The sequence below is a fragment of the Caulobacter sp. GW821-FHT11E10 genome (assembly GCF_058808375.1).
This window is the reverse complement of sequence record NZ_JBXARP010000007.1, coordinates 56,868-274,458: the sequence shown is the minus strand read 5'-3', so window position 1 is coordinate 274,458 and position 217,591 is coordinate 56,868. Positions and strand designations below refer to the sequence as shown.

The following is a 217,591-nucleotide window of genomic DNA, read 5'->3' as shown; positions in this document are numbered from 1 at the left end:
CGGCGGAGGCGGCGCGGGCGAAGGCGCGACGTGGGACGGGGAAAAGCTCGGCTCCTCGCGAGGCGCGGCGGCGGGCGCCGGTTGAAGACGCAGGATCCAGCCGGCGTGGCGCGCGATGTCATCGAGCTCGATCCGCCGGGTGTCGGTCATCACGGCCAGCCGCGCCACCACCCGCTCCAGTTCCACCCGGTTGCCAGGCCAGTCATAGGACCGGCAGGCCGCGATCAGCTGCGGAGAGATCTTGTCGTCGGGCGGATAGCCGCGCTGCTCCAGAGCCGCACGGATCAGGGATTCTATGTCGCCGGCCCGGTCTCGCAGGGACGGCGCGCGGGCGGTCAGCACGTCCAGTTCGGACAGTAGCCGCCGCGAGAAGAAGCCGGCCTCGGTCAGGGCCGCCAGGTCGCGGGTGGTCGAGGCGATGATCCGCACATCGGCCATGTCGGGTCGGGTCAGCCACTGGCCCAGGCGAGAGCGCATATAGAGGGGCAGGCGACTCTGCTGGCGCGGCGACAGGTCGTCGACGCCGCTGAGGAACAAGGTCCCGCCGTCCGCGCGGGCGAACCAGCTGTCCGGTGAGACGGCGGGTTCAGCGCAGTTGACCTCGACGAAGGGGGCGTCGCGGCGCGGACCCTGGCAATGGATGGTCGCCGCCAGCAACGGCATCTCCGCGCCGAACTCACCGGTCAGCAGCACCGGCAGCTCGCTGCCGGCGGCGCGCTCCAGGAACCGCTCCAGCGCGCGGACCGGCTCGCTCAGTCCCACCAGCAACATCGGCTCGCCCAGCCGGCGGGCCGTCCAGGCCTGGGTGTCATAGCGCTGGACGATCGCCGCGCACTGGGCCGCGAAGTCCTTCATCCAGGCGCCGGCGGCTTGGCGGTGGTCGGCGCGCGTGCGCCACTTGATCGCCAGGCTGCCCACCTCGCGTCCAGCGTATCGCAGAGCATAGTCGGCAATCGCCGGCGGATCGTGCGGCGACCTGGGGGCGGGACCTTCCAGCCAGTCGGCGACATTGACCGCATGGTCTACCGAGCCCTCGTCGATTGTCGGAGGGTCATGCCGCTCATGGCGAAAGCCGCGCGCCGATCGCGAGACAGTCAGGCCGCCATCGGCCAGGCGGATCGAACCCTGCAAGGCGCCCAGCTGACCCACCAGTGTTCCAAGGAGCGACTCAAGGAGATGGCGGAGGGTGCTGGGCGCGGTGGTCTCTATGGACCTAACGCCCCCGAGGCTTCGTGAGCGGGTTCGAATCCGTCACAATACCCAGGGTTGTATGTGGGTTCATGGGCCGATTTTTGGACCGAGATCCAATTCGCCTTCGATGTCATGGCCGCCAGCCTCTCGTCGCCCCGTCGGGCGCGAACACTATACAGATAACGTGTTCCTTCAAGTTGTATTGGAAAGAAATCCAGCCCAGGGATGTTTCGTGCTCACCCGTGGACACGGGTGCGCGAGAGCCAGATCGACTCTTATCCAGGATCATCAACTTAAGGTATAGTTGCAAATAGCGGCCGCGGTGGCGGGCGCCGTGCCGCCGCGACGCGTTCAGGAACTCTTGGCGACGGCCTGGAGCAGTTCGCGAAAGCCTTTGGCCGCGGCGATGGTCGCGGGCGCGTGGAGGCACCGCGCATCGTCCTCGGCGGTGTGGTGGTGGCGATGGATTCCGAAGACGCCGGCCGCGGGCGCATAGCCGGCCTTGATCACCTCTTCGAGCTCGCCGGCCGCCAGGACCGCGCTCGAGACCGGCGCCTCATAGCCGGCCTGCCCCGCGAACAGGGTCCGCGCCAGCGGCAGGAGCGCTGGTGAAATCGACAGGAACCGCTGGCTGTCGACGCTGGGCAAGGGCGTCGGGCGGCCGGGGATCTCATGCCAGTCGCGCGCCGCGACATTGGCCCCGAGATGCAGCCAGAAACGGGCGACCGAAGGCGGTGGCGCGATGGCCTTCATCGCCTCGGCCGCGCCCAGATATTCGTACTCGTGTCCGGTGTTGCAGACGAAGGCCAGATCGTGATCGGGCAGGGCGCGCGGCGCCCAGCGGGCGAGATCGAGCCAGGCGGCCACGCCGGGCCCACGCTCGGCGGCGCAGGTGAACCAGCCCGATCGCGGGGTCGAAACGGCCAGCCACCGGCCCTTGCCGCGATCAATCCGGCCGACGAAGTTGAAGGCCGGTCGCCGTCCGCCCTCGCCATCGATGGTCAGGCGGGCCTCGGCGCGCTGGAAGGCGCCGGCCAGGAAGCCGCTCGCGTTCTCGGGGGCCAGCAGCGCGACGGGGCCGGGGAACATCGGCTTTCGACCATCGGCGTTCAAGGCGATGACCTTGCCCGTCGGGCCGTTGGTAATGGCCACGACGGCCTTGGCGCCGGCGGCGAACGCCGCGTTGATCGGCCCGCGCACGGCGTTGGGCAGCATCGAGGACCAGCGTGCGAAGGGCAGGTCCACCAGGGCGATCGCGCCGTCCAGCGAACCGATGAATCGGCCGGCGGAATCGACCCGCACCAGCGGCCCGGAGACGCCGGCGGCTCCGGTCGGAACGACGATCGGTTGAGGATAGATCGGGACGGTCGCGCCGTTGCTGGTCAGCTCGGCGCGCTTGGCGTCGAAGAACGGCGCCGAGAACGATTGCCGCTCGACCGCGTAGCCCGACTTCTCGAGCTCGCCCGCCAGCCAATCGCCACAGGCCGTATCGCCGGGTCCGCCGGCGCGCTTCTCGCCGAAGCCGACATAGCGGAGCAGATCCGCCTCTATGGTTTCCTTGGAAACGGGTTGCGCGGCGACGTTCGCGCCACCCAGCGAAAGCAATGCGCCCGCGCCGAGGAAAGTCCGCTTGCTGGTGTCGATCATCGCATCGCCTCTCTTCGATATGCCGTCATGGGTGACGATGCTCCGCTCATTCGACCGGGTTCCGCCGCATGCGGCGACCGAGCAGCACCACACTGAAGAACGAAATCACGCACATCGCCGAAAGATAGATCGAGATCGGCAGGCTCGATTGGTAGCGAGCGAACAGCGCCGTGGCGATGATCGGGGCGAAGCCGCCGCCCACCACCGAGCCGATCTGATAGCCCAGCGACGCGCCGGAATAGCGCACCGACTTGGGGAAGAGCTCGGCGAACAGCGCCGCCTGCGGCCCGTACATCATGCTGACCAGCAGCAGCTGGACAGTGATGGCGACCACGACGGCCGTGGGCGTGGCCAGCTCCAGCAGAGGGAACACCACGAAGGCCCACACTCCCGACAGTAGGGCCCCGATCAGGAATATGCCGCGCCGGCCGAACCGGTCGGACGCCGCGCCGCAGCCGAGCAGCACGGGGATCATCACCAGGCTGCCGGCCATGACCGCGAACAGCAGCAGGCTGCGATCGATCCCCACCGTCTTCGTCCCGTAGGCCACCGCATAGGTGATGGCGACGTAGAAGCAGGTGTTGTTGGCGACGAAGGCGCCGCCGGCGAGCAGGATCTCGCGCCAGTGGCCTCGCACCACCTCCAGCAGCGGCGAGCGGCGCGGTTCGTCGACCGTCGGCGTTTCCGCGACAATACTGTCGACCGCCGGCTCGGAGACGCCGAAGTGCATGGCCAGGCCGATGAAAATCAGGGCGACGCTCAGTAGGAAGCCGATCCGCCAACCCCAGGCCATGAAGGCGAGGTCGGTGGTGAGCGCGCTGACGAGCAGGAACACCGAATTGGCCAGGACGACGCCCAGCGGCACCCCGACCTGGACGAAACTGCCGTAGAAGCCGCGCCGATGCGCCGGCGCGCTCTCGATCGCCAGCAGCGCGGCCCCGCCCCATTGTCCGCCCACCGCGAGGCCTTGGGCGAAGCGCAGGGCGACCAGCAATAGGGGCGCGAGGACGCCGATCTTGGCGTAGCTCGGCAACAGGCCGATCAATGTGGTCGACAGACCCATGAGGAGCATGGCCACGACCAGCGCATGCTTGCGTCCGTGGATGTCGCCGAAATGCCCGAACAGCATTCCGCCTAGGGGCCTCGCGATGAAGCCGACCGCGAAGGTGCTGAAGGAGGCGAGCTGGGCGATGAGCGGCGGCAGGTCCGCCGGGAAGAACAGGTGCGGAAAGACCAGGGCCGCGGCCGTCCCATAGAGGAAGAAGTCGTACCACTCGACCGCCGCGCCGGCCGAGGCCATGACCGCGATCTTCAGGCTCGGCCCTTTGGCGGCGACTTTGGACGCTGACATCTACTCTCCCCGGGCGCTCTTCATGACGCTCAGGGGAACGAGACCATTCTTCGCCGCCGACTGTCAATCATTGTACGACAATCGTGACGCCATTGTATTTCGCATAAAACCGACATGGACCCGGCGCTGCGCGGAAACCCTTTCCGATCGAGTCTCCGTACGGGTTGCGCGCCTTGCGCCCGATATGCCGAAAACTCCATACGCTTATGACGTAACGCAATAAGACTAAAATTGTCGTACAATGTTGACAGGGCGATGAGGCCGGAGGATTGTCCCCTTCAGCCGACACAAAAAACGCCGGCAGACATTGGGGAAGAGGAAACCAGCATGGTTCGTTTGCTTGCGTGCTCGTCTGTGGTTGCGCTGATGGCGGCGATGGCCCCGGGGACGGTGATGGCCCAAGCGGCCGCGACGCCCGCTGACGCCGCCGGCAAGTCCGATCAGTCCGTGACCACCGTCGGCGATGTCGTCGTCACCGCGCGTCGGCGCGAAGAGGCGGTCCGCGACGTGCCCACGACCATCACGGCGCTGGGCGTCGATCAACTGGAAGCCAAGAGCCCGATCGATGGCGTCGGCGACCTGCTTCAGACCGTGCCTGGCGTGCGCTTCAACGGCCTGCAGAGCGAAAACCTCGCGGAAGTCGCGGTGCGCGGGTCGGGGACCCAGCGCGCGACCAGCGCCGACTCGGCCGTGGGCCTGTTCGTCAACGGCGCCTATGTCGGCAGCAGCACCCTGGGCGGCCGGAACTTCAAGCGCATCGACTATTTCGACATCGCGCGGATCGAGGTGCTGGAAGGGCCGCAAGGCGCCCTCTACGGCCGCAACTCCGAATTCGGCACGGTCAACATCGTGCTGGCCCAGCCGACCTTCCAGGACAGCGGCCGTCTGGCGGCGACCTATACCGACGACCTCAAGCAGGTGCGTCTGGAAGGCGTGGTCAATCAGAAGCTGACCGACAATGTCGCCATCCGCCTGGGCGCCCAGGTGACGGGGCAGGGCGGCGGCCTGTTCTACAATCCCAACCAGAACAAGTACTACGACCACACCGACGGCTACATCGTGCGCGGCCAGATCCGCTACGCCAAGGGGCCGCTGGACATGACGCTGATGGTCGACGCGCAGGACATGAACCTGCCGACCTTCGCCAATCAGTGGGTCGTGCCGCCCGGCCGGATCGCCACCCTGCCGCTCGGGTATACCGGTCCCCGGTACGACATTCCGTCCGACATGAAGAACGATCTGCGTCAGACCGAAAAGCGCGTGATGCTGATCGCCAACTACGATCTGGGCTGGGGGACGCTGACCTCGACGTCGATGCTCCTCAACTCGGAGTCCACGCAGAACTTCGCCGCCGCGGTCGACCTCGCCACCGAGGGCATGCTGCAGGCGCAAGGCCAGATCGGCCTCTATCCGCTGGGCGGGACCAAGACCAACGCCCGCGACCACACCTACTACCAGGACTTCCACCTCACGGGCGACGCCGGCCAGTTGCAGTACCTGGTAGGCATCGAGGGCCTGTCGCAGGACGACCGGTACGTCCGTGACGTCATGACCAGCCCGTGCGCGCTGACCGCCACCTCCGGGATCTGCGGCGGCACGCCGACCACGCCGATCTGCTACCGCCTGACGCCGACGGCCCTGAACTGTCCCACGACCTTCCCGCTGATCTTCGGCAGCCGCCGCGTCGTCCCGTCGGAATACCGCTCGGCCGCGATCTATGGCGCGCTGAAGTATGACGTCGGGCCGCTCTCCCTGAGCGGTGAGCTGCGGTACTCGAAGGACAACAAGAAGGCCACCCAGAGCGACTTCCGGCTCTACACGACCACGGCGATCGGGGCGCCTTCCAGCTTCCGGTTCAAGCAGAGCTCGGTGAGCTACGCCGCCACGGCCAGCTATCGCCTCAACGCCACGTCGATCGCCTACGTCAAGACCGGCACCGGCTATCGCGCCGGCGGCGTCAACAACGGCGCGATCGTCGCCGTGGCTCCGAACCCGCTGCGTCCGACCTACGACAACGAAGACACCACCAGCTACGAAATCGGGCTGAAGTCGAACGTCACGCGCAACATCTTCCTGCGCCTGTCGGCCTACCAGTCGCGCACCAAGGACGCGATCGCCAGCGTCACCGACGGCTGCACCACCGCCAACGCCTGCGGTCAGGCCGGCCAAAACTTCAACATCAACGGCGGCACGGTCGAGGTGAAGGGTATCGAGGCGGCGCTGGACGCGATCTATCGGGTGGCCGGCGGCCGCCTGGCCATCAGCCTGAACGGCGCCAACCAGAGCGCCAAGTTCGTGAAGGTCACGCCCGGCGTCGCCGGCCTGCCGCTGCTGAACAGCTCGGTCGCCCAGACACCCGACTGGACGTTCTCGGGCAACCTGAACTATCGCCGCCCGCTGGCGAAGGACCTGATCGGCTTCGGCAACATCGCCTACAACGGCGCGCGTGGCGGCGGTCAGGACACGGTGACCACGGCCGCGCCCTTCATCCCGCTGGAAGACATCGAGAACGTGGATACCCGCGTGGGCGTCAACTATCGGAAGCTGGAGCTGGCGGTGTTCATCAAGAACCTGACCAACCAGATCATCCCGGTGCTGAAGCTGCAGCAGGCCGACATCCCGCTGGCCAATCGCTACAGCCGCCCGCGCACCTTCGGCGTCAGCGCGGCGTACCGCTGGTAGATCCAGCCCCCGACCTCGGACCCTCGACGCCCGCCCGGCTTACGCCAGGCGGGCGTTCCTTTTCAGGTCACCCCCTTCAGGTGAGGGCCGAATAGATCAGCGTCTTCAGCTCACGGCGGATTGGATAGAGCAGCGACGGGCTCAGCTGCGTCATGAACACCATGTGCAGCTTCTCGACCGGATCGACGAAGAAGGCGGTCGTGAACATCCCGCCCCAATAGTACTCGCCGGCCGAGCCGGGGATCATGGCCTTGGCGACGTCCTGCGTCACCGCGAAGCCGAGGCCGAAGCCGACGCCGCCGTTCGTCGTCTCACTGAACATCGACCGCGACAGGCTCGACAGGTCTGACTTGCCGGGCAGGTGGTTCATGGTCATCAGCTCAATGGCCTTGCGGCCCAGGATCCTGACGCCGTCCAGCTCGCCGCCGTTCGCCAGCATCAGGCAGAAGCGGTGGTAGTCCAGCGCGGTCGAGGCCAGGCCGCCGCCCCCGGAGATCAGCTTGGGCTGCTTCAACCAGACGCTGTCCTCGGCGCGGTCGTACATCACCCGGCCCAGGGAAGGGCCCGCCCAGGCGTAGCAGTCGGTCAACCGGTCGGCCTTGCTCTCCGGCACGACGAAGGCTGTGTCGTGCATCTTCAGCGGCTGGAAGATCTTCTCCGAGAGATAGCGGTCGAGCGGCATGCCCGAGACGCGCTGGACCACGGCGCCGAGGACGTCGGTCGAGACCGAATAGTTCCACGCCTCGCCCGGCGAGAACTCCAGCGGCAGCTTGGCGACGTCGCCGACGAACGTGTCCAGGTCGGCGTCGCCGTGCCAGTTCTCGACCGGCCCCGCGTCCGACTTACTGGCGCGATAGGCGGCGTCGACATTGCTGCGGTTCTGGAAGCCGTAGGTCAGTCCCGAGGTATGGCGCAGCAGGTCCAGCATGCGCATCGGCTCGGCCGGTGGCCTGGTCATGAACGGCGCGCTTCCGCCGCCGCCCGCATAGACGCCGATATCCTTGAACTCGGGCAGGATCTGCGAGACCGGCGTATCGACGGCGACCTTGCCCTCCTCGACCAGCATCATGAAGGCGACCGAGGTGATCGGCTTGGTCATGCTGGCGATGCGGAAGATCGACCCTTCGTCGATCGGCTTGGCCGACCCCTCGCGCGCCGCGCCCTGGCTGCTGAAGTGGACGATCTCGTTGTCGCGGCTGATCAGGATCTGCGCGTGGGGCAGCTTGCCCGAGTCGAGGTATCGTTCCTTCAGGAACACATCGAGGCGGTTGAGCCGCCCCGCATCGAAGCCATGCTTTCCGGGCGCTTTCATCAGCGTCGCTCTCCCATTCTTTCGGTTCTTGTCCCGCCTCTTTCACGCACGCGAGCACGGGGTTCTTGATCGAGAATTTGTATCACCACAGCTTCGAAATTGTCGTACAAAGTTTTTGACAGCCGTCGCCTATGGGGCGATGAAAAGGAACTTGGCGCCGCGAGGCGGAAACGCCAAGGCAGGGTAGAACGGATCGGTTTTCGGCCCAGGGGCGCGCCACGTCGCACCGGGCCGGGCCGGGAGGGCGGAAGATGATCGAACTCTACCACTGCCATAACGCGCGCTCGTTCCGGGCGCTCTGGGCCCTCGAGGAAATAGGGCTCGCCTATCGCCTCCACCTGTTGCCTTTTCCGCCGCGCATCCTGCGGCCCGACTATCTCGAAAAGAACCCGCTCGGCACCATCCCGCTGCTGATCGACGGCGACGTCCGGATGACCGAGTCCGCCGCGATCCCGCAATATCTGGCGACGCGCCATGGACCGACGCCGCTGGCCGTCGGCGTCGACGAGCCCGACTATGGGCTGTGGCTCGACTGGCTGCATCGCAGCGAGGCGACACTGACGTTCCCGCAGACGATCGTCCTGCGCTATACCCAGCTGGAGCCTGAGGAGCGTCGGCTGAAGCAGGCGGCGGACGACTACGCCCAGTGGTTCCTCTCGCGCCTGCGCCACGTGACCCGGGCGCTGCAGGACCGCGAATGGCTGTGCGCCGGGCGGTTCACCATGGCCGACCTGTGCGTCGGCTACGCCCTGCTGCTCGCGCGAAACCTGGGTCTGGACCACAAGTTCAGCCCGGAGATCTCGGCCTACTGGGATCGCCTCGCCGCCCGCCCCGCCTTCATCGCCGCCAAGGCGGCCCAGGAGCCCGCATGACCAACAGCCCACGTGCGCCCGCCCATAGCCCCGGCTATGCCCGCCTCGTTCTGGCGATGCTGCTGGTGGTCTACATCTTCAACTGGCTGGACCGGCAGATCCTCGGCATCCTGGCGCCGGCGATCAAGGCCGACCTGGGCCTGACCAACACCCAGCTGGGCGCGCTGGGCGGCATCGCCTTCGCCATGCTGTATTCGACCCTGGCGATCCCGCTGGCCTTGGTCGCCGACCGCACCAGCCGCAGCTGGGTGATCACCACGTCGCTGGTCGTCTGGAGCGGCTTCACGGCGCTCTGCGCGTTCGCGGGCGGGTTCTGGCACCTGTTCCTGTGCCGCCTGGGCGTGGGCGTGGGCGAGGCGGGCGGCGTCGCCCCCAGCTACGCGCTGATCTCGCAATACTTCCCGCCCGAACGGCGCGCGCGGGCCATCAGCATCTATTCGATGGGCATCCCTGTCGGCATGGCCGCCGGCATTCTATTCGGCGCGGCGATCGCCAAGGCGGTGGACTGGCGCGCGGCGTTCGTCGTGCTCGGCCTGGCCGGCGTGCTCATAGCGCCGATCTTCCGGCTGGTGGTGAAGGAGCCGCCGCGGGTCGCGGCGCCCGTCGGCAGCGCGCCGGTCAGCGCGGTGTTCAAGATCCTCGCCCGCAAGCCGAGTTTCTGGCTGATGGCGTTCGCGGCCTCGATGAGCAGCACGGCGGGATACGGCCTGGCCTTCTGGGTGCCGTCGATCGTGATCCAGGCCTATGGCTTCGACCTGACCGCCACGTCCTATTTCTACGGCTCGCTGCTGCTGGTCGGCGGGGTGAGCGGTATCCTTCTCGGCGGAGTGCTGGCCGACAGGCTCGGCAAGCTGGATCGCGGCGCCTATGCCAAGGTCTCGGCCTTCGCCTGGCTGGCCACCGCGCCGCTGTTCATCGCGGGCCTGCTGTCGCCCGCGCCGCTGGTCGCGTGGCTGTTCCTGCTGATCCCCAACGCGCTCACGCTCGTCTTCGTGGGGCCGCTGACCACCGCGACCCAGCACCTCGTGCCGGCGCACATGCGCGCGACGGCGGCGGCCTGCTTCCTGTTCATCAACAACCTGATCGGGATCGGCGCCGGATCGTGGCTGCTGGGCGGAATCAGCGACCTCATGAAGCCGCAGTTCGGCGAGAGCGCGCTGCGCTACTCGGCTGTCCTGCTGGTCTGCCTCTACTTCGTCGCCTCCGCCCTGGCCCTGCTCGCGGTCCGGCCGCTGCGCAAGGACTGGGTGGAAGAACCGGCGGCCTAGCGCCGACGACGACGAATGACCATCGAAAGGAAATGAGTATGGGGATCGACCTCTCGAACCGCGTGGCGATCGCCACGGTCGTCGAGGCGGTGCGCGTCGCATGACCGCCCAGGTGTTCATCGTCGCCGCCCAGCGCACCGCGATCGGCGCGTTCGGCGGATCGCTCAAGGACAAGAGCCCGAGTGAGCTGGCCGCCCTGGTCACGCGCGCCGCGCTGGAGACCGGCGGGGTCGATCCCGCATCGGTCGGCCATGTGGTCTTCGGTCAGGTGATCCCGACCGGCCCCCGCGACGCCTATCTGGCCCGCGTCGCCACGCTGGAGGCGGGCCTGTCGCAAGACGTTCCGGCCATGACGCTCAATCGCCTGTGTGGCTCGGGCCTTCAGGCTGTCGTCTCGGCGGCGCAGCTGTTGATGCTGGGCGACGCCGAGGTGGCGGTCGCCGGCGGGGCCGAGGTGATGAGCCGCGCGCCCTATTTCGCGCCAGCGGCGCGCTGGGGCCAGAAGATGGGCGATGCGATGCTTGTCGACGGCCTCAACGGCGCGCTGACCGATCCGTTCGGCGGCGGCCTGATGGGCGTGACCGCCGAGAACGTCGCCGAGCGGCATGGCGTGGATCGCGCCCGCCAGGACGCCTATGCCGCCGAAAGCCATCGGCGCGCGGCCCAGGCGATCGCCGAGGGACGCTTCGCCGCCCAGATCGTTCCGGTCGAGGTCAAGGCCGGCAAGGCCATCAAGACGTTCGACACGGACGAGCACGTGCGCGGCGACGCCAACGCCGCCGATCTCGGCAAGCTCCGCACGATCTTCCGGGAGAACGGGACGGTCACCGCCGGCAACGCCTCGGGCATCAATGACGCCGCCGCGGCCCTGGTCCTGGCGAGCGAGGCGGCGGTCGCGCGCGATGGGCTCAAGCCCCTGGCGCGGATCGTCTCCTACGGCCACGCTGGGGTCGATCCGAACTTCATGGGCATGGGCCCCGTGCCCGCCGTCCAGGCGGCGCTGGCTCGGGCCGGCCTCTCGGTCTCCGACATGGATGTGATCGAGTCGAACGAGGCCTTCGCGGCTCAGGCCTGCGCCGTCTCGGACGCGCTCGGCTTCGATCCCGCCAGAACCAATCCCAACGGCAGCGGCATCTCGCTAGGCCATCCCGTCGGGGCGACCGGCGCGATCATCGCCACCAAACTGGTTCACGAGCTGGCGCGCATCCAGGGCCGCTACGGCCTGGCCACCATGTGCATCGGCGGCGGCCAGGGGATCGCCCTGATCATCGAGCGCGTCTGACGTCAGGCCGGCGCGCGACCTCAGCCGTTGCTGTAGGTCGCGCGCAGCTTGAGCTTGTCGATCTTGCCGGTCGAGGCCAGCGGCATGGTCTCCAGCCGCACGACGGCGTCGGGCGTCCACCACGACGCGATACGGCCCTTCAACGCTTCGAGCAGGGCCTGGTCGGTGATCTCCGCGCCCTCGCGCAGCTCGACCAGCAGGATCGGACGCTCGCTCCATTTGACATCGACCCGCCCGATTACAGCGGCCAAGGCCACCTCGGGTAGGCCGCAAACGATGGCTTCGATCTCGGCTGGATTGATCCACTCGCCGCCCGACTTGATCAGGTCCTTGGAGCGGCCGGTGATCATCAGATTGCCCTTGCGGTCGATCCGCGCCAGGTCGCCCGTATCGAACCAGCCGTCGGCGTCGACCACGGTGTGCTCCTGGCCGAAATAGCGCTCGATCACGGCGGCGCCGCGCACGTACAGCCGCCCTTCCTGGTCCCGTTGCTCGGCCAGCGGGACGCCGTTCTCGTCGGCGACCATCAGGTCCACGCCGATCGCCGGCTTGCCCGAGACGGCGGCCTGGCGGTCCGGATCGCTGAGGACGCCGAACACGCCGACCGGCGACAGCTCGGTCATCCCCCAGCTGGTCTGGACGACCACGCCCAGGTCGCGCTCGATGCGCTCCATCAGGGCGGGCGGCATCGGCGCGCCGCCGACGATGATCCGCTGCAGCGACGGCAAGGCGACGCCCGTGGCGTCCAGGTGTTCGCAGAGGCCCAGGAAGACCGTCGGCACGCCGACCGCGATCGTCACGCCCTCGGCGGCGATCAGGCGCGCCAGGCTCGCGCCATCGGTATGGCGTCCCGGCAGGACCATCTTGCTGCCGGCGGCCGGCAGGGCGAACGGCAAGCCCCAGGCGCTGGCGTGGAACAGCGGCACGATCGGCAGCACGACGTCGGTCACGCGCGCGCCCAGGACGTCCGCCTGAAGGAGCTTCAGCGTATGCAGGAAGCTGGAGCGGTGGGTGTAGGTCACGCCCTTGGGCGCGCCGGTCGAGCCCGAGGTGAAGCACAGGCCGGACGGCGCGGTCTCGTCGAAACCGCCCCACTCGACCTCGCCCGAGGCGGCCTCGATCAGCGGCTCCAGGGCCTCGACGACGGCGCGCGCGTGGCTCGTGGCGACGGCGCCGTCGATGATCAGGACGCGCTCGACCCCGGCCGCGTGGTCGGCGACCTCGAGCGCCAGCTTGGCCAGGTCGGCGCTGACGATGACGATGCGAGCGCCCGACTGGTCCAGCATCCAAGCCAGTTGGACGGCGGTCAGGCGAGGATTGAGCGTGTGGCAGACCGCGCCCATGCCCATGATCGCGTACCAGGTCTCGACGTGCGCCTGGCTGTTCCAGGCCAGGGTCGCGACCCGCTCGCCGGTGGTCACGCCGAACCCTTGAAGCACGCTGGAAACCTTCCGGGCGCGATCGCGGAGGTCTGCATAGGTGACCCGCGCGTTCTCGCCGCCCTCGCGCGCGGTCACGACCTCGGCGTCCGGATGCCACTTGGCGGCGTGGTCGACGATCTTGTCGAGCGTCAGGGGGAACGATTGAATGCTGCCGTCGATCACTGGCGCTGTCCTGGTCTGGAAACGGAAGGGGAGAGGCCGCGTGTCGCCGGGCGCGGCGCCGCGAGACGACGTGAATTCGCCATCCGCCTCTCCTTGTTCAAAGCTTGTCGTGGTCGATCGCGCGGGCGGCGATCAGCCGAGCACCTTCATCAGCCGCAGCCACAGCTGCTGGTCGAATTCGCGATCATTCGTGGCCGCGCCCGTGCGGACGACGACCAGCTTGCGGCTGGGCACGACATAGAGGCGGCGGTCGAACGCGCCGAGCGCGCCCACCAGGTCGGCCGGCGCCGCGGGGATCAGCTGGCCCTCGGTCCGTCCCGCCAGGGCCCGCATCATGTAGCTGCTGCCGTTCAGCCACCACAGGCGGCCATAGGCCGGGTTGCTGGTCGAGCGGGTGAACAGGGCGTCCAGTTGGGTCTTCGAGACCACGCGCTTTCCGTCCTGCGCCACGCCGCCGTGCAGGACCATCAGCCCGAAGCGCGCGACGTCGCGCGGCGTCGTGACCAGGCCGGTGTCGTTGCCGACCGAGGCCAGGGCGGCCGGACGCTTGCGCCAGGCCGTGTCCTTCATCCCGATCGGCGCCGTCAGCCAGTCGTGGGTGATCGTATCGAGGGGCCGGCCGGCGGCCGCCGAGACGATGCGCTTGGAGATCGCATAGACCGGGGTGTTGTAGAGGAAGACAGTTCCCGGCGGCGCGGCGTAGCCGAACTTCTCGTCGAGCCCGGAGCTCATCGTCAGGACGTCGACGACCTTGATGGCCGCTTCCTGCTCGGGCGAGGCCTTGGACCAGCCCTGGCCGAGATAGGCGGAAACGGGCTTGGCGGGGTCGATCAGCCCCTTGTCGATCGCGATCGCCACCAGGACGGCGACGAAGCTCTTCTGCTGCGAAGCGACGTCCTCGAGCAACGCGCCGTCGCCGCTTTGGCCGTAGGTGAAATTGGCGAACATCCGGTCGTCGGCCGGCGCGGGCCAGGTCTCGTCGATCAGGGTCTTCCCGTCCTGGACGACGATGAAGCCGGTGCTGCCGTGGGTCTTCAGATAGTCGAGCAGATCCTTGGTCGCGGGCGAGGGCGTGCGCGCCTCGGAAACCGCCGAGGGACCCGGGGCCGCACAGGCGCCTGGAGCGATGGCGAGGACGGCGACACCGGCCGCCGCCGTGATCAAGCGGAGCACGCCCCGCATCACTTCGGTTTCCGCTTGGCGGGCGCGCGACGCTTCGGCGCGGGGTCCGGCTTCGCCGGCGCTCCATCCGATATCAGGCGCGGTCCGCGGGCCAGCATGATGCGGGCGACCTCGCCCTGCATGAAGTAGAGGATGTCGCGGGCCGCCTGGCTGGCCCGGTCCGCGTCGCGATCGACCAGGGCGGCGCGCACATGCCGCCAATGCTCGTAGGGGCCGGGGCCATTGGCGTTGATCGCCAGGGCCACATAGGAGAAGTGGAAGCGCGTCTTGCGGCGCACCGCCTCGATCATGCGCTGCGCGTCCGCGCTGGCGCAGGCGATCATGTCGCCGAAGATCGACTCGCTGACCTCTATGATCTGCTCGGCCGGCGCCTTGCTCTCGGCGTCGCTGAGCAGGCGATCGATCTTGGTCAGCATGTTGCGGATCAGGGAGTCCGACCCTCGCAGGCAGGCGAAGCGCGCCGCCATGCCGTAGAGCGCGGCGCGGACCTCGTAGAGATCGAAGACTTCCTCGACCGTCGTCGCCGAGACGCGCGCGCCACGGTTTTCCTCGATCTCGATCAGGCCGTCATCGGCCAGGGTGCGCAGGGCGCGGCGGACGATCGAGCGCCCCACCCCGAACTCACTGCACAGCTTGACTTCGCGAAGCCATTCGCCGGCCGCGAGCTCGCTCTTCTGGATGCGGACTCGCAGGGCCTGGGCCAGGTCGTCGGCGGTCGGAGCGGCGCTCACGGCCGTCTCCTTGGACTTGCTCGATGTTTTCGATGTGGCTGCCAAAGACGTATCCTCACACGGTCTCGCTGCACTTCGCCGAGAGCTTATCAATCCCGTAGCCGCCATTCCTATTTCGCGCCGGACGGAGCATCAAGTGTTTTGTCGCACTGTGCGCATAGATTGTTGTACAATAGGCGCGAGATTTCGCGCGCGATTGGCGGCGAAAACGGCGTCGCTGCTCATGGATCGCGGTGTTCCAGACCTGAAATCGAGAGGCGAACTTCACCGCTTCTGACCACCACGACGTCGCATGGTGACCAGATGCGCTGGGGTTGGCGAGCATTCCGGAGCAGGCGCGGACCGTTGAGGCCCGCAGCTGGCTCATGGAGGATCGTGTTTCTATGTCTGACATATTGTCGAACAAAAAACAGCGTTATGCTTGACAACATATCTTGAGCCGCGTGAGGCTCGTCCCGTCGCGAGCGCCCAAAGAGGCGCGGGAGCGGCGAGGGAGAAAAGCCATGAGCGTTACGACGACCCTGTCGATCACCGACACCGGGCGCATGTACACCTATGTCCAGAACGGCGTTCCCGTGACCCACGAGCGAGCGGTCGCGTTCGACGTGTTCGCCCCCAGTACGCCGGGAAACTACCCGGTGGTGTTCTGGAGCCACGGCCACCTGATCGCGACGTCGGGGGCCCAACTCAACATTCCCAGCCAATGGGCCGACGCCGGCTATATCGTCATCGTGCCGACCCACCTGGACAGCGTCGACCACCCCGATCAGGGCTCGGCGCTGGACGATCGGTTCCCGCTGGACGACCCCGAGTGGACGGTTCAGCGCGTCGAGGACATGGAGTTCGCCTACGCCCAGTTCGCCACCCTCCTGGCCAAGCTGAACACGGTCGGCAGCGGCGGCTATTCAGGCAATCTGGCCGAAGCGACCATCGCCGGACATAGCCAGGGGGCCTTCACGGCGGCGATCCTCACGGGCGCGGTCAGCAACAACGTCGAGCTTCAGGGGCTGGCCAATTCGATCTTCAAGCAAGCGGTGCTCGTCTCGCCGCAGGGCGCCGTGGCCGGCAGCAGCTGGCACGGCCTCTACTACAACTCGCCCACCGACCATTCGTGGGAGAACGTCACCACGCCGACCCTGATCCTGACGGGGGTGGACGATAGCGGGACCGATGGCCAGACCTATCTGACCCGGCTGGACGGCTTCGACTACGCGTCGGTGGGGGACAAGTTCGCGATGGTGGTCACGGGCGCCAGCCATCTGGAAATGGGCGGCGGCGTGGACTCGGCGGTGACGGCCCAGGTGGTCGCGGCCGCCACCACCTTCGCCAACGCCTACGCCAAGAACAACGCCGCCGCCCTGGCCTCGCTGGTCAATGTCGACGCCTATCAGGCGGCCCACACGTTGGTCCGCGAGGTCTATGAGAAGGCGGGCGTCGCCAACGGCGGGACGGCGAACGGCCATGGCGTGCTGGTCGGCGGTTCCAGCGCCGAGGTGCTGACGGGCTCGACGACCGACGATCGCATCTTCGGCAACGGCGGAAACGACACACTGGTCGGCGGCGCGGGCAATGACACCCTCGTCGGCGGCGCCGGCGCCGATCGCCTGACGGGCGGGACCGGCGATGACGTGTTCGACTTCAACGCGGTCGGCGACAGCGGCACGACGTCGACGACGCGCGACAAGATCACCGATTTCCACGACGCCGGAACCGACCGCATCGACCTGGTCACCATCGACGGTGTCCCGGGCGGTTCGGACAATGCCTTCGCCTGGATCGGAACTTCGGCCTTCTCGGCGGTCGGTCAGGCGAACCTGACGACCAGCGGCACCAGCGTGATCGTGCAGCTCAACACCAGCGGCACGTCCGTGGCCGAGTCGACGATCGAGCTCCTCACGACCACGGTCGGGACGGGCATCGGGCAGGTCAACAGCGGCGGCGGGGAGTTCCTGCTGTAGGTCCGCCATGCGCGACGGCCGAGGCCACCGGCGCTCTCAGCTGTCGCGCTACCCGCCGCACGACTCCCGCACGATCAGGTCGGTCGGCAGGGTCTCGGGGCGGTGATCGCCATCCTCGTCGAGGATGCGCGAGACCAGCAGGCGACCGGCCTTGTAGGTGTCCTGCTTGATGGTGCTGAGCGCGGGCGTCGAGAGCCGGCTCAACATCATGTCGTCATAGCCGACGATCGAAACGTCCTCGGGCACCTTAAGGCCGGCGCGCTGCAAAGCCCTGATGGCCCCCAGCGCGATCAGGTCGGACGAGGCGAAGATGGCGTCGAAGGTGGCCTTGCGGCGCAGCAGGCGACTGACGGCGGCGTCGGCTGATTCCAGCTCGAAATCGACCGGCAGGACCAGGGACGGCTCGGGCTCCAGCCCGCTTTCGCGCAAGGCGTCCAGATAGCCTTCGCGGCGCTGGGCGGCCTCGGGATGGGTCTCGCCCAGAAATACGATGCGCTTGCGGCCCAGGCGCGCCAGGTGAAGCGTCGCGCGGCGGCCGCCCAGGAAGTTGTCCGAGCCGATCGAGCAGTACTTCTGGCCCGGCAGCTGGGCGCCCCAGACCACGAAGCGGGCGTCGGTGGCGGCCAGCTGGTTGAAGGCCTCGTGCAGGTCGCCCTGGCCCAGGAAGATCACGCCGTTGGCCCGGTTGGCCGTCGCCGCCAGATAGAGGTCGTCATAGTTGGCCGGGGCCGTATGGCTGACGGTGAAGTCGCAGCCGCGATCGCGGGCGGCCTCGCCGATATTGGCCAGCAGCTCCAGGAAGAACGGGTGCGACAGCGGCAGGGGGCGGCCGTGGGTGCGAGGCATGACGATGGCGATCGCGCCCTCGGCCCCAAGCGGTCCCGCCGGCATGTAGCGGCGGAACGAGTAGCCTTGCTCCTTGGCGATGGCCCAGATCTTCTGCTTGGTCTTGGTGCTGATCGAGTGGTGGTCGTTCAGCGCCCGCGACACCGTCGAGACGGAAACGCCCGCCAGCGTCGCGAGGTCTTCAAGCGTGATGTTGGTGCTGCTATCGTTGGTCATCGCGCTCAAGCATAAGAATAAAAGACCGATAGGTCGGGGGAAAAAGGAAGCCTTTGCCAGGAGAGCCGCAAGACCTTGCGGGCGCGGTCGTGACCGCGTCGCCGCCGGCCAAGGCCCGCCTCAGCTTCCTTCAGATCTGGAACATGTGCTGCGGCCTGTTCGGCGTGCAGATCGTGTGGGGTCTGCAGAACGTCAACACCAGCCGGATCTTCCAGACCCTGGGCGCGGACGTCAACGAACTGGCCATTCTGTGGATCGCGGCGCCGATCACGGGCCTCTTGGTGCAGCCGATCATCGGTCATCTGAGCGACCGGACCTGGGGGCGGCTGGGGCGTCGCCGGCCGTACCTGCTGTACGGGTCGCTGCTGACCGCCGTCGCCCTGATCCTGACGCCCAACGCGCCCACCGTGCTGACGGCCAGCCTGATGCTGTGGCTGCTGACCGCCTCGATCAATATCGCCATGGAGCCGTTCCGGGCCTTCGTCGCCGACTCGCTGCCCAATGCGCAGCGCACGGCCGGCTTCGCCATGCAGGTGTTCTTCATCGGCGCGGGGGCGGTGTTCGCCTCGGCCCTGCCGTGGATGCTGACCCACTGGTTCGGCGTCTCGGGCCAGGCCGCGCCGGGCGTCCTGCCGCCCTCGGTGCACGCCGCCTTCTATGTCGGCGCCGTCGGCCTGATGGTCGCGGTGCTGTGGACCGTGTTTACCACCACCGAGACTCCGCCCGAACGCCTCGCGGCCGAAGGGGCGCTGGCCCAGGCGCGGACGCCGTCGCCGGAAACCGTGCTCTGGATGCGCAACAGCGGCCTGCTGTGGATCGCGGCCGCCGCGATCGTGGCCCTCTGCGCCTTCTTCGGCCGTTGGGGGCGCGAGATCTATGTCTTGGCGATCATGGGCGCGATCTTCGGCGCGGCCCAGCTGGCGACCAGCTGGCTGCGGGGCCGGGGACGCGCCTCGGTCGGCCTGTTCGAGGTGGTCGAGGACATTGTCCATATGCCCGAGGTGCTCAAGCGCCTGGCCGTGGTCCAGTTCTTCACCTGGTTTGGCCTGTTCGCCCTGTGGATCTACGCCACGCCCGCCGTGACCGCCCACCACTACGACGCCGTCGACACCGCCTCGGCGGCCTATAACGCGGGGGCGGACTGGGTCGGCGTGCTGTTCGCCGGCTACAACGGCGTGGCGGCCCTGACGGCCCTGGCCCTGCCGCTGCTGGCGCGCCGGGTCGGACGTCCCGCCAGCCACGCCATCTGCCTGGCCCTGGGCGCCCTGGGCTTCGGCGGTTTCGTGCTGATCGACGATCCGATGCTGCTGTGGATTCCGATCGTCGGCATCGGCCTGGCCTGGGCGTCGATCATGTCGGCCCCCTACGCCATGCTCTCCAGCGCCGTGCCGCCCGGCAAGATGGGCGTCTATATGGGCATCCACAATCTGTTCCTGGTGATCCCGCAGATGGTGGCGGCCACCGTGCTGGGTCCGCTGGTCGCGCGCGTCCTGGGCGGCCAGGCGATCCTGGCCCTGGCCCTGGCCGGCGTCGCCTTCGCGATCGCGGCCGTCCTGGCCCTGACCGTCAAGGACCACGCCGAACACGGCTGACACGCCGCGCTTAAGAGCGGGCGTGGCGCAAGGCTTGCGCTGAATGTCGGCGAGCTTCGTCATCAAGCGCCACTATCAACTCAACGCAAAAATTGCGCAACCTGTTTGCGTGAGCGCTCAGCAACCGCCTGCCACTCAAGGGATTGCGCCAGTTTGCGCGGCATTTTGCGTAAATTTCCGTAACGCCGCTATTGCAACACGCGCAAATTGGCGCAAAAACAACGCAACACGAAAGCGCGGCAGCAACGCGACCGACGGCCACGCGCCGTCTCGACCAGCTCCGAGTTGCGCAAAAATTGCGCCATTCGCTTTTGGACGGCGCGCAGGCGTCAGGGGGAAACGGAGGAGGGATCAGCGCCGTGAGGCGCGCGGTGGGATGACGGCTCCAGGTCAGCGGCAAGCGACCAGGCGCCCCGATCGACAAGCAGACAACAACGAACAGGCGTCCCGGTCGGTGAGCGGGCGCATGCGCAGACACAAATGACCCGTGTTTCAGGCGCGGGCGATCAAGACGTTAGGGAGCAGAGGGATGAGGAAGTTCGATTTCGGCCCGAGCCGGAAGGCTGTCCTGCGGGGGACTGTTTCGCTCATGGCGCTCGCCGCCTTGGGCATGGCCGGCCAAGCCTACGCCCAGGAAGCGGCCAAGACCGATCCGGGCAGCGACACCGTTGACGAGGTCGTCGTGGTGGGCGTGCGCAAGTCGCTCGAGACGTCGCAGCAGATCAAGAAGAACGCCGACACGGTGGTCGACTCGATCACCGCGACCGACATCGGCGCCTTCCCCGACAAGTCCGTGGCCGAGGCGCTGCAGCGCGTGCCCGGCGTCACCGTTTCGCGCCTGCAGTCCAGCGACGACAGCTCGCACTTCTCGGCCGAGCCGGCCAGCGTGCTGATCCGCGGCCTGACCCAGGTTCGCACCGAGTTCAACGGCCGTGACAGCTTCTCGGCCGACGCCGCGCGCGGCCTGAACTTCAACGACATCTCGCCGGAGCTGATGGCCGGCGTCGACAGCTACAAGAACCAGACGGCCGAGATGATCGAGGGCGGCATCGCCGGCACGGTCAACCTGCGCACCCGCCTGCCGTTCGACACCAAGGGCCAGGTGATCTCGGTCACCGGCAAGGTCAACTACGGCGACAAGTCCGAGAAGGTCACCTACGAGTATTCGGGCATCATCACCAAGACCTGGGACACCAGCGTCGGCCGCGTCGGCCTGATGGCCAACTACGCCAACTCGCACGTCCTGACCCAGACCGAGGGCGTGGTCATGCAGCGCCTGGGCACGTTCTGCTCGGCCGGCTACCAGGACGCCAGCGGCAAGCCGATCGTGAAGTCCGACGGCACGATCGCCTGTACGGCCAATCCGTACGGCGGGTCGAGCTGGGTGTTCATGCCCGACCAGGTCAACTACTCGCAGGTGGTCTACGACCGTAAGCGCCACGGCACGGCCCTGGCCTTCCAGTACGAGAACAACGAGGGCAACGTCCGCTTCTCGGCCCAGTACAACGACAGCTACTACAAGAACGCCTGGCTGGAGCGCAGCTCCAACGTGACGATGTTCGGCCTGTGGGCCTCGCCGGCCTTCTCGCCGCAGACCACGGCCTTCATCGCCCCGGCCCCGGGCACGGGCGCCTTCACCTTCGGCGCCGACGGCATGCTGACCTCCGGCACCCTGACCCAGCCGACCGGCGACTGGGGCGGCAGCACGGCCGACAACATCGCCCGCGGCTCGGCGGTCGCCGGCCTGCCCTTCGTCAACTACTGCGGCGCCGGCGCGCCCGCCTGCGCCAGCCAGCGCCAAGGCCTCTACATCGAGAACCAGGCCCGGAACTTCAACCACTCCGAGGGCACCAAGGACTTCTCGATGCACCTGGACTGGGACGTCAGCGACAAGCTGCGCACCAGCTTCGACAGCCAGTACATCAAGGCCGACACCAACAACTACGACATCCTGGTCGCCAACCGCACCATGGCCAACGCCCAGTACGAGGTGAACAAGGACGGTACGCCGAAGATCACCCTGCTGCCGGGCACGAACGTCAACGCCGCGCCGGGCGGGCTGGCCAACCCGCACAACTACTGGATCCCGTTCATCCAGGACCACTACGAGGACAACGACGCCAAGGAACTGGCCCTGCGCGGCGACGCCGAATACAGCTTCGGCAACGGCGGCTGGCTGAACTCGCTGAAGGTGGGCGTGCGCTATGCCGACCGGAAGCAGAACGTCCGCTACTCGACCTACAACTGGTCGCCGGTGGCCGCGCCGTGGAACTGCAACGGCCCGGGCTTCAACGTCGACAACACCACCCCGACCCCGTACCCGGCCGCGTGCGGCCGCACCGACACCTTCAAGGGTTACGGCGCCGGTATCTGGAGCGTCGACAGCCTCGGCGACTTCTACAACGGCAAGGTCTTCCCGAACGGGAACATGGTCTTCCTCAGCAAGGACACGCTGGCGGACCACGACGGCCTGATCAAGGCGCTGAGCGGCAAGACCACCAACTCGCCGATGCAGTGGACCCCTCTGTGCGAGCGCACCGCCAACACCGAGGGCTGCTTCGTGCCGCCCGAAATGCTGAAGGTGCAGGAGAAGACCAAGGCGGCCTACGCCATGTTGCGCTTCGGCGGCGACGACAAGACGATCTTCGACGGGATCACCGTCCAGGGGAACCTCGGCGTTCGCTACGTTCACACCCGGCTGGACAGTTCGGGCGGCGTCGCCTTCCCGACCAACGTCTGGTACGCGACCGCGGCCGCCGTGCCGTGCGCGACGCCTCTGTCGGGCGGCAACGTCACCAACATCTCGTGCTGGCTGAAGCCCGAGCTGCTGAGCTTCTCGAACGGGGGCTCATCCCTGAACGAATTCGGCCAGTCGCATAACAACTGGCTGCCCAGCTTCAACGTCCGCTTCGGCCTGACCGACAAGCAGTTCGTCCGCTTCGCCGCCTCCCGCGCCTTGTCGCGTCCGGACTTCGGCCTGCTGCGCAACTTCGTCGGCGTCCAGAGCCCGGCGATCAACACCGGGCCGGACTCGCCCTATGTGATCTGGAAGGACCCGGCCGCGGCCCACACCGCCGCCAACGTCGCCGGCTATAATTTCCAGTTCAACGCCGACTCCGGCTACGCGGCGCTGAAGCCGATCACGGCCGACCAGTTCGACGTGACGTACGAGAACTACTTCACGCCCAGCAGCTCTTTCACGGCGGCGCTGTTCTACAAGAAGCTGAACGGCTCGATCGCCTACGGCGAGTTCCTGCGCTCGTTCACCAACAACGGTTCGACCCAGAACGTGCTGGTGCGCGGCCCGCGCAACGGCAACGGCGGCGGCGAGCTGAAGGGCTTCGAGCTGGCCTACCAGACCTTCTTCGACTTCCTGCCGGGGATCTGGAGCGGCCTGGGCATGCAGGCCAACTGGACCCACACCAAGCAGTCGGGGATCAGCAACTCCAACCTGGCAAACCAGCCGGGCTATGCGGCCGGCGGCACCATCGCCTTCGGCGGCGGCCTGCAGGTCAACGGTCAGGTGATGGACAGCCACCGCCTCGCCGGCATCTCGGACAACGCCTACAACCTGGTGGGCCTGTACGAGAAGGGCCCGATCGCCATGCGCCTGGCCTACAACTGGCGCTCGTCGTTCCTGACCAACAACCTCGACTGCTGCATCGGCATGCCGATCTACCAGAAGGCCGCCGGCTATCTGGACGGGTCGATCCGCTACTCGCTCAACGACAAGATCGAGATCTCGCTGGAGGGCTCGAACCTGCTCAACACCACCTCGGTGTTCCAGCAGCAGGTGTTCGGCGACAGCGGCCTCACGCCCAATGCCGCGCCGGTGAAGAAGGATACCGGCTGGATCCGCAACGACCGTCGCGTTCAGTTCGGCGTCCGCTTTAAGTACTAGGTGCTGAAGGACTCATGCCGTCGCGGTCTCCTCCGCGGCGGCATGGGCTCCAGTTTGAGGTCCGACCATGCGGACAGACGAAAACAGAGCGGCCTTTAGGGTCGTCATCGTCGGCGGAGGAACGGCGGGGTGGATGTGCGCGGCGGGTATGTCGCGGCTGCTGGATCCCCGCGACTATGCCGTCACCCTGGTCGAGTCCGACGAGATCGGCACTGTGGGAGTCGGCGAAGCCACCCTGCCGCACATCAAGACCTTCAACGACATGCTGGGCATCGACGAAGCCCAGTTCATGGGCGAGACCCAGGGCACGTTCAAACTCGGCATCGAGTTCAGGAACTGGGGCCGACAGGGCGACCGCTACATCCACCCGTTCGGTACGTTCGGCGAGCCGTGGGCGGGCGTCGACTTCCAGCACCACTGGACCCGCGCCAAGCTCTGCGGCCTCGATCCGGCGCCGTTGCAGGACTTTTCCTATGCCGTGGTCGCGGCCCGCGCGAACTCCTTCGAGTTCCCGAACGAGGACCAGAAGTCGATCCGTTCGACCTATGCCTACGCCTATCATTTCGACGCTGGCCTCTACGCGGCGTTCCTGCGGCGGTGGTCGGTCGCGCGCGGCGTGACGCGGGTCGAGGGGCTGGTGCAGGACATCGCCCAGGATGGCGAAAGCGGCCACGTCACCGGCCTTACCCTGAAGTCCGGCCAGAGGATCGAGGGCGACCTCTTCATCGACTGCACCGGCTTCCGATCGATGTTGCTCGGTGGGCTGATGAAGGCCGAGTGGGACGACTGGACCCAGTGGCTGCCGTGCGACCGCGCCCTCGCCGTGCCCTGCGCGCGGGCCGGCGCTTTCACCCCCTACACCCGTTCCACCGCCCAGGAGGGCGGCTGGATCTGGCGCATTCCGCTGCAGCATCGCACCGGTAACGGCTACGTGTTCTCCAGCGCCTTCCTCGACGAGGACAAGGCGAGCGACACCCTGCTGGCTCAGCTCGACGGCGCCGCCCAGATGGAGCCCAGGCTGTTGCGCTTCGCCGCCGGTCGTCGCAAGGCGGGCTGGACCGGCAATGTCGTGGCCATGGGTCTGGCCAGCGGCTTCCTGGAGCCCCTGGAGTCGACCAGCATCTTCCTGATCCAGGCGGCGGTGATCGACCTGATCAACCTGATGCCGACCCGGCGCACGGGCCTCGACCCGCGCCTGTCGGCCGAGTTCAACCGGCTGTTCGAGATCCAGTACGACCGGGTCCGCGACTTCCTGATCCTGCACTACCGCGCCAACCAGCGCGTCGGTCAGCCGCTGTGGGACCACGTGCGGACCATGCCGATCCCGGCCAGCCTGGAAGAGAAGCTGGCCCTGTTCGAGGGCCGCGCCGGCCTGCCGGACTACAAGTACGGCCTGTTCTCGCGCGACAGCTGGCTGTCGGTGCTGGAAGGGCAGGGGATCCAACCGCGCGCCTACGATCGTCTGGCCGAGGCCATGCCGCTGGACGTGCTGGGCGCCAAGCTGGCCGACCTGAAGACGCGGATCGACAGCAACGTCGCCGCGATGAGCTCCCACGCCGACTTCGTGGCGCGGTACTGCCCAGGCGCCTCCGAGGCCGCGCCGATCGCCAAGGCGGCGGCGCAATGAGCGGCGCGGCGCCCACCAAGGTCGTGGCTGTGGGGCGCGACGCCCCGCTGTGGCTGTCCGCCGCCGTCCTGCGCGCCGCGTTGGAGCCGGCTGGCGTGTCGGTCACGGCGGTGGAACTGCCCAGCCGCCTGACCCCCGCCAGCGTCCACGCGACCCTGCCGGCGCTGGAGGCCCTGCACAACCAGCTGGGCCTGGACGAGTCGACCCTGATGCGGAGCGTCTGCGGAAGCTTCTCTCTGGGCGGAAACTTCGCGGACCTGACCGGCCAGGCGCCGAGCTTCTTCCATGCCCACGGAACGCACGGCGCGCCGATCGATGGGCGGGACTTCTTCGCCTACTGGCTGAAGGCGCGAGGGCTGGGTCTCAACGCCGAATTCGCCGACTTCTCGCCGACCGCCGCCGCCGCCATGCACGGCCGCTTCGTCATGCCCGACGCGGAGACCGAGGTCTTCGGCCGCACCGATTACGGCTACCACCTTCCGGCCCTGGCCTATGCCGGGGTCTTGAAGCGCCTGGCTGTCCGCGAGGGCGTCGAGGCCCATCAGGCGCTGGGGATCACGGTCGAGCGGACCGAGGCCGGCGATGTCGCCGCCGTTGACCTGGGCGAAGGCCGCCGGATCGCCGGCGATCTGTTCATCGACGCCACGGGTCCGGAAGCCCTGCTGATCGGCGGGGCCCTGGGCGTGGGCCGCGAGTCCTGGCGCGAGGCCTTCCCGGCCGATCGCGTGCTGACCGCCCTGGCCCCGGCCTTCCCATCGATTCCCGCCTACGCCGAGGTTCGCGCCTGGGCGCGCGGCTGGACCGCCCTGCATCCGGCCCAGAACCAGACCCATGTGATCCAGGCCTATGCCGGCGATCTGTGTACGGACGACGAGGCGCTGCAAGCCGCCAGCGCGGCCTCCAGCCTGCCGATCAAGGACGCGTCGGTCGCCGTCTCCGCCCCCGGGCGGCGGCTGTCGGCCTGGAGCCGCAACGTCGTGGCGATCGGCGAGGCGGCCTGCGCCTTCGATCCCCTCCACGGCGTCGAGCTGCACGCGGTGCAGATGGGACTGGTCCAGCTCTTGAGTCTGTTCCCGGTCTCCGGCGACTGGCGGTTCGAGCAGGGCGCTTACGACAGGGCCATGCGCGAGCAGTTCGAGCGCGTGCGCGACTTCCAGCAGGTCCACTACGTCCTGAACCGCTACGGCGCCTCCGACTTCTGGACCCGCGCCCGCCAGGCCGCGCCGTCGGCCGATCTGGCTCACATGATCGCCCTGTTCCGCGCTCGCGGCGAGATCGCGCCGTTCGAGCACGACAGCTTCCCGGCCGACAGCTGGCGGGCCCTGTTCGTCGGCCATGGCGTGACGCCCGACAGCCACGCGCCGCTGATCGACGCGACGTCGCCCGAGCTGATGAAGCACGAGTTCCGGCGCATTCTCTCCTTCATCAAGGACCAGGTCGAACGCCAGCCGACCCACGACCTGTATCTGGAAAGCTTCTGCGGCAGGGTCCCGTCGGAGACGCCGCATGGATAGCGGCCTGACCATCGACCCGTCCCTGAGCCTGGAAGCCCTGCCGCGCGTGGCCGCGGTCGCCGCGCCGTCGCCGGAGGCCTTCGAGCGGATCATCGCGGCCGAGGCGCCGGTGGTGATCAAGGGCTTGCTCGACACTTGGCCCGCCCTGGCCGCCGGTCGTTCACCGGGGACGATGAACGCCTATCTCAAGGCCATGGACAGCGGCCTGCCCGGCCCGGTCATGGAGGCGCCGGCCAGCACCAACGGCTGGTACGCCTACGGCCCGGACATGCGCGAGTTCAGCTTCTCCAAGCGCAACGCCGGGATCAGCGAGACCCTGGACCGCATCGAGGCCCTGCTGGGCCGGCCGAATGCGCCGTTCGTGGCCATCCAGATGCTGCCGCTGGCCACCCACATGCCCGAGTTCGTGCGTCAGAACCCGATGGCGCTGGTCTCCCCCAAGGTCATGCCGCGCCTCTGGGTCGGCGGACCGCTGCGGACCCAGACCCACAACGATCGCGACCACAACCTGGCCTGCGTGCTCGCCGGCCGCCGCCGCTTCGTGCTGTTTCCGCCGGAGCAGGTGTCGAACCTCTATGTCGGCCCGTTGGAGACCCCGCCGCCGCTGTCGCTGGTCGATCCGGAGGCGCCGGACCTGGCCCGCTTCCCCCGCTATCGCGACGCCTATGCCGCCGCCCGGGTGGCGTGGCTGGAGCCGGGCGACGCGCTGTTCATGCCCAAGCACTGGTGGCACCACGTCACCTCGCTCGAGCCTTACAACACCATGGTCAACTACTGGTGGGGCGACACGGCCGTGGGTCTGGAGCGGCCCGTCGACGTCTTCCAGATCGCCCTGCTGGCCCTGAAGGACCTGCCCGACGGCGAGAAGGCCTACTGGCGCGAGATGTTCGCCACCTATGTCTTCGGCGACCGAGGCGAGGCGACGGCGCACATCCCGGAAAGCCTGCGGGGCGCGCTCGGAACCTTGAGCCCGGCCCAGCGCGCGGCCCTGAAGCAGCAGCTGAAGATGGCCGTGCTGAGGTCGCCGACATGAGCGTCTCGACCGCCGTCAAACCCCTGATGCTCGGGCCGAGCATCAGCGTCCGCCTGCGCAGGATCGGCGCCGAGCAGAACCCGCTGCTGATCGTCGACGACGTGCTGGCCGACCCGTGGGCGATGGTCGACGCGGCCCGGGCCGCCGCGTTCTACCGGCCGCCGCACACCAACTATCCGGGCCTCAACGCCAACCTGCCCGAGGCCTACTACCGCACGGTGGTCACGGCCTTGCGCGGCCCGATCGAGGCGGCGTTCGGGATCTCGGCCAGCACGGTGCTCAAGTTCTTCGGCTTCTTCGCCCTGGCCACCACGCCGGCCGAGTCCGCGACGCCCGTGCAGGCCATCCCGCACCTGGACGCGCCGGACCCGAACCGCCTGGCCATGGTCCACTACTTTTGCCAGGGCGACTTCGGGGGTACGGGCTTCTTCCGCCATGCGGAAACGGGCTTCGAGTCCGTCGACGCGTCCCGGCAGTCCGCCTACGCCGCCGCCGTCGAGGCGGAGCTGGCGCGCGGTCCTCGCGGCGCCTTCGCGGGGGCGGAAACCCCCGGCTATGAGTTGATCGACGAGGTCGAGCCCGTCTTCAACCGACTGATCGTCTATCGCGGCCATGTCCTCCACGCCGGCCTTCTGGGCCGGGGCGGCGGCGCGGCCGATCCCGCCAGCGGCCGGCTGACGGCCAATGGCTTCATCGAGGCGGCCGACACCGGATAGCGCCGCCCTCGAACCCCTTCGTCCGATCTTCGTCCGGCGCGGGCAATTCGGCGCGCGTCGCCAAGACCTTCTTTGCGTTCGATCGGTCCGCGTATCCGGGCTGATCCAAGTCCTCCCCCCTGCGTCTCCGGCTCCCCATCCTGCGGGGCCGGGGCGCCCTTTTCGAAAGAGACCGTTCGATGAGCTTCCGAACCCTCGCCCTGTTGGCCGTCCTGGCCTCGCCGGCGATCGCTCAGGCCGCGGAACGCGAGTGCGCCCAGTCGCCGGGCAAGGTGATCGAGGTGTGCGTCTTCACCCGTGACGGTCAGGCCTTTTACGAGGTGAGCCGGAGCGGCAAACCGGTGCTGGCGGCCGCGACCATGGGCCTTTCGTTCGCCGGTGAGCCCCAGGCGCGGATCACCGGGATCACGGCCGCCAAGCGTTCGGCTTCGGATACGACCTGGGAGCAGCCCTGGGGCGAGCAGCGGGTCATCCGCGACGACCATTCTGAACTGACCGTCTCGCTGGCCGGCGACACGCCGCTGAACAAGAGTTTCAACGTCACCTTCCGCCTGTTCGATGACGGTCTGGGCTTCCGCTACGCCTACGCCTCGATCCCGGCCGGCCAGGCCGTGGCGGTCACCGACGACCGCACCGAATTCAAGCCCGTCGGGGCCTATGACGCCTGGTGGTACGAAGCCCTGGGTCAGGAGCGCGACGAGTACCTCTACAAGCAGACCGACGCGCGCCGCATCACCCTGGCCGAGACCCCGCTGACGTTCCGCGAAAAGGGCGGGCTGCACCTCGCCATCCACGAGGCGGCCCTGGTCGACTTCCCGTCGATGCTGCTCGCGGGCGACGGGGCCGGGACCTACAAGGCCCGGCTGATGCCGTGGGCCGACGGGACCCTGGCCAGGAAGACGGGCGCCTTCACCACCCCCTGGCGCACCGTGCTGATCGGCGAGACCGCCGGCGCGCTGGCCGACAGCCGCATCGAGCTGAACCTCAACGAACCCAGCAAGCTGGCCGACACCTCCTGGATTCAGCCTGGCAAATATGTCGGCATCTGGTGGGAGATGCACCTGAACCGCTCGACCTGGGGCAGCGGCCAGATCCACGGCGCGACGACCGCCAACACCAAGCGCTACATCGATTTCGCCGCCAAGTACGGCTTCGACGGCGTGCTGGTCGAGGGCTGGAACAAGGGCTGGGACGGCGACTGGATCGCCAACGGCGACAAGTTCAGCTTCACGGAGGCCTATCCCGACTTCGACCTCAAGGCGGTCACCGACTACGGCAAGGCCAAGGGCGTCAAGCTGATCGGCCACAACGAGACCGCCGGGGCCGTGCCCAACTACGAGGCCCAGCTGGAGGACGCCATGAAGCTCTACGAGAGCGTCGGCGTCTCGCAGGTCAAGACCGGCTATGTCCGCCACAGCGGCACGATCCTCGACCAGGACGGCCAGCCGCAGTGGTTCGCCGGCCAGTACATGGTCCGCCATAACCTGCGCGTCGCCGAGGTGGCGGCCCGCCACAAAATCTCGATCGACGCCCACGAGCCGGTCAAGGACACCGGCCTGCGCCGCACCTGGCCCAACATGCTGAGCCGCGAGGGCGCGCGGGGGCAGGAGTTCAACGCCTGGGGCAATCCGACCAACCCGCCCGAGCACACGGTGATCCTGCCGTTCACCCGCATGCTGGCGGGGCCGATGGACTTCACGCCGGGCATCATGGACGTCGTCCACGGCAAGGACGAGCTGACCCGCCGCGGCCAGTCGACCATCGCCGTGCAGCTGGCGCTGTATGTCGTGCTCTACAGCCCGGTCCACATGGCGGCCGACCTGCCTGAGAACTACGAGGCGCGTCCCGACGCCTTCCAGTTCATCCGCGACGTGCCGACCGACTGGGAGGTCTCCAAGACCCTGCAGGGCGAGGTCGGCGACTACATCCTCGTCGCCCGCCAGCCGCGCGGCGGCAAGGACTGGTTCCTGGGCGCGCTCACCGACGAGCAACCGCGCAAGCTCGCCCAAAAGCTGGACTTCCTGGCCCCGGGCAAGCGCTATGAGGCCCAGATCTATCGCGACGGGCCCTGGGCCGACTATCGCAACAATCCCGGCGCTCTGACGGTCGAGAAGAAGGTCGTCACCGCCAAGGACAGCCTGGACTTCGACATGGCGCCCGGCGGCGGGACCGCCGTCCGCTTCAAGGTCCTCGACTAGAAGCGGCTCTGAACTAAAGTTTTTACGCAACACTCCGGGCGCGGGTTGAAAGACCCGTGCTCGGCCACCCTCCAAAGCATTGTCGCGCGGCCCAGGGCTCTGTAAGCAGGCGCCTTGTGATCGCCCCTGGGCGCTTTGGAAGGTTGCGGATGCCGAGTTCCCTGAAGGCGGCGCTCAAGGACGTGGGAGACGCCATCCGTCTCGCGCCCCTGTGGTGGCGGCTCGGCCTGGACCAGACAGCCTCGCGCTTCCAGCGGTCGATCCTCGGCCCCTTCTGGATGGCCTGCAACCTGCTGGTCGTCGCCTTCGCCCTGGCCTTCCTGGTCAGCGCCCTGATGGGCGTGAACCTGATGGGCACCTTTCCGCAGGTGGTGGCGGGCCTGCTGGCCTGGTCGCTGGTCGGGACCACGATCGCCGACGCCCAGGCGATCTTCCTCTACAATGCCGGCCTGATGCAGAGCCAACGCCTGCCGCTGACCTTCTATGTGTTCCTGCACGCCCAGAAGGCCGCGACCAACTTCCTGTTCCAGATGATCGCCTTCTGGGCGACGATGCTGCTCATCGGCAAGTTCGCCGTGCCGCACTGGACCCTGATCCCGGCGGTGGCGCTGGTTTTGCTGATCGTGTGCTTCCAGGGCTTCATCATCGCCATTCCGTCGACCCGCTTCCGCGATGTGGCCTACATGATGAGCTATGTCGTCCAACTGCTGTTCTACGTGACGCCCGTGTTCTGGGTGACGGCCAATGTCAGCGCCAAGCACCGCTGGGTGGTCGAGCTGAACCCGCTGGCCCACCAAGTCGAGCTGCTCCGCGCCGCGCTGACCGGTCATGCTCCCGCCGCGATCGACTGGTTGTGGACGCTGGGAACGACCGGCGTCTTGGCAATAATCGCACTCGCGCTGCTGGCCATGTTCCGCAAGCGCGTGGTCTTCTGGCTCTAGGAGACGGCGATGACGCACCAGATCAAGCTGACGAACGTCGACCTCGACTATTTCGTCTACAGCCTGCGCTCGCAGTCGCTGCGCAGCGCCGTGTTCAATCTCGCGGTCGGCGGCAAGATGTATAAGGCCGCCGGCGACGTCGCGGCCGTGCGGGCGCTGTCCGAGATCAATCTCGAGATCAACGAGGGCGACCGGATCGCGCTCGTCGGCCACAACGGGTCGGGCAAGACCACCCTGCTGAAGGTGATCGCCGGCATCTATTCGCCGACGCGCGGCGAGCTGTCGATCAACGGCGACATCACCTCGATGATCGCCATCAACGCCGGCATCGACATGGAGGCCACCGGCCTTCGCAACATCCACAAGCTGGGCCTGATGCGGCGCCTGTCCCGCAAGACGATCGACAGCCGCATCGACGCCATCGCCGAGTTCTCGGGCCTGGGCGACTTTCTGCATCTGCCCGTGCGCACCTATTCGGCCGGCATGCTGGCTCGCCTGATGTTCGCCGTCGCCACCGAGTTCGAGGCCGATATCCTGGTGCTGGACGAGTGGCTCAGCGCCGGCGACGCCGACTTCGTCAAGAAGGCGGGCCAGCGCATGAACCGCATGGTCGAGGACGCCAAGATCGTCGTCATCGCCACCCACGACCACGAGCTCGTCAGCCGCGTCTGTAACCGCGTGTGCGAGCTCCAGGCCGGCCGCATCGTGTTTCTGGGCACCACCCAGGACTGGCTGGTCCACCGGGAATCCCACGCCGCATGACCGTTACCGCTCGTCGTCTCGCCCATGAAGACCTCAAGGGCGTCGCCTCCGACGCCTGGATCGAGCGCCTGAAGCGTTCGGTGGCCGAGCGCGCCCAGGACGGGCTGGTGTTCCCCGATTTCCCGTCGGCCGAGATCCAGCGCCAGTTCGTGGGCTCGGCCTATGAGGACGCCCTCGACGAGGCGGGGACGTTCTACGCCTTCGCTCAGGAAAGCATGCAGGACCGCGCCTACAAGCGGTCGACCGGCCAGGGCTATCTGGACTTCGGCTGCGGCTGGGGCCGCATCGGACGCTTCTTCCTGCGCGACTTCCAGGCGCCGGACATGGTCGGGGTCGACATCGATCCGGACATGGTCGCCTTCTGCGCCGGGGCCAATCTGCCGGGCCGGTTCGAGACCGTCGTCAACGGCCAGGCCCTGCCGTTCGAGGACGGCCAGTTCCGCCTGATCACGGCCTATTCGGTGTTCACTCATCTGCCGCCGCACCTGTTCCGCGCCTGGCTGGCCGAGCTGCTGCGGGTGCTCGCGCCCGGCGGCCAGCTGGTGTTCACGGTCGAGCCGCCGCGCTTCCTCGACATGCTGGAGGCCACGGACGCCACCTCGTCCAACGCCTGGATGGCGGCGCTGGCGGTCTACAAGGATCGTCTGCCGCAGCTGCGCGACGACCTCGCCCAGGAAGGCATCGCCTATCTGCCGTCCGGCGGCGGCGACTATCGCGAGCCCGACGTCTATGGCGAGACGGCCGTGACCGCCAAGTTCGTGGCCAAGGAGGCCGCCCCGCACGGCGGCGAGGTGGTGCGCTATGTCGACGATCCGGCCCGCTTCTGGCAGGCGGCGGTGGTCATCCGCAAGCGCGACCCCAACCGGCGCCAGGGCGTCTTCGCGCGTCTGATGGCGCGGTTCACGAGCAAGGCATGAGCGCCCTGCCGCCCGGTTTCAAGCTCGGCCGGGACGTCACGCTCCGGGGCGGCGACGCCCAGGGCCGGACGATCCTGGCGGCGGCCGGCGGCGATCCGCAGATGCTCTGGACCCCGACCCGCGCCGAGCGCGCGGCCCTGCGCGCGGCCAAGGCCGTACGGATCGACCTCAAGCTCGAGGCGGTCGAGGGGCAACTGGTCGGCCCGGCGCTCTATGCCGACTGGGGCGACGGCTTTTCCGAGGATTCCTACACCCGCCTGAAGGCCGGACCGGATGGCTGGTTCGCCTCGCTGCCGGCCCGTAGCTGGCAGTTGACCGGCCTGCGGCTGGACCCGTCCGAGGGCGCGTGCGCGTGCGCGTTCACGGTCGGCGACTTCAAGGTCACCCGCATCGGCGACCTTGGCCAGGATCCGCGCGGCCTGAAGGGCGCGGCGATCCAGGCGCTCAAGCCGATGCTGGGGCCGCTGCGCAAGCCGGTCGGCGCGGCCTGGCGGCGTGGCCGGGCGTTGCTGGACCGCTCGCGGACGACGCGCTCCGGCGGCGGCGACGTCGGGCCGGTGCGCGCGACCTACGACCATGCGATCGCGGTGTCCAAGAACCTGCGCAGCTCGCACTACGCCGCGCCGATCGCCGCGCCGATCGCGCTTCCGGCGCAGGCCCCGAAGGTCGTGGCCTTCTACCTGCCGCAGTTTCATCCGTTTCCGGAGAATGACGCCTGGTGGGGCAAGGGCTTCACCGAGTGGACCAATGTCTCCAAGGCCCAGCCGCAGTTCCTGGGCCACTACCAGCCGCGTCTGCCGGCGGACCTGGGCTTCTACGACCTGCGTCAGCGCGAGGTGCTGGCCCAGCAGATCGACCTGGCCAGGGGCGCGGGCGTCCACGCCTTCTGCTTCCACTACTATTGGTTCGCCGGAAAGCGCCTGCTGGAGAAGCCGATCGAGCTGTTCCTGGCCGACCCGAGCCTGGACCTGCCGTTCGCCCTCTGCTGGGCCAACGAGAACTGGACCCGGCGCTGGGACGGCGACGAGAGCGACATCCTGATGGGTCAGGATCACTCGCCCGAGGATGACCACGCCGTGTTCGAGGACATGGCCCGCTACATCCGCGACCCGCGCTACCTGAAGGTCGGCGGCAAGCCGGTGCTGGTCCTCTACCGCCCGGAGATCCTGCCGGACGCCAAGGCCACCACCGACCGCTGGCGCGCGCGGGCCCGGGCGATGGGGCTGGGTGAGTTGCACCTGCTGTGCACCACGGCCTTCGGCTTCCAGGACTATGCCGGCCACGGCTTCGACGGGATCATCGACTTCCCGCCGCACGCTATCGTCGAGGGCGAGATCACCAAGTCGGTGACGCCGCTGCACGCGAATTTCACGGGCAAGGTCTACGACTACCCGACCGTCGTTCAGCACAAGCTGGACGAGCTGGCGGCCGTCGATGCGGCCTTCGTACCGGGCGTCATGCCGGGCTGGGACAACCAGGCGCGCAAGCCGTGGGCGGGCCACGCCTTCCACAACGCCGATCCGGAAAGCTATCTGACCTGGCTGTCGGGGGCGTTGAAGCATGCCGAAGCCAGGCACCCGAGAGACCAGGCCCTGGTCTTCGTCAACGCCTGGAACGAGTGGGGGGAGGGCGCTTATCTGGAGCCCGACCGCTGGTTCGGCCATGGCTATCTGCACGCCACCCGGGCGGCGCTCAGCGGCTGGCTGCCGCGCCTGACCGACGCCCATCCGCTGGTGGCCGAGGCGCAAGGCGCGTTCGCCAAGCGCGCCGAGGCGGTGACGCTGCTGCACCTCTTCTATCCGGAGCTGATCGACTGGTTCGCCGAGCGGTTGGCGGCGACGTCCGACGTCCTGGACCTGATGATCACCGTGCCGGAGACCTGGGGCGAGGCCGATCTCGCCCGCGTCCGCGCGGCCTTCCCGACCGCCCACCTGGCTGTCGCCGAGAACCGAGGCCGTGATATCCGGCCGTTCGTCGAGACCCTGCGCCGGGCGCGGGTGCTGGGTTATTCGGTGTTCTGCAAGCTGCACTCCAAGCGTTCGCCGCACCAGGCCAAGGGTGACCAGTGGCGGGCCGAGCTGGTCGACGGCCTGCTGGGCGGCGAGGCGACGGCCCTGGCGATCCGCGCGTTCGGCCAGGACCCGAAGCTGGGCCTGCTGGCCGCGGCCGGCGCCCGGATGCGGATCGGCGATCCCGACGTCATGGACAACAATCGCCCGGACGTGGAGCGCCTGTCGGCCCGGATGGGGCTGAAGCCGCGACCCGAGACGCCGTTCGCGGCGGGCTCGATGTTCTGGGGGCGGACGGAAGCCTTCGCCCCGCTGACCGAGCTGTCCGACGCCGAACTCGGCTTCGGTCCAGAGCTGGGCCGCGTCGACGGCACGACGGCGCACGCGATCGAGCGGCTGACCGCGGCCATCGTCACCCGCGCCGGCTATCGCGCGAGCTTCGAACTGTGAGCAAGCTGACCCGCCTGGTTCGCCGCGTGGGGCGCAAGCTGAAGGCCCTGGTCCCCGAGGCCCCGCCGCCGGCCGGGATCGCGCTGACGGTGGTCGAGGAGGCGGAGGTTCTGCCCCGCGTCGCCGACGCCCTGGCCGACGACCTCGACGGGGCGGGCGTGATCGCCACCGTGGTCGAGCAATCGATCCTGGGCCAGGTCGAGGCGCGGGCCGTGTCGGCCGGCAAGAGCGGCGGCGTCGACGCGCCGGCCTGGGCGCACGGCGACAACGGCGCCCTGCGCGCCGCCGTCGACCTGGTGCGGGTCAAGGACGTCTGGCACGTCCCGGCCTTCGGCGCGGTGTTCAACGACCAGGGCCAGGTCTTCAAGCGCGCCGTCCACGAAGCCCTCTACCTGACCCCGACCCTGGCGGCCCTGCCGCACACGCGACGCGAGGGCGAGGTCACCCTGTTCGAGCCGCCGGCCGACGCGCCGGTCATCCCGCGCGCCACGGTGTTCATGGCCTGGGGCGGCCTGCACAATTACGGCCACTTCCTGATCGACTGCCTGCCGGCGCTGTGGGCCGCCAGGCAGGCGGGCGCCTTGAGTCAGTATCCCGCCGTGGCCCCGCCGCTGCTGCCCTGGCAGGCCGAACTTCTGGCCCTGCTGCTGGACGGCGAAGCGCCGATGCCGACGGTGATCGAGGCTCCGGCCGCGCGTCTGGGCGAGGCGGTCTACGCCACGGCCATGGACCACTTCCTGCACGAGCCCGGCCCGCCGCTGGACGCCGTGCGCGCGCGGATCCTGGCCAGCGCGGCGATCACGGACGATCCGGCCGCCCCGACCAGACTCTACGTCTCCCGCCTGGGCTCGCTGAAGCGGGTGCTGGTCAACGAGGCCGAGCTGGAAGCGGCGCTGGAGGCGCGAGGCTTCACCATCGTCCGGCCCGAGATCCTGTCGGTCCGCGACCAGATCGCCCTGTTCCATCGCGCCGAGGTCGTGGTCGCCCCCGCCGGCGCGGCCCTGGCCAACATCCTATTCTGCAAGCCGGGCGTGAAGGTCATCGAGATCCAGCCCAGCAACTTCATCGGCGTCTGGGTGCGCAACATCGCCCTGCTGATCGGCGTCGACTGGCGCGGCTTCTTCGCGCCCTCGCCGCTCAGCGAGACCGAGGTGGTGATGGAGGGCGAACTTCGTCCCGCCTCGGAGTTCCGCTGGCGGCTCGACCTGGAGGGCTTCCTGGCCTTCCTCGACGGCGCGCTCTAGGCCGGTGGTCGCCTCGGTCGACATCTCGGCCAGCGATCGGGTCTCGATGGAAGAGGCCCTGGGCGGCGTCCATCGCACGGCGCGCGTCCGGCTGATGGGCTCCAGTGGCCCGATCCCGCCGCGCCCGATGCCGTGGCCCTGCGCCGGCGAGCTCCTGAACGCCATGCACGACCTGGAGGGGCTGGTCGCGCCGGAGATCGACCTGCTGGTCGCTCACCGCGTCGTCGCCGGCGGCCTGGGCGCGCACCTGAAGCTGGACGGCCAGCTGCTCTATGCCGAGGGGGCGTACCCCTACTACATCAAGCATTGGTACGATCACGACCTGACGCCCGAGGGCTGGGACTTCACCGCGCCGGTCCGCAAGAGCCTGCCGCGCGCCTTCGTCATCACCCACTTCAACTACGTCTGGGGTCACTGGCTGACCGAGATGTATCCGAAGCTTTTCCTGATCCGGGCGCTGATGGCGGCGGGGATCGTCGCGCCGCTGCTGCTGCCCGCCACCGCCCCGGCCTACATGACGCGGATCGCCCGGCAGGTCGTCCCGGGGCTGGAGATCGTCACCTACGACCCGCGCCGCGAGGCCGTGGAGATCGGGGCGGCTCTGCTGCCGCACATGCTGCACAAGGACTATCACTTCCACGACTTCCTGCGCTGGAGCCTGGAGCGCGAAGCCCTGGCCGCGCCGCGCGGCGGCGGGCCCGACAAGGTGTTCGTCAGCCGGGCCGGGGTGCGCACGCCCCAGTCGTTCCGCGAGATGGAGAACGAGGCCGAGATCGAGGGCATAGCCCAGGATCTGGGCCTGACCCTGCTGCGCCCGGAGACCCTGCCCTGGGAGGACCAGGCGCGGATCTTCTCGCGCGCCCGGGTGGTGGCCGGCGAGTTTGGTTCAGGCCTGCACAACGCGCTGCTGTCGCCGCAGGGCTGCCAGGTGGTGTCACTGAACTGGCTGGTCGAGGTGCAGTCGCGGATCGGCAACTTCCGCCGCCATGACGTCGGCTACATCCTGCCCGCCGACGGCCGCGCCCGGCTGCACAGCATCGAGGCCCAGGCCCAGCCGTTCTCGATCGACCCCGAGGAGTTCCGCGGCAAGCTGGCGCTCGCCGTCGAGCGGGCCGAGGCGCGGGCGGCCATGGCCGGCTGGGACGACGCGCCGATCGCCGCGCCGGAGCTGCGGCTGTGAGGGCGCTGCTGCTGGCGGTCCTGCTGCTGGCGGGCCCGGCGGCGGCCAAGGAGCGCCTGTCGCTGCTCAAGGCCTGCGAGACGCCGAAGGGGATCGTTTTCCAGGGCGGCGGCTACGGCGGGATTTCCGGGATCGACTATGACCCACGCACCGGTCTCTGGGCCTTCATCAGCGACGACAAGTCCGAGCGCGGGCCATCGCATTTCTTTCTCGGGCGGCTCGACGTGCGGCCGGGCAAGCCCTGCGGGCCGGTGCTGAAGACCATGGTCCCGCTCCGCCGCGAGGACGGCGCGACCTTCCCCGATCGCAAGGAAGGGACCGAGGCCGCCGACGGCGAGGCGATCCGCTTCGATCCGTTGAGTAACGATCTGGTCTGGGTGACGGAAGGCGACTTCGACCACGGCTATCCGCCAGCAGCGCGGCGGGTGAAGCGCGATGGGACGCCCGTTGAGCGCTTCGTGGTTCCCGGAGGTCTGACCTTCCACGCGGGCGGCGAGACGGGCGCGCGCAAGAACGCCACCACCGAAGGCCTGGCGTGGTCCGTCGACGGACGATCCTACTGGCTACCGATGGAATGGCCCTTGGCCCAGGACGGCCCGGTCCCGTCGGTGGCGCAAGGCGGGCTGGTTCGGCTGACCCGCCTGGATCGGGCGGGCAAGCCGCTGGCCCAGTACGCCTATCCGCTGGACCCGGTGCAGGCCGCCTCGCCGGTGGGGGTGAACGACAACGGCGTCAGCGAGATCCTGGCCCTGGACGGCCATCGCCTGCTGGCGCTGGAGCGCTCGGCGGCCAAGGGCGCGGACGGCCGCTACGGCTATCACATCCGCCTCTATGTGGCCGACATGACCAAGGCTCAGGACGTCTCGAAGATCGACAGCCTGGCGACGACGCGGGTCCGGCCGGTCGACAAGCGCCTGCTGCTGAACTTCGACAGCCTGGGGATCCGGATCGACAATCTGGAAGGCATGGCCTGGGGCCCGCGCCTGAAGGATGGCGCCCGTACGCTGGTCCTGGTCTCGGACGACAACTATGACGTCAACCAGACCAACCAGATCCTGGTCCTGCGGATGGGGTGGTGAAGGGCGCCTAGCGCTTCCAACCCTATCGTCATCCCGGCCGAAGCATCGCGAAGAGCCAGGACCCAGGGGCGACCGCGCTGCGCTGGCCCCTGGGTCCCGGATAGCCTCTGGGAGGCTTCCAGGATGACGAGATGTTTGGCGTTAGGCCGCCTCGTCAGCCGGAAAGTCGGTCGAGACCGCTACCTGGCGCCAGGCGCCGACGACCGCGAGCAGGTCCGCCGCCTTGGCCTCGGTGGCCGCGGCCGTGTCGCTGCCCAGCGGCAGGCGGACCGGAGGGTTCGGGGCGTCGACGAAGTCGATCAGCACCTGGGCCAGGCGTCGGGGGTCTCCAGGCTGGGCATGGCTGACCGCGGCGGCGTCAGCCCTGACCGCCCCGGCGGTTTCGCTGTAGTCGGCGATGCTGGCGGGGCTGACGCTCAGCGAGGTCGCGTCCAGAAAGTCGGTGCGGAAATAGCCGGGCTCGACGGCTGTGGCGAAGACGCCCAGCGGCGCCAGCTCGGCGGCCAGGGCTTCGGTCAGGCCCTCGACCGCGAACTTGGTCGAGCAGTAGACGCCGAAGCCGGGCCCCGAGCGCAGGCCGCCCACCGAGGACATGTTCAGGATCCGGCCCGAACGCTGGCGGCGCATGTGCGGCAGCACCGCCCGGGTCACGGCCAGCAGGCCGAAGACGTTGGTGCGATAGAGGGCCTCGATCTCCGCGCCCGTGGCTTCCTCGACCGCGCCGAGCAGGCCGAAGCCGGCGTTGTTCACGAGCACGTCGATGCGGCCGAAGCGCTCTACGGCGGCCTTGGCGGCGGCGTGGGCCTGGACCTCCTCGGTGACGTCCAGGGCCACGGCCAGCAGATTGGCGTGCTGGCCCAGGCGGTCGATGACCGATTGAGGCTTGCGCGCGGTCGCGACGACGGCGTCGCCGGCGGCCAGGGCCTTTTCCGCGATCAGGGCGCCGAAGCCGCGCGAGGCGCCGGTGATGAACCAGGTGCGCATTGTCCGTTTCCTTCCGTTGGCCGCGAGTGTCGCGGCGACGGAGGAACAACTAGACCTGAGCGGTCGGTGAGATAATCATCGCAGTCATCGTTGAGGTAGTGAGTTCATCTCATCAATGCGTCCCGTCGCCCCCGCCGACCTCGCCAGCTTCCTGGCCATCGCCCGTCACAAGAGCTTCCGGCGCGCCGCCGACGAGCTGGGCTGCACGCCGTCGGCCCTGAGCCACGCCCTGCGCGGCATCGAGGAGCGGCTGGACCTGCGCCTGGTCAACCGCACCACCCGCAGCGTCGCCCTGACCGAGGCCGGCGAGCGGTTGTTCGAGCGGGTGTCGCCGGCCTTCCGCGACATCGACGACGCGCTCGACGACCTCAACAACTTCCGGGGTCAGCCGATGGGCTCGCTGCGGTTCAACGCCTCGCGCGGCGCGGCCGAACTGGTGCTGCTGCCGATCGTGACCCGCTTCATCGCCGCCCAGCCGGGGGTGAAGGTCGAGATCATCGTCGACGGCGCTCTGGTCGACATGGTGGCCGAGGGCTGCGACGCCGGCGTGCGGTTCGGCGAAACCATCGCCCAGGACATGATCGCCGTGCCAATCGGGCCGCGCCAGCGCACCGCCATCGTCGCCGCTCCAGCCTTCTTCGACGTCCATCCCAAGCCGACGGTGCCCGAGCAGTTGAAGGACCTGCCGTGCATCCGCTTCCGCTTCGCCAGCGGCCGCTTCTATCACTGGGAGTTCGAGCGGGGCGGGGTCGAGCTGAACATCGACGTCGACGGCCCGCTGACCCTGGGCGACCAGGGCCTGATGATCCAGGCGGCGCTGGACGGGATGGGGGTGGCTTTCGCGTTCGAAGGCCAGGTCGCCGACCTGATCGCCGAGGGCAGGCTGGTGCGGGTGCTTGAGGATTGGTGCCCCTATTACGGGGGCTTCTATCTCTACTATCCCAGCCGGCGTCGCGCGCCCGCGCCGCTGCGGGCCTTCATCGACTTCCTGCGGGAGGGCGGTTAGCCGGCCTCAGCTGTCGCCACGGAACTTGCCGACGGCCTTGCGCAGGGCCCCGACATTGATCGGCTTGGCCAGGACCTCGATGTTCTCGAAGCCCTTGCGGGGCAGGTCGCCATAGCCGGTGGCGAAGACGAAAGGCACGCCGCGTTCGCGCAGCTGTTCGGCCACGGGGAAGACCATTTCGCCGCCGATATTGACGTCCAGCACCGCGCCGTCGGGCGCCGGGTGACCGCCACCCAGCCAGGCCAGGGCGTCGCGAACCGCGCCGAACGAGCCGGCCACTTCGCATCCAAGGTCGCCGAGCATGTCCTCGACCATCATGGCCACCAGCGCCTCGTCCTCGACGATCATCACCTTGGCGGGCTTCATGCGGCCAGACTCATCCTCTGCGATAGGGGGGCGCGGAACGTGTAGACCACGCCTTCCGGCGTGAAGTCGAGGGCGGCCTTGCCACCGAGGTCGCGGGCCATGCCGCGCTCGATCATCTGGACGCCGAAACCGCGGTGCTGGGGAGGACCGTCCAACGGCGGGCCGCCGACCTCGCGCCAGGTCAGGGTCAGCATCGGCGGGGTGGCCGTTTCGTCGATCGTCCAGCGGATCACCACGCGCCCCTCCGGCGTCGACAGGGCGCCGTACTTGGCCGCGTTGACGGCCAGCTCGTGCAGGGTCATGTGCACCGAGACCGAGGTCTCGGCGCTGAACGCCACCGCCGGGCCGACCACGTCGAAGCGGTCGCCCAGGTCGGCGGTGAATGGCGTCAGGGCCTTGGCCAGGATTTCGTGCAGCTGGGCGCGACCCCAGGCGCGGCGCGTCAGCAGTTCGTGCACCTGGGACAAGGCCAGGATCCGGTTCTCGAACACCTCGGCGAAGGCCTCGGGCGAAGGACTGGCCCGCAGCGTCTGGCGCGAGATCGACTGGACGATGGCCAGGGTGTTCTTCACCCGGTGATCCAGCTCCTGCAGCAGGAAGGTCCCGTGCTGGCGAGAATCGACCAGGCTGTCGTGCAGGCGGCCGCTCTCCAGGGCCGAGGCCGTGGCGCGGGCCATGACCTGCAGCTTCTGCACGATCTCGGGCGAGGGCGTGTGGGCCTTGGCCCAATAGGCGCCGATCGCGGCGACCGGGTCCTCCATGCGCACCGGCGTCATCACCAGGCTTTTGACGAAGGTCGGCCGGTAGGCGTCGTGCGGGATGCGGTCGTCGAGATAGATATCCGGGATCACCACCGTCTGGCGGTTCAGCATCGCCCAGCCGGAAATGCAGGCGGTCAACGGGAAGCGCTTGCCCTTCCACAGCGGGCCGATCGCGTCCTCGTCGAAGTACCAGCACTGCTCGTTGTCACGCAGGACGAAGGCCACGCCGTCCGCGCCGGAAATACGCCGCGCCGCGGTGCGGACGACGTCGGCGACCTCGGTGATCGTGCGAGTCGCGGATAGCGCCTCGATCGTCTCGATGAGCGTCATCAGGCCCGAATCGGACTGAGTAACGTCGTCTCGAAGCGGCAAATCCAACATGTGTCCAACATCGCACGTCGGTTGTATTTGAAACCCTAACACGCGGACGGCGCCGGACAAGCCGAGCCGCCATGAGAGCCATGCGCGTGATTGCACATGCGTGAGGGTTGTACGCCGACTGTGCCTTCCGTCGGGAAAGCGACTGACGGCGAAAATTGTTCCAATAACGCTGGATTCTCAACGCATTAGGGTTAATCAGAAGGGGCTGTGCGCCCCTGTTGTCAGGCCGCGCTCGGCTCGGCCGCGGGGAGTTCGCCGCGCAGGACACGCGTCAAACGGTCGCGGTCCAGGGCGCCTTCCCAGCGCGCGACGACCAGGGTGGCCACCCCGTTGCCGACGAGGTTGGTCAGGGCCCGGCATTCGCTCATGAAGCGATCGACGCCGACCAGGACGGCCAAGGCCGCGATCGGGATATCCGGCACGATCGCCAGGGTCGCGGCCAGGGTGATGAAGCCCGCCCCGGTGACGCCGGAAGCCCCCTTCGAGGTCAGCATGGCGACGCCCAACAGGGCCAGCTCCTGGCCAAGGCTGATGGGCGTATTGGTCGCCTGGGCCAGGAACAGGGTCGCCAGGGTCATGTAGATGTTGGTGCCGTCGAGATTGAAGCTGTAGCCGGTCGGGATGACCAGCCCGACCACCGAGCGGCGAGCCCCGGCGTTCTCCAGCTTCTCCATCATCTGGGGCAGGACCGACTCCGACGAGCTGGTGCCCAGCACGATCAGCAGCTCCTCGCGGATGTAGGCCAGGAAGCGCAGGATCGAGAAACCGCTGGCCCAGGCGATCGCCCCCAGCACCACCAGCACGAACAGCAGCGCGGTGACGTAGAAGGTCGCCACCAGGGCGCCCAGCTGCATCAGGGCGCCGATCCCGTACTTGCCGATCGTGAAGCCCATGGCCCCAAAGGCGCCGACCGGGGCCAGGCGGACCACGATGTGGATGATCCCGAAGAACAGCTTGGCGGCGTCCTCCAGCACGTTGGCGACCTTGTCGCCGAAGTCGCCCAGCCGCGTGCAGGCGAACCCGGTCAGTATGGCGATCAGCAGCACCTGCAGCAGGTTGCCCTCGGAGAAGGCGCTGAAGAAGGTGTCGGGGATCAGGTGCAGCAGATAGGCGACCAGGCCCTCGCCATGCTGGGCCTTGGCGACATAGCCGGCGGCGATCGACGGATCGAGCGTCTTGGGATCGATGTTGAAGCCCGCGCCCGGTTGGACGATCCGCCCGACCACCAGGCCCAGCACCAGGGCCAGGGTCGAGACCACCTCGAAATAGATCAGGGCTTTGACGCCCACCCGCCCGAACGCCTTGATGTCGCCCATCCGGGCGATGCCCCCGGCCACGGTGCAGAAGATCACCGGCGCGATCACCAGCTTGATCAGCTTGATGAAGCCGTCGCCGAGCGGCTTCACCGCCACCCCGACCTTGGGCCACAGGGCGCCGACCAGGATCCCCAGCGCGATGGCGATCAGGACCTGGACATAGACCGATTTCAGATGCCGCAACGCGTTCGCCCCCCAGCTTCGCCTGACGCACGACGGCGGGGTTCGCATCCCCGCGATCTTGCGCTATTCACCCAGTCCCGCGCGCGCCGCGGCCCAGTAGCTCAGCAGGATAGAGCAGCGCTTTCCTAAAGCGAAGGTCGGGGGTTCGAGTCCCTCCTGGGCCGCCAGGCGGGGTGTCGTTGCAGCCCAAGGCGCACCCATTTGCAACTTAAGTCCGCACGGGTTCGCCCATCGTTGCGGATGTAACATCCGAACGCGACAAGTGCCTAATTTTCCAAGGTTTTCCGCTTAAGCAATAGCTTGGCGGGTGGTGGCGGAGAGGGTGGGATTCGAACCCACGGTGCCCTTCCAGGCACGCCGCATTTCGAGTGCGGTACATTCGACCACTCTGCCACCTCTCCAGGCCGCCGTTCCGGGTGGCTTTTAGGCCGCCCGAGGTCGAGGGCGCGATACCTAGCGGCGTCGTTGTCGGGACGCAAGCCCCCCAGGGACGCTTTCTTCGTGGTTTTTCGCCCTCAGGCTTTTGGTCGCAGGATCATCTGGGTGCAGCGGAAAAGCGCCATGGTCTTTCCGGTGGTTTCATTGGTGACGACGGCGTCCCAGACCTGGGTGTTGCGGCCGCCGTGGATCAGCTTGGCCTCGACCGCCACCCCGCCCTCGAGGGCGGTGCCCAGGAAGTTCGACTTAAGCTCGATGGTGGTGAAACCGGTCGCGCCCTCTGGCAGCGAGACCATGCAGCCGTAGCCGGCGGCGGAGTCGGCCAGGGCGATGATGCTTGCGGCGTGCAGGAAGCCGTTGGGGGCCATGTGGCGCTTGTCGACGTCGAAGCGGCCCCGCACCAGGCCGGGGGTCGCCTCCAGCCATTGCAGGCCCAGCAGATCGGGCAGGAAGCCCGCCTGGCCCGCCGTCAGGCCGGCGCTGAAATCCTGGGCCATGCGTCACTCTCCACATGCTTCGCGCGCGAACCATATGCGCGTCGAGCGTCGCGCGTGCAAGTCAGTTTTCAAAAAGAACGGATCTGACGCCTAGAGCGTGTCGAGGTTCACGGCCGGGAAGCGCGGACCGCTCTCGGGCGGGGACGGCAGCTTGCCGGAACGAATGGCCACGCGCAGGGCGGCCGAGGCCAGCACCGGGTCGGGCAGGATCGCATCGGCGGCGGTGCGCAGGGCGATGAAGTCCAGCCGGTCGATCTTGTCGTTCAGCTGGATATTGGCGGCCTTCTCCTCGGCCACGGTCGATTCGCTGACCTCGCCCGCGCAGAGGCCCGGCAGGACGCGGGTCTTGGGGGGCAGCTTCAGGACCTTGCGGGCGTCGTCCCAGGCCTTGCCGGGATCGGCGCCGGGGACGTCGCAACGCCCCGCGCCCTCGGCGGGCGAAAGCATCAGGTCGCCGGTGAAGACGACGTCGCCCAGACGGTAGGCGACCGCGCCGGGAAGCCGGCCGGTGAGGGCGATGGTGGTGATCTTGAGGCCGCCCATCGGCAGGCTCTCGCCGTCCTTGGCCAGCTTGTCGAAGTCCCAGCCGTCCAGATCGACCATGGTCTCCCCGAACTTGGGGGCCAGGCGCTTGAGGCTCTCGACGACGCGGGCGCCGATGCAGATCGAAGCGCCGGTCTCGTATTTCAGGTGGCCGGCGGCCGACATGTGGCCGGCGTGCAGGCCGGTTTCCAGGATCCAGGTCGGGCCCAGGTCCTTGGCGCGGATGTCGGCGATGATCTTGTCGACGAAGCTGGTGTCGACGGCTTCGCTGGCCGGATCGAAGTCCAGCACGGGGTCGACGATGGCGCAGAGGAACGTGGCCGGATCGACGATCAGGTAGGTCACCGTCCCGGTCGCGGGATGGCGATAAGCAGTGATTTCCGGCTGCATTAATAAGCCTCAGACGCCCGACGCGCGGCAACATGCCGGCCAAGCCGTTAAACATCCGCGAACAGCGCTACCGCATGCGACGAATTGGCGAGGCTTTATCGCGAAGGCGCGGCGGCCGAGCAAGGATGGGCGCCGTCGCGCATGCCCTCGACCCACAGCGGCTCGACATAACGGCCGTCCGCGCGGAATCCGGGGGCGCAGCCGTCGGGGGTGTCGGCGCGCTGGCGGTCGCCGGTCATCACCGACAGGGCGACCGATTGCCGGTCTCCGCCGCGCATCCGGCCATAGCCTGGCCCGTAACCATAGCCCGGGCCGTAACCATAACCGTAGCCATACCCATAGCTTGGGCCATCATAGTAGGGATCGGCATAGAAGCCGCCGCCATGCTTGCCGTAGTTGGTCTTGGAGACGGCGACCCCCACCGTGGTGGTCTCGCCCACCGGGAACAGGGCCGAGGCGTAGACGCTGCGATAGCCGCCGGTGCCGACCGAGACGCCCATCGAACCATGGACCTTGCGCTTGCCGTCCTCGTCCGCACCGGCCGGGACCAGGCCGCGCCGGCCCTCGTCGAGCTGGGGAGCGGGGTTGGCGGCGATGAAGGCGGCGATCTGTTCCTGGGTGGTCATCGGACGCATGGGCGTCGCGCCGGTCGGAGCGGGAGTCTGGGTCGCGACGGCGGTCAGGGCCTGGGCGGACGGCTTGGCCTGGGCGGTGGCGATGACTTCGTCGTCGCCTTCCATCTCGGCGACGGAGGCCGCGAACGCGGGAGCGGCGAAGGTGGCGGCGAGGGCGAGGATCGCGAGAAAAGGCCGCATGGGTACGCTCCGGGATGACACGGCGGAAAACCTAGAGCGCCAAGCCAGCACAATTAGGGCGCTTTTGTTGCTTGGGCGCAAGCTTGACCCGTTCCGGGGTCAAAGCGTCAGCAGGGCTGCTTCCAGCGCCGCCATGTCGGCGGGCAGCGGGGTTTCGAAGCGCAGGGTCTGGCCGGTCACCGGATGGACGAAGCCCAGCACCGCGGCGTGCAGCGCCTGGCGCTTGAGGCCGGCGGCCGCGATCTGTTCGCGGACCACGGTCGCGGGCTGGCTGGCGCCATAAACCGGATCGCTCAGGCACGGGCTGCCCTTGCTGGCCATGTGGACGCGGATCTGGTGGGTCCGGCCGGTCTCGAGCGTGCAAGCCACCCGAGCGGCCAGCGGCCGCTCTTGCGGTCCAAACAAGGCCTCGACCCGGTAGTGGGTGATCGCCTCGCGGCCGCCGGTCTTCAGCACCGCCATCTTCTTGCGATCGCTGAGCGAGCGACCCAGGCGCGTCTGGATCGTGCCGTTGGCGGGCGAGGGCGCCCCGCGCGTCAGGGCGATATAGAGGCGGTCGATATCGTGGGTCGAGAACAGGGCCGACAGGCCTCGGTGCGCCACGTCGCTCTTGGCGGCGACCATGACCCCGGAGGTGTCCTTGTCGAGGCGATGGACGATTCCCGGCCGCGCCACGCCCCCGACGCCCGACAGGCTGTCGCCGCAGTGGTGCAGCAGGGCGTTGACCAGCGTGCCGTTCGGCGTGCCCGGCGCGGGATGCACGGCCATGCCGGCGGCCTTGTCGATGACGATCAGGTGCTCGTCCTCGTAGAGGACCGACAGCGGAATGGCCTCGGGTTCGGGATCGGCCGGGGCGGGCGGCGGCACGGCCAGGACGTAGGTCCCGGCCTTGGCCTTGCGCGAGGCGTCGGTCACCGGCTGGCCGGCGAACGTCAGGCGGCCCTCGCCGATCAGGGCCTGCAGGCGCGCGCGCGACAGGTCGGCGAACAGCGGGGTCAGCACCTTGTCCAGCCGCTGGCCGGCCAGGTGCTCGGGCAGGTCGGCGGTCAGGACCTGGCCGGCGTCGAGCTCTTCCGGGGCGACGTCTTCCACGCCATCGTCCGGGAGGTCTTCATCCAACCTGTCGTCGAAACTGTTCACCCGGCTCGTGGCTCCGTCATGCGCCCGTGAGGGGATAGTCGATGCGCGCCGCTCGCACCACTGGCCTCCGTCACCCGGCGGATCAACGCCGCTCCAGCGCCAGTCGCAGGCCGAACGCCACGAAGACGCAGCCGGTGATCCGGTCCAGCCATCGCACCACCACCGGCAGGCGCAACAGGCCGGCGATCGGCACGGTCGCGGCGATCAGGGCGGCGAACCACAGCAGGCCTTCGACCACGTGGATCGAGGTCAGCAGCAGGCCGAACCGCGCCGGGTCGACGCCGGCCGGTACGAACTGGGGCAGGAACGAGACGTAGAAGATCCCGACCTTGGGATTGAGCAGGTTGGTCAGCAGGCCTCGCCGCAGCGCCGCGATCGGTCCGGCGTCGACGGCCCTCATCTCGCCCGGCTCGAACTGGTCGCGGGGCTTGAGGATCATGCGGATCCCGGTCCAGGCCAGATAGGCCGCGCCGGCCCACTTCAGCACCGTGTAGGCGAGCTCCGACGCCGTCAGCAGAGCCCCGACCCCGAACGACGCCGCCGCGCCCCAGATCAGGCAGCCCAGGCCGATGCCGATCGCCGCCCCGGTCGCGCGGCGCGGGCCCTCGGCGGCGGCGGTGCGGATCACGAGAGCGGTGTCCAGGCCCGGCGTCAGGGTCAGCAGGCCGGCGGCCAGAGTGAAGGCGATCAGCGCCTCGGGCGTGGTCATGAAGGCGCCTCTGGGGTGGCTTCCAGTTTCTCAACCAATCCATGGTCCGATGGGATCATGACCGCAAGCCGCATCCCCGGCCTGGACGCCCTGCGAGGCCTCGCCGCCCTGCTGGTGCTGGCTTTCCATGCGCGGGGGCTCTCCTTTCCTCGTGAGTTTGGGCCGCTCGAGGTGCTGGGCCACGGCTATCTGGCGGTCGATCTGTTCTTCGTGATCAGCGGCTTCGTACTGGCCCGGGCCTATGACGCGGGTCTCATGGCCGGCGAAGGCGCGAGCTTCATGCGCAAGCGGCTCAAGCGGCTCTATCCGATGGCGCTGCTGGGCCTGTTGCTGGGGGCGGCGATCTGGCTGGCTGGCGGCAAGGACCCGGCCTCGATCCTGTTGCTGCTGGTGCTGGGGCTGGTCTTCGTTCCATTCACGGCGGGCCGCGACGTCTTTCCGCTGAACGGACCGCAGTGGTCGCTGATGTGGGAGCTGGTCGCCAACCTGCTCTACGCCCTGGTCGCGCCGTGGCTGACGACGCGGCGGATGGTGCTGCTGGTCGTAATCGGCGGCGTCGCGCACGCGGCCTTGGTGCTGACCTCGGGCACCGGCTCGCTGGGGCCCTACGGCAACGGCTGGTGGACCGGCGCGCCGCGCGTGGTGTTCGGCTTCTTCGCGGGCGTGCTGCTGGCGCGCCTGGCCGCCGAGGGCCGGCTGAAGGTCCCGGCCGCGCCGATCGCGGTGATCCTGGCGGCGGTGGTCCTGGTCCTGTCGCCACCGGTTCCGGACAGCGCGCGAGCGGTCTTCGATCTGATCGCGGCGCTGGCGATCTTCCCCCTGCTGGTCGCCTCGGCGGCGCGGGCGGAGGTCGGACGACTACGGCCGGTCCTAGATAGGCTGGCGGGGATGTCCTACGCGCTCTACGCCCTGCACATCCCGATCGTGCTGGGCCTGGCCGAGGTCGCGCGCGGTCTGCCCGAGGGCTGGCCACGCTGGAGCGTCAACGCCCTGGCGATCCCGCTGGCCCTGACGGCGGCCTGGGCGGCGCATCGCTGGTTCGAGCCGTGGGCGGCGGAGCTTCTGCGAAAGAAGCGCCTCAAGGCTGACGATCAGGGCCTTTCGACCAGCGCCCCGTCTTCCAGCACCCTGTAGAAGCACGAGCGGAAGCCGACGTGGCAGGCGCCGCCGTCGCCGCGCGGGCGGACCTTGATCAGCACCGCGTCCTGGTCGCAATCGACCCGCAACTCGACGACGTCCTGCAGCTGGCCGCTGGTCTCGCCCTTCTTCCAGAGTTCGTTGCGCGAGCGGCTGAAATAGTGGGCGATGCTGGTCTCGACCGTCAGCTTCAGCGCCTCGTCGTTCATCCAGGCCAGCATCAGGATCTCGCCGGTGTCGGCGTGCTGGGCCACCGCGACGACCAGGCCGTCGGCGTTGAAGCGGGGGGCGAGGGCGGTTCCACGTTCCAGCGCGTGCTTGTCGTGGACTTTGGGGAACAGGTCGGTGCTCATGGCGCCACATATGGCGCAGGGCGGGCGCCTGCGCTAGTTTCCGCCGCCGAGGAGCCAGCGGGGGCAGGCTCTGATCAAGGTTTGGAGTGTGTTGGCGGCCATGCCGTGGGCGCGCTCTAGGGGACGCGATGAGCCTGAAAGACCGCATCAAGGCCGGCGTGGCGGCGCTGGACGAGAGAGCACGACCGTGGGCGCGCCAGTCGCGCTGGAACGGCTACGCCTATGAATTCCTGCTGTTCGGGCTGAAGCAGGCCTGGGCCTGCCTGTTCGGCGCGCTGATGCTGGCCCTGCTGGTCGGCACCAAGCTGCTGTGGCCCGAGCAGGCCGTCATCGCTCGCTACGACTTCCTGGTGGTCGCCGCCGTCGCCATCCAGGCGGCGCTGCTGGCCCTGAAGCTGGAGCGTTGGGACGAAGCGGTGGTCATCTTCATGTTCCACGTCGTCGGGACGCTGATGGAGCTGTTCAAGACCGCCCACGGCTCGTGGATCTATCCCGAGCCCAGCCTGCTGCGGATCGGCGGCGTGCCGCTGTTCACCGGCTTCATGTACGCCTGCGTCGGCAGCTACATCGCCCGGGCCTGGCGGCTGTTCGACATCACCTTCGTGCGCTATCCGCCGTTCTGGACCACCCACATCCTGGCGGTGCTGATCTACGCCAACTTCTTCACCCACCACTACATGATCGACATCCGGGTGGGCCTGTTCGCCCTGTCGGCGATCCTGTTCGGGCGCAGCTGGTTCGTGTTCACGCCCGACCAGACGGCGCGGCGGATGCCGATGCTGATGGGCTTCGTGCTGGTGGCGCTGTTCATCTGGTTCGCCGAGAACCTCGGCACCTTCGCCGGCGCGTGGATCTATCCCAGCCAGGCCGCCGGCTGGCGACTGGTGCCGATCGAGAAGATGGGCGCCTGGTACCTGCTGATGCTGATCAGCTTCGTGCTGGTGACGGTGGTTCACCGGCCGGTGGACGCCTGCGTGGCGCGGATCCGCGAGGGGATTCGGGCGGCGGCTTAGAAACCTTGCGTCCTTCGAGGCCCGCTGCGCGGGCGCCTCAGGATGAGGAAATCTGTACTGAATTCCTCATCCTGAGGTGTGAGGCGAAGCCGAGCCTCGAAGGACGCAGTGACCTACTTCCGCACCAGATCCATGAACCGCTGCTGCAGGACCTTGTCGGTCTTGAAGACGCCGCGGAACTGGGTGGTGATGGTCGAGACGTCGTGGTGGTGGACGCCGCGGGTGCTCATGCACTGGTGCTCGGCGTCGATCAGCACGGCCACGCCGGCGGCGCTGAGGTGATCCTCTATGGCGTCGGCGATCTGCATGGTCATGGTCTCCTGGGTCTGGAGACGCCTGGCGAAGATCTCGACCAGACGCGCCAGCTTCGACAGGCCGACGACCTTGCCGGTCGGCATGTAGGCGATCCACGCCTTGCCCAGGAACGGGGCCATGTGGTGTTCGCAATGGCTCTGCACGTCGATGCCGCGCAGCATGACCATGTCGTCGTAGCCCTGCACGTCCTCGAACGTGCGGGACAGTTCCTTGGCCGGGTCGCCGTTGTAGCCGGCGAACCACTCGCCATAGGCGTCGACGACGCGCTCGGGCGTGTCGAGCAGGCCTTCGCGGTCGGGGTTGTCGCCGGCCCAGGCCAGCAGGGTCCGGACGGCGGCCATGGCCTCGTCTCGGGTGGGGCGCTGGGCGGGTTCAAGATCAAGACCGGTGTCAGTGCCGATCAGGGTTCGCTCGCGGGTCAGTGCGTCCATGTTTTGGGGAGGTTTCCCGGGCTGAGTTGCGCCGGAGCGCCTGTCGCCCCGGAATTACGCGTGCCACCCGTCGCGCCTCCTGCACCAAACAGACGTGGTGATCAGGGCGCGTCCTAGCTATATGGGGCCGGCTCCCTTCGGGAGCAACACCTCCGTTACGTTAGGTTGCCGCGACCCAATGACCCTGAAGATCCACGACACCATGACGCGCGAGAAGCGCGACTTCGTTCCCGCCGATCCCCAGCGGGTGACGATGTATGTCTGCGGTCCGACGGTCTACAACCACGCCCACATCGGCAATTTCCGGCCCGTGGTGGTGTTCGACGTGCTGTATCGCGTGCTGCGCCACCTCTATGGCGAGGACGCGGTGGTCTATGCGCGCAACGTCACGGACGTGGACGACAAGATCAACAAGAAGGCCGCCGACGAGGGCGTGGCGATCAAGGTCATCACCGACCGCTATCTCGCCGCCTATCACGAGGACGCCGACGCGCTGGGCGCCCTGCGTCCTGACCTCGAGCCCAAGGCCACCGACCATATCGGCGCGATCGTCGAGATGATCGGCAAGCTGGTGGACAACGGCAAGGCCTACGCCGCCGAGGGCCACGTGCTGTTCGACACCCAGAGCTTCGCCGACTACGGCCAGCTGTCGGGCCGCGACCTGGACGAGATGATCGCCGGCGCCCGCGTCGAGGTCGCGCCCTACAAGCGCCACCCGGCCGACTTCGTGCTGTGGAAGCCGTCCAAGGAGAACGAGCCCGAGTGGGAAAGCCCCTGGGGCGCGGGTCGTCCGGGCTGGCACATCGAGTGCTCGGCCATGATCGACAAGTCGTTGGGCAAGACCATCGACATCCACGCCGGCGGCATCGACCTGACCTTCCCGCACCACGAGAACGAAGTGGCCCAGTCGCGTTGCGCCCATGACCTGCCGGTCCTGGCCAACTACTGGATGCACAACGGCTTCCTCGACATGGGCGGGGAGAAGATGTCCAAGAGCCTGGGCAATGTGATCATCCCGCACGAACTGCTGAAGACCACGCCGGGCGAGGTTATCCGCTGGGCGCTGCTGTCGGCCCACTACCGCCAGCCGCTGGACTGGACGCCGGAGCTGATCGAGCAGAGCAAGAAGTCGCTGGACCGCCTGTACGGCGCCCTGCGTCGCGCCAAGGACGTCCCGATGGACCAGGCGATGGAGGCTCCGGCCGAAACCATCTCCGCCCTGATGGACGACCTCAACACGCCGCTGGCGGTGTCGAGCTTCTTCGAGGTGTCGAGCCTGATCGAGAAGGCCGTGACGGCCGGCGACACCGTCGCCGTCGCCGCCAACAAGGCGCGCCTGCTGGAGGCCGGCGCGCTGCTGGGCTTCCTGCAGGCCGATCCGGACAGCTGGTTCGAGGGCGACGCCTCCGACGAGCTGAAGGCCCAGGTCGAGGACCTGCTGACCCAGCGGGTCGCCGCCCGGGCCGCCAAGGACTGGACCGCCGCCGACGCCATCCGCGCCCAGCTCGACGCCCTGGGCGTGGTGGTCATGGACGGTCCGGCCGGCGCGACCTGGCGGATGAAGGACTAAAAGGGTAGCCCGCAGATGAAGCGCGCCGTCGAACACCGCCTCGGGGTGCAGGCCCCCGCCGAGATCGTCTGGGAAGTCGTCTCCGACTTCGACTCCTGGACGGACTGGAACCCGCTCTACCGCAAGGCCCAGGGCCAGCTGAAGATCGGCACGACCATGACGCTGGAGCAGCACCTGCCCGGCCAGCCGGCGGTGGTGATCTCGCCGATCGTCCAGGACTGGGTGCCGTACGAGCAGCTGCACTGGCGGTCCTCGCGCCTGGGCGGGTTCGTCACGGCGATCCGCTATCTCGAGATCGAGTCTATGGGCCCCAGCAATTCGACCTTCTCGAACGGCGAGCTGTTCATGGGTCTGCTGCTGCGCATGGTCAGCCGCGACGAGCGCCGCAAGCTGAAGGCCGCCTTCACGGAGATGGGCGAGGCCGTCCGCGACCGGGCCGAGGCGATCTGGTCCGAGCGCCAGAAGACCCCATCTTAGAGCAGCGATGATCGACGACCTCTACAGCGCCAGGATCCTGGGGCTCGTGGCCAACATGCCGCGCGCCGGACGCCTGGCCGCGCCCGACGCCAGCAGCGAGAAGGTCGCCAAGCTGTGCGGCAGCAAGATCACCGTCGATGTGGTGGTTCGGGACGGCAAGGTGATCGACTACGCCCAGGAGGTTTCGGCCTGCGCCCTGGGCCAGGCGGCCGCCGCGATCCTGGGCGCCAACGTCGTCGGGGCGGAACTTTCCGACATCGAGTTGGCGCGCGACTCTCTTGTCGCTATGCTGAAGGCGAACGGTTCGCCTCCCGCGGGCCGGTTTGCGGAGCTCGCCGTGCTGGAGCCGGTCAAGGACTATCCCGCCCGTCACGCTTCGACGCTGCTGGCGTTCGAAGCGACGGTTGAGGCTGTCCGGAAGGCAACAGGCGTCGGCGAAACGCGAACTAGCACCGCCGGCGCGGCTTGATCGCATCCTTCTCGGGGTGTGTAACCCGCACTGCAACAAGTCGCGCGCCGGCATGACCTTCTACGAACGCACCGTCGACCTTGGCCTGCGGGCCTACAAGTTGACGCTCTCGCCTCTCATCGGGCGTCAGTGCCGCTTCGCGCCGAGCTGCTCGGAGTATGCGGCCGCCGCCCTCAAGGATCATGGCCCGCTCAAGGGTTCCTGGTTGGCGTTGCGACGGATTTGCCGCTGCAATCCGTTAGGGGGTTCCGGGTACGACCCGCCGCCGCCGCGACGCCAGCCACGCAAGTGGATATGTGAAGAATGATCGATCTGGTTTTCCCCGACGGCTCGGCCCGTCAGTATCCTGACGGCTCGTCGGGCCGCGACGTCGCCGCCGCCATTTCCAAGTCGCTGGAAAAGAAGGCGCTGCTGATCAAGCTGGACGGACAGGTCCTGGACCTGGATCGCCCGCTGACGCCCGACCTGCTGACGGGTGAGCGCAAGTTCGAGATCCTGACGCGCGAGGCCCCCGAGGCCCTCGAGACCATCCGCCACGACACGGCCCACGTGCTGGCCGAGGCGGTGCAGGAGCTGTTCCCCGGCACGCAGGTCACGATCGGCCCGAACGTCGAGGACGGCTTCTACTACGACTTCGCCCGCGACGAGCCCTTCAGCCTCGACGATCTGGAGAAGATCGAAAAGCGCATGAAGGAGATCGTCGACCGCGACGAGAAGATCACGCGCGAGGTCTGGGACCGCGAGGAGGCCATCGCCCACTTCGACGGCATCGGCGAGCAGTACAAGGCCCAGATCATCCGTGACCTGCCGGGCACGGACACGATCACGGTCTATCGCCAGGGCAATTGGAAAGACCTTTGCCGAGGCCCCCACCTGCCGTCGACGAAGCACGTCGGCAAGGCCTTCAAGCTGACGAAGCTGGCCGGCGCCTACTGGCGCGGCGACCAGAACAACGCCCAGCTGCAGCGCATCTACGGCACGGCCTGGGCCTCGGACGCCGACCTGGAAGCGCACCTGAAGCGCATCGAGGAAGCCGAGCGCCGCGATCACCGCAAGCTGGGCCGCACGATGGACCTCTTCCACATCCAGGAAGAGGGCAAGGGCATGGTGTTCTGGCACGCCAAGGGCTGGGCGCTCTATCGCGTGCTCGAGGACTATATGCGCCGCCGCCTCGATGCGGCCGGCTACAAGGAAGTGAAGACGCCGCAGATCCTCGACAAGAGCCTGTGGGAGAAGTCGGGCCACGCCGAGAAGTTCGGCCACGCCATGTTCATGTGCGAAAGCGCCGAGGGCGAGGTCCTGGCGGTCAAGCCGATGAACTGCCCCGGCCACATCCAGATCTTCAACGTCGGCCAGAAGAGCTACCGCGAGCTGCCGCTGCGCATGGCCGAGTTCGGCGCCTGCCACCGCTACGAGCCGTCGGGCGCCATGCACGGCATCATGCGGGTGCGCGCCTTCACCCAGGACGACGCCCACATCTTCTGCCGCGAAGAGCAGGTCACGGAGGAAAGCGCCCGGTTCATCGAACTGTTGCGCAGCGTCTATAACGACCTGGGCATGACGTTGGCGGACACCAAGTTCTCGACGCGTCCGGAACTGCGCGCCGGCTCGGATGAAGTCTGGGACAAGGCTGAAGCCGCCCTGTCCGCGGCAGCCGAGGCAGCGGGCGAGACCCTGGTGCTGCAGCCAGGTGAAGGCGCCTTCTACGGCCCGAAACTAGAGTTCTCGCTGAAGGACGCCATTGGTCGAGTTTGGCAGTGCGGCACGCTGCAACTTGATTTTGTTTTGCCGGAACGATTGGACGCCGAGTACGTTTCGGAGGATGGTTCGAAGAAGCGTCCGGTGATGCTTCACCGAGCGATCTTGGGGTCCTTCGAGCGTTTCATCGGCATCCTGTTGGAAAACTTCGCGGGCGCGTTGCCAGTCTGGCTGGCGCCCACGCAGGTGGTCGTGGCTACGATTACGTCCGACGCTGACGATTACGCCCGCGAGGTCGTCGAGAAATTGACGAGCTTGGGGATGCGCGCGGAAGTGGATCTGCGTAATGAGAAGATCAACTACAAGATTCGCGAGCACAGCCTCGCCAAGGTGCCTGTGATCGCGGTGGTCGGACGCAAGGAAGCTGAGACGGGGCAACTGGCCCTTCGCCGCCTGGGTGGTGAAGGTCAGAACATCCTGCCGCTTGAAGAAGCCCTCCGCGTGCTGAAGGCCGACGCCACGCCGCCCGATGTCGCGCGCGCCCAGGGTGTTGTCAGGGAGGCCGCGACCGCCTGATGAACAGCATCCTCCCGTCCATCTCGACCCTCGCCGCGGGTGCGCGTCCGGCTCGTCCGAACGTGTCCGTGGTCATGGTCGTCTATCGGACGGGAGAAGCGCTGGTCGAAAGCATCAAGCACGTGCTGGCCGAGGCCCTGGTCGACGAATTCGTCATCGTCGACAACGGCTCCAGCGCGCGCGATGAGGACATGCTGCGCTCGCTGGCCCTGACCGAACCGCGCGTCGTGCTCAAGCAGGGTCACGGCAATATCGGCTTCGCCCGCGGCGCCAATCTGGGCGCCAGCACGGCGGCCGGCGAGTACATCGTCTTCCTCAATCCCGACGCCAACCTGCAGACGGGCTGCGTGGCCGCCCTGGTCACCGCCTTCAAGGGCCAGCCGACCCCGACCGTGGTCGGCGCCCGGGTGCTGAACGTCGACGGCTCCGAGCAGCGCGGCGGTCGTCGTGGCGAGGTCACGCCGATGAGCACCGTGCTCAGCTTCGGCCAACTGACCCGCCGCTATCCCAAGCTGGCCGGGTTCGAGATCCACCGCGAGAACGAGCCGGTGCCAGGCGCGCCCGTGCCGATGCCGACCATCTCCGGCGCCTGCTTCGCCATGCGCCGCCGCGACTTCGAGGCCCTGAGCGGCTTCGACGAGGGCTACTTCCTGCACGTCGAGGACATCGACCTGTGCTGGCGCGCCCGCCGGGCCGGCGGCCAGGTGCTGTTCCAGCCCCAGGCCCAGGTCGTCCACCTCGGCCACACCAGCCTGGAGCACCCCGTGAAGGTGGAGTTCCATAAGGGCGTGGGCCTGACCCGCTACTTCATCAAGCGCGCCGACAGCCTGCAGCTGTTCGCGGCGGCGGTGCTGCTGGCCCCGGCCATCATGCTGATGTCGGTGTGCCGGCCGCTGCTCTGGAAGCTGACCGGGCGGCCGATTTAAGCATTACTCAGAAACCCTCTCTCATAGAGAGAGGGAGGGGCCCGCCGCGAAGCGGTGGGAGGGTGAGTGGTTTCACCGCTGGCCGGAAAAGCCCGCGTTCGTTTGCTGGATCCCGGCCTTCGCCGGGATGACCGCCTACGCGGTCACATCGGCCCGATCGTCTCGAACCTCACTCCGTCCGGGCCCTCGATCGAGGTCGGGGCCTTCAGGCTCTTGGCCGGCAGCATCGCGCGGTAGCGCTCGTACATCGCTTTCACGTCGCGGCCGGACTTCGCCGTCAGGCACTGGTCGAATTCGCCTTCGCGGCCCCAGGGCTTGCGTTCCGAGCGGGCGATTTCGCGGTCGGCCTTCACGGCCACGGCGACCTTGTCGGCGAGCTCGCGGTCGATACCCATGCCGTAGCTGCCGAACTTGATCGTCACGTCACAGCGCGGCGCGGCGGCTTCGGTGACGGGCGCGGCGGCGCAGGCGGCCAAGGTCAGGGGCAGCAGGACGGCGGCGAAACGCTTCATGCGGGGAAACCTCCGGCGCGGGCCAGGGACGAGGCGGGGGCCTTGCCCAGCTTGGCGCTGATCTCGCGGCCGATCTCGATCAGCGCCGCCAGGTCGTAACCGGTCTCGAAGCCGGCCCGTTCCAGCATGTAGACCAGATCCTCGGTGCCGATATTGCCCGTGGCGTTCGGCGCGAACGGACAGCCGCCCAGGCCGCCGACCGAGGCGTCCAGCACGTCGACCCCGGCCTCGACGCTGGCATAGGCGTTGGCCAGGCCCGTGTTGCGGGTGTCGTGGAAGTGCATGCGCAGGCGGGCGTCGGGCGCGGCGGCGCGGACGGCCTCGAGGCGCTTGCGGACGGTCCAGGGATCGGCCACGCCGATGGTGTCGGCGATGGCGATTTCGGGCACGCCCAGGGCGGCGGCCTCGCGCACGATGGCGACGACCTGGTCCTCGGACACCTCCCCGTCGAACGGGCAGCCGAAGGCCACCGAGATCGTGGCGGTGATCGGCGGACCGCCCTCGACCGCCTGGCGCTCGGCGATGGCGGCCAGGGTGTCGATCTGCTGGCCGACCGTGGCGCCCTGGTTGGCGACCCCGAACCCGTCCGAGGCGCAGACCACGACATTGGCCTCGTCGCACTGGGCCGCGACGCAGCGCTCCCAGCCACGCATGTTCAGCACCAGGCCGATCCGCGAGTGGACGAGGTCCGGAGGCAAGGCGGCCATGATCTCCTCGGCGCCCGCCATCTGCGGCACGCGGTTGGGGTTCACGAACGACACCACCTCTGTGCGCCGGGCGCCGGCGGCTTCCAGCTTGCGGATCAGGTCGAGCTTGTCGTCGACCGACAGCGAGGTCTTTTCGTTCTGCAGGCCGTCGCGCGGACCGACCTCGACGATCTGGATGAAGCGGCTCATCGCGGGAGCTCCTGGGGTTCGACGGCTTCCGGCGCGGGGACCTGCGGCTCGCCGCGATAGACGGTCAGGCGCTCCTCGTCGCCGTCGGAATAGTTCAGGCCCTGGATCACCGCGACGGGGCGCGGCGTCAGGCCCAGGCTCTTCAGCGCGGCGCGGAAGGGTTTCTCCTCGCGCCCCTCGACCACGGCCGGGCGGCCCTCGGCGATCGCATCGGCGGCGCCTTCGCCGTCGGTCAGTTCGGTCGTGGTGCCCAGCTGGAAGATCAGGCTGGGCTCGGAATAGCCGGTCAGGGCCACCGGGCCGGCGGCGCCCGAGCGGGGCGAGAGCCGGGTGCGGTCCAGGGCGTCGGCGACGTCCTTGGACAGGAACAACGGCTCCAGGCGCGGGATCAGGCCGGCCGTCAGGGCGATGTGGGCGCCGATCCCCAGCACCCCGGCGGTGACCAGGGCGCGGGCCGAGTGGTGACGCAGCAGCAGCACGGCCCCGGCGATCCCGGCGCCCAGCGCCAGGGCGCCGGCCAGCAGGGCCCAGGCCAGGTCTCCGCCGGTCCCGAACTCTTTCTGACCATAGGCGGCGACGGCGGCCAGCAGCAGGCCGGCGAAGATGGAGAGGCCCGCGCCCAGCCAACGCGCCGCCCTGTTCAGCGGCTCGCGCACGGCGGCGGCCATCAGCATCGCCAGGGCGCCATAGGCCGGCAGTTCGTAGTGGGCCAGCTTGGTGGGCAGCAGCTCGAACATCAGCCAGGTCGGGACCAGCCAGCAGACGGCGAACCGCACGCCGGGCTCGTTCCGCTTGGTCCAGCCGACCACCAGGGCGGCGGGCAACAGCAGGGTGGTCGGGAACGCCAGGACCGGGGCCAGCAGGGTGTGATAGCCGAACGGACCGGAGTGGCCTTCCTGGCCGCCGGCCAGCTTCGGCGCCAGGTCCGCGCCGACCGCCGCGCCCCAGAAGGCGCCGTCGGTGGCCACGGTGATCATCATCGCCCAGGGCAGGACGACGGCGGCGAACAGGATCAGGCCCCAGGTCCACCCCAGGTCCTTCATCCAGGCCGCCTTGCGGTCCCAGATCGCCAGGGCGACCAGGGCCAGGATCGCCACCAGCAGGCCGACGGGGCCCTTGATCAGGGCGGCGACCGACAGGCCGAGCCAGAAGAGCAGCTTGGTCGACTTGCTGGAGGTCTCGCCCTTCAGGTGGGCGGCGTAGATGCGCGCCAGGGCCGCCATGGCCAGGGTGGTGCTGCCGCACAGGGCCGCGTCGGTCTTGGCGATGAAGGCCTCGGACGACAGCAGGAAGGTCGAGCCCAGGATCGATCCGGCCAGCAGGCCGGTGCGCGGGTCCAGCAGGGCCGCCGCGCCCCAGGCGCAGGCCGCCGCCGCCAGCATCGCGCCCAGCAGGGACGGGATGCGATAAGCCCAGATCCGCCGGTCCTCGGCGTCGGAGAACGCCTTGACGCTGACGGACTGCAGCCAGTGGATGCCGACAGGCTTCTTGAAGCGCGGCTGGTCCTGGAACTTGATCACCACATAGTCGCCCGTCTCCAGCATCTGGGACGTGGCCTGGGCGAAGCGGGACTCGTCGCGGTCCAGCGGCGGCATGGCGAACAGGCCGGGCAGACCGGCGATCAGGGCAACCAGCGCGGCGAACAGGGGGCCGCGCCACCCCCGGCTCCAGTCATCCAGGCGAGATTCAAGCGTCATGCGGCATGGAATAGCACGATCCTTTCGTGTGGGAATTTTTCCGCTATTAGAGGGCGATGAACGCCAACAGCGCCGCCGCCCCCGATTTCTCCGTCGTCGTGCCCGTCTTCGACGAGGGCGGCGCCGCCCCGAGCCTGGCGCGCGAGATCGCGACCGCCTTCGCCGGCGAGAACTACGAGATGATCTTCGTCGACGACGCCAGCCGCGACGACACCAAGGCCCTGCTGGTCGCTCTGAAGGCCGAGATCCCGCAGCTACGCGTGCTGGGCCATCGCAAGAATTCGGGCCAGAGCCGCGCTGTGCGCAGCGGCATCCTCGCCGCCCGGGGCGCGATCATCGTCACCCTGGACGGCGACGGCCAGAACGATCCGGCCGACGCCCCGCGCCTTGCTCGGGCGCTCAAGGCGGGTCCTGAAAACCTGGCCCTGGTCGGCGGCGAGCGCGTCAAGCGCCAGGACAGCAACGCCAAGCGCTTCGCCTCCAAGTTCGGCAATGGCGTGCGCAAGCGCCTGCTGAAGGACACCGCCAACGACACCGGCTGCGGTCTGAAGGCCTTCCGGCGCGAGGCCTTTCTGCGCCTGCCGTACTTCGATCACATCCACCGCTACATCCCGGCCCTGATGCTGCGCGAGGGCTACGACGTGGCGTTCGAGGCGGTGAACCACCGGCACCGCGAGACCGGGGTGTCGAAGTACACGAACTTCGGCCGCCTGAAGGCCTCGGTCTCGGACCTGCTGGGCGTGATGTGGCTGCAGTCGCGGGCCCGCAATCCCCAAGGCGTGGACGAAGCCTGACCCGCGACGGGCGACCCGGCTTCACCGTCGGCGAAATTCCGGCTACCCCTTAACCAAGACGGCGGCTTGCATCCGCCGAGAGCGCTCGAACGCGCGCTCGATGTTTGGGCATAGAGCCTGTTTATCCGGTCTAGATGGGGCCATCTAAACCGGGCAGGCTCTAGAGGGGGAAGTTCGATGTTCGCCGCGGTTCCGCTGCTGGCCTTGCCGGTGCTGATCTACAACCTGATCGCCTTGACCCTGACGGGCGGCTTCAAGGCCGTGGACGCCAATGTCCGCCTGGGCAACCAGCTCTTCACCATCCACATGACCTCGCGGGCCGAATGGTCGGTCAGCATGGGCGACCTCTTGCTGGCGGCCTCGCTGGTGGTGCTGTTCGTCGAGCTGCTGAAGTCGACGACCAGCCGCAAGATCGCGATCATCAACCACTCGCTGTCGATGGTGCTGTTCATCGGCTGCCTGGTCGAGTTCCTGCTCTTTCCGGCCTTCGCGACCTCGACCTTCTTCCTGATCACCCTGATGGTGCTGCTGGACGTGCTTGCCGGCTTCATCGTGACCATCGTCGCCGCGCGGCGGGACGTGGATTTCGGGGACTGAGCTGGAAAATCCTCTCCCCAGGGGAGAGGTGTCGGCGCAGCCGACGGAGAGGGAAGGGGCAAGGTTCGCAAGACTTCCCCCTCCGGCGCTTCGCGCCACCTCCCCCGCTGGGGGGAGGATTTCTCAACCCGGAAAACCACCCGTCTGCCGCAGGGCCTCGCCCAGGGCCATGGCCGCCGTGGTGGCCAGGTTCATCGAGCGTGTTTCAGGGCGGATGGGGATGACGATCCGGCCCTCCGCCGCCGCGTGAACCTCGTCCGGCGCCCCCCGGCTCTCGTTGCCGAACAGCAGCGTATCGCCGGGCTCGAACGAAAACCTGTGGAAGGGCGTAGCGCCCTTGGTGGTGAACAGCAGCAGGCGGCCCTCGGCCCGTTCCGGCGCCTTAAGGAATGACTCCCAGCCGTCGTGGCGCTTCAGGTGCGCCAGAGGCCCGTAATCCAGGGCCGCGCGTTTCAAGCTCTTGTCGTCCAACGGAAAACTGCAGGGCTCGATGACGTCCAGGCCGACGTCGAAACAGGCGCAAAGCCGGATCGCGGCCCCGACGTTTTGGGGAATGCCTGGTTGAAAAAGTGCGATGCGCATAATAAGCGAACCAACCACAAGGGCAGCAGGGGCTTTGCCGCGAATCGAAAGGACTTGCGGACTCGGTCCGCGCGTCCGATACGACGATCCGACCGCTGCCTTGTGGCGGAGATCCGTTAGCGGGTCGAGCAAGATATGGCGTCGAATGACGCTTCTCCAAGCCGGTCGCTTCCGCGGCGCGGCGGAATCGAAGGGTGACTTAAGGTGGCCGACACCGCCGTGGGCGCAACGACCGAGCCGGAACACGGGAGCGATCCCTCCCGGCGCGACTTCATTCACATCGCCGCGATCGCGGCCGCCGCGGGCGGCGGCGCGACCCTGGTGTGGCCGTTCATCGACCAGATGAACCCGTCCGCCGACACGCGGGCCCTGGCTTCGACCGAGTTCGACCTGACCAAGGTGGCCGAAGGCCAGCAGGTCACGGTCAAGTGGCGCGGCAAGCCCCTGTTCGTGCGTAACCGGACCAAGGCCGAGATCGCCAAGGCCGTGGCCGACGACAACGCTTCGATGAAGGATCCGGCCACGGACGCCTCGCGCGTGAAGCCGGGCAAGTCCAACTGGCTGATCGTCGGCGGCAACTGCACCCACCTGGGTTGCGTCCCGACCTTCGGCGGCGGCGAGTACGGTGGCTGGTTCTGCCCGTGCCACGGCTCGGTCTACGACACCTCTGGCCGTATCCGTAAGGGCCCCGCGCCCACGAACCTGGTGGTTCCGGAGTACGCCTTCCTCACCGACACCAAGGTCAAGATCGGCTAAGCGAAATGAGCGGACATTCGACCTATCAACCCAAGACCGGTATCGAGCGCTGGCTCGACGCCCGTCTGCCGATCATCCGTCTGGGCTACGACTCGTTCGTCGACTATCCCACGCCGCGGAACCTGAACTACTGGTGGACCTTCGGCGGCATCCTGTCGCTGTGCCTGGCCTCGCAGTTGATCACCGGCATCATCCTGGTGATGCACTACACGCCGAGCGCCGAGCACGCCTTCGCCTCCGTCGAGCACATCATGCGCGACGTGAACTACGGCTGGCTGATCCGCTACATGCACGCCAACGGCGCGTCGATGTTCTTCATCGCCGTCTACATCCACATGCTGCGCGGCCTCTACTACGGCTCCTACAAGGCGCCGCGTGAAGTGCTGTGGCTGCTGGGCTGCGTGATCTACCTGCTAATGATGGCGACCGCCTTCATGGGCTACGTCCTGCCCTGGGGCCAGATGTCGTTCCACGGCGCCGTCGTGATCACCAACCTGTTCGGCGCCCTGCCGCTGGTCGGCGAGAGCATCACCACCTGGCTGTGGGGCGGCTTCGCGGTCGACAACCCGACCCTGAACCGCTTCTTCTCGCTGCACTACCTGCTGCCCTTCATGATCGCGGGTCTCGTGATCCTGCACATCTGGGCCCTGCACGTGGTCGGCCAGAACAACCCGACCGGCGTCGATCCGAAGTCGAAGGCCGACACCGTCGCCTTCACGCCGTACGCCACGGTGAAGGACGGCTTCGCGATGAGCGTCTTCCTGATCCTCTTCGCCTTCTTCGTCTTCTACATGCCCAACGCCCTGGGCCACGCCGACAACTACGTCGAGGCCAACCCGCTGGTGACGCCGTCGCACATCGTTCCGGAATGGTACTTCCTGCCGTTCTACGCGATCCTGCGCGCCGTGCCGGACAAGCTGATGGGCGTGCTGGCCATGTTCGGCGCCATCGCCTGCTTGTTCGCCCTGCCTTGGCTGGACACCTCGAAGGTGCGCTCGATGCGCTACCGCCCGACCGCGAAGATCTACTTCGTGTTCTTCCTGGTGGCCTGCATCATCCTGGGCTTCTGCGGCGCCAAGCTGCCCGACGATCCGGTGATCCCGCACCTGACCACGTTCCAGCTGGGCGGTTCGGACCTGAACAGCTTCGTGTGGCTCAGCCGCGCCGCCTCGCTCTACTACTTCGCTTTCTTCCTGGTCGTGCTGCCGGTCCTGGGTCTGGTCGAAAAGACCCTGCCCGTGCCGGACTCGATCGCTTCGCCGGCCCTCTCGGCCGACGCTCATAAGGGTTGATCCCGATGCTCCGCAAACTCTCGGTTATCGCGGCGGCGGCGGGTCTCCTGGTCGTCGGCCTGGCCGGCCCGGCTCTCGCCAACGGCGGGGCCCTGCCGGCCAAGGAAGTGCACTGGTCGTTCGAAGGCCCGTTCGGCAAGTTCGACCAGGCCCAGCTGCAGCGCGGCTACAAGGTCTATCGCGAAGTCTGCGCGGCCTGCCACTCGATGAAGCTGGTCGCCTTCCGGAACCTCGGCGACAAGGGTGGTCCGTTCTTCAACGAGAAGTACCCGAACTCGAACGACAACCCGTGGGTCAAGGCGATCGCCAAGGACTACGAGGTCAACGACATCGACGGTGAGACCGGCGACGCCATCAAGCGCCCGGCCACCAGCGCCGACCGCTTCCCGGCGCCGTTCGCCAACGAAGCCGCGGCCCGCGCCTCGAACGGCGGCGCCCTGCCGCCGGACATGTCGCTGCTGGCCAAGGCCCGCGAAGAAGGCCCGGCTCACATCTATTCGGTGGTGACCGGCTATGTGGCGGCTCCGGCGGGCCTGAAGGTTCCGACGGGCGGTCACTACAACCAGTACTTCCCCGGCGACCTGTCGTCGGCCTGGTCGGGCGATCACAAGCACGTCCCGCCGGGCGGCTTCATCGCCATGGCTCCGCCGCTGAAGGATGGCCTGGTCACCTTCGACGACGGCACCAAGTCGACCGTCGACCAGCAGGCCAAGGACGTCTCGGCGTTCCTGATGTGGGCCGCCGAGCCCAAGCTGGAAGAGCGCAAGCAGACCGGCTTCGCCGTTCTGATCTACCTGCTGCTCCTCTCGGGCCTGCTGTACGCCAGCTACAAGACCGTCTGGAAGAACGAGTCGCACTGAGCCTGCCTAAGCAGGCTCAGCCCAAAAGGTGGAGCGCGTTAGCGCGCTCCGGGCGGCGATCTTCCAGCGCTGAACATGGAAGGGCCCGGTGGAAACACCGGGCCCTTTTTCTTGAGCGCCAAACCCCTCGTCATCGCGGCCGAAGCGAAGCGTAGAGCCGGGACCCAGGGGCAACAGCGGTGCGCCGGCTCCTGGGCCCCGGATCGGCCCTACGGGCCGTCCGGGATGACGAGGGTTATGGATGGTGGGCCAGCTACACCTCCAACCGCCAGCAGATCAGCGGCCCGTCCTCTCCGTCGACCCGCTCGCCCACGGCCCGGAAACCGTTGCGGCTCAGCACCGCCTGCGAGGCGGGGTTGTCGATCGAGGTCTCCGCCGTCAGGGCCAGCACGCGGTCGTCCGCCCGAGCCCAGGCGGCCAGTTCAGCGACGGCCCGAGTGGCGACGCCCTTGCCCCGCCGAGTGGGCGCGACGCCGTAGCCGATCCGCAGGGAGCGGTCGGTCAGGTCCAGCGTGTCGACGGGCGAGATCAGGCCGACGATCTCGCCGTCCTCCACCATCATCCAGGCGGACGGGCTGAAGGTCTCGCGGATGCGGTCGGCGAGTTCGGCCAGCATGGCCAGCACCTCCGGGGGCGCTAACGGACTGTCGCACAGGCGATAGGGATCAGGCGCCTCGCCGCGCAGCAGGGCGGCGAAGTGTTCGGTCTTGGCTTCGATGAGCATCAAAAGTCTCGGCTTTGGAAAAGCGCGCTGGGATCAGTGCGATGGGCCGAGCGGCGGCGTCAGGCGCGTGGGCTCGCGTCGCCGCTGCGGCGGCTGTGCGTGATGGCGACGACGATCAAAGGCGCTCTCCTGCGTCTGAGTTTTCAGCCTTACGGCCTCACGGCGCGACCGACAAGGTTCGGGCGTCGGCGGCGAGGCGCAGGCGGTGGCGGGCCCAGAGACCGGTGCCCAGGGTTCCGGCCACGCCCTCGGGCAGGTCCTCGGCCAAGGCGGCGGGAACGTTTTCGGCCAGGACCCCGCCGATCGACAGCGCGCGCAACCGGGCCGGCGCCTTGTGGCGCGCGTTCGGATCCAGCTTGCCGCTGGCCGCCGCGCCCCGCGTCGACAGGCGCGCCATGGCCAGGGAGGCGGTATCGATCGCGAAGGCGCCGCGCAGGGCCGTGGGGCCGTCGCTGACGGCCGCGGCGATGGTCGGCAGGCCATCGACCACCTCGACCGGCAACACGACCTGCCGGCGGGCGCGCCAGGGCTGGTCGATGCGCACCCGGCAGTGGGCGAAGTCGATCTCGACGCTGTGGCCGGCCAGGACGTCCATGCCAATGACGCCGGCGATTGGGGTGACGAAGCCCGCGCCCCGCGCGTCGAGGTCGGCGACCTTGACTGACACGGCCGGCGCCTTCAGGCCGGCGATCTCGACCGGCAGGATCAGCTCCGGCTCGGTGATGCCGGCCATCTGGGCCTTGGTCTCGTGCAGCAGGGTGCGCGGCGCCGAGAGGTCGACGACATAGTCGCCGGCCATGTCGGCGATCACGGCCGGGACGATGACCGCGCCGTTCTCGAACCAGCACTTGGCTTCGCCGGCCCGCGCGGCGCCGGCGAGGGCCAGGGGCAGGACGAGACTCAGGGCCAGGACTGGGACGCAACGACGCATGGCGAAATCCTAGCTCAGCCGTGACGGTTGCGCGACGCCTCTCGACAAACGCCGTTACGCGTCCCCATCCTGCCGACCTATCGGGGCAGGAGGGGCGACGATGTCGGACGGGCATGATCCGGAGCACGAGGCGAGCCGGCGGCTGGATGCGTTCGTCGACGCGGCCTTCGCCTTTTCGGTCACCTTGCTGATCATCGCCAGCGCCGAGCAGACGGCCAGTATCGCCGACCTGTGGCGCGCCTTGGGCCGGATCCCGGCCTCGCTGGGGGCCTTCACCCTGGTCGTCATGTTCTGGATGGCCTATCGCGAGTTCGGCCGGCTGGTGCCGCGCCGCGACACGCTGTCGACCCTCAACGCCCTGGCCATCGTCTTCACGGTGCTGATCTACGTCTTCCCGCTGCGGATGCTGATCGAGTCCGGCTTCGTCTGGCTCTCGCGCGGCCTCCTGGGCGGGACCGAGATCATCCGCACGCTCGGGGATCTGCGCGATCTCTTCCGCATCTACGGCGTCGGCTTCGCGATCCTGGCGGGGCTGTTCGCGGCGCTCTATCTGCGACCGCTGCGGCGACCCGAGGCGTTCGGTGTCACGGCCGAGAACCAGCTCCCGATCCGCATCAGTTTCGAGGTCTGGACCATCTCGGCCGTCGCCGGCGTGGTCTCGGCGGGCCTGACCTTCGGGCCGATGGCCAAGGCGCCGTGGTTGCCGGGCTTCGCCTATTGGCTGATCCCCCTGGCCATCTGGCTGCGCGAGCCGGTGCGCCGCCTGCTCACGCGCAGGCCTCAGGTTGACGAAAAGAACTTTGCATAACAAAGTATAGGCGACATCCGGGACGCCATGCGGCGTTCCCAGGGGAGGATCGCCATGACCCGCAAGCTACTCGTCTCCATCGCCACGGCCGCCGTCGTCGTCTTTTCGGCCGGCGCGGCCTTGGCCCAGATGCCGCCGGACCCCGCGCCGCGCATCGCCGCCCAGGCCGAGGCGATGAAGAAGCTGGCGGTCATGGACGGCGTCTGGCGCGGTCCGGCCTGGACCTTGACCCCGAGCGGCAAGCACGAGCTGACCCAGACCGAGCGCATCGGCCCGTTGCTGGGCGGCTCGATCAAGGTGGTCGAGGGGCGCGGTTACAACGCCGACGGCTCGACCGGCTTCAACGCCTTCGGGGTGATCTCGTTCGAGCCCGCGACTGGCGTCTATGCCTTCCACTCCTACGCCATGGGCCAGGCGGGCGACTTCAAGCTGACGCCGACGGCCGACGGTTACATCTGGGAGATCCCGGCCGGGCCGATGACCATCCGCTACACCGCCGTGATCAAGGACGGCGCCTGGCGCGAGATCGGCGAGCGGGTGATGGACGGCCGCCCGCCGGTGCAGTTCTTCGAGATGAACCTCAAGCGGGTCGGCGACAGCGCCTGGCCGACGGCGGGCGCCATCTCGCCGAAATAGGGACTACGGGCAGGCCTGGGTCGGGGCGCCGTAGCGGGCGTGGATCGCCTTGGGCGCCGCGCCGCCCAGCTGGATGACCGTCATGTGGTCGTACTCGCAGTCGGTCAGGGTCTCGGGCGCGGTGTCGCCCAGGGCCCGGGCGATGTCGGTATAGGTGTTGCTGTGGCCGACGATCAGCACCGTGGCGTCCTTGGGGGCCTTGCGGGCCTCGTCGGCGACGCGCTGGGCGTGGGCGGCCACGCCGCCGTCGAGAGCGACCGGCAGGATCTTGAGCCCGGCCGCGTCGGCGGTGGGCTGACCGGTCTGCTGGGTGCGCTTGAGCGGGGTGGCCAGCACCACGCTGACCTTGGCGCCGGACAGGCTGGCGGCCAGGGCCTTGGCGCGCGCCTGGCCAAGCTCTGACAGGTCAGGGTCGCCGTTGGGCGAGACCTTCTCGCCGTGGCGGACGATGACGACGGTCTGGGCCAAGGCCGGGGTCGCGGCGAGCAGCAGGGACAGGGTGAGGGCGGTCAGTGAACGGATCATGCGGGGAGCCTATGCGGCCCGCCGCTCACGCTCAAGCCTCGGCCTTGGTTCCGCCCGAGCGCTGGAACAGCTGCAGGGTCCGTAGCAGCGACAGGCGGGCGCTGTCGGCATGGTGGCCGCTGGGCGCCACGAAGGCGTGCCCTGCATCGTAGAGATAGATCGGCAGGTCCGGATGGGCGTCGCGGATCGCGTCGACGTCGGTCATCGGGATCATGGCGTCGGTCTTGCCGAAATGCAGGATGGTCGGGACCTTCGGCGTCTCGTCGCGATAGGCCACGATGTCGCCGCCGTAGAAGGCCGCCACGGCTTGCAGGCGCTCGCAGCGACAGGCCGCCAGCCAGGCCGTGGTGCCGCCGTAGCAGAAGCCCATGGCGAACACCGGCCCCTCCATCGCGTCGATGGCCGCCTGGACGCGGGGCAGGGTGGAGACGCCCCAGCCGGTCAGCTTGCCCATGGCCATGCGGTCGTCGAGGATCGCCGGCTCAGTATCCTGGATGGGGAACGCGGCGTCGGCCGCGTCCATCAGGCTGGGCGCGATGACCTCATAGCCCTGCTCGGCCAGGGTGTCGGACAGCTGGCGGATGTGGGGCGTGACGCCCCAGATCGCGTGCAGCATGACGATACCCCCGCGCCGGGCTTCCCGGGCGGGGGCGTGGTAGGCGGCGAACGGAGCGCCCCCGCGTGCGGCGAGGGCGATCCGCTGACCTTGAAAACCGTCGGTCACGTGGACCTTACGACTTCTTGGCCAAGGTGCAGGGCAAGCGGCTGTTGGGGTCGGTCGAGCAGGCGGCCGCCAGCAGGCGGGCGGTCGACTTGGGCTGCGGCTTGTCGATGACGAAGCCAGCGCCTTCCTTGCAGGCGACCTCGTAGCGGCCGATCGGCGGATTGCCGCCGCCGCCCAAATAGGTGGCGTCGGACACGGTGCACTTGGCGCCGATCTTCTTCACCAGAGCCTGGGGACCGGCCATGTTGCCGACATTGGCGCGCAGCCGGCAGGTGGCCATGGTGCCCTTGCCCAGCCCCTTGGGCGCGGCCTTGGCTGAGGCCTGGATGGCGATGCAGTCGTAGGCGGTGATGCCTTCGGACGTTCTGGTGACCATCCAACCGAAGTCGTCGCGGCAGGCCACCTCGTAGGTGGAGCCCTTTTTCGAGTCGCTGACGATGGCCGCGTCCTTGGTGTCACAGGTCACACCGGCCTCGGCCAGCAGATTGCCGGCCTTTGTGACGACCAGCGGGTTGCCGGACTCGCGGAAGCCCTGGCCGCTGGATTCGGCATTCAAGATGCGCTGGCCGAAGTTGGGATCGACCATCGCCGGCGTTTCGCTGAGCGCGGCGCCGGCCTTCTGCAAGCTGGTCTGGGCCGTCGCAGCGCCGGCCGCGAGCGCGCAGGTCAGCGCGAGGGCCATAAATACGGGTTTCATCGGAAACTCCCCTCTCTCCATGCTCGCGAGAGTACAACCTCAGGCGATGGTGTCGAGCGGTCCGCGTCGAACCGGGTCAGATCCGAGACAAGAACAGCGCCAGGGTGCGTTCCCGAGCCAGTTCGGCGTCGGCGGGGTCAGAATCTGGTCGGCCGTCATTGTTGAAGCCGTGGCCGCTCGCTTCGTAGATGTGGACCGGCGTCTCGGGATGGGCGGCCGCGATGGCGGCCTTCACGTCGTCCGCGGGGATATGCTGGTCCTTGCGGCCCAGATGGACGATGACCGGGCAGGACAGCTTGAACTTGGCCATGCCCGCGACCTGGCCGCCATAGTAGCTGGAAGCCGCCGACAGGCCCTCGCAACGCGACGCCGCCAGCCAGGCCATGGTCCCGCCATAGCAGTAGCCGACCACGAACACTGGGCCGCGCGCCCGCAGGAAGTCGATGCAGGCCTGGACATCGCCCATGGCGTTGTCGGGGCCGTTGGCCACGGCCAACTCGCGGCCGCGCGCGAAGCCAGCCTCGTCGTGCAGGGCGGTGAAGCTCTTCTGGCCGCGATCGAACATCGACGGGGCCACCACCTCGAAGCCGCGCGCGGCCCAGCGGGCCACGTCCTCGTGGACATACCGGTCCAGGCCGAAGATCTCCTGGATCACGATCACGCCGCCCTTGCGCGCGCCATCCGGCTGAGCGTGCAATGCTTCGAACGCGAAGCCGTCGTGGGCGGCGGTCAGGGTGATCGTATCGGCCATGCAGGGGGCTCCCCAACGAGAAACGGCCGGGGCGTTTCCGCTCCGGCCGCTTGATGATCTTGGCGCCTAGACGTTGAAGCGGAAGTGCATCACGTCGCCGTCCTTGACGACGTAGTCCTTGCCTTCGGCCCGCATCTTGCCGGCTTCCTTGGCGCCGTTCTCGCCGCCCAGCTTGACGAAGTCGTCATAGGCGATGGTTTCGGCGCGGATGTAGCCCTTCTCGAAGTCGGTGTGGATGACGCCGGCCGCCTGCGGGCCGGTGTCGCCGACGTGGATGGTCCAGGCGCGGGCTTCCTTGGGGCCGACCGTGAAATAGGTCTGCAGGTCCAGGAGCTTGTAGGCTTCGCGGATCAGGCGGTTCAGGCCGGGTTCTTCCAGGCCGAGGGTCTCGAGGAACTCGGTGCGCTCCTCGGCGTCCAGCAGGGCGATCTCGCTCTCGATCTGGGCCGAGATGACCACCGACTTGGCGTTGTCCTTGGCGGCGCGTTCGGCGACCAGGTCGCTGTACTTGTTGCCCTTGTCCGCCGAGCCTTCGTCGACATTGCAGACATAGAGGGCCGGCAGCGAGGTCAGCAGCTGCAGCATGTGCCACGCCTTCTCGTCGTCGGCGTCGATCTTGGCGGCGCGGGCCGGGCGGCCCTCGCGCAGCAGGGCCAGGGCGATGTTGGCCAGGCGCAGGGTATTGGCGCTTTCCTTGTCGGCGCCGACCTTGGCGCGCTTCTCCAGGGCGGGGACGCGCTTTTCCAGGCTTTCCAGGTCGGCCAGCATCAGCTCCATCTCGATGATCTCGAGATCGCTGATCGGGTCGATGCGGCCTTCGACGTGGACGATGTCGCCGTCCTCGAAGCAGCGGGCGACGAAGGCGACGGCGTCGCAGTCGCGGATATTGGCCAGGAACTGGTTGCCCAGGCCTTCGCCCTTGCTCGCGCCGCGCACCAGGCCGGCGATGTCCACGAAGGTGATCCGGGCGGGAATGATCTCTTTCGAACCGGCGATCTTGGCCAGGGCGTCCAGGCGCGGCTCGGGCACCGCGACCTCGCCGGTGTTGGGCTCGATCGTGCAGAACGGATAGTTGGCGGCCTGGGCCGACGCCGTCTGGGTCAGGGCGTTGAACAGGGTGGACTTGCCGACGTTGGGCAGGCCGACGATGGCGACTTTAAGGGCCATGGAACTCTCGTGGATTTCGTTGGGCGGGCGATTAGCACGGATGGCCGGGAAAGGCGAACCAGCCCCGGTCGCTCGGACCCCTTGCACGAACTGTAACAAGACCCGATATCGATCGGCGAAAGGAGCTCCCATGAGCATTCGACCCGTTGTGAAGATCGTGAAGGGCGTGCCCGCCTCGGATGGCGACGGCGTGCGCCTGACCCGCATGCTGGGCACGGCGGAAGCCCAGATGTTCGACCCGTTCCTGATGCTGGACTGTTTCGACAACGACCAGGCGTCCGACTACATGGGCGGTTTCCCCGACCATCCGCATCGTGGCTTCGAGACCGTGACCTATATGCTGGAAGGCCGGATGCGGCACCGCGACAACACTGGGCGCGAAGGCGTAATCGGGCCGGGCGGCATCCAGTGGATGCGGGCCGGCAAGGGCATCGTCCATTCCGAGATGCCGGAGCAGGCGCAGGGCCGCATGCGCGGCTTCCAGCTTTGGGTGAACCTGCCCGCCAGGCTGAAGATGAGCGAGCCCGGCTATTCGGAATTCGAAAGCGACGCCATCCCGGTCGAGGCCCGCGACGGCGGGGTTTCGGTCAAGGTGATCTCGGGTGTCACGGATGCCGGAACCGCTGGTCCGATCGGCGGCGGCGCGGTCGACGCGCTCTATTTCGACGTCGTGCTGCCCGCCGGGACGCGGTTCGAGGAGCCTGTCGGCGACGACCGCAACGCCATGCTGGCGGTCTATGAGGGCCAGGTCCGGGTGTCGGGCGGCAAGGTCGAGGCGCTGTCGGGCGTCTTCCTGGGCAAGGGCGACAAGGTGGTGGTCGAGGCGATCACCGACGCGCGGGTCTTGCTGCTGGCCGGCCGTCCGATCGAGGAGCCGGTGTTCTGGCACGGTCCGTTCGTGATGAACTCGCGCGAGGAGATCGTGCAGGCGTTCGAGGATTTCAGGGCGGGGCGGTTCTAGGCCGCCTTCTCACCAGGCGGGAGCGCGCGTCAGGTGGCCAGGCGATGTTTGAGCATCGTCAGCGTGGCGATGAGCCCGTGCTCTGACCACTCATAGGCGATCGACCCGCCCAGCTGCGCCGACATGCCCCGGGTGACCAGCTTGCTGCCGAATCCTCCAGGACCCTCCGGGGCGGTGACCGGCGGTCCGCCGCGCTCGGTCCAGACCACGAGGACTTCATGGTCCTGGGCCGTGCATGAGACATCCAGCGTGCCGGCCGCGACCGACAGCGCCCCGTACTTCAGCGAGTTCGTGGCCAGTTCGTGGATGACCAGGGCCAGGGTGGTCGCCGAGGCCTCCCCTACGCCCATCCGGGGGACGGACACGCGGATACGGCCGCTGAAGGCGCCCAGGTCGTCATAGGGCGTGAGAAGGACAGAAATCAGATCGCCCAGAAGCGCGGCCTTGCCCTCCTGGCCGGGAATGGGGCGAACAAGGTCGTGAGCCCGGCCCAGGGAGGTGAGGCGCTCCGTCAGCTCGCGGGCCATTTCCGTGGTCGTTTCGGTCGAGCGCGAGGTGATCGCGGTCAGGGCCGAGGCGATTGTCAGGAGGTTCTTGACCCGGTGGCTCATCTCGCCGGCCAGAAGCTCGTTGGCCTCCTCGGCCTGCTTGCGGCCGGTGACGTCGAGAAAGACCCCGACCATGACACGGCCGATCATGCCCGCGTCATCGCCCTGTCCCCGGGCCGAGATCCACCGGACATCGTCCTGGATCAGGATGCGAAAGTCGATTTCATAGGCCCCGACCAGCCCGCGCGTCGCCGCGAAGGCGGCGCGAACCCGGTCGCGATCCGCCGGATGGATGTGGGCTGAGAGGTCTTCGAAACGCACCGCCGTCGTGACCGGAACGCCCCACAGGTCGTAGCCCGGTTCGTCCATGATCAGTTGATCTGTGTCGACATTCCACGACCAGAGGGCGACGCCCGCGGCCTCGAGCGCCCGTCGAAGCTGCTTGGTGTCCCAGACTTGCGGGGCGGACTCGGAAGCGGACAAGGCCTGGCGCTCCGGGCTGGGGAATAGACCAGTATCACGTCGCCGAGGCGGCCCGGGAAATATCGCTCGGCGCGACCGCCATGACGCGCGGCCGCCGGCCGCCTAGCCGTTGACCGCCGCCGCCGCGAAGTCCCGCCAGCCCTTGGCCTCCTTGCGGAAGTGGCTGTGGGTCTTGGAGAGACGCCTGTCGATCTCGGCCAGCTTGGCCCGCGCCTCGTCCCCACGGCCCATGCGGGCCAGGAACACCGTGTAGCGCGCGATGCCCTCGAAGCCCGGATAGTGGTCGGCGGCCCAGGCCAGGGCGGTGTCGGCCTGCTCCTCGCGGCCCAGGGCGTGATAGACGCGGCCCAGGGCGAGCATGGTGTGGGGCGTGCGGCCGGCGGTGGGCTGCTCGCCCAGCTTTTCCAGCAGCGGCAGGGCTTCGCCCGGACGGTTCAGCTCGATCAGGGCGTTGGCCCGGCCCAGCAGCAGCTGGGCGTCGTCGGCGTACATGCCCGTCAGGCTGTCGGCATACAGGGCTTCGGCCTCGGCGTGCTTGCCAAGCTCGGTGGCCGCCACCGCCATGCGGACGCGGTTGGCCACCGTCGGCGCGTCGTCGACGGCGCGGGCGGCCTCGCGGTACTCGCGTTGCGGATCGATGGCCTTGCGCGCGGCCTGGCCCATCTTCTGGGCCGTGCGACCGCCGAACAGGGCGGGGGCGACGATGGCGATGAAATAGACGAGCCCGCCGACCGGCTGGAACGCCAGGATGATCCACAGCCAGTACATCTGCTGGCCCGTACGGACCACGTGGACGCACAGGGCGATGGCGATCAGGAGCGACAGGCCGAGCAACGGCAGCGGAAGCGAGAACATCAACGAACCCCGGACTCTACTTTCGGTCTTTGTCGCGGCGACGCGCGGTCGTCAATCTTCCTTGGACGGTTTCCTCGGATCCGCCTTCGGCGCGGGCGCCAGGCGCATGACCTCGGCCTGGAAGCGCTCGTCGTCGCCGACGGCGGCGAAGGGCAGGGCGTCGGCCAGGGCGTCCAGCATCGGGTCCAGCCACTGGTGCTCGACCTTGTGGAAGTCGCCCAGCACGTAGTGCATGACCGCGTCCTTGTGGCCTGGATGGCCCACGCCGATGCGGCCGCGGCGGAAGGCGTCGCCGACCTGGCTGGTCACCGAGCGGATGCCGTTGTTGCCCGCCGCCCCGCCGCCGGCCTTCATGCGGAAACGCCCTGGGGCCATGTCGATCTCGTCGTGGAAGACGATGACGTCGCTGGGCGCCAGCTTGAAGAACTTCATGGCCTCGCCCACGGCGCGGCCGCTCTCGTTGTAGTAGGTCTTGGGCTTGAGCAGCAGCAGCTTGACCGGGCCGTCCGGGGTCGAGACCTGGCCGTCGCAGGCCAGGCCCTGGAAGCGGGCGCGCCACGGGGCCGTGCCCCACTTCCGCGCCAGGGCGTCGACGGCCATGAAGCCGACGTTGTGGCGGTTCTTCTCGTACTTGGGCTCGGGATTGCCCAGGCCGGCGAGGATCAGCATGTCTGTTCCCAATTGATGAGACCCTGCGTCCTTCGAGGCCTGCTGCGCAGGCGCCTCAGGATGAGGAACTCTGTACGGACTCCCTCATCCTGAGGCGCGCGCTCCTGAGCGCGCCTCGAAGGACGCATGGTGTCGCCAAACGAAAACGGGCGGACCCGAAGGCCCGCCCGTCTCTTAGATCGGTTCGGTCACGGGACCGAGAGGCGATTAGCCTTCGGTCGTGGTGTCGCCGGCGCCCGACTGGGCGGCCGACGAGGCCTTGACGTTGGCGATCACGAAGTCGCGGTCCATGGCCGGCTTCACGCCTTCCGGAAGCTTCACTTCCGAGATGCGGATCACGTCGCCGATGTCGTGGTTGGCCAGGTCGATGACCAGCTCTTCCGGGATCTTGTCGGCCGGGCAGGCCAGCTCGACGGTGTGACGGATCACTTCCAGCGTGCCGCCCTTCTTCAGGCCGACCGAGGTTTCGTGGTTCTTGAAGTGCACCGGCACTTCGATCTTGATCAGCTGGTTCTCGTCGACGCGGTACAGGTCGAAGTGGATCGGCTCGTCGGTGACCGGGTGGAACTGGATCGCCTTGGCGATGACCGATTGCTTGTCGTCGCCGTGTTGCAGCGTGACCAGGTGGCCCAGCAGCTTGCCGGTGTACAGCGACTTGCGGAATTCATTGGCGCGGACGGCGATGCCGACCGGATCCTTGCCGCCGCCGTACAGGACGCCGGGGATCTTGCCTTCGCGACGGACCGCGCGGGCCGCGCCGGTGCCGGTGTTTTCGCGAACTTCAACGTTCAGGACGATCTCGACCATGGTCATATCTCTCTGGAGAGCCGGATGCTCTCGAAGGTGGCCCATCGCACAAGACTGGATTGCCTGGCTCGACGGCGCCTTTTTGGGGTCGCGCTACATACACAAAAGGGCCGGGCGACGCAACGCCCGGCCCTTTCGGTTCGAATTTCGCGGAAAATCAGCTCTTCTTGGCGGCCGGCTTCGCCGCGGCCTTCTTGGCCGGGGCCTTCTTGATCACCGCTTTCTTGACCGGCTCGACCTTCGGGGGCGGCGGCGGTTCGGGCGGCAGGCTGGCGCCGGCGGCCTTCACCATGCAGGCGCCGGTATCCATCAGGATGTGCTGGCCCAGGCAGAAGACGTCCTCGTAGTGCGGCTTGGACACGGCCAGGCACTGGTAGAGGTTCAGCTTGGCCATGTTCAGGCAGCTGGCGGTGCCCGGGTCGTTGGCGATGCCGTCGATGTAGCTGAGGTTGTTGTCGCCCGCCGCGCCCAGGGCGGCCAGGGCGGCCACGGCCAGGCCGCGGATCACGACGGGCTGGTAGGGACCGGGCGCCGCGCGGGGCGTCAGGCCCAGCGACTGGCCGCCGGTCGAGGCCAATTGCAGCACGGCGACATCGGTGCTCTCGGCCAGGGCCGGGCTTGTCGACAGCGACTTGGCCGCGGCCAGGCGTCCGTCGCGATCGGTCACCGTGGCCTTGGACCAGGTCGCCTTCTGCACGTCATAGGCGGCCTGCTTCACGGCCTTGCCGGTCATGTAGACCTTCAGACCATCGTTGCCGAGCGTATCGATGATCAGGCCCGCGGCGCTGTCGGCGCCCTTGAACACGGTGGCGTAGGACGGGTTGGAGAAGATGTTGTTGATCATCTCCTGGCGCTGGGTCGGGTTGTTGGCGACCTCGCGCACCGAGGCGACGAAGGTCGGATCCTGCAGGGCCAGGACGGCGGCATAGGCCACCGCGCCGCTCATCAGCGACTTGGACTCGTAGGCCGCGCCGACTTTCAGCGAGGCCTGGATCTGCTCGCCGTCGGCGAAGGTCGGCGAGACGGCGCCGGCGCGGGCCATGTAGCCGCGGAAGGCGCTGGCGCGCTCGACGATCTTGGCCGACAGGGTGATCGGCGGCGGCGGCGGCGGAGCCTGGACGACCGGCGGCGGCGGGGGAGGCGGCGGGGAGCTACACGCCGCGACCATCGCGGCCAGCGCCACGGCGGCCGTCATCAGGACGGCGCGCGTACGCGGAAAGGAACGCATTTCGAGAACTTCCCCATCAAGTCTAGGCCGGCAAACGCCGGACGGCGCGCATAGCAGCCCCGGCGGGCGAGATTGTGACTGTCGCCCCGTTAACCAGACTTTTACAAGCGTGGCCGTGGCCGGGCGACGAAAGCGCCCCCGGCTTTCAGCTGTCACGCTCTAGTCGAACAGCTTCGACACCGACTCTTCGTTGGCGATCCGGCGGATGGCCTCGCCGATCAGCGGGGCGCACGAGACGTAGCGGATCTTCGGGCAGGCCCTGGCCTGGTCCGAGGCCTCGATCGAGTCGGTGACCACCAGCTCGGTCAGCACCGAATTGGCGACGCGGTCGGCCGCGGCGCCCGACAGGACGCCGTGGGTGATGTAGGCGCTGACCGACTTGGCGCCGTGGCTCATCAAGGCCTGGGCGGCGTTGCACAGGGTGCCGGCCGAGTCGGCGATGTCGTCGAACAGGATGCAGCGACGGTCCTTCACGTCGCCGATGATGTTCATGACTTCCGACTGGCCCGGACCCGAGCGACGCTTGTCGACGATGGCCAGGTCCGCGTCGTCCAGGCGCTTGGCCAGGGCGCGGGCGCGCACCACGCCGCCGACGTCCGGCGACACGACCATCAGGTCGTCGCCCATCGCGTAGTGCCGGCGGATGTCCTCGGCCATCAGGCGCGAGGGCAGCAGGTTGTCGGTCGGGATGTCGAAGAAGCCTTGGATCTGGCCGGCGTGCAGGTCCATGGTCAGGACGCGGTCGGCGCCCGAGCGGGTGATCAGGTTGGCCACCAGCTTGGCCGAGATCGGCGTGCGGCCGCCGGTCTTACGGTCCTGGCGGGCATAGCCGAAATAGGGAAGCACGGCGGTGATCCGCTTGCCCGACGCGCGCTTCAGGGCGTCGATGCAGATCAGCAGCTCCATCAGGTTGTCGTTGGCCGGGTAGCTGGTCGACTGGATGACGAAGACGTCCTCGCCCCGCACGTTCTCGTCGATGGTGACGAACACCTCGAGGTCGGCGAACCGGCGCACCTGGGCGCGGGTCAGCGGCATGTCGAGATATTCCGCGATCGCCTGGGACAGCGGGCGGTTGGAGTTGCCGGACAGCAGCTTCATGGGGATCTCGGTGTGGGGGTCGCCGTTGCCGGGCCTTCTAGCAGCCGACAGCCGGGCGGCAAGACCTTAACGGCAAGACTCTCCAGCTTCCGTGTCCGGAGCGTCGCCCGCGTGGTTTCGGCGCCGCATGAACCCGTCAGGCTTCCAGGCTGATCGCCGACAGCAGGCGACCATAATCGCCCTCGCCGTTCAGGAAGGCGCGGCGGTTGGAGAAGAACCACTCCTCCTCGGTCCGAGTGTCGCGACCGACCCACTCGCGGCGCTCGACGCCGGCGGTGTCCAGCCGGTCCAGCACGAAGGCGGGCAGGTCGAAGAAGCGCTTGTCCTCGGTGGCGCCCGGCTTGAAGAACCGGCCCGAGCCGGGGCAGTCAGCCTCGAACCGATGCAGGAACTCGAGACCCACCTCGTACGACTTGGGGCCGATGCAGGGGCCGACGACGCCGGTCATGCGGGCGGGATCGGCGCCCAGCTCGACCATGCAGTCGACGGCCGCCTGGACGATGCCGTCCAGGGCCCCGCGCCAGCCGGCGTGGGCGGCCGCCACGATGCGGGCCTCGGGATCGACCAGCAGCACCGGCGCGCAGTCGGCCGCCAGGGCGCCGCAGATCACGCCGGGCGTCCGGGTCACCACCGCGTCGCCTTGCGGCCGCGCGTCGCCCCACGAGCCGTCGGCCTTGATCGCGATGGTCGAGTGGATCTGGTAGCAGGTGTTCAGGTCTTCCGGATCCTCGCCGAACCAGCGGGCGGCGCGGGCGCGGTTCTCGACCACGTCGGACGTGTCGTCCTTGCTGCCGCGCCCGACATTCAGGCTGTCATAGATCCCCGTCGAGACCCCGCCCTTGCGCGTGAAGAAGGCGTGCTTGATCCCCGGCAGGCTGGCCAGCAGGGGCGACTGGATCGTGGGCAGGTCGGGCTTCTTCTTCATGTCGCGTCCTCGAAGAGGGGGGGCGAAAGGTCGGGCGCGCACAGGCAAGCGACCTTGAACAGAGCGCCCATCTGCGCCTCTCCGATCAGACGATCAAGCTGTCTTGCGACCTGTTCGGCGCGATCGGGCCGCGCGGCCGCCAGGGCCTGGGCGCGGGCCTCGATTCCGAGGGCGCGCAGGAACGCGGCCTGGCTCAGGATCGGCCCCGCCTTCGCGCCGGTTTCCCGCGCGGCGGCGACCACCGAAGGGAAGTCGGCCCAGACGGTCAGATCGGCCAGGCCGGCGGTCTTCAGCGGGTCGACCTTGGCGTGGTTCCGCAGCGCCTGCAGCGTATCGCCGGCCTCGGGCGCGTCGCGGCCGTAGTCGATCAGCAACGCCGCGCCGCCGTCGGTGACCAGGCGGTGGGCGATGTCCGAGGCGAGGGCGGCCTGGGCGGGGGAGGATTCCACGACGGCGCCGGGTTCCAGCTCCTCCCCCCCGCGGGGGAGGTGGTCCGTAGGACCGGAGGGGGAAGGGGCTGAGCCGGTAGAACTTCCCCCTCCGGTCGCTGCGCGACCACCTCCCCCGCTGGGGGGAGGATTGATGGCCCGCAACCCAAACGCCAACGCCCCGTCAGCGCCCAGCCCCACGACCCGCTCGGCCCAGCCGGTTTCGGTCCGCACGAACTGGCGCGCCGGCAGGCAGTCCAGGAGCTCGTTGGCCACCAGGATCATCGGCGCGCCGCCGGGGACCTCGTCCAGTCGACCGACCCAGCGTGGGCCCTCGCCCAGCCGCTCAGCCTGTTTCGCGCGAAGGGGCTCGGACACCTCGACCAGCCACACCTGCGCCGCCGCCAGGAACGCCGGCTCCAGCTTGCCCGCGCGTAGCAGGTCGCTCATCAGCGTGCCGTCGCCCGGCCCCATCTCGACCAGGCTGAACGGCGCCGGCCGGCCCATGCGGGTCCAGGTCTCGATCGCCCACAGGCCGATGAGCTCGCCGAACATCTGGCTGACCAGGGGCGCGGTGATGAAGTCGCCACCGGCGCCCAGATCAGGCCGCGTGGCGTAGTAGCCGTCGCGCGGGTCGTGCAGGCAGCGGGTGAAGAACTCGGGGACGCCGATCGGCCCGTCCTGGGCGATCTGCGCCTTCAGGCGATCAAGCAGGCTCATGAGCCCCATTGTTCTGCGTGGGGGTCTTCGGTTCGCGCAGCGACGTCCACAGCAGCCAGGCGCCGATCAGGATCATCGGCGTCGACAGCAGCATCCCCATGGTCAGGCCGAACGGGAAGTCCGGCATGCCGTGGTCGGGGTTGCGGACGTTCTCCAGCGACAGCCGGAACAGGCCGTAGGCCAGCAGGAAGGTGGCCACCAGCGCGCCGCGCCGCTGCAGCCACTTCAGGCGATAGACCGCGAAGGCCAGGATCGCCAGCAGCAGCACGCCTTCCAGTCCGGCCTCGTAGAGCTGGCTGGGATGGCGCGGCGCCTCGCCGGCGGGACAGATTCCGCCGGTCGCTGCGCGGATGGTGTTGTTGCAGAAGACGACGCCGAACGGGCCGTCGGTCGGCCGGCCCCACAGCTCGCCGTTGATGAAGTTGGCGACGCGGCCGAACAGCAGGCCCAGTGGCGCGACGGGGGCGATCAGGTCGCCCAGCCTGAGGACGTCGATCCGGTTGCGGCGGGCGAACAGGGCGATCGCCGCGCAGACGCCCAGGAAGCCGCCGTGGAACGACATGCCGCCTTCCCAGATCTTGAAGACGTCCAGCGGGTGGCTGGCCAGCCAGGTGCGCTGGTCGGGGTTCAGCAGCATGTAGAACAGGATATAGCCGAGGCGCCCGCCGACGATGATGCCCAGGGTGATCCACAGGATCAGGTCGTCGATCTGCAACGGCGTGGCGGGCGGGGCGCGGCCGCCCCACAGGCTTGGCGTCCGGGTCAGGCCGATGGCGTAGCGCCAGCCCAGCAGTATGCCCGCCACATAGGCCAGGGCGTACCAGCGCAGGGCCAACGGACCCCACTGCAGGGCGAACGAGCCGATGTGCACGACGGGGTCGATATCCGGAAAGATCACGCCGTAACGCTCCGAGCGGGACAGATGGTCGCAGATCTATAGGCTTCGGGCTTCGCTTTCACCCCCCGTTCCCCATATAAGATCGGCTCGCCCATACGCGGGCCCATGGATTTGAGATGCACAGCCAGAACCCTTTCCTCGACGAAGTCGCCAAGCTGACCCAGGCCGCCATGGGCATCGCCCAGACGGCCGGCGAGGAGGCGAAAACCGCGATGCGGGCCCAGGCCGATCGCCTGGCGGCTGAGTTCGACCTGATCCGTCGCGACGATTTCGAGGCCCTGAAGGCCGAGGTCGCCGCGCTTCGCGAAGAGGTCGCGGCGCTGAAGGCCGCCCCCAAGAAAGCCCCCGCGGAAGCCAAGAAAAGCCCCGCCAAGAAAGCCGCCGCTTCAGGCGAATAGTCGATTTTCTGCTCGCTCCACGCGTGAAGCGAGTTGAGGACGAACGCCGCGAAGCAGATTAGTGTCCCTCGTACGTGAGCGATTCATGGCGGGGGCGACCCCTCGCCGTCGCGGCGGGGGACGTAGGTTTCTCATGGATACCCAACCCGACGAAGACGACGTCCTGATGGCGCTCGACCCCCTAGAGGTGGTCGAACACGTGCTGTCGGCTGAAAATCTCACCTTTGATCGCACCGAAGACGGCGACCTCGCGTTCGCCTTGAAGGGCGATTGGAAGGACTACGAGCTGTGGTTCGCCTGGCGGCCCGAGGCCGACTGCCTGCAGCTGTGCCTGTCGCTGGACATGCGTGCGCCGAAGTCCAAACGCTCCAACGCCTATGAGCTCCTGGCCCTGATCAACCAGCGCGTCTGGCTGGGCCACTTCGAGGTCTGGACCGACGACGGCGAAGTGGTGTTCCGCCACGCCCTGGCCCTGCCGGCTGGCGAGCGCCCGACCATGGCCCAGGCCGCCTCGATGATCGACGCGGCCGTGGAAGCCGCCGACCGCTTCTTCCCGGCCTTCGAATTCCTGCTCCAGGGCGCCAAGACCCCGGACGAGGCGATGGCCGCCTGCATGTTCGAGACCGTCGGCCAGGCCTGATTTAGGCTTTGAAATCCTTCTCCCCTTGCGGGAGAAGGTGTCGCGAAGCGACGGATGAGGGGTCGCGCTAGCGGCCGCCTCGCCGTCTCGCGGTTGTTCCGCCGAGAAACCCCTCATCCGACCTGTTTCGCAGGCCACCTTCTCCCGCAAGGGGAGAAGGATAGAGATCGAGGTTCCGCGCATGACCCCCATCCTCCTCCTCGGCGCGGGCCGCATGGGCGGCGCCCTGATCGAAGGCTGGCGCGCCGCCGGAGCCTTCGCCGCCGCCGACCTGATCGTCCGTGATCCGAACGTCGACGCCGCCGCCTTCGACGGCGCGCTGGTCAATCCGCCGCTCGAAGCGCTGTCCGCCGCCAAGACGGTCCTGCTGGCCGTGAAGCCGCAGATCTGGCGCGAGGCGGTCAAGGACGTGGTCCCGCACCTGGCCCCCGACGCCGTCATCGTCTCGATCGCCGCCGGGGTTCGCGCGGCCGACATTTCCGGGGCCTTTGGCGGCCGCCGCGTCGCCCGGGTGATGCCGACCACCGCCGTGGCTATCGGCCGGGGCGCGGCCAGCATCTTCGCTGAGGATCCGGACGCCGCCGCCGCCGCCCACGCCCTGTTCGCGCCGGTGGCCACGGTGGTCGATCTGTCGTCGGAAGAGCTGCTGCACGCGGCCACCGCCGTTTCGGGCTCGGCTCCGGCCTATCTCTACGCCTTCATCGAGGCCCTTGAAGCGGCCGGCGCCGCCCAGGGTCTCGACCCCGCCGACAGCGCCAAGCTGGCCCGCGCCACGATCATCGGCGCCGCGGCCCTGATGGAGAAGGGCGGCGAGGAGCCGGCGGAACTGCGCAAACAGGTGACCTCGCCGGGCGGCACCACGGCGGCGGCGCTGGCGGTGCTGATGGGCGAGGGCGGGTTCGGCGACCTGCTGCCCAAGGCCATGGACGCGGCGGTGGCGCGGTCGAAGGAGCTGGGCGGCTAGCACGGAATTCCTCCCCCTAGCGGGGGAGGTGGCCCGAAGGGGCGGAGGGGGAAGTGCTTGCTGATCCTGCTTCTTCCCCCTCCGTCGCGCCTGCGGCTCGACACCTCCCCCTGCTAGGGGGAGGATTGGCTTGTGTGGGCCGACTATCGGAGCCATCTGGATCCCATGACCGACGACATCCTCGACCGCGCCGCCGACGCCGTGCTCGCCCTGGCCGCCGACAAGCCGTGGCCGTCCGTCTCCTTGCGCGATATCGCGGTGAAGGCCGACGTGCCATTCGCCGAGCTCTACGCCCGCGCCGACAGCAAGCAGGCGGTCCTCGCCCACCTTTCGGCCCGCTTCGATCGCGCCGCCCTGGGCGTCGACTATCCGGAAAACTCCGCCGCCCACGACCGCCTGTTCGACGCGGCCATGGCTCGGCTGGAAGCCATGGAGCCTCACCGCGCGGCCCTGATCGCCATTGCAAAAGGGGAGGGCGTGCTGGTCTCGGCGACCCGCTTTCCCCGCATCGCCCGCGCCATCCTGGAAGCCGCCGGCGTCGAGGCCACCGCCCCCCGCCTGGCCGTCATGACCGCCGTCTGGGCCCGCGTGGTCCAGGTCTGGCGCGACGACGAGGGCGCCTTGAACCGCACCATGGCCGAGCTGGACAAGCGCCTGAAGCAGATGGCCGAGCGGCTCGGCAAGATCGGGGCGGGGTTTTAGGAGGCGGCTTTCGACCATTTGACGCCGTGCGTCCTTCGAGGCGCGCTCAGGAGCGCGCACCTCAGGATGAGGTGGTCAGTGCAATGAGATCCTCATCCTGAGGCGTGAGCCGAAGGCGAGCCTCGAAGGACGCACTGAATATCCGACTCCCACCCACAACCGCCTAACCCGGCAGCCGGATCAGGGCCCGCAGTCCCCCCATCATCGAGCGCGACAGCACGAGGTCGCCGCCCAGGCCCCGGGCCATGTCGCGCGCGATGGCCAGGCCCAGGCCGACGCCTTTCTCGTTCTGGTTCCGCGAGTCGTCGAGCCGCGAGAACGGCTTGAAGGCTTCCTCGTACTTGTCTTCCGGTATGCCGGGGCCGTCGTCGTCGACGGCGATCTCGACGCCGCCGGTCAGGCGCGCGGTGGCGGTAACCTTGACCCGGTCGGCGTGGGCGACGCCGTTGTCGATCAGGTTGGCCAGGGCCCGGCGGAAGGCCAGGGGGCGCAGGCGCGCCTCGAGCCCCTGGGTTATCTCGGTCTCGATCGCCGCCCCGCCGCGCTCGGCGTCGGCCACCACGCCCTGAACCAGCTCCGACAGAGCGACCACCTGGGCGGTCTCCCCGCCCTCGCCGCGCGCGAAGGCCAGGTACTCGTCGATCATGTGCTCCATCTCGGCCAGGTCGCCCTTCATGGCCTCCAGCTGTTCGCTGGGCTCGGACATGGCCATTTCCAGCTTCAGCCGGGTCAGGGGCGTGCGCAGGTCGTGGCTGACGCTGGCCAGCAGGGCGGTGCGCTGCTCGATGTGCCGGACGATGCGGGCCCGCATGGCCACGAAGGCCACGGCCGCCTGGCGCACCTCGCGCGCGCCGTGCGGCTTGAAGTCGTGGTCCTCGCCCCGGCCAAAGGCGTCGGCGGCGTCGGCCAGGCGTTCGATGGCCCGTACCTGGTTGCGGATGAACAGGATGGCGATCGCCGTCAGCAGCATGGTCGCCACCACCATCCAGAGGATGAAGATGTGCCCCTGGGTAGCGTAGGCCCGGTCGCGCAGGGCGTAGATCTGCAGCACCCCGCCGTTCACCTGCACGCGGATGTCGATATAGGCCGTGTAGCGGGTGGTATCGAACCAGAACGGATTGTCGAGCCGGTCCTCCAGGGCGTTCTGCAGCGAGCGGTCGAGGGCGGCGAACAGCGAGGGCCGGTGGCCGGTCGGCAGCTTCTTGCCCTTCTGGAAGGCGATCGACAGGGACATGGAGTCCTCGGCCCGCTTGGCCAGCTTGTCGACGGCGGCGGGACTGGGGTCGTCCTCGTAGGACTGCACCGCCCAGGCGATGTCGCCGGCCAGGCCCTCGGACAGCTTGCTGGTCACCGACTGCCAGTGGGCGTCGAAGAAGGCCCAGGTCACGGCGATCTGCATGATCGCCACCGGCAGGATGATGATCAGCAGGCTGCGCCCGAACAGGGTGGTCGGCAGCAGGCGCTTGAGCGCGCGGGGAACTTCGAACCTGGCGCTGAGCGGCATCAATCCGGCGCCAGCCTGTAGCCGATCCCCCGCACGGTCTGCAGATAGCGCGGGTTCTTCGGGTCCGGCTCGATCTTGCGGCGCAGGCGGGTGACCTGGACGTCGACGGCGCGGCCGGTGGCGTCGGCGGTGTCGCGCGCGAGTTCCAGGCGGTCGACCGGCTCGTGGGCCGAGCGGGCCAGGCGGCGCAGCAGGGTGACCTCGGCCTCGGTCAGGCGCACGGCCTCGCCGTCGCAGGTCAGCTCGCCGCGATCGGGTTCGAAGGTGCAGACGCCCAGGCTCAACGCCTTGGGGCCCGTGGGCCGGGCGGCCGATCGGCGCAGGATGGCCTCGATGCGCAGCAGCAGTTCCTGCGGCTCGAACGGCTTGCCCAGATAGTCGTCGACGCCGCTGGACAGGCCCTCGATGCGGTCGGCGGTCTGGTCGCGGGCGGTCAGCATCAGGATCGGCGTGCGGCCGGCCTCGCCGCCCTTGGCGCGCAGGCGCTTGGTGAAGGTGTAGCCGTCCTCGCCCGGCATCATCACGTCCAGGACCATCAGGTCGAAGTCGAGCGCCTCGAACAGACGGTCGGCCCCGGCCGCGTGCGAGGCGGCGGTGACCCGGAAGCCGGCGCGGCTCAGGAACTCCTTGATCAGCTTGCGCAGGCGATCGTCGTCGTCGACGACCAGGATGTGGCGGTCGCGGCGCTCTTCAGGCGTCATGGCGTCGTCATCGTCATCATGGTGTGGAGCGCCGGGCCGAGCCCACGCCTTGCCGCGATCCGGCCAGGGCCGCCAGGATCCGCCGCGTGCCGGCCACGCCGTCGAGGCCGCCGGTGCGATAGGCCCGGGCGAGCAGCGCGCGCAGGCGCTCGGCGGTGCGCTGCTCGAAGGCCACGCCTTCGGCGGTCAGGGTGGCGGGGCGCCGGCGGCCGTCGAGATCGCCCGAGACCCGCTCGACCAGGCCGGCCTTCTGCAGGTCGGCGAGGGTGCGGCTGGCGGCCTGTTTCGACAGGCTGGTCAGCTTGGACAGGTCCTGCACCCCGATGCCCGGCCGGCGGCGCAGCAGGAAGGCCGCGCGCCAGTGCGAACGGCCCAGGCCCAGGGTCTCGGCCTCCAGCACCGCGTCGACGGCGGCCCACAGCGAGGCCTCGGCCAGCAGGATCAGCTCCAGCCCGCCGTCCAGCTCCTCCTCGCGGAGGATCAGACGGGGATCGTCCGAGCCGGGCTGCAGCGGGGCTATCATCGCGCGTAGTCCATTTTATTTGACGCGCCCGTCCTCGGAGCGTCTAAGGGCCGGGTTCTCAATAAGGAGGTCTTGGACCGATGTCTCTGGTTCCCTTCGACGATCGTGACGGTTGGATCTGGCTGGACGGCCAGCTCATTCCCTGGCGCGAGGCGAAGGTGCACGTACTGACGCACGGGCTCCATTACGCTTCGTCCGTGTTCGAGGGCGAGCGCATGTACGGCGGCGAAATCTTCAAGCTGACCGAGCATACGGAGCGCCTGTTCAAGTCGGCCGAAATCCTCGATTTCAAGATCCCCTACACGGTGGCCGAGATCGACGAGGCCTGCAAGGCGACGGCCGCCAAGAACGGCCTCAAGGACTGTTATGTCCGTCCGATCGCCTGGCGCGGCAGCGAGATGATCGGCGTCTCGGCCCAGCAGACCAAGATCCACGTGGCCATCGCCGTCTGGGAATGGCCCAGCTATTTCGACCCGGCGACCAAGGCCAAGGGCATCCGCCTGACCTGGGCCAAGTACAATCGTCCGGATCCGAAGACCGCCCCCGTCGCGGCCAAGGCCGCCGGCCTCTACATGATCTGCACCATCTCCAAGCACGCCGCCGAGAAGGACGGCTACGCCGACGCGATGATGCTGGACTATCGCGGCTACGTGGCCGAGGCGACCGGCGCCAACGTGTTCTTCGTCAAGGACGGCGTGCTGCACACGCCCAAGCCCGACTGCTTCCTGGACGGCATCACCCGCCGCACGGTGATCGACATCGCGCGCGGCAAGGGCATCGAGATCGTCGAGCGCCACATCCAGAAGGAAGAGCTGTCGACCTTCACCGAGTGCTTCATCGTCGGCACCGCCGCCGAAGTGACCCCGGTCTCGGAGATCGGCGAGTTCAAGTTCACGCCCGCCAAGCTGTCGCTGGACCTGATGGACACCTATGCGGCGCTCGTGCGCAACGAGGCGCTGGAGACGGCTTAAGTTTCTTCCAGTCGATGCAAACAAGACGCCGCCTGGAGTGTTCCAGGCGGCGTTTTTTGTGCCTCAAATCCTCGTCATCCCGGAAGCGCGGAGCGCTGTCCGGGACCCGGGGGCCGGCGCACCGCGGTTGCCCTGGGTCCCGGCTCTCCACTTAGCTGCGGCCGGGATGACGAGATATTTGGAACTCGGGGAAATTTGAGAGGATCACCGGTGAGGCGGCTTTTCTTATAACTCCCGCAGAAATCCGGGACGTGACAGCCGCCAAAGGCGCCGCTAGGGTCACGTCGATGACCCTCGCCGCCAGCCACACGCTGTTTTGGTATTTTAGCTATCCGACGCCTCTGGCGCCGGGAGGGGATCGTTTGGCCTGAGATCAGAGCCACAAACGCCTTTCACCAGCCGCCAGGGGTTCCCCGGGCGGCTTTTTTCATGGCCGCCGGACCTCGCCAGATTTCTCCGGAGTACGCCATGCCTTCCTCGACCGCCGCCCATCTCGTCTCGATCCCGGTCCCCACCGACGACCTGCGGATCCAGAAGCTCCAGACCCTCAGCCCGCCCGCCCAGGTGATCGGCGAGGCGCCGGCAACCTCGTCGATCGCCGAGGTCGTCGGGGGCGCACGCCAAGCCGTGCATGAGATCCTGAACGGCCGCGACGACCGCCTGGTGGTGGTCATCGGTCCCTGCTCGATCCACGACCCCAAGGCCGCCCTCGACTACGCCCACCGCCTGGCCGCCGAGCGCGAACGCCACGCCGGCGAGCTGGAAGTGATCATGCGGGTCTATTTCGAAAAGCCCCGCACCACGGTCGGCTGGAAGGGGCTGATCAACGACCCCGACCTGGACGGCGGCTTTCGGATCAATGAGGGCCTGCGCCTGGCGCGCCGGGTGCTGCTGGACGTCAGCGCCCAGGGCCTGCCGACCGCCTGCGAGTTCCTGGACGTCACCACCCCGCAATACATCGCCGACCTGGTGGCCTGGGGCGCGATCGGCGCGCGGACGACCGAGAGCCAGATCCACCGCGAGATGGCCTCGGGCCTGTCGTGCCCGGTCGGCTTCAAGAACGGCACCAACGGTGACGTGAAGGTCGCGGTCGACGCGGTGACCGCCGCCGCTCAGCCGCACCACTTCCTGGCCGTCACCAAGGAAGGCCGCGCCGCCATCGCCACGACCACGGGCAACGCCGACAGCCACGTCGTGCTGCGCGGCGGCAAGACGCCCAACTACGACGCCGCCAGCGTCAAGGCCGCCGCCGAGGTCTTGACCAAGGCCGGCCTACCGCCGCGCCTGATGGTCGATGTCAGCCACGCCAACAGCGGCAAGAACCACGAGAACCAGCCGGCCGTCGTCGCCGACGTCTGCGCCCAGGTGGCGACGGGCGCCTCGCCGATCATGGGCGTGATGATCGAGAGCAACCTCGTCGCCGGCCGCCAGGACATCATCGATGGCAAGGCCCTGACCTATGGCCAGTCGGTGACGGACGCCTGCGTGGATTGGGAGACATCGGTGCGGCTGCTGGATCAGCTGGCGGCGGCGGTGAAGGCCGGGCGGGAAGCGCGCTAGGTCTGGAACGAAAGAGGCCGCCCGGAGCGATCCCGGGCGGCCTCCCACACCAACATGTGTCATCCCGGCCGAAGCGGAGCGTAGAGCCGGGACCCAGGGGCGGCGCGCACGGCGTTCACGCACCCCCTGGGTCCCGGGTCGGCCTACGGCCGCCCGGGATGACACTGTATTTTGGGTTGGGGCGAGGCGCCCTAAGCCGCCTCCTGCTCCTCGTTCGCCGGGACCTGACGGATCAGGTAGTCGAACGCCGACAGCGACGCCTTCGAGCCTTCGCCCATGGCGATGATGATCTGCTTGTACGGCGTGGTGGTCACATCGCCCGCGCCGAACACGCCGGGGATCGAGGTTTCGCCGCGATAGTCGACCTCGATCTCGCCGCGATTGGTCAGCGCCACGCCCGAGTCCTTCAGCCACTCGGTGTTGGGCACGAGGCCGATTTGGACGAAGACGCCTTCCAGGTCGACGCGGTGGACGCTGTCGTGGTTGCGGTCCTTGTAGGACAGGCCCGAGACCTTGCCGGCCTCGCCGTGGATCTCGGTGGTCATGGCCGAGGTGACGATCTTGACGTTCGGCAGGCTGGCCAGCTTGCGCTGCAGCACCGCGTCGGCGCGCAGCTGGCTGTCGAACTCGATCAGGGTCACGTGGGCGACGATGCCGGCCAGGTCGATGGCCGCCTCGACGCCGCTGTTGCCGCCGCCGATCACCGCCACGCGCTTGCCCTTGAACAGCGGGCCGTCGCAGTGGGGGCAATAGGCCACGCCCTTGTTGCGATACTCGGCCTCGCCGGGGACGTTGACGTTCCGCCAGCGGGCGCCGGTCGACAGGATGACGGTGCGCGACTTCAGGCTGGCGCCGTTCTCCAGCTTCACCTCGTGCAGGCCGCCCGGCGTCTTGGCCGGGACGAAGCCCACGGCCTTCTGCAGGTTCATGATGTCGACGTCGTAGTCCTTGACGTGCTGCTCGAGCGCGCTGGCCAGCTTCGGACCTTCGGTGTGCGAGACCGAGATGAAGTTCTCGATGGCCATGGTGTCCAGCACCTGGCCGCCGAAGCGTTCGGCCGCGACGCCGGTGCGGATGCCCTTGCGGGCGGCGTAGATCGCCGCCGCGGCCCCAGCCGGACCGCCACCGATCACCAGGACGTCGAAGGCGTCCTTGGTCTTGATCTTGTCGGCCATGCGGTCGGCGGCGCCGGTGTCCAGCTTGGCCAGGATCTGCTCGACGTCCATGCGGCCTTGGCCGAAGGCTTCGCCGTTCAGCAGGATGGTCGGCACGGCCATGACCTGGCGGGCCTCGACCTCTTCCTTGAAGAGCGCGCCGTCGATGGCGACGTGGCTGATGCGCGGGTTCAGGGCGCTCATGGTGTTCAGCGCCTGCACCACGTCGGGGCAGTTCTGACAGGACTGCGAGAAATAGGTCTCGAAGCGGTAGTCGCCGTCCAGCGCCTTGATCCGCTCGATGACCTCGGCGTCGATGCGCGGCGGGTGGCCGCCGACGTGCAGCAGGGCCAGCACCAGCGAGGTGAACTCGTGACCGAGCGGCAGGCCGGCGAAGCGCACGTCCGCATCGCCGGCGGCGCGGGTGATGGCGAACGAGGGCTTGCGAGCATCGTCGCCGGCCAGGGTCAGGCTGACCTTGTCGGACGTCGAAGCGACGTCTTCCAGCAGGGCCAACATCTCCTTCGAGCCGTTATCGTCGGCGAGGGAAGCGACCAGTTCGATCGGCTGGCGCAGGTTCTGCAAATAGGTGGTCAGCTGAGTCTTCAGACCGGCGTCCAGCATGGCGCGCTCCCAAAAAGGCTAGGGGAGGAAAGGTGGTGCGTTCGATTTTCGGGGGAGGATATCGAACGCGGCGAACGATCGAGAGGGTTGCGCGCCGCCCGTCCGATGACGGGCGGCGACGCGGGTCGTCTTTAGATCTTGCCGACCAGGTCGAGCGACGGGGCGAGGGTCTTTTCACCCTCTTCCCACTTGGCCGGGCAGACTTCGCCCGGGTGGCTGGCGACGTACTGGGCGGCCTTGATCTTGCGCAGCAGCTCGATGGCGTTGCGGCCGATGCCCTCGGCGGTCGTTTCCGTGAACTGGATGACGCCTTGCGGGTCGATCAGGAAGGTACCGCGGTCGGCCAGGCCGACGCCCGGGCGCATGACTTCGAAGTTGTTGGTGATCGTGCCCGAGGGGTCGCCGACCATGTGGTACTTGATCTTGCCGATGGCCGGCGAGCTGTCGTGCCAGGCCTTGTGCGAGAAGTGCGTGTCGGTCGACACGGCGTAGATCTCGACGCCCAGGCGCGTGAAGACGTCGTAGTTGTCGGCCAGGTCTTCCAGCTCCGTCGGGCAGACGAAGGTGAAGTCGGCCGGGTAGAAGAAGACCACCGACCACTTGCCCTTCAGGTCGGCGTCGCTGACCGTGACGAACTTGCCGTCCTTGTAGGATTGGGCGGTGAAGGGTTTGATCTCGGTGTTTACCAGCGACATGAAGCGCTCCGTTTGGAAAGGATACGCCCTTCTACGGATCCGCTGACGATCGAGCAAATTGATAAAACCTGTTGACGGAATAGAGCGGGTCTATGCCCCCGCCTAGTCCGCGATCCGGGCTTCCAACTCTTCCAGGCGCGTCCGGGTGGAGGCCAGGTCGGGGCCGAAGCGGACGGGGTCCGCGGCGGCCAGGCGGCCGGCGATGTCGAAGCTTTCGCGATAGAGGTCCAGGGCCCGCATGCGGTGACCGCGATCCTCGCGCAGGTCGGCCAGACGCTCCAGGTTCACCGACAGCGCGCGCTGGGCGCTGGTGTCGTCCGTCTCGCCATGGGCGCGGCGCACGGCCAGGGCTTCCTCGAAGGCGGTCAGGGCGGCGTTCAGCCGCCCCTCGGCCTCGGCGGTGTCGCCGACGCCCGACAGCGCGCCGGCCAGCAGGTCGGCGCTGGCGGCGTCCTGCTGGACCTGGTGCGCCAGGCGGGCATAGGCGACCGAGGTCTCATAGGCCTCGGCGGCGTCGTCCAGCTGGCCCTGGCCACGAGCGAAGTCGCCGAGGTCGCGATGGACGACGGCCAGCTCCTCGTCGGTGTCGGCGACGGACTTCATGGCCATCAGCGTGCGGGCGGCGGCGGGCCAGGATCCGTCCCGGCTCAGGGCGATCAGCTGGACGCGCAGCTCGGCGAAGGTCGGCGGCGCGGGCGATCGCGGTTCGGGCTCGGGCTCGGGCGGCGGCGCGGCGGCGAGGTCGTCCGCCACGGGGAACGGCGCCAGGGTGGGCTCGGGCTCGATAAACGGGTCGAGGGGCGGTTCGGCGAAGGGCTCGATGGCCGCCGGCTCGACGACCGGCTCAGGCTGGATCAGACGCGGAGGCTCCGGAGCGAAGATCAGCGGCGCGGGCTTTCGCCGCTCGGCCTGGCGGCGGGGTAGCAGGGCGGCGACGATGAGCATGGCGCCCAAGATCGCCGCCGCCGCACCAGCGGTCGGTCGATGCGGTTCGAAAGGTCCGAGATCGAGATCCGTGGCCCAAATCCCCAGCGAGCCCCAGCCCGCTACCACGTATCCCGATGTCGCCAGGATCAGCCCCAAGATGATCCCAACCAGTCGCGCCAGCATCACGTCCCCCCAGACGTCGCCCGAAAACGGGCGTTCTACCGCCAGGCGGCGTACGTGATCCTAAGGCCAAGCTCGCGTCGAGGCGTCTCAACCGGCAGGGGAAGCGTGGACGGCGAGGGTGACCCGCCCGGGGCGCCCGGGCGGGTCGGACGCCTCTAAATCAGCCAGGTGCGCGGGCGCGGATAGGCCTCGCCATTGACCAGGTAATAGATCCCCATGATGCAGCGGACGGCGAACCACAGGCCGACGGCGGCCATGATCAGCCCGCCCAGGATCAGGACGGGGATGCCCACCAGCACGATCGACAGCGGAATGCCGAACAGGAACAGCAGGCCGCCGATCAGGAACCAGGCGATCGACAGCCAGAAGGTGCGGATCGCGAAGGTGTAGTGGCTTTCGTTGATCGGTCCGGCCTGGTCACGATTCACATAGGCCACGATCAGGCCGATGATCGCGGTCAGGCCGTTGGTGAAGGCCAGCAGATAGAGGCCATAGACGACGGCCGGCAGGACCTTGTCCTCCTCGGCGCGCGGGGTGACGGCGGCGGTGTCGGTCATGATCAGAGCATCCAGTTGCGAGGCGTGGGATAGGGCTGGCCCTTCAGCAGGGTCGAGAGGCCGACGACGGAGCGCACGACGATCCAGATGCCGACAGCGGGCAACAGCACGACGCCGATGCCGACCGGCATCAGCAGGGTGGCGCCGATGGCCAGCAGCAGGCCCAGCCAGAAGGTGCGGATCTGGAATTCGTAGTGGCTGGCCAGCCACTCCGGCGCGTCCTTGCGGCTCATATAGGCCAGGATCACGGCGATGATGGAGGTGACGCCGGTCACCACGCCGGCGATGTGCAGGGCGTAGATGATGCCGGGCAGGGTCTTGTCGTCCTGCAGCCGGGGCGGCACGGCGGGTTCGATAACGGGGTCTGACACGGTTGAGCCTGAATAACGTCGTTGGCCCAAATCTCGCCCCGATCGGCGCGGGATGCAAATTAAGGTGGGGTCATGACGCCGATGTCACCTTCTGGGGCCTCTCCGCGCTAGGGCAGCAGATCGTGCGGCGGGTCGTGCGGGTCGAAGTCCACGCCGCGTCCCAGCCATGGCAGCACGGCGAACATCAGGATCAGCACGAAGCTCATCCGCGCGGCCATGTCGACGCCGACCCCGACCATGCCGGCCGACAGCGAGAACAGCAGCATCGCCCCCGTCCCGAAGGCCAGCAGGCCCATTACCCAGGTCAGGGCGGTCCGCGTCTGGAAACGGGCCAGACCGAAGTGGGCGCGGGGCGCGAGGTCGGCTCCGACGGCGGCCAGGGCGCGGGCCAGGGTCGAGAAGCTGGCCAGGCGGTCCTCGTAACGGCCGGGACCGACATAGCTCTGCGAGGTGATCACCAGGCGCTGGCGGCCGAAGGTGAGCAGCAGGGCGCGGCGATGGCCGCCGTCGCCATTCTTGTTCAGGGGCGGGGCCGCGAGGCGGTAGCGGGTCAGGCTGGACAGCGGGAAGCGGCGAACGACCTTGCCCCGCGTCTCCACCAGCGCGCCCGCCTCCAGGGTCCAGACCGTCTCGGGCTGGAAGGGGGCGATGCGCGCGCGGTGGGTGATTTCCATGCGCTAGGACCGGACGGCGGTGATCTCGACGCCGGCGGCGGCCGCGTGCGGGGCCAGGGCGAGAGGCTTTTCCACTCGCACCCGGGCGCGGGTGACGCGGGGATCGGCGAAACAGGCCTGGGCCAGGCGCTCGGCGAAGGTCTCGACCAGGTCGATATGGCCCTCGGCGACGATGGCGCGGGCGGCCTCGCCGACCATCTCATAATTGACGGTGTCGGGCAGGCGCTCGCAGTGGCTGGCGGCCACGTCCAGCTCCACGTCGACGACCAGCGGCTGCATGCGGCCGTGCTCGTGATCGTAGACGCCGATCTGGGCGTCCACCTTCAGGCCGCGCACGAAGACCTTGGTCACGATGATGCGGGCGGGAGAAGCGGCGGGCGCGGTCTCTGCGAGGGGCGAAGCGGCCAAAAGCGGCCTCCTAAGGCGCGACGATATCGGGCGTCCGCCAGCCGAGATGCTGGCCGCCGTCCACCGCGATCATCTGGCCCGTGACCGACGGCGCGTCAATGAGATAGCGCAGGGCGGCGGCGACCTCGTCCGGCGTGGCGCGGCGCTGCAACAGCACGCCGGCCGCCTCGGCCTCGAACTCGCCGGGAGCCTGATGCACCGACGGCAGGGTCGGGCCAGGGCCTATGGCGTTGACGCGGATGCGCGGCGCCAGGGCCTGGGCGAGGGTCTGGGTCGCCCACCACAGGCCGGCCTTGGCGAGGCTGTAGCTGAAGAACTGCGGGTTGGGGCGCAGCACGCGCTGGTCGACGATGTTGACGATCAGGCCTTGGCGATCGGCGGGCAGGGCGGCCGCGAAGGTCTCGGCCAGCACGATCGGCGCGCGCAGATTGGTCTCGAGGTGCAGGTCCCAGGTCCGTCGCGACAGCGCGCCGGCTCGGTCGTCGATGAAGGCCGAGGCGCTGTTGATCAGCAGGGTCAGGGGCCCGATTTCAGCGGCCTGGCCGATCAGGCCGCGCACGGCGTCCTCGTCGGCGAGGTCGGCGCGGACCAGGACCGCGCGGCGACCCAGCGCCCGAACGGCCTGCGCCGTCTCCGCCGCCTCGTCGACCGAGGCGCGGTGGTGGACGGCGATGTCGTAGCCGGCGCGGGCGGCTTCCAGAGCCAGGGCCCGGCCGATCCGGCGACCCGCGCCGGTGACCAGGGCCGCGCCGCGGGCCGGACTAGTCATTAGTCGATACGGCCGAACTCGAAGAAGTTCAGGGCGCAGACGACGCCGAGGAAGACGACGATGACACCGATCGCGAGCATGGCGCGGCTCCAGAGAAAGACAACAGTTGCTGCGGCTTTAGCGGCCCCTGGGACTGACCGCAAGGCCGTCACGCGCTAGAGCTATGGCATGCTCTGGAAACGCCGCGTCGAACCGTTCACCCGCCCGCTGGTCTACGCCTTCTTCCGCCTGGCGCGCGGCCTGACCCTGGGGGTGCGGGCGGTGGTCACCGACGGCGAAGGTCGGGTCCTGCTGATCCAGCACACCTACATCAAGGGCTGGTACCTGCCCGGCGGCGGGGTCGAGCGGCGCGAAACCGCCGAGGACGCCGTGGTCCGCGAGCTGGCCGAGGAGGCTGGGGTGAAGGCCCTGTCGCGGCCGCGCCTGGTGTCGTTCCACAGCAACGAGGTGCTGCATCCGGGCGATCACGTCCTGGTCTATCGCGTCGAGGCCTGGGAGCCCTGCGCCTCGAATTCGGCCGGCGAGATCCACGAGGTCGGCTGGTTCGCCCTCGACGCCCTGCCGGAGGAGACCACCAAGGCGACGCGCCGCCGCATCGCTGAGGCGCTGGGCGGGGCCGAGACGGATGTGATGTGGTGAGGGCGGATGCGAGCGCCACACCTGCCAAGTAACCCGCCTTCCTAGGCCTTGTGCCTAGGACCCATCGGTCCGGGAGCGCGGAAGAGACGGCGTGCCTGCCCACATTGCCGGTGCTCCGCCGACAGATCGAGCCCGGTCGAACCCTGGGTCCTAGGCACAAGGCCTAGGAAGGCGGGATTTGTTGATGACGGAACGGTGGTAACCCCCTTCCCACCTGAACGCCGATCACATTAAATGCTTGTTTGAAACCGCCCGCCGCCGCCTCCAACTAGAGCGGGCCGCACAGACACCCAAGGGCAGGAGCAACGGCATGCGCGAGTACACCAAGTTCTACATCGACGGCGCCTGGGTCGATCCGATCGCGCCCAAGCGCCTGGACGTCATCAACCCGGCCAATGAAGAGGTCGCCGGCGTGATCTCGCTGGGCTCGGAAGCCGACGTCGACAAGGCCGTCCGCGCCGCCCGCAAGGCGTTCGACAGCTTCAGCCAGACCAGCCGCGAAGAGCGCATCGACATCCTCGAGCGCATCATCGCCGAGTACCAGAAGCGCTTCGAGGACATGGCCAAGGCCATCACCGAGGAGATGGGCGCTCCCGCCTGGCTGGCCCAGCGCGCCCAGGCCGCCATGGGCATTGCCCACGTCCAGACCGCCGCCGCCGTGCTCAAGGGCTACAAGTTCGAGGAAGACCGGGGCACCACGCGCCTGGTCAAGGAGCCGATCGGCGTCTGCGCCTTCATCACGCCGTGGAACTGGCCGGTGAACCAGATCGCCTGCAAGGTCGCGCCCGCCATCGCCACCGGCTGCACCATGGTGCTGAAGCCCTCCGAGATCGCGCCGTTCAGCGGCTATATCTGGACCGAGATCCTGCACGCCGCCGGCGTTCCGACCGGGGTGTTCAACCTAGTCAATGGCGACGGCCCCACGGTGGGCGCGGCCTTGTCCAGCCACCCGGAGGTCGACATGGTCTCGTTCACCGGTTCGACCCGGGCCGGCATCGAGGTGGCCCGCAACGCCGCCCCGACCGTCAAACGCGTCCACCAGGAGCTGGGCGGCAAGAGCCCCAACATCATCCTCGACGACGCCGACTTCGCCCGCGCGGTGGGCGGCGGGATCGCCTCGGTGATGATGAACTCGGGCCAGTCATGCAACGCCCCGACCCGCATGCTGGTCCCCGGCCAGCGCATGGACGAGGTGATCGCCATCGCCAAGGCCGCCGCCGAGGGCCACACGGTCGGCGACCCGAACGGCAATCACAAGATGGGCCCGGTGGTCTCGCAAGTGCAGTGGAACAAGATCCAGGGCCTGATCCAGAAGGGCATCGACGAGGGCGCCACCCTGGTCACCGGCGGCGTCGGCCTGCCGGAGGGTCTGGACAAGGGCTATTACGTGAAGCCCACCGTCTTCGCCAATGTGAAGAGCGACATGACCATCGCCAAGGAAGAGATCTTCGGCCCGGTGGTCTCGATCCTTGGCTACGACACGGTCGACGAGGCCGTCGCGGTCGGCAACGACACCGAGTACGGCCTGGCGGCCTATGTCTCGGGGACCGACGAGGCGGCGATCCGCAAGGTGGCCTCCAAGCTGCGCGCCGGCCAGGTCAACATCAACGGCGCCGGCCCCGACCTGATGGCCCCCTTCGGCGGCTACAAGATGAGCGGCAATGGCCGCGAATGGGGCGACCACGCGTTCGGCGAGTTCCTGGAGACGAAGGCGATCCTGGGCTACGCGCCGAAGGCGGCGGCGGAGTAGGTTTGCGCTGAGCTGGCGGGACTTGGAGAGGGCGGGGTCGAGAGGCTCCGCCCTTTTCGTTTCAAACGAACGGACGGTCCGCAACGGGTCGGCCGCCAGCCCCCTAAGGGTGGCGGCCGACCTCATCTCCGACGGGCACGCGACCTTGTGAGGTCAAGCCATCGCCGTAAGCGTCAAAGGTTAGTCCGATCAGGGACATGCCTCGGTGTAGGTCGTGGAGTAAGGCGTCTGCTCACCCCACTTGTACGGGTAGCTCGTGCACGGCGTGATGCGGCCACCGACTTCGTACATAAGGCTCGCGTCAGAATAGTAGATCGTCTCGGTGTAGTGGATGGGGACGGCCGACACCATCGTTGGAACCAGCACCGCCGAAACGGCGGCGGCCACGAGCAAAGACCTCGGAAGTTTCATAAACGCCTCTCCCTATGCGCGAATATTCGCGCATGCAATTTGCGCTTGATCCGAAGGAAGTCAATCTCCGGTAGCGTCTGAAATGGCTAGGGGCGGTCATATAAGCGGCCGGCGCGGAGCGTTCGCGACGCAGTCACAGAGCAGCGAGAGGAAGATGGCGTCCTTGAGTGACCTGATCAGCCCCGCGATCGTCTCGCCGTGAGGTTTAAGAATGGCGCCTTCCCCCGGGGGGGGGGGAGGGTTCGCGACGACGCCCACAAACACTTCCGTCATTCCCGCCCCTGTGGCGGGAATGCGGCGGTCTTCGAATAGACGCCGGTTCCGAGACAGATCTGAGCGCCGCCCCGTCCTCAAGGGCAAGAACGCCGACGCCCCTTGCCCTCCCGCCCGCGCCAGCCCACCGTCCCCGCGACACCGCACCAGAGAGGCCGGGATGAACGAGGACTGGAGCGCCGGCTATGTGGTCGAGACGGGCTATACCTATCACTACTATCCGGAGCTGAACCCGGTCCGCGCGGCGCTGCCGCTGCTGCTCAAGGGGCTGCGGGCGCCGAGGATCGAGACGGCGTGCGAGCTGGGCTTCGGCCAGGGCTGCTCGGCGGCGATGCACGCGGCGACCCAGCCGGACGTCGAGTGGTGGGGCTGCGACTTCGCCCCGGCCCAGGCGGTGTTCGCCCGCGACCTGGTCGCGGCCAGCGGGGCCAAGGCTCATTTCTTCGACGACGCCTTCGACGAGTTCGCCGAGCGGCCGGGCCTGCCCGAGTTCGACTTCGTGGCGCTGCACGGCGTCTGGAGCTGGGTCAATGACGACGCCCGCGCCAAGATCGTCTCGTTCCTGCGCCGCAAGCTGAAGCCCGGCGGCGTGGTCTATATCTCGTACAACGCCCAGCCCGGCTGGGCCGTGGCCGGGCCGCTGCGCCACCTGATGAAGCGCCATGCCGAGACCCTGGGCGCGCCGGGCCTGGGCCCCGCCGCCAACCTGGACGCGGCGCTGTCGACCATGCAGCGGTTCTTCTCGCTGAACCCGCTGTATTCGCGGCTCAATTCGGCGGTGTCGGACCGGCTGGAGGGGCTGATGCGCCAGGACCGGGCCTATCTGGTCCACGAATATATGAACCGCGACTGGGTCCCGATGTGGTTCGCCGAGGTCGAGGACCGGCTGTCGGCGGCCAAGCTGTCGTTCGCGACGTCGGCCTATGCGTCGGACCTGGTCGACGAGTTGAACCTGTCGGGCGAGATGATCGACTTCATGCGCGGCCTGCCCGACCCGTCGCTGCGCCAGACCTTCCGGGACTTCGCCGTCCAGGCCCAGTTCCGGCGCGACTACTGGGTGCGCGGGGCTTCGAGCCTGAGCGCCGCCGACCAGAACCGCGCCATCCGCGACCAGCGCGTGGCCCTGACCCGTCCCGTCAGCCAGCGGCCGGAAAAGGCCAATGGGAGCTTCGCCGAGATGGTGATGTCCGGCCCGATCTACGAGGCGATCTACGACCTGATGGGCGACTATCAGCCCAGGACCATCGGCGAGCTGGAGGCGGCGATGCCGGAGGGCGTGGTCCTGCAGCAGCTGACGACGGCGCTGGTGCTGCTGATGAGCCAGGGCGCGGTGCAGCCGGCCCAGGCGGCCGAGGTGGCGGCCCGGGCGGCGGGGACGGCGCGGGCGCTGAACCTGGATCTGGCCCGGCGGGCGGCGGAGTCCAGCGACCTGGGCTTCCTGGCCGCGCCGGCGACCGGCGGCGCGATCAACGCCACGCGCTTCCACCAGCTGTTCTGGTTGTCGATGCAGCAGGACGGCCGGGGGCCCGCCGAGTGGGCCCGGTTCGCGGCCGACACCCTGGCGCGCCAGGGGCAGACCCTGGTGCATGAAGGCGCGGCGCTGGCCCCCGAGACGGTCCTGGCGGCGCTCGAGGCCCAGGCGGTCACCTTCGCCGAGACCGTGCTGCCCGGCTGGCGCGGCCTGGGCGTCGCCTGACGAAGGATGCTAGGTTCGACCCATGAGTGACGACGATCAACCCGCCGCCCCCGCCGGCGCCGATCCTTCCGAAGGTCCGGCCGGCGAGACCCCGATCCAGCGGGCGCTGCGGCTCAAGCAGGCGGCGCTGGACGCTCGCCCCAAGCCGCCGCGCGGTGGTAAGTTTCAACGACAACAGGCCTCGCGCATCGCGGCGGGGTCTTCCAAACCGTGGATGGCGAAGTAATGGCCGGTCTCAAGGACAAGCGCGGCTTCATCGACAAGGATCGCCTGGATCTCTCCGAACGCCAGGCCGTCGAATATTGGATGAAGCGCTGGGGCGTGACGCGGGACCAGCTGACCGCCGCCCACCGCAAGGTCGGTCGCATGACCAAGGACATCGCGGCCGAGCTCGGCAAGAAGCGCTGAGAGGCAGCCTACCGGGCGTTCGCCGCGCCGTCGGCGTGGTCCTGCGAGGTTTCCCGCAGCAGGTGGTTGCGGCCCTGGGGCGTGATCTCCCAGCCGCTGCCGCCATGGCGCGCCAGGCCCAGCCGGGTCAGGGCCTGGGCGGCGGCGATGTTGACGAAGTTCGAGTCCTGGCCTGGCTGGCGTTCGGCCAGGCTTTGCAAGGCGAGCAGCTGCGGCGTGGGCAGGGTGTCGGTCGTGGCCTGGGTCATGTCGCTCCGGTGCGTTGCGATCGAAGCCGCCGATCGGCGAGGGCCAGGCCCTCGGGCGCCTGGGAAAGCCGCCAGGTCGACATGAGCGGCGAGAGATTAACACGGCTGGCCCCGCTTGGCGCGCGTTCGATGAACGGCGCTCGCTTTGTGGGGGCGGGAGGCGCATGGTCCCGGCCCATGCCCGCCTTCGCTGAACAGCTGTTCGGACCGCACGACTACCAGATCGTCTATGGCTGGTCGGCGCGGGCCTTGGAGGTGACGATCTCGGCGCGCTCAGGCCGTCCGCTGGTGCGGGGAGACGTCTGCACGATCGGCGGCCAGGCCGGCTGTCACTGCAAGGACTTCGTCGTTATCGAGGTGAAATGGCGCGGTGAAACCTGGTCCGCGCGCTGCGTCGGGGCCGGTGAAGAGTTCTTCTAGGCGGGGCTCAAAAATCGCTCTGGTTCTCGCTTCGAATTCGCAGGCCGACATATTTCGAGCGCCAAAGAAAAACCGCTGGAAAGAGCCGGTAAATATTTAACCGGGCGGCGATTCTAATTTTGTGCTAATCATCACACATGCGTGAAATTACCGACCGTACAGTCCTCACCGTCATGCGTCGTGAAGGTGGGTGGAGCGTCGAGCAGGACGGCGATTATTTCGGCCAGTCCGCTGACAAAGAGGTCGCCAAGGCCGCCGCTCATCGCCGGGCCCGGACCCTGCAGGACTCCGGTCGAGCCTGCCAGATCCGCGTCACCGGCGAACACGGCTTCTGGGCTCGCCCATGACCAAGGTCGTCGCCAAACCCAAGCCGCTGCTGTCGCCCGCCGTCCAGTTCCGGGGCGAGATCGAAGCCGCGATCGCCGGCGGCGCGCCCGCCGGCAAGATGACCCTGCGCCTGACGCTCAATGACGGTCGCCGGCTGCGGCGGGACGACAGTGTTCCGCTGGAGCAGATCAGCTATCTGGGCGGCCAGATGCACTTCCTCGGCGTGCGGGTCATGGAAGGCGGCGTGGTCGCCAGCGTTCTGGATCAGTCCGGAGCGAGCTAGCCTCCCCAACGGCAACCTTGCCGCGCGCCGGCCTTCCGCTACCGTCAGTCCAACAGAACAGACCGAGGGAGTGGGACCATGACGCCGCCGGACGGCGCGTCGCCTTCGCGCGACGTTTCCAGCGTTCCGTTCAAGCCGCTGGCCATGAAGGGGCCCGACGTCACCGTCGACCGGCGCCCCGACGGCTCGATGGTCATCACCTCGAACCACGCGCCCGGCGAAGGTCCGCGCTCGATCGCCCACCTGATCGCCCGCAAGGCCGCCGAGCATCCCGACCGGCCCTACATCAAGCAGCGCGAGCCGGGCCACGGCCCCTGGCGCCAGATCACCTACGGCCAGGCCCTGCGGAGCATAGAGGGCGTCGCCCAATGGCTGCTGGACCGGGGGCTGGGCGCCAGCGACAGCGTCATGATCCTGTCGGGCAATTCGATCGAGCACGCCCTGATGACCCTGGGCGCCTACACTGCCGGCGCGCCGGCCGCGCCGATCAGCCCGGCCTATAGCCTGATCTCGACCGACCACGCCAAGCTCAAGCACTGCTTCGACAAGGTCGCTCCACGCGTCGTCTTCGCCCAGAGCGGGGCGATGTTCGCCAAGGCGCTGGAGACCCTGAGGGCCATCGACCCGACCATCGCGGTGATCACCGCGGACGGCGCCGAAGGGACGATCAGCTTCGCCGAGGTGGCCGGAACCGAGCCGACCTCGGCCGTCGAGGCGTCGCGCGAAACGCTCGGCCCGGCGACCGTGGCCAAGTACCTGTTCACCTCCGGCTCGACCGGCCTGCCCAAGGCCGTGCCTCAGACCCACGGCATGATGGCCGGGGTGATCGCTGGCCAGGAAGGCATCCGCACCGACACCCCCACGCCGGGCGAGATTCCCCAGAGCCTGGAGTGGATGCCCTGGAGCCACATCTCAGCCGGCAATATCGGCTTCAACGGCGTGCTGTGGGCTGGCGGCACCTTGCACATCGACGAGGGCAAGCCGCTGCCGGGCATGTTCGAGACGACGATCAAGAACCTCTATGAGGTCTCGCCGATCGTGTTCGGCTCGGCCCCGATCGCGTTCTCGATGCTGGCCGAGGCGATGGAGAACGACCCGGTCCTGCGGGCCTCGTTCTTCAAGAACCTGCGCTACATGGGCTATGGCGGCGCGACCCTGTCGAACGACGTCTATGACCGCATCCAGGCCCTGGCGGTGGCCGAGACCGGCCAGCGCATCCCGCTGACCACCATGTACGGCGCGACCGAGACTCAAGGCATCACGGTCACCCACTGGATCACCGAGCGCGTCGGCCTGGTCGGCCTGCCCTTGCCGGGTATCCAGCTGAAGCTGGCGCCCAGCGGGTCCAAGTACGAGGTCCGGGTCAAGGGCCCGACCGTGGCGGCCGGCTACCACAAGGATCCGGAGCGGACGGCGGCGGCCTTCGACGAGGAGGGCTTCTACAAGCTGGGCGACGCGGCGCGGTTCGTCGATCCGGACGACCCGGCCAAGGGCCTGGTGTTCGACGGCCGGGTGACCGAGGACTTCAAGCTGGACAGCGGCACCTGGGTCAGCGTCGGCGTGCTGCGTCCCGACCTGGTGGCCGCCTGCAGCCCCTACATCCACGACGCGGTGATCACCGGCCAGGACAAGCCGTTCATCGGCGCGATGCTGTGGCCTTCGCCGGCCGGACTGGCGGCTCTGGTCGCTGACACTGGACCGGGGACGCCGCTGGACAAGCTGGTGGCGATCCTGCGCGAACGGTTGGGCGCCTTCAACGCCGGGGCCGGCGGATCGTCGCGCCGGGTGGGCCGCTTCACCATCCTGACCGAACCGCCCTCGATCGACGCGGGCGAGATCACCGACAAGGGCTATGTGAACCAGCGCTGCACCCTGGATCGCCGGGCCGCACGGGTCGAGGCGCTGTACGCCAAGACGCCGGGCGAGGGGGTGTTTTCCGTTTAGAACGCTACCAATTCTCTCGTCATCCCGGACGGCCCTCAGGGCCGATCCGGGACCCAGGGGCCAATGCAGTGCGGCTGCCCCTGGGTCCCGGCTCTCCGCTTCGCTGCGGCCGGGATGACGACCTAACTCTTGCGCCTAGAGAGGTGCATCCCTCACCAGCCCAACCCGCCCCGCACCAGCACAGCGGTCTTGTCCGACATCCCGAAGGCCATCAGGCCAGCCGGCTTGGCGGGCGGAGCCTTGGCCATCTGCGGCCAGCCTTCGTGATATTCCAGCGCCGCGACCTCGAGCTTGCCGGTCCCGGGGGCCGTGAAGCTCAGGGTCACGCCGTTGGGATCGGGGGCGTGATAGGTTACGCCGGACCATTTGCCGGCCTCGGTCTTCAGGGCGATCGGTCGGCCGTTCAGGCGCGGGGCGCTGAGCTCGGCGCTGGGGCGCAGACGGATGGCGACCAGCTCGGCGCCGGGGGCGGGGATCAGGCGGATCAACAGGCGATCCTCCGTGCGATCGACGGTCAACTGCGGCGCGGCGACCGGGACGGCGCGGGCCTCCGACATCCAGACCGGCTCGCGCCAGAACGGCGCCAGCGCCTGCTTCTTCGGCGCGGCGCCGCCGTCGTCCGGCAGCACGGCCTGGGTCCAGGCGTCGAGATTGGCCTGCTCGGCGACGCGCCAGGCCTTGCCGGTCGAGAGGTCGGCCAGGTGCAGGGCCTGGGTGATGGCCGGACGGCCGGGCTCGCCGCCTGGGCGGGCGGTGTTGGCGACCAGGGCGACGCCGACCAGGGCCAGCAGGCCGGCGGCGCGCCAGGCCCAGCGGGTGGCGGCGAAGTCGTGGGCCAGGGGCGACAGGGCTGGGGCCGCCAGCATGGCGAACAGGGCCAGGATCGCCGGCTCCATCATGCCGACGCCGGCGAAGGTCCAGGATCCCCAGGCGGTCAGCTGGGCGACCGACAGCGTGGCCAGGAGGCCGACAGCGAAGGTCAAAGCGAGCGCCACGCGCTTGTTCCGCGTTCCGCCGACGCCGATCACCAAGGCCGCGCCGAGGGCGGCGACCAGCAGCGGCCAGGTCAGCATCACCGTCGCGCCGGGCGCCACGACCTGGGCGGTGACGGCCAGGATCAGCAGCACGATCAGCCCGCCGATCCAGGCGCCCAGCGCCTCGGTCTTGAAACCCAGGGCCAGGGCGGCCAGGACGCAGGCGGCGACGCCCAGGCCCAGGCCGATGGGGTCGAAGCCGCCGATCAGGCTGCAGGCGCCGCCCAGGGCCAGGGCGACGACGCAGGGAATGATCCGCTTGGCCCCTCGCGCCTGGGCCGTGGCGACGCCCAGGCCGGCGGCGACAGCCAGTAGCCCCGCGCCCCACAGCAGGTGGTCGAAGCGGGTCAGCACGCCGTAGTAGCGCTGGACGTCGGTGATGCTCAGCAGCCGGCCGGCCAGGTGCAGCACCAGGGCGGCGGTCACGGCCAGCAGCAGCAGGCCGGCGACGCCCCGGGCGATCTCCCAGCCGCTGGCCGCGCCCAGGCTCACGGTGCGCCAGGCGGTGAACAGGATCAGGGCGGCGGCGAGCCCCAGCAGCACCCAGCCGATGACTGGCGGGTAGCTGATCAGCAAAAGGCCCAGCACGTCGGAATAGATGGCGTTCTGCGTCTTGGCCGGCAGTTCGGTGGCGTCGGCCAGGGCGCGGATGGTCGGCAGGGCCTGGTCGCCGAGGTGCTGCAGGCTGCCGCGCTCCAGGTGGTCGGGCCGCGCCAGGGGCGTGTGATAGGCCAACTGGTCGTCGATGAAGGCGAGGTTCAGTCCAGGCAGACCCTTCTTCACCGCGTGGGTGAAGTCGGTGTCGTTGGGCATTTTCTCATAGACCGTCGAGGCCATCGAATTGGCCGACGGACCCTTGGCCGCGCGGGCGAAGACGCTGATCAAGGCGCCGTTGCCGGGGCCGGTCTGGAACATCGCGGCGCGGCCGGCGTCGCCGCGGGCCTCCATGTTCACGACCAGGCCGACCCGCTCCAGCGTCGGGTCGCGGGCGAAGAAGGCGTCGGCGCCCAGCAGGCCCGGCTCTTCGGCGTCGGTGAACAGGAAGATCACGTCGCGGGCGTGGGGCCCATCGGCTTTCAGGGCGCGGGCGATCTCCAGGGCGGCGGCCGCGCCGGTCGCGTCGTCGGCGGCGCCGGGGGAGTTGTGGACCGAGTCATAGTGGCTCATCACCAGGATGGCCGGCAGGTCGCGGTCCTTGCCTGGCAGCACCCCGACCACGTTTTGCACCGCCGCCACGCCCAGCACCCGGCCGTCCTTGGAATAGGGCCGGAAGCCCTCGCCGGGGCGGACCGAGACCTCCAGGCCCAGCTCGCCGATCCGCGCCAGCAGATGGTCGCGGACCTTGGCGATCTCGGCCGAGCCGGTGGGATGCGGTCTCTGGGCGATGGCGACGACGTCGGTCATGGCCCGATCGGCCGAGAAGTCGTTCGCTGACGCGCTGACCGGAACCGGGGCGGGCGGCCTCTGGCTCCAGGTTCCCAGGGCCAGGCCGACAACCAAGCAGATCCAGAATCCAAGGAAGCGGATCGTCTTCATCGGCGTGCCTCCGGTTCAGAGAGAATCCCCGGAGGCATGCTGAGGTGATGCGGCCCGATCGGAAAGCCCTGTCGAATTGTTCCGCTCAAGGAAAAGGGCGACCCGGTCGCCCGGATCGCCCTTCCCTTCTTCCGAAAGCGGCGGAGCGGCTGGCCCCGCCGGTCCCCCTCCCGGCTAGAACTTCGAGCGCAGGGTCACACCGTACGTACGCGGCGCGCCCAGGAAAGCGTCGTAAGTGATGGTGTCAAGCGCGGGGCTGTAGGTCGCCTGCGTGGCGCTGAGGCCCGAGGAGCCCTGCAGCGTGCCGTTGAAGGCGACCTGCATGTACTTCTCGTTGAACAGGTTCTGACCCCAGAGCTCGACGGTCCAGCGCTCGTCCGCCGAGCCGATACCGACGCGGCCGTTCACGACGGTGAAGGCCTTCTGCATCTTCGGCGGGAACAGGTCCGACCCCGTATTGTACGAGGACGAGTACTTGGCGCCGAGGTTGAAACGGGCCTTCAGATTGTCGCCGACCGGGGTCTCGTAGGTCATCGAGCCCGAGGCCGAGTACTTCGGGGCCAGGGACAGGTTGCTGCCCGGCAGCAGGGCCAGGGCGTTGCCCGGATCGTTCGGGATCGGCTGCTTGCCGTACTTGGTGTCGGCATAGGTGAAGCCGCTCTGGACGACCAGGCCGCGCACCGGCGTGAACCACATGAAGTCGGCGTCGACGCCGGACGACTTCACTTCCGGGATCGAGCGGACCACGAACGAGGTGCCCAGGAAGGTGTTCAGCTGGAAGTCGGTGAACTTCTGCTGGAAGAGGCTGACGTTGAACAGGACCGTGCGGTTGAACAGGGTGTTCTTCACGCCGACTTCGTAGCTGTCGACGAACTCGGCCGGGAACGAGGTGTCGAAGATCGGCGTCACGCCCGACGCGCCCGAAGGCAGGCCGTTCGACGACTGGGTGCGGTCCAGGTTGAAGCCGCCGCCCTTATAGCCGCGGGCGGCCGAGACGTAGGTGAAGACCTCCGGCGAGAAGCGGTACGAGGCCTTGAGCGTGCCGCTCCATTCCTTGTCCGACCGCGACTGGTTGGTGCCGCGGCCGTTGAACAGCGGGTTGGCCCAGGGCAGGCAGAGGTTGCCGATGATGGTCGGGGTGGCGGCCGCGCCGACGATGCCGGCGATGCGGGCCTGGCCGGCCGGCGACAGGGCCGTGCCGCAGCCGACGCCGCCGTCGCTGAGCGTCTGGAAGGTGTCGAGCTTCTTTTCTTCCGCCGTGTAGCGCAGGCCGGCGGTGATCTCGAACGCGTCGGTCACGTGCCAGGTGTCGTTGGTGAACAGGGCGATCGTGGTGGCCCGCTGGTCGTAGCGGTCATACAGGCCCTGGCCCGGCGTGAAGGTCGTGTTCGGCGCGCGGCCGGTCAGGGCCGAGACGAAGTTGGCGACGCCCGCCGGATTGGCGACCGAGCGCGACAGCAGACGGCCCAGATACTGCTCGTAGTCGTTGCCATAGAGGAAGTTGGCGCGGGTCTCGAGACGCTCATCGGCCAGGAAGGCGCCGACCAGCCAGTCGAACTTGTCGGTCTTGCCCGCCAGGCGCAGTTCCTGGCTGAAGGTCGTGAACTGCGAGTAGTTGGTGCCGTCCTTGTTGCGATAGGCGAGGTCGGCGAGGCTGAAATCGGCGTCCTGGCCGTTGTCGGTGCGCCACTGGCGGATGGCCGAGACGCTGGTCAGCGTGCCGAACGGCAGGTCGATATCGCCGGTCAGCGAAATGCCCTTGTCCTCGATCTTGGCCGGGGCGCCGCGGTTCGAATAGGCGACGCGGTTGAACGGATCGGCGGTCATGGCCAGCGGCGCGGGCTGGCCGGAAACCAGGGCGAGGATACCGGCGGTCGGGCCGGTGCGGATCTGCACGGCGCCGCAGCAGTTCTCGTCGCGGCGGCTGTAGTCGGCGATGACGCGGAAGGTGGCGGTGTCGTCCGGCACGAACAGCAGTTGGCCGCGGACGGTATAGAAGTTCTGGTCGGCGTCCTGAGTGCGCTTGGACGGACCATTGCCGGTGATCACGTCGTTGTAGCCGTCGCGCTCGCGGGCGGCCACATAGAGGCGGCCGGCCAGCTTGTCGCCCATCAGCGGACCGGTGACCGAGGCCGAGACGCCGTGGGCGTCATAGTTGCCCAGGGTGACCTCGGCGTTGGCGCCGAAGCCGAACTCCGGCTCCTTGGTCACCACATTGATGACGCCGGCCGAGGTGTTCTTGCCGAACAGGGTGCCCTGCGGGCCCTTCAGGACTTCGATGCGCTCCATCTCGCCCAGGTCGCCGAAGCCGACGCCGTTGCGGGGGCGGTAGACGCCGTCGATCACGACGCCGACCGAGCTTTCCAGGCCGGGGTTGTCGCCGACCGTACCGACACCACGCACGCGGGCCGTCGTGGAGGCCTCCGACGAGGTCGAGGTCACGGTCAGGCCGGGGGTCAGGATCGTCAGATCCTTGATGTCCTTGATGCCCGTGTCCTGCAGCAGCTTGGCGCCGACGGCGGTGACCACCACCGGAACGTCCTGCAGGTTCTGTTCCCGCTTCTGGGCGGTGACGATGATGCTGTCGACGGTTTGTTGATCGCTCGTTTGAGCCTGCGCGGCGCTCGTGGCGCCAAGACCGGCGAGGACAACAGCGGACGCAGTGCCGCAAAGCACCTGGGTAAAGCGCATTTCCTACCTCGGTTTGTTGGCCGTAAGCGCTTGCCCGCCCGCGGCTCGTTTTTCGTTGTTCCGGTCGAACGGTTGTTCGAATGGATGGCCAAGGGTTAGGCGCCGGGTCAGATATCGGCAAGCGAAATCCCTTGCGGTGGAAAGGTTCTGAGGGGGTCTGTTGCCAGGAAGCGACAGGGGCCTAACACCGTTATCGATATTCGAAAGGGGCTTGCGCGGGCCGTGGGTGGGTCTCATTTGGCGACCCATGAGCCTCTCGTCCGCCTATCGCCCCGACCCGCGCTTCCAAGCCTTGGGCCGCGACTTCGCCGATCCGGTCGAGGCGGCCGACTTTCCCGAGACCATCCTCCGGTTCCGGAACGATCGCGCGGCGGCGACCGTGGGCCTCGACGGCCTGAGCGATGAGGCCTGGCTCCATCATTTCGGCCGCTTCGAGCCGTTGCCCGACAACCAGCCGATCCCGCTGGCCATGCGCTATCACGGCCACCAGTTCCGCGTTTACAACCCCGACCTGGGCGATGGGCGCGGCTTCCTGTTCGCCCAGCTGCGCGAGGAGGCCAGTACCTCAAGCGAGAGTGGCCGCCTGCTGGACCTGGCCACCAAGGGCTCGGGCCAGACGCCGTGGTCGCGCTCGGGCGACGGCCGCCTCACTCTGAAAGGTGGGGTGCGCGAGATCCTGGCCGCCAGCCAGCTGGAGGCCCTGGGCGTCCCAACCTCCCGAGCGTTCTCCCTGGTCGAGACCGGCGAGGCCCTGACGCGCGGCGATGAGCCCAGCCCGACTCGTTCTGCGGTGCTGACCCGGCTGTCGCACAGCCACATCCGCTTCGGCACGTTCCAGCGCCTGGCCTATTTCGACCGCCGCGATCTGATCGTCGAGCTGGTCGACCATGTGATCGAGACCTACTTTCCGCACCTGGCCGACGTGGCCGACCGGCCGGCGGCGCTGTTGGAGGCGACGGTGGCCGCCAGCGCTCACCTGCTGTCGCGCTGGATGGCGGCGGGCTTCGTCCACGGCGTGCTCAATACCGACAACATGGTCGTGACGGGCGAGAGCTTCGACTACGGACCCTGGCGCTTCCTGCCGCGCAACGATCCCAACTTCACGGCCGCCTATTTCGACCATCAGGGCCTCTACAGCTTCGGCCGCCAGCCCGAGGCCGTGTTCTGGAACCTGCAGCAGCTGGCCGCCTGCCTGACCCTGGTCACCGACCAAGCCGGCCTGCTCTCGGCGCTGAACGGCTTCACCGACACCTATCGAGACGCGCTGCGGTCCGCGATGCTGGATCGCCTGGGCCTGAAGGGCCGCGATCCGGACACGGACGTCGAGCTGGTCAACGCCGCTTTCCGCGCCCTGGCCGAGGGCGGCGACGCCCTGCGCTGGGAGCCGTTCTTCTTCGACTGGTTCGGCGGTGAGGCCTCTGAGAAGCGCGCCCTGGCCGGTCCGCGCGCGGCGCTCTACGACACCGAGACCTTCCGGGCTTTCCGCCGCCAGCTGGCCGGCTTCGAGCCGGAGCGCCCCGAGCGCCTGGCCGACCCGGTCTTCCAGCGCGACGAGCCGGAGGAACTGCTCATCGAAGAGGTCGAATCGCTGTGGGCGCCGATCGCCGAGCATGACGACTGGAGCCCGCTGAACGCCAAGCTCGGCCTGATCGAGGCGGCCCGAGCGGCCTATCAGCTTGGCCGGACCGAAAACAAAAAAGCCGCGTTCTGAATTTTTTCGTTCGGGCGCGGAACAACCGTCAAGGTTCCGTCTTACAACTGCGGCACACTGCCTCCAGACGACGCCGCGTGGAGACCGAACCTATGCGCTTCTTCCAACCGATCATGCTGGTTTGCGCTGTGGCGATGTCCTTCGTCGGCGCCCTTGGGATTCCGGGCTGCGCCCGCGCCATCAGCGAGTGCCTGCGGGACCGTCCCGAACCGGCCTAAGGCGCCGGCTAGGCGCTGAGCGCGGCGGGCTGGGCCAGGACTTCGCGCACCAGTCGGCGGCGCGAGCTGACGCGGAACGCCATCAGGAAGTTTTCCAGGAACAGCCAGGTCGCCCGGTCGTGATCCAGGTGGTGGGTCAGCAGGCCGATCGGCTCGTCCCAGCGGCCGGCCAGACGGCGCTCGGCCATCAGCCGCCGCATGCGCGACAGGAACTTCCACGTCCCCCGGAACCGCCCGCCGCCCTTCCAGCGCAGGACATCGAGATGGGCGTCCAGCCTGACGACGCCGTTCGTGATCGTGCTGGTCTCGTCGAAGCACGACACCGCCGTGATCGACGTGTCGGGCGCGGCCGCCAGCAGCTGGGGCGCCAGATTGTTCCACGGCGGCGTGAACAGGATCGGCGCGGCGCCGGCCCGGTGGAAGGCCTGGACCGTGGCGCGCAGCTGGGCGCGGACCCAATCGACGCTGTCGCTCTCGGTGATCTCGCCAAAACCCTGGCCCTCGGGCTGGCGGTTGACGTGCTGGAAGCCGTGGACGGCGATCTCGACCCCCGGCTCGGCCTCGATGCGGCGCACCAGCTGCGCCAGGTTGGGCCCGGCGATGGCCGCCAGGGTCAGCGGCGCCTGGTAGAGGTGGGCCAGGGTCAGCAGGCGGTCCAGGGCGTCCGTCGGCGCGCGCGCGTCGTCGTCGCGCCACCAGATCACGGGCGCGTGGCCGGCCTGGGTCCAGAGCCGCAGCTCGGGACCCAGGACCAGACGAAAGGCGAGGGGCAGGCGCGAGATCACGGACTTACTGAGCGGCGACCTCGGCGCGACGCAGGGGCAGCGGGGTGGGGGCCCGCCGCGCGATCTCGTTCTGGCGGGCGCGATTGCGGAGGATCTCGCGGGCCCGCAGGTTCGACAGGATCGGATAGAGGCCGGCCATCAGCGAGATCAGGAAGCCGAGGTCGCCTTCGGTGTAGCCCTTGCGCGAGACGTAGCACTTGAAGAACCGGCGCACGCCGCGGAAGCTGTCGTCGGCCAGGCTCTTGATCTTGCCGGTGTCGGCCAGATCCTGGCCACGCAGGGCGGTGTAGCGGGACAGGCGCGCGAACATGTCGGCGATGTCCTCGTCGACCATGTGCGCGATGGGCGTGTTCAGGCGGCCGCCGAAACGGCCTTCCAGCTTGGCGCCCGGATGGACGCGCTCGGCCTTCCACGACTTGTGGCCGCGCCGGAACAGGCGCGCCGCTGACGAGGTGCCGAAAGAACCGCCCCAGCCGTGGCGGACCAGTTGATCGCCGACATAGTTGTCGATCGGGATCTGGTACCAGTCGGCGGCGTCGGCGCGCTCGATGGTCTCGCGGATCTCTTCGGCGAAGGCGGGGGTGACGCCTTCGTCCGCGTCCAGCTCCAGGATCCAGTCGCCGGTGCAGCGGGCGATGCCGGCGTGCTTGCGCGGGCCTTCGATCGGGAAGATGCCCGACACGACGCGGGCGCCGTACTGGCGGGCCACGGTCTCGGTGCCGTCATTGCAGCGGTCGGCGACCACGACGATCTCGTCGCAGAACGAGAGCGCCGACAGGCAGGCGTGCAGGCGCTGCTCCTCGTTGTGAGCGCAGATCAGCGCCGAAAGCTTGACCATCACGAAATCCCCGATGGAGCGGCCACGCCCCCGCGGTCGCCCTCGAAGCTATGACGCCGCGAGCTGGTCCCGCCCTCCGCCTACCGGCGAGGAAATGTGTAGGTTTTGAAACAAAGTTGCGGCTACGACGACTAGAAGTTGGCCGACAGGGCCAGGCTCCACGTACGCGGTCGTTGCGGTGTCACCTGGCGCACCTGGCCGAAGCTGAATGGATTGCCGTAGGCGAAGGTGTCGCTGGAGCTGTTCCAGGGGTTGCTGACGAACAGGGCGGCGCGCCAGCGGTCGGTCATCAGCTGGGCGGACAGCTTGCCGGTGTAGTAGCCGCCCATCGACGGCGAGTAGCGCGGGTCGAAGGTCAGGCGGGACTCGCCGATGTAGCCGGTCTCGGCCGTCAGCATCAGGGTGGCGTTGGCCGTCACCGGGCGTTGATAGGTCACGAGGCTGCCGAACGAGACGTCCGGCACGCCCGGCAGGCTGGCGGTGGCGGCGATGCCGAAGCCGGGCGCGATGCGGGTCAGCTTGGGCTCGTTGAACAGGGTGTTGCCGCTGATCGTCAGCCGCGGCGTCACCCGCCAGGCGGCCTCGATCTCCAGGCCCCGGTTGCGGCCGTCGCCGATATTGGCGGTGTAGGACAGGCCCGACGGGAAATACTGGTCGGTCTGGATGTTGCGCCAGTCGTCGTAGAACAGCGCCGCGCGCAGGTTCACGCGTCCGCCCCACGGATTCAGCGTGGTCCCGATCTCGTAGTTGCGCAGATGGTCGGGCCGGAAGACCCGGCGTGTCTCGGTCGGGATGGTCAGGCCCCCCGAGTTGAAGCCGCCGGCGCGATAGCCCTCCGAGGTCAGGGCGTAGATCATGCCGCCGCCCGCCAGGTCGCGTTGCAGCGAGACTTTCGGCGAGAAGCCGCTGAACGAGGCCTCGCGGTCCAGGTCTCGTGACTGGCCGGGCGCGGGCGCCAGCACGTAGGAGCGCGTGTGGATGGTGGTCTTGAAGCCCCGCCCGCCCAGCGCCGCCTTCCAGCCGCCGCCGAGATCGTAGGTGGCCTCGCCATACAGGGCGTATTCGTTCAGCCGGTCCTTGCGGTCCTCGTCATAGACGTTGCGAGTGACGTTGCTGGTGGTGGTGGCGCGCAGCTCGGCGTCGCCCTCCTCGATGCTGGTGGCCAGGAAGGCGCCGACCATAAAGCGGAGGCGACCGATCGCTGGGGCGGTGTAGATGGCGTCCTCGATCAACATCCGCATGCGGGCGGCCTCGTCGTAGAGGCCCAGCTCCACGCCCTCTTCGGAGAACTCGGTCAGGGACAGGGTCGCGTCGTAGCGGCTGGCGTAGTCGTGGGTCACGTAGCCGGTGACGGATTCGAATTCACCCCAATCGCCCACCCCGCTGATCTTCAGTGACGCCAGGCTCAGATGATTGTTGTGGGTCTCGCGGACCTGGTTCGCGCGGCGGGGGCCGCCCGCTGTCAGGGTGACGTACTGAGTGTCCTTCGAGGTGATGCTGCGGCTGGTGACCCCCAGCTTTACCTGCCAGCCATCGTTCAGATCGACCCGCAACGCCGCGCGGCCGCCCCGGCGGATTGTCCGGTCGACGTTGGAGAGGCGCAGGTTCACGTCGTCCAGGTAGCCGCCATCCACGTCGTAGAAGAACGCGCCGCGCAAAGCCGAGCGATCGCCGACGGGGAGATTGGCCACGCCCTCAAGGCTGTAACTGGAGGAGCCGGAGTGGGTGTCGGCCGCTGTCGCGCTGAGCGAAGCGGCGTAGCGGCCCAATTCGGGCTGACGGGTAACGATGCGGTAGATGCCGCTCAGCGAGCCGCCGCCATAGAGCGCGCCTTGCGGGCCGCGAAGAACTTCAACCCGGTCGACATCGATCAGGCGCAGGTCGGGATCGGGCGCGTTGTAGTTGACGGGGAGCTCGTCGAGATAGGTTCCGACCGTGGACTGGGTCCGGCCCGTGAAGGTGCCGTCCGACAGGCCGCGCAGCAGGATCTTGTTCCGCGCCGCGCCAAGATTGGTGGTGATGAAGCCGGCCGTCTGGCGGGCCACCGAGGCGGTCTCCGTCACTCCAATGTCCTGGAGCTGCGGCGAGCCGATGACGCTAACCCCGCCGGGCAGGCTGCCCAGGCGCGGCGGACGCTTGCCGGCGCTGATGATCAGGGGCGCGAGCGGGGCGATCGGCTCGGGCGTCGCGACGGCGGGCCGCGCGACGATCACCGGACGCGCCGGCGCGGGCGGCCGCGCGGCTGAGAAGCGGACGGTGCGCGAGTCGACGAGGACGTAGGCGCAGCCCTTGCCCTGGCTGGCGCGGTCCAGGGCTTCCGTCAGGTCGAAGGTCCCGACCAGGGGAACGCCCGAGCCCTTGCAGGCCTCGACGCCGCCGATGCTGACGCCCATGCGGACGCCCAGCTCGATCAGGGTCTCGGCGGCGGTGGTCTTGCGAATATCGAGGCGCGCACGCGTTTCAGCGGCGGTTGCGTTCTGTCCGCTGACGCCAAGACCCAGAATACTGGCGGCGAAAAGAATTGAAGCCCGACTCAGGGTCGGGCCTGCTCAAGAACGTCAATGCGGAGCGGACGGCCTTCCGCGCAGGACAATTGAATCATCGCTCGGCGTCGCCGAAATCGGCATGAGGCTGGTCAGGCGGCGAACCATCGCATCCTGGCCATCCACGATCAATACGCCGGAGAACCGCAGGCTGGCCGTATTTTCACCCTCGAGGCGAAGCGGCCGATCGAAATAGTGGTTCATGTCGCTGACGATGCGACCCAACGGCTGGTCGCGATAGATCAGCCGGCCCGAGCGCCAGCCCACTTGATCCTCGGCCGCCACGGCGCGGACGCTGACGCCCGTGGCGCCTTCGACGTGCTCCAGCATCTGGCCGGGGCGCAGGCGCACCGGGGTGTCGTCGCCGTCGGTCGACACCTCGACCAGGCCGCGCAGCACGGTGACGCTGAGCTGGCCGTCGCGGCGGCGGACGTCGAACTGGGTGCCGACCACGCGCACGGTCTCGTCGCCGACGGTGATCAGGAACGGACGGCTGGTGTCGTGCGCCACGTCGAACAGGGCCTGGCCGTCGTGCACGGTGACGCGGCGGGCGTCCTTGTCGAGGCGCACCGACAGGTTCGAGTCGGTATTCAGGTCGATGTGACTGCCGTCGGCCAATTGGATGGCGCGGTTCTCGCCCTTGGCGGTGGTGTAGAGCACGTCGGGCTGCGGCAGCAGTTCGCCCCACGGCGCGACGACCACGGCGATAGCGACCGCGGCGGCGGTCGCCCCCAAACCGCCCAGCCAACGCCAGTCGATCGAGAACGCCCGCTTCGCCGCGGCGAGCTTGGGTTCGGCCAGTTCCCCCCGGACGGCCGGACCCCGCTGGAAGATTTCCTCGTCGACGGCCTGGATGGCGTCATACGCCTCCTGCGCGCCGGGCTCGCAGAGCCAGGCGTCAAACGCCAGCCAGTCGGTCTCATCGACCTCCGGCCGCTGCAGTCGGGTCAGCCAATCGGCCGCCTCTTGCAGATGTTGCGCTGACCGGCTCATCCGGCGTTGCTCCGACGAGGATCCATCATCCCCCTGAACGTAGACGGCGCCCAAGAGCGTCGTCCCCCATGTGCAACTGCATAAATCACCGCAGCCGCCGCGTCAGGGTTTTTAAGGCGGAGCTGATGTGCTTTTCCACGGTGCTGACGCTGATGCTCATGCGGCGCGCGGTCTCCGCGTGGCTGTGGCCTTCCAGCTTGTGCAGTTGAAAGGCCTGGCGGGTCTTTTCGGGCAAGTCCTGGACGGCCTCGACCAGCGCCTGGAGCCGCTGGCGTCCGGCGACGATCTCGTCGGCCGCGGGCTCGTCCGTGACCTCGCGACCGGCCACGACGGTGGTGTTGATGTTGCGCCAGTCGTTGTCGCGAGCGCCGGCGCGCTTCTGGCTGCGCAGGCGGTCCAGCATCAGGTTCGAACCGATGCGGTGCAGCAGGGCCGACGGGTTGTCGACAGGACCGATCGCTTCCATGCCGCTGATCCGGATGTAGAGATCCTGGACCAGATCCTCGGCCTCGGCGCGGGAGTTCAGGCGAGCGGCGAAGAAACGCACCAGATTGGTGCGCTTCTGCTCGTACAGGCCCAGCAGCGCGGCCTTGTCCGAGTCCGGCACGCTCAAAACTTCACCCACGTCAGCCAATCGCCACCCCATAACGGGCAGCACTATCCATCTTTTTGGCGGAAAGACGATCGATAGTTGCGGCCGCCGATACCCCTTCCAGGCGAGCCGAATGAGGGGCCGCGAGAGGGGAAAGACGGGCTAAAAACTTCAAATAGCGACGTTTTACCGGCCCCGCCCGGCTTCGATTCGCGCCGTGCGGGAGCGGGGCCGCCGGAGGTCCCGGATTTATGTGGCGAAATGTCGCGGCGGGGTCCTCGCGTGACCTGGAGGCTGGCCGACGCTATCGTCGTGTCGTCGGGATTTGGGGGCGAGTGATCATGCGCGGATGGACCCTCGTGGCGGCCGGGGCCGGCCTTCTGGCGCTGGCCGCCTGCGCCGCGCCACGCGCGGTGGGCCAGGGTGAGGTGGCGGGCCTGCGTGGCGCGGCCATCGCGCCCTACGCCAGCCAGGCCGACGGCGCGGACGCGGCCTTCGCCAAGGCGGTCCAGAGCCAGGCGATCAGCCGGCTGGGCGGCGGCGCCGTCGGAGGCGTGCCGGCCTATCTGGTCCAGGTCGGGGTGGCGGTCTCGCCGCCGGCCGTGGGCGTCTCCAGCGCGGCGGAAACCCTCGACGACAAGGCCTGGCGCAGCCAGCCGCCGGTCAGGCGTCCGTGGAGCCGCAAGGGACCGGTCCGCACCGTGACCCTGGCGGTGCTGGACGCCGGCGCCGGCAAGACGATCGCCTGGTCGTCGATCCGGGTGCGCAAGGGCGAGCCCGCCGCCGTGGCCGACCTGCTGGTCGACGCCCTGCGGCCGTCAGCCAAGAACTAGCCCAGGTAGCGCGGCAGCTTCACCGTGAATTCGGCGCCGACGCCGGGTTCGCTGCGGCACGAGACCTCGCCGCCATGGCGCGCCACCGCCGCCTGCACGAAGGCCAGGCCCAGGCCGACCCCGCCCGTCGCTTCCCCGCCGGGCCGCTCGAACCGCTGGAACGGCCGGAAGGCGGTCGCGGCTTCTTCGCGCGAAAAGCCAGGGCCTTGGTCGGCGATCGCCACATGGGCCGTCGGACCGGTTGGCGAGGGCTGTTCGGAAAGGGTGACGGTGATCGTCGAGCCCTCGGGGCCGTACTTCACCGCATTGCCCAGCAGGTTCACCAGGGTGCGGGCCAGCACGCCGCGATCGCCCAGCACCATCAGGGGCGTGTCGTCGCCGAGCTGCTGGATCTTGATCCGGCGCTGTGCGGACTGCGGCCAGACCTCGTCGATGGCCTCGACGGCGATGTCGGCCAGGTCGACCGGCTCCAGGATCACCGGCGTGACCTCGGCCCGCGCGAGTTGCACGAAGCCGTCGGCCAGGGCCAGGGTCCGCCTGGCGTAGGCGGCGATACGCTCGGAAAGCTCCGGCGGCGCGTCGGGCGTCGTCGCCAGCAGGGCCAGGATCGAGGTCTGGGGCGAGCGCATGTCGTGGGTCAGCAGCTGCAGGGCCTGCTCGCGCTGGCGCATGGCGGCGGTCAGGATCGAGATGTCGGCCAGGCGTACGATCCAGCCCGCTCCGGCGCCCGACTCGTCGCGGCGGAACACCGTCTGCAGCTGGTAGGCGCGACCGTCGGGCAGGTGCAGGTCGATGGGCTCGCGGCTATCGGTCTCCTGCGGCCAGTCCAGCTCGAAGCGGCGGCCCAGCGGGTCCAGGGCGTTGATCAGGTCGGCCAGCGAGCTGCCGTTCAGGGGGCGCTGGGCGGGCCGGAACAGGGTCTGGGCGGCGGCGTTGGCGGCGATCACCCGGCCCCGGGCGTCGGCCACCAGCGTCGCGTCCGGCAGGCTGAACAGGGCGTCCGCCGAGAACCGGCGCAGGTCGTCGATGCGGGTGATCGCTTCGCCAAGGCTCGAGGCCTGGCGAGAGACGACGTCGGTCTCGAAGGGTCTCGGGGATGCGCTCCGCCCACGGATGATGGCGCGAACGCGGGTCAATTCGCGGCTCAGCAGGTCGTTGACCCGGCCCAGCTGCCCCCAGCCCCAGATCAGGCCGACGATCTTCAGGCCCAGCACCGTGGCGATCGGCGACAGCCACACATGGCCCAGCCAGAACATCGCCGCCGAATAGGCCAGGCCCAGCAGGCACAGGCCGATCAGGAGAACCAGGTTGGCGCGTGGCGGCAGGACCAGCAGGCCGATCATCAGCAGCCACAGCAGGGTCAAGGTGAAGGCGACCCGGCCCCAGGGTCCGGCGGGCTTGATCATCAGGCCGCTGCGCAGGCCGTCCAGCACGCTGGCCTGCAGCTGCACGCCGGTCATGCTGGCCGCATCGGGCGTGACCGGTGTCGGGAAGGCGGGGCCGAGGCCCGGAGCGGTCAGGCCCACGAACACCGTGCGGCCGGCGATCAGCGACGGCGGAACCTCGCCGGCCAGCACGCTGGAGAAGCTGACATGGTGATAGATCGATGGCGGGCCGGCGAACGGGATCAGCAAGGTCGGCTCGGCGCCGCGCGTGGGATCCCTGGCTTCCGGCGCACGGGTGGCGCGATGGACCACCGTCATCAGGTCGGGGCTGAGGCCGGGACCGTCGGCCTCGAACGGGGCCATGCGGCGTACGACGCCGTCGTCGTCGAAGCGGACGTGGGCCAGACCGACTGCGGCCGCGCCCTGGGCGATCTCGGGGATCGAGCCGACCACGCGCGGCGGGGCCCGCTCGCCACCATTGATGGCGTCGCCGTCGATCAGGAACTGGGGCAGATAGACCTTGCCCGAGCGGGCCACGGCCTCGGCGAGGGCGCGGTCATGGACCGGGTCGCCCGCCTGGCTGAACAGCACGTCGTAGACGATGGCCCGGGCGCCCGCCTGGCTCAGCTGGTCGATCATCCGGGCGTGGCGGTCGCGCGACCAGGGCCAGGCGCCCAGCGCCGCCAGGCTGCGGTCGTCGATGTCGACGATCAGGATCGAGGCGTCGGCCGGCCGTTCGCTCGCGCGGGCCAGGACGTCGTACAGCACATTGTCCAGGCGCTTGGGCGGCAGCAGAGCGAAGGCGGCCATGACCAGGCTGGCCAGGGCCGCCAGCAGCAGCCACGACAGCAGCCGGCCAGAAGAGCGCGGCGTCCGGGACGCGACGGCCGTCACTGACCGATCTGCAGCGTCTGAAGCGGGCCCAGCTTCTCGGTCGTCTTGCCGTTCTTGAAGCGGATGGCCGTCACGCGCCACGCATAGGTCCCCGGCGGCAAGTCGGTCAGGGTCACGCGCGGGTCGACGAGGCCCGGCTGGTCGACCGTGGGGACCTTGGGGCCTTCACGCTTGTCACCCGGGTTGGCGAACAGCTGGAAGCGGTAGTTGCGCATGCCGTCGCCGGCCGAGCTCCAGCGGAACAGGAACTTGCGATGCTTGCCTTCGCGGCTGTCGCTGGGGGCGTGCGTTTCCAAGGTGTCGAGGTCGCGGTCGAAGCTGTAGTCGGCGGGGAAGCCTTCCAGCCCGCCGGCGTCGAGCGCGGTGAGGCGGACGAAATAGGTGCCGTTGGCCATCTCGTCGAAGTCGGACGTGGGGGCGTCCGATGTCGCCTCGGCGAAGACGTCGACGAAGCCGGCGTCGCGCGACAGCCGCAGGCGATAGGCGGCCGCGCCGGCCAGGGGCTCGACGGCGAAGTGGACGGTCTTGTCGGACTGGTTCTGGCCGTCGGGCCCGAGCTTGGGTGCGGCGAGCAGCTTGACCGGCGCGCTGACCCCGCTGGCCGTGGCGCTGACCCCGAAGCCGGCCGGAACGGGCGGCGCGCTGGTGGCCACGGCGCCGGCGTCCACCCCGACCGCGCCCCTCAGCACCTCTGTCTGCGCCCTATCGTCGGCCGCGCCTACCCGGAACTCGGTGCCGCGCACGGCCGAGACCGAGACCGGCGTGCGGACCTCGAACTTGCCGGCCGGATTGGCGTTGGGCGTGGCGGAGATGGTCCCGCGGCCCTGGTCCAGCTGGAACACCCGCTGGGGTGCGTTGTTGATCAGCACCTGGCGCAGCCTGGCGATGCGCACACGGGTGTTGGAGGGCAGGGTGACGCGCGAGGCGTCTTCCAGCTCGAAGGTGGCGAAGGCGTTCGGCCCGGTGATCACGACCTGACCCTCGGCGAGTGGCATGCCTAGCCGGGCCGGGGCGCGCTGACCGTTGGTCTCGATCTGCACCGGTCCGCTGAACGCCGAGACGCTGGCGGCGATCGGCGTCGATTTCAACAGGTTCGGGTCGATGTTCAGCTGTGAGCCGGGCCGCAGACGCCGCGGCTGCCGGACCTTGTTGACCTTCTGCACGGTCCTGTAGTCGCCGGGCTGGTTCAGATAGGCCTTGCCCAGACCGATCAGGGTGTCGCCCGGCTTGATCACATAGGCCACCGGCGGCTCGGCCGGAGCCGCGCTTTGCGCCGCCGCCGGGCCAGTACTCGCCAGGCCGGTGATCGCCAGGCTGGCCAGAACAATGAGGCTCGCCCCCGCGGCCTTGGTCATGCCTAGTCTCCCCCGCCCGCGCCCGTCTCCGCCGCCTCGGGGTCGCAAGCCTCCAGACGATAGCCGAAACCATAGACCGTGCTCAGTCGGAAACCGTTCGCGGGCCGCAGGTGCAGCTTGGCCCGCAGGCGCGAGACGTGGGCGTCCAGGGTGCGGGTCTCCAGATCCGGCCGCTGGCCCCAGATCCGCCGCAGCAGGTACTCGCGCGACAGCGGCCGGGACAGGTTGTTGAACAGCACCGACGCCAGCTGGAACTCCTTGGGCGTCAGGGTCTCGATGTGGCCGTTCCAGCTGGCGGTCTGGGCGCCGGGATCAAGCCGGTAGTGGCCATGCTGCTCGGTCGTCGGCTGGGTCGGTGGGCGATGGATGCGGCGGACGACGGCGTTGACCCGGGCCAGCAGCACCTGGGGCTGCAGCGGCTTGACGATGTAGTCGTCGGCGCCGGCGTTCAGGCCTTCCACCAGGTCGGCCTCGACCGAACGGCTGGTCAGCAGCAGCACGGGCGGAGCCGTAGTGGGGTCCTCGCGCAGCAGCTTCAGGGTCTCGACCCCGGAAAGCTCCGGCATGTTCCAGTCGAGGATGATCAGGTCGAAGGTCTGCTTGCGAAGTTCCGCCAGCAGTCGCGACGGCGTGGTGAAGCTGGTGCAGGCGAAACCAGCCGGGTCCAGCACCGAGGCGACAAGCGCGTTGTGGCTTTGGTCGTCGTCGAGCAGGGCGACTTTCATCTGGTCACTTATCTTGGGAAGAAGCGCGCTCCGCGGGGGAGCGGAGCGCGCCGCGGGCGGCTCGCTCTCGGTGGGGCGACGAGCAGGCGACCAGCCTTCCATCCTTACCTCGCCCCATTCCTGTCTGCTCGACTTCAGGCGGCATTTTTACAAAGCTTTACAGTCCGGTCGAGCCACCATTCAGGCGGTGGCGCGGACGATCGCACCCAAGGCGGGGGCAAGGTCGCCGACGGGGCGGACCTCGACACCGGAGAGGCCCAGCCACGTGGCCATCAGCGCCAGTTCCCCGGCGAGGGCGGTCGGCGTCCGGGCGTTGGCGTCGGGTTCGGCGTGGGCGGCCAGGACCAGCAGCTTGCCGGCCTTGCGATCGGCCTTCAGGTCGACCCGGGCGGTGATCGCCTCGTCCTGCAGGAAGGGCAGCACATAGTAGCCGTGGGTGCGCTTGTGGGCGGGGGTGTAGATCTCCAGCCGCACGCGCACGCCGAACATCCGCTCGGTGCGCTCGCGGAACCAGATCAGGTTGTCGAACGGCGAGAGTAGGGCGCTGGCCTTGATCGACCTCGGGCGGCGGGCCTCGGGGTGCAGATAGGCCGGCTGGTCCCAGCCCTTCACCGCGACCTTGATCAGAGTCCCGGCCTCGACCAGCGCGGCGACGCCGTCGCGGGCGTCGCTCAGGGAGAGGCGGAAATAGTCGCGGAGGTCCCGCTCGGTGGCCACGCCCATGGCGCGGGCGGAGATCTTCAGCAATTCCCGGCAGGCCTTGGCGCGGTCCGGGGTCGGGGTCTCGAAGATCGCCTTGGGCAGGACCCGTTCGGGCAGGCCATAGACCCGCTCGAAGCTGCCCCGCCGCGTGGCGGTGGTCAGGCGGCCGGTCCAGAACAGGCACTCCATGGCCCGCTTGCCCTCGCTCCAGCCCCACCAGCCGCCTTGGCCCTTGGCGCCCAGTTCCAGCTCCGAGGCCGCCAGCGGGCCGCGCTCGGCGACGGTGTCGAGGGCCTTCTGGATGAAGTCGGCATGGCTGCGCAGGAAGCCGGCGACATTCTTCCAGACTCCGACGCCGTCGAGCGCATCCTGCATCCGCCAGCGCAGCAGCGGGTGGGTGGAGAGCGGCGTCAGCGACGCCTCATGGGCCCAGTATTCGGCCAGCGCCGGCTTCCTGCCCCAGGCCAGGTCCTCCAGGACCGTGCGGTCATAGGGCCCGAGGCGCGAGAAGAACGGCAGGTAGTGCGAGCGCGACACGACATTGACCGAGTCGATCTGCACCACACCCAGGGCCTCGATCGTCGACAGCAGGTGGCGCTTGCCGGGCGCGGTCGGTCGCGGGCGTCCGAAGCCCTGCGCCGCCAGCGCGATGCGCCGCGCTTCCTTGGCGGAGAGGGTTTCGGTCATGGCCGTAGTTGAGCTTGCGTCGGAAGAGGGCGCAAGGTCGTGAGACCGCTACCATCGGACTTGGCCTCGGCGTCGAATGATCCTACCGATGCGCCGCCAAGTCTCTCGGAGCCGCACCGCATGACCGTCATCGAAAAGGGCCCGGCCCGCCTGGTGCTGGCGCCGGACGTCGGCGGCGCGATCGCCGCCTTCACGCTCGCCGGCCGCGACGTGCTGCGCCCCATGGCGGAGGGCGCGACCGACGCCCTGCTGACGGCGAGCTTTCCGTTGGTTCCGTTCTGCAATCGCATTCCCGATGGCCGCTTCACCTTCGAAGGTCGCGAGGTCGTCTTGCCGCCGAACCTGGGCGACCACCCGCACGCCCTGCACGGCCAGGGCTGGCGCGCCGCCTGGACGGTGGAGAAGGCCGGAGGCGACGAGGCGGTGCTCTCCTATGACCACACGCCCGGCGACTGGCCGTGGGCCTATCGCGCCGAGCAGCGCTTTGTGCTGAGCGAGACGGGCTTCCGCCTCGAGCTGACCGTGACCAATACCGGTGGCGCGCCGATGCCGGCCGGGCTGGGCTTCCACCCCTATTTCCCCGTGCGCGAAGGCGAGGCCCTGGCCGCCGCCAATGACGGGGTCTGGATGATCGACGCCAACGCCTTGGCGACCGAGCACCACCCTGGCGTCTGGGGACCCGACTGGGCGGCCGGCGCGGGTGTGGCGGGCCACGACCTGATCGACCACTGCTATACCGGGTGGGACCAGCGCGCGGTGCTGAGCGCGCCGGGCCAAGCGGACACCGTGATCACCGCGTCTCCCGAGTGTCGCTGGCTGCACATCTATGTGCCGCCGGGCGAGGGCTATCTGTGCGTGGAGCCCTGCGCCAGCCGACCCAACCCGTTCGGGGCGGGAGAGACGGGGATGGTGACGCTGCAGCCTGGTGAGAGCCGCAGCGTGTGGATGGAAATCCGCGCCTGAGTCCCTCTCTCTCAGAGAGAGGGAGGGGCCCGCCGCGAAGCGGTGGGAGGGTGAGTGGTTACGAGGGCTGACGGCGTGCCGGCACTTCGTCGGGCGCTGTAACCCCTCACCCCAACCCTCTCCCTCTGGGAGAGGGAGTTTCTCTCTACGGCGTAATCCCCGCCTGGGTCTTCAACCGCGCGACCATGTCGTTCGAGAGATAGCCGTCCGCCGGCAGCTGCTGGCTCTGCTGCCAGGCGCGCAGGGCCTTGCGGGTGCCGGCGCCGATGACGCCATCGGCCGGGCCGGGACTGAAGCCGACACGGGCCAGGGCGATCTGGGCGGCCATGCGGTCCGACAGCGACAGCGGCGTCTCGACCGGCCACGGCGTGACCAGCGGACCGCCGCCGGCGAAGCGGTCGGCCAGCAGGCCGATGCCCAGGGCGTAGGAGGTCGAGTTGTTATAGGTCCGGATCGCGAAGTGATTGGGCAGGGCCAGGAAGGCCGGGCCGGTCGCGCCCGCCGGCAGGATCAGCATGGCCGGCGAGGCGGCGTCGGCGGCGGTCCAGGGCAGGCCGTCGGCGCGGCGCACGCCCTTGGCTTCCCACCAGGCCGGAATCTCGCGCGGGCCTTCGGTGACCGAATAGTCGAAGCCGGCCGGCAGGATCACTTCCTTGGCCCAGCCCACGCCCGGCTTCCAGCCGCCCCGGGCCAGCAGGTTGGCCGCCGAGGCCAGCGAGTCGGAATCCGAACCCCAGATGTCGCGCTTGCCGTCGCCGTCGAAATCGACGGCCGTGGCCCGGTAGCTGGAGGGGATGAACTGGGTCTGGCCCATGGCCCCGGCCCACGAGCCGCGCAGCTGCTCCCGCGTCACCTCGCCCGAATCGATGATCTTGAGCGCGGCGATCAGCTCGCCCTCGGCCCAGGCGCGACGGCGACCGTCGGCGGCCAGGCTGACCATCGAGCGGACGACGTCGAAATTGCCCTGCAGCTTGCCGAAGGCCGATTCCATGGCCCAGACGGCCAATAGAATGTCGCGCGGCACGCCGTAGCGCGCTTCGATGGTCGGCAGATAGGCCAGCTGCTCGCGCTTGGCGCGGCCGATGGCGATGCGGTCGTCGCCGATCACCCCGTTGATATAGGCGCCGACCGGCTTGGAGAATTCCGGCTGGCGGCTGTCCAGGCTGATGACCGTGGGATTGGGCGTGACGCCCGCCAGCTCGCGGTCCAGCAACTGCGGCGACAGGCCGGCGGCCAAGGCGCGAACGCGGAAATCCTGCAGCCAGGTGTCGAAGGCCAGCTCGCCATTGGGCACCGGCGTGTTCGGCGTCGGAGCCGGCGCGGCGGGCGCCTGGGGCCTGGCCGCGGGCGGCGGGGGCGGGCTGACGGCGGTCAGCGGTCCTTGCGGAGAGGTGTCCGCGCAGCCGGCGAGCAGGAGAACGAGAAAGACGCGACGATCGATTGCCATGCGCAGGAAGCTACCGGGGTTCGAGTGAATGCTTCAATCACAAGCGCGCCAGACCGGCTAAGTTCCCCCTCGCGTCGGCCGAAAAGCCTTTGAGCGCATTGACTCCGAGCGGCATGCTGCTTATACGCACCGCCTCCGAAACACCCCGGATGTTCCGGCCGCCTTTTGCGTGCCCGGACCTCTCCGCTGAAGTACAGAGACGGTCATGAAGGTTCGTAGCTCGCTGAAGTCGCTGAAGGGTCGCCACCGCGACTGCAAGATGGTTCGTCGTAAGGGCGTCATCTACATCATCAACAAGACCGACCCGCGCTTCAAAGCCAAGCAAGGCTAATGACGCTGACGCGTCCCAGAGCCGTTCTCTGGGATGTCGGCAACGTCATCGTGCGCTGGGATCCCCGCGCACTGTATGCGAAGATCTTCAAGGAACCGGCCGACCTCGACCGGTTCCTTTCGCATGTCTGCACCCTGGATTGGCACGTCGCCCATGACCGGGGTGTCGGCTTCGCCGAGAACGCCGCGCCGCTGATCGCGCGTTTTCCCGAGCATGCCGACCAGATCCGCGCCTGGGACGAGCGTTTCCCGGAAATGCTGTCGGGCCCGATTCCCGAGACCGTCGCGGTGATCGAGGCCCTGGCCGCCGCCGACACACCCCAGTTCGCACTCACGAACATGCCCCAGAGCAAATGGCCTGCCGTCCAGGCCCTGTCGCCCGCGCACTTCGGCGTCTTCCGCGATGCGATCGTCTCGGGCGACGAGGGCGTGATCAAGCCTGACCGCCGCATCTACGAGATCGTGCTGGAGCGCACGGGGCTGGCTGCCGCGGACCTGCTGTTCATCGACGACAGCGCCAAGAACATCCAAGCCGCCATGGACATGGGCTTCCACACCCACCACTTCACCGATCCGGCGCAGCTGCGCGCCGCCGTCGAGCGGCACGGCCTGCTCTAGTCCCTGAACCTGGGAGATCCCGCATGAACGTCGGTTTCGTCGGCCTGGGGGCCATGGGCGCGGCCATGGTCCGCAATCTCCTGGGCAAGGGCGTGAAGGTGACGGTCTGGAACCGCTCGCGCGCCATCGTCGACACCCTGGCCGCCGAGGGCGCGACACCGGCCGCGACCGTCGACGAGGTCTTCGCCGCCGACATTGTCCTGACCATGCTGGCCCACGATCAGGCCATGCGCGAGGTGCTGGTCGACAGCGGTGTCCTGAACCGCGCGCGCAAGGGCCTGGTCCACGTCAACCTCGCCACCATCTCGACCGCCCTGGCGGGGGAGCTCGCGGCCCTGCATGCCGAGCTCGGCCTCGGCTATGTCGCCTCGCCGGTGTTCGGCCGGCCGCCTGTCGCCCAGGCCGGGGGCTTGAACGTCCTGGCCGCCGGCGCGCCCGAGGCCGTGGCGAGCGCCATGCCGGTGCTGGAGATGCTGGCCGCCAAGGTCTGGCCGCTGGGCCAGGATCCGGTCCGCGCCAACGCCCTGAAGCTGGCCGGCAACTTCATGATCGTCGCGGCCATCGAATCCATGGGCGAGGCCGTTGCGCTGGGCGAGGCCTATGGCGTCGAGGCGCCCGAGCTTCTGGACATGCTGTCGAGCACCCTGTTCGCCGCGCCGATCTACAAGATCTATGGCGGCATGATCGCCGAGCGCCGCTACAGCCCGCCGGGCTTCGCGGCGGAGCTGGGCCTGAAGGACGTGCGCCTGGTGCTGGACGCCGCCGAGGCCAAGGGGCTTTCCATGCCGCTGGCCGATCTGGCCGAGGCGAGCCTGGAATCGCTGCTCGGCGGTGAGGAGAAGGACCTCGACCTGGCGGCCCTGGCTGAGATTGCGAGAGGACGTGTGGAAGGTCGCTGAATCGCGCTTCCCAGGGGCGCGGCTTCGAACTAGGTTCCGCGCCTCCCAATTCCAGCCTCTCGCGAGACTTCCCGCATGGCCGACGACGCCACTCCCCACGCAGACGTTCTGAACTCGACCGCCCAGGGTCAGCTGAAGTCGATCATCGACCGCGTCGAGCGCCTCGAGGTCGAGAAGACCGAGATCATGGAGCAGATGAAGGAAGTCTACGCCGAGGCCAAGGGCAACGGCTTCGACGTGAAGATCCTCAAGAAGGTGGTCCGCATCCGCAAGCAGGACCGCGCCAAGCGCCAGGAAGAGGACGCGATCCTGGACCTGTATCTGTCGGCCATCGGCGAGATCTAAGTTTTTCCTAGGTGCGCGGTGGCGCGCGGTCGGAGATAGTCCTCCGCGATGCGCGCCAAGCCGCCCGATCCCAAGGAACAAGCCAAGCGGGCCGCGCTGAATGCCTTGAAGCGCGCCCGCCGCGCGGCTGAGAAGTCGGGCGTCGAGCTCTCCGATTGGGAGGGCGAGTTCCTGACCAGCGTCTCCCAGCGCGTCGAGACCTACGGCCGCGCCTTCGCCGATCCAGAAAAGGGCGCGCGCGGCCAGGCCCTGTCGGGCAACCAGGCCATCAAGCTCAAGGAAATCGTCCGCAAGGCGAAAGGCGAGTCCAAGCCGATGAAGCGCGGCAAGGGCTTTGGCCGACGCGAACGCCCTCAAGCCGAGCCGGAAAGCGACGAAGGCTGATTCCGGCGCGACGAAGCCTGACGCCGCGAACGTGGTTCTGCGGTTAACTCCCTCGACGCATGGGGAGCAAATACATGGAAGCCGCCAAATCCTACCGCGGGCTCGCGCTGACCGTCCTTCTGGCCACGCTGGTGGCGGGGACTCTGGATATCACCGACGCCTGCGTCTACTGGGCCGTGACCAAGGGGGTCTCGCCCGAGCGCATCTTCCAGTCGGTCGCCAGCGGCCTGCTGGGCAAGGCGGCGTTCAAGGGCGGCGCCCAGACGGCGGCCCTGGGCCTTCTTCTGCATTTCGGAATCATGGCGGTGATGGTGGCGGTCTACGCCCTGGCCAGCCTGCGCCTGCCGATCCTGAACAGGCGGCCGGTGCTGATGGGCGTCGGCTACGGCCTGGCGACCTATGCGGTGATGAACTACGTCGTGCTGCCGCTGTCGAACGCCAGCCACGGCGGGCCGTTCAGGCTGCCGGTGTTCATCAACGGCGTGTTCGCCCACGTCGTGATGGTCGGCCTGCCGATCGCCCTGATCGTGGCCTGGCGCGAAAAGAAACTGGCCCAGACCGAGGTCTGAGCCAGCTTCAGGATCGTTCGGTTCGGAGCCTAGACTCGGAGCCTAGACCGGGGCCGGCTTGGCCGTGGACGGGCGGACCGGCTTGAGCAGGGCCTTCAGGCGTTGCTCGCGCGAGACCGGGCGGAAGATCATCAAAGCCATCAGCCGGCCTCCTTCATGTCGACCTCGATGCCCTGCTCGCGAACCTTGCGATAGAGGGTCGAGCGGCCGATGCCGAGACGGCGGGCGACTTCGCTCATGTGGCCGGCATAGACGTCGATGGCGTGCTGAATAAGGTCGCGCTCGATGTCCTCCAGCGTCCGCAGGTGACCGCGGTCGTCGAGGATGCGCACGGGCGCCTCGGTCGTCGCGGCCGACATGGCGGCGTGCGCGGCCTGCAGCATGGCGGCGGGCGGCGGCGACGGCGCGATCGAGACGGCCTCGATCGGCGCGGCCAGGCCCGAGATGGCCGGGAAGTCGTACGGCTGCAGATAGGGCGCGTCGGCCAGGACGATGGCGCGATAGATCGTGTTCTCCAGCTGGCGGACATTGCCGGGCCAGTCGAACGCGGTCAGCAGCTGCAGGGTCTCGGGCGCGGCGCCGATGACGCGCTTGCCTTCTTCCACGTTGAAGCGACGGATGAACGCCTCGACCAGGGCCGGGATGTCCTCGCGGCGCTCGCGCAGCGACGGGGCTTCGACCGGGAAGACGTTCAGGCGGTAATAGAGATCCTCGCGGAAGCGGCCGGCCGCGACGGCCTGCTGCAGGTCGCGATTGGTCGCCGAAACGATGCGGACATCGACCTTGATCGAGCGCTTGGAGCCGATCGGATCGATCTCGCCCTCTTGCAGCGCGCGCAGCAGCTTGACCTGAACGTCCAGCGGCAGCTCGCCGACCTCGTCGAGGAACAGGGTGCCCCCGTCGGCTTCCTTGAACTTGCCGAGGTGCTTGTCGGAAGCGCCGGTGAACGAGCCCTTCTCGTGGCCGAACAGGATCGACTCCACGAGGTTCTCGGGGATGGCGCCGCAGTTGACGGCCACGAACGGCTTGCCCGAGCGGTCGGACGAGCCGTGCACGGCGCGGGCGATCAGCTCCTTGCCGACGCCGCTTTCGCCGGTGATCAGGACGGGGATCGAGCTCTTGGCCGCCCGCTCGCCCATGCGCTTGACCATGGTCATGACCGGCGACGTGCCGATCAGGTCCGCGAAGGTGGTCTTGCCGACCGCGCGCTTGGTCAGGCGCTCGACCTCGCCCTTCAGGTCGCCCATCGACAGGGCGTTGCGGATCGACACGGTGATCCGCTCGGGGGAAGCCGGCTTGATGAAGAAGTCGCTGGCGCCGGCCTGCATGGCCTTGACCACGGTGTCGACGCCGCCGCTGGCGGTCAGCACGATCACCGGCTGGGTAAAGCCGCGGGCGCGCAGCTCCGTCAGGGTCTCGTGGCCGTTCATGCCGGGCATGACGAGGTCGAGCAAAATCACGTCGGCGGGCGCGCCGGAGGTCAGGTGCGCGATGGCGGTGTCACCGCCTTCAGCGTGCGCCACGGCGAAGCCGTCACGCTCGAGCACTGCCTGGATCAACCGACGTTGTGTCGGGTCGTCATCGACGACTAGGACCGTTTTGGTCATTGAGCACATCCACCAGAACCGGCCATGCCCACGTGGAGCAAGGCTCTTGTTGGTTCAGAGTGATACAGCCCTCGGGTAAACACCGGCTTTCGGAGACGTGTCGTGAACCTTAAGTGTTATAGTTAACAGTGTCTTATGGGGAGCGCGGGTGTGATCGACGACAAGCAGCTGCAAGCGTTGGCCACGGCCCTGCCGGAAGTGGTCGCCGGGGTCAGCGACAGCGGGCAGTTCGCCTTCGAGGTCGGCGGCAAGGGTCTCGCCTGGGCCTACTTCGCCCGACCCGCGCCCAAGGCCAAGCGGGTCCTGGTGCCGGGCGTCGTCGCCATCCGCTGTACGATGGAGGCCAAGGAGATGCTGCTCGAAGCCGCGCCCGACCGGTTTTTCACCGACGATCACTATCGCGGCTATCCGGCGGTGCTGGTCCGACTCTCGGAAATCGACGCGGACGAGCTGGCTGGATTGCTGAAACAGGCCTGGAAGCTTGTGGCGCCGAAAAACATCGCCAAGAAATACGAGGTCTGAACCGGGAGGGACGTCATGTTCGTCGGACACTACGCGGCCGCGCTGGCCGCTCGGGCTGTCGAACCGCGCGCGCCCCTGTGGACCTACGTCCTGGCCTGCCAGGCCGTGGACATCGCCTGGAGCGGCCTGATCATCGTTGGCGTCGAGAAGGCCAGCGTCGATCACAGCCTGCCGGGCAGCCCCCTGGTGCTCAGCCACATGCCCTACACCCATAGCCTGCCGGCCGCCGTGCTGTGGTCGGTCGTCGTGGGGGCGGGGCTGATGGGTTGGCTGAAGCTGCCGCGCCGGGCCGGGGTGTTCATCGGCCTGGCGGTGTTCTCGCACTGGGTCCTCGATTTCCTGGTCCATCGGCCAGACCTGCCCCTGCTGTGGGGCGAGCCCAAGGTCGGGCTGGGCCTCTGGAACTATCCGCTCCCCGAGCAGGCGCTGGAGATGGGCCTGTTGGCCATGGCGGCCGCGGCCTGGGGCTGGCGGCGGGCCAAGGAAGGGCGTGACTGGAAGGCCGCGCCGGCGTTCCTGGCCTTCCTGCTGTTCCTGCAGGTGGTGCCGATGCTGTCGCCGCTCAGTGGGCAGCCGTTGGCGATGGGCGGCATGGCGTTGGTGGCCTACCTGGTCACCTGCGTGGCGGCGTGGATGGCCGAGCCGCATGTGAAGAAGGCCGCCTAGAGACCCATCCTGCGGAAAACCAGGCTCTGGCCGTCCGGTGTGGTCAGGGTCAACTGGCCGTCGCCTAGCTTGTAGCGGGCGGCGTGGACGAAGGTCTCCAGCAGGGCTTGGTCGTTAGGGCATGGCGTCCGGGCCGGTGGATCGATCACGATCTTGCCGAGGTTTCGCTCGTAGTAGGCCTCATAGCGGACGCAGGCCGTTGTCAGGTACGCCCGGTCGCGCTTCCTGGGCATGGCGCTGTCGACCATTGCCGTGAAGCCGGTCCCGCGTGCATGGTCGAAGCGGACCTGAAGCGTATCGGGCGTGACCGCCGCGCCGTTCCAGCGCTCCAGCGTCCAGCGAGTCTCAAAACCGATGCTCGACAGAAGCAGCAGCGCGCCGCCGAAGATCACGGCGACCATCACCAGTCCGTCGCGCCAGAGTTTGAAGCTCTGATGTCTGAAGCTCAACAGGGGGCTTTCCTCAGTGTTCGCGCCCTTATCGCGTGTGGGGCGTTAAACGCGGGCTAAACGATTGCGCCATCCCGGCGCCGAGGCCTATCTCCTAGCCCATGAACGCGCCCTTCAAGCCTGACGCCCCGCCCGAATGGAACCTGGCCGACCTCTATGTCGGCCGGGACGATCCGCGCATCGAGACCGACCTCGCCGCCGCCAAGGCCGCCAATGACGAGCTGGCCTCGCTGGAGGGCATGTTCCTGGAGGCCCGCAAGGAGCCGCAGCGCCTGGGCGTGCTGCTGGACAGGGGGATCGGCCTCTACGAGCAGGCCACCAACGGCCTTTGGAGCGTCGGCGCCTATGCGGGCTTGGAGGCTTCGGTCGCGCGCGACGACCCGGCCTGGGCCAAGTTCGAGGCCGACCTGCGGGCTCGTTCCTCGCAGATCGCCGCCGAAAGCCTGTTCTTCACGCTCGAGCTGAACCAGCTGGAAGACAGCGAGATCGCCGCCGCCTGCAAGGCCCATCCCGACGCCGCTCGCTGGACGCCCTGGCTGCGCCGCGTGCGCCTGTCGCGGCCGCACGAGCTGTCGCCGGACCTGGAGCGCTTCATCGTCGACAAGGCCCCGGCCGTCGCCAACTGGGTGCGTCTCTATGACGAGACCCTGGCCAAGCTGACGGCCCAGGTGGCGGGCGAGGCCGGCGACGAGAGCCTAACCCTGCCGGAGACCCTCAACCGCCTCTCCGACCCCGACGTCGCACGCCGCAAGGCCGCCGCCGACGGCTTGGCCAAGGCGCTGGAAGAGCGAGCCTCGACCCAGGCGCTAGCTCTCAACACCCTGGCCTTCGAGAAGCAGGTCGAGGATCGCTGGCGTCGCTACGACCATCCGGCCCAGTCGCGCCACCTGGCCAACGAGGTCGACGGCGACGCGGTCGACGCCCTCGAGCAGGCGGTGGTCGAGGCCTATCCGCGCCTGTCGCATCGCTACTACGCGCTGAAGGCCAAGGTCATGGGCCGCGATAGCCTGGACTACTGGGATCGCAACGCGCCGCTGACCGCCGCCGCCCCGCGCGCCTACGCCTGGGACGAGGCGCGCGGCATGGTGCTGGAGAGCTTCCAGGACCTGGCGCCCAAGTTCGCCGCCGCCGCCCGGGTGTTCTTCGATCGTCCGTGGATCGACGCCAGGCCGCGTCCGGGCAAGCAGTCGGGGGCCTTCGCCCATCCGGTCACAGCCGACCGCCACCCGTTCGTGTTCATGAACTACATGGGCGAGCGGCGCGACGTGCTGACCCTGGCGCACGAGCTGGGCCACGCCGTCCACCAGACCCTGTGCCAGCCGCTGGGCACCCTGCTGGCCGACACGCCCCTGACCCTGGCCGAGACGGCCTCGATCTTCGGCGAAGGCCTGGTCTTCGACCGCCTGCTGGCCGAGGCCACGCCGTCCGACCGCAAGGGCCTGCTGGCCGGCAAGATCGAGGACGGCCTCAACACCGTGGTCCGCCAGATCGCCTTCCACCGCTTCGAGCGCCGCTTCCATGAGGCCCGCCACGAGGGCGAACTGTCGCCCGACCAGATCGGCGGCCTATGGCTGGAGGTGATGGGCGAGAGCCTGGGCCCGGCCGTGAAGCTGAACGCGGGCTACGAGCACTACTGGGCCTATGTCAGCCACTTCTGCCACGCGCCGTTCTATGTCTACGCCTATGCGTTCGGGGACCTGCTGGTGCGCGGCCTGATGGAGAAGCGCCGCGAGGATCCGGTGAAATTCGCGCCGCTGTACGAGGACCTCCTCGCGGCGGGCGGTACGCGCACCTATGTCGAGGCCCTGAAGCCCTTCGGCCTGAACCCGAGGGACAAGGCGTTCTGGGCCGCCGGCTGTGCGCAGCTGGAACGGCTGGTGGACGAGTTCGAAGCCCTCGTCTGACGGAGCACCGCGACATGCCCACCCAGGAACGCCTGGCCGATTTCATCGCCACCGTGGTCCGCAACGAGCATGTCGAGGCGATCGAGCGCTTCTACGCGCCGCACGCGACGATGCAGGAAAACAATCACCCGCCGCGCGTGGGGCGCGACCTGCTGGTCGAGCACGAGAGGGCCGCCCTGGCGCGGCTTTCCAGGATGGAGACCGAGCCGGTCGGCGACGTGATCCACGACGGCGAGCAGGTGGTGATCCGTTGGGTCTTCCACATGACCGGCAAGGACGGTCAGACGAAGCGCTTCGAGGAGCTGGCTCACCAGCGCTGGGAAGGCGACTTTATCGTCCGCGAGCGGTTCTTCTACGACCCGGGCCAGTTCGCCTGATGGCCGATGATCCGCGTGATCCGGAGCGCGACCGCCTCTCCGGCCGCCTCTCGCGCTTCGCCAAGGTCGGCGCGGGCCTGTCCGGCGCCGCTGTCTCCTACGGCGCCAACCGCATGTTCGGCGGCGATGACGCCGACTCCCGCAACGCCAAGGCGCTGAAGTCGGCGTTGGGTGGGCTGAAGGGACCGTTGATGAAGGCGGCCCAGATGTTCGCCACGGTGCCCGACCTCCTGCCACCCGAGTTCGCCAAGGAGCTGGCCGAGCTGCAGACCAACGCGCCGGCCATGGGCTGGCCGTTCGTGCGCCGGCGCATGGCCGCCGAGCTGGGGCCGGACTGGCAGGGCCGGTTCGGGAGCTTCGAGCATGAGGCCGCTGCGGCCGCCTCTCTGGGCCAGGTGCACCGCGCCACGGCCCATGACGGGCGCGCCCTGGCCGTGAAGCTGCAATATCCCGACATGCAGAGCGCGGTCGAAAGCGACCTTGGCCAGCTGCGCGCCCTGATCGGGCTCTTCAAGCGCATGGACGGCTCGCTCGACCCGTCCGAGGCCATCATCGAGATCGGCGACCGGCTGCGCGAGGAGCTGGATTACGGGCGCGAAGCCAAGCTGATGGCCGTCTATGGCACCTACTTCGCCGGCCGCGATGACATCCGCACCCCGACGCCCGTTCCGGAGCTATCCACAGGACGCCTGCTGTCGATGACCTGGCTGGAGGGGCGGGGCCTGATGGCCTTCAATGACGCGCCGCAAGAGGTCCGCGATCGCATCGCCGCCCTGCTGTTCGAAGCCTGGTGGAGCCCGATGACCCACATGGGGATCATCCATGGCGACCCGCACCTGGGGAACTACACCTTCGGCGGGGAGGGCGCCGCGCACCTGAACCTGCTGGACTTCGGCTGTATCCGCGTGTTCCCGCCGCAGTTCGTGGCGGGCGTGGTGCGGCTCTATCGGGGCTTGTCGAACGACGACCGCGCCGAGCAGGTCGAGGCCTATCGCAGCTGGGGCTTCACGGGCCTGACCGACGATCTGGTCGACACCCTCAACGTCTGGGCCCGCTTCATCTATGGCCCGCTGCTGGACGACCGGGTCCGCACGGTGGCCGACGACGTCCCACCCGGCGAGTACGGTCGCCGCGAGGCTTTCAAGGTGCGCCAGGCGCTGAAGGCCCAGGGGCCGGTGACCATCCCCCGCGAGTTCGTGTTCATGGACCGCGCGGCGATCGGCCTGGGCGCGGCGTTCCTGCATCTGGGCGCGCGGCACAATTGGCGGGCGCTGTTCGAGGCGTCGCTGGAGGGGTTCTCGGAGGAGGCCCTGGCCGAGCGGCAGAGGGAAGCGCTGGCCAAGGTCGGGCTCTAACTTCCCGTGTCCATCCCGGGTCGGCTTCGCCGCCCGGGATGACGAGGTTTCAGTTCTCATATTCTCGCAGCAAGCCCTCCAGCCGCCGCTGCTCGGGCTTCATCACCCAATAGTAGCGCGCCGAGTTCCACCCCACGCTCGCCGCCAGGGCCACGCCGAACACCAGCAGCATCTGCCAGGCGTCGCGCTCGGTGGCCTTGCCGACGTCCTTCAGCTGGCCGACGCCGACGAACATCGGGGTCAGGAACACCGGCAGCATCATCCAGAAGATCCGGACATTGGCGCGCGCTCGGCGGTTGGCGGCCAACAGGGCCTCGAGCGTGTCGCGAACGGGCGAGCCCGCCGATTTTCCCCGGTTGCGCATCAGAATTCCCACGGTCAGCACCGCCGCCAGCGCCAGCCAGCAGACCCCCATCATGACCAGCGAGGCCCACTCCTTGCCCGGGTCCATGCGGCCGGAAACGACCGCCTGGGCGGCGATGACCGAGAAGATCGTCATGGCGGCGACCGGAATGGCGAAGAGCAGGATCTCGCCACGACGGCGAGCTTTCAGAGCGTGCATCAGTTCCTCCATCAGATAGGCCTGGGCGCGGTCGTCCGGCGTATTGGCCGGCGAGCGCCAGGCGGCTTGCAGTTCATCGAATTCCGTCATCGGAACCCTCCACGAGGCTGGTGACGCGCTGGCGGATACGGGTCAGGCGCGCCCCGACATTGGTTTCGGACAGGCCGTGCAACTGGGCGATCTGGGCGTAGGCCACCCCGTCCAGCGACAGCAGGATCAGCGACCGCTCGACCGGCGGCAGTTGGCGGATCGCCGCGTAGAGCCGTTCCAGCAGGGCGGCCTGCGGATCGGTCCCGGCGTCGCGCATGAGAAGCTCGGCCTCGACCGCCACGCCCCGCAGTCGTCGGCGGTTCTCGCCGCGCCGCCAGGTGAGGGCGGCGTTGTGGGCCACGCGGTGCACGAAGGTTCCCGCTGTGCTTTCGTCGCGAAACCTCGGCCGCGCCTTCCACAGGGCCAGGGTCATCTCCTGCAGGAGATCGTGCTGGTCCGGGCTCTCGGCGAAGGCGCGGGCCGTCCGGTGCAGCATCGGCAGATGCGGCGCCAGCCAGGCGGCGAAGTCCCCATCCGTGTCTTGGTTGCGGCCCATCCACTCCCCAGCCTCTTGGCCTGTTTCGAAAGGTTAGACGCCGGCCGGGGCGGCGTCCTTACGGAAGGCTTTCGTTTCTTTCAAACGCTCGTTAGCCTGATCCCATGTCCGACGATCTGACAGACGCCCAGACTGGCGCGATCCCCGAAGGCTTTTCCCAGCTGAACTGGTCGCGCGGCTTCGGCCGCCAGATCGGCCCCTTGTTCGAGCACAGCGAGGGGCCGGGCCAGGCGCGCCTGGCTTTCCGGGTCGAGGAGCACCACACCAACGGCCTGGGCAACTGCCACGGCGGCATGCTGATGAGCTTCGCCGACATGGCCTGGGGCCGGATCATCTCGCTGCAGAAGTCCTACAGCTGGGTCACGGTGCGGCTGATGTGCGACTTCCTCTCGGGCGCCAAGCTGGGTGACTGGGTCGAAGGCGAGGGCGAGCTGATCGGCGACGAGGATCTGCTGTTCACCGTGCGCGGCCGCATCTGGGCTGGCGACCGGACCCTGATCACCGGCACTGGCGTCTTCAAGGCCCTGGCCCCCCGCAAGCCGCGCCCCGGCGAGCTGGCCTACAAAGACGAGGGCTGAGCATGGCGGACGACCAGACCCAGCCCGCGTCGCTTCTGGCGCCGTTCAAGGGCGAGAAGCCGCCCGCGCCGGCCTGGTTCGACGCGGCCATCGCGCAAGAACCCGAACGCTCGCTGATCGAGGCCGATGGGGCCAGGATCGAGCTGCTGACCTGGGGCGAGGTGGGCAAGCCGGGCCTGCTGTTCCTGCACGGCAACGGCGCCCACGCCGACTGGTGGAGCTTCATCGCGCCGTTCTTCGCGAAAGACTGGCGGGTGGCGGCGATCTCGTGGGCCGGCATGGGCGACAGCGACTGGCGCGAGGCCTATTCGGGCGAGACCTTCGCCGCCGAGATCTTCGCCGCCATCGACGCGGCCCAGCTGGAAGCCGGCGGCGTGAAGCCGATCCTGGTCGGCCACTCGTTCGGCGGCTTCCCCACCCTCTACTGCGCAGCCCTGCACGCCGACCGGCTGCGCGGGGTGGTCATGGCCGACAGCAGCATCCAGCCGCCGGAGAAGCGCTGGAAGGGCCCGCCGCCGCGTCCCATGCCGGGCAATCGGGTCTACGAGACCCTTGAGGACGCCCTGAGCCGCTTCCGCCTCGCCCCGCCGCAGCCGTGCGAGAACCTCTACATCGCCGACTTCATCGCGAGGCGCTCACTGAAGGCGGTCGAGGGCGGCTGGACCTGGAAGTTCGACCCGGCCATCTGGCAGCGCTTCAAGATGCCGGACCTGGGCTCGCTGCTGACCCAGATCGCCTGCCCGGCAGCCCTGATGTGGGGCGAGCGCTCGAACCTGATGCACGCCGAGACTCTGGACTACATGATCGCCCAGATGCCCAGGGACGTGCTGCTGCTGCCGCTTCCTGACGCCGACCACCACGTCATGATCGACCAGCCGTTGGCGTTCGTGGCGGGGCTGCGCGGGTTGTTGGCGGGGTGGGGTTAAATCCCTCTCTCTGAGAGAGAGGGAGGGGCCCGCCGCCGAAGGCGGTGGGAGGGTGAGTGGTTTCACCGCTGGCCGGTAGAATTTCGCCCCTTCCCTTGAATGCTCGCCAAGGTTAGCCAGTCGCAATGCGCCGCGCCTCGCCCTGAGAGGGTGTAACCACTCACCCTCCCACCGCTGCGCGGCGGGCCCCTCCCTCTCTCTCAGAGAGAGGGGTTTTCCGCGCCGGAGACCCGTCCTCTTGAACGTTGAATCCGGCCCTGTCCTCGTCTACACGCCCGATCGCGGGATCGGCGACCTGATGTGGCACCTGCCGACGATCCGGGCGATCGCGGCGACGACGCCGGAGGGCAAGGTGGTGCTGGTCGCGCGGCCGGCCAGCCGCGCCGCCGAGGTGCTGGCGGTGGAGCCGACGATCGCGCGCGTGCTCCACGCCCCGAACTACAAGGACAAGCTGAGGGGCGTCCGCGAGGTCATCGACTTCTACCGCATCTGCCGCGCTGAGAGGCCGCGCGCGGTGTGGATTCTGGAGAAGATCGACCGCCCCGCCATCGCCGCCTCCCTGGCCGGCGTGCCCGAGCGACGTGGTTTCGGCCTGGGGCACGGCCAGGAGAGCTTTCTGACCACGGGGCCGTTCCTGCCCAAGTCCATGCGGCCGGCCCACCGGATCGACAAGCTGGAGGCCTTCGAGAAGGCCCATGGCCTTGTCGTCGCCAGCCGCGAGCCGAACCTGAAGCTGGATCCCAAGGCGCTGGAGGCCGTGAAGGCCCGCTACGCCGACAAGCCCGGTCCCTGGTTGGCCCTGGGTATCGGCGCCAGCGAGCTGCCCCGCACCTGGCCGGCCGAACGCTTCGCCGAAACCGCCGCCCGCCTCGCGGACCTGTTCGGCACGGTGTTCTGGATCGGCGGCCCGCACGAGGGCGAGGCCGCCAAGGCCGCGATCGGCGACCTGCCGAACAATGTCGTCGCCTGCGACCTGACCCTGGACCAGTCGGCGGCCCTGATCGCCCTCTCGGCCGGCTTCCTGGGCAACGACTCGGGGCCGCTGAACGTGGCTGCCGCCGTCGGCACGCCGTGCGTCGGCCTGATGGGCACCGCGCCCGTGCCGGCCTACTCCCGCTGGCTCACGCGGCTGGACGGCGGAGAAGGGCGAATCGCGGACATCACCGTCGACCAAGCTGTCGAAGCGGTGCGCACCCGGTTCCTTAAGGAAGCATGGGACAATTCGCACGCTTGAGGCTTAGGGCCCCGCGTTGTATCGGGCGGGCTCGGTATCCTCCCTTTGCTTTCAAGGACGACACATGGCCGGCGACTATCAACGCGGTGAGATGGACATTCAGGAACAAGCGGCGACCTTCGCCGCGTTCAACGGCATGACCAAGTGGGGTTCGCTGGCCGTCTCGGTCCTGCTGCTGTTCATCACCCTGCTGTTCTGCACCAAGGCCGGCTTCGCTGGTAGCGCTATCCCCGCCGTCGTGCTGCTGGTCGGCGGTGTGTTCTTCATGCGCGACAAGCCCGCTACCGCTCACTGACACCGGTAGACATCGGCATATTTTTTCCCTGAACTGCTCGTCAAGCCTCGACAAGAGGCAAGACTATCCCCTACAGAGCGCCCCATGCTGATGAGCAAACAGCGCTCTGGGGAGGGGTATGCCGATGGCCGTTATTGCCGTCACAAAAGAGACCCGCGCGAACGAAACGCGGGTCGCGGCCACGCCTGAAACCGTCAAGAAGCTCGGCGCGGCCGGCTTCTCGGTGGTGATCCAGGCGGGGGCGGGGACGGCCGCGTCCTATCCGGACGCCGACTACGAGGCGGCCGGCGCCAAGATCGTCAAGACGGCCAAGGACGCCCTGAAGGACGCCGACGTCCTGTTCAAGGTGCGCGCCCCTGAGTCGGCCGAGATCGCGGCCCTCAAGAAGGGCGCCATCGTCGCCGCCGCGCTCAATCCGTATCAGGACAAGGAGACGCTGGACGCCCTGGCCAAGGCCGGCGCGACCGCGATCGCCATGGAGTTCATCCCGCGCATCACCCGCGCCCAGGTGATGGACATGCTGTCGTCCCAGGCCAACCTCGCCGGCTATCGCGCCGTGATCGAAGGCGCCGAGGCCTACGGCAAGGCCCTGCCGATGATGATGACCGCCGCCGGCACCGTCGCCGCGGCCAAGGTGTTCATCATGGGCGTCGGCGTCGCCGGTCTGCAGGCCATCGCCACCGCTCGCCGCCTCGGCGCGGTGGTCACCGCCACCGACGTGCGTCCGGCCACCAAGGAGCAGGTCGAGTCGCTGGGCGCCAAGTTCCTCGCCGTCGAGGACGAGGAGTTCAAGAACGCCCAGACCGCCGGCGGCTACGCCAAGGAGATGTCCAAGGAATACCAGGCCAAGCAGGCCGAACTGGTTTCCTCGCACATCGCCAAGCAGGACATCGTCATCACCACGGCCTTGATCCCGGGGCGTCCCGCGCCCAAGCTGGTCAGCGCCGCCCAGGTGGCTTCGATGCGCGCGGGCTCGATCCTGGTCGACCTGGCCATCGAGCAAGGCGGCAATGTCGAGGGCGCGAAGCTGAACGAGACGGTCTTGACCGCCAATGGCGCCAAGATCCTCGGCCACGCCAACCTGCCCGGCCGCATCGCCACCGACGCCAGCGCGCTCTACGCCCGCAACCTGGTGGCCCTGGCGACCCTGTTCACGACGAAGGAGGGCGCCTTCGCCCCCAACTTCGAGGACGAGATCCTGCAGGCCGCCGTCGTCACGCGTGACGGCGCGATCGTCCATCCGAACCTGAAGACCGCCTAACGCACATCAAGAGAAGGGAGGCCTCTAATGGAAGCCGTTGACCCCACCGTGTTCCGTCTGGCGATCTTCGTGCTCGCCATCTTCGTGGGCTACTACGTCGTCTGGAGCGTGACGCCCGCGCTGCACACGCCGCTGATGGCCGTGACCAACGCCATTTCGTCGGTGATCATCGTCGGCGCCCTGCTGGCCGCCGCGGCCCATGGCGCCAATGCCGACCTGGCCGGCGGCGCCGTCGCCGGCTCGACCTGGATCTCCAAGGGGGCCGGCGCGATCGCCGCGGCCTTCGCGGCGGTCAACATCTTCGGCGGCTTCTTGGTCACCCAGCGAATGCTGGCGATGTACAAGAAAAAAGAGAAGAAGTGAGCAAGCGAGAGCAGGGGGAACCACAACAATGAACGCCAATCTCGCCGCCATTCTCTACATCGTCTCGGGGGTGCTCTTCATCCTCGCGCTTCGCGGCCTTTCCAGCCCCGTGACCAGCCAGGCGGGTAACCGCAACGGCATGATCGGCATGGCCATCGCCGTCGGCACCACCCTGGCCACCCTGTGGAGCCAGGGCGCGCTGGACGCGGTGACCCTGGGCCTGATCCTGGGCGGCGTCGCCGTCGGGGGCGCAGTCGGGGCGATCATCGCCCGCAAGGTCGCCATGACCTCGATGCCGCAACTGGTCGCCGCCTTCCACTCGCTGGTCGGCATGGCCGCCTGTCTGGTGGCCGTGGCCGCCATCTATACGCCCGCCGCCTACGGCATCGTGGGCGAGGACGGGGCCGTCCACCTCAACAGCCTGATCGAGCTGTCGCTGGGTCTGGCCATCGGCGCCGTCACCTTCACCGGCTCGGTCATCGCCTTCGCCAAGCTGAACGGCAACATGGGCGGCGCGCCGATCCTGCTGCCGGCCCGCCACCTGCTGAACATCGCCATCGCCGCGGCCATCGTGGCCTTGGTCGTGGTGCTGGTGATCAGCGGCGGCGACGCCAAGTGGGCCTTCTGGGGCATCTTCGCGCTCAGCCTGCTGATCGGCGTCACCCTGATCATCCCGATCGGCGGCGCGGACATGCCCGTCGTGGTGTCGATGCTGAACAGCTATTCCGGCTGGGCGGCGGCGGCCCTGGGCTTCACGCTCGAGAACACCACCCTGATCATCACCGGCGCCCTCGTCGGTTCGTCGGGCGCGATCCTGTCCTACATCATGTGCAAGGGCATGAACCGCTCGTTCGTCTCGGTGATCCTGGGCGGCTTCGGCGCCGATGCAGCGGCTTCCGCCGGCCCCGGCGGCAAGGTCGAGAGCCGTCCGGTCAAGCAAGGCTCGGCCGACGACGCGGCCTTCATCATGAAGAACGCTTCGAAGGTTATCATCGTCCCCGGCTACGGCATGGCCGTCTCCCAGGCCCAGCACATCCTTCGCGAGATGTGCGACAAGCTGAAGGAAGAGGGCGTGGAGGTGAAGTACGCCATCCACCCCGTCGCCGGCCGCATGCCTGGCCACATGAACGTGCTGCTGGCCGAAGCCAACGTCCCCTACGACGAGGTCTTCGAGTTGGAGGACATCAACAGCGAGTTCTCGACGGCCGACGTGGCCTTCGTGATCGGCGCCAACGACGTCACCAACCCGGCCGCCAAGACCGACCCGACCAGCGCCATCTACGGCATGCCGATCCTGGATGTCGAAAAGGCCCGCACGGTCCTCTTCATCAAGCGCGGCATGGCCTCGGGCTATGCTGGCGTCGAGAACGAGCTGTTCTTCCGCGACAACACCATGATGCTGTTCGGCGACGCCAAGAAGATGGTCGAAGGTATCGTGAAGGGGCTCTAGAGCGTCTTCCTCGCGCTAAGACGACGAAGGCCCCGGTGGAAACGCCGGGGCCTTTTTCGTGGGCGGTGCATGCGACGACGACCGGTCTCGACCGTAGCCGGACGCCAAGACCCCTCTCTCTTTGAGAGAGGGAGGGGCCCGCGCCGCAGGCGTGGGAGGGTGAGTGGTTACACCCTTACCGAAAGAAACTCGGGCGAAGCGGTAGACGTCCGAAGGGTGTTTCTTGGCAACATCGATGGAACTGTTCAGGTTTCTCCGGCCAGCGGCGAAACCACTCACCCTCCCACCGCTACGCGGCGGGTCCCTCCCTCTCTCAAAGAGAGAGGGGATTTAGGCGTGCCAAACGAAACAAAGGCCCCAGGGTTACCTGAGGCCTCTGTCGCGGGGTGGGGAGTGTGGGGAGGTGGGAGAGTGTGGGTAAGCGGTACTGAAAATCACTTGGCGGCGAACTCGACCGTCTTGGCGCGCGCGGCGAAGGCCAGGGCCTTGCGTTGGGTCGAGGTCAGCTGGCGTTCCACGTCGCGGTGAGCTTCGGTCACGCACTGGCCGAACGACATGTCCAGCTGGTTGTTGCGCAGCTTGGCGCGGCAGACGGTTTCGCCGGCTTCCTGCACGCGGGCCTTGAACACGGCGGCCTGGGCGGGGTTGGACAGGTTCAGGTCGGCGAGCGAAATGGTGACCGACGGATCGCGCTCGGCGGCGTTCGCGGCTTGGGTCAGGCCCAGGATCGGCACGGCGGCCAGGCTCAGGCTGGCGACGGTGGTCAGGCTCATGATGAACTTGCGCATTTCTAAGTATCCCTCTGGCTTGGCGCATTTCCCTGCGCCGATGAATACTGTTTAGTCGCAAGGTTTCGCCAAGTCCCGTTACGTCTCAGTCATGACGTGTAATTAAGAGAGTGACTTGCTTTTAATGATGTGAACTTCTCGTAATCTAGGGTGAATACATGGCGGTTGTGGGGTGGGCTGGACCCCGGCGTAAACGAATGGTTAAGCTGCGCCCTGTTTTTGCCCCATGCGACATTCATACACCCCGCCGATTCACCATCCCGAAAGGTCGGGCATGAGAGCTAGGCCGCCTGCGCGCGGTCCTCTCGGCTGGCCGAACGTCGAAGAGGTAGCGGTTTGAACTCCAAGAGCCTGGCTGTTCCGCCCCAACATCTGCGCGTGGCCTTCTTCTCCATGCTGGGCGTCGCCGCCATGGCCGGGGCGCTGAACGGCGCCGTCGCCCTGGGCGAGTGGGTGTCCAAGGCCGAACCCGCCTCCGCCGCGCCGAAGCCTGTCGTTCAGGCCGCGGCCGATCCGGTTGAAGAGACCGAGGTCGCTCCGCCGAAGCCCGCCTACCAGTTCGACGCGCCGCTGCCGGGCCGGGTGATCAACTCGCCGTTCGGCTTGCGCCAAATGCCGTGGGAAGAGAACGGGCGCCTGCACCAGGGCGTCGACATCGCGGCGCCCGGTGGCGCGGCCGTCAGGGCCGCCGCCGATGGCGTGGTCAAGCGCACGGGCCTCAGCCCTACCTACGGCCGCTTTGTCGAGGTCATGCACAAGGGCGGCCTCACCACGATGTACGCCCACCTCGCCGGCCCCTCGAAGGGGATCAAGCGCGGCGTCTATGTGCATCGCGGCGACACCGTCGCTCTCGTCGGCAATTCCGGCCGTTCGACCGGCTCGCACCTGCACTTCGAGATCCGCAAGGGCGAGAAACCCCTGAACCCCAGCTTCTTCCTGGGCCGCAGCTTCGCCGAGGCGAACGACCTTCCGCTGAAGGCCGCCGGCAAGGTCTCGCGCAAGGTCCGTCTGGCCACGGTCTCCAAGTGGCCCAAGGGCGTGATCAAGCCGGGCGCTGGCGCGAAGGGCGACGGAATCCAGGTCGCGCGTCTCAAGAACGGCCGCGTCCGCGCCACCATCCCGGTGGTCGCCGCCCAGGCGTCCACGGCGCCCGCGCTGCCTCCCATCGGCGGTTCGGCCACTTAAAAGCTCCGATCCCGGTGCAACGCGCCTCGACGCGTCACAAAGCGTCACTACATTGAACGCCATGATCCAGTTCCTCGGTCGTGGCGTCGCGGGCTTCGCGCTTCTGCTTGTTTCCTACATCGCCGTCGGCGGGCTGATGAGCGCCGCCGGGGCGCCCAAGCCGCGAGGCCAGATGGTCGAGATCGAGCCGGGGCGAAAGCTGCGGCTGGTCTGCGAGGGGGCCAAGAGCGACAGGCCGGTCGTCTGGCTGGAGGCCGGGGCCTTCGGCTTCGCCGCCGACTGGGGCGGGACCCAGGAAGCCCTGACCGCCGCCGGCTGGCGCTCGTGCGCCTATGACCGCGCCGGCATGGGCTTTTCGCCCAAAGGCCCCAGCCCGCGCGACGGCCTGGCCATCGTCTCCGACTTCGAGAAGCTGGTCGCGGCCTCGGGCGAGCCTGGCCCCTACGTCCTGGTCGGCCACTCGATGGCGGGCCTGCGCCTGCGCGAATACGCCGGCCGTAACCCCGATAAGATCGCCGGCCTGGTCCTGGTCGACGCCGCCACGCCGGAAGCCGCCCTGAACCCGCGCATGCAGGGCTTCATCAAGGCCTTCGCCAAGGCGTCCCGGTGGGCCGCGCGCGGGGCCTCGATCGGGCTCTACAAGCCCCTGGTCCACACGCGCCTGGGCGACAAGATCGACCTACCCCCGGCGGCCAAGGCCGAGAAGGGCTGGGGTTTCGCCAATGGCCGCCATAACCGCACGGCGGCCGAGGAGGTCGGCCTCTGGGCGGAGGCCTCGGCCCAGGCCGCCGCGCAGCCGCAGTTCGATCCCAAATGGCCCCTGGCCGTGGTCACCGCCGGTCCCCGCCAGGGCCGCGAGACCTGGAAGGACCTGCAGGCCGCCCCGGCCCGCCGATCCGAGCATGGCCTGATCGATCATGTCGACGGCGCCACCCACACCCTCCTGATCGGTCGCCGTTTCGCCGACCACATCGTCAAGGCGGTCGCCTTCGTGGCCGACGCCCACAAAAAGGGCTGATACAACTTCTGGAACTGTAGATTCTGGAGGTCTCCGTCATGGTCAGCGCCGTCAGCCTGGAGGGCGTCAGCAAGACCTATGACGACTTCCACGCCGTAAGGGATGTCAGCTTCGAGGTTCCCGCCGGCCGGATCACCGGGTTCCTGGGCCCCAACGGCGCGGGCAAGACTTCGACCATCCGAATGATCCTGGGCCTGCTGCCGGCGACGGCCGGGCGGATCAGCGTGCTGGGGGCTGACGACGCCCAGAAGGTGCGCGAGCGGATCGGCTTCCTTCCCGAGGAGCGCGGCCTCTACAAGCGCATGACCCCGATCGACGCCATCGCCTTCTTCGCGGGCCTGAAGGGCGTGCCGGAGGCGGACGGGCGCAAGCGGGCCAAGGCCATGCTGGAGGCGCAAGGCCTGGGCTACGCCATGAAGCGGCCGATCAAGGATCTCTCCAAGGGCATGGCCCAGAAGGTCCAGCTGATCTCGGCCCTGGCGCATGAACCCGAGCTGGTGGTGCTGGACGAGCCGTTCTCGGGCCTGGATCCGGTCAACCAGCAGGCCTTGGAGGCGATGATCCGCGAGATCGCCACGCGCGGGGCCACTGTGCTGTTCTCCACCCACGTGATGCAGCACGCCGAGCGCCTCTGCGACAAGGTCGTGTTGATGGCGCGGGGCCGGAAGGTGTTCGACGGCGACGTCGCCACCGCCCGCTGCGCCGCGCCCCGCGCCCTGGTGCTGGAGGGCGATCTCTCGGCCGATCAGGTCTCGGCCCTGCCGGGTCTGGGCGAGGTGACCTCGGAGGCCCTGCCCGATGGCGGCTGGCGGCACGTGGCTGTCCTGCCGCCAAATGGGGTGGGGGTCGGCACAGGTCAGGACGCCCTCAAGGCCGCCTTCGCCCGCGACCTGGCGCTGCGAAGGTTCGAGCTGAAGGAGCCCAGCCTGCATGACGCCTTCATCGTCCTGACGGGAGGCCAGGCATGAGCCGTCTGCTGAAGATCGCCCGCCGGGAATACCTGGCCTATGTCCGTACCGTCGGCTTCTGGCTGTCGATCATCGCCCTGCCGCTGGTGATGGGCGTCAGCGGCCTGGCCCCGTTGATGGCGATGAAGGCCGCCAAGCCCGAGCGGCTGGCCATCGTCGACCTGACCGGCCAGAATCTGGGCCCCGCCATCGCCCGGTCGCTGGTCGAGGACCAGAACCGCGATACGGCCCGGGCCCTACGCGCCGCGGCCCTCTCCGCCGCCGGTCCCAAGGCCCAGGAGGAGGTCCGCAAGGCCCAGGCGCAGGGCGGCGACGCCGCCGGCCGCGAGGTGCTGGCCCGCTACAATCCGACCGCCGCCGCCCGCTTCAAGGCGCCCAAGGCGCGGACCCTGGTGCTGCCCGCGTCCGCCGAGGCCCAGAACGCCGCCACGCCGCGCGAAGCCGGCCTGATCGCCCGCCGCGAGGTCGACGCCAAACGTCTCGATTCGGTGCTGATTCTGAGCGGCAAGGACGAGGCGATCGTCATGGACCTGTGGAGCCGGAACCTGGCCGCCCCGGTCCTGGAAGGCGACCTGAGGGGCGCTGTCGGCGACATCATGCGCGAGCGGGCCCTGGCCCGGGCCGGCGTCTCGTCCCAGACTCTGAAGGCGGCCGACGCGCTGAAACCGACCTTCAACAGCCTGTCGCCCAAGGCCGCCTCGGGCGAGAAGGTGGCCCTGCGCGACCGCCTGCCGACCTATGTCGGCCTGGCCGCCGGCTTCCTGCTGTGGTCGATGGTGATGACCGGGGCCAGCATCCTGCTGAACAGCGTGATCGAGGAGAAATCGAGCAAGATCCTCGAGGTGCTGCTGTCCTCGGCCTCGGTCCCGGAGATCATGGGCGGCAAGATCCTGGGCGTGGCGGGCCTGACCCTGACCGTGCTGGGCATCTGGGCCCTGGGCGGATGGCTGGCCCTGATCAACTTCGCGCCCGGCCTGGCGGGCGACCTGATCGCCGTCCTGCTGGGCAAGGGACTTATCCTCTATTTTGGCGTCTATCTGGTCGGCGGCTACCTGATGTACGCGGCGCTGTTCGCCGGCATCGGGGCCTTCTGCGAAAGCCAGCGCGACGCCCAGACCCTGCTGGGGCCGATCATCATGGTGATGACCATCCCGATCATCTTCATGAGCCAGGCGATCCGCTCGCCCGAGTCGCCGATCCTCAACACCCTGTCGTGGATTCCGCCGTTCACCCCATTCCTGATGCCGGTGCGCATCGCCAGCGACCCGCCGACAATCCAGGTGATCGGCACGGCCGTACTGATGATCGCGACGACGGCGGCGATCCTGGCCTTCTCGGCCCGCGCGTTCCACGTAGGGGCGCTGGCGACGGGGAAGGTGGACCTGAAGACGCTGCTGGGACGGATCGTCCGCAGGCAGGCGGGGTAGGGGGCGCCTTGCATCACTGCCTCCCTAGGCCTTGTGCCTAGGGCCCAGCGCGCGGCTTGCCTCTGAATGGAAGGCGGGGCCCGTCAGTGTGGTCGTCCGCCTGGAGGCTCAGCATCAGCTGAACCATGGGTCCTAGGCACAAGGCCTAGGAAGGCGGGTATTTGGGGATTTCAGGCTTCCCTTGGAGCCCAGACACGACAAAGGCCGCGCGGATCACCGCGCGGCCTTTGGAATTCTTCGACAGTAAGCTTTTGAAGCTTACCGGCCGACCGGCTTCTTCGGCATCGGCAGCAGGCCTTCGCGCTGGGCGCGCTTGCGGGCCAGCTTGCGAGCGCGACGGACGGCTTCGGCCTTTTGACGGGCGCGCTTTTCCGACGGCTTTTCATAATGCACGTGCCGCTTCATTTCGCGGAACGAGCCTTCGCGTTGCATCTTCTTCTTCAGGGCCTTCAGCGCCTGATCGACGTTGTTGTCGCGGACGAAAATCTGGACCAGGGGTATCTCTCCATTCGACAGCCCGACCAATGTTCCCAAGTCCCTCTTGAGGGGCCGGGCGGGCGAACAAAACTGGGTAACCTGAGAGGGGTTCTCCCAGGCGATGAGGCGGGGCTGATAGCAGGGGCGAGGCGCTTTGTCCATGCGCGACGCGGCCTAAACACCGGTGTAGACTCGGATTCATGAGCGAAACCGTCGAACCCTCCGGCCAAGCTTCGGATCGAGCGGGCCAAACCTGGGCGGATACCGCCGAGCAACGCGTGCTGGACGAGGCCCTGCGCCTTGCGCCGAAGGCCGGCTGGAACGCCGGACTCGTCAGCCGCGCCCTGGCCGCCGCTGGCCTTTCCGAGGCCGAGGGTCAGCTGTTGCTGCCCGAAGGGCCGCGCGATCTGGCCGCCCTGCTGTCGCGACGCCATGACGCGGCGGCGCTTGGCCGCCTGAAGGCCTTCGACGTCGCCGCCCTGAAGATTCGCCAGCGAATTCGCGAGGGCGTGGTCGCCCGGCTCGACGCGGCCCAGGAGCATGCCGACGTGCTGCGCGCCCTGGCCGCCTTCCTGGCCTTCCCGACCAACCTGGCCCTGGCTTTGCGGCTGACCTGGGAGTCGGCGGACGTGATCTGGCGCTGGGCCGGCGATACGGCCACCGACGAGAACCACTATTCGAAACGGGCGATCCTGTCGGGCATCCTGATCTCGACCCTGGCCGTCGACGTGGCCTCGGGCCGCGCCTCGGCGCTGTCGCACCTGGACGCGCGCATCGACAACGTCATGGCCTTCGAGAAATGGAAGGCCGGCCTGAAGCCGATGGACCTCGCGGGCGAGGTCGTCTCGGCCTTGGCGCGGATGCGGTACGGGAAGTAGGGGCTAGCCCCCGAACGCGGCCGTCAGGCGGTCGAAATGGGCCTGCACGGGGCGCGGAGCCTCTTCGTTGGGCGACTCCACGTACATGCGGCGGTCCAGGTGCCGGACCCGCTCGTACAGGCGCTCGGAGCGCTGCAGCAGGTTGGTCAGGCCGAAGGGCAGTTCCTCGACGGGCGGGGCTTCGCCGGCGGCTTCCTCGCCCAGGCGATAGCTCTCGGCGCAGGCGGCTTCCGGCGGCATCTCGCCCTCGCGCACGGCCCGCTGGACCAGCAGCCATGAGGCGACCTGCATCAGGCGGGTCGTGAGGCGCATGCTTTCGGTGGCGTAGCCGAGCGCGGCGTTGCGGGACAGGATCTTGCTGTCATGACGGCCGGCGCCGTCGAGATAGGCGGCGGTCTCTTCGACCAGCTGCATGCCTTCCTCGAACGTCCGGTCGAACAGTTCCGATCGCGCGAAGTCCTGGATGACTCCAGCGCGCCAAGGCGTGTCCGCGAACGCGTTCAGTTCGGTCATAGCTACTCAATGCCCCTTCGAAAGGCCGCGAGGACGTCTCGCTCGACAGGAGGGAGTGCAACCCCCGTGCCAGAACCAACCGTCCCGTTTCGCGACCCGCCCCCTTTCGAACCGACCGTACTCAAAGGACGTCCGAGAGCGGATGACCGCCTTAAGACGCCAGTAACCTCACCGAAACCTTAAAAGAACCCTTAGTCCAGGCGACCAAACAGCGCATTGGCCGCGTCACGGCCTGCTTTCTTCTTGTTCAGCTGCGCTTTGGTGCGCTCGATTTCCGCCTGTAGGGCCTCGATACGCTCTTCCAGTTCTAAGACACCGTAGATTTCCAGGTCCTCGTGGGTGGTCTCGCTCAAAGCGCGGCCGCCGAAGGCGCGGGGTTCCGCGGGCTCCTCGAACATCGGCTCTCTCCCTAGGCGGGCGGGCTTCGCCCTGGTGTGCTGGACATCTGACGCCTACGTAGGCGGCAAGGCAAGTACGACGAGGAGCAGAGCGGATGTCCCAGACCATGACGGCGATCGCCATCGAAGGCGGCAAGGGACCCGCCGAGGCCCTCCAGGCGGTAACGATCGACCGGCCGGTTCCCGGTCCGGGACAGGTGCTGATCAAGGTCGCGGCCGCCGGGGTGAACCGTCCCGATCTCCTGCAACGCATGGGCTTCTACCCGCCGCCGCCGGGCGCGCCCGTGACCCTGGGCCTGGAGGCGGCCGGCGAGGTCGTGGCCCTTGGCGACGGGAGCGCGGGTCGCTGGGCCATCGGTGACAAGGTTTGCGCCCTGCTGGGCGGCGGCGGCTATGCGGAGTACGCCGTGGTCGACGCCCGCCACGCCCTGCCGATTCCGGCCGGTCTCGATCTGGTGCAGGCCGCGGCCCTGCCCGAGACCGTCTTCACAGTCTTCGCCAACGTCTTCGAGCACGGCGGCCTGAAGGCCGGCGAGACGCTGCTGGTGCACGGCGGAACGTCCGGGATCGGGACAACGGCGATCGCCATGGCCAAGGCGGCGGGGGCCAAGGTCATCGCCACCGGGCGCGGCGCCGACAAGAAGGCCAAGGCCCTGGAACTGGGCGCGGACATCGCCGTCGACGCCAAGACCGAGGACTTCGCCGAGGTGGTCAAGGCCGCCGGCGGGGCCGACGTGATCCTCGACATGGTCGGGGCCAGCTATTTCGAGAAGAATCTCGACGCCCTGAACACCGGCGGCCGCATCGTCTACATAGCCAGCCTGGGCGGGGCGGTGCTGGAGGTCCCGGTCATGAAGATCATGCAGAAGCGGGCGGTGATCACCGGCTCGACCCTGCGTCCCCGCTCGTCCGACGAGAAGGCCCGCCTGGCCGCCGAGATCGAGCGCGTGGCCTGGCCGTGGATCGAGGCGGGCAAGGTTCGTCCCATCGTTGATGCGACCTTCCCCCTGGCCGACGCCGCCAAAGCCCACGCGCACCTTGAGGCCGGGGACCACGTGGGCAAGGTGGTGCTGAAGGTTTGAGGGCTCAAAACCCCGCCGCTGTTGAAGTTTGAACGATCCCCGTTCCCTTTTTGCGAGAACCGGATTATAGCGTTTACGAACATCCCGCCCGGCCGAAAGGCCGGGCGCCGTCATTTCTGGAGGACCGCATGTCCGACATCCTGATGCCCAAGGCGACCGCCGTCTGGTTGGTGGACAACACCTCGCTCAGCTTCGAGCAGATCGCCGATTTCTGCGGCCTGCACCCGCTGGAAGTGCGCGGCATCGCCGACGGCGAAGTGGCGCGCGACATCCGCGGCGCCGATCCGATCGGCAACGGCCAGCTGACCCGTGAAGAGCTGGACAAGGCCCAGGCCAACGACGCCTACCGCATGAAGGCCCAGGTCAGCCGTCACGCCGAGCTGCTGAAGCCGCAGAAGAAGGCCCCGCGCTACACCCCGGTGTCGCGCCGCCAGGATCGCCCGGACGCCATCGCCTGGTTCCTGCGCCACCACCCCGAAGTGACCGACGCCCAGATCTCGAAGATCCTCGGCACCACCAAGGCCACGATCGAGCAGGTTCGCGCCCGCTCGCACTGGAACGCGGCCAACATCAAGCCGGTCGACCCGGTCACCCTGGGCCTAGTCGGCCAGCTGGAGCTGGACGCGCTGGTCAAGAAGGCCGCCGAGAAGAAGGCCAAGGACGACCTGAAGAAGGGCATCCTGCCGGAAGACCCGACCCTGCGTCCCGCCTCGGAGGCCGGCCAGTTCGAGCCCGAGGTCGAGGAAGAAGAAGATTTCCGCTCCAAGCGCGGGGAGATCAAGGCCGAGGACGTGTTCGGCAAGGCCCCCGTCTACGTGGACGACGAGGAAGACGAGGACTGATCCTCGGCTTCGAGCCCAAAAAAGCAGAGGCCCCGATCCTTGCGGACCGGGGCCTCTCGTTTTTCGGCTGCCTTAGCAGCTAGTGAAGTCGCGCCCTCAGGCCTTCGATCTCCTCCTTCAGCCGAAGCTTCTGCCGCTTTAGCTCCCTAAGCATCGTTCCGTCGCTACCGGGTCGACTGGTCTCCTCCTGAATCTTGCGATCAAGGTTCTCGTGACGGGACCCAAGCTCGCGGATACGGGATTCGATGGCCATGGCTCTCGGCTCCATTGCTGTTGGAGAAGAAAGTGAACACCCGCTGCGCGGCGCTGTCAGATCACATATGATTGCAAGCGGCCCCGCTTGACGTGGCGCGAACCACTCCCATGACGGATGAAAATTCACCATGACCGACGCCCCGAAGACCGCTGATCGACCCAGGCTGGTGGTCGGGATCACCGGCGCGTCGGGGGTGGTCTATGGCCTACGGGCGCTGGACGCCTGCCGCGACTTGGGGGTCGAGAGCCATCTGGTGCTGTCGAAATCGGCGGCCCTGACCCTGTCGCAGGAGACCGATTTGTCGGTCGCCGACGTCAACGCCAAGGCCGATGTCGTGCACCGCGTGGCCGACATCGGGGCCTCGATCGCCTCCGGTTCGTTCCGGACCCTGGGCATGATCATCGCCCCCTGTTCCGTCCGCACGATGAGTGAAATCGCCACTGGCGTAACGTCTTCGCTGCTCAGCCGGGCCGCTGACGTGACCCTGAAGGAGCGTCGGCCGCTGGTGCTGATGGTGCGCGAGACGCCGCTGCACCTGGGCCACCTGCGCACCCTGACCAAGCTTTCCGAGATGGGCGCCATCATCGCCCCGCCGCTGCCGGCCTTCTACGCCAAGCCCGCCTCGATCGCCGAGATGGTCGACCAGTCGGTGGGGCGGGCGCTGGACCTGTTCGACCTCTCCTGGCGTCCTGTGAAGCGCTGGGGCGAGGATCTCGAGACTCTCGCCGGCAAGAGCGAAGGTTAACGGCCATGCGCCTGTGGGATTGGGCCCTTGAGGCCTACGCGCGACAACCTGTCGCGGAGGCGTGCCTGCACCTGCAGGACGCCCACGGCCAGAACGTGCCTTACCTGCTGTGGGCCGCCTGGATGGCGGGCGAGGGCCGCTCGGCGGACCTCAAGGACGCGGCCAAGGTGATGCGCCGCTGGGACGCCGAGATCGGCGCGCCCTTGCGCGGCGTGCGCCGGACTTTGAAGCCTCCGCGCCCTCCCGTCGACGAGGCCGCCAAGGAAGCCCTGCGCGACGCCGTGAAGGCTGTCGAGCTGCAGGGCGAGCGCGTGCTGATGGAAAGCCTGGAAAGTCTCAGCGGACCGCCGGACGCGCCGATCCCGCTGCTGGACGGTCTGGTCGCCGCCGCCGAGGCGTCTGGCGACCCGCCCCGTCGCGCCGCGCTGGAAAAGCTGGCCAACGCCCTTGAAAAACCACGCGGTTGAGCGCCTTTACGGCTCGTCAGCCTTTGCTATCTATCCCTTTTAGTGGGGCCCACCTGAGACCATGTCCATGAACGACGACGATCCGTCGGAAGATAACGACATCTCGATCGAGCGTCGGCTGGGCGTGCTGCGCGAGGACCACAAGGATCTCGACGACGCCATTCGGGCCCTGGAAGAACGCTACCAGCCCGACATGTTGCAGATCGCCCGCCTGAAGCGGAAGAAACTGGCCATCAAGGACGAGATCGGCCAGCTGGAAGATCAGCTGACCCCGGACATCATCGCCTAGTTACCGGGCGTCAGACCGGGTCGCGGCCGGCCTCAAGGTCACGGACCGTCTGGAGCAGGCGGCCGGGCGTGATCGGCTTTTCCAGTCGCGCATCGGCGTGCTGGTCGTCCTTGAGCAGGCGGACGTCGACGGCCGAGGCCATCAGCGTGGCGGCGTCGGGCATCACCTTGCGGACAGCGCTGACCAGCTCGCCGCCGCTCATGCGGGGCATGGTGTGGTCGGTGATGACCAGATCGGGGACGAAGGCTTCCAGGGCCTCATAGGCTTCCTGGCCATCCTGGCACAGCAGGACGTCGAACCCCGCCTCGGTCAGGGTAATTTCGTAGATCATCGAGAGAACAGGGTCGTCCTCGGCGATCAAAATACGCTGCATGCCCCTGGGTCCTGCGTATGCTTAACAGACTATGAAGGTCTGAATACCGCGCCGGGACCGGGCGAGTCGCCGTGCGATAAGGTCGCATAACCGCCAGTTGTCAGGCGCTCGCTTTGCGCTTCCGGACGAACATGGCCGCGTCGGCCTCCGCCAGGGAGACCTCGGCGTCGGCGCCGGGCTCGATCTCGCGCACGCCGTATGAGATGTGCAGCGGCACCGACCATTCGCCGAATTCGACGGGCGTCGAGCGCACGGCCTCGGCCAGGCTGTGGGCCTTGGCGAGGGCGGTTTCCTTGTCGGCCTGGGCCAGCACCACGGCGAACTCGTCCCCGCCCATGCGACCGACGATGTCGCTCTCGCGGACATTGGCCAGCAGGCGCTTGGCGACGGCGCGCAGGGCTTCGTCGCCGGCGGCGTGACCGAACCGGTCATTGACGCTCTTGAAGCCGTCCAGATCGAAGAACACCACACTGGCCGGCGAGCCGTAGCGCTGAGCGAAGGCGGCGACGCGCTTCATCTCGCGCAGGAACGCCCGGCGGTTCAGCACCGGCGTCAGGGCGTCCATGTCGGCCAACCCTTGAGCCTCGTTCAGGCGCAGCTTCAGGATCGAGACCTCGTTCCGCAGGTCCTCGATCTCGGTCATCAGGGTCTGCAGGGCCTCGACGACCTTGGGGGTCATGTCGGTTTCGGTCAGACCCAGAAAGGCGGCGCTGTCGGGCGCGGAGACTTCACGGGTCGCGACCTGGGCGCCGGCGCGCACGAGGGCGCGCTTGCGGATCGCCGCGAAAGGTTCGGTACGTGCGCCGGAAATCTTCATGGGCCTTACGGGAATCGGTATTGCACAGCTCCAACAAGGTTAACGGGAACGGCGTTCGACGCAATCCGGGCGCCGATTAGCCGCAGGGGAGGGGTGGCGTACGCTCAGCCTAGGGGCGACTAACCGTCGTTTTGTGTCGTTTTGGGCTTGCGTAGAGGGGGTGAGGCGCATACGGGGCGGCCTTCATTCACCGCGCCGAGGGAACGACGCGATGACTTCGACCACCCCGCCTGTCGCCATCATCATGGGCAGCCGCTCGGACTGGCCGACCATGAAGGGCGCGGCCGACGCGCTGGACGGCCTGGGCGTCGCCTACGAGGCCAAGGTGATCTCGGCCCACCGCACCCCCCAGCGCCTGTTCGAGTTCGCCACAGGCGCCGAGGCGGCCGGCTACAAGGTGATCATCGCCGGGGCCGGCGGCGCGGCCCACCTGCCGGGCATGGCGGCTTCGATGACCAATCTTCCCGTGCTGGGCGTGCCGGTGCAGTCCAAGGCCCTGAGCGGCCTGGATAGCCTGCTCTCCATCGTCCAGATGCCGGGCGGCATTCCCGTGGCGACCCTGGCGATCGGCGAGGCCGGGGCCAAGAACGCCGGCCTGCTGGCCGCCCAGATCCTGGCCCTGGCCGATCCCGCCCTGGCGGGCCGGCTGTCGGCCTTCCGCGCGGCCCAGACCGACAGCGTCGCCGAGAGCGTCGAGGACTAAGTGATGCCTTCGTTCCCCCTGGTTCCTGGCTCGACCATCGGCATCCTCGGCGGGGGACAGCTGGGCCGCATGCTGGCCCTGGCCGCCGCGCGCCTGGGCTTCGACGTGGTGATCCAGGATCCGGAGGAGAACGCTCCGGCCGGCCGCGTCGCCGCCCGTCAGATCGTCGCGCCCTATGACGACCGCTGGGCGCTGAAGCGCCTGGCCGAGGCCTGCGATGTCGTCACCTACGAGTTCGAGAACGTCCCGGCCGACACGGTGTCGGAACTCGCCACCCTGGGCGCGGTGGTCTCGCCGGGCGCCAAGGCCCTGGCCGCCGCTCAGGACCGCGTGATCGAAAAGAGCTTCCTGGCCGAGATCGGCGTGCCGACCGTGGCCTTCGCCGCCGTCCACGACAGCGAGAGCCTGGCGCGGGCCGTGGCCCAGATCGGCGCCCCGTCGCTGCTGAAGACCCGCCGCGAAGGCTATGACGGCAAGGGCCAGGCCTGGATCCAGAAGGCCACCGACGCGGAAGCTTCGTTCGACAAGATCGGCCGCCAGAACGCCATCCTCGAGGCCCCGGCCGACTTCGGGCGCGAGCTGTCGGTGATCGCCGCGCGCGGCCGCGACGGCGAGATCGCCTGCTATCCGCTGTCGGAAAACCACCACGAGGGCGGCGTGCTGAAACGCACCTCCGCTCCCGCCAAGGTCACGACGGCCACCCGCGACCAGGCCGAGACCATCGTCATCAAGATCCTGACCGCGCTGGACTATGTCGGCGTGATCGGCGTCGAGCTGTTCGAACTCGCGGGCGGCAAGCTGCTGGTCAACGAGTTCGCGCCGCGCGTCCACAACACGGGCCACTGGACCCAGGACGGCTGCGAGGTCGACCAGTTCGAGCAGCACATCCGCGCGGTCGCCGGCTGGCCGCTGGGCCCCACCGCGCCGCATCATCATGTCGAGATGACCAACCTCTTGGGCGCCGATGTCGACGCCTGGAAGAAGCTGGCCGCCGAACCCGAGACCCGCGTCCACCTCTACGGCAAGGGCGAGGCGCGCCCGGGCCGGAAGATGGGGCACGTGAACCGGCTGCGGTCGCTGAAGGACTAGTCGGCGGGCTCAATCCCCCTCGTCCGGCCCTGTCAGGTCGGCCGCGTCGAAGTCGTAATCCAGCAGGTCGCCCGGCCCGCACCCCAGGGCCGCGCACAGGCGGGCCAGGGTGCGGAAGCGGATGCCCTTCACCTTGCCCGAGCGGAACAGCGACAGCTGGGTCTCGCTGAGGCCGACCTCCGCCGCCAGGTCGCGGGCCTTGAGGCCCTTGGCGACGATCAGGGCGTCCAGGGTGACGCGGACAGGCATCAGATCATCTCGTCGAGTTCGGCCTGCGCCGCCAGCGCCTGGTCCATGACCCGGCCGAGCAGGAAAAGCGCGCCGCCGATCATGCCCAGGGTCATGCCCGGCACGTCGAAGTGCAGATAGCCGCCCTTCGTATGGCCGACCAGCCGGATCAGGTTGCTGATCAGGAACACGCTCGTCAGGCCGCCGACGCCCAGGGCGATCCCCACCCGGCGCAGGGCCGGGGGCAGAGTAGCCTGGATCAGGCGTCCCATGGCCAGGTCGCCCATCGCCCGCCCGATCGACCACACGCCGAACAGGTAGCAGGCGGCCGGCAGATTCCAGATCGTCGACGCCAGCATGTTGCTGGTCATGAGTGGCGTCTTGCGGATCAGGACCAGCAGCAGCGGGAAGACCCAGGCCATCAGCGCCAGCAGGGTCCCGACGCTGATCACCATGAACACCGCCAGCCAGCGGAATTGGCCGCACTTGCGGCGGAAACGGTCGATGTCGCTCTGGCTCACGCGGCCTCTCCAAGGGGCGGTTTTGTGTCTCATCTTTAATCTTGACTTAAAGATGCGGCCCTCGCAACTTTATCTTAGACTTAAACGAAGCGAGCCCGCCGCCATGTCCGCCGCCATCGAGACCGAAGGTCTGACCCGACGCTTCGGCCGCCAACTGGCGGTCGATGGGGTGTCCATGACCGTGCCCGAACGGGCCGTGTACGGCTTCCTGGGCCGCAACGGCGCGGGCAAGACCACGACCTTGAAGATGGTGCTGGGCCTGATCCGGCCGACGGCCGGCGCGGCCCGGATCCTCGGCCTGGACGTCGCCCGCGAGCGGATCGCCGCGGCGCGCAAGGTCGGAGCGCTGCTGGAGGCGCACGGCTTCTACGGCAACCTGACCGGGGCCGAGAACCTGTCCTTGACCGCGACCCTGCTGGGGGTCCCGAAGAGCGAGATCGACCGGGTTCTGGACGTGGTCGAGATGCGGGCCGACGCGGGCCGGAAGGTCTCGGGTTATTCGCTGGGCATGCGCCAGCGCCTGGGCCTGGCTCGCGCCATGCTGGGCGCGCCGCCGGTGCTGGTGCTGGACGAGCCGACCAATGGCCTCGACCCCGACGGCATCGCCGACATGCGCCGCTTCCTGAAGACACTTCCCGAGCGCACCGGGGCCACGGTGCTGCTGTCCAGCCACCTGCTGGGCGAGATCGAGCAGACCGCCACCCATGTCGGCGTCGTCAATGACGGCCGCCTGGTGCTGGAGGGCGAGCTGGCGCGGCTGAAGGCGGATCTCGCGCCGCGGATCCTGCTGCGCACCGGCGACGACGCCAAGGCCACCGAGCTGCTGCGCGGCCACGACCTGTCGCCCGTCGCGACCGAGGCGGGCCTGACGGTGGCCCTGCGCGTCGGTGAGGACGCCGACCAGGCGGCCGCCGCACTCAATCGCGCCCTGGTCCAGGCCGGACTTTCGGTCTTCGCCATCGGGCCCCGGGAGCGGTCGCTGGAAGACATCTACCGCCAGGTCGCCGTCTCCGATCAACGCCAGCTCCAAGTCGAGGTCGCCTGATGCTCGCCGTCCTGTCCGTCGAAATCCGCAAGCTCAACCGTTCGCTCGCCCTCGTCCTGGCCTTGGCCGCGCCGTCGCTGATCGCCGTCCTGATGTTCTTCGTGATGCTGCGCGGCAAGCGGGCGGGGTCGTGGGAGATGTTCCAGCAAAGCGCGACCGGCACCTGGGCGATCTTCATGCTGCCGATGACCGTGACCGCGCTGACCGCCCTGGTGGCCCATATGGAGCACGGCCCGCGCGCCTGGGATCACCTGCGGTCTCTGCCGGTCCCCCGCTGGCGGATCTACGCCGCCAAGGCGATCTGCGTGGTCGCGCTGGTCGTGGCCATGACTTGCCTGAACCTGCTGATGTCCTGGGGCTCCGTGTCGGCCGCTGGAGCGCTCAAGCCCGCGGTGGCGGCGACCGGGACGCTGGACCTGAGCCGTCTGCTGCTCCTCAACGCCAAGGTCGTGGCCGCCGCCACCCTGCTGATCGCTGTCCAGCTGTGGACCGCCCTGCGCTTCGCCAGCTTCGTGCCGGCCCTCGCGCTGGGGATCGGCGGGACCTTCTTCTCGGTGATGGCGACCTCGGCCAAAGCCGGGGTGTTCTTCCCCTGGCAGATGCCGATCAACATGATGGCCCGCGAGGCCTGGCGAGTGGAGACGGCGCTGGCGCTGGGCGGGGGGCTTGGTCTGGTCGTGCTGGTGGGGGCGATCGTCCACCTCGCGCGCCGCGAGGTGCTCTAGGCGGCCGCGACGATCTCCAGCTCGACCAGCCAGTCTTCCGACAGGGTCTGGACGACGATCGCCGTGGTCGGGATGCGGCGGTCGCCCAGGGCCTTCACGCGGGCGGCGCCGTTGGCCTCGACATAGGCGACGTCGCGCAGATAGCTGGTCAGACGCACGATGTTGTCGACGGTCATGTCGGCGCTTTCCAGGATGGCGCGCAGATTGGCCCAGAGCAGCTCCAGCTGCCGCTCCAGGGAGGCGCCGGGCTCGCCATTGTTCTCCAGCCCCATGGTCCCCGCGACGTAGAGCAGGCGCTGCGGATTGCGCACCTCGATGGCGTGCACATAGTCGTCGGTGGTGGCGTAGACGCCCTCGGTCGGATTGTGAGTCACGGTTTCCATGGCGTCTCTCCCTCGAGTTCTTTAGGCGGAGCTTAGATAGGCATCGGACGCGAAACGGCCATGACGGAACAGGCGCTCATCGGATTGATCGGCGGCATGAGCTGGGAAAGCTCGGCCCAGTACTATCGGCTGATCAACGAGGCCGTCCGCGAGCGGCTGGGCGGCGTGGCCTCGGCCCGGACCCTGATGTGGTCGTTCGACTTCGCCGAGATCGAGCACCTGCAGCATGCCGGCCGCTGGCCTGAGCTGTCGCGGCGCCTGGCCGACGCGGCCCGGGCCCTGGAAGCCGGCGGGGCCGACTTCCTGGTCCTCTGCACCAACACCATGCACCGCGAGGCCGACGAGATCGAAGCGGCCGTCCATATCCCGCTGCTGCACATCGCCGATCCGACCGGCGAGGCGATCAAGGCCGCGGGCCTGACCACCGTGGGCCTGCTGGGCACGGCCTTCACCATGGAGCACGACTTCTATCGCGGTCGCCTGGAGAAGAAGCACGGGCTCTCGGTGCTGACGCCCGACGCTGACGACCGCGCGGCGGTGCACCGGATCATCTACGAGGAGCTGGTGGCGGGGCGGGTGCTGGATGCGTCGCATGAGGTCTACCGCGCCGTGATCGCGCGGCTGGTCGAGCGCGGGGCGCAGGCGATCATCCTGGGCTGCACCGAGATCATGCTGCTGATCGGCCAGGCCGACAGCGCGGTTCCCGTGTTCGACACCACGACCCTGCACGCCATGGCGGCGGTGGAGCGGGCGCTGGGGGAACACTAGAGCTCAAATCACCTCGTCATCCCGGCCGCAGCGAAGCGGATAGCCTCTGCGAGGCTTCCGGGATGACGAGCATTTTTGAACTCGAACCTTGGGAAAAACGACTGATAGGGTGCCCTCCGCCAAAGTTGCGGAGCTTCCCCATGCGCCTTGCCCTCGCCCTGACCGCCGGCCTTTCGATCCTGGCGGGGGCCGCGCACGCCCAGACCACCAGCGCCTACGACGCCGTCGACCCCTTCATCGGCACAGGCGGCGACGGCCATACCTTTCCCGGGGCGGTGGTCCCGTTCGGCATGGTGCAGCTGAGCCCCGACACCGAGATCCTGCCGTTCAAGCAGAGCTACGCCCGCGCGGCCGGCTACCGCTTCGGCGACCCGACCATCCTGGGCTTCTCGCACACCCACTTCTCGGGCGCGGGGCATTCGGACCTCGGCGACATCCTGCTGACCCCGGTCTCCGGCGAGGCCAAGCTCGACCCAGGCGAGGCCGACAAGCCGGGCTCGGGCTACCGCTCGCGCTACAGCCACGACACCGAGGTGGCCCAGCCAGGCTATTACGCCGTCACCCTCAGCGACAGCCAGGTGCGGGCCGAGTTGACGGCGGGGTTGCGCACGGGGCTGCATCGTTACACCTTCCAGAAGGGCCAGCGGGCCCAGGTGCTGATCGACCTGCGCAGCTCGATCTACAACTATCCGGGCAAGGTGCTGTGGTCGCGGCTGCGCGTGGCGCAGGACGGGACGATCACCGGCTATCGCGAGACGCGGGGCTGGGCGCCGGGCCGCAAGCTGTTCTTCGCCATCCGCTTCGACAGGCCGCTGGTGGGGCAGGCCTTCCACAACCGCGAGACGGACATTCCCTACAAGGGCTTCGCCCAGCCGGGTCGGACGCCGACCGACCGCGCCCAGGTCCAGGGCCGCGCCCTGGTCGGGGTGTTCGACTTCGGGCAGATCGACGGGCCGCTGACGGTCAAGGTGGCGCTGTCGTCGACCAGCGAGGACGGGGCGATCGCCAACCTGGCCAGCGACGAGCCGGGCTTCGACTTCGACGCCCAGCGCGCCCGCGCCAAGCAAGCCTGGGAGAAGGCCCTGGGGGCTGTCGACATTGAGGCCCCGGCCCCGATGCGGAAAACCCTCTACACGGCCCTCTACCACACGCTTCTGGCCCCCAGCGTCTATGCCGACGCCGACGGCCGCTATCGCGGACCCGACGACCAGGTGCATGAGGGCAAGCTGGACGGCCGGCCGTTCACCTTCCACTCGACCTTCTCGCTGTGGGACACCTTCCGCGCCGAGCATCCGCTGCTGACCCTGGTGCAGCCGGCCGACTACACCAATGACGTGGTCAACTCGCTGATCGCCTCGCAGCGCCAGAGCCCCTACGGCATCCTGCCGGTCTGGCAGTTCCACGGCCAGGAGACCTGGACGATGATCGGCTATCACGCCGTGCCGGTCATCGCCGACGCCTGGATGAAGGGCATTCGCGGCTATGACGGCAAGGCCGCCCTGGACGCCATGGTCAAGAGCGCGACCTACGCCCCGTACGGCGGTCTCGGCGACTACATGAAGCTGGGCTACGCCCCGATCGACAAGGAGCCGGAAGCGGCCTCCAAGACGGTCGAATACGCCTATGACGACTGGACCATCGCCCGCATGGCCAAGGACATGGGCCAGGCCGATGTCGCCGCGACCTTCGAGAAGCGCGCCGGCTACTGGCGCAACAGCTTCGACGCCAAGACCGGCTTCCTGCGGGCCCGCAAGAGCGACGGGACCTTCCGCGAGCCGTTCAACCCGACCGCCATCAACTACGGCTCGGACTATACCGAGGGCAACGCCTGGCAATATTCGTGGTTCGCGCCGCAGGACCTGGGCGGGATCGTCAAGGTGCTGGGCGGCGACGCGGCGACGGTCAGGAAGCTGGACGCCATGTTCGACTTCGACAACTCGAAGGTCGACTACTCCCACGCCGAGGACATCGCCGGCCTGATCGGCCAGTACATCCACGGCAACGAGCCCAGCCACCACGTGGCCTATATGTACGACTACGCCGGCGCGCCGTGGCGCACCCAGGCGCGCCTGACCCAGATCATCAAGAGCCAGTACAAGCCGACGCCGGACGGCCTGTCGGGCAATGACGACCTGGGCCAGATGTCGGCCTGGCTGATGTTCACCAGCCTGGGCTTCTATCCGGTCACCCCGGCCTCGAACGAATATGCCATTGGCCGGCCGTTCGTGGACAAGGCGGCGCTGAACCTGCCGAACGGCAAGCGGTTCACGGTGCGGGCCGAGGGGATGGCCGACTCCAGACCCTATGTCGGCAAGGTGACGCTGAACGGTAAGCCGCTGACGCGGGCCTTCCTCAAGCACGAGGAGATCGTGGCGGGCGGCGAGCTGGTGTTCACGATGAGCGCGACGCCGAACAAGACCTGGGCGACGAAGGTGGAAGACCGGCCGACCTCGATGACGGCTTACAAGTAAATTCCAATTTCCTCGTCATCCCGGGCGGCGAAGCCGACCCGGGACCCAGGGGCGACCGCACTGCGCCGACCCCTGGGTCCCGGCTCTCCGCTACGCCGCGGCCGGGATGACGAGGAATGGGGTCAGTACGGCAGGTTCTCTTGGGCTGGTTGTCCGGGAACGGGCGCCGGCGGGGCCTGAACCTCGCCCGCGTCCTGTAGCTCCGACGCCGCCCGCGCGAACTCGGCCGACAGCATCTCGTAGTAGCCGTTGCGCGGATCGGGCGCCGATTGCGGCGAGGGATCGGGCAACAGCCAGGCGAAGTCGCGCACCGCCAGGCTCTGGTGGGCGGTCAGCATGAAGCGCCGCCAGATGCTGGCCGGGATGTCGCCGCCGACCACCTTGTTCATCGGCTTCTCGTCGTCGTTGCCGACCCAGACGCCGGTCACGTAGTCCGGGGTGAAGCCGACGAACCAGGCGTCGCGCCAGTTCTGGCTGGTGCCGGTCTTGCCCGCCGTGGGCCTGCCGAAGGCGGCGCGCTTGGCCGTGCCTTCCGAAACCACCTTTTTCATCATCTTCACCATGATGCTGGCGTGGCCGATGTCGTAGACCCGGCGCTCGCCCGTCGGGGCCTGGTGGGCGAAGATCGGCTCGCCGCCCTGGGTGGTGATCGACTCGATGACATAGGGCTCGACCCGCACGCCACCCTGCTGGAACACCTGGAAGCCCGAGGTCAGTTGCAGCAGGTTTACCTCGTACGAGCCCAGGGCCACCGACAGGTCGGGCGCGGGCGGCAGCGAGGTGATGCCGAAGCGGCGCACCAGGTCGCCGATCGCCGCGCCGCCGGCTTCCTTGCCCAGCTTCACGGCCACGGTGTTGGTCGAGTTGATCAGGGCCCGTTCGACGGTCATCGGACCGCGATAGCCGCCGCTGTAGTTCTCCGGCGCCCAGCTGCCGAACTTCACCGGCTCGTCGACGCGGATGTCGGTGGGTAGGACGCCCTTCTCGACGGCGGCGGCGTAGATGAACGGCTTGAAGGTCGAGCCCGGTTGGCGCTTGGCCTGGACGGCGCGGTTGAACGGGCTTTCGCCGTAGTCCGTGCCGCCGACCATGGCCCGGATCGCGCCGTCGGTGGACAGCGACAGCAAGGCCGCCTGGCTGGCCCCCGAACGGGTGGTCTCGGTGGCCATGGTCTGGCGCACGACCTCGGCGCCCTCATGTTGCAGCACCGGGTCGATGGTCAGGCGGACCACCAGATCGGGCGCGTTCTGGCCGGCGATCTTCACGGCTTCCGTGGTGGCGTAGTCCAGCACCCAGCCGAAGTCGCCCTCGTCCTGCAGGGCTATGGGCGACAGCTGAGGGACGTCGGCGAGGGCGCGGCTTTCCTGCTCGGGCGTGATCCAGCCTTCCTTGCGCATATTGGCCAGGATCAGCCGCGAGCGGGCCAGGGCGCGCTGCATGTCGTTGGTCAGGGCGAGGCGCGAGGGGGCCTTGGGCAGGCTGGCCAGCAGGGCGGCCTCCGACAGGGTCAGCTGGCTGGCGGGCTTGCCGAAATAGGTCTGGGACGCGCCATCGACGCCATAGGTGCCGGCCCCGAAATAGATGCGGTTCAGATAGAGCTCGAGGATCTCGTCCTTGCTCAGCACCTGCTCCAGCTTCCAGGCCAGCAGCATCTCCTGCAGCTTGCGCTTGACCACCCGGTCGGGGGTCAGGAACAGGCCCTTGGCCAGCTGCTGGGTCAGGGTCGAGGCGCCCTGGCGGGTCTTGCCGCCCTTCCAGTTGACCCAGGCGGCCCGGACGATGCCCTGGGCGTCGATGGGGCCGTGCTTGTAGAAACGGCGATCCTCGGCGGCCAGGAAGGCCAGCGGGACGTAGTTGGGCACCGCGCCGAGGGTGATGCGCTGGCCATAGCGCGGACCCCGCGTGGCGATCACCTGGCCGTTGCGATCCTCGAAGCGGATGCCGGGCGCGCGGTTGACCGCGAACAGCGCCTCGCGGGAGGGCAGTTGTGGGGCGTCCTTCAGATACTTGAACCAGACATAGGCCGCGCCGCCGCCGACGCCGAGCACGCCGACCAGGAAAATGACCAGCAGCGCCCCGAGGATCCAGCCGCGCTTGCGGGCCGTCTTCTTCGCGGCGGCGTGCTTGAGGTCGGCGCGGAACGGCTCCTCGGGCGGACGGGTAGGCGGGGGCGGCGCGGAGGTGGGCTTGTCGGAGAGCTTGAACGGGTCCTGCGGCGGCGGTTCGGGCGCCCAGGGGTCGTGAGCGGCGGGCTCTGGACGCGCGCCGGCGGCAGGCTCCCGCCCGGGCCCATTCGGCTTCCGGGGCGGTTCCTTGTCGTCGAACTTGTAGGGCGGCAGCGTCCAGTCGTTCACGGTCTGCGTCAGGCTCTGTTTGGTCGCCGGGTAAATCGGGTTTAGGACGGCGCCATGACGCCACGCAAACCTTTCTGGGAGACGAAGACGCTCTCCGAGATGACCGTCCCCGAGTGGGAGAGCCTATGCGACGGCTGCGGTCTTTGCTGCCTTGTTCGCTTCGAAGACGAAGACACGGGCGAGATCATCCCCACGCGGGTGCACTGCCAGCTGTTCGACGAGCACCGTTGCCAGTGCAAGGACTACCCCAACCGCCGGAAGACGGTGCCCGACTGCATCAAGCTGACGCCGCACAATATCGAGGACCTGGAGTGGATGCCGCCGTCCTGCGCCTATCGCCGGCTGCACGAGGGCAAGGACCTGCCGCGCTGGCACCCGCTGATCACCGGCGATCCGGACAGCACCCACAAGGCCGGGGTGTCGGTGCGGAACCAGACCGTGTCGGAGCTCAGCTTCGTCGACGCCGAGGACGCGATGGATTTCGTGGCGACCGACCTGATGCGCGATCGCGGGGACGATCTCTACGAGCCGGACGATAGCGAGGACTGACTGAGGGGCGCTTGCGGCGGCTCCCGCCTTCCCCATCTGCGGTAGAGCTCCTACCGGAACCTGTCGCATGTCGCTGATGATCGCCGCCCTGATCGGGCTGCTGGCCCTGGCCGTTTCCCGGAGACCTGGCGGTTGGCTCTGGCGCTGGCTGGTCGAGGCGCCGGCGGCGAAACTCAACACCACGACCTGGCAGAGCCTGCTTGTGGCGACGATCGTGCTGGCGATGGCCGTCTTCGCCGCCGAGCTGGTGATCGCGGATTTGGCCTGGGTCCTGGCCGTCGACATCGTCGGCTGGATCGAGCTGTTCGCCGCGACCTTGATCGTCACGCGACTGGCGCCCGGCTGGCGGGCCTTCAAGGCCTGGACGGGGCGGATTGCGCCGATGGCCGTCCGGGCCCGTCCAAGAGCGCCCCGCGCCCGGCGTGTCCGCCGCCCGGCCACCTCATCCGACGACTCCGACCCAGCCTGGGCTCAGGTCTTCGGGGCAGGGGCGTTCGCCTGAGGTCCAGACACAGAAAAAGCCGGCCCGCGATCGCGGAGCCGGCTTTTCGTCGCCCTTACGGCGAGAAGCTGGAAGCTTCTTACTTCTTGGCGGTGAAGCCAGCGAACTTCGCGTTGAAGCGCGAGACGCGGCCGCCACGGTCCAGCAGGTGGGCGTTGCCGCCCGTCCACGCCGGATGGGTGCGCGGGTCGATGTCCAGCGCGAGGTTCGCGCCTTCCTTGCCGTAGGTCGAGCGCGTTTGATAGCTCGAGCCATCCGTCTGGGTGACGGTGATGAAGTGATAGTCGGGGTGAATGTCTTGTTTCATGGCGGCGATCCGGACCGACTACGGCGGCGACTGAAAATGGTGGATGAGCGCCGCCCGCACACTTGCGGGGTGGCCCTCGAAGACGCGCGGCTATAAAGAACCCGCGCGAATTTGGCAAGGGACTGTTGATGACCGACGTGAACGGCGGCGACCAAAAGGCCGATGGCCGCCCCGGCGCGGGGGCGGAATTGGTCCAGAGCATGAGCGAAGCCGGGGCCCGTCGCGAACGTCGCAAGGACATCCGTCCGCTGGTCCATTTGCTGCCTTTCGTCAAAGCCCACAAGGGCGACGGCCTGGCCGCGGGCTTCTTTCTGCTGTTCTCCACGGGCGCGACCCTGGGCCTGACCGCCGCCTTCAAGGGGGTGATCGACCACGGATTCGCCAAGGGCGCGGCGAGCGAGATCAACAGCGCCTTCATGGGCCTGGGCGTGGTGGCCCTGGTGCTGGCCGTGGCGACCGCCTGTCGATTCTTTTTCATCACGCGACTGGGCGAGCGAGTCGTGGCCGACCTTCGCCGCGCGCTCTATGGCCACACCCTCTCCCTGGACCAGCAGTACTTCCTGAAGACCCGCACGGGCGAGGTGCTGTCGCGCCTCACGACCGACGTCACCCTGATCGAGCAACTGGTCGGCGCCTCGGCCTCGATCGCCCTGCGCAACATTCTCACCCTGGTCGGCGGCCTCGGCTACATGGCGGTGGTTTCGCCCAAGCTGGCCGGCTTCATCGTCCTGATGGTGCCGGTGATCCTGGCGCCGATGTTCTTTCTGGGCCGCAAGGTCCGGAAGCTGTCGGTCACCGCCCAGGACAGGTTCGCCGACGCCGTCGGCTATGCGGGCGAGAGCCTGGACGCCTTGGAGACGGTGCAGGCCTTCGGCCGCGAGGCCGCCTCGGCCGGCCGGTTCGGCGCGGCGGTGGAGATGGCCTACAAGGCCTCGGTCCGCCGGATCACCGCGCGCGCCAGCATGACGGCCGTGGTCATCACCCTGGCCTTCGGCGGCATCACCCTGCTGCTCTGGACCGGGGCGCGCCTCGTCCTGTCGGGTGAGATGACCGGCGGCACCCTGGCCCAGTTCGCCATGCTGGCGGTGATGGCGGCCGGCGCGATCGGCGCCCTTGGCGAGGTCTGGGGCGATGTCCAGAAGGCCTCCGGCGCGATGGACCGCATCGCCGAGCTGCTGAACGCCAGACCCGATATCGCCGCCCCGACGAAACCCACGACCCTGCCTGTTCCGGCCACGGGCGCGATCGCCTTCGAGAATGTGGTCTTCGCCTATCCCGGCCGCCCGGACCTGCCGGCGCTGAACGGCTTCGACCTCTCCGTGCGGCCCGGCGAGACCGTCGCCCTGGTCGGCCCTTCGGGCGCGGGCAAGAGCACCGTCCTGCGGCTCCTGCTGCGCTTCTATGACCCCTCGAGCGGCGCTATCCGCCTGGACGGCGTCGATCTGCGCGACGCCGCGCCGGAAGAGGTGCGGGCGCGCATGGCCCTGGTGGCCCAGGACTCCCCGCTGTTCTCGGGCTCGGCCCTGGACAACATCCGCTTTGGCCGCGAGGACGCCACCGACGCCGAGCTGAGGGCCGCCGCCGAGGCCGCCCAGGCCACCGGCTTCCTGACCGCCCTGCCGCAAGGGTTCGACACGCCGGTGGGCGAGCGCGCCAAGACCCTGTCGGGCGGCCAGCGCCAGCGCCTGGCCATCGCTCGGGCCCTGGTCCGCGAGGCGCCGATTCTGCTGCTGGACGAGGCCACCAGCGCCCTCGACGCCGAGAACGAGCGGCTGGTCCAGCAGGCCCTGACCGCCGCCATGGAAGGCCGAACCACCCTGGTCATCGCCCACCGCCTGGCCACCGTGCTGAAGGCCGACCGGATCGTGGTGATGGAAGAGGGGCGGGTGGTCGAGCAGGGAACGCACGCCGAGCTCTTCGCTCGCGGCGGCCTCTATGCGCGCCTGGCCAGCCTGCAGTTCGGGGTCGAGGCGGCCTCGGTTCCGGCGCATTGACCTTGGGTTGAGTCTCGCCGAGTGTCGGGGCCTCGAAGGGGGACTCGATGCTCGACAAGCTGCGCCTGCTCAATCCGTTCACGCCGATCGTCACGCCAGACGACGCCAGCATGGCAGCGCGGGCCGGCGCGGTGGGGGCTTTCCTGGCCGTTGTCAGCAGCCTGATCGGGGCCGCGCGTCTCTACTACTATCGGGACGAGATGCTGGCGCTGGCGCGCGAGTCCGCCAACGCCTCGGGCGGGCAGAACCCGGAGGTCGCTCGCCAGGCGGCCGCGATCATGGAGTGGACGGTCACCTATGTGCCGATGATCATCACCGGCGTGGTGATCGCTCTCTATCTGGTGTTCGGCCTCGTCCAGTGGCGACGCCGCACCATGGTGATCCCGCTGATCATGTTTCTGTTCAGCACCTACGGCGTGGTGGTAGGCCTCTTCGGACTAATATCGCGGACGCAATTCCAGGCCGCCCAACTGCCGGCCTTCTCGCCGCCGATATGGCAGCAGGCGTTGAGCTGGAGCGGCGCGGTGATCATCCTCGCCCTCTTCTGGGCCGGCGTGCGGGGCGGCAACCGACTGAAGAAGATCGGCGCCGTTCCCGAGGTCTCTACTTTCTGAGATCAGCCGGCGTGGTCGGTTCGCTGACCACGCGCTCCATCGCCTTCCAGCGGGCGTCCTGGGACTTGCCAGCGCGGTAGACGTGGTCGCGGACCATGTCCTGGCCGATATTGTAGTTGATCACGTAGGAGCGGTAGGCCTCGATGAAGGCCACCCGCTTCTCGGCTCCGCCACGCGAATAGAGGCTGTATTTCATCAGCGCCTGGACGGCCTGCTCCTTGGTCATCCGGCCGCCCAGATATTCGGCCGCGACGGTGTTGCCGCTGCTGGCCAGGGCCGCCTTGGCCGCCTGCAACTCGCCATAGGCCTTCGCCGTCGCTGGATCGAGCCCAGCCAGCGGATAGAGCTTGTCGCGCTCGAACTCGGTCTTGGCGCTGCCGGGGAACGCCAACTCGATGCCGAAATTGGCCGAGCCCTCGGCGATGAACGATTGCGGCGAATAGAGCGGGTAGACGCTGAACTCGACCCAGCCCTTTTCCTTGGTCAGCTTCTGTTCGAGCATCGCATTGAGCACGTGGTGGCCGGGATAGCCCTCGTGGCAGCCCAGGTCCAAGGCGCGGCTGATGTAGATCGGCAGGTCGGTGTTAATCTGGATCAGGCTGTGCGCATTGCCCTTGTACCAGTTGTAGCCGCTCCACGGCTTCTTGGTGACGAACTCCAGGTCGAAGCGCTCGCCGGCCGGCAGCTTCATGTGCTCCTCGGTCTTGGCCTTGCAGGCGGCGATGCCGGCCTTCATCACCGCGTCGACCTTGTCGGTCGGGATCACGTATTTCGTCTGGAAGGCGTCGACGCGAGCGGCCAGATCGCCCTTGCCCGGCAGCAGCTTCTCGATGCGCGCCAGGATCGGGTCGTAGCTTTTCAGCGGCTTCAGCGTCGGGCGGACGCTGAACAGGCCCTCGGCCTCGTCCTGGAAGCTGAACTTGTCACCGGCGATCATGGCCAGGCGCGTCTGGGCGGCGCGCAGCTGGCCCTTCAGAAACGCCTTGCGGCGGCGCTCCTCGGGCGAGAGACCCTTGTCGGCGACCTTGGCCAGGTCAGCCTGCAGGCGGTCGGCCTCCTTGCGCAGCACCGAGACCGGGCGCGGATTGGCCTTGGCGGCGGCTTCCCATTCCTTGGGGCCGTAATAGGCGTCGACATAGCCGGGCTCGCGCTCGCCGGCCTCCAGGGTCAGGTGCACGAAGTCGACGGCGATCTTGTCCAGCGCGCTCGGCGCGGCGACGGCGGGGGCGGCCAGCAGCAAGGTGGCGGCGAGGGCCGCCAGCGAGGCGGCGGTGCGGGTCTTCATGGGCTTCCCCCAAAGCGAAATCAGGTGACGAACTTACAGCGGCGGCACGCTGCACCGCCCGACCCCGGTTCGGCAATATCGAGGAACGATTTCCTGCTCGTCAGCTGTTGGCGAGGTCCAATTTCGCCAGGTCCCCGGCCCAGCCCTTGCGCGCCTGGGCCAGATGGGTGTCGGCCGCCTCCGTTTGCCCGGTGGCGCGTTCGGCCTGGGACAGCAGGTGCAGGGCCACCGGATCCAGCGGGCGGCGGTTCAGGGTGGCGCGGGCCGAGGAGGCGGCCCCGGCCGCGTCGCCGTCGGCCAGCTGGGCGGCGGCCAGGCTGCGGCGCACAGGGTACCACCAGCCGGGCGGGTCGCCGTGGTCGCCGAAGGTCTTCTCGTCCAACGCGGCCGCGTTGCGATAGGCCTTGATCGCCTGGCGCGGCTTGCCGTCCAGCATGGCCGCGCGGCCCTCCAGGATCAGGGCCGCCATCCGCGTGACCACCTTGGCCCGCTTGGCCGCGTCGCCCAGCAGCTTTTCGTCGTCACGCGACAGGGTCATGGCCTCGGCCTCGCCTCGCACGCTGGCCGCGTCGCCGCGCCGGGCCAAGGCCTCGCCGCGCGCATAGTGGCGCATGGCCCGCAGGAAGGGCTTGTCGGCCGCGGGCTCGGGCAGGGCCAGGACCTGGTCGATCTCGCCGTGGCGGCCCTGGGCGGCGTAGGCGGCGATCGCCATGCGCTGGATGTGCTGGTCCTTGACCGGGGCGCTCATCGCCATCGGCAGGATCGGGCGGGTGATGTCGAGGGCGCCGGCCCCGTCGCCGGACATCATCGCTCCGCCCGCGCCGAACATGACGTTGTGGGTGTGATACGGAACCTTGAAGGCGGGCCAGTCGCCCGTGAGGGTCCGCTCCTTGGCGATCAGGGCGTCGATCCGCGCGGCATTGGCGTTGGCGCTATAGGCGTCGCGATAGCGGCCCACCCAGTAGAAGGTGTGCGAGGGCATGTGCGCCAGGTGGCTGGCGTCCGGAGCGATGCCGCCCAGGGTGTCGGCATAGGTCTCGGCCTTGGCCGTCTTGCCGTCGATCTCGGTCCCGTGGATGTAGAAGTGGATCGCGCCGGCATGGCCCGGCTCGCGCTTCAGCACGTCTTCCAGCAGGACGTTGGCGCGGGTTATGCCGCCGCGATCCTTGCCGTGGGTCACCGGGATCATCAGGGCGTCGGCGGCCAGGACGGCGAGCTGGAGGTCGTCGGGATAGGTCTTGGTCAGGGCGTCCATGGCCTTGCCGTAGGCGACGTCGCCGCCGTCCTTGGCGTAGCGCACGGTCATGGCCGCGATCAGGTCGCGCTCCTTTCGCGGCCCGTCGGCGGCCAGCACCTTGGCGCGGATCATCAGCTCGGCCCACTTGGCGCTGGTCTTGTCGTCGACGGGGAAGTTCAAGGTCGGGCCGCCGGCCCAGGCCTGGCCCCACAGGCACATGGCGCAGGTCGGATCCTGGCGCGCGGCCTCCTCGAAGGCGGCCACGGCCTCCTGGTGGGCGAAGCCCTGGCCCAGCTGCAAACCGTTGTCGAAGAAGGCCTGGGCCTTGGCCGAGCCGGTGCGGATCGTCATCCGCTGGGCGCCGAAACCGGGGCGCAGGAGAACCGCCTTCTCGATCTTGCCGTCGGGCCGCGCGCCCTCGGTGCACAGGCCGGTGGCGAAGTTCGGCGGAGGGGGCGGATCGGCCTGGGTGAAGGCCGGAACCAGGGCCATCAGCGCGGCCAGACCAAGACGACGCATATCATCCACCCCCGAACGGCGACCGTCCCGTCGCTCGCCTCAGGGTAGCCGCGCGTTCGTCCCGTGCGTCAAGCTTCAGCTCCGCGCGGCGACCGCCAGGCCGGGGAAGTCGCTGAACACCCCGTCGACGCCGGCGGCGTAGAGCGCCTTCAGTACGGCGGTGGCGTCGCCGTGCATGGCGAGGAAGGCCGGGCTCTGGGCGTCACCTTTGCGTAGGCTGGCGGGCAGGAAATAGTTCTCGGCCCGCACGGTCCAGGGATGGACGGCCAGGCCCGCGGCGTGGGCGTTCTTGACCAGGTCGGTGGCCGGCAGCAGGGCCTGGCCGTCGCTCGGGACCACCAGGTTCCAGTGCGGGCCCAGGCCGTCGGCGTAGATGGCGACGTCCTTCAGGCCCTGGGTGGTGGTCAGGTCGGCATAGCGGATGTTCGGCAGGTCGGCGGGGCCGCCGTCGCGATCGACCAGCAGGACGAGGCGCGCGGCGGTCTTGGCCCTCAGCCGCTTCAGCGGGCCGACCTCGAAGCACTGCACGAAGACCGGGGCGGTGGCGGAGTTCAGGTCGTTGGCCTTCAACAGGGCCACCAGGCGGTCCTCGGTGGGCAGGCCGATGGAAGCGAAATAGGTCGGGTGTTTCAGCTCGGGATAGACGCCGATTGTCCGGCCGGTGCGCTTGGAGCCGGCCTTGGCGATCGCCCAGACGTCCTCGAAGGTCAGGATGCCCGCCTGGCCGTCGAAGGCGGCGCTGGCCGGACGCAGCTGCGGCAGCCGCTCGCGGGCCTTCAGGGTCTTCAGCTCGGCCAGGGTGAAGTCCTCGGTGAACCAGCCGGTGACCTGAGCGCCGTCGATGGTCTTGGTCGCCTTGCGGGCCGCGAACTCGGGCCGGCTGGCGACATCGGTCGTGCCGCCGATCTCGTTCTCGTGGCGGGCTACCAGGTGGCCGTCCTTGGTCGGGACGAGGTCGGGCTCGATGAAGTCGGCGCCCTGCTCGATGGCCCGCTCATAGGCAAGGGCCGTGTGCTCGGGCCGCTCACCGCTGCAGCCGCGATGGCCGATGACGATGGGCTTCTTCGCCTGGGCCGCGGCGAGCCCGGGCAGGAACGTGCCGGCGAGAGCGGCGGTGGTCATGGCGCGACGGGTCAGCAAGGTCATGGCCGGCGATTTAGCGCCGGGATGTGACGGTTTGGCTAGAACCCGTCGCCTCGCATCCGTCAAATTCTGTCATCCCGCGCAATGCCGCAGGATGACGGTGATTTTGATAGCCGGCTTAGGCCGCCCGCAGCTTTTCCAGGATCAGCGGATAGAGGTCCTGGTTCGAGGCCAGGATCGACTTGCCCTGGGTGACGTCCAGGTCGCTCTCGTCGATCGTGGAGACCTTGCCGCCCGACTCCTGGATCATCAGCACGCCGGCCGCGACGTCCCACGGGTTCAGGTTGCGCTCCCAATAGGCGTCGAAGCGACCGGCGGCGACCCAGGCCAGGTCCAGGGCGGCGGAGCCGAAGCGGCGGACGCCGGCGACCTTCTGGCTGACCTGGTGCAGCTCCTTCAGGAACTGGCCGTGGCCCGGCTTGCCGGCGAACGGCACGCCGGTGGCGAGGATCGATTCATCGAGGTTGCGGCGGGCGGCGACGCGCAGGCGCTTCTCGGCGCCCAGGAACGCGCCCTTGCCCTTTTCGACCCAGAACAGGTCGTTGCTGATCGGGTTGAAGGTGACGCCGGCGACAACGCCCTCGCCCTCGCGCTGCAGGGCGATGTTGACCGCGAAGTGCGGGATGGCGTGCATGAAGTTGGTGGTGCCGTCCAGCGGGTCGACGATCCAGGTGTGGGTCTTGTCGGTGCCCTCGATCATGCCGCGCTCTTCGCCCAGGAAGCTGTAGCCCGGGCGAGCCTTGGTCAGCAGCTCGAACAGGGTCTGTTCGGCCTTGAGGTCGGCATTGGTGACGAAGTCGGCGGCGCCCTTCTTGGAGACCTGCAACTCGGTGACTTCACCGAAGTCGCGAGCCAGGCCACGGGCGGCCTTCCGGGCCGCGTCGATCATGACGTTCAGAAGGGCGGAAGGCGTGGCCACGGGTGGTTATCCTCAAGGAATGCCGTCGACGCCGGCCGGAAAGTCCGGCGGCGGAGCGGTAGGTCGACGGTGTGAAAGATCGGGCGCGGAACCTAGTCGTCCACAGGCCGGAAGGCAAGGCGCCGTTGATTCGACAGGCTTAACGGCGCGCGCCGGACGATTTTCGGAAAACCACGTCACGTCTGGGGCGCCTGTCTCGTCCTGCCTTTGACGACATGAAGGAGGGCGACGATGATACGCTGGATCGCGATCGGGCTGACGGTTCTGTTCCTGGGCAATGGCCTGGTGATGATGACCGCGCCCTATCCCTGGTACCTGACCACTCCCGGGGTCATCCAGACCGGGCCGTTCAACGATCACTTCGTGCGCGATATCGGCGCGACCTATCTGGCCTGCGCGATCGGGACCGGCCTTGGGGCCTTCGATCTGAGGCGTCACGCGGGAGCCGTGGTCGTCGCCGCCGGCTTCCAGGGGCTGCACGCGGTCATTCACCTGATCACCCCCTTCTGCGGCGGCGGGCCGCCATGGCCATTGCTGGCCCGCGACTTCCCGGGCGTCTTCTTGCCCACCCTGCTGACGATCTGGCTGGCGGTCGTGGCGTTCAAGTCGAAGGAGACCTGAGATGATGAAGGCGATCATGGCCGCGATGATCGGCCGGCTGGAGAAGCGCTACGACTACGACGCCGCCTATGTGCGTGACCTGCTCGACGCCAGTCCCAAGGCGTTGAGGGCCTTCCAGGGCGTCCAGACCCTGTCGGGCTTTCGCCAGGGCGCGCCGCCCGCGGCCCTGGCGGCGGCCGGCCTGGTGGCGACCATGACCGAGGACTGCGGGCCCTGCGTCCAGATCGGGGTGAAGATCGCCGAGGAGAACCATGTGCCCGCCGACGTCCTGCGCGGGATTCTGACGGGCGACCACGCCCTGATGGGACCCGAAGCCAGTCTCGCCTGGCGCTTCGCCAAGGCCTCGCTGGACCGCGACCTGGAGGCCGCCGACCCGCTGCGCGACGAGGTGCTGGCGCGCTGGGGTCCCAAGGGTCTCGCGGCGCTGGCCCTCGCCATCGCCTCGTCGCGGGTCTATCCCACGCTCAAATACGCGATGGGTCACGGCAAGGCCTGCTCGCGCGTGCAGGTGGCCGGAGAAGCGGTGGCGGTGCGGTCATGACGCCAAAACCCATGGGCTCGGACACGATCTTCGAGGAACGCCGCCCGGCCATGACGGGCCTGGCCTATCGCATGCTGGGCTCGCGCGCCGAGGCCGAGGACGTGGTCCAGGACGCCTGGCTGCGCTGGCGCAAGGTCGACACCGATCAGGTCGAAGAGCCCGGCGCCTACTTGAATCGCATCGTCGCGCGCTTGGCGATGGATCGCCTGAAGTCCGCGCGCGCCCGGCGCGAGATCTATGTCGGCGAGTGGCTGCCCGAGCCGGTGGTCGAGCCTGATTTCGAGGCCGGCGGTGACGCCGACCTGTCGGTGGCCTTCCTGCTGGCGCTGGAGCGGCTGACCCCGCTGGAGCGGGCGGCGTTCCTGTTGCACGACGTGTTCGACACGCCCTTCGCCGAGGTCGCCGCCGCCCTGGGCCGCACCGAAACCGCCTGCCGCCAGCTGGCCTCGCGGGCCCGCGAGCACGTGCGAAACGACCGGCCGCGCTACAAGCCCAGCGTCGACGAAGAGCGACGGCTGACGGCGGCCTTCTTCGGCGCGGTGTTCAACGGCGACGAGGTCGCGCTGCGCGACCTGCTGGCCGAGGACATCGTCCTGCACGCCGACGGCGGCGGCAAGGTCAGCGCCAATCTCAACCCGGTGAAGGGTCTGGAAAAGGCCATCGCCCTGATCCTTGGCGTGCGCCGCAAATGGCCGCCGCCGGCCGGGACCACGGTCCGGCTGGCGCGCGTCAACGGTCAGCCGGGCCTGGTGCTGGCGGCCGACGGCAAGGTCTTCCAGACCATGAGCCTGGAGATCGAGGCCGGCCGCGTCGCGGCCGTCTACACGATGCGCAACCCGGAGAAGCTGGCGGGGCTGGACGCCTAGGGCAGCTCAACCTTCGGCAAGCTGTCCTTGCTCTCGCAGGCCAGCTTTCCGGCCTTGCCGACGGCGCCGGAGATGTCCTCGATCTTGGCTTCCTTGCGCCAGCCCTTGGGCAGGCCCTTGGTCCCGTCGAAGTCCATGCCGAGATCCATCCACTTGTCGGCGGCGCAATCGAGCGCGAAGACCAGGATGGGGCCCTTGCTGGCCGGCCAGTTCTTGTAGGCGCCGTTGGCCCTGCCCTCGGCGATGCGGGTCACGATCAGCCCGGTGGACTGATCCACGCGGGTGAAGTCCACATCGTAGTAGGTCTTGGTCTCGCCCGGAGCCAGTTTCCAGGTCTCGGCGTTCGCGCCGGTCGGAACGGCCAGGGCGGAGAGCGCCAGGGCCGGTAAGCTAAGCAAACACACTACGAGCCGCTTCATTTCAGCGTCTCCCCCGTTTCTTTGCTGGGGGGAGGCTATGCCTGTGTGCGGCGCGTCACAAGCGAACGCCGTTATTCGGCCATATTTCGTGCGGCCAGGCCTTCGGCGATCGCCGCGTTGAGGGCGGCCACGGCCGCGTCCGGCCCTTCTGGATAGGCCCAGACGCCCGCCGAGACGGCCAGGAAGTCCGCCCCCGCCTTGGCCAGGCCGGCGGCGTTGGCGGCGGTGATCCCGCCGATCGCCACGCACGGGACCTCCATGGTCTCCTGCCAGATGGTCAGGATGTCGGGCTCGGCGGTGGTCGGGGCGTCCTTGGTCGCGGTCGGGAAGAAGGCCCCGAAGGCGACATAGTCGGCGCCGGCCTCGGCGGCCTCCATGGCCAGGTGGCGGCTGTCGTGGCAGGTCACCCCGACCATCCGCTCGCCCATCAGCTTGCGCGCGTCCTTGAGCGCCATGTCTGACTGGCCGACATGGACGCCGTCGACGGGCAGGCGGGCGGCCAGGTCGGGGCGGTCGTTCAGGATCAGGGCCACGTCGCGGGCCAGGGCGATCGGCGCCAAGGCGTCGACGGCCGCCTTCACCACGTCGTCCGGAACATCCTTCAGGCGGATCTGCAGGGCGGCCACGTCGCCACCGTCCAGGGCCTTGGCCAACTGGCGGCCGAAGCCGGCGAGGTCGTCCAGGGCGGGCGGCGTGATCAGGTAGAGGCGGCAGGGGAGCGTCATGGGCTCGCTTTAGGACAATTTGAAAAGAGGCGCGACTCCATGCCGCTGCGAACCAGAGTGAGAGTCAGTTGCAAAAGGCGTCGCGAACGGCTAGATGAGAATGACACTCAATCGGGTAGGGCGTTCGTTCCTTGTACGTTTGCAACTGTAACGGCATCCGCGAGCGCGAAGTGCGCGCCGCCATCGACGCTGGGGCCACCCGTCCGGTCGAGATCTTCCGTCACAAGGGTTGCCAGGCGCAGTGCGCCAAGTGCGTCTGCGAGATGCGCCAGATGATCCAGGAAAGCCGCGAAGCCCTTTCCTACGCGGCTGAATAGAGATCTTCGCCGCCGAGTAACGGCCAGAAACTCAGCGATTTCAGAGATCGAGAAGCACTCTCACGTTTTTCCGTGAGAGCGCGAAACACTCGCACACATTCAGGTTGAAGCCTGCCCAGGCTTGGCCCAGGGTCGCCCGGAAATTCGAATCCCCCGAGTCCGAGGAGGCCGCCATGCAGGGCGATCCCAGCATCATCCGACTGCTCAACGCGGTGCTCACCAACGAGCTGACGGCGGTCAACCAGTACTTCCTGCACGCGCGGATGTACGACAACTGGGGTTTCAAGCGTCTCGGCAAGATCACCTACGACGAATCGATCGGCGAGATGAAACACGCCGACATGCTGATCAACCGCATCCTGTTCCTGGAAGGGCTTCCGAACCTCCAGGACCTGCACAAGCTGAAGATCGGCGAGACGGTTCCCGAGTGCCTGAACAGCGACCTCCAGGTCGAGCTGGGCGGCCGCGAGACCCTGATCCCCGGCATCATCCAGTGCGAGCAGGCCCGCGACTATGTCAGCCGCGAACTGCTGCGCGTGATCCTGAGCGACACCGAATCGCACATCGACTTCCTCGAGATGCAGATCGGTCTGGTGAAGTCGCTGGGCGAGCAGAACTACCTGCAATCGGCCATGGGCGAACTGCCGGCCTAGGCGGCTCGCTCTCATATAAAATCCCGTCATTCCCGCCCTTGTGGCGGGAACCCCTCTGTCCGCCGCAGGTGCGGGAGGGGCGGACTGCCGAGCAGTCCGCTGACGTCTCACGCGCCAGCTGAACCAGGGGTTCCCGCCACAAGGGCGGGAGTGACGGAAGGGGATGATGGTCGCCGACTGACGGCCGTTCCGGCCCTAGGGCGGATCGACATTCGCGCCAGAAATAAAGCTCCCGCCTTCCTGGGCCTTGTGCCCAGGACCCATCGTTCAGGTTCAGCTGCTTTTGGGCCGAGCTTACGGTCCTTCAGTCGCGCCGGTCCGGAACGCTCCGAATTGGCCGCAAGCATGGGTCCTGGGCACAAGGCCCAGGAAGGCTGTGGATTAGGCGTTTGGGCTGCTCGTTAGGCTGAATGTCGATCCGCCCTAAGCCGCTCGCTTAGCCGCTTCACCGCCCAGGTCGAACTGGCCCACCAGGCTCGACAGCCGGGACGCCTCGGTCTCCAGGGCATGGGCCGCGGCGGTGGTTTCCTCGACCATGGCCGCGTTCTGCTGGGTCATCTGATCCATCTGATTTACGGCGGTGTTGATCTGGCCAAGGCCGGTGGCCTGCTCCTGGGCCGCCGTGGCGATCTCGCCGACCAGGCTCGAGATCTCGCCGACCCTGGCGATGATGCTGCCCAGGGCGACCCCCGTCTGGCCGACCAGGCCGACGCCCTCGCTGACCTTGGCCGAGGCCGCACCGACCAGACCCTTGATCTCCTTGGCCGCCTCGGCGGAGCGCTGGGCCAGGGCCCGGACTTCCTGGGCGACGACCGCGAAGCCGCGACCGGCTTCACCGGCCCGCGCCGCTTCGACGCCGGCGTTGAGGGCCAGCAGGTTGGTCTGGAAGGCGATCTCGTCGATCACTCCGATGATCTTGCCGATCTGGGCCGAGGCGGTCTCGATCTCGCCCACGGCGCGCACGGCGTCCTCGACCGCGCGCTCGGTGGACTGGGCTTCGCGGCGCGCTTCGCCGACCATGTGATTGGCGCGTTGAGCGCCATCGGCGGCCTGGCGAACGGTGGCGGTGATCTCGTCCAGGGCGGCGGCGGCCTCTTCCAGGCTGGCGGCCTGCTGCTCGGTGCGCTTGGACAGGTCGTCGGTGGCGTGGGCGATCTCGGTCGCGCCGGCCCCGACGCCGTTCGAGGCGCTCCGGATGTCGTGCAGGGTGCGGCTCAGCTTTTCGGCGGTGGCGTTGAAGTCGGCCCTTAGCGCCTCGTATTCGGACGCGAACGCGTCGGCGAGGCGGAAGGCGGTGTCGCCGGACGCCAGGCGATCCAGCCCCTGGCCCAACGATTCCATGGCCTCGCGCCGCGCCTGCTCGCCCTGGCGTCGCTCGGTGTCGGATGCGGTGCGCTCGGCCTCGTCGCGGAGGCGAGCGGCCTCCTGCTCCTCGCGCATCGCGCGGCGCTCGAGCAGGTTCTGGCGGAACACTTCGATGGCCTTGGCCATGTCGCCCAGTTCGTCGGGCCGACCGGCGAAGGGCACGGGCTTCTCGTCGTCCCCGGCCGCCAAGTCGCGCATGTAGCCGGTGATCGACTGGATCGGGCTGACGATCGACCGGCGCATCGTCCAGACGCCACCGGCGATGATCGCGCCCAGCAGGGCGCACAGGCCGGCCATCACGCTGACCAGGATGATCTGGCTCCGACGCGCGTCGGCCTCGACGGCGGTGTTCTCGGCCGCGATCATCGGCACGATCTCGTCGATCGCCTTGCGGTGGGCGCGGTAGCCGGCGGTCATGTCCGCGAAGGCGACGTCGGCGGCCGGCCCGTCATTGGCCCGCAGCGCCTGGATCAACCGCTCCGAGGCGGCCCAGGCCTTGTGCGCCTGGACGTCGGACTCGCCGAGCAGGACGCCCTTTACCCGCGGATCGAAGTCCATGCCGCGCCAGTAGGTGGTCCGGGCCTCGTATTCGGCGCGCAGGCGGCGCAGTTCCTTGTCGGCGTTTTCAGTCTCGGCCGGCGTGCGCAGGCGATAGGCCGTCTGGGCGTCGAGATAGGCTTCGATCACGTAGAGCGGCGGCGGCAGGATGTCGGCCGTCATGTCCTTGCCGGCCACGATCTGGGTGTAGAGCGGTCCGCCGATGCGGACGGTGGCGATGGCGTTCCACGAGGCGGCGATCAGCACGATGAGGCCGACCGCGAGCGCGCCGCCGAACAGATTCATCGCACCCGCGAGTCGCAAGCGCATAGGACGTTCCCCCCGTTCCTTGAGAGGAAGCCTCCTCCTCCGTCCTGAAGAAAACTTTAAGGCGAAGCGTGAGCATAAACCCGCGTCGCGACTGCTAACCGCTACCACGACAAGGGAAAACCCAGATTGGGGCCGCGCTTGGGTGCGCCAACATGTCGCACCACGGATGACTAGGGCCGCGCCATGAATACCCGCGCGCTTTCGTCCAGCCCTCGCGCCAGATGCTCGGCGCGGATCGCCAGCAAGCCTGGAGTCAGGGCCTCATCGGCGATGTCGGCAAAGCCCAGCCGTCGATAGTAGGGGGCGTTCCAGGGGATGTCGCGGAAGGTCGAGAGCGTCAGGCGGGCGAAGTTGGCCGACCGGGCCTGATCCGCCACGGCGTCGATCAGGGTCGCGCCGATCCGCCGCCGCTCGAAGGCCGGGAGCACGTCGATCTGCTCGATATAGAGGCTGTCCTCGACGGGCCGGAACATCACGAAGGCCGCCAGCGCGCCATCGGCTCGCGCGACCAGCAGACCGCCGGCCTCCAGCCGGGCCGCCAGCACCGTGGCGGGTGAGGGTTCGTCGGCCGCCAGAGCGTCCATCAGACCCAGAAAGCGCTGAGCCGAGGCCCGCTCGATCTCTCGAACAGCCTCGATCTCGGAGAGGCGGGCGGGGCGAATGGCGACGGTCACGCCGCCATGCTGGCCCGAACCCGGTCCTTGGCCAAGGGGCGCTAGGCGGCCCGGGCGCCGGGGCGCGAGAAGGTGCGTGCGGCGGGCGCTTGCTGGGCTCCCGTTTCGAACCGGCCCATCAAGTCGGAAAGGTCGTGGGCCTCGGTCTTCAGGTTCGAGGCGGCGGCTGTGGTCTCCTCGACCATCGCCGCGTTCTGCTGGGTCACCTGGTCCATCTGATTGACGGCGGCGTTGACCTGGTTGAGGCCGGTGGCCTGCTCCTGCGAGGAGCGGGCGATCTCGGAGATCAGGCTGTCGATCTCGACGACCTTGCTGACGATGCCGTGCAGCGACTCGCCGGTCTCGCCGACCAGCTTGACGCCGCGGTCGACCTGGGAGGTCGAGTTGGCGATCAGGGTCTTGATCTCCTTGGCCGCGTCGGCGGAGCGCTGGGCCAGGGCCCGGACTTCCTGGGCGACGACGGCGAAGCCACGGCCGGCCTCACCCGCGCGGGCGGCCTCGACCCCGGCGTTCAGGGCCAGGAGGTTGGTCTGGAAGGCGATCTCGTCGATGACGCCGATGATGTTGCCGATCTGGGACGAGGACTTCTCGATCTCGCCCATGGCGGTGATGGCTTGCTGGACGACGTCGCCCGAACGGTCGGCGTCGAGACGGGCGCCCGAGGCCGCCTGGGAAGCGCGGCGGGCGCCCTCGGCGCTGCGCACCACGGTGGCGGTGATCTCGTCGAGGGCGGCGGCGGTCTCTTCCAGGCTGGCGGCCTGCTGCTCGGTGCGCCGCGACAGGTCGTCGGCGGCCGAGGCGATCTCGTCGGTGCCGGCCTGCATGCCGTGGGCGCGCTGGACGATCTGCTGGACGGTGTCGCGCAGGCTGTCGACGGCGAGGTTGAAGTCGTCCTTCAGCGGCTGGTAGCGCGGGTCCATGGCCACGTCGATGCGGGCGGTCAAGTCGCCGCGCGCCAGGCGGCCCAGGCCGTCGGCCAGCACGGAGACGACGTTGTTGTCCTGGTCGGCCTTCTTGCGAGCGGCCTCGGCGGCGGCGCGCTCCTGCTCGACCTGGGTGATGTCGGCGGCGAACTTGATGACCTTCACGGGTTTGCCGGCCTTGTCGAAGATCGGGTTGTAGGAGGCCTGGATCCAGATCTCCTTGCCGCCCTTGCCCACGCGCTTGAACTTGTCGGCGAAGAACTCACCCGCGTTCAGCCGGGCCCAGAATTGGCGATAGTCGCCGCTGGCGCCGTAGTCGCTCTCGACGAACAGGCTGTGATGACGACCCTGGATCTCGGAAAGACTGTAGCCGAGCGTCTTCAGGAAGTTCTCGTTGGCGGTGATGATCGTACCGTCGAGATTGAACTCGATGACCGCCTGGCTGCGGTGGATGGCGGCGATGACGCCTTCCATGTCCGCGATGGCGGTGTTGCTCTTGCTGTCGTCCTGACGAGCCCGGAAGAAGGCCATATGCGTCGTTTCCCCCGCGGAGACCCAGATCGACATCACCACCCTGGCGGTATCGATCATCTCTGCTTCGTTGAAAGGTTGCGGGGCAAAACCCAAAAAGAGGGTTAACGTCGAGTAAGCTACAGTGTCCGCGAAACGCGGACTTTTTCGCTAGAAAAACAGCAACTTGAATTCCTTCGCGCTTTTGGCCGAGGCGTGTCGCGCGTCACTCTGACACAGCGATCTGGTGGAATTTTTCCCACCGCGCGGTGCGGGTCCCGAAACGGAACCGATGCGATTTCCGCTGGCGCCTGACGCGGATCAGGCCATCATGCCCAAGAGGCCGGGCCGGTGCTGGAACCAAGGCCCAGCTGGGCTGTTTGACCTTTCGAGTTCACGAGGGAGTCCCGCCATGCATATCGCTAACGGAAAGTCGCGCGAGCGCGCCCTGGCCGGTCGCGAGGCGTTCGAGCTCGACCGTCGCGCGGGTCATCATCCCGCGACCCAGCTCGCCTTCGGGGCGGCCCTGGCCGGCGGCGCGATCGTCGCGGCCTTGATCATGGGCCGCCGTCACGAGCGCGTGCTGGACGACGAAATGTACGCCGTCGAGTTCGCCGAGATGCACGAACCGGTGGCGCATCAGCCCAAGCCGTTGACCAGCCTGCTGCTGCCGCCCCTGTTCATCGCCATGACCCTGTCGGGGCTGCGCACCTGGAACGCGCCATCCAGCCCGGCTCGCACCCGCGCCTTGACGATCTGGAGCCTGGTGCAGGGCTTCAACGCCCTGTGGCTGGGCCTCGGCGCCCAACGGGTCGGCGGCCAGCTGGGCGCGGCCACGGCCTCGCTGGCGGCCTCGGCGGCCTATGCGCTCGAAGCCCGCAAGGTCGGCGGAGGGTCGGCTCCGGACCTCGGCTGGCTGGGGATCGCCAACGCCCTGACCGCGCAGCTGTGGCGCAGGCCCGTTCCGAGCGCGCCGACGATTCATTAGCCTCAGGGGATCTTCAGCACACGATCCAGGCTGAACCCGCCGCCGCCGCGCGCCAGCAGGAACAGCAGCAGGCCCGCCCACGACAGGTGGGTCGGCCAGGCGTCGGGATAGACGAAGATCTCGATCACCGCCGTCATGCCCAGGAAGGCGAGCGCGGACAGCCGCGTGAACAGGCCCAGCATCAGCAGGATCGAGAACAGGTGCTCCGCATAGGTCGCCGCGTGCGCCGCCACGACCGGCGGCAGCAGGGGCAGGTGGTATTCGCTCTCGAACAGCGAATAGGTCCCGTCGGTGATGTGCAGGATCCCGTCGACCTTGGCGCGACCCGATTGAAAGAAGATCGCGGCGACGCCCAGGCGGGCGACCAGGGTCAGGGCGTCCTCGGTCAGGACCTTGCGGGCGGTCGTGGCCAGCAGGTCGAAGGGCGTCCTTAGGGACAGGGTGTTGGCGGTCATCGGGTTTCCAGCTGGAAGCCGCCGAATGCGCCGTCGGCGATCAGGGCGGCGAACAGAGGGGCAAGCGATACATCGGGATCGGCCGTGGCCGCGCGCTCGGCGGCCTGGGCGCAGGTCTGGCCCGCGCGGCAGGCGCGCAGGAATGCGGTCTCCGCTCCGCTGGCCAGGCGCCCACGCACCGCGCCGTCGCGGCGAACCAGCAGCAGGGCTTGCGGCGTTTCGGAGAGCTCAAGATCTTCGCGGCCGTCGCGCGCCGCCAGCCACAGGCCCGGCAGGCCGGCCTCGAACGCGGCGAAGCGGAGGCTGGGATGCAGGGTCAATCGGGCCCGCGCCAGGGCTTCGGGCTCCAAGCGCGACAGAGCCTCGGCCGACAGGTGCGGCGCCTCGGTCGCGAACAGGGCCTCGGTCCAAAGGCGATCGAGATGGGCCACGCCCGCCAGGTACGGCAGGTCCAGCGCCGGCGGGAACCGATCCAGCCAGGCCGGGAAATCCTCGCCATAGTCGAGCAACGCGGCGCTGGTCGGCGGGGCCTCACGGGCGAACAGGGCGGCCGCGGCGGCGAACCAGTCTTCACCGACCATGCCGCGCACGGTCGGAAAGTTGGCGGCCAGGGCGTCGACGCAGCCCTTGGCGATGGTGTTGCGATAGACCGAAAGGCCCGCGTCGCCGGCGCCCGGCGCCAGCCACGGCGACAGGGCGGAACGCTGGCCGGCGAGCGCGGCGACGAAGGCGTCCTGGAAATCCAGCAGCTCAGTCGGCATGGGCGACCTCCAGTCCAGCGAGTTCGGCGGCGGCGCGCTCGCGCTCGGTCATCAGGATCGCGAAGGCGGGAATGTCATCATCCCGCTCAATGAGCGTGGGGCGCGGGCCGATGCGCCGGATCAGGCGGCGATAGAGGGCCCAGACCGGCTCGGCCACGGGCGCGCCGTGGGTGTCGATCAGCAAGGCCGATCCCTCCCCATTTGGGCCGCCGGCGTCGAGACCGTGGCCGGCCAGGTGGATCTCGCCGATCGCCTCGGCCGGCAGGGCGTCCAGATAGGTCTCGGCCGAGTAACCCAGGTTGCTGGCGCTGACGAAGACGTTGTTGACGTCGACCAGCAGGCCGCAGCCGGTCCTGGCGACCAGAGCCGTGAGAAACTCGACCTCGTCCAGGTCATGGCCGGTCAGGGGCAGGTATAGCGACGGGTTCTCGATCAGCACCGGACGGCCCAGCGCGTCCTGCATACGGCCGATGTTGGCGACGATGCGGGCCAGGGCGGTCTGGGTGCGGGGGAAGGGCAGGAGGTCGGGCTGGTGCGCGCCGCGATGGGTGGACCAGGCCAGGTGTTCTGAGACCACGAAGGGCTCGAACCGGTCGACCAGCCGCTTGAGGGTCGCCAGGTGCTCGCGGTCCGGATCGGCGTCGGCGGCCAGGGACAGGCCGACGCCGTGCAGCGACACCGGATGGCGTTCGCGAACAGCCTCCAGCGCGGCCAGGCGCGGTCCGCCGGCCGACATGTAGTTCTCGGGATGGACCTCGAACCACAGCCCGTCGACGTCGCAAGTCAGGGCGTCGTCATAGTGCTGGGACTTGAGGCCGAGGCCGGCGGTGGGAGGCATATTGCGTCTCCAACGCTCGCCATCCCGGCTCTCCGCTACGCTGAGACCGGGATGGCGACGAGATTGTGGATCAGGCCTTGGGGGTCAGCGAACCCATGCCCTTCGGCGTCTTGATCGTGGCGCACGTGCCCTTGGGGACCATCTTCCAGGCGTCGCCCTGGTAGTCGACCTTCGAGCTGCCGGCGCACGAGGTGCCCGCGCCAGCCTTGCAGTCGTTCTCGCCGGCCTTGGACACGCCGTAGCACTTCTCGGTGTCGCCCTTGGTCTTGTGCTCGTCGGCGACGGCCATCGAGACGCCGGCCGACAGGGCGAAGACAGCGGCCAGGGCGGCGGAAGCGGTGCGGTTCATGGGGTTTCTCCTTGATGCGTTTCTTGAGGCGTTTCACGCCGAAGCGGCTTGTCGCGCCACCCGGTCGAGGGGAAGTACGGAACGGCGCCGCCAAAGGTTACACCGGCCAGAAAACAAAAAACGGCGGGAACAAAATTTCGGCGACGTGTTTCGGGCGGTTCCGGCGCGGGGCCGGCGCGTGTAACCATCCGGGCCTCGCGCGCGAATAGGGGATGGCGTGACGGATACCGAAACCCGTTTGAAGGCGCTGATGCTGCGCGGGCTGGATGGCGACGCCGCCGCCTACCGCGAGTGTCTGGCCGTTCTGGGTGTCCGGCTTCGCGCCTATTTCACGCGGCGGATGTCCGGCGCGTCAGGCGATGTGGAGGATCTGGTGCAGGAGACGCTGCTGGCGGTGCATCTCAAGCGGTCGACCTGGGACAGCGCCCAGTCGTTCACCGCCTGGGCGCACGCGGTGGCGCGCTACAAGCTGATCGATCACTGGCGGCGGCGGAAGGTCCGCCAGACCCTGCCGATCGAGGATCACATCGAGTTCCTCGCCGCGGACGAACCCGAGCCGGGTGTCGGGCTTGAGCTCGATCGCGCTCTGGCCAGCCTTCCCGAGAAGCAGAGGCTCCTGATTTCCGACGTCAAGCTGACGGGTCTCAGTCTCGCCGAGGCGGGCGCTCGCGCGGGTATTTCCGAGGGAGCCGCCAAGGTCGCCCTGCACCGGGCGCTGAAGGCCCTGGCCGAAAGGATGCGCCGTGCGGACGGATGACCTGATCGACGCCCTGGCCTCGGACGCCGGCCGTTCGGCTGTCGTCGCCCCGCCCCGCCGCTTCGCCCTGGTCGCGGGGCTGGGCGCCCTGGCGGCCCTCGTCCTGGTGCTCGCCTGGCTGCACACCCGCCACGACCTGATGCAGGCCATGCGCGGCGGCATGTTCTGGATGAAGGCGCTCTATACCGGCGTGCTGGGCGTGGCCGGCTATCTGGCGATCGAGCGGCTGGCGCGGCCGGCGGGTTCGGGCCGGCGGGGCTGGATCCTGGGCGGCGCGGCCCTGGCCGTCTTCGCCCTGGCCGGGACCGTCCAGGCCCTGACCAGTCCGGACGTCGCCCACGCCCTGCACATGCTGCGCGGCCATTCCTGGACCCGGTGCAGCCCCTACATTCTGATCCTGGGTCTGCCGATGCTGGCCCTGGGCCTGTGGGCCGTGCGCGGCATGGCCCCGACCCGTCCGACCCTGGCCGGCTTCGCCACCGGCCTGTTCGCCGGCGGGGTGGCGGCCACGGTCTATGGTCTGCACTGCCCGGAGAACACCTTCACCTTCGTGGCCCTGTGGTACAGCCTGGGCGTCCTGATGGTCGCCGCCTTGGGCGCGCTGATCGGGCGATGGGTGTTGCGATGGTAGCGCAACCGTGACGAACCGCCCCGTCGTCGATCAAACTTTGTTCCGTCGCCCTAAGGTCGGTTGACAAAACGACGTTCCGCCACTGAAGTGCCGCCGCTTTTCGCGAATGAGACGCGATAGGCGCTGCTTCAACCGCCATACGGCTCTGTGGGGAGAGACGCGTGACGATCGACGAGACGCTCGCGCCGGGGGGCGGCGCGGGGACGGGTGCGCATATCTGGTCGGTCGCCACCCTGCCGTGGCGACTGGTCGAGATCGCGGCGGCGGGCGCCTTGGCGGGCGTCCTGATCATCCTGCTATGGCTGAACCCGCGCCAGGACCTGCCGGAAGCGGCGGGCCAGGCTTTCTTCTGGATCAAGGCGACCTATCCGGCGGCGGTGGCCGGTTGCGCCCTGGTGACCGCTACTTGGCTCGCGAGGGGGCGACCAGGGGCGGGTATGGCGCTGGCGGTTGCGGGGGCTTTCGCCAGCGCCATGCTGATCGCCGGCGGCATGCAGGCCTGGCCGATGAGCGGGGCCGAGTTCAACACCCTGATGTGGCCCGACGGCGCGGTCTGCCTGGGCAATATCCTGGTCCTCGCCGCGCCGATGCTGGCGCTGACGATCGTGGGCCTTCGCGACGTCGATCTGGAGCGCCCCGCGCCGACCGGCTTTGCTTGCGGACTGTTTTGCGGGGGCGTGGCGGCGACGGTCGACGGTTTGCACTGCTGGCAGGGGACCTACACGTTCGTCGGCCCCTGGTTCACCTTGGCGATGCTGCTGAGCGGCGGGATCGGGGCCGGCGCGATCAAGCTGCTCGCCCGCCGCCGCCGACGGTCTTTGCCGACGGAGTAAGGGCGGTCGAGTAGGGGTGAGAAGTTGGCCGTTGCTATCTGGAAGAGGTCATTAGCAGGGTAAGAAAATCTTTCCGCTGCTCTGCCGGACAAGCGTCGAGCTGTGTCATGGCGAATTCGGCCTGATTGACCAAGTCTATCGCGTCCGAACGGCTGATCTTATCGCGAGGCGAATAGTCTGCCCAATGTCGTCGTTCTTGGAGCTGAACGAAGATGTTTGCAACGTCGCGCAGTTCTTGCTGAATTGCTTCAACGCCAAGAGCTGTCTTCTCCCTTTGCGCAAGGGCTGGCTTGTCGACAGATTGACATATCTGCTTCATCCGGCCGTGTTCAAATGAGCGATATATTAGCGCGTAACGCGCCGTCTTCCTGTTTCGTTTTCCGATGAGAGTGTCGGACCCGCTCTGCAATAAGTAGTGAAAAAGTGCATAGTAGGATGTTGAAACCGATCTTCTCAAAATGGTTTGATTTGGCTTTCCTTTCTTTTTCCGCGCGGCCAATTCTTCCGCGACGGCCAGGAGGTGGCGCGGATCTATCATTTACTTGCTATTTTCCCATTCTGATCCAGTGAGAATGGTAACAAAAGGATATCGATGGTCGCCGGAGTTTACGAGTTCATCTCTGATTTTTTGAATCATGCGAACTCGCGAAATTGTCCATTCTTTTTCCGACTTTTGATGTTCTACACGCAGAACAATTAAGAGTGCGGGCTCTTCATCAGACCCAACAACCTCCTTGACCTCGGCGTCTATCACATTGACGGCGGGTTTTAAGTCTTTGGTGGAATCGAGCACAAGTTCTCGAATTTGGTCCGCTGGAGCGAGCATCAGAGTCATTAGGGTAACTTAGTGCAGAGTTGCCTCTCAACCAACGGCAATGAAACACTTCGATCTGGATTCTGATTTGCGAGACTCTGCAAAGGCGTGAAACGCAGAGAGCCTCCCAGATCGCTCCGGGAGGCCCCTGTCATTTCCGATAGACCGAACGCTTACTCGGCGGCGGCCTTGGCCGCGCCGGCGCCGAACTTGGCGTTCAGCTCGCCGGCGGCGTAGCGCTTGGCCATGACCGAGGTCGGGATCGCCTTGATCTTGTCGGCGTGGCCGGCCGAGCCGAACTCGACGAAGCGGGCCTGGCAGACCTGGCGCATGGCGTCCTTGGCGGGCTTGAGATAGGCGCGCGGGTCGAACTCGTGCGGCTTCTCCATCAGCACCTTGCGGACCGCGCCGGTGATGGCCATCCGATTGTCGGTGTCGACATTGATCTTGCGCACGCCGTGCTTGATGCCGCGCTGGATCTCCTCGACCGGCACGCCCCAGGTCTGGGGCATCTCGCCACCGTACTGGTTGATGATGTCCTGCAGATCCTGCGGGACGCTCGACGAGCCGTGCATCACCAGGTGGGTGTTGGGCAGGCGGCGGTGGATTTCCTCGATCACGTTCATGGCCAGGACGTCGCCGTCCGGCTTGCGCGTGAACTTGTAGGCCCCGTGGCTGGTGCCCATGGCGATGGCCAGGGCGTCGACGCCGGTGGCTTGAACGAACTCGACCGCCTGGTCCGGATCGGTCAGCAGCTCGTCGTGCGAGAGCTTGCCCTCGAAGCCGTGGCCGTCCTCGGCCTCGCCCATGCCGGTCTCCAGCGAGCCCAGCACGCCCAGCTCGCCCTCGACCGAGACGCCGCAGCTGTGTGCCATCTGGACCACCTTGCGGGTGACCTCGACATTGTACTCGTAGGTGGCGGGGGTCTTGGCGTCCTCCATCAGCGAGCCGTCCATCATCACCGAGGTGAAGCCGTACTGGATCGCCGTGGCGCAGGTCGCCGGGCCGTTGCCGTGGTCCTGGTGCATGCACACCGGGATGTGCGGGTAGATGTCGACCAGAGCGTCGATCATCTTGGCCAGCATGATGTCGTTGGCGTAGTTCCGCGCGCCGCGCGAGGCCTGGATGATGACCGGCGAGTTGACGGCGTCGGCCGCCTCCATGATCGCCAGGCCCTGTTCCATGTTGTTGATATTGAAGGCGGGCAGTCCGTACTCATGCTCGGCGGCATGGTCCAACAGCTGTCGCAACGTGATGCGAGCCACGTAATTTCTCCTGCAAGCGTGAAGTGGTTTGTCGTTTCTTGTTTTTGGGGCCCGGCGCTGAAGCGCTCTTTGCCCAGGTCGTCAGTAGGCGGAACGCGGACCCCGAAGGATCCGCGCCAGAATTATGTCAGGATTCGAGAGCCGCGACGCCCGGGAGCGTCTTGCCCTCCATCCATTCGAGGAACGAGCCGCCAGCGGTCGAGACGAAGGTGAAATCGGCCGACACGCCCGCGTGGTTCAGGGCCGCCACCGTATCACCGCCGCCGGCCACGGCCACGATCTTACCCGATTTGGCGAGAGACGCGGCATGTTTCGCCGCCGCGACCGTCGCGGCGTCGAACGGCGGCACCTCGAACACGCCCAGCGGGCCGTTCCAGATCAGGGTCAGGCTCTGGTCCATGGCGGCCAGCAGGCGCTTGGCGCTCTCCGGGCCGGCGTCGAGGATCAGGTCGTCGGCTTGCACGCCGTCCAGCGGACGGACAGCGGTTTCCACACCAGGAGCGACCTTCTTGGCGACGACCACGTCGATCGGCAGCAGCAGTTCGCAGCCGGCCGCCTTGGCCTTCTCGATGATCTCGCGGGCGGTGTCGGCCAGGTCCTTTTCACAGAGCGAGCCGCCGACGTCGTGGCCCTGGGCGAACAGGAAGGTGTTGGCCATGCCGCCGCCAATCGCCAGGCGATCCAGCTTGGCGACCAGGTTGTTCAGCAGGTCCAGCTTGGTCGAGACCTTGGAGCCGCCGACGATGCCGATCACCGGCTTCTTCGGCTTGCCGAGCGCCGCGTCCAGGGCTTCCAGCTCGCGCTGCATGGCCAGGCCCGGATAGGCCGGCAGCAGCTTGGCCAGGCCTTCGGTCGAGGCGTGGGCGCGGTGGGCGGCGCTGAAGGCGTCGTTGACATAGACGTCGCCGTTGGCGGCTAGGGCGGCCGCGAACGCGGCGTCGTTCGTCTCTTCGCCGGCGTGGAAGCGGACGTTCTCCAGCAGGGCGACGCCGCCGTTCTCCAGGCCGTCGATCACGTCGGCGGCGGCGGGGCCGACGCAGTCCGAGGCGAAGGCGACCGGTTGTTCCAGCAGCTTGCTCAGGGGCTCGGCCACGAAGGCCAGGCTCATCGCCGGCACGACCTTGCCCTTGGGGCGGTCGAAGTGGGCCAGCAGGATGACCTTGGCGCCTTGCTTGGACAGGTAGGCGATGGTCGGCAGGGCCGAGCGCAGGCGGGTGTCGTCGGTGATGTTTCCGCCGTCGACGGGGACGTTGAAGTCCACCCGGACCAGGGCGCGCTTGCCGGCGAGGTCGGCGGTGTCGAGGGTGCGGAAGGGCATGGGTGTGATCCTATGATCGCCGACTGAATGTCATTCGTAGAACAGGCCGGCATGCAGCAGCTTGGCGGCGAGACGCCAACTCTCGGGAAGACCGTCCTGAGCCGAGTCCTTGGCCCAGGCTCCGAGGGCTTCGAGGAAGTCGTCCAGCGTGACGTTGGCGACGTCATCGCCGTTCGTCGCCAGATCCCGCCGCAAGCGTTGAACGAACGCGAGGAAGTCTTCGCGCGTCGTCAATTCTTCGGGCGAAACGTCCGACATGGAGCCTGATCCATAAAAAGTCCGCCCCGGAGACGGTGGTCGCCGGGGCAGTGCTTTGGTCCTTAGAGGAACTTTGCCATCACGAGCGCGGTGTCGCTCATGCGGGTCGCGAAGCCCCATTCGTTGTCGTACCAGCTGAGCACGCGGCCCAGCTTGCCTTCGATGACCTGGGTCTGGGCCAGGGCCGCCGTCGAGCTGGCGGCGATGTGGTTGAAGTCGGTCGAGACCAGGGCCTCGTCGGTGACGCCCAGGACGCCCTTCAGCGGGCCTTCGGCGGCGGCGACCAGGGCGGCGTTCAGCTCGGCGACCGTGGTCTCGCGGCTGGGCACGAACTTCAGGTCGACGACCGAGACGTTCGGCGTCGGGACGCGGATCGAGCTGCCGTCCAGCTTGCCCTTCAGGGCCGGCAGGACCAGGCCCAGGGCCTTGGCGGCGCCGGTCGAGGTCGGGATCATCGACAGGGCCGCCGCGCGACCGCGATAGAGATCCTTGTGCATCGTATCCAGCGTCGGCTGGTCGCCGGTGTAGCTGTGGATCGTGGTCATGTAGCCGCGCTCGATGCCGACCAGGTCGTGGATGACCTTGGCGATCGGGGCCAGGCAGTTGGTGGTGCACGAACCGTTGGAGACCACCAGGTCGGCGGCGCTCAGCACGTCGTCATTGACCTTGTAGACGATGGTCTGGTCGGCGCCGTCGCACGGGGCGCTGACCAGGACGCGCTTGGCGCCGGCGGCCAGGTGGGCGCTGGCCTTTTCCTTGGTCGTGAAGATGCCGGTGCACTCGAACGCGATGTCGACGCCCAGGTCCTTGTGCGGCAGGTCCTTCGGGTCACGGATGGCCGTGACCTTGATCTTGCCCATGCCGACGTCGATCCAGTCCTCGCCCGAGGTCACGACGCCCGGGAACCGGCCGTGGACGCTGTCGTAGCGCAGGAGGTGGGCGTTGGTCTCGACCGGACCCAGGTCGTTGATGGCGACGACCTCGATGTCGCGGCGGCCATGCTCGGCGATGGAGCGCAGGACCAGACGTCCGATGCGGCCGAAGCCGTTGATGGCGACGCGAAGAGCCATGGGTCGTTCTCCTGATTATGGCCGCCGGCCGCGCTCGACCGACGTTCCCTATTTCGTTGCGCGTTTTGCGGGGGAAAGACGCGAAGTCAAGGCCCGAGAAACTGAGATCGCGAGGGGTATAGCTGAAAGCGGTCGCTTTCCGGCCACCCGTCTGCTCGCAAATGTGGGGAAGAGCGGGTCCGGGGCGCGGACAGGCGGCGCCAAATGCTGCTATGGGCTGGGCTTCGCCCAATTGTCGCCCCGCCGTATGGCATAGACGACCCTGACCTATATGTTGCGTTGCATGATTGGAAATCGCCGATGATCCCGGCCGACGGTACGGCCCTCGACCTGGCCGTGCGCCGCCTGGAGCGGGCCGTGAGCCAGCTGGAACAGCGCCTGGCGGCCAAGGCCGCCGAGGCCGCGCGCGCGCTCGCCGCCGCGCCCGTGACGTCGCTTGTTCCGGCCGCCGAGCCGAGCCTGTTCCCGGAACCTCTTGGGGACGACGAGCGCGCCCGCCTGGTGGCCGACCTGGAAGCCGCTCGCGAACGCGAGAAGGCGCTGGAGGAGGCCGGCGAGCAGGCCTCGGTGGCCCTGGGCCGCGCCATCGCCGAGATCCGCGCCGCCCTGGGCGACGAGGCCGTGGCCAATGACGACCACGAGCACGACGACGATGTCCAGGAAGGCCACGCGTCCGCGCCGGCCGAGGACCTGGACCTGTTCGACGATCCCGAGGAGGCCTGAGCCATGTCGCAGGTGACCATCCATGTGAACGGCCGCCCCTACATGGTCGGCTGCGAGGACGGCCAGGAGCCGCACCTGGCCGAACTGGCCCGCCTGTTCGACCGCCAGGTTCGCCAGGTCAGCTCGGACGTGGGCCAGCTGGGCGAGACCCGCCTCTTCCTGATGGGGGCCCTGCTGCTGGCCGACGAGCTGTCGGACATGAAACTGCGGCTGGCCCACGCCACCAGCGAGATCGTCCGCATGCAGCAGGACGGCACCAAGGCCGAGATCGCCGCCATCCGCGCTCTGGACGCCGCGGCCGAGAAGATCGAGAAGCTGGCGGCGGAGTAGGGTGTTAGATCCTCCCTGTTTGGGGGAGGTGGCCCAGAGGGCCGGAGGGGGCTAACGCGGCGTGCGTCCAGCTCGCCCCCTCAGTCGCTCCGCGACAGCTCCCCCGCATCGCGGGGGAGCATCTCGATCGCGCCCGCGACATGCTCGCCCCTGGCTTTCCCACCTCCGAAGTCCTATATTGTTCAGCGGCGGGTCTTGCTGTGGCTCTCGTCGAAGATTTCTATTCCCAGGGACCTTAATCTCTCTATCGGGACCTGTTCCCTCCCGTGGCCGTGGCTGCGGGAACACGGGGCCCACCTGTAACTAACAGGTTCGAGTGGATTGAAACGTCTTCACGGTTCTTCGCGGCGCCGCCACCTTTCTTCCTCCCAAAGCGGATGAGCCCATGGGGCGCGCACGTTCGGTTCTGGGCACGATCGTCTTCCTGTTCGCCGCGCCAGGTGTGGTGGCGGGACTGGTCCCCTATCTCCTGAGCCATTGGACATTCCAGCCGGCCCTGCTGGGGCTTGAGCCGCTGCGCTGGCTGGGCGTCGCCCTGATGATCCCTGCCGCCCTCCTGCTGCTGGACGCCTTCGCCCGGTTCGCCTGGGAGGGACGCGGCACGCCCGCCCCGATCGCGCCGACAGAAGGCCTGGTGGCCAGCGGGCCGTACCGGTTCGTGCGCAATCCCATGTACGTGGCGGTGGTCAGCCTGATCCTGGGCCAGGGCCTGCTGTTCGGCAGCGCCGCGACGCTGGCCTATGGCGGAGCCGCGTGGCTGGCCATGCATCTGTTCGTCGTCTTCTACGAAGAGCCGCGCCTGTCGGCCGATCACGCCAGCTACAACGCCTACCGCGCGGCCGTGCCGCGCTGGCTACCGCGCCTCAAGCCGTGGCGGGGAGAGGTTGCGGCCGCGCCCTCGGAGTGACATTTCAGGCGACATGACGATCTCCGACCCCGTCGTGGCCAAGACCGCCCTGCGCGTCTTCCTGCGCAACCAGCGTAAGCAGCTGGCCCTGGAGCACCCCGAGGCCGACTGGATGATCGCCGAGGTGGCGCGCGAGCCCCTGGCCAGGCTGTTCCCGAATCCGGCCGGCAAGGTGGCGGCGCTGTATCACGGCCTGGGTTCGGAGGTGTCGCCGCGCATCCTGGCCGACCAGATGCGCGAGGCCGGCTGGATCCTGGCCTTGCCGGCGGTCGAGGACGCCGAAGCCGGCCACATGGTGTTTCGCGCCTGGGACCCGACCCAGCCCCTGGTCCACGACGCCATCGGACTGCGCTCCCCGCCGCCGGGGCAGCCCGTGCTGGAGCCCGATCTGGTGATCACGCCGCTGCTGGCCTTCCAGGCCGACGGCGTGCGCCTGGGGCAGGGGGGCGGCTATTACGACCGGGCGCTGGAAGCCCTGCGCGCCCGCAAGCGCGTCTACGTCCTGGGTCTGGCCTATAGCGGCCAGCAGGCGGAGAATTTGCCGCAGGAGCCGCACGATCAAAGGCTGGACGCCATTCTCACCGAAAAAGAGTATAGGACCGTCAAAGACATGGGCCGCTGACGGCCTGCTTAAGGACTATCGATGCGTTTCGCCTTCTTCGGCGATGTCGTCGGCAAGTCGGGCCGTGACGGCCTGGCCGACCATCTGCCCGATCTTCGCCGCCGGCTCTCCCTCGAGTTCGTGATCATCAACGCCGAGAACGCCGCGGCCGGCTTCGGCATCACCGAAAACACCGCCCGCGAGCTGTTCGAGGCCGGCGCCGACTGCCTGACCCTGGGCAATCACAGCTGGGACCAGCGCGAGGCCCTGACCTACATCGTCCGTGAGCCGCGCCTGATCCGCCCGGCCAACTATCCGATCCTGTCCGACGCGCCGGGGCGCGGCAGCCATCTGTTCCAGACGGAGTCGGGCAAGACGGTCTTCGTGGTGAACCTGCTGGGCCGGGTCCACATGGACGCCATGGACGACCCGTTCGCCGCCGCCGACCGCGAGCTGGACAAGGCGCCGCTGGGCCAGGTGGCCGACGCGGTGATCGTCGACATGCACTGCGAGGCGACCTCCGAAAAGATGGCTATGGGCCACTATTGCGACGGCCGCGCCTCGCTGGTCGTGGGCACCCACACCCACGTCCCGACCGCAGACTGCCAGGTCCTGCCGGGCGGCACCGCCTACCAGACCGACGCCGGCGCCTGCGCCGACTATGACAGCGTCATCGGCAACCAGAAGGACGAGCCCCTGCGCCGCTTCACCACCAAGATCAGCGGCGGGCGCTATACCCCCGCCTCGGGTCCGGCGACGGTGTGCGGCGTGTTCGTCGAGACCGACGATCGCACCGGTCTGGCCGTAAGGGTCGAGCCGATCCGGGTGGGCGGACGTCTGCAGCAGAGCATCCCGACGCTCTAGGCGAATTCGTTCAATCCTGCTCCGCTTGCCGCTGTCATGGATCGGGTCGCATGATCCGATCCTCAGCCCTCGGAGCTCTCTCATGACCGACGCCATCTACACCGCCCACGCCCACGCCGTGGGCGGACGCAACGGGACCGCAAAGGCCGACGACGGCCACCTGGACGTCAAGCTGGCCTATCCGAAATCGATGGGCGGCAGCGGCGACGGCACCAATCCGGAATCGCTGTTCGCGGCCGGCTACAGCGCCTGCTTCCTGGGCGCGCTGGGCCTGGTGGCCCGCAACCAGGGCGTCAAGCTGGGCGAGCACAGCCTCGACACCGAGATCGACCTGATCAAGGACGACACCAGCTTCCACATCGGCGCGCGCCTGACCCTGACCGCCCCCGAGCTGGATCGCGAGACGGCGGAGACGCTGCTGCACGCCGCCCACGAGGTCTGTCCCTATTCGCGGGCCACGCGCGGCAACATCGACGTCGTGTTGAAGGTCGCCTAGCCCTCCGGGAAATACTGGAAGAACGGCTCGGCCTCGGTCAGCACCCGCTGAACCGAGGGCCGGGCCTTCAGCCGTTCCAGATAGGCCAGGGCGTTGGGCCAGCGGTCCGCCAGCGCCTGCACCTTGTTGGCATAGAACAAGGCGGGCATGGCGGCGCAGTCGGCGAGGCCGAAGTCACCCAGCATCCAGGTCCGGCCGTCGGCCAGCTCCCGCTCCACGTGATCGCAGGCCGTGGCCAGCTGGGCATAGGCCTCGTCGACCCCGAAACCGTCCTTGGCCTGGGGCGGACGCAGGCGGTCGGCGATGATCCTCTGCATCGGGTGATGGACGTAGTGGTCGAAGAACCGGTCCCAGAACCGCATCCGCCAGGCGAAGTCCGGGTTCTGCGGAACGAAACGCACTCGGCCCGGATAATGGGCGTCGAGATAGTCGAGGATGACGCTGGTCTCAAGCACCGTCTCGTCGCGGCCGTCATCACGCAGGACCGGCATCTTGCCCATGGGCGACAACGTCAGGAACGCCGCGCGCTTGGCCGGATCGCCCAGGTCGACCATCGCGTTCTCGAACGCGATGTCGTTCTCGTAGAGGCCGATCAGCACCTTCCAGCAGAACGAAGACAGCGGGTGGCCATGAAATGTCAGGCTCATACGATCGCTCCAGATACTTAAGTCTTTGCCTAACTATCATCGCGCCGCGCGGTTCGCAACCCTCGCTCGGGTCCTCCTCGCCGCGCCCCTTGGGGGTGACAAAACCCGCGCGCGGGCGCTAGAAGCGCCGACACTCCATTTTCAGACCAGAGACAGAGCCTCCGAATGGCCGGCCACTCGAAATTCAAGAACATCATGCACCGCAAGGGCCGCGCCGACGCCGCGCGCTCGAAGCTGTTCTCCAAGCTGTCACGGGAAATCACCGTGGCCGCCAAGGCGGGGCTGCCCGATCCGGCGATGAACCCGCGCCTGCGCCTGGCCGTGAACAACGCCAAGGCCGAAAGCCTGCCCAAGGACGTCATCGACCGCGCGATCAAGAAGTCGCAGATGGGCGACGCGGCCGACTATTCGGAAATCCGCTATGAAGGCGTCGCCGCCGGCGGCGTCGGGATCATCGTCGAGGTCCTGACCGACAACAAGAACCGCGCCGCCGCCAATGTCCGGTCCTACTTCACCAAGATCGGCGGCAACATGGGCGCCACCGGCTCGGTGACCTTCAACTTCGATCACGTCGGCCAGATCACCTACCCGGGCAAGGCCGCGTCGGAAGACGACATGATGGAAGCCGCCATCGAGGCCGGCGCCGACGACGTCACCTCGGACATGGACGAGGAAGGCGAGGGCCACACCGTCTACACCGCCTTCGAAAGCCTCAACGAAGTGGCCGCCGCCCTGGAAGCCAAGTTCGGCCCGGCGTCGAACACCAAGATCGCCTGGCGCCCGAAGATGCAGGTGCCGGTCACCGGCGACAGCGTCGCCACCCTGATGAAGCTGCTCGACCTGCTGGACGACGACGACGACGTCCAGAACGTCTACTCGAACGAAGACATCAGCGACGAAGACCTGGCCAAGCTGGGCTGATCTACATTGCGTCCTTCGAGGCTCGCCTAGGGCGAGCACCTCAGGATGAGGATCTATCGTACTGATTTCCTCATCCTGAGGCGCCCGCGCAGCGGGCCTCGAAGGACGCACGATCTTTCGGCAGGGGAGCCCTGACGCCCTCCCGCTCGTTACAGCCGGCATGGACTGGCTGGCTCCCTCCGACCTCCTTCCCATCCTCGGCGCCGTGCTCGCCGGCGGCGTGATCGGTTTCGAGCGCGAGTATCGCGCCCGGCCCGCGGGACTGCGCACCCATGTCCTGGTCTGCCTGGCCTCGGCCCTGCTGATGCTGGCCGCGGTGCATCAGGTGCGGTGGATGCCCGAAGACGCCGCTGGCGCCCTGCGCATCGACCCGGTCCGCATGGCCCATGGCGTGCTGACCGGGGTCGGCTTCCTGTGCGGCGGGGTGATCTTCCAGCAGGGCGCCTCGGTGCATGGCCTGACCACGGCCGCTTCTTTGTGGATAACTTCGGCGATCGGCACGCTGTTCGGCGTCGGGCTCTATGGCCTGGCGATCCTGGGCACGGCGCTGGCGGTGGTCACGCTCAGCGCCGCGCGCTGGCTGGACCGCAAGATGCCGCAGAAGAACTTCACCGAGGTCCGCGTCCGCTCGCGCCGCGAGACGCCGCTCGACGAGGAGGAGCTTCGGACCCTGCTGGCCCAATACGACCTCGAGGGCGAGCGACTGAATCACTGCCTGCGCGACGGCGGGGCGGTGTTCGAACTGGCGGGCGCGTTCTCCGGCCAGGGTTCGCTGCGGCTGCGCGAGGTGGCCCATCGGCTGCGGGACGACCCGCGCGGGGTCGAGTTCGACATCCTGCCCAGGAAGGACTGAGGCCAAGGACTGATCTTCTCCCCGTCACAGGGCCCGGCTAGACTGCCGCCATGGTTCTGCGGGTTCACATCGACACCGACTGCGGCGTGGACGACGCCCTGGCGTTGGCCCTGATGGCGCGCGCGCGGCAGGCTGTCGAGGTAGTCTCGGTGTCCGCCGTGTTCGGCAACACCTACGTGGATCAGGCCGCGGCGAATGCCCGGGGCGTGCTGCGCCTCGCCGGCTGCGGGGCCGAGGTCTATATTGGCGCGGGAGCGGGCCTGGCGCGCCGCCGGGTCGAGCGGATGCGGCCGGCTCACGGTGTCGACGGCCTCAACGGCGTCGGCTTCTCCCAGCGCTGGAAGCTGCCCGAGCTGGAGCGCGGCCATTCCGCCAATTTCCTGGCCTTCGCCGCCCGCCGCAAGGTCGCCGGCCTGTTCCTGGGGCCGCTGACCAACCTGGCCAAGAGCCTGCTGGAGGACCCCGCCGCCTTCCGCGACTGGCGACCGACGATCATGGCCGGCGCCTTCGAGGTTACGGGCAAGGCCCACGGCGGCGCCGACTTCAACAGCTGGAGCGATCCGGAGGCCCTGCAGCGCACCCTGGACGGTGGGGTCATGCCGCGCCTGGTCACGTTGGACGTCAGCCACCAGGTCACCGTCACGGCCGAGGATCTGGCCAAGGGGGCGGTCTGCTGCGGCTCGCCGCTGTCGGCGCGCCTGACCAAGGCCGCAGGGCCCTATATCGCCTTCCACCAGCAGGTCTGGGGCGGGGAGGGTTGCCGGCCGCACGACGCCGTGACCGCCGCCAGCCTGGTCGCGCCCCAGCTCTTCACCTTCGAGCCCGCCCGCCTGCGGGTGGTCGTCGACGGAGAACATCAGGGCCGCATCGACCGCATCGACGGCGCGCCCAACGCCGAGGTCTGCACGGGGCTGGACGTGGCCGCCGTCAAGCGGATGATCATCGGCGGCCTGTTCGGCTGGGGCGCCGTGGAAGCGGCCTAGGTCCCTAGTGCGGCTGGCCCCACTGGGCCGCCCGCTCGCGGACGAGATCCCGCATGAACTGGTCGAGATTGGCCAGGCGCTGGTCCATCTCGTCGACCGGCACGCCGTTCCACACCGCGTGATCGTAGCGCGAACGGGCCGCCCTCAGATCGTCGCCGGCCTGGTAGCGCTCGGTGATGTAGAGGGTCTCGAGGAGCTTGGTCGGGCGCTCGACTTTCTCGTGCTTCATCGACCAGTAGCTGACCATGTACTCGGTCAGGATCCCATCGTCCGACGTGCTGACCATCGGCGTCTCCCTTGTCGTTGGGCAGGAGATAGGGAGGCCGCTTCGCCGCGCAACAGCCTAAGTGGAAATGCACGCGCCAACGCTGACAGCCACTATTCTCGTCATCCCGGCCGCAGCGAAGCGGAGAGCCGGGACCCAGGGCCGCCGCACTACGGTTGCCCCTGGGTCCCGGATAGCCTCGTCGAGGCTTCCGGGATGACGAGATTATGTGAAGGCGAGAAAGCGGACTACTTCCCGCCCGCATAGTCCTTGATCAGGGCGTAGAGGAAGTCGCGGCCCTCGTAGAGCGACTTGACCCGCATGCGCTCGTTCAGGCCGTGGATGCCGTCGCCGTCCGAGCTGCCGAACAGGCCCGAGACGCCGTAGGTCGGGATGCCCGCCGCGTTCGTATGGACGCCATCGGTGGCGCCGGTCAGCAGGATCGGCACGATCGGCACGCCGGGCCACAGCTTGGCGGCTTCCTTCTCGATCGGACCCATGATGGCGGGCGTCAGGGGCGGCGGCGGCGAGACGCTGTTGGGCTCGTGGGCCAGGGTCACCGCGATGGCCGGATCGCCGGCCAGCTCGGTCAGCTTGGCGCGGACCTCCTCGACCGGGGTGCCGGGCAGGATACGGCAGTTGACGTTGGCCGTGGCGCGCTGGGGCAGGGCGTTGGGCGCGTGGCCGGCATTGACCATGGTGGCCACGCAGGTGGTGCGCAGCATCGAGTTCCACATCGGGTCGGCCGTCACGCTCTTCAGAGCGGCCTCATCGTTGATATTGGCGACCAGGGCCTTCATGCCCGCCGCCTGGACCGGGGTGACGCGCGCCTGCATGCGGGTGAAATAGCCGCGCGTGGCGTCGTTGAAGCGCGCCGGGAAGCCGTAGGCGCCGATGCGGTTCAGGGCGGCGGTCAGCTGGTAGATGGCGTTGGCGGGCACGGGCCGGCTGGAGTGGCCGCCCGGATTGGTCACGGTCAGGGTGAAGTCCTGATAGACCTTCTCGCCGGCCTGGACCTCCAGCACCACCGGCTTGTCCTTCTCGTCCAGCAGGCCGTCGGCGCCCTCGTTCAGGGCGAACTCCGCGTCGACCAGAGGGCGGTGGTTCTTCAGCAAGTCCTCGATGCCGTTGAAGCCTTCGCTCTCCTCGCCGCAGGTCAGGGCCATCTTGATGTCGCGGGCAGGCTTGTAGCCGGCCTGTTTCAGGCGGATCAGGCTGTCGACCCAGATGGCCGCCTGGGCCTTGTCGTCCGACGTGCCGCGCCCGAAGAAATAGCCGTTCTCCTCGACCAGCTTGAACGGATCGCGGGTCCAGTCCTCGCGCTTGGCTTCGACCACGTCGATGTGGGCCAGCAGCAGCATCGGCTTCATCTTGGCGTCGGTTCCGCGCAGGACGGCCACCAGGCTGCCCTCCTTCGGGTGGCCGTCGGCGACCATCACCTTGACGTCGTCGGCCGCGAAGCCCGCCGCCTTCAGTCGCGCGCCCATGGCCTCGGCGGCGGCGGTGCAGGAGCCGACCGACAGGGTGGTGTTGATCTCGACCAGCTCCTTGTAGAGGTCGCGGAAGGCCAGCTGGTCGGGGCGGACGGTCTTGGGCGGCTCGGCCGTTTGCGCGCTCGCCATCACCGGCAGGGCCAGCAAAGCCGCCGTCGTCATCAATCCCGCCAGACGCATCAATCATCTCCCAATGAACTTGACCGGAAAGAGAGCCCGCAAAGCGCTCGCGCGCAAGGGCCCGTCGTTTACCGGTCGTTAGCAATACAGGGGCTTTTCCTGAGGCGCGGAACAGGCGATGTTGCGAGAACACATGATGAACATGAATCGCACGCCTATCCGAATTCTCGGGCTCGATCCCGGCCTGCGCCGCACCGGCTGGGGCGTGCTGACGGTCGAGGGCTCCCGCATGAGCCATGTCGCCCACGGGGTCATCGTTCCCGACGAGAAGGCCGATTTCGCCCAGCGCCTGCTGCATCTGTTCGAGGGCATCTGCGCGGTGATCGAGCGGCACAGGCCCGACGAAGCGGCGGTCGAGGAGGTGTTCCTCAACACCAACGCCCAGTCGACCCTGAAGCTGGGCCACGCCCGCGCCGCCGCCCTGATCGCCCCGGCCCGCGCCGGCCTGCTGGTCGCCGAATATTCCACCCGCCTGGTCAAGAAGGCGGTGGTCGGCACCGGCGCCGCCGACAAGGCCCAGATCGGCTTCATGATCGCGCGCCTGCTGCCGACCGCCGGCAAGACCACGGCCGACTGCGCTGACGCTCTCGCCGTCGCCATCACCCACGCCAACCTGCGCGTCGCCAACCGGAGGGTGGCATGATTGGACGGCTCAGAGGCGCCGTCGCCGAGGTCGGCGAGGAAGAGGCCCTGATCGACGTCATGGGCGTCGGCTACGTCGTCCGCTGCGGCCACCGCACGCTCTCGCGCCTGCCGGCCCTGGGCGACGAGACCCTGCTGCACATCGAGAGCCAGTGGAGCGAAAGCGCCGGCCTGCGCCTCTACGGCTTCGGTACGCGCGAGGACCGCAAGGCCTTCGTGCTGCTGCAGGCCATCCAGGGCGTCGGGCCCAAGGCCGCCATGGCGGTGCTGGACGTGCTGTCGCCGGCCGAACTGGCCAGCGCCGTCGCGCGCGAGGACAAGGCCGCCGTCGGCCGCGCCAATGGCGTCGGCCCCAAGCTCGCCCTGCGCATCGTCACCGAACTGAAGGACAAGCCGATCACCGACGGGCCGGTGCTGATGACCGCGCCGACCTCGGGCGCGGCGCCGACGAAGTCAAAGCCGGCGCCGACCGGTGACGCCGTCGCGGCGCTGATGGGCCTGGGCGTGGCCGAGGTGAATGCTCGTCGCGTGGTCGAGGGCGCCGCCGCTCAGCTGGGTGAAGAGGCGACCGTGCAGGCCCTGATCAAGGCGGGCTTGCAGGAGCTGGGTCGATGACCCGCATCATCTCCGGCGACCCTCAGCACGGCGACCAAGTCCCGAGCACCGACCGGGCCCTGCGGCCCCAGACCTTGGCCGAGTTCGTCGGTCAGGAGCAGGCCAAGGGCAATCTCCGCGTCTTCATCGAAGCCGCCAAGGGCCGGGGCGAGTCCCTGGACCACGTGCTGCTGTTCGGCCCGCCGGGCCTGGGCAAGACCACCCTGGCCCAGATCGTCGCCCGCGAGCTGGGCGTGAACTTCCGCGCCACCTCCGGCCCGGTGCTGAACAAGCCCGGCGATCTGGCCGCGATCCTGACCAACCTCGAGCCGAACGATGTCCTGTTCATCGACGAGATCCACCGGCTGTCGTCGAACGTCGAGGAGATCCTCTATCCGGCCATGGAGGACCACGTGCTGGACCTCGTGATCGGCGAGGGCCCCTCGGCGCGCTCGATCCGCATCGACCTGGCGCCCTTCACCCTGGTGGCGGCGACGACACGGGCGGGCATGCTGGCGACGCCGCTGCGCGACCGTTTCGGCATCCCCATTCGCCTTGAATTCTACACCCACGCCGAGCTGAAGCACGTGCTCTTGGGCGCGGCCCGCAAGATGGGCGCACCGCTGTCGGAGGACGGCGCGGCCGAGATCGCCGCCCGCGCCCGGGGCACGCCGCGCGTCGCCGGCCGCCTGCTGCGCCGGGTCCGCGACTTCGCCACCGCCGACGGCGCGACGGTCATCGACCGCAAGGCCGCGGGCATGGCCCTGGCCCGCCTGGAAGTCGACGAGGTCGGCCTCGACAGCCTCGACCGCCGCTACCTGCGCTCGATGATCGAGAACTACGGCGGCGGCCCGGTGGGCGTGGAGACCATGGCCTACGCCATCGCCGAGGCCCGCGACGCGGTCGAGGACGTCATCGAGCCCTATCTGATGCAGCAGGGCTTCATCCAGCGCACCCCGCGTGGCCGCATGGCCTGCGGCAAGGCCTATCTCCACCTGGGCCTGACCCCGCCCGCCGCCCCGCCGGGGCAGGCGCAGGGGGCCTTGTTCGACGAGTAGGACTGGCATGCGCAAGATCGCCCTCGCCTTTCAGGTCTTCACCACTCTGGCCATCTCAGCCCTGGCCATTCGTGGGGCGGGTGGCTCGTCCTCGGCGGTGATCCTGCAACTGGTCGCCGGTGTAGTTGGAGCTCTGGCGGCGTTCGCGGTGGGCTGGGTTGTCCGACCGCCGGGACGCATGGTCGGGCTCGTCCTCCTCGCCCTCATCCTTGCCGCCGAGACCTGGATCCTGCTCGCCGGCGTCTCGATGGAGGGTGTCCGTCGCTGGGTCGCCTTGGGGCCGATCCAGCTGCACGCCGCCTCGCTGCTGGTCCCCTTGGCGGCCTGGACCGCGGCCCACCGTCTAGACATGATCGCCGCCGTGCTGCTCGCCGGGCTCCTCGTCGTACTGGCCGCCCAACCCGACGCGGCCGCCGTCCTGGCCCTGGGCTTGGCCCTCGGCGTCGTGGCCCTGGTCGACAAGGCCAAGCGCCGCGTGGCGGCGGTGCTGGTGCTGGTCGGCGCGGTGTGCGCGGCCTGGGCGCTGAGCCGTGTCGACCCGCTGCCAGCGGTGAACCATGTCGAACTCGTGGTGCGCCGCGCCTTCGAGACATCGCCGACGGTCGGCTCCCTGGCCACACTGGCCCTGATCATGCTCCCGGTCGCCATGCTCTGGCGGCGCCGAACATCCGTCACCCTGGCCTTGGCCGCCGCCTGGGCCGGCTTCGTCCTTGCCAATCTGGTCGCCAACTACCCCGCGTCCGTCATCGGAGCGGGCGCATCGCCGGTGTTGGGATGGTTGATTTCGATCGGGTTGGCGTCCATCTCGGGGCGACCCCGCGACGAGGCCCGCCCATGACGACCCCGCCCGAACCCACCGCCGGCGTGTTCTCCGGCCGCGAGCATCAGCTGCCCGTCCGGATCTATTACGAGGACACCGACTTCTCGGGCATCGTCTATCACGCCAACTACCTGCGCTATTTCGAGCGGGGGCGGAGCGACTTCTTCCGGCTGGTCGGCATCTCGCACACCGAGCTGGCCAAGGCCGACACCGCCTTCGCCATCATCCGCATGGAGCTGGACTTCAAGCGCTCGGCGCGGGTCGACGACGCCCTGCTGGTGCGCACGACCTATGACCGGGTGAAGGGCGCGCGGCTGTATGTCAGCCAGAAGATCACCCGCGGCGACGAGGTGCTGGTCGAGGCCAAGGGCGAGGCGGTCTGCATCACCCTGGACGGCCGTCCGCGCAAGCCGACCGCCGAAATGAGGGCGCAACTGGAGTCCTGGCTGGCGCCCGAAGACTAGGATCACATCGTTTTTCGGGATCGCTCGACGATTGACATAGTTTCACCCAAGCGCTGCTTCATGCCATACGGCGCACTCAAGTCCTGACCAGACGCCCCAACGGAGCCTATCCCGAATGGACGCCGCCGCCGCCGCCCCTAATTTCTCGTTCTTTGCCCTGTTCATGCAGGCCGACTGGGTCGTGAAGGCCGTGATGGTCGGTCTGATCCTGGCTTCACTGGGCTCGTGGGCCGTGATCCTGGACAAGCTTTTCCGTTTCTCGGCGCTGAACCGCGCCGCCGACCGGTTCGAGGACCAGGTCAGTGGCGGTCGTTCGCTGGAGGATGTGGCGGGCGAGGCCGGCGCCAACCCGCGTCACGCCCTGCCGCGCATGCTGCAGGCGGCGCTGAAGGAATGGCGCGAGGCCAAGGCGCGCGGGAACCTGACCGAGAACCAGGCCGCCTTCCTGGTCGCCCGTATCGACCGGATCATGGACACCACGATCGCCCGCGAGAGCGCCAAGGTCGAGGAAGGCCTGGGCAGCCTGGCCATTGTCGCCACCGCCAGCCCGTTCATCGGCCTGTTCGGCACGGTCTGGGGCATCATGCACGCCTTCCAGAACATCGCGATCTCGAAGAACACCTCGCTGGCGGTCGTCGCCCCGTCGATCGCCGAGGCCCTGTTCGCCACGGCCGTCGGCCTGATCGCCGCCATCCCGGCCTATATCGCCTACAACAAGTTCTCGACCGACGCGGGCAAGTACGCCGGTCGCCTGGAAGGCTTCGCCGACGACCTGTCGACCGCGATCCAGCGTCGCCTGGCCGAGCGGGTCTGACCCCATGTCGATGTCGTCCAACGACGCCTTCGCCACCAATAGCGGGCGGGGCCGCCGCCGGCGGGGCCGCCGCTCGCGCGGGGCGCTGTCCGAGATCAACGTCACCCCGCTGGTCGACGTGATGCTGGTGCTGTTGATCATCTTCATGATCAGCGCCCCGCTGCTGACCGCCGGCGTGCCGCTGGAGCTGCCCAAGACCGAGGCCGCCGCCCTGCAGAACCAGGAAGAGCCGATCACCGTCTCGATCCGCAAGGATGGGCACATTTTCGTCGGCGAGACCGAGATCCCGTTCGAGAACCTGGCGCCGCGCCTCACGGCGATCGCCGGGGATGGCTACGACAAGCCGATCTTCGTCCGCGCCGACGGCGGCGCGACCTATTCGGTCGTCGCCCAGGTGATGGCGGGTCTGTCGAACGCCGGCTTCAGCAAGATCAACCTGATCACCGAGACGGGCGGCCCCTCCTCGGGTCCCAGTTCTCCTGGCTCGGCCCCGCGCGACGCTCAGCCGGAGGGCTCGGGCGACCTGCGGCCCGCGCAGTAGGGGCCGCATGAGCGCCCGCCGCGAACAGACGGTTTCTCCGGGCCTGCTGGGTTCGATCGCGCTGCACGGAGCCGTGGCGGCGCTGATCGTGTTCGGCCTGCCGTGGAAGAAGTCCGAACCGATCACCATCGGCGAGTCCGTGCCGGTGACCATCGTCACCAACGGCCCGACCAATGTGCGGCCGGCCGAGGAAGCGCCGGTCGAACAGACGGCCCAGACGCCGGACCCGACCCAGGACGCCACGCCTCAGCCGCCGGCCCCGACGCCCGCCCCGACCCCGACGCCCGCCGCGGCGCCGCCCAAGCCGACGCCGGTCCCCAAGCCCACGCCGAGCCAGACCCCGACGAAGCCGACTCAGCAGAAGAAGAGCGACGACTTCTTCGCCTCGCTGGAGGCCTCGATCGCCAAGACCAAGAAGGCGACGGGCAAGCCGACCGCCAGCGCCCCCAAGGGCCCGGCCCGTGCGGAGACCTCGGTCTCGGCCCGTCCGGCCATGGGCGCGGCCACGGGTCTTTCGGCCGCCGCCCTGGGCCGCCTGCAGGGCGAGGTCCAGGACCGCTGGAACCCCAATTGCGAGGTCGAGGGCGGCGCCAACGTCAATGTCCGCGTGGTGTTCGTGATCGGGCCGGGCGGCCGCGTCGTCGGGCAGCCGGAATCGCCGGGCACGACCTCGCCCGATCCCGTCGTGAAGGCCGCGTCCGACCGCGCCATTCGCGCCCTGTTCGCCGCTTCGCCGTTCGCCTACCTGCCGTCGGAGCTGTACGGTCAGAAAATCGCCCTGAACTTCAACGCAAAACAGGCTTGTTCGCGTTGAGGCCCAGAAGCCAGAAGAAGGAGACCCCAATGCGCTTGAAAGCCCTGGTGCTCATGGCCGCCGTCCTGTTGGGCGGCGCGGCCTTCGTCTCTCCGGCGGCCGCGCAGATCGAGGTCGACATCAATTCCGGCGCGGTCAAGCCGCTGCCGATCGCCATTCCGGCCTTTTCCGGCGCCAATCGCGGGGCCGAGATCGCCCAGGTCATCACGGGCAATCTCGAGCGCTCGGGCCTGTTCCAGCCGCTGAACGTGGCGGGCGTTCCGGACAAGCTGGCCGACGTCAACGTCCAGCCGCGCTTCCCAGACTGGCAGGCCACGGGGGCCCAGGCCCTGATCAACGGCCAGGTCACGGTCGGCCCCGACGGCGGCCTGCGCGTCGACTTCCGCCTGTGGGACGTGTTCTCGCAGCAGCAACTGCTGGGCCTGCAGTTCAGCTCGACGCCCGACAACTGGCGCCGGGTGGCCCACAAGATCAGTGACGCCGTCTATGAGCGGCTGACCGGCGAGAAGGGCTATTTCGACACCCGCGTGGCCTTCGTCGCCGAGAGCGGTCCCAAGCTGGCCCGCGTCAAGCGCCTGGCGATCATGGACCAGGACGGCGCCAACCCGCAGTACCTGACCGACGGCTCGTACATCGTGATGACGCCGCGCTTCAGCTCGACCAGCCAGGAACTGACCTACATGGCCCTGCGGCCGACGGGGTCGTCGATCTATCTGCTGAATCTCGAGACCAGCCGCCAGGAAACGGTCGGCAAGTTCCCGGGCATGGTGTTCGCCCCGCGCTTCTCTCCGGACGGCAGCAAGGTGGCGTTCTCGGTCGAGAAGGCCGGCAACAGCGACATCTATCTGATGGACCTGCGCAGCCGCGCCTCAACGCGCATCACCACCGACCCGTCGATCGACACCTCGCCGTCGTTCTCGCCGGACGGCTCGCGGATCGTGTTCAACTCCGACCGCGGCGGCCAGGCCCAGCTCTATGTGATGGGCACCGACGGCTCGGGCGTGCGCCGCATCTCGTACGGCGGCGGCCGCTACACCACCCCGGTCTGGAGCCCGCGCGGCGACTTCATCGCCTTCACCAAGCAAACGGGCGGCCAGTTCCACATCGGCGTCATGCGCGCCGACGGCAGCGACGAGCGCCTCTTGACCACCAGCTATCTGGACGAGGGCCCGACCTGGGCGCCGAACGGCCGCGTGCTGATGTTCTTCCGCGAGGGGGCGAGCGGCAATCCCAAGCTCTGGACGGTGGACATCACCGGCAGGATCCTGCGGCCGGCGGCCTATGGCGGTTCGGGTTCCGACCCGGCCTGGTCGCCGCTGCTCGACTGATTGACACGGAGTTCCGCTAGGCTTCCGAGCAACCTCGGCCCAAGCGCGAGCGTTGAGGCTTCAGGACCAGCGTATTCGCGCTGGAAGTGAATCCGCACCGACTGGCTAGCTTCTGACATCATTGTGAGGCTTGTTCAGCATTTAGAGGGTCCATTCCAAGCTCAGCGCAGGTATGGATCAGGTCCAGAATTTGTAGACTTGAGGAGAAACTGGATGAGCTTCGACACCCAGCGCGCCGTTAGACTGGCGCTCGTCGGCTTGGCCGCAGCCTCGCTCGCCGCCTGCGCTTCGCGTCCGAAGCCCCAGCCTGTCACCCCGGCCCCGCAGCCGGCGCCGAGCCAGCCGAACACCCCCTACACGCCGCCGGCCCAGCCGCCGGTGTCGAGCAACATCCTGCCCGGCTCGGTGCAGGACTTCGTCGTCAATGTCGGCGACCGCGTCTATTTCGACACCGACGAGTACTCGGTCCGCGCCGACGCCCAGCCGGTTCTGGCCGGCCAAGCCCAGTGGCTGAACCGCTACCAGTCGGTCCGCGTCCGCATCGAAGGCAATGCCGACGAACGGGGCACCCGCGAGTACAACCTGGCGCTCGGCGCCCGCCGCGCCAACGCCGTTCGCGAATTCCTGATCGGCCAGGGCGTCGCCGCGGCCCGCATCGAGTCGATCTCGTTCGGCAAGGAACGTCCGATCGATCCGGGCACGAGCGAAGAGGCGTGGGCCAAGAACCGTAACGGCCACACGGCCATCACGGACGGCGCTCGCTAATACACGTCGAACGGGGGCGGCTTTTCTCGCGAGAAGCCGCCCTAGTTTTGTCTGGTCCCTAGCGGTAAATCACGGTCATGAAGCTGAAATCCGTCCTGCTCGCCGCCCTGCTGTCCTCGACCGCCGTCGTGGCCGCCGCCCAGACCCCGCTGCCGCCGGCTGACCCGTTGGACGACCGCTCGGCCAAGCGGATCGAGCGCATGGAAAAGGTCGTCCGCGAGCTGCGCGCGATCGTCTTCCAGGGGCGCGACACCGGCAAGCCCGTGGTCGTGCAGCCGGCCGAAACCGACTCCCAGATCGCCGCGCTGAACGAGCGTGTCGGCGACCTGGAACAGACCCTGACCCGCCTGAACGGTCAGAACGAGACCGCCAATTTTGAGCTGACCAAGGCCCAGCGCGCCGCCGCCGACCAGAAGACACGCGCGGATTCGCTGGAGCAGCGCCTGGCCGCCGTCGAGAAGACGCTGGCCGACCTGCAGGCCAACGCCGCCGCCCAGGTCGCCGCCGCGCCCGCCGCCGGAGCCGTGCCGCCGCCGCCCGCCCCGCCCGCCGATCCGGCCGTGGCCTTCAAGCAGGCCAAGGACCTGCTGCTGGCCGGCGACTACGGTAACGCCGAGCAGGCCTTCTCGGCCTACGTCAACAACTACCCGGAAAGCACCAAGGCGCCGGAGGCCCGCTACTGGCTGGGCGAGACCCTGTTCGTGCGCGAAGCCTATACCGACGCCGCCGGGGCCTATATCGGCGCCATCCGCGGCTGGCCGCAGACCACCTGGGCGCCGGACGCTACTCTGAAGCTGGCCCGCTCGATGGTGGCCCTGAGAAAGACCACCGAGGCCTGCCGCACCCTGGACGAGCTGACCAGGCGCTACCCCAAGGCCCCGGCCCAGATCGTGTCCCGCGCGGCCTCGACCCGCGTCGCGGCGAAGTGCGCTTAGGGTTTCGGTAGAGCCGACCCCCCCCCCCCCCTCGTCATCCCGGCTCTCCGCTACGCTGCGGCCGGGATGACGAGGGTTTGGGAGCGAGGGTTGTCTGGGGTCCAGGGGGGCGATGATTTGGAATTCCGCGCCATCCTCGACCGCCGCCTCGACGCCAGCTCCACCGCCCCGCTCGCCATCGGTTTCTCGGGCGGTGGCGACTCCCTGTTCCTGCTGAAGACGATCCTCGCCTGGGCGCGGCCCCGTAACCGCCCTGTCCTGGCCCTGACCGTCGACCACCAACTGCAAGCCGACAGCGCGCGCTGGACCGCCGAGGCGGTCGCCAAGGCGCGATCGCTCGGCGCCCAGGCCCAGGCCCTGAGCTGGACCGGCGACAAGCCCGCGACCGGCCTTCCCGCCGCCGCGCGCCGCGCCCGTCACGCCTTGCTGGCCGAAGCCGCCCGGGCCGCCGGCGCCAAGGTCCTGCTGCTGGGGCACACCGCCAGCGATCTGGTCGAGGGCGCGACGATGCGGGCCGAGGGCTCGACGGTCTCGGATCCGCGCGAATGGGCGCCGTCGCCGGTCTGGCCGGAAGGGCGGGGCGTTTTCCTGCTGCGGCCGCTGCTGGCCCTGACCCGCGCCGAGATGCGCGCCGCCTTGGCGGAACAAGGCGAGACCTGGCTGGACGACCCCGCCAATGACGACCTCCGCTACGCCCGGGCCCGGGCCCGGGCCACCGGCGGTGGCGAGGTCGAGACCGTCGAGACGCCCGCCCCGCCGCCGCCGTCCTTCACCGTCGACCCCAGCGGGGCCATCCACCTGGCGCGCGACACCGCCCCCGCGCCCCTGGCCGCCGCCTTGCTGTGCGCGGCCGGGACCGAGCGCCCCCCGCGCGGCGACCGTCTCACGCGCCTCGTTGAGCGGCTGCGGGCGGGGGAGGCCTTCACCGCCACCCTGGCCGGGGCGCGGATCGAGGCGGGCGAAGGCGTTCTGGTCTGCCGCGACGCCGGCGAGACGGCGCGGGGCGGCCTGGCGCCTCTGGACCTCAAGCCGGGCGAGACCGGCGTGTGGGACGGGCGCTGGGAGATCGTCGCCGGCGATCAGCCCCTGACCGTCGTCGCCCTGAAGGGAAGGGCCTCCACCCTGTCGCCCGCCCAACGCGCCCGACTGGCAAGCCTGGGCGCGTCCGTGCGTCCGGCCCTGCCGCTAATCCTGCGTCATGGGGCGGCGCCCGCTCCTGCCACGCTTGACGGCCCGGACCTTGCAGCCGAAGGAGGAGTGCGCGCGCGCTCGCTCGTTCTGGACCGCTTCAAGGCCGCGATCGGCCTTTGTGACCAAGAATCCGTGACTTGAGGTCACGTGCGTGGCGCAAGTGCTCGCGACCCCCTATCTTGGGAGGTCGAGAACCCTATTCGTTGGGAAGACCCTAACCGTTGGGAAGACAAGGCGTATGAATTTCAGAAACGCGGCCATCTGGCTGGTGATCGTGGCGGTGCTGGTCGGAGTGTTCTTCGTCAGCCAGAACGCGCGCACGCGCAACACCGGCGAGGTCAGCTATTCGCAGCTCCTCAAGCAGGTCGATGCGGGCAAGATCAAGTCGGCCGAGATCTCGGGCCAGACCGTCATCGCCAAGGACGCCCAGGGCAAGACCCTGACCGTCAACGCGCCGATGGACTCCGACGAGCTGGTCAACCGCATGGTGGCCAAGAACGCCGACGTGAAGTTCAAGAGCGGCTCGATCAGCTTCCTGGCCATCCTGGTCCAGCTGCTGCCGATCCTGCTGGTCGTGGGCGTTTGGCTGTTCTTCATGCGCCAGATGCAGGGCGGCGCCAAAGGCGCCATGGGCTTCGGCAAGTCCAAGGCCCGACTGCTGACCGAGAACAAGAACCGCATCACCTTCGAGGACGTCGCGGGCGTCGACGAGGCCAAGGAAGAACTGCAGGAGGTCGTCGACTTCCTGAAGGACCCGGCCAAGTTCCAGCGCCTGGGCGGCAAGATCCCCAAGGGCGCCCTTCTGGTCGGCCCTCCCGGTACGGGTAAGACCCTGATCGCCCGCGCGGTCGCGGGTGAGGCCGGCGTGCCGTTCTTCACGATCTCGGGTTCGGACTTCGTCGAGATGTTCGTCGGCGTCGGCGCCAGCCGCGTGCGCGACATGTTCGAGCAGGCCAAGAAGAACGCGCCCTGCATCATCTTCATCGACGAAATCGACGCCGTCGGTCGCCACCGCGGCGCCGGCCTGGGCGGCGGCAACGACGAGCGCGAGCAGACCCTCAACCAGCTGCTGGTCGAGATGGACGGCTTCGAGGCCAATGAAGGCATCATCCTGATCGCCGCCACCAACCGTCCCGACGTGCTGGACCCCGCGCTGCTGCGTCCGGGCCGCTTCGACCGCCAGGTCGTGGTGCCGAACCCCGACGTGGCCGGGCGCGAGAAGATCATTCGCGTCCACATGAAGAACGTGCCGCTGGCCGCCGATGTCGACGTCAAGACCCTGGCGCGCGGCACCCCGGGCTTCTCGGGCGCGGACTTGGCCAACCTGGTCAACGAAGGCGCCCTGCTGGCCGCCCGCAAGAACCGCCGCATGGTCACCATGCAGGACTTCGAGCAGGCCAAGGACAAGGTCATGATGGGCGCCGAGCGCCGCTCGATGGCCATGAGCGACGCCGAAAAGAAGCTGACCGCCTATCACGAGGGCGGCCACGCCCTGGTGGCCCTGCGGGTCCCCGTCGCCGATCCGGTCCACAAGGCCACGATCGTGCCGCGCGGCCGGGCCCTGGGCATGGTCATGCAGCTGCCCGAGGGCGACCGCTACTCGATGAGCTACGACATGATGACCTCGCGCCTGGCCATCATGATGGCCGGCCGGGTCGCGGAAGAACTGATCTTCGGCAAGGAGAAGATCACCTCGGGCGCGTCCAGCGACATCAGCGCCGCCACCAGCCTGGCCCGCAACATGGTCACCCGCTGGGGCTTCTCCGATCAGCTGGGCACCGTGGCCTATGGCGACAACCAGGACGAGGTGTTCCTGGGTCACTCGGTCGCCCGCACCCAGAACGTCTCGCCCGAGACGATGATCACGATCGACACCGAGGTCCGTCGCCTGGTCAAGGGCGGCGAGGACGACGCCCGCCGGATCCTGACCGAGGAACTCGACAACCTGCATATCGTGGCCAAGGCCCTGCTGGAGTTCGAGACCCTGAGCGGCGACGAGATCATCGGCGTCATGAAGGGCGAGGTCCCCAAGCGCGACGAGGAAGAGACCAAGGAAACCGCGGTCGCTCCCTCCCTGGTCCCCCTGTCCCCCGGGGCGGGCGCCAGCGTCACCGCCTGACGCGTCTTCGGACTCCAAGGATCAAGCCGGCTCGAAAGGGCCGGCTTTTTTCTTGCGATGAACGTTGGGCTGGCCGGGTCGACCGGACGCCGCGTGGGGCGTAGGAGAGAGGGCCATGAGCCAGGCCGCCCGTCTCTCCCGTCCCCCCAATTCCCGGCCCAGCGTGATGGGGATCGTCAATGTCACGCCCGACAGCTTCTCGGACGGCGGCAAGTTCCTGCTGGCCGCCGACGGGATCGAACACGCCCGTCGGCTGATCGCCCAGGGCGCCGACATCCTCGACATCGGCGGCGAGAGCACCCGCCCCGGCGCGACCCCCGTCTCGGAGTTCGACGAGATCCTGCGGGTGGTCCCGCTGATCGAGGCGATCCGCAAGGCCAGCGACGTCCCGATCTCGATCGACACCATGAAGCCCGGCGTGGCCCGTGCGGCGGTCAAGGCCGGGGCCACGATGTGGAACGACGTGGCCGCCCTGCGCTTCTCGCCCGACGCCCCCGAGGTCGCCGCCGAGCTGGGCTGCGACGTGGTGCTGATGCACATGCTGGGTCAGCCTGGGACCATGCAGGACGCCCCGCGCTACGGCGACGTGGTCGCCGAGGTCGAGGCCTTCCTGCTGGCCCGCGCCTTCACGGCCATGGCGGCCGGGGTGGCCAAGGAGAAGATCTGGCTGGATCCGGGCATCGGTTTCGGCAAGACCGTCGAGCACAACCTGGCCCTGCTGGCGGCCCTGCCGCGCTTCGTCGCCCTGGGCTATCCGATCCTGCTGGGCGCCAGCCGCAAGCGATTCATCGTGGGCCTAGACCCCTCGGCCGGCGAGGCGACCGACCGCCTGGGCGGCTCGCTGGCGGCGCATCTGGCCGGGGCCGTGGCGGGCGTGGCGGCGGTGCGTGCCCACGAGGTGCGCGAAACGGTCCAGGCTCTCGATGTCCAGGCGGCGATCAGGCGTGCAGGTCAGGGTTGAAGTGCGACTCCGGTCGCGCTTGCGGCGGGGGGAATCGGTCGGCTTAATCGTTGGCGTACGGCTTTTCGAAAGCTCGTGAACATGCCCAAGCGCCACGCTCTGATTATCGAGGACGAGATCCTGATCGCTCTGGAGATCGAGGATCTGCTGAAGAAACAAGGCTTCGACACGGTCGACATCGCCGAGAGCCCGCTGGAGGCCCTCGATCGCGCCCTGATGCGAAAACCGGACCTGATCACCGCCGACTACCGGATCGTCGACGGCACCGGGGTCGAGGCGGT

General features: G+C 68.4%; 228 protein-coding genes, 2 tRNA genes, 1 other RNA gene and 8 pseudogenes (2 of these 239 only partly in view). 132 read left to right on the top strand and 107 right to left on the bottom strand.

Annotation, left to right across the window (positions count from 1 at the left end):
* From AC1RRV_RS16805 to AC1RRV_RS16795, 3 genes are all read right to left on the bottom strand, one after another.
* Nucleotides 1-1,149, bottom strand: partial view of a helix-turn-helix domain-containing protein gene (locus AC1RRV_RS16805; protein WP_492860790.1) — the 5' portion only. The gene continues 453 nt to the left of window position 1, outside the view; 1,149 of the gene's 1,602 nt are visible here — the first part of the coding sequence; the start codon lies at nt 1,147-1,149; its stop codon lies beyond the left edge, outside the window.
* Nucleotides 1,150-1,542: 393 nt separating this feature from the next.
* Nucleotides 1,543-2,838 carry a hypothetical protein gene (locus AC1RRV_RS16800; RefSeq protein WP_492860789.1) on the bottom strand — a complete coding sequence of 432 codons (1,296 nt, stop codon included), beginning with the start codon at nt 2,836-2,838 and terminating at the stop codon, nt 1,543-1,545.
* A gap of 46 nt (nt 2,839-2,884) precedes the next feature.
* Nucleotides 2,885-4,189 (bottom strand): MFS transporter, encoded by a 1,305-nt coding sequence (locus tag AC1RRV_RS16795; protein WP_492860788.1) that lies wholly within the window; start codon nt 4,187-4,189, stop codon nt 2,885-2,887.
* 327 nt (nt 4,190-4,516) lie between these two features.
* On the opposite strand from AC1RRV_RS16795, the gene AC1RRV_RS16790 reads away from it, so the two are divergent.
* Nucleotides 4,517-6,871, top strand: coding sequence for a TonB-dependent receptor (locus tag AC1RRV_RS16790; protein ID WP_492860787.1), 2,355 nt, complete (start codon nt 4,517-4,519; stop codon nt 6,869-6,871).
* Nucleotides 6,872-6,947: 76 nt separating this feature from the next.
* Here the strand turns inward: AC1RRV_RS16790 and AC1RRV_RS16785 are convergent, their stop codons facing one another.
* The gene (locus AC1RRV_RS16785; RefSeq protein WP_492860786.1) at nt 6,948-8,183 is read right to left on the bottom strand and encodes a serine hydrolase domain-containing protein; all 1,236 of its coding nucleotides are present in this window, start codon (nt 8,181-8,183) and stop codon (nt 6,948-6,950) included.
* A 251-nt stretch (nt 8,184-8,434) separates the two neighbouring features.
* Between AC1RRV_RS16785 and AC1RRV_RS16780 the strand changes: the two genes are divergently transcribed.
* The 3 genes from AC1RRV_RS16780 (at nt 8,435) to bktB (ending at nt 11,605) form a co-directional block, all read left to right on the top strand.
* Entirely contained in the window at nt 8,435-9,055 is a 621-nt protein-coding gene (locus tag AC1RRV_RS16780; RefSeq protein ID WP_492860785.1) for a glutathione S-transferase family protein, read from the top strand.
* Nucleotides 9,052-10,323: a spinster family MFS transporter gene (locus AC1RRV_RS16775; protein ID WP_492860784.1), complete on the top strand. Its 1,272-nt coding sequence runs from the start codon at nt 9,052-9,054 to the stop codon at nt 10,321-10,323. Before AC1RRV_RS16780 ends, AC1RRV_RS16775 begins: the two co-directional genes overlap by 4 nt.
* Nucleotides 10,324-10,423: 100 nt before the next feature.
* Nucleotides 10,424-11,605 carry a beta-ketothiolase BktB gene (gene bktB, locus AC1RRV_RS16770; RefSeq protein ID WP_492860783.1) on the top strand — a complete coding sequence of 394 codons (1,182 nt, stop codon included), beginning with the start codon at nt 10,424-10,426 and terminating at the stop codon, nt 11,603-11,605.
* Nucleotides 11,606-11,625: 20 nt separating this feature from the next.
* Here bktB and AC1RRV_RS16765 read toward each other — a convergent pair whose 3' ends face one another.
* The 3 genes from AC1RRV_RS16765 to AC1RRV_RS16755 all read right to left on the bottom strand — a co-directional run bounded on the left by AC1RRV_RS16765 (nt 11,626) and on the right by AC1RRV_RS16755 (nt 15,122).
* The gene (locus AC1RRV_RS16765) at nt 11,626-13,209 is read right to left on the bottom strand and encodes an AMP-binding protein (RefSeq protein WP_492860782.1); all 1,584 of its coding nucleotides are present in this window, start codon (nt 13,207-13,209) and stop codon (nt 11,626-11,628) included.
* Nucleotides 13,210-13,341: 132 nt separating this feature from the next.
* Nucleotides 13,342-14,391: a serine hydrolase domain-containing protein gene (locus AC1RRV_RS16760; RefSeq protein WP_492860781.1), complete on the bottom strand. Its 1,050-nt coding sequence runs from the start codon at nt 14,389-14,391 to the stop codon at nt 13,342-13,344.
* A complete protein-coding gene (locus AC1RRV_RS16755; RefSeq protein WP_492860780.1) occupies nt 14,391-15,122 on the bottom strand; it encodes a GntR family transcriptional regulator in 732 nt (243 codons plus the stop codon). Before AC1RRV_RS16755 ends, AC1RRV_RS16760 begins: the two co-directional genes overlap by 1 nt.
* Before the next feature lie 503 nt (nt 15,123-15,625).
* Here AC1RRV_RS16755 and AC1RRV_RS16750 point away from each other — a divergent pair.
* Nucleotides 15,626-17,080: a hypothetical protein gene (locus AC1RRV_RS16750; RefSeq protein WP_492860779.1), complete on the top strand. Its 1,455-nt coding sequence runs from the start codon at nt 15,626-15,628 to the stop codon at nt 17,078-17,080.
* A gap of 48 nt (nt 17,081-17,128) precedes the next feature.
* Here AC1RRV_RS16750 and AC1RRV_RS16745 read toward each other — a convergent pair whose 3' ends face one another.
* Nucleotides 17,129-18,142 carry a LacI family DNA-binding transcriptional regulator gene (locus AC1RRV_RS16745; protein ID WP_492860778.1) on the bottom strand — a complete coding sequence of 338 codons (1,014 nt, stop codon included), beginning with the start codon at nt 18,140-18,142 and terminating at the stop codon, nt 17,129-17,131.
* A gap of 143 nt (nt 18,143-18,285) precedes the next feature.
* Here AC1RRV_RS16745 and AC1RRV_RS16740 point away from each other — a divergent pair, with 143 nt between their 5' ends.
* The 15 genes and pseudogenes from AC1RRV_RS16740 to AC1RRV_RS16670 form a co-directional block, all read left to right on the top strand.
* Complete coding sequence (locus AC1RRV_RS16740) at nt 18,286-19,734, top strand: MFS transporter (protein WP_492860853.1); 1,449 nt, start codon at nt 18,286-18,288, stop codon at nt 19,732-19,734.
* Nucleotides 19,735-20,323: 589 nt separating this feature from the next.
* The gene (locus AC1RRV_RS16735) at nt 20,324-23,635 is read left to right on the top strand and encodes a TonB-dependent receptor (RefSeq protein ID WP_492860777.1); all 3,312 of its coding nucleotides are present in this window, start codon (nt 20,324-20,326) and stop codon (nt 23,633-23,635) included.
* A 67-nt stretch (nt 23,636-23,702) separates the two neighbouring features.
* Nucleotides 23,703-25,262, top strand: coding sequence for a tryptophan halogenase family protein (locus AC1RRV_RS16730; protein WP_492860776.1), 1,560 nt, complete (start codon nt 23,703-23,705; stop codon nt 25,260-25,262).
* The gene (locus AC1RRV_RS16725; protein ID WP_492860775.1) at nt 25,259-26,776 is read left to right on the top strand and encodes a tryptophan 7-halogenase; all 1,518 of its coding nucleotides are present in this window, start codon (nt 25,259-25,261) and stop codon (nt 26,774-26,776) included. The genes AC1RRV_RS16730 and AC1RRV_RS16725 overlap by 4 nt, the downstream gene beginning before the upstream one ends.
* On the top strand, nt 26,769-27,809 hold the full coding sequence (locus tag AC1RRV_RS16720) for a cupin-like domain-containing protein (protein WP_492860774.1): 1,041 nt from the start codon (nt 26,769-26,771) through the stop codon (nt 27,807-27,809). The genes AC1RRV_RS16725 and AC1RRV_RS16720 overlap by 8 nt, the downstream gene beginning before the upstream one ends.
* Nucleotides 27,806-28,525 carry a DUF6445 family protein gene (locus AC1RRV_RS16715; RefSeq protein WP_492860773.1) on the top strand — a complete coding sequence of 240 codons (720 nt, stop codon included), beginning with the start codon at nt 27,806-27,808 and terminating at the stop codon, nt 28,523-28,525. Before AC1RRV_RS16720 ends, AC1RRV_RS16715 begins: the two co-directional genes overlap by 4 nt.
* A gap of 179 nt (nt 28,526-28,704) precedes the next feature.
* Entirely contained in the window at nt 28,705-30,723 is a 2,019-nt protein-coding gene (locus AC1RRV_RS16710) for a glycoside hydrolase family 97 protein (RefSeq protein WP_492860772.1), read from the top strand.
* A gap of 149 nt (nt 30,724-30,872) precedes the next feature.
* The gene (locus tag AC1RRV_RS16705; protein ID WP_492860771.1) at nt 30,873-31,664 is read left to right on the top strand and encodes an ABC transporter permease; all 792 of its coding nucleotides are present in this window, start codon (nt 30,873-30,875) and stop codon (nt 31,662-31,664) included.
* A 9-nt stretch (nt 31,665-31,673) separates the two neighbouring features.
* Complete coding sequence (locus AC1RRV_RS16700) at nt 31,674-32,426, top strand: ABC transporter ATP-binding protein (protein ID WP_492860770.1); 753 nt, start codon at nt 31,674-31,676, stop codon at nt 32,424-32,426.
* Nucleotides 32,423-33,343: a class I SAM-dependent methyltransferase gene (locus AC1RRV_RS16695; RefSeq protein ID WP_492860769.1), complete on the top strand. Its 921-nt coding sequence runs from the start codon at nt 32,423-32,425 to the stop codon at nt 33,341-33,343. The genes AC1RRV_RS16700 and AC1RRV_RS16695 overlap by 4 nt, the downstream gene beginning before the upstream one ends.
* On the top strand, nt 33,340-35,802 hold the full coding sequence (locus AC1RRV_RS16690; protein ID WP_492860768.1) for a glycoside hydrolase family 99-like domain-containing protein: 2,463 nt from the start codon (nt 33,340-33,342) through the stop codon (nt 35,800-35,802). Before AC1RRV_RS16695 ends, AC1RRV_RS16690 begins: the two co-directional genes overlap by 4 nt.
* Nucleotides 35,799-37,046: a glycosyltransferase family 61 protein gene (locus AC1RRV_RS16685; RefSeq protein WP_492860767.1), complete on the top strand. Its 1,248-nt coding sequence runs from the start codon at nt 35,799-35,801 to the stop codon at nt 37,044-37,046. The genes AC1RRV_RS16690 and AC1RRV_RS16685 overlap by 4 nt, the downstream gene beginning before the upstream one ends.
* Before the next feature lie 4 nt (nt 37,047-37,050).
* Complete coding sequence (locus tag AC1RRV_RS16680) at nt 37,051-38,226, top strand: glycosyltransferase family 61 protein (RefSeq protein WP_492860766.1); 1,176 nt, start codon at nt 37,051-37,053, stop codon at nt 38,224-38,226.
* Complete coding sequence (locus AC1RRV_RS16675) at nt 38,223-39,305, top strand: esterase-like activity of phytase family protein (protein WP_492860765.1); 1,083 nt, start codon at nt 38,223-38,225, stop codon at nt 39,303-39,305. The genes AC1RRV_RS16680 and AC1RRV_RS16675 overlap by 4 nt, the downstream gene beginning before the upstream one ends.
* A 29-nt stretch (nt 39,306-39,334) precedes the next feature.
* Nucleotides 39,335-39,406: pseudogene (locus AC1RRV_RS16670) on the top strand (hypothetical protein); the annotation flags it as partial.
* Between the two features lie 40 nt (nt 39,407-39,446).
* Here AC1RRV_RS16670 and AC1RRV_RS16665 read toward each other — a convergent pair.
* A complete protein-coding gene (locus AC1RRV_RS16665; protein ID WP_492860764.1) occupies nt 39,447-40,289 on the bottom strand; it encodes an oxidoreductase in 843 nt (280 codons plus the stop codon).
* A 115-nt stretch (nt 40,290-40,404) separates the two neighbouring features.
* Here AC1RRV_RS16665 and AC1RRV_RS16660 point away from each other — a divergent pair, with 115 nt between their 5' ends.
* Nucleotides 40,405-41,295, top strand: a complete 891-nt coding sequence (locus AC1RRV_RS16660) for a LysR family transcriptional regulator (RefSeq protein ID WP_492860763.1) — start codon at nt 40,405-40,407, stop codon at nt 41,293-41,295.
* Between the two features lie 6 nt (nt 41,296-41,301).
* Here AC1RRV_RS16660 and AC1RRV_RS16655 read toward each other — a convergent pair whose 3' ends face one another.
* From AC1RRV_RS16655 to AC1RRV_RS16645, 3 genes are all read right to left on the bottom strand, one after another.
* On the bottom strand, nt 41,302-41,661 hold the full coding sequence (locus AC1RRV_RS16655; RefSeq protein WP_492860762.1) for a response regulator: 360 nt from the start codon (nt 41,659-41,661) through the stop codon (nt 41,302-41,304).
* Nucleotides 41,658-42,752: a sensor histidine kinase gene (locus AC1RRV_RS16650; protein WP_492860761.1), complete on the bottom strand. Its 1,095-nt coding sequence runs from the start codon at nt 42,750-42,752 to the stop codon at nt 41,658-41,660. Before AC1RRV_RS16650 ends, AC1RRV_RS16655 begins: the two co-directional genes overlap by 4 nt.
* A gap of 272 nt (nt 42,753-43,024) precedes the next feature.
* Nucleotides 43,025-44,293 (bottom strand): dicarboxylate/amino acid:cation symporter, encoded by a 1,269-nt coding sequence (locus AC1RRV_RS16645; protein WP_492860852.1) that lies wholly within the window; start codon nt 44,291-44,293, stop codon nt 43,025-43,027.
* Between the two features lie 99 nt (nt 44,294-44,392).
* On the opposite strand from AC1RRV_RS16645, the gene AC1RRV_RS16640 reads away from it, so the two are divergent.
* Nucleotides 44,393-44,469, top strand: a tRNA-Arg gene (locus AC1RRV_RS16640).
* A 144-nt stretch (nt 44,470-44,613) separates the two neighbouring features.
* Here AC1RRV_RS16640 and AC1RRV_RS16635 read toward each other — a convergent pair.
* The 6 genes from AC1RRV_RS16635 to AC1RRV_RS16610 all read right to left on the bottom strand — a co-directional run bounded on the left by AC1RRV_RS16635 (nt 44,614) and on the right by AC1RRV_RS16610 (nt 48,834).
* Nucleotides 44,614-44,703: transfer RNA gene (locus AC1RRV_RS16635), tRNA-Ser, on the bottom strand.
* A 114-nt stretch (nt 44,704-44,817) separates the two neighbouring features.
* The gene (locus AC1RRV_RS16630; protein ID WP_492860760.1) at nt 44,818-45,237 is read right to left on the bottom strand and encodes a PaaI family thioesterase; all 420 of its coding nucleotides are present in this window, start codon (nt 45,235-45,237) and stop codon (nt 44,818-44,820) included.
* A 90-nt stretch (nt 45,238-45,327) separates the two neighbouring features.
* On the bottom strand, nt 45,328-46,170 hold the full coding sequence (locus AC1RRV_RS16625) for an MBL fold metallo-hydrolase (RefSeq protein WP_492860759.1): 843 nt from the start codon (nt 46,168-46,170) through the stop codon (nt 45,328-45,330).
* Between the two features lie 95 nt (nt 46,171-46,265).
* Nucleotides 46,266-46,985, bottom strand: coding sequence for a hypothetical protein (locus AC1RRV_RS16620; protein WP_492860758.1), 720 nt, complete (start codon nt 46,983-46,985; stop codon nt 46,266-46,268).
* Between the two features lie 99 nt (nt 46,986-47,084).
* Entirely contained in the window at nt 47,085-48,125 is a 1,041-nt protein-coding gene (locus tag AC1RRV_RS16615; protein ID WP_492860757.1) for an RluA family pseudouridine synthase, read from the bottom strand.
* An 82-nt stretch (nt 48,126-48,207) separates the two neighbouring features.
* Entirely contained in the window at nt 48,208-48,834 is a 627-nt protein-coding gene (locus AC1RRV_RS16610; protein ID WP_492860756.1) for a LysE family translocator, read from the bottom strand.
* A gap of 57 nt (nt 48,835-48,891) precedes the next feature.
* Here AC1RRV_RS16610 and AC1RRV_RS16605 point away from each other — a divergent pair, with 57 nt between their 5' ends.
* The gene (locus tag AC1RRV_RS16605) at nt 48,892-49,968 is read left to right on the top strand and encodes an acyltransferase family protein (protein ID WP_492860755.1); all 1,077 of its coding nucleotides are present in this window, start codon (nt 48,892-48,894) and stop codon (nt 49,966-49,968) included.
* Here AC1RRV_RS16605 and hisI read toward each other — a convergent pair.
* On the bottom strand, nt 49,926-50,324 hold the full coding sequence (hisI, locus tag AC1RRV_RS16600) for a phosphoribosyl-AMP cyclohydrolase (RefSeq protein WP_492860754.1): 399 nt from the start codon (nt 50,322-50,324) through the stop codon (nt 49,926-49,928). The two genes, AC1RRV_RS16605 and hisI, sit on opposite strands and share 43 nt — an antisense overlap.
* A 128-nt stretch (nt 50,325-50,452) precedes the next feature.
* Between hisI and AC1RRV_RS16595 the strand changes: the two genes are divergently transcribed.
* Nucleotides 50,453-51,337, top strand: a complete 885-nt coding sequence (locus AC1RRV_RS16595; protein WP_492860753.1) for a DUF817 domain-containing protein — start codon at nt 50,453-50,455, stop codon at nt 51,335-51,337.
* 6 nt (nt 51,338-51,343) lie between these two features.
* Here AC1RRV_RS16595 and AC1RRV_RS16590 read toward each other — a convergent pair.
* A pseudogene (locus AC1RRV_RS16590) lies at nt 51,344-51,444 on the bottom strand (hypothetical protein); the annotation flags it as partial.
* A 6-nt stretch (nt 51,445-51,450) separates the two neighbouring features.
* Nucleotides 51,451-52,083 (bottom strand): GTP cyclohydrolase I FolE, encoded by a 633-nt coding sequence (gene folE / locus AC1RRV_RS16585; RefSeq protein WP_492860752.1) that lies wholly within the window; start codon nt 52,081-52,083, stop codon nt 51,451-51,453.
* A 178-nt stretch (nt 52,084-52,261) separates the two neighbouring features.
* Here folE and cysS point away from each other — a divergent pair, with 178 nt between their 5' ends.
* The 6 genes from cysS to AC1RRV_RS16555 are packed head-to-tail and all read left to right on the top strand — an operon-like array spanning nt 52,262 to nt 57,799.
* Nucleotides 52,262-53,653 (top strand): cysteine--tRNA ligase, encoded by a 1,392-nt coding sequence (gene cysS / locus AC1RRV_RS16580; protein WP_492860751.1) that lies wholly within the window; start codon nt 52,262-52,264, stop codon nt 53,651-53,653.
* Nucleotides 53,654-53,668: 15 nt separating this feature from the next.
* Complete coding sequence (locus tag AC1RRV_RS16575; RefSeq protein WP_492860750.1) at nt 53,669-54,130, top strand: SRPBCC family protein; 462 nt, start codon at nt 53,669-53,671, stop codon at nt 54,128-54,130.
* A 7-nt stretch (nt 54,131-54,137) separates the two neighbouring features.
* Nucleotides 54,138-54,599: an iron-sulfur cluster assembly scaffold protein gene (locus AC1RRV_RS16570; RefSeq protein ID WP_492860749.1), complete on the top strand. Its 462-nt coding sequence runs from the start codon at nt 54,138-54,140 to the stop codon at nt 54,597-54,599.
* 52 nt (nt 54,600-54,651) lie between these two features.
* Entirely contained in the window at nt 54,652-54,906 is a 255-nt protein-coding gene (yidD, locus tag AC1RRV_RS16565) for a membrane protein insertion efficiency factor YidD (protein WP_492860748.1), read from the top strand.
* Nucleotides 54,903-56,873: a threonine--tRNA ligase gene (gene thrS / locus AC1RRV_RS16560; protein ID WP_492860747.1), complete on the top strand. Its 1,971-nt coding sequence runs from the start codon at nt 54,903-54,905 to the stop codon at nt 56,871-56,873. The genes yidD and thrS overlap by 4 nt, the downstream gene beginning before the upstream one ends.
* Nucleotides 56,873-57,799, top strand: a complete 927-nt coding sequence (locus AC1RRV_RS16555; protein ID WP_492860746.1) for a glycosyltransferase family 2 protein — start codon at nt 56,873-56,875, stop codon at nt 57,797-57,799. The genes thrS and AC1RRV_RS16555 overlap by 1 nt, the downstream gene beginning before the upstream one ends.
* Before the next feature lie 143 nt (nt 57,800-57,942).
* Here the strand turns inward: AC1RRV_RS16555 and AC1RRV_RS16550 are convergent, their stop codons facing one another.
* From AC1RRV_RS16550 to AC1RRV_RS16540, 3 genes are read right to left on the bottom strand one after another with little or no spacing between them, the layout of a single operon-like run.
* The gene (locus AC1RRV_RS16550; protein WP_492860745.1) at nt 57,943-58,311 is read right to left on the bottom strand and encodes a hypothetical protein; all 369 of its coding nucleotides are present in this window, start codon (nt 58,309-58,311) and stop codon (nt 57,943-57,945) included.
* On the bottom strand, nt 58,308-59,207 hold the full coding sequence (locus AC1RRV_RS16545; protein ID WP_492860744.1) for a hydroxymethylglutaryl-CoA lyase: 900 nt from the start codon (nt 59,205-59,207) through the stop codon (nt 58,308-58,310). Before AC1RRV_RS16545 ends, AC1RRV_RS16550 begins: the two co-directional genes overlap by 4 nt.
* Nucleotides 59,204-60,904: an ArnT family glycosyltransferase gene (locus AC1RRV_RS16540; RefSeq protein ID WP_492860743.1), complete on the bottom strand. Its 1,701-nt coding sequence runs from the start codon at nt 60,902-60,904 to the stop codon at nt 59,204-59,206. Before AC1RRV_RS16540 ends, AC1RRV_RS16545 begins: the two co-directional genes overlap by 4 nt.
* A gap of 56 nt (nt 60,905-60,960) precedes the next feature.
* Here AC1RRV_RS16540 and AC1RRV_RS16535 point away from each other — a divergent pair, with 56 nt between their 5' ends.
* Nucleotides 60,961-61,698: a glycosyltransferase family 2 protein gene (locus AC1RRV_RS16535; RefSeq protein WP_492860742.1), complete on the top strand. Its 738-nt coding sequence runs from the start codon at nt 60,961-60,963 to the stop codon at nt 61,696-61,698.
* Nucleotides 61,699-61,875: 177 nt separating this feature from the next.
* The gene (locus AC1RRV_RS16530) at nt 61,876-62,295 is read left to right on the top strand and encodes a hypothetical protein (RefSeq protein WP_492860741.1); all 420 of its coding nucleotides are present in this window, start codon (nt 61,876-61,878) and stop codon (nt 62,293-62,295) included.
* 123 nt (nt 62,296-62,418) lie between these two features.
* Here AC1RRV_RS16530 and AC1RRV_RS16525 read toward each other — a convergent pair whose 3' ends face one another.
* Nucleotides 62,419-62,877, bottom strand: a complete 459-nt coding sequence (locus tag AC1RRV_RS16525; RefSeq protein WP_492860851.1) for a tRNA (cytidine(34)-2'-O)-methyltransferase — start codon at nt 62,875-62,877, stop codon at nt 62,419-62,421.
* Nucleotides 62,878-63,081: 204 nt separating this feature from the next.
* Here AC1RRV_RS16525 and petA point away from each other — a divergent pair, with 204 nt between their 5' ends.
* The 4 genes and pseudogenes from petA to AC1RRV_RS16505 all read left to right on the top strand — a co-directional run.
* Nucleotides 63,082-63,633 (top strand): ubiquinol-cytochrome c reductase iron-sulfur subunit, encoded by a 552-nt coding sequence (petA, locus tag AC1RRV_RS16520; RefSeq protein ID WP_492860740.1) that lies wholly within the window; start codon nt 63,082-63,084, stop codon nt 63,631-63,633.
* Nucleotides 63,634-63,638: 5 nt separating this feature from the next.
* Nucleotides 63,639-64,925, top strand: coding sequence for a cytochrome b (locus AC1RRV_RS16515; RefSeq protein WP_492860739.1), 1,287 nt, complete (start codon nt 63,639-63,641; stop codon nt 64,923-64,925).
* A 5-nt stretch (nt 64,926-64,930) separates the two neighbouring features.
* Complete coding sequence (locus AC1RRV_RS16510) at nt 64,931-65,785, top strand: cytochrome c1 (protein ID WP_492860738.1); 855 nt, start codon at nt 64,931-64,933, stop codon at nt 65,783-65,785.
* Nucleotides 65,786-65,916: 131 nt separating this feature from the next.
* Nucleotides 65,917-66,015 (top strand): annotated as a pseudogene (locus tag AC1RRV_RS16505) (hypothetical protein); the annotation flags it as partial.
* Nucleotides 66,016-66,038: 23 nt separating this feature from the next.
* Here the strand turns inward: AC1RRV_RS16505 and AC1RRV_RS16500 are convergent.
* Complete coding sequence (locus AC1RRV_RS16500) at nt 66,039-66,509, bottom strand: GNAT family N-acetyltransferase (RefSeq protein ID WP_492860737.1); 471 nt, start codon at nt 66,507-66,509, stop codon at nt 66,039-66,041.
* Between the two features lie 157 nt (nt 66,510-66,666).
* The gene (locus AC1RRV_RS16495) at nt 66,667-67,440 is read right to left on the bottom strand and encodes a hypothetical protein (RefSeq protein ID WP_492860736.1); all 774 of its coding nucleotides are present in this window, start codon (nt 67,438-67,440) and stop codon (nt 66,667-66,669) included.
* Between the two features lie 100 nt (nt 67,441-67,540).
* On the opposite strand from AC1RRV_RS16495, the gene AC1RRV_RS16490 reads away from it, so the two are divergent.
* Both AC1RRV_RS16490 and AC1RRV_RS16485 read left to right on the top strand, forming a co-directional pair.
* Nucleotides 67,541-68,248, top strand: coding sequence for a TMEM175 family protein (locus AC1RRV_RS16490; protein WP_492860735.1), 708 nt, complete (start codon nt 67,541-67,543; stop codon nt 68,246-68,248).
* A 54-nt stretch (nt 68,249-68,302) separates the two neighbouring features.
* Nucleotides 68,303-68,884 carry a DUF1579 domain-containing protein gene (locus AC1RRV_RS16485; protein ID WP_492860734.1) on the top strand — a complete coding sequence of 194 codons (582 nt, stop codon included), beginning with the start codon at nt 68,303-68,305 and terminating at the stop codon, nt 68,882-68,884.
* Between the two features lie 3 nt (nt 68,885-68,887).
* Here AC1RRV_RS16485 and AC1RRV_RS16480 read toward each other — a convergent pair whose 3' ends face one another.
* The 5 genes from AC1RRV_RS16480 to ychF form a co-directional block, all read right to left on the bottom strand.
* Nucleotides 68,888-69,409, bottom strand: coding sequence for a SixA phosphatase family protein (locus AC1RRV_RS16480; RefSeq protein WP_492860733.1), 522 nt, complete (start codon nt 69,407-69,409; stop codon nt 68,888-68,890).
* 31 nt (nt 69,410-69,440) lie between these two features.
* Nucleotides 69,441-70,133: a dienelactone hydrolase family protein gene (locus tag AC1RRV_RS16475; RefSeq protein WP_492860732.1), complete on the bottom strand. Its 693-nt coding sequence runs from the start codon at nt 70,131-70,133 to the stop codon at nt 69,441-69,443.
* Nucleotides 70,134-70,140: 7 nt separating this feature from the next.
* Nucleotides 70,141-70,830, bottom strand: coding sequence for a hypothetical protein (locus AC1RRV_RS16470; RefSeq protein ID WP_492860731.1), 690 nt, complete (start codon nt 70,828-70,830; stop codon nt 70,141-70,143).
* Between the two features lie 76 nt (nt 70,831-70,906).
* The gene (locus AC1RRV_RS16465; RefSeq protein WP_492860730.1) at nt 70,907-71,581 is read right to left on the bottom strand and encodes a dienelactone hydrolase family protein; all 675 of its coding nucleotides are present in this window, start codon (nt 71,579-71,581) and stop codon (nt 70,907-70,909) included.
* 66 nt (nt 71,582-71,647) lie between these two features.
* Nucleotides 71,648-72,748, bottom strand: a complete 1,101-nt coding sequence (gene ychF / locus AC1RRV_RS16460; protein WP_492860729.1) for a redox-regulated ATPase YchF — start codon at nt 72,746-72,748, stop codon at nt 71,648-71,650.
* 130 nt (nt 72,749-72,878) lie between these two features.
* On the opposite strand from ychF, the gene AC1RRV_RS16455 reads away from it, so the two are divergent.
* Complete coding sequence (locus AC1RRV_RS16455; RefSeq protein ID WP_492860728.1) at nt 72,879-73,709, top strand: pirin family protein; 831 nt, start codon at nt 72,879-72,881, stop codon at nt 73,707-73,709.
* 29 nt (nt 73,710-73,738) lie between these two features.
* Here the strand turns inward: AC1RRV_RS16455 and AC1RRV_RS16450 are convergent, their stop codons facing one another.
* The 9 genes from AC1RRV_RS16450 to lgt form a co-directional block, all read right to left on the bottom strand.
* Nucleotides 73,739-74,740, bottom strand: coding sequence for a sensor histidine kinase (locus tag AC1RRV_RS16450; RefSeq protein ID WP_492860727.1), 1,002 nt, complete (start codon nt 74,738-74,740; stop codon nt 73,739-73,741).
* Nucleotides 74,741-74,842: 102 nt separating this feature from the next.
* Nucleotides 74,843-75,595 carry a tetratricopeptide repeat protein gene (locus AC1RRV_RS16445; RefSeq protein WP_492860726.1) on the bottom strand — a complete coding sequence of 251 codons (753 nt, stop codon included), beginning with the start codon at nt 75,593-75,595 and terminating at the stop codon, nt 74,843-74,845.
* Nucleotides 75,596-75,646: 51 nt separating this feature from the next.
* Entirely contained in the window at nt 75,647-76,264 is a 618-nt protein-coding gene (pth, locus tag AC1RRV_RS16440; RefSeq protein WP_492860725.1) for an aminoacyl-tRNA hydrolase, read from the bottom strand.
* A 207-nt stretch (nt 76,265-76,471) separates the two neighbouring features.
* Nucleotides 76,472-77,071: a 50S ribosomal protein L25/general stress protein Ctc gene (locus AC1RRV_RS16435; protein WP_492860724.1), complete on the bottom strand. Its 600-nt coding sequence runs from the start codon at nt 77,069-77,071 to the stop codon at nt 76,472-76,474.
* A 157-nt stretch (nt 77,072-77,228) separates the two neighbouring features.
* A complete protein-coding gene (locus AC1RRV_RS16430) occupies nt 77,229-78,299 on the bottom strand; it encodes a hypothetical protein (protein WP_492860723.1) in 1,071 nt (356 codons plus the stop codon).
* A 159-nt stretch (nt 78,300-78,458) separates the two neighbouring features.
* Nucleotides 78,459-79,397, bottom strand: coding sequence for a ribose-phosphate pyrophosphokinase (locus tag AC1RRV_RS16425; RefSeq protein WP_492860722.1), 939 nt, complete (start codon nt 79,395-79,397; stop codon nt 78,459-78,461).
* A gap of 136 nt (nt 79,398-79,533) precedes the next feature.
* Nucleotides 79,534-80,322 carry a peptidoglycan editing factor PgeF gene (gene pgeF / locus AC1RRV_RS16420; RefSeq protein ID WP_492860721.1) on the bottom strand — a complete coding sequence of 263 codons (789 nt, stop codon included), beginning with the start codon at nt 80,320-80,322 and terminating at the stop codon, nt 79,534-79,536.
* Nucleotides 80,319-81,470 carry a class I SAM-dependent methyltransferase gene (locus tag AC1RRV_RS16415; RefSeq protein WP_492860720.1) on the bottom strand — a complete coding sequence of 384 codons (1,152 nt, stop codon included), beginning with the start codon at nt 81,468-81,470 and terminating at the stop codon, nt 80,319-80,321. The genes pgeF and AC1RRV_RS16415 overlap by 4 nt, the downstream gene beginning before the upstream one ends.
* Entirely contained in the window at nt 81,457-82,368 is a 912-nt protein-coding gene (gene lgt, locus AC1RRV_RS16410; protein WP_492860719.1) for a prolipoprotein diacylglyceryl transferase, read from the bottom strand. The genes AC1RRV_RS16415 and lgt overlap by 14 nt, the downstream gene beginning before the upstream one ends.
* A 116-nt stretch (nt 82,369-82,484) precedes the next feature.
* Here lgt and AC1RRV_RS16405 point away from each other — a divergent pair, with 116 nt between their 5' ends.
* The 4 genes from AC1RRV_RS16405 (at nt 82,485) to AC1RRV_RS16390 (ending at nt 85,072) form a co-directional block, all read left to right on the top strand.
* On the top strand, nt 82,485-82,766 hold the full coding sequence (locus AC1RRV_RS16405; protein ID WP_492860718.1) for an accessory factor UbiK family protein: 282 nt from the start codon (nt 82,485-82,487) through the stop codon (nt 82,764-82,766).
* Nucleotides 82,767-82,899: 133 nt separating this feature from the next.
* Nucleotides 82,900-83,406 carry a type III secretion system chaperone family protein gene (locus AC1RRV_RS16400; protein WP_492860717.1) on the top strand — a complete coding sequence of 169 codons (507 nt, stop codon included), beginning with the start codon at nt 82,900-82,902 and terminating at the stop codon, nt 83,404-83,406.
* 181 nt (nt 83,407-83,587) lie between these two features.
* Nucleotides 83,588-84,370: a pyrroline-5-carboxylate reductase gene (proC, locus tag AC1RRV_RS16395; protein ID WP_492860716.1), complete on the top strand. Its 783-nt coding sequence runs from the start codon at nt 83,588-83,590 to the stop codon at nt 84,368-84,370.
* A 165-nt stretch (nt 84,371-84,535) separates the two neighbouring features.
* Entirely contained in the window at nt 84,536-85,072 is a 537-nt protein-coding gene (locus AC1RRV_RS16390; RefSeq protein ID WP_492860715.1) for a TetR family transcriptional regulator, read from the top strand.
* Between the two features lie 163 nt (nt 85,073-85,235).
* Here the strand turns inward: AC1RRV_RS16390 and AC1RRV_RS16385 are convergent, their stop codons facing one another.
* The 3 genes from AC1RRV_RS16385 to AC1RRV_RS16375 are packed head-to-tail and all read right to left on the bottom strand — an operon-like array spanning nt 85,236 to nt 87,800.
* A complete protein-coding gene (locus AC1RRV_RS16385; protein ID WP_492860714.1) occupies nt 85,236-86,576 on the bottom strand; it encodes an ATP-binding protein in 1,341 nt (446 codons plus the stop codon).
* A complete protein-coding gene (locus tag AC1RRV_RS16380) occupies nt 86,576-87,277 on the bottom strand; it encodes a response regulator (RefSeq protein WP_492860713.1) in 702 nt (233 codons plus the stop codon). Before AC1RRV_RS16380 ends, AC1RRV_RS16385 begins: the two co-directional genes overlap by 1 nt.
* A 16-nt stretch (nt 87,278-87,293) precedes the next feature.
* On the bottom strand, nt 87,294-87,800 hold the full coding sequence (locus AC1RRV_RS16375) for a MarR family winged helix-turn-helix transcriptional regulator (RefSeq protein WP_492860712.1): 507 nt from the start codon (nt 87,798-87,800) through the stop codon (nt 87,294-87,296).
* A gap of 80 nt (nt 87,801-87,880) precedes the next feature.
* On the opposite strand from AC1RRV_RS16375, the gene AC1RRV_RS16370 reads away from it, so the two are divergent.
* The 3 genes from AC1RRV_RS16370 (at nt 87,881) to AC1RRV_RS16360 (ending at nt 90,331) form a co-directional block, all read left to right on the top strand.
* Nucleotides 87,881-88,771, top strand: coding sequence for a branched-chain amino acid aminotransferase (locus AC1RRV_RS16370; RefSeq protein ID WP_492860711.1), 891 nt, complete (start codon nt 87,881-87,883; stop codon nt 88,769-88,771).
* A gap of 287 nt (nt 88,772-89,058) precedes the next feature.
* Nucleotides 89,059-89,142 carry a hypothetical protein gene (locus tag AC1RRV_RS16365; protein ID WP_223395743.1) on the top strand — a complete coding sequence of 28 codons (84 nt, stop codon included), beginning with the start codon at nt 89,059-89,061 and terminating at the stop codon, nt 89,140-89,142.
* A 97-nt stretch (nt 89,143-89,239) separates the two neighbouring features.
* Entirely contained in the window at nt 89,240-90,331 is a 1,092-nt protein-coding gene (locus AC1RRV_RS16360) for a 3-deoxy-7-phosphoheptulonate synthase (RefSeq protein ID WP_492860710.1), read from the top strand.
* A 191-nt stretch (nt 90,332-90,522) separates the two neighbouring features.
* Here the strand turns inward: AC1RRV_RS16360 and ahpF are convergent, their stop codons facing one another.
* From ahpF to AC1RRV_RS16320, 8 genes are all read right to left on the bottom strand, one after another.
* Nucleotides 90,523-92,109: an alkyl hydroperoxide reductase subunit F gene (gene ahpF, locus AC1RRV_RS16355; protein WP_492860709.1), complete on the bottom strand. Its 1,587-nt coding sequence runs from the start codon at nt 92,107-92,109 to the stop codon at nt 90,523-90,525.
* A gap of 131 nt (nt 92,110-92,240) precedes the next feature.
* A complete protein-coding gene (gene ahpC / locus AC1RRV_RS16350) occupies nt 92,241-92,804 on the bottom strand; it encodes an alkyl hydroperoxide reductase subunit C (protein ID WP_492860708.1) in 564 nt (187 codons plus the stop codon).
* A gap of 102 nt (nt 92,805-92,906) precedes the next feature.
* On the bottom strand, nt 92,907-93,749 hold the full coding sequence (locus AC1RRV_RS16345; protein ID WP_492860707.1) for a tetratricopeptide repeat protein: 843 nt from the start codon (nt 93,747-93,749) through the stop codon (nt 92,907-92,909).
* A 320-nt stretch (nt 93,750-94,069) separates the two neighbouring features.
* Entirely contained in the window at nt 94,070-94,471 is a 402-nt protein-coding gene (locus AC1RRV_RS16340) for a DUF4870 family protein (RefSeq protein ID WP_492860706.1), read from the bottom strand.
* 2 nt (nt 94,472-94,473) lie between these two features.
* Complete coding sequence (locus AC1RRV_RS16335; RefSeq protein ID WP_492860705.1) at nt 94,474-94,842, bottom strand: DUF4870 family protein; 369 nt, start codon at nt 94,840-94,842, stop codon at nt 94,474-94,476.
* A gap of 107 nt (nt 94,843-94,949) precedes the next feature.
* Nucleotides 94,950-95,516 carry a hypothetical protein gene (locus AC1RRV_RS16330; protein WP_492860704.1) on the bottom strand — a complete coding sequence of 189 codons (567 nt, stop codon included), beginning with the start codon at nt 95,514-95,516 and terminating at the stop codon, nt 94,950-94,952.
* Nucleotides 95,517-95,519: 3 nt separating this feature from the next.
* Complete coding sequence (gene folB, locus AC1RRV_RS16325) at nt 95,520-95,924, bottom strand: dihydroneopterin aldolase (protein WP_492860703.1); 405 nt, start codon at nt 95,922-95,924, stop codon at nt 95,520-95,522.
* A 10-nt stretch (nt 95,925-95,934) separates the two neighbouring features.
* Nucleotides 95,935-96,693 (bottom strand): SDR family oxidoreductase, encoded by a 759-nt coding sequence (locus AC1RRV_RS16320; RefSeq protein WP_492860702.1) that lies wholly within the window; start codon nt 96,691-96,693, stop codon nt 95,935-95,937.
* Between the two features lie 168 nt (nt 96,694-96,861).
* Between AC1RRV_RS16320 and AC1RRV_RS16315 the strand changes: the two genes are divergently transcribed.
* Complete coding sequence (locus AC1RRV_RS16315) at nt 96,862-97,332, top strand: NUDIX domain-containing protein (RefSeq protein WP_492860701.1); 471 nt, start codon at nt 96,862-96,864, stop codon at nt 97,330-97,332.
* Between the two features lie 310 nt (nt 97,333-97,642).
* Nucleotides 97,643-99,082: an aldehyde dehydrogenase family protein gene (locus AC1RRV_RS16310; RefSeq protein ID WP_492860700.1), complete on the top strand. Its 1,440-nt coding sequence runs from the start codon at nt 97,643-97,645 to the stop codon at nt 99,080-99,082.
* Nucleotides 99,083-99,271: 189 nt separating this feature from the next.
* Here the strand turns inward: AC1RRV_RS16310 and AC1RRV_RS16305 are convergent, their stop codons facing one another.
* Nucleotides 99,272-99,433: a DUF6289 family protein gene (locus AC1RRV_RS16305; RefSeq protein ID WP_492860850.1), complete on the bottom strand. Its 162-nt coding sequence runs from the start codon at nt 99,431-99,433 to the stop codon at nt 99,272-99,274.
* Between the two features lie 493 nt (nt 99,434-99,926).
* Here AC1RRV_RS16305 and AC1RRV_RS16300 point away from each other — a divergent pair, with 493 nt between their 5' ends.
* Genes AC1RRV_RS16300 through AC1RRV_RS16290 form a run of 3 tightly spaced genes read left to right on the top strand, consistent with a single transcriptional unit; the run spans nt 99,927 to nt 101,870 of the window.
* The gene (locus tag AC1RRV_RS16300; RefSeq protein ID WP_492860699.1) at nt 99,927-101,462 is read left to right on the top strand and encodes a methyltransferase regulatory domain-containing protein; all 1,536 of its coding nucleotides are present in this window, start codon (nt 99,927-99,929) and stop codon (nt 101,460-101,462) included.
* Between the two features lie 22 nt (nt 101,463-101,484).
* Complete coding sequence (locus AC1RRV_RS16295; protein WP_492860698.1) at nt 101,485-101,688, top strand: hypothetical protein; 204 nt, start codon at nt 101,485-101,487, stop codon at nt 101,686-101,688.
* Entirely contained in the window at nt 101,688-101,870 is a 183-nt protein-coding gene (locus tag AC1RRV_RS16290) for a DUF3606 domain-containing protein (protein WP_492860697.1), read from the top strand. Before AC1RRV_RS16295 ends, AC1RRV_RS16290 begins: the two co-directional genes overlap by 1 nt.
* Before the next feature lie 8 nt (nt 101,871-101,878).
* Here the strand turns inward: AC1RRV_RS16290 and AC1RRV_RS16285 are convergent, their stop codons facing one another.
* Nucleotides 101,879-102,118 (bottom strand): hypothetical protein, encoded by a 240-nt coding sequence (locus AC1RRV_RS16285; protein ID WP_492860696.1) that lies wholly within the window; start codon nt 102,116-102,118, stop codon nt 101,879-101,881.
* Nucleotides 102,119-102,295: 177 nt separating this feature from the next.
* Between AC1RRV_RS16285 and AC1RRV_RS16280 the strand changes: the two genes are divergently transcribed.
* The 4 genes from AC1RRV_RS16280 (at nt 102,296) to AC1RRV_RS16265 (ending at nt 105,092) form a co-directional block, all read left to right on the top strand.
* Nucleotides 102,296-102,538, top strand: a complete 243-nt coding sequence (locus tag AC1RRV_RS16280; RefSeq protein WP_492860695.1) for a hypothetical protein — start codon at nt 102,296-102,298, stop codon at nt 102,536-102,538.
* 137 nt (nt 102,539-102,675) lie between these two features.
* The gene (locus AC1RRV_RS16275; protein WP_492860694.1) at nt 102,676-102,885 is read left to right on the top strand and encodes a hypothetical protein; all 210 of its coding nucleotides are present in this window, start codon (nt 102,676-102,678) and stop codon (nt 102,883-102,885) included.
* Nucleotides 102,882-103,148: a hypothetical protein gene (locus tag AC1RRV_RS16270; protein WP_492860693.1), complete on the top strand. Its 267-nt coding sequence runs from the start codon at nt 102,882-102,884 to the stop codon at nt 103,146-103,148. The genes AC1RRV_RS16275 and AC1RRV_RS16270 overlap by 4 nt, the downstream gene beginning before the upstream one ends.
* A gap of 78 nt (nt 103,149-103,226) precedes the next feature.
* Nucleotides 103,227-105,092 (top strand): AMP-binding protein, encoded by a 1,866-nt coding sequence (locus AC1RRV_RS16265; RefSeq protein ID WP_492860692.1) that lies wholly within the window; start codon nt 103,227-103,229, stop codon nt 105,090-105,092.
* A gap of 18 nt (nt 105,093-105,110) precedes the next feature.
* Here the strand turns inward: AC1RRV_RS16265 and AC1RRV_RS16260 are convergent.
* The 3 genes and pseudogenes from AC1RRV_RS16260 to AC1RRV_RS16250 all read right to left on the bottom strand — a co-directional run.
* A pseudogene (locus AC1RRV_RS16260) lies at nt 105,111-105,209 on the bottom strand (hypothetical protein); the annotation flags it as partial.
* Between the two features lie 35 nt (nt 105,210-105,244).
* Nucleotides 105,245-107,662, bottom strand: coding sequence for a M20/M25/M40 family metallo-hydrolase (locus AC1RRV_RS16255; RefSeq protein ID WP_492860691.1), 2,418 nt, complete (start codon nt 107,660-107,662; stop codon nt 105,245-105,247).
* 174 nt (nt 107,663-107,836) lie between these two features.
* Entirely contained in the window at nt 107,837-110,353 is a 2,517-nt protein-coding gene (locus AC1RRV_RS16250; protein ID WP_492860690.1) for a TonB-dependent receptor, read from the bottom strand.
* Nucleotides 110,354-110,600: 247 nt separating this feature from the next.
* Between AC1RRV_RS16250 and AC1RRV_RS16245 the strand changes: the two genes are divergently transcribed.
* Together AC1RRV_RS16245 and AC1RRV_RS16240 are read left to right on the top strand one after the other, a co-directional pair.
* On the top strand, nt 110,601-112,064 hold the full coding sequence (locus AC1RRV_RS16245; RefSeq protein ID WP_492860689.1) for a protein adenylyltransferase SelO: 1,464 nt from the start codon (nt 110,601-110,603) through the stop codon (nt 112,062-112,064).
* Nucleotides 112,065-112,156: 92 nt separating this feature from the next.
* On the top strand, nt 112,157-112,282 hold the full coding sequence (locus tag AC1RRV_RS16240) for a hypothetical protein (protein WP_492860688.1): 126 nt from the start codon (nt 112,157-112,159) through the stop codon (nt 112,280-112,282).
* A gap of 8 nt (nt 112,283-112,290) precedes the next feature.
* On the opposite strand, the gene AC1RRV_RS16235 is transcribed toward AC1RRV_RS16240, so the two are convergent.
* The 5 genes from AC1RRV_RS16235 to AC1RRV_RS16215 form a co-directional block, all read right to left on the bottom strand.
* On the bottom strand, nt 112,291-113,067 hold the full coding sequence (locus AC1RRV_RS16235; RefSeq protein ID WP_492860687.1) for a polysaccharide deacetylase family protein: 777 nt from the start codon (nt 113,065-113,067) through the stop codon (nt 112,291-112,293).
* 4 nt (nt 113,068-113,071) lie between these two features.
* Nucleotides 113,072-113,905 carry a glycosyltransferase family 2 protein gene (locus AC1RRV_RS16230; RefSeq protein WP_492860686.1) on the bottom strand — a complete coding sequence of 278 codons (834 nt, stop codon included), beginning with the start codon at nt 113,903-113,905 and terminating at the stop codon, nt 113,072-113,074.
* A gap of 131 nt (nt 113,906-114,036) precedes the next feature.
* Nucleotides 114,037-116,298: a TonB-dependent receptor gene (locus AC1RRV_RS16225; RefSeq protein ID WP_492860685.1), complete on the bottom strand. Its 2,262-nt coding sequence runs from the start codon at nt 116,296-116,298 to the stop codon at nt 114,037-114,039.
* A gap of 165 nt (nt 116,299-116,463) precedes the next feature.
* Nucleotides 116,464-117,441, bottom strand: coding sequence for a FecR family protein (locus AC1RRV_RS16220; protein ID WP_492860684.1), 978 nt, complete (start codon nt 117,439-117,441; stop codon nt 116,464-116,466).
* Nucleotides 117,442-117,526: 85 nt separating this feature from the next.
* Nucleotides 117,527-118,048, bottom strand: a complete 522-nt coding sequence (locus AC1RRV_RS16215; protein WP_492860683.1) for an RNA polymerase sigma factor — start codon at nt 118,046-118,048, stop codon at nt 117,527-117,529.
* 326 nt (nt 118,049-118,374) lie between these two features.
* Here AC1RRV_RS16215 and AC1RRV_RS16210 point away from each other — a divergent pair, with 326 nt between their 5' ends.
* Nucleotides 118,375-118,866, top strand: a complete 492-nt coding sequence (locus AC1RRV_RS16210; protein ID WP_492860682.1) for a hypothetical protein — start codon at nt 118,375-118,377, stop codon at nt 118,864-118,866.
* On the opposite strand, the gene AC1RRV_RS16205 is transcribed toward AC1RRV_RS16210, so the two are convergent.
* The 4 genes and pseudogenes from AC1RRV_RS16205 to AC1RRV_RS16190 form a co-directional block, all read right to left on the bottom strand.
* A complete protein-coding gene (locus AC1RRV_RS16205) occupies nt 118,863-121,145 on the bottom strand; it encodes a CHASE2 domain-containing protein (protein WP_492860681.1) in 2,283 nt (760 codons plus the stop codon). The genes AC1RRV_RS16210 and AC1RRV_RS16205 overlap by 4 nt on opposite strands.
* Nucleotides 121,142-122,548 carry a FecR family protein gene (locus AC1RRV_RS16200; RefSeq protein ID WP_492860680.1) on the bottom strand — a complete coding sequence of 469 codons (1,407 nt, stop codon included), beginning with the start codon at nt 122,546-122,548 and terminating at the stop codon, nt 121,142-121,144. Before AC1RRV_RS16200 ends, AC1RRV_RS16205 begins: the two co-directional genes overlap by 4 nt.
* On the bottom strand, nt 122,503-123,327 hold the full coding sequence (locus tag AC1RRV_RS16195) for a response regulator transcription factor (RefSeq protein ID WP_492860679.1): 825 nt from the start codon (nt 123,325-123,327) through the stop codon (nt 122,503-122,505). The genes AC1RRV_RS16200 and AC1RRV_RS16195 overlap by 46 nt, the downstream gene beginning before the upstream one ends.
* A 55-nt stretch (nt 123,328-123,382) precedes the next feature.
* A pseudogene (locus tag AC1RRV_RS16190) lies at nt 123,383-124,614 on the bottom strand (winged helix-turn-helix domain-containing protein).
* 120 nt (nt 124,615-124,734) lie between these two features.
* Between AC1RRV_RS16190 and AC1RRV_RS16185 the strand changes: the two are divergent.
* Nucleotides 124,735-125,577, top strand: a complete 843-nt coding sequence (locus tag AC1RRV_RS16185) for an aldose 1-epimerase (RefSeq protein WP_492860678.1) — start codon at nt 124,735-124,737, stop codon at nt 125,575-125,577.
* Nucleotides 125,578-125,594: 17 nt separating this feature from the next.
* Here AC1RRV_RS16185 and AC1RRV_RS16180 read toward each other — a convergent pair.
* A pseudogene (locus tag AC1RRV_RS16180) lies at nt 125,595-125,687 on the bottom strand (hypothetical protein); the annotation flags it as partial.
* Nucleotides 125,688-125,722: 35 nt separating this feature from the next.
* Nucleotides 125,723-127,024, bottom strand: a complete 1,302-nt coding sequence (locus tag AC1RRV_RS16175; RefSeq protein WP_492860677.1) for a lytic murein transglycosylase — start codon at nt 127,022-127,024, stop codon at nt 125,723-125,725.
* Nucleotides 127,025-127,229: 205 nt separating this feature from the next.
* Between AC1RRV_RS16175 and ykgO the strand changes: the two genes are divergently transcribed.
* The 6 genes from ykgO (at nt 127,230) to AC1RRV_RS16145 (ending at nt 130,169) form a co-directional block, all read left to right on the top strand.
* Nucleotides 127,230-127,355 carry a type B 50S ribosomal protein L36 gene (gene ykgO / locus AC1RRV_RS16170; protein WP_004616427.1) on the top strand — a complete coding sequence of 42 codons (126 nt, stop codon included), beginning with the start codon at nt 127,230-127,232 and terminating at the stop codon, nt 127,353-127,355.
* Nucleotides 127,355-127,972: an HAD family hydrolase gene (locus tag AC1RRV_RS16165; protein ID WP_492860676.1), complete on the top strand. Its 618-nt coding sequence runs from the start codon at nt 127,355-127,357 to the stop codon at nt 127,970-127,972. Before ykgO ends, AC1RRV_RS16165 begins: the two co-directional genes overlap by 1 nt.
* A 23-nt stretch (nt 127,973-127,995) precedes the next feature.
* Nucleotides 127,996-128,871 (top strand): NAD(P)-dependent oxidoreductase, encoded by an 876-nt coding sequence (locus tag AC1RRV_RS16160; RefSeq protein WP_492860675.1) that lies wholly within the window; start codon nt 127,996-127,998, stop codon nt 128,869-128,871.
* Nucleotides 128,872-128,946: 75 nt separating this feature from the next.
* Nucleotides 128,947-129,216: a nucleoid-associated protein GapR gene (gene gapR, locus AC1RRV_RS16155; RefSeq protein ID WP_047403559.1), complete on the top strand. Its 270-nt coding sequence runs from the start codon at nt 128,947-128,949 to the stop codon at nt 129,214-129,216.
* Between the two features lie 48 nt (nt 129,217-129,264).
* A complete protein-coding gene (locus tag AC1RRV_RS16150) occupies nt 129,265-129,600 on the top strand; it encodes a hypothetical protein (RefSeq protein ID WP_492860674.1) in 336 nt (111 codons plus the stop codon).
* Nucleotides 129,601-129,674: 74 nt separating this feature from the next.
* Nucleotides 129,675-130,169, top strand: a complete 495-nt coding sequence (locus AC1RRV_RS16145) for a hypothetical protein (RefSeq protein WP_492860673.1) — start codon at nt 129,675-129,677, stop codon at nt 130,167-130,169.
* A 42-nt stretch (nt 130,170-130,211) separates the two neighbouring features.
* On the opposite strand, the gene AC1RRV_RS16140 is transcribed toward AC1RRV_RS16145, so the two are convergent.
* Both AC1RRV_RS16140 and AC1RRV_RS16135 read right to left on the bottom strand, forming a co-directional pair.
* Nucleotides 130,212-130,310 (bottom strand): hypothetical protein, encoded by a 99-nt coding sequence (locus AC1RRV_RS16140; RefSeq protein ID WP_492860672.1) that lies wholly within the window; start codon nt 130,308-130,310, stop codon nt 130,212-130,214.
* Complete coding sequence (locus AC1RRV_RS16135; protein ID WP_492860671.1) at nt 130,310-131,776, bottom strand: sigma-54-dependent transcriptional regulator; 1,467 nt, start codon at nt 131,774-131,776, stop codon at nt 130,310-130,312. The genes AC1RRV_RS16140 and AC1RRV_RS16135 overlap by 1 nt, the downstream gene beginning before the upstream one ends.
* A 150-nt stretch (nt 131,777-131,926) precedes the next feature.
* Between AC1RRV_RS16135 and AC1RRV_RS16130 the strand changes: the two genes are divergently transcribed.
* Nucleotides 131,927-132,298 carry an MmcQ/YjbR family DNA-binding protein gene (locus AC1RRV_RS16130; protein ID WP_492860670.1) on the top strand — a complete coding sequence of 124 codons (372 nt, stop codon included), beginning with the start codon at nt 131,927-131,929 and terminating at the stop codon, nt 132,296-132,298.
* A gap of 15 nt (nt 132,299-132,313) precedes the next feature.
* Nucleotides 132,314-132,964 (top strand): hypothetical protein, encoded by a 651-nt coding sequence (locus AC1RRV_RS16125; RefSeq protein WP_492860669.1) that lies wholly within the window; start codon nt 132,314-132,316, stop codon nt 132,962-132,964.
* On the opposite strand, the gene AC1RRV_RS16120 is transcribed toward AC1RRV_RS16125, so the two are convergent.
* Nucleotides 132,961-133,413: an META domain-containing protein gene (locus AC1RRV_RS16120; protein ID WP_492860668.1), complete on the bottom strand. Its 453-nt coding sequence runs from the start codon at nt 133,411-133,413 to the stop codon at nt 132,961-132,963. The genes AC1RRV_RS16125 and AC1RRV_RS16120 overlap by 4 nt on opposite strands.
* Nucleotides 133,414-133,514: 101 nt before the next feature.
* On the opposite strand from AC1RRV_RS16120, the gene AC1RRV_RS16115 reads away from it, so the two are divergent.
* The 3 genes from AC1RRV_RS16115 to AC1RRV_RS16105 are packed head-to-tail and all read left to right on the top strand — an operon-like array spanning nt 133,515 to nt 137,049.
* Nucleotides 133,515-135,317, top strand: coding sequence for a M3 family oligoendopeptidase (locus AC1RRV_RS16115; protein ID WP_492860667.1), 1,803 nt, complete (start codon nt 133,515-133,517; stop codon nt 135,315-135,317).
* Nucleotides 135,318-135,331: 14 nt separating this feature from the next.
* Nucleotides 135,332-135,694 (top strand): nuclear transport factor 2 family protein, encoded by a 363-nt coding sequence (locus AC1RRV_RS16110; RefSeq protein ID WP_492860666.1) that lies wholly within the window; start codon nt 135,332-135,334, stop codon nt 135,692-135,694.
* Complete coding sequence (locus AC1RRV_RS16105; protein ID WP_492860665.1) at nt 135,694-137,049, top strand: ABC1 kinase family protein; 1,356 nt, start codon at nt 135,694-135,696, stop codon at nt 137,047-137,049. The genes AC1RRV_RS16110 and AC1RRV_RS16105 overlap by 1 nt, the downstream gene beginning before the upstream one ends.
* A gap of 49 nt (nt 137,050-137,098) precedes the next feature.
* Here AC1RRV_RS16105 and AC1RRV_RS16100 read toward each other — a convergent pair whose 3' ends face one another.
* Nucleotides 137,099-137,701, bottom strand: coding sequence for a hypothetical protein (locus tag AC1RRV_RS16100; protein WP_492860664.1), 603 nt, complete (start codon nt 137,699-137,701; stop codon nt 137,099-137,101).
* On the bottom strand, nt 137,685-138,197 hold the full coding sequence (locus AC1RRV_RS16095; RefSeq protein WP_492860663.1) for an RNA polymerase sigma factor: 513 nt from the start codon (nt 138,195-138,197) through the stop codon (nt 137,685-137,687). The genes AC1RRV_RS16100 and AC1RRV_RS16095 overlap by 17 nt, the downstream gene beginning before the upstream one ends.
* Nucleotides 138,198-138,301: 104 nt before the next feature.
* Here AC1RRV_RS16095 and AC1RRV_RS16090 point away from each other — a divergent pair, with 104 nt between their 5' ends.
* The 7 genes from AC1RRV_RS16090 to AC1RRV_RS16060 all read left to right on the top strand — a co-directional run bounded on the left by AC1RRV_RS16090 (nt 138,302) and on the right by AC1RRV_RS16060 (nt 144,304).
* Nucleotides 138,302-138,775, top strand: a complete 474-nt coding sequence (locus tag AC1RRV_RS16090; RefSeq protein WP_492860662.1) for a PaaI family thioesterase — start codon at nt 138,302-138,304, stop codon at nt 138,773-138,775.
* A 2-nt stretch (nt 138,776-138,777) separates the two neighbouring features.
* Complete coding sequence (locus AC1RRV_RS16085) at nt 138,778-139,701, top strand: alpha/beta fold hydrolase (RefSeq protein WP_492860661.1); 924 nt, start codon at nt 138,778-138,780, stop codon at nt 139,699-139,701.
* A gap of 298 nt (nt 139,702-139,999) precedes the next feature.
* Nucleotides 140,000-140,935, top strand: coding sequence for a glycosyltransferase family 9 protein (locus tag AC1RRV_RS16080; protein WP_492860849.1), 936 nt, complete (start codon nt 140,000-140,002; stop codon nt 140,933-140,935).
* A gap of 64 nt (nt 140,936-140,999) precedes the next feature.
* Nucleotides 141,000-141,230, top strand: coding sequence for an aa3-type cytochrome c oxidase subunit IV (locus AC1RRV_RS16075; RefSeq protein ID WP_492860660.1), 231 nt, complete (start codon nt 141,000-141,002; stop codon nt 141,228-141,230).
* A 118-nt stretch (nt 141,231-141,348) separates the two neighbouring features.
* Nucleotides 141,349-142,491 (top strand): Re/Si-specific NAD(P)(+) transhydrogenase subunit alpha, encoded by a 1,143-nt coding sequence (locus AC1RRV_RS16070; protein WP_492860659.1) that lies wholly within the window; start codon nt 141,349-141,351, stop codon nt 142,489-142,491.
* Between the two features lie 27 nt (nt 142,492-142,518).
* Nucleotides 142,519-142,854, top strand: coding sequence for a proton-translocating transhydrogenase family protein (locus tag AC1RRV_RS16065; RefSeq protein ID WP_476063300.1), 336 nt, complete (start codon nt 142,519-142,521; stop codon nt 142,852-142,854).
* A 28-nt stretch (nt 142,855-142,882) separates the two neighbouring features.
* Nucleotides 142,883-144,304, top strand: coding sequence for an NAD(P)(+) transhydrogenase (Re/Si-specific) subunit beta (locus tag AC1RRV_RS16060; RefSeq protein ID WP_492860658.1), 1,422 nt, complete (start codon nt 142,883-142,885; stop codon nt 144,302-144,304).
* 434 nt (nt 144,305-144,738) lie between these two features.
* Here AC1RRV_RS16060 and AC1RRV_RS16055 read toward each other — a convergent pair whose 3' ends face one another.
* The gene (locus AC1RRV_RS16055) at nt 144,739-145,092 is read right to left on the bottom strand and encodes a UrcA family protein (protein ID WP_492860657.1); all 354 of its coding nucleotides are present in this window, start codon (nt 145,090-145,092) and stop codon (nt 144,739-144,741) included.
* Between the two features lie 336 nt (nt 145,093-145,428).
* On the opposite strand from AC1RRV_RS16055, the gene AC1RRV_RS16050 reads away from it, so the two are divergent.
* The 4 genes from AC1RRV_RS16050 (at nt 145,429) to AC1RRV_RS16035 (ending at nt 149,690) form a co-directional block, all read left to right on the top strand.
* A complete protein-coding gene (locus AC1RRV_RS16050) occupies nt 145,429-146,277 on the top strand; it encodes a M23 family metallopeptidase (protein WP_492860656.1) in 849 nt (282 codons plus the stop codon).
* Between the two features lie 61 nt (nt 146,278-146,338).
* The gene (locus tag AC1RRV_RS16045) at nt 146,339-147,295 is read left to right on the top strand and encodes an alpha/beta fold hydrolase (RefSeq protein ID WP_492860655.1); all 957 of its coding nucleotides are present in this window, start codon (nt 146,339-146,341) and stop codon (nt 147,293-147,295) included.
* Between the two features lie 38 nt (nt 147,296-147,333).
* Entirely contained in the window at nt 147,334-148,263 is a 930-nt protein-coding gene (locus AC1RRV_RS16040) for an ABC transporter ATP-binding protein (protein WP_492860654.1), read from the top strand.
* A complete protein-coding gene (locus AC1RRV_RS16035; protein ID WP_492860653.1) occupies nt 148,260-149,690 on the top strand; it encodes an ABC transporter permease in 1,431 nt (476 codons plus the stop codon). Before AC1RRV_RS16040 ends, AC1RRV_RS16035 begins: the two co-directional genes overlap by 4 nt.
* Nucleotides 149,691-149,948: 258 nt before the next feature.
* Here the strand turns inward: AC1RRV_RS16035 and rpsU are convergent, their stop codons facing one another.
* Nucleotides 149,949-150,185 (bottom strand): 30S ribosomal protein S21, encoded by a 237-nt coding sequence (gene rpsU, locus AC1RRV_RS16030; protein ID WP_099582401.1) that lies wholly within the window; start codon nt 150,183-150,185, stop codon nt 149,949-149,951.
* A 182-nt stretch (nt 150,186-150,367) separates the two neighbouring features.
* Here rpsU and AC1RRV_RS16025 point away from each other — a divergent pair, with 182 nt between their 5' ends.
* The gene (locus tag AC1RRV_RS16025) at nt 150,368-151,045 is read left to right on the top strand and encodes a COQ9 family protein (RefSeq protein WP_492860652.1); all 678 of its coding nucleotides are present in this window, start codon (nt 150,368-150,370) and stop codon (nt 151,043-151,045) included.
* Between the two features lie 3 nt (nt 151,046-151,048).
* Here AC1RRV_RS16025 and rcdA read toward each other — a convergent pair whose 3' ends face one another.
* Nucleotides 151,049-151,558, bottom strand: a complete 510-nt coding sequence (gene rcdA, locus AC1RRV_RS16020; protein WP_492860651.1) for a protease adaptor protein RcdA — start codon at nt 151,556-151,558, stop codon at nt 151,049-151,051.
* Between the two features lie 191 nt (nt 151,559-151,749).
* The gene (locus tag AC1RRV_RS16015) at nt 151,750-151,956 is read right to left on the bottom strand and encodes a DUF1192 domain-containing protein (protein ID WP_492860650.1); all 207 of its coding nucleotides are present in this window, start codon (nt 151,954-151,956) and stop codon (nt 151,750-151,752) included.
* A 95-nt stretch (nt 151,957-152,051) separates the two neighbouring features.
* Here AC1RRV_RS16015 and AC1RRV_RS16010 point away from each other — a divergent pair, with 95 nt between their 5' ends.
* Nucleotides 152,052-153,038, top strand: a complete 987-nt coding sequence (locus AC1RRV_RS16010) for an NAD(P)H-quinone oxidoreductase (RefSeq protein ID WP_492860649.1) — start codon at nt 152,052-152,054, stop codon at nt 153,036-153,038.
* A 128-nt stretch (nt 153,039-153,166) separates the two neighbouring features.
* Entirely contained in the window at nt 153,167-153,880 is a 714-nt protein-coding gene (locus AC1RRV_RS16005) for a DUF1013 domain-containing protein (RefSeq protein WP_492860648.1), read from the top strand.
* Between the two features lie 79 nt (nt 153,881-153,959).
* Here the strand turns inward: AC1RRV_RS16005 and AC1RRV_RS16000 are convergent, their stop codons facing one another.
* Complete coding sequence (locus AC1RRV_RS16000; protein WP_252633200.1) at nt 153,960-154,133, bottom strand: YdcH family protein; 174 nt, start codon at nt 154,131-154,133, stop codon at nt 153,960-153,962.
* Nucleotides 154,134-154,263: 130 nt separating this feature from the next.
* Here AC1RRV_RS16000 and AC1RRV_RS15995 point away from each other — a divergent pair, with 130 nt between their 5' ends.
* The 3 genes and pseudogenes from AC1RRV_RS15995 to AC1RRV_RS15985 all read left to right on the top strand — a co-directional run bounded on the left by AC1RRV_RS15995 (nt 154,264) and on the right by AC1RRV_RS15985 (nt 155,637).
* A complete protein-coding gene (locus tag AC1RRV_RS15995) occupies nt 154,264-154,881 on the top strand; it encodes a UbiX family flavin prenyltransferase (RefSeq protein WP_492860647.1) in 618 nt (205 codons plus the stop codon).
* Nucleotides 154,847-155,348 (top strand): annotated as a pseudogene (locus AC1RRV_RS15990) (TIGR02444 family protein). The gene AC1RRV_RS15995 and the pseudogene AC1RRV_RS15990 overlap by 35 nt, the downstream one beginning before the upstream one ends.
* A 61-nt stretch (nt 155,349-155,409) precedes the next feature.
* Complete coding sequence (locus AC1RRV_RS15985) at nt 155,410-155,637, top strand: YdcH family protein (protein ID WP_492860646.1); 228 nt, start codon at nt 155,410-155,412, stop codon at nt 155,635-155,637.
* Nucleotides 155,638-155,647: 10 nt separating this feature from the next.
* On the opposite strand, the gene AC1RRV_RS15980 is transcribed toward AC1RRV_RS15985, so the two are convergent.
* On the bottom strand, nt 155,648-156,010 hold the full coding sequence (locus tag AC1RRV_RS15980) for a response regulator (protein ID WP_492860645.1): 363 nt from the start codon (nt 156,008-156,010) through the stop codon (nt 155,648-155,650).
* A gap of 100 nt (nt 156,011-156,110) precedes the next feature.
* Entirely contained in the window at nt 156,111-156,827 is a 717-nt protein-coding gene (locus tag AC1RRV_RS15975; RefSeq protein ID WP_492860644.1) for a GGDEF domain-containing protein, read from the bottom strand.
* A gap of 211 nt (nt 156,828-157,038) precedes the next feature.
* Here AC1RRV_RS15975 and purE point away from each other — a divergent pair, with 211 nt between their 5' ends.
* Nucleotides 157,039-157,530 carry a 5-(carboxyamino)imidazole ribonucleotide mutase gene (purE, locus tag AC1RRV_RS15970; RefSeq protein ID WP_492860643.1) on the top strand — a complete coding sequence of 164 codons (492 nt, stop codon included), beginning with the start codon at nt 157,039-157,041 and terminating at the stop codon, nt 157,528-157,530.
* A gap of 3 nt (nt 157,531-157,533) precedes the next feature.
* The gene (locus tag AC1RRV_RS15965) at nt 157,534-158,619 is read left to right on the top strand and encodes a 5-(carboxyamino)imidazole ribonucleotide synthase (RefSeq protein ID WP_492860642.1); all 1,086 of its coding nucleotides are present in this window, start codon (nt 157,534-157,536) and stop codon (nt 158,617-158,619) included.
* Between the two features lie 9 nt (nt 158,620-158,628).
* Here AC1RRV_RS15965 and AC1RRV_RS15960 read toward each other — a convergent pair whose 3' ends face one another.
* Both AC1RRV_RS15960 and AC1RRV_RS15955 read right to left on the bottom strand, forming a co-directional pair.
* Nucleotides 158,629-158,868 carry a helix-turn-helix domain-containing protein gene (locus AC1RRV_RS15960; RefSeq protein ID WP_492860641.1) on the bottom strand — a complete coding sequence of 80 codons (240 nt, stop codon included), beginning with the start codon at nt 158,866-158,868 and terminating at the stop codon, nt 158,629-158,631.
* Complete coding sequence (locus AC1RRV_RS15955) at nt 158,868-159,368, bottom strand: DUF2975 domain-containing protein (RefSeq protein WP_492860640.1); 501 nt, start codon at nt 159,366-159,368, stop codon at nt 158,868-158,870. Before AC1RRV_RS15955 ends, AC1RRV_RS15960 begins: the two co-directional genes overlap by 1 nt.
* Before the next feature lie 103 nt (nt 159,369-159,471).
* Between AC1RRV_RS15955 and AC1RRV_RS15950 the strand changes: the two genes are divergently transcribed.
* On the top strand, nt 159,472-160,413 hold the full coding sequence (locus AC1RRV_RS15950) for an ABC transporter ATP-binding protein (protein WP_492860639.1): 942 nt from the start codon (nt 159,472-159,474) through the stop codon (nt 160,411-160,413).
* A complete protein-coding gene (locus AC1RRV_RS15945; protein ID WP_492860638.1) occupies nt 160,413-161,138 on the top strand; it encodes an ABC transporter permease in 726 nt (241 codons plus the stop codon). Before AC1RRV_RS15950 ends, AC1RRV_RS15945 begins: the two co-directional genes overlap by 1 nt.
* Here AC1RRV_RS15945 and AC1RRV_RS15940 read toward each other — a convergent pair.
* Nucleotides 161,135-161,521 (bottom strand): RidA family protein, encoded by a 387-nt coding sequence (locus AC1RRV_RS15940; protein ID WP_492860637.1) that lies wholly within the window; start codon nt 161,519-161,521, stop codon nt 161,135-161,137. The genes AC1RRV_RS15945 and AC1RRV_RS15940 overlap by 4 nt on opposite strands.
* A gap of 60 nt (nt 161,522-161,581) precedes the next feature.
* On the opposite strand from AC1RRV_RS15940, the gene AC1RRV_RS15935 reads away from it, so the two are divergent.
* The 3 genes and pseudogenes from AC1RRV_RS15935 to AC1RRV_RS15925 all read left to right on the top strand — a co-directional run.
* The gene (locus tag AC1RRV_RS15935) at nt 161,582-162,289 is read left to right on the top strand and encodes an aspartate/glutamate racemase family protein (protein WP_492860636.1); all 708 of its coding nucleotides are present in this window, start codon (nt 161,582-161,584) and stop codon (nt 162,287-162,289) included.
* Nucleotides 162,290-162,429: 140 nt separating this feature from the next.
* Nucleotides 162,430-164,760 carry a GH92 family glycosyl hydrolase gene (locus tag AC1RRV_RS15930; RefSeq protein WP_492860635.1) on the top strand — a complete coding sequence of 777 codons (2,331 nt, stop codon included), beginning with the start codon at nt 162,430-162,432 and terminating at the stop codon, nt 164,758-164,760.
* Between the two features lie 21 nt (nt 164,761-164,781).
* A pseudogene (locus AC1RRV_RS15925) lies at nt 164,782-164,871 on the top strand (hypothetical protein); the annotation flags it as partial.
* Nucleotides 164,872-164,882: 11 nt separating this feature from the next.
* Here AC1RRV_RS15925 and pbpC read toward each other — a convergent pair.
* Nucleotides 164,883-167,114 (bottom strand): multimodular transpeptidase-transglycosylase PbpC, encoded by a 2,232-nt coding sequence (gene pbpC, locus AC1RRV_RS15920; protein WP_492860634.1) that lies wholly within the window; start codon nt 167,112-167,114, stop codon nt 164,883-164,885.
* Between the two features lie 54 nt (nt 167,115-167,168).
* On the opposite strand from pbpC, the gene AC1RRV_RS15915 reads away from it, so the two are divergent.
* Nucleotides 167,169-167,663: a YcgN family cysteine cluster protein gene (locus AC1RRV_RS15915; protein WP_492860633.1), complete on the top strand. Its 495-nt coding sequence runs from the start codon at nt 167,169-167,171 to the stop codon at nt 167,661-167,663.
* A gap of 67 nt (nt 167,664-167,730) precedes the next feature.
* Nucleotides 167,731-168,165 carry a hypothetical protein gene (locus tag AC1RRV_RS15910; RefSeq protein ID WP_492860632.1) on the top strand — a complete coding sequence of 145 codons (435 nt, stop codon included), beginning with the start codon at nt 167,731-167,733 and terminating at the stop codon, nt 168,163-168,165.
* 79 nt (nt 168,166-168,244) lie between these two features.
* Here AC1RRV_RS15910 and rpmE read toward each other — a convergent pair whose 3' ends face one another.
* Nucleotides 168,245-168,472 (bottom strand): 50S ribosomal protein L31, encoded by a 228-nt coding sequence (rpmE, locus tag AC1RRV_RS15905; protein ID WP_492860631.1) that lies wholly within the window; start codon nt 168,470-168,472, stop codon nt 168,245-168,247.
* A 125-nt stretch (nt 168,473-168,597) separates the two neighbouring features.
* Here rpmE and AC1RRV_RS15900 point away from each other — a divergent pair, with 125 nt between their 5' ends.
* Nucleotides 168,598-170,466: an ABC transporter transmembrane domain-containing protein gene (locus AC1RRV_RS15900; protein WP_492860630.1), complete on the top strand. Its 1,869-nt coding sequence runs from the start codon at nt 168,598-168,600 to the stop codon at nt 170,464-170,466.
* Nucleotides 170,467-170,513: 47 nt separating this feature from the next.
* Nucleotides 170,514-171,080, top strand: coding sequence for a hypothetical protein (locus AC1RRV_RS15895; protein ID WP_492860629.1), 567 nt, complete (start codon nt 170,514-170,516; stop codon nt 171,078-171,080).
* Here the strand turns inward: AC1RRV_RS15895 and AC1RRV_RS15890 are convergent.
* The 4 genes from AC1RRV_RS15890 to AC1RRV_RS15875 form a co-directional block, all read right to left on the bottom strand.
* Nucleotides 171,070-172,365, bottom strand: coding sequence for a hypothetical protein (locus AC1RRV_RS15890; protein ID WP_492860628.1), 1,296 nt, complete (start codon nt 172,363-172,365; stop codon nt 171,070-171,072). The genes AC1RRV_RS15895 and AC1RRV_RS15890 overlap by 11 nt on opposite strands.
* A 100-nt stretch (nt 172,366-172,465) precedes the next feature.
* Nucleotides 172,466-174,121, bottom strand: coding sequence for a hypothetical protein (locus tag AC1RRV_RS15885; protein WP_492860627.1), 1,656 nt, complete (start codon nt 174,119-174,121; stop codon nt 172,466-172,468).
* A 75-nt stretch (nt 174,122-174,196) separates the two neighbouring features.
* Entirely contained in the window at nt 174,197-175,267 is a 1,071-nt protein-coding gene (locus AC1RRV_RS15880) for a glycerophosphodiester phosphodiesterase (RefSeq protein ID WP_492860626.1), read from the bottom strand.
* Between the two features lie 115 nt (nt 175,268-175,382).
* A complete protein-coding gene (locus tag AC1RRV_RS15875) occupies nt 175,383-176,183 on the bottom strand; it encodes an inositol monophosphatase family protein (RefSeq protein WP_492860625.1) in 801 nt (266 codons plus the stop codon).
* A 231-nt stretch (nt 176,184-176,414) separates the two neighbouring features.
* On the opposite strand from AC1RRV_RS15875, the gene AC1RRV_RS15870 reads away from it, so the two are divergent.
* Genes AC1RRV_RS15870 through AC1RRV_RS15860 form a run of 3 tightly spaced genes read left to right on the top strand, consistent with a single transcriptional unit; the run spans nt 176,415 to nt 178,211 of the window.
* Entirely contained in the window at nt 176,415-176,804 is a 390-nt protein-coding gene (locus AC1RRV_RS15870) for a hypothetical protein (protein ID WP_492860624.1), read from the top strand.
* 1 nt (nt 176,805) lies between these two features.
* Nucleotides 176,806-177,345, top strand: a complete 540-nt coding sequence (locus tag AC1RRV_RS15865; RefSeq protein ID WP_492860623.1) for a hypothetical protein — start codon at nt 176,806-176,808, stop codon at nt 177,343-177,345.
* An 11-nt stretch (nt 177,346-177,356) separates the two neighbouring features.
* Complete coding sequence (locus AC1RRV_RS15860) at nt 177,357-178,211, top strand: sigma-70 family RNA polymerase sigma factor (RefSeq protein WP_492860848.1); 855 nt, start codon at nt 177,357-177,359, stop codon at nt 178,209-178,211.
* On the opposite strand, the gene AC1RRV_RS15855 is transcribed toward AC1RRV_RS15860, so the two are convergent.
* Both AC1RRV_RS15855 and thiE read right to left on the bottom strand, forming a co-directional pair.
* Nucleotides 178,208-178,630 (bottom strand): hypothetical protein, encoded by a 423-nt coding sequence (locus tag AC1RRV_RS15855; protein WP_492860622.1) that lies wholly within the window; start codon nt 178,628-178,630, stop codon nt 178,208-178,210. The genes AC1RRV_RS15860 and AC1RRV_RS15855 overlap by 4 nt on opposite strands.
* Nucleotides 178,631-178,701: 71 nt before the next feature.
* Nucleotides 178,702-179,355, bottom strand: coding sequence for a thiamine phosphate synthase (thiE, locus tag AC1RRV_RS15850; RefSeq protein ID WP_492860621.1), 654 nt, complete (start codon nt 179,353-179,355; stop codon nt 178,702-178,704).
* A 131-nt stretch (nt 179,356-179,486) separates the two neighbouring features.
* Here thiE and AC1RRV_RS15845 point away from each other — a divergent pair, with 131 nt between their 5' ends.
* A complete protein-coding gene (locus tag AC1RRV_RS15845) occupies nt 179,487-179,672 on the top strand; it encodes a (2Fe-2S)-binding protein (protein WP_492860620.1) in 186 nt (61 codons plus the stop codon).
* A gap of 173 nt (nt 179,673-179,845) precedes the next feature.
* Nucleotides 179,846-180,325, top strand: a complete 480-nt coding sequence (gene bfr / locus AC1RRV_RS15840; RefSeq protein WP_492860619.1) for a bacterioferritin — start codon at nt 179,846-179,848, stop codon at nt 180,323-180,325.
* A gap of 423 nt (nt 180,326-180,748) precedes the next feature.
* Here the strand turns inward: bfr and AC1RRV_RS15835 are convergent, their stop codons facing one another.
* From AC1RRV_RS15835 to AC1RRV_RS15825, 3 genes are all read right to left on the bottom strand, one after another.
* A complete protein-coding gene (locus tag AC1RRV_RS15835; protein WP_492860618.1) occupies nt 180,749-182,557 on the bottom strand; it encodes a methyl-accepting chemotaxis protein in 1,809 nt (602 codons plus the stop codon).
* 170 nt (nt 182,558-182,727) lie between these two features.
* Nucleotides 182,728-183,231, bottom strand: coding sequence for a GNAT family N-acetyltransferase (locus AC1RRV_RS15830; RefSeq protein ID WP_492860617.1), 504 nt, complete (start codon nt 183,229-183,231; stop codon nt 182,728-182,730).
* Nucleotides 183,232-183,272: 41 nt separating this feature from the next.
* Nucleotides 183,273-184,685 (bottom strand): methyl-accepting chemotaxis protein, encoded by a 1,413-nt coding sequence (locus tag AC1RRV_RS15825; RefSeq protein ID WP_492860847.1) that lies wholly within the window; start codon nt 184,683-184,685, stop codon nt 183,273-183,275.
* 391 nt (nt 184,686-185,076) lie between these two features.
* Between AC1RRV_RS15825 and AC1RRV_RS15820 the strand changes: the two genes are divergently transcribed.
* Nucleotides 185,077-185,652, top strand: a complete 576-nt coding sequence (locus tag AC1RRV_RS15820; RefSeq protein ID WP_492860616.1) for a tryptophan-rich sensory protein — start codon at nt 185,077-185,079, stop codon at nt 185,650-185,652.
* A 2-nt stretch (nt 185,653-185,654) separates the two neighbouring features.
* Here the strand turns inward: AC1RRV_RS15820 and AC1RRV_RS15815 are convergent, their stop codons facing one another.
* The 4 genes from AC1RRV_RS15815 to AC1RRV_RS15800 all read right to left on the bottom strand — a co-directional run bounded on the left by AC1RRV_RS15815 (nt 185,655) and on the right by AC1RRV_RS15800 (nt 188,055).
* Nucleotides 185,655-186,107: a DoxX family protein gene (locus AC1RRV_RS15815; RefSeq protein ID WP_492860615.1), complete on the bottom strand. Its 453-nt coding sequence runs from the start codon at nt 186,105-186,107 to the stop codon at nt 185,655-185,657.
* The gene (locus AC1RRV_RS15810) at nt 186,104-186,868 is read right to left on the bottom strand and encodes an HvfC/BufC family peptide modification chaperone (RefSeq protein WP_492860614.1); all 765 of its coding nucleotides are present in this window, start codon (nt 186,866-186,868) and stop codon (nt 186,104-186,106) included. The genes AC1RRV_RS15815 and AC1RRV_RS15810 overlap by 4 nt, the downstream gene beginning before the upstream one ends.
* The gene (gene bufB, locus AC1RRV_RS15805) at nt 186,858-187,706 is read right to left on the bottom strand and encodes an MNIO family bufferin maturase (protein ID WP_492860613.1); all 849 of its coding nucleotides are present in this window, start codon (nt 187,704-187,706) and stop codon (nt 186,858-186,860) included. The genes AC1RRV_RS15810 and bufB overlap by 11 nt, the downstream gene beginning before the upstream one ends.
* 70 nt (nt 187,707-187,776) lie before the next feature.
* A complete protein-coding gene (locus AC1RRV_RS15800; RefSeq protein ID WP_492860612.1) occupies nt 187,777-188,055 on the bottom strand; it encodes a BufA1 family periplasmic bufferin-type metallophore in 279 nt (92 codons plus the stop codon).
* Nucleotides 188,056-188,272: 217 nt separating this feature from the next.
* Between AC1RRV_RS15800 and AC1RRV_RS15795 the strand changes: the two genes are divergently transcribed.
* The 3 genes from AC1RRV_RS15795 to AC1RRV_RS15785 all read left to right on the top strand — a co-directional run bounded on the left by AC1RRV_RS15795 (nt 188,273) and on the right by AC1RRV_RS15785 (nt 190,276).
* A complete protein-coding gene (locus tag AC1RRV_RS15795; protein WP_492860611.1) occupies nt 188,273-188,812 on the top strand; it encodes a sigma-70 family RNA polymerase sigma factor in 540 nt (179 codons plus the stop codon).
* The gene (gene nrsF, locus AC1RRV_RS15790; protein WP_492860610.1) at nt 188,799-189,443 is read left to right on the top strand and encodes an anti-sigma-F factor NrsF; all 645 of its coding nucleotides are present in this window, start codon (nt 188,799-188,801) and stop codon (nt 189,441-189,443) included. Before AC1RRV_RS15795 ends, nrsF begins: the two co-directional genes overlap by 14 nt.
* 161 nt (nt 189,444-189,604) lie before the next feature.
* Complete coding sequence (locus tag AC1RRV_RS15785) at nt 189,605-190,276, top strand: DUF1109 domain-containing protein (RefSeq protein ID WP_492860609.1); 672 nt, start codon at nt 189,605-189,607, stop codon at nt 190,274-190,276.
* Nucleotides 190,277-190,310: 34 nt separating this feature from the next.
* On the opposite strand, the gene AC1RRV_RS15780 is transcribed toward AC1RRV_RS15785, so the two are convergent.
* The 6 genes from AC1RRV_RS15780 to gap all read right to left on the bottom strand — a co-directional run bounded on the left by AC1RRV_RS15780 (nt 190,311) and on the right by gap (nt 195,001).
* Nucleotides 190,311-190,814, bottom strand: coding sequence for a hypothetical protein (locus AC1RRV_RS15780; RefSeq protein WP_492860608.1), 504 nt, complete (start codon nt 190,812-190,814; stop codon nt 190,311-190,313).
* Nucleotides 190,815-191,111, bottom strand: coding sequence for a hypothetical protein (locus AC1RRV_RS15775; RefSeq protein WP_492860607.1), 297 nt, complete (start codon nt 191,109-191,111; stop codon nt 190,815-190,817).
* 152 nt (nt 191,112-191,263) lie between these two features.
* Nucleotides 191,264-192,355 carry a class II fructose-bisphosphate aldolase gene (gene fba / locus AC1RRV_RS15770; protein WP_492860606.1) on the bottom strand — a complete coding sequence of 364 codons (1,092 nt, stop codon included), beginning with the start codon at nt 192,353-192,355 and terminating at the stop codon, nt 191,264-191,266.
* A 127-nt stretch (nt 192,356-192,482) separates the two neighbouring features.
* Entirely contained in the window at nt 192,483-193,673 is a 1,191-nt protein-coding gene (locus tag AC1RRV_RS15765; RefSeq protein ID WP_492860605.1) for a phosphoglycerate kinase, read from the bottom strand.
* 30 nt (nt 193,674-193,703) lie between these two features.
* Nucleotides 193,704-193,931 carry a DUF7660 family protein gene (locus AC1RRV_RS15760; protein ID WP_492860604.1) on the bottom strand — a complete coding sequence of 76 codons (228 nt, stop codon included), beginning with the start codon at nt 193,929-193,931 and terminating at the stop codon, nt 193,704-193,706.
* 62 nt (nt 193,932-193,993) lie between these two features.
* Nucleotides 193,994-195,001: a type I glyceraldehyde-3-phosphate dehydrogenase gene (gap, locus tag AC1RRV_RS15755; RefSeq protein ID WP_492860603.1), complete on the bottom strand. Its 1,008-nt coding sequence runs from the start codon at nt 194,999-195,001 to the stop codon at nt 193,994-193,996.
* A gap of 300 nt (nt 195,002-195,301) precedes the next feature.
* Here gap and AC1RRV_RS15750 point away from each other — a divergent pair, with 300 nt between their 5' ends.
* From AC1RRV_RS15750 to AC1RRV_RS15720, 7 genes are all read left to right on the top strand, one after another.
* The gene (locus AC1RRV_RS15750) at nt 195,302-195,724 is read left to right on the top strand and encodes a hypothetical protein (protein WP_492860602.1); all 423 of its coding nucleotides are present in this window, start codon (nt 195,302-195,304) and stop codon (nt 195,722-195,724) included.
* A gap of 3 nt (nt 195,725-195,727) precedes the next feature.
* Nucleotides 195,728-196,054, top strand: a complete 327-nt coding sequence (locus AC1RRV_RS15745; RefSeq protein WP_492860601.1) for a cell division protein ZapA — start codon at nt 195,728-195,730, stop codon at nt 196,052-196,054.
* Between the two features lie 192 nt (nt 196,055-196,246).
* Nucleotides 196,247-196,409, top strand: a non-coding RNA gene (ssrS, locus tag AC1RRV_RS15740) — 6S RNA.
* 30 nt (nt 196,410-196,439) lie between these two features.
* Nucleotides 196,440-196,961, top strand: coding sequence for a methyltransferase family protein (locus tag AC1RRV_RS15735; RefSeq protein ID WP_492860600.1), 522 nt, complete (start codon nt 196,440-196,442; stop codon nt 196,959-196,961).
* A 13-nt stretch (nt 196,962-196,974) separates the two neighbouring features.
* The gene (locus tag AC1RRV_RS15730) at nt 196,975-197,583 is read left to right on the top strand and encodes a 5-formyltetrahydrofolate cyclo-ligase (protein ID WP_492860599.1); all 609 of its coding nucleotides are present in this window, start codon (nt 196,975-196,977) and stop codon (nt 197,581-197,583) included.
* A 21-nt stretch (nt 197,584-197,604) separates the two neighbouring features.
* Nucleotides 197,605-198,426 (top strand): TIGR00282 family metallophosphoesterase, encoded by an 822-nt coding sequence (locus tag AC1RRV_RS15725; RefSeq protein ID WP_492860598.1) that lies wholly within the window; start codon nt 197,605-197,607, stop codon nt 198,424-198,426.
* Nucleotides 198,427-198,508: 82 nt separating this feature from the next.
* The gene (locus tag AC1RRV_RS15720) at nt 198,509-198,922 is read left to right on the top strand and encodes an organic hydroperoxide resistance protein (protein WP_492860597.1); all 414 of its coding nucleotides are present in this window, start codon (nt 198,509-198,511) and stop codon (nt 198,920-198,922) included.
* Here AC1RRV_RS15720 and AC1RRV_RS15715 read toward each other — a convergent pair.
* Nucleotides 198,919-199,569 (bottom strand): glutathione S-transferase family protein, encoded by a 651-nt coding sequence (locus AC1RRV_RS15715; RefSeq protein WP_492860596.1) that lies wholly within the window; start codon nt 199,567-199,569, stop codon nt 198,919-198,921. The two genes, AC1RRV_RS15720 and AC1RRV_RS15715, sit on opposite strands and share 4 nt — an antisense overlap.
* A gap of 165 nt (nt 199,570-199,734) precedes the next feature.
* Here AC1RRV_RS15715 and AC1RRV_RS15710 point away from each other — a divergent pair, with 165 nt between their 5' ends.
* The 3 genes from AC1RRV_RS15710 to AC1RRV_RS15700 all read left to right on the top strand — a co-directional run bounded on the left by AC1RRV_RS15710 (nt 199,735) and on the right by AC1RRV_RS15700 (nt 202,326).
* Nucleotides 199,735-200,490, top strand: a complete 756-nt coding sequence (locus AC1RRV_RS15710) for a YebC/PmpR family DNA-binding transcriptional regulator (protein ID WP_492860595.1) — start codon at nt 199,735-199,737, stop codon at nt 200,488-200,490.
* A 160-nt stretch (nt 200,491-200,650) separates the two neighbouring features.
* On the top strand, nt 200,651-201,343 hold the full coding sequence (locus AC1RRV_RS15705; protein WP_492860594.1) for an MgtC/SapB family protein: 693 nt from the start codon (nt 200,651-200,653) through the stop codon (nt 201,341-201,343).
* A 50-nt stretch (nt 201,344-201,393) separates the two neighbouring features.
* Nucleotides 201,394-202,326 (top strand): nucleoside hydrolase, encoded by a 933-nt coding sequence (locus AC1RRV_RS15700; RefSeq protein ID WP_492860593.1) that lies wholly within the window; start codon nt 201,394-201,396, stop codon nt 202,324-202,326.
* Between the two features lie 4 nt (nt 202,327-202,330).
* Here AC1RRV_RS15700 and AC1RRV_RS15695 read toward each other — a convergent pair whose 3' ends face one another.
* Complete coding sequence (locus tag AC1RRV_RS15695; RefSeq protein ID WP_492860592.1) at nt 202,331-202,612, bottom strand: hypothetical protein; 282 nt, start codon at nt 202,610-202,612, stop codon at nt 202,331-202,333.
* Nucleotides 202,613-202,839: 227 nt separating this feature from the next.
* Nucleotides 202,840-204,264, bottom strand: coding sequence for a M20/M25/M40 family metallo-hydrolase (locus tag AC1RRV_RS15690; RefSeq protein WP_492860591.1), 1,425 nt, complete (start codon nt 204,262-204,264; stop codon nt 202,840-202,842).
* A gap of 121 nt (nt 204,265-204,385) precedes the next feature.
* Here AC1RRV_RS15690 and ruvC point away from each other — a divergent pair, with 121 nt between their 5' ends.
* The 15 genes from ruvC to AC1RRV_RS15615 form a co-directional block, all read left to right on the top strand.
* Nucleotides 204,386-204,907 (top strand): crossover junction endodeoxyribonuclease RuvC, encoded by a 522-nt coding sequence (gene ruvC, locus AC1RRV_RS15685; RefSeq protein WP_492860846.1) that lies wholly within the window; start codon nt 204,386-204,388, stop codon nt 204,905-204,907.
* Nucleotides 204,904-205,521 (top strand): Holliday junction branch migration protein RuvA, encoded by a 618-nt coding sequence (gene ruvA, locus AC1RRV_RS15680; protein WP_492860590.1) that lies wholly within the window; start codon nt 204,904-204,906, stop codon nt 205,519-205,521. The genes ruvC and ruvA overlap by 4 nt, the downstream gene beginning before the upstream one ends.
* Nucleotides 205,518-206,558, top strand: a complete 1,041-nt coding sequence (ruvB, locus tag AC1RRV_RS15675; RefSeq protein WP_492860589.1) for a Holliday junction branch migration DNA helicase RuvB — start codon at nt 205,518-205,520, stop codon at nt 206,556-206,558. Before ruvA ends, ruvB begins: the two co-directional genes overlap by 4 nt.
* A gap of 7 nt (nt 206,559-206,565) precedes the next feature.
* On the top strand, nt 206,566-207,396 hold the full coding sequence (locus AC1RRV_RS15670) for an FtsW/RodA/SpoVE family cell cycle protein (protein WP_492860588.1): 831 nt from the start codon (nt 206,566-206,568) through the stop codon (nt 207,394-207,396).
* Nucleotides 207,393-207,842, top strand: coding sequence for a tol-pal system-associated acyl-CoA thioesterase (gene ybgC / locus AC1RRV_RS15665; RefSeq protein WP_492860587.1), 450 nt, complete (start codon nt 207,393-207,395; stop codon nt 207,840-207,842). The genes AC1RRV_RS15670 and ybgC overlap by 4 nt, the downstream gene beginning before the upstream one ends.
* A gap of 115 nt (nt 207,843-207,957) precedes the next feature.
* Nucleotides 207,958-208,656 carry a protein TolQ gene (gene tolQ / locus AC1RRV_RS15660; protein WP_492860586.1) on the top strand — a complete coding sequence of 233 codons (699 nt, stop codon included), beginning with the start codon at nt 207,958-207,960 and terminating at the stop codon, nt 208,654-208,656.
* Nucleotides 208,657-208,660: 4 nt separating this feature from the next.
* Nucleotides 208,661-209,197 (top strand): ExbD/TolR family protein, encoded by a 537-nt coding sequence (locus AC1RRV_RS15655; protein WP_492860585.1) that lies wholly within the window; start codon nt 208,661-208,663, stop codon nt 209,195-209,197.
* Nucleotides 209,198-209,204: 7 nt separating this feature from the next.
* Nucleotides 209,205-210,011: a cell envelope integrity protein TolA gene (gene tolA / locus AC1RRV_RS15650; RefSeq protein ID WP_492860584.1), complete on the top strand. Its 807-nt coding sequence runs from the start codon at nt 209,205-209,207 to the stop codon at nt 210,009-210,011.
* Nucleotides 210,012-210,040: 29 nt separating this feature from the next.
* Entirely contained in the window at nt 210,041-211,339 is a 1,299-nt protein-coding gene (gene tolB / locus AC1RRV_RS15645; protein ID WP_492860583.1) for a Tol-Pal system beta propeller repeat protein TolB, read from the top strand.
* Nucleotides 211,340-211,537: 198 nt separating this feature from the next.
* Nucleotides 211,538-212,104: a peptidoglycan-associated lipoprotein Pal gene (pal, locus tag AC1RRV_RS15640; RefSeq protein WP_492860582.1), complete on the top strand. Its 567-nt coding sequence runs from the start codon at nt 211,538-211,540 to the stop codon at nt 212,102-212,104.
* 77 nt (nt 212,105-212,181) lie between these two features.
* Nucleotides 212,182-213,039, top strand: coding sequence for a tol-pal system protein YbgF (ybgF, locus tag AC1RRV_RS15635; RefSeq protein ID WP_492860581.1), 858 nt, complete (start codon nt 212,182-212,184; stop codon nt 213,037-213,039).
* Between the two features lie 66 nt (nt 213,040-213,105).
* A complete protein-coding gene (gene tilS / locus AC1RRV_RS15630; protein WP_492860580.1) occupies nt 213,106-214,371 on the top strand; it encodes a tRNA lysidine(34) synthetase TilS in 1,266 nt (421 codons plus the stop codon).
* 97 nt (nt 214,372-214,468) lie between these two features.
* On the top strand, nt 214,469-216,349 hold the full coding sequence (gene ftsH / locus AC1RRV_RS15625) for an ATP-dependent zinc metalloprotease FtsH (protein ID WP_492860579.1): 1,881 nt from the start codon (nt 214,469-214,471) through the stop codon (nt 216,347-216,349).
* A gap of 115 nt (nt 216,350-216,464) precedes the next feature.
* Nucleotides 216,465-217,310 (top strand): dihydropteroate synthase, encoded by an 846-nt coding sequence (gene folP, locus AC1RRV_RS15620; protein WP_492860578.1) that lies wholly within the window; start codon nt 216,465-216,467, stop codon nt 217,308-217,310.
* Nucleotides 217,311-217,391: 81 nt separating this feature from the next.
* Nucleotides 217,392-217,591 carry the 5' portion of a response regulator gene (locus AC1RRV_RS15615; protein ID WP_492860577.1) on the top strand. Its footprint extends 157 nt past the window's final position, so 200 of the gene's 357 nt are visible here — the first part of the coding sequence; its start codon is at nt 217,392-217,394; the stop codon falls past the right edge of the window.

Coding starts and splice junctions, on each gene's coding strand:
- AC1RRV_RS16265 (WP_492860692.1), top strand. CDS start 103,227: ATGACGCCGCCGGACGGCGCGTCGCCTTCGCGCGACGTTTCCAGCGTT.
- AC1RRV_RS15735 (WP_492860600.1), top strand. CDS start 196,440: ATGGGGCGCGCACGTTCGGTTCTGGGCACGATCGTCTTCCTGTTCGCC.
- AC1RRV_RS16025 (WP_492860652.1), top strand. CDS start 150,368: ATGAGCGAAACCGTCGAACCCTCCGGCCAAGCTTCGGATCGAGCGGGC.
- AC1RRV_RS16515 (WP_492860739.1), top strand. CDS start 63,639: ATGAGCGGACATTCGACCTATCAACCCAAGACCGGTATCGAGCGCTGG.
- AC1RRV_RS16140 (WP_492860672.1), bottom strand. CDS start 130,310: ATGGCTTTGATGATCTTCCGCCCGGTCTCGCGCGAGCAACGCCTGAAG.
- AC1RRV_RS16115 (WP_492860667.1), top strand. CDS start 133,515: ATGAACGCGCCCTTCAAGCCTGACGCCCCGCCCGAATGGAACCTGGCC.
- AC1RRV_RS16040 (WP_492860654.1), top strand. CDS start 147,334: ATGGTCAGCGCCGTCAGCCTGGAGGGCGTCAGCAAGACCTATGACGAC.
- ychF (WP_492860729.1), bottom strand. CDS start 72,748: ATGGCCCTTAAAGTCGCCATCGTCGGCCTGCCCAACGTCGGCAAGTCC.
- AC1RRV_RS15690 (WP_492860591.1), bottom strand. CDS start 204,264: ATGCGTCTGGCGGGATTGATGACGACGGCGGCTTTGCTGGCCCTGCCG.
- AC1RRV_RS15700 (WP_492860593.1), top strand. CDS start 201,394: ATGGTTCTGCGGGTTCACATCGACACCGACTGCGGCGTGGACGACGCC.
- cysS (WP_492860751.1), top strand. CDS start 52,262: ATGACCCTGAAGATCCACGACACCATGACGCGCGAGAAGCGCGACTTC.
- AC1RRV_RS16000 (WP_252633200.1), bottom strand. CDS start 154,133: ATGGCCATCGAATCCCGTATCCGCGAGCTTGGGTCCCGTCACGAGAAC.
- AC1RRV_RS15725 (WP_492860598.1), top strand. CDS start 197,605: ATGCGTTTCGCCTTCTTCGGCGATGTCGTCGGCAAGTCGGGCCGTGAC.
- AC1RRV_RS15745 (WP_492860601.1), top strand. CDS start 195,728: ATGTCGCAGGTGACCATCCATGTGAACGGCCGCCCCTACATGGTCGGC.
- folP (WP_492860578.1), top strand. CDS start 216,465: ATGAGCCAGGCCGCCCGTCTCTCCCGTCCCCCCAATTCCCGGCCCAGC.
- ybgF (WP_492860581.1), top strand. CDS start 212,182: ATGAAGCTGAAATCCGTCCTGCTCGCCGCCCTGCTGTCCTCGACCGCC.
- AC1RRV_RS16495 (WP_492860736.1), bottom strand. CDS start 67,440: ATGCGTCGTTGCGTCCCAGTCCTGGCCCTGAGTCTCGTCCTGCCCCTG.
- AC1RRV_RS16690 (WP_492860768.1), top strand. CDS start 33,340: ATGAGCGCCCTGCCGCCCGGTTTCAAGCTCGGCCGGGACGTCACGCTC.
- AC1RRV_RS15855 (WP_492860622.1), bottom strand. CDS start 178,630: ATGAAGCGGCTCGTAGTGTGTTTGCTTAGCTTACCGGCCCTGGCGCTC.
- AC1RRV_RS16470 (WP_492860731.1), bottom strand. CDS start 70,830: ATGAAACCCGTATTTATGGCCCTCGCGCTGACCTGCGCGCTCGCGGCC.
- AC1RRV_RS16255 (WP_492860691.1), bottom strand. CDS start 107,662: ATGAAGACGATCCGCTTCCTTGGATTCTGGATCTGCTTGGTTGTCGGC.
- AC1RRV_RS16710 (WP_492860772.1), top strand. CDS start 28,705: ATGAGCTTCCGAACCCTCGCCCTGTTGGCCGTCCTGGCCTCGCCGGCG.
- AC1RRV_RS16175 (WP_492860677.1), bottom strand. CDS start 127,024: ATGGCAATCGATCGTCGCGTCTTTCTCGTTCTCCTGCTCGCCGGCTGC.
- AC1RRV_RS16105 (WP_492860665.1), top strand. CDS start 135,694: ATGGCCGATGATCCGCGTGATCCGGAGCGCGACCGCCTCTCCGGCCGC.
- AC1RRV_RS16320 (WP_492860702.1), bottom strand. CDS start 96,693: ATGACTAGTCCGGCCCGCGGCGCGGCCCTGGTCACCGGCGCGGGTCGC.
- thrS (WP_492860747.1), top strand. CDS start 54,903: ATGATCGATCTGGTTTTCCCCGACGGCTCGGCCCGTCAGTATCCTGAC.
- AC1RRV_RS16150 (WP_492860674.1), top strand. CDS start 129,265: ATGCGCGCCAAGCCGCCCGATCCCAAGGAACAAGCCAAGCGGGCCGCG.
- AC1RRV_RS16455 (WP_492860728.1), top strand. CDS start 72,879: ATGAGCATTCGACCCGTTGTGAAGATCGTGAAGGGCGTGCCCGCCTCG.
- AC1RRV_RS15820 (WP_492860616.1), top strand. CDS start 185,077: ATGCATATCGCTAACGGAAAGTCGCGCGAGCGCGCCCTGGCCGGTCGC.
- AC1RRV_RS15995 (WP_492860647.1), top strand. CDS start 154,264: ATGACCGACGCCCCGAAGACCGCTGATCGACCCAGGCTGGTGGTCGGG.
- AC1RRV_RS16780 (WP_492860785.1), top strand. CDS start 8,435: ATGATCGAACTCTACCACTGCCATAACGCGCGCTCGTTCCGGGCGCTC.
- pth (WP_492860725.1), bottom strand. CDS start 76,264: ATGCTGATCCTCGCCGGCCTGGGCAATCCCGAGCCCAAGTACGAGAAG.
- AC1RRV_RS16740 (WP_492860853.1), top strand. CDS start 18,286: ATGTGCTGCGGCCTGTTCGGCGTGCAGATCGTGTGGGGTCTGCAGAAC.
- AC1RRV_RS16365 (WP_223395743.1), top strand. CDS start 89,059: ATGACCCTCGCCGCCAGCCACACGCTGTTTTGGTATTTTAGCTATCCG.
- AC1RRV_RS16725 (WP_492860775.1), top strand. CDS start 25,259: ATGAGCGGCGCGGCGCCCACCAAGGTCGTGGCTGTGGGGCGCGACGCC.
- AC1RRV_RS16385 (WP_492860714.1), bottom strand. CDS start 86,576: ATGCCGCTCAGCGCCAGGTTCGAAGTTCCCCGCGCGCTCAAGCGCCTG.
- yidD (WP_492860748.1), top strand. CDS start 54,652: ATGACCTTCTACGAACGCACCGTCGACCTTGGCCTGCGGGCCTACAAG.
- AC1RRV_RS16700 (WP_492860770.1), top strand. CDS start 31,674: ATGACGCACCAGATCAAGCTGACGAACGTCGACCTCGACTATTTCGTC.
- AC1RRV_RS16195 (WP_492860679.1), bottom strand. CDS start 123,327: ATGGAAGGCTGGTCGCCTGCTCGTCGCCCCACCGAGAGCGAGCCGCCC.
- AC1RRV_RS16425 (WP_492860722.1), bottom strand. CDS start 79,397: ATGAAGCTGCTGTCCGGCAACTCCAACCGCCCGCTGTCCCAGGCGATC.
- AC1RRV_RS16055 (WP_492860657.1), bottom strand. CDS start 145,092: ATGCGCAAGTTCATCATGAGCCTGACCACCGTCGCCAGCCTGAGCCTG.
- AC1RRV_RS16185 (WP_492860678.1), top strand. CDS start 124,735: ATGACCGTCATCGAAAAGGGCCCGGCCCGCCTGGTGCTGGCGCCGGAC.
- AC1RRV_RS15750 (WP_492860602.1), top strand. CDS start 195,302: ATGATCCCGGCCGACGGTACGGCCCTCGACCTGGCCGTGCGCCGCCTG.
- AC1RRV_RS16275 (WP_492860694.1), top strand. CDS start 102,676: ATGCGTGAAATTACCGACCGTACAGTCCTCACCGTCATGCGTCGTGAA.
- AC1RRV_RS16060 (WP_492860658.1), top strand. CDS start 142,883: ATGAACGCCAATCTCGCCGCCATTCTCTACATCGTCTCGGGGGTGCTC.
- AC1RRV_RS15985 (WP_492860646.1), top strand. CDS start 155,410: ATGTCCATGAACGACGACGATCCGTCGGAAGATAACGACATCTCGATC.
- AC1RRV_RS15780 (WP_492860608.1), bottom strand. CDS start 190,814: ATGATAGATCCGCGCCACCTCCTGGCCGTCGCGGAAGAATTGGCCGCG.
- AC1RRV_RS15965 (WP_492860642.1), top strand. CDS start 157,534: ATGCCTTCGTTCCCCCTGGTTCCTGGCTCGACCATCGGCATCCTCGGC.
- AC1RRV_RS16500 (WP_492860737.1), bottom strand. CDS start 66,509: ATGCTCATCGAAGCCAAGACCGAACACTTCGCCGCCCTGCTGCGCGGC.
- AC1RRV_RS16065 (WP_476063300.1), top strand. CDS start 142,519: ATGGAAGCCGTTGACCCCACCGTGTTCCGTCTGGCGATCTTCGTGCTC.
- AC1RRV_RS16610 (WP_492860756.1), bottom strand. CDS start 48,834: ATGACCACGCCCGAGGCGCTGATCGCCTTCACTCTGGCCGCCGGCCTG.
- AC1RRV_RS15730 (WP_492860599.1), top strand. CDS start 196,975: ATGACGATCTCCGACCCCGTCGTGGCCAAGACCGCCCTGCGCGTCTTC.
- ruvA (WP_492860590.1), top strand. CDS start 204,904: ATGATTGGACGGCTCAGAGGCGCCGTCGCCGAGGTCGGCGAGGAAGAG.
- AC1RRV_RS16655 (WP_492860762.1), bottom strand. CDS start 41,661: ATGAAGCCCGCCAAGGTGATGATCGTCGAGGACGAGGCGCTGGTGGCC.
- AC1RRV_RS16745 (WP_492860778.1), bottom strand. CDS start 18,142: ATGACCAACGATAGCAGCACCAACATCACGCTTGAAGACCTCGCGACG.
- AC1RRV_RS15800 (WP_492860612.1), bottom strand. CDS start 188,055: ATGAACCGCACCGCTTCCGCCGCCCTGGCCGCTGTCTTCGCCCTGTCG.
- AC1RRV_RS16480 (WP_492860733.1), bottom strand. CDS start 69,409: ATGATCCGTTCACTGACCGCCCTCACCCTGTCCCTGCTGCTCGCCGCG.
- AC1RRV_RS16730 (WP_492860776.1), top strand. CDS start 23,703: ATGCGGACAGACGAAAACAGAGCGGCCTTTAGGGTCGTCATCGTCGGC.
- AC1RRV_RS16760 (WP_492860781.1), bottom strand. CDS start 14,391: ATGCGGGGCGTGCTCCGCTTGATCACGGCGGCGGCCGGTGTCGCCGTC.
- tolA (WP_492860584.1), top strand. CDS start 209,205: ATGAGCGCCCGCCGCGAACAGACGGTTTCTCCGGGCCTGCTGGGTTCG.
- AC1RRV_RS15895 (WP_492860629.1), top strand. CDS start 170,514: ATGCTCGACAAGCTGCGCCTGCTCAATCCGTTCACGCCGATCGTCACG.
- ahpC (WP_492860708.1), bottom strand. CDS start 92,804: ATGTCGCTGGTAAACACCGAGATCAAACCCTTCACCGCCCAATCCTAC.
- AC1RRV_RS16665 (WP_492860764.1), bottom strand. CDS start 40,289: ATGCGCACCTGGTTCATCACCGGCGCCTCGCGCGGCTTCGGCGCCCTG.
- AC1RRV_RS16795 (WP_492860788.1), bottom strand. CDS start 4,189: ATGTCAGCGTCCAAAGTCGCCGCCAAAGGGCCGAGCCTGAAGATCGCG.
- AC1RRV_RS16390 (WP_492860715.1), top strand. CDS start 84,536: ATGACCGACGACATCCTCGACCGCGCCGCCGACGCCGTGCTCGCCCTG.
- AC1RRV_RS16535 (WP_492860742.1), top strand. CDS start 60,961: ATGAACGCCAACAGCGCCGCCGCCCCCGATTTCTCCGTCGTCGTGCCC.
- AC1RRV_RS16775 (WP_492860784.1), top strand. CDS start 9,052: ATGACCAACAGCCCACGTGCGCCCGCCCATAGCCCCGGCTATGCCCGC.
- AC1RRV_RS16240 (WP_492860688.1), top strand. CDS start 112,157: ATGCGCTTCTTCCAACCGATCATGCTGGTTTGCGCTGTGGCGATGTCC.
- AC1RRV_RS15890 (WP_492860628.1), bottom strand. CDS start 172,365: ATGAAGACCCGCACCGCCGCCTCGCTGGCGGCCCTCGCCGCCACCTTG.
- AC1RRV_RS16160 (WP_492860675.1), top strand. CDS start 127,996: ATGAACGTCGGTTTCGTCGGCCTGGGGGCCATGGGCGCGGCCATGGTC.
- AC1RRV_RS15910 (WP_492860632.1), top strand. CDS start 167,731: ATGTCGCTGATGATCGCCGCCCTGATCGGGCTGCTGGCCCTGGCCGTT.
- ruvB (WP_492860589.1), top strand. CDS start 205,518: ATGACCCGCATCATCTCCGGCGACCCTCAGCACGGCGACCAAGTCCCG.
- AC1RRV_RS16650 (WP_492860761.1), bottom strand. CDS start 42,752: ATGACGCTCATCGAGACGATCGAGGCGCTATCCGCGACTCGCACGATC.
- AC1RRV_RS16510 (WP_492860738.1), top strand. CDS start 64,931: ATGCTCCGCAAACTCTCGGTTATCGCGGCGGCGGCGGGTCTCCTGGTC.
- AC1RRV_RS15810 (WP_492860614.1), bottom strand. CDS start 186,868: ATGCCGACTGAGCTGCTGGATTTCCAGGACGCCTTCGTCGCCGCGCTC.
- AC1RRV_RS15695 (WP_492860592.1), bottom strand. CDS start 202,612: ATGGTCAGCACGTCGGACGATGGGATCCTGACCGAGTACATGGTCAGC.
- AC1RRV_RS16800 (WP_492860789.1), bottom strand. CDS start 2,838: ATGATCGACACCAGCAAGCGGACTTTCCTCGGCGCGGGCGCATTGCTT.
- AC1RRV_RS16250 (WP_492860690.1), bottom strand. CDS start 110,353: ATGCGCTTTACCCAGGTGCTTTGCGGCACTGCGTCCGCTGTTGTCCTC.
- AC1RRV_RS15775 (WP_492860607.1), bottom strand. CDS start 191,111: ATGACTCTGATGCTCGCTCCAGCGGACCAAATTCGAGAACTTGTGCTC.
- AC1RRV_RS15935 (WP_492860636.1), top strand. CDS start 161,582: ATGACGGAACAGGCGCTCATCGGATTGATCGGCGGCATGAGCTGGGAA.
- AC1RRV_RS15710 (WP_492860595.1), top strand. CDS start 199,735: ATGGCCGGCCACTCGAAATTCAAGAACATCATGCACCGCAAGGGCCGC.
- AC1RRV_RS16145 (WP_492860673.1), top strand. CDS start 129,675: ATGGAAGCCGCCAAATCCTACCGCGGGCTCGCGCTGACCGTCCTTCTG.
- AC1RRV_RS16465 (WP_492860730.1), bottom strand. CDS start 71,581: ATGGCCGATACGATCACCCTGACCGCCGCCCACGACGGCTTCGCGTTC.
- AC1RRV_RS16285 (WP_492860696.1), bottom strand. CDS start 102,118: ATGACCCAGGCCACGACCGACACCCTGCCCACGCCGCAGCTGCTCGCC.
- AC1RRV_RS15670 (WP_492860588.1), top strand. CDS start 206,566: ATGCGCAAGATCGCCCTCGCCTTTCAGGTCTTCACCACTCTGGCCATC.
- AC1RRV_RS15960 (WP_492860641.1), bottom strand. CDS start 158,868: ATGCCTGTCCGCGTCACCCTGGACGCCCTGATCGTCGCCAAGGGCCTC.
- AC1RRV_RS15705 (WP_492860594.1), top strand. CDS start 200,651: ATGGACTGGCTGGCTCCCTCCGACCTCCTTCCCATCCTCGGCGCCGTG.
- AC1RRV_RS16605 (WP_492860755.1), top strand. CDS start 48,892: ATGACCGCAAGCCGCATCCCCGGCCTGGACGCCCTGCGAGGCCTCGCC.
- AC1RRV_RS16570 (WP_492860749.1), top strand. CDS start 54,138: ATGATCGACGACCTCTACAGCGCCAGGATCCTGGGGCTCGTGGCCAAC.
- AC1RRV_RS16225 (WP_492860685.1), bottom strand. CDS start 116,298: ATGGGCGTCAGCATCGGCGGCGTCGAGGCCTGCAAGGGCTCGGGCGTT.
- AC1RRV_RS15720 (WP_492860597.1), top strand. CDS start 198,509: ATGACCGACGCCATCTACACCGCCCACGCCCACGCCGTGGGCGGACGC.
- AC1RRV_RS15885 (WP_492860627.1), bottom strand. CDS start 174,121: ATGCGTCGTCTTGGTCTGGCCGCGCTGATGGCCCTGGTTCCGGCCTTC.
- AC1RRV_RS15945 (WP_492860638.1), top strand. CDS start 160,413: ATGCTCGCCGTCCTGTCCGTCGAAATCCGCAAGCTCAACCGTTCGCTC.
- AC1RRV_RS16405 (WP_492860718.1), top strand. CDS start 82,485: ATGCACAGCCAGAACCCTTTCCTCGACGAAGTCGCCAAGCTGACCCAG.
- AC1RRV_RS15880 (WP_492860626.1), bottom strand. CDS start 175,267: ATGACCTTGCTGACCCGTCGCGCCATGACCACCGCCGCTCTCGCCGGC.
- AC1RRV_RS16575 (WP_492860750.1), top strand. CDS start 53,669: ATGAAGCGCGCCGTCGAACACCGCCTCGGGGTGCAGGCCCCCGCCGAG.
- AC1RRV_RS16705 (WP_492860771.1), top strand. CDS start 30,873: ATGCCGAGTTCCCTGAAGGCGGCGCTCAAGGACGTGGGAGACGCCATC.
- AC1RRV_RS16485 (WP_492860734.1), top strand. CDS start 68,303: ATGACCCGCAAGCTACTCGTCTCCATCGCCACGGCCGCCGTCGTCGTC.
- AC1RRV_RS16010 (WP_492860649.1), top strand. CDS start 152,052: ATGTCCCAGACCATGACGGCGATCGCCATCGAAGGCGGCAAGGGACCC.
- AC1RRV_RS16340 (WP_492860706.1), bottom strand. CDS start 94,471: ATGACCGACACCGCCGCCGTCACCCCGCGCGCCGAGGAGGACAAGGTC.
- thiE (WP_492860621.1), bottom strand. CDS start 179,355: ATGACGCTCCCCTGCCGCCTCTACCTGATCACGCCGCCCGCCCTGGAC.
- AC1RRV_RS16720 (WP_492860774.1), top strand. CDS start 26,769: ATGGATAGCGGCCTGACCATCGACCCGTCCCTGAGCCTGGAAGCCCTG.
- ftsH (WP_492860579.1), top strand. CDS start 214,469: ATGAATTTCAGAAACGCGGCCATCTGGCTGGTGATCGTGGCGGTGCTG.
- gap (WP_492860603.1), bottom strand. CDS start 195,001: ATGGCTCTTCGCGTCGCCATCAACGGCTTCGGCCGCATCGGACGTCTG.
- proC (WP_492860716.1), top strand. CDS start 83,588: ATGACCCCCATCCTCCTCCTCGGCGCGGGCCGCATGGGCGGCGCCCTG.
- AC1RRV_RS16490 (WP_492860735.1), top strand. CDS start 67,541: ATGTCGGACGGGCATGATCCGGAGCACGAGGCGAGCCGGCGGCTGGAT.
- AC1RRV_RS15915 (WP_492860633.1), top strand. CDS start 167,169: ATGACGCCACGCAAACCTTTCTGGGAGACGAAGACGCTCTCCGAGATG.
- AC1RRV_RS15980 (WP_492860645.1), bottom strand. CDS start 156,010: ATGCAGCGTATTTTGATCGCCGAGGACGACCCTGTTCTCTCGATGATC.
- AC1RRV_RS16090 (WP_492860662.1), top strand. CDS start 138,302: ATGTCCGACGATCTGACAGACGCCCAGACTGGCGCGATCCCCGAAGGC.
- AC1RRV_RS16300 (WP_492860699.1), top strand. CDS start 99,927: ATGAACGAGGACTGGAGCGCCGGCTATGTGGTCGAGACGGGCTATACC.
- AC1RRV_RS16070 (WP_492860659.1), top strand. CDS start 141,349: ATGCCGATGGCCGTTATTGCCGTCACAAAAGAGACCCGCGCGAACGAA.
- AC1RRV_RS16375 (WP_492860712.1), bottom strand. CDS start 87,800: ATGATAGCCCCGCTGCAGCCCGGCTCGGACGATCCCCGTCTGATCCTC.
- AC1RRV_RS16015 (WP_492860650.1), bottom strand. CDS start 151,956: ATGTTCGAGGAGCCCGCGGAACCCCGCGCCTTCGGCGGCCGCGCTTTG.
- AC1RRV_RS15870 (WP_492860624.1), top strand. CDS start 176,415: ATGATACGCTGGATCGCGATCGGGCTGACGGTTCTGTTCCTGGGCAAT.
- tilS (WP_492860580.1), top strand. CDS start 213,106: ATGACGAGGGTTTGGGAGCGAGGGTTGTCTGGGGTCCAGGGGGGCGAT.
- AC1RRV_RS16005 (WP_492860648.1), top strand. CDS start 153,167: ATGTCCGACATCCTGATGCCCAAGGCGACCGCCGTCTGGTTGGTGGAC.
- AC1RRV_RS16370 (WP_492860711.1), top strand. CDS start 87,881: ATGTCTCTGGTTCCCTTCGACGATCGTGACGGTTGGATCTGGCTGGAC.
- AC1RRV_RS15865 (WP_492860623.1), top strand. CDS start 176,806: ATGATGAAGGCGATCATGGCCGCGATGATCGGCCGGCTGGAGAAGCGC.
- AC1RRV_RS16085 (WP_492860661.1), top strand. CDS start 138,778: ATGGCGGACGACCAGACCCAGCCCGCGTCGCTTCTGGCGCCGTTCAAG.
- AC1RRV_RS16630 (WP_492860760.1), bottom strand. CDS start 45,237: ATGGCCCAGGATTTCAGCGCCGGCCTGACGGCGGGCCAGGCGGGCTTC.
- folE (WP_492860752.1), bottom strand. CDS start 52,083: ATGGACGCACTGACCCGCGAGCGAACCCTGATCGGCACTGACACCGGT.
- AC1RRV_RS16110 (WP_492860666.1), top strand. CDS start 135,332: ATGCCCACCCAGGAACGCCTGGCCGATTTCATCGCCACCGTGGTCCGC.
- AC1RRV_RS16360 (WP_492860710.1), top strand. CDS start 89,240: ATGCCTTCCTCGACCGCCGCCCATCTCGTCTCGATCCCGGTCCCCACC.
- AC1RRV_RS15930 (WP_492860635.1), top strand. CDS start 162,430: ATGCGCCTTGCCCTCGCCCTGACCGCCGGCCTTTCGATCCTGGCGGGG.
- AC1RRV_RS16230 (WP_492860686.1), bottom strand. CDS start 113,905: ATGGTCAAGCTTTCGGCGCTGATCTGCGCTCACAACGAGGAGCAGCGC.
- tolQ (WP_492860586.1), top strand. CDS start 207,958: ATGGACGCCGCCGCCGCCGCCCCTAATTTCTCGTTCTTTGCCCTGTTC.
- rcdA (WP_492860651.1), bottom strand. CDS start 151,558: ATGACCGAACTGAACGCGTTCGCGGACACGCCTTGGCGCGCTGGAGTC.
- gapR (WP_047403559.1), top strand. CDS start 128,947: ATGGCCGACGACGCCACTCCCCACGCAGACGTTCTGAACTCGACCGCC.
- AC1RRV_RS15975 (WP_492860644.1), bottom strand. CDS start 156,827: ATGAAGATTTCCGGCGCACGTACCGAACCTTTCGCGGCGATCCGCAAG.
- AC1RRV_RS16595 (WP_492860753.1), top strand. CDS start 50,453: ATGAGCCTGAAAGACCGCATCAAGGCCGGCGTGGCGGCGCTGGACGAG.
- AC1RRV_RS16100 (WP_492860664.1), bottom strand. CDS start 137,701: ATGACGGAATTCGATGAACTGCAAGCCGCCTGGCGCTCGCCGGCCAAT.
- AC1RRV_RS16400 (WP_492860717.1), top strand. CDS start 82,900: ATGGATACCCAACCCGACGAAGACGACGTCCTGATGGCGCTCGACCCC.
- AC1RRV_RS16295 (WP_492860698.1), top strand. CDS start 101,485: ATGAGTGACGACGATCAACCCGCCGCCCCCGCCGGCGCCGATCCTTCC.
- AC1RRV_RS16135 (WP_492860671.1), bottom strand. CDS start 131,776: ATGACCAAAACGGTCCTAGTCGTCGATGACGACCCGACACAACGTCGG.
- bktB (WP_492860783.1), top strand. CDS start 10,424: ATGACCGCCCAGGTGTTCATCGTCGCCGCCCAGCGCACCGCGATCGGC.
- AC1RRV_RS16315 (WP_492860701.1), top strand. CDS start 96,862: ATGCTCTGGAAACGCCGCGTCGAACCGTTCACCCGCCCGCTGGTCTAC.
- ybgC (WP_492860587.1), top strand. CDS start 207,393: ATGACGACCCCGCCCGAACCCACCGCCGGCGTGTTCTCCGGCCGCGAG.
- AC1RRV_RS16220 (WP_492860684.1), bottom strand. CDS start 117,441: ATGAGCCGGTCAGCGCAACATCTGCAAGAGGCGGCCGATTGGCTGACC.
- rpmE (WP_492860631.1), bottom strand. CDS start 168,472: ATGAAACAAGACATTCACCCCGACTATCACTTCATCACCGTCACCCAG.
- AC1RRV_RS16540 (WP_492860743.1), bottom strand. CDS start 60,904: ATGACGCTTGAATCTCGCCTGGATGACTGGAGCCGGGGGTGGCGCGGC.
- AC1RRV_RS16625 (WP_492860759.1), bottom strand. CDS start 46,170: ATGCAGCCGGAAATCACTGCTTATCGCCATCCCGCGACCGGGACGGTG.
- bfr (WP_492860619.1), top strand. CDS start 179,846: ATGCAGGGCGATCCCAGCATCATCCGACTGCTCAACGCGGTGCTCACC.
- AC1RRV_RS16330 (WP_492860704.1), bottom strand. CDS start 95,516: ATGGAAATCACCCACCGCGCGCGCATCGCCCCCTTCCAGCCCGAGACG.
- AC1RRV_RS16305 (WP_492860850.1), bottom strand. CDS start 99,433: ATGGTGTCGGCCGTCCCCATCCACTACACCGAGACGATCTACTATTCT.
- AC1RRV_RS16380 (WP_492860713.1), bottom strand. CDS start 87,277: ATGACGCCTGAAGAGCGCCGCGACCGCCACATCCTGGTCGTCGACGAC.
- AC1RRV_RS16415 (WP_492860720.1), bottom strand. CDS start 81,470: ATGAGCCTGCTTGATCGCCTGAAGGCGCAGATCGCCCAGGACGGGCCG.
- AC1RRV_RS16430 (WP_492860723.1), bottom strand. CDS start 78,299: ATGCGTTCCTTTCCGCGTACGCGCGCCGTCCTGATGACGGCCGCCGTG.
- AC1RRV_RS16735 (WP_492860777.1), top strand. CDS start 20,324: ATGGCGCTCGCCGCCTTGGGCATGGCCGGCCAAGCCTACGCCCAGGAA.
- AC1RRV_RS16035 (WP_492860653.1), top strand. CDS start 148,260: ATGAGCCGTCTGCTGAAGATCGCCCGCCGGGAATACCTGGCCTATGTC.
- AC1RRV_RS15940 (WP_492860637.1), bottom strand. CDS start 161,521: ATGGAAACCGTGACTCACAATCCGACCGAGGGCGTCTACGCCACCACC.
- AC1RRV_RS15860 (WP_492860848.1), top strand. CDS start 177,357: ATGGGCTCGGACACGATCTTCGAGGAACGCCGCCCGGCCATGACGGGC.
- AC1RRV_RS15765 (WP_492860605.1), bottom strand. CDS start 193,673: ATGCCCTTCCGCACCCTCGACACCGCCGACCTCGCCGGCAAGCGCGCC.
- purE (WP_492860643.1), top strand. CDS start 157,039: ATGACTTCGACCACCCCGCCTGTCGCCATCATCATGGGCAGCCGCTCG.
- AC1RRV_RS16125 (WP_492860669.1), top strand. CDS start 132,314: ATGTTCGTCGGACACTACGCGGCCGCGCTGGCCGCTCGGGCTGTCGAA.
- ahpF (WP_492860709.1), bottom strand. CDS start 92,109: ATGCTGGACGCCGGTCTGAAGACTCAGCTGACCACCTATTTGCAGAAC.
- AC1RRV_RS16310 (WP_492860700.1), top strand. CDS start 97,643: ATGCGCGAGTACACCAAGTTCTACATCGACGGCGCCTGGGTCGATCCG.
- AC1RRV_RS16290 (WP_492860697.1), top strand. CDS start 101,688: ATGGCCGGTCTCAAGGACAAGCGCGGCTTCATCGACAAGGATCGCCTG.
- AC1RRV_RS16270 (WP_492860693.1), top strand. CDS start 102,882: ATGACCAAGGTCGTCGCCAAACCCAAGCCGCTGCTGTCGCCCGCCGTC.
- pgeF (WP_492860721.1), bottom strand. CDS start 80,322: ATGAAGAAGAAGCCCGACCTGCCCACGATCCAGTCGCCCCTGCTGGCC.
- AC1RRV_RS16075 (WP_492860660.1), top strand. CDS start 141,000: ATGGCCGGCGACTATCAACGCGGTGAGATGGACATTCAGGAACAAGCG.
- hisI (WP_492860754.1), bottom strand. CDS start 50,324: ATGAGCACCGACCTGTTCCCCAAAGTCCACGACAAGCACGCGCTGGAA.
- AC1RRV_RS16790 (WP_492860787.1), top strand. CDS start 4,517: ATGGTTCGTTTGCTTGCGTGCTCGTCTGTGGTTGCGCTGATGGCGGCG.
- tolB (WP_492860583.1), top strand. CDS start 210,041: ATGCGCTTGAAAGCCCTGGTGCTCATGGCCGCCGTCCTGTTGGGCGGC.
- AC1RRV_RS16095 (WP_492860663.1), bottom strand. CDS start 138,197: ATGGGCCGCAACCAAGACACGGATGGGGACTTCGCCGCCTGGCTGGCG.
- AC1RRV_RS16210 (WP_492860682.1), top strand. CDS start 118,375: ATGCGCGGATGGACCCTCGTGGCGGCCGGGGCCGGCCTTCTGGCGCTG.
- AC1RRV_RS16080 (WP_492860849.1), top strand. CDS start 140,000: ATGTGGCACCTGCCGACGATCCGGGCGATCGCGGCGACGACGCCGGAG.
- AC1RRV_RS16530 (WP_492860741.1), top strand. CDS start 61,876: ATGTTCGCCGCGGTTCCGCTGCTGGCCTTGCCGGTGCTGATCTACAAC.
- AC1RRV_RS16695 (WP_492860769.1), top strand. CDS start 32,423: ATGACCGTTACCGCTCGTCGTCTCGCCCATGAAGACCTCAAGGGCGTC.
- AC1RRV_RS16620 (WP_492860758.1), bottom strand. CDS start 46,985: ATGCGGCCTTTTCTCGCGATCCTCGCCCTCGCCGCCACCTTCGCCGCT.
- AC1RRV_RS16435 (WP_492860724.1), bottom strand. CDS start 77,071: ATGGTCGAGATCGTCCTGAACGTTGAAGTTCGCGAAAACACCGGCACC.
- AC1RRV_RS16245 (WP_492860689.1), top strand. CDS start 110,601: ATGAGCCTCTCGTCCGCCTATCGCCCCGACCCGCGCTTCCAAGCCTTG.
- AC1RRV_RS16165 (WP_492860676.1), top strand. CDS start 127,355: ATGACGCTGACGCGTCCCAGAGCCGTTCTCTGGGATGTCGGCAACGTC.
- AC1RRV_RS15715 (WP_492860596.1), bottom strand. CDS start 199,569: ATGAGCCTGACATTTCATGGCCACCCGCTGTCTTCGTTCTGCTGGAAG.
- ykgO (WP_004616427.1), top strand. CDS start 127,230: ATGAAGGTTCGTAGCTCGCTGAAGTCGCTGAAGGGTCGCCACCGCGAC.
- AC1RRV_RS15760 (WP_492860604.1), bottom strand. CDS start 193,931: ATGTCGGACGTTTCGCCCGAAGAATTGACGACGCGCGAAGACTTCCTC.
- AC1RRV_RS16660 (WP_492860763.1), top strand. CDS start 40,405: ATGCGTCCCGTCGCCCCCGCCGACCTCGCCAGCTTCCTGGCCATCGCC.
- AC1RRV_RS16550 (WP_492860745.1), bottom strand. CDS start 58,311: ATGAAGCGTTTCGCCGCCGTCCTGCTGCCCCTGACCTTGGCCGCCTGC.
- AC1RRV_RS16785 (WP_492860786.1), bottom strand. CDS start 8,183: ATGAAAGCGCCCGGAAAGCATGGCTTCGATGCGGGGCGGCTCAACCGC.
- AC1RRV_RS16750 (WP_492860779.1), top strand. CDS start 15,626: ATGAGCGTTACGACGACCCTGTCGATCACCGACACCGGGCGCATGTAC.
- AC1RRV_RS16045 (WP_492860655.1), top strand. CDS start 146,339: ATGATCCAGTTCCTCGGTCGTGGCGTCGCGGGCTTCGCGCTTCTGCTT.
- bufB (WP_492860613.1), bottom strand. CDS start 187,706: ATGCCTCCCACCGCCGGCCTCGGCCTCAAGTCCCAGCACTATGACGAC.
- AC1RRV_RS16715 (WP_492860773.1), top strand. CDS start 27,806: ATGAGCGTCTCGACCGCCGTCAAACCCCTGATGCTCGGGCCGAGCATC.
- AC1RRV_RS16555 (WP_492860746.1), top strand. CDS start 56,873: ATGAACAGCATCCTCCCGTCCATCTCGACCCTCGCCGCGGGTGCGCGT.
- AC1RRV_RS16445 (WP_492860726.1), bottom strand. CDS start 75,595: ATGTTCTCGCTTCCGCTGCCGTTGCTCGGCCTGTCGCTCCTGATCGCC.
- AC1RRV_RS15825 (WP_492860847.1), bottom strand. CDS start 184,685: ATGGCCTTCTTCCGGGCTCGTCAGGACGACAGCAAGAGCAACACCGCC.
- AC1RRV_RS15655 (WP_492860585.1), top strand. CDS start 208,661: ATGTCGATGTCGTCCAACGACGCCTTCGCCACCAATAGCGGGCGGGGC.
- AC1RRV_RS15815 (WP_492860615.1), bottom strand. CDS start 186,107: ATGACCGCCAACACCCTGTCCCTAAGGACGCCCTTCGACCTGCTGGCC.
- AC1RRV_RS15835 (WP_492860618.1), bottom strand. CDS start 182,557: ATGCGCTTGCGACTCGCGGGTGCGATGAATCTGTTCGGCGGCGCGCTC.
- AC1RRV_RS16545 (WP_492860744.1), bottom strand. CDS start 59,207: ATGAGCCGCTTCATCCAGATCGTCGAGGTCGGTCCGCGCGACGGCCTG.
- AC1RRV_RS16345 (WP_492860707.1), bottom strand. CDS start 93,749: ATGCTCATCGTCGCCGCCCTGCTACCCCGCCGCCAGGCCGAGCGGCGA.
- AC1RRV_RS15950 (WP_492860639.1), top strand. CDS start 159,472: ATGTCCGCCGCCATCGAGACCGAAGGTCTGACCCGACGCTTCGGCCGC.
- AC1RRV_RS16280 (WP_492860695.1), top strand. CDS start 102,296: ATGCCCGCCTTCGCTGAACAGCTGTTCGGACCGCACGACTACCAGATC.
- AC1RRV_RS16525 (WP_492860851.1), bottom strand. CDS start 62,877: ATGCGCATCGCACTTTTTCAACCAGGCATTCCCCAAAACGTCGGGGCC.